Origin of the sequence: Pseudomonas sp. PDM17 (genome assembly GCF_014851985.1) — a bacterium.
Classification (GTDB): domain Bacteria; phylum Pseudomonadota; class Gammaproteobacteria; order Pseudomonadales; family Pseudomonadaceae; genus Pseudomonas.
Window position 1 is genome coordinate 1,001,760 of record NZ_JACVAT010000001.1, and the last position, 208,695, is coordinate 1,210,454.

Annotated in this window: 188 protein-coding genes and 9 tRNA genes (1 of these 197 cut by a window edge); 133 read left to right on the plus strand and 64 right to left on the minus strand. The window is 64.8% G+C overall.

Going from position 1 to position 208,695, the window contains the following annotated elements:
• From IB256_RS04895 to IB256_RS04905, 3 genes are all read right to left on the minus strand, one after another.
• A protein-coding gene (locus tag IB256_RS04895; protein ID WP_192224217.1) for a DUF5064 family protein crosses the window boundary here: on the minus strand, positions 1-263 show its 5' portion. 151 nt of this gene lie to the left of the window's left edge; 263 of the gene's 414 nt are visible here — the first part of the coding sequence; its start codon is at positions 261-263; its stop codon lies beyond the left edge, outside the window.
• 77 nt (positions 264-340) lie between these two features.
• Positions 341-1,771 (minus strand): arginine-ornithine antiporter, encoded by a 1,431-nt coding sequence (gene arcD / locus IB256_RS04900; protein WP_192290944.1) that lies wholly within the window; start codon positions 1,769-1,771, stop codon positions 341-343.
• 222 nt (positions 1,772-1,993) lie between these two features.
• Positions 1,994-2,548: a magnesium transporter gene (locus IB256_RS04905; protein WP_192401492.1), complete on the minus strand. Its 555-nt coding sequence runs from the start codon at positions 2,546-2,548 to the stop codon at positions 1,994-1,996.
• Between the two features lie 239 nt (positions 2,549-2,787).
• On the opposite strand from IB256_RS04905, the gene def reads away from it, so the two are divergent.
• Positions 2,788-3,327: a peptide deformylase gene (gene def / locus IB256_RS04910; RefSeq protein ID WP_192290940.1), complete on the plus strand. Its 540-nt coding sequence runs from the start codon at positions 2,788-2,790 to the stop codon at positions 3,325-3,327.
• A 58-nt stretch (positions 3,328-3,385) separates the two neighbouring features.
• Here def and IB256_RS04915 read toward each other — a convergent pair whose 3' ends face one another.
• A complete protein-coding gene (locus IB256_RS04915; RefSeq protein WP_081519328.1) occupies positions 3,386-4,243 on the minus strand; it encodes a MurR/RpiR family transcriptional regulator in 858 nt (285 codons plus the stop codon).
• Between the two features lie 186 nt (positions 4,244-4,429).
• Here IB256_RS04915 and zwf point away from each other — a divergent pair, with 186 nt between their 5' ends.
• Genes zwf through IB256_RS04930 form a run of 3 tightly spaced genes read left to right on the plus strand, consistent with a single transcriptional unit; the run spans position 4,430 to position 7,267 of the window.
• Positions 4,430-5,899, plus strand: a complete 1,470-nt coding sequence (gene zwf, locus IB256_RS04920) for a glucose-6-phosphate dehydrogenase (RefSeq protein WP_192290938.1) — start codon at positions 4,430-4,432, stop codon at positions 5,897-5,899.
• Positions 5,886-6,602: a 6-phosphogluconolactonase gene (gene pgl, locus IB256_RS04925; protein WP_081519330.1), complete on the plus strand. Its 717-nt coding sequence runs from the start codon at positions 5,886-5,888 to the stop codon at positions 6,600-6,602. Before zwf ends, pgl begins: the two co-directional genes overlap by 14 nt.
• Before the next feature lie 17 nt (positions 6,603-6,619).
• The gene (locus IB256_RS04930) at positions 6,620-7,267 is read left to right on the plus strand and encodes a bifunctional 4-hydroxy-2-oxoglutarate aldolase/2-dehydro-3-deoxy-phosphogluconate aldolase (RefSeq protein WP_192290936.1); all 648 of its coding nucleotides are present in this window, start codon (positions 6,620-6,622) and stop codon (positions 7,265-7,267) included.
• Between the two features lie 133 nt (positions 7,268-7,400).
• Here the strand turns inward: IB256_RS04930 and IB256_RS04935 are convergent, their stop codons facing one another.
• The 4 genes from IB256_RS04935 to IB256_RS04950 all read right to left on the minus strand — a co-directional run bounded on the left by IB256_RS04935 (position 7,401) and on the right by IB256_RS04950 (position 11,650).
• A complete protein-coding gene (locus IB256_RS04935) occupies positions 7,401-9,233 on the minus strand; it encodes an ABC transporter ATP-binding protein (RefSeq protein WP_192290934.1) in 1,833 nt (610 codons plus the stop codon).
• Positions 9,234-9,310: 77 nt separating this feature from the next.
• Entirely contained in the window at positions 9,311-9,871 is a 561-nt protein-coding gene (locus tag IB256_RS04940; RefSeq protein WP_225601650.1) for a peptidylprolyl isomerase, read from the minus strand.
• Positions 9,872-9,900: 29 nt separating this feature from the next.
• Positions 9,901-10,692: an alpha/beta fold hydrolase gene (locus IB256_RS04945; protein WP_151187814.1), complete on the minus strand. Its 792-nt coding sequence runs from the start codon at positions 10,690-10,692 to the stop codon at positions 9,901-9,903.
• 31 nt (positions 10,693-10,723) lie between these two features.
• A complete protein-coding gene (locus tag IB256_RS04950) occupies positions 10,724-11,650 on the minus strand; it encodes a LysR family transcriptional regulator (protein ID WP_081519335.1) in 927 nt (308 codons plus the stop codon).
• Positions 11,651-11,705: 55 nt separating this feature from the next.
• Here IB256_RS04950 and IB256_RS04955 point away from each other — a divergent pair, with 55 nt between their 5' ends.
• The 9 genes from IB256_RS04955 to IB256_RS04995 all read left to right on the plus strand — a co-directional run bounded on the left by IB256_RS04955 (position 11,706) and on the right by IB256_RS04995 (position 19,369).
• A complete protein-coding gene (locus IB256_RS04955) occupies positions 11,706-12,020 on the plus strand; it encodes a 3-phosphoglycerate kinase (protein ID WP_081519336.1) in 315 nt (104 codons plus the stop codon).
• 142 nt (positions 12,021-12,162) lie between these two features.
• Positions 12,163-12,762 carry an FMN-dependent NADH-azoreductase gene (locus tag IB256_RS04960; RefSeq protein WP_138215036.1) on the plus strand — a complete coding sequence of 200 codons (600 nt, stop codon included), beginning with the start codon at positions 12,163-12,165 and terminating at the stop codon, positions 12,760-12,762.
• Between the two features lie 197 nt (positions 12,763-12,959).
• A complete protein-coding gene (gene ihfB / locus IB256_RS04965) occupies positions 12,960-13,244 on the plus strand; it encodes an integration host factor subunit beta (RefSeq protein ID WP_015478091.1) in 285 nt (94 codons plus the stop codon).
• Between the two features lie 33 nt (positions 13,245-13,277).
• Entirely contained in the window at positions 13,278-13,583 is a 306-nt protein-coding gene (locus tag IB256_RS04970) for a lipopolysaccharide assembly LapA domain-containing protein (protein WP_081519338.1), read from the plus strand.
• Positions 13,576-14,727 (plus strand): tetratricopeptide repeat protein, encoded by a 1,152-nt coding sequence (locus IB256_RS04975; RefSeq protein ID WP_192290933.1) that lies wholly within the window; start codon positions 13,576-13,578, stop codon positions 14,725-14,727. Before IB256_RS04970 ends, IB256_RS04975 begins: the two co-directional genes overlap by 8 nt.
• A gap of 55 nt (positions 14,728-14,782) precedes the next feature.
• Entirely contained in the window at positions 14,783-15,745 is a 963-nt protein-coding gene (locus IB256_RS04980) for a UDP-glucose 4-epimerase family protein (protein WP_192401494.1), read from the plus strand.
• Positions 15,742-16,767 (plus strand): MraY family glycosyltransferase, encoded by a 1,026-nt coding sequence (locus IB256_RS04985; protein WP_192401496.1) that lies wholly within the window; start codon positions 15,742-15,744, stop codon positions 16,765-16,767. Before IB256_RS04980 ends, IB256_RS04985 begins: the two co-directional genes overlap by 4 nt.
• 72 nt (positions 16,768-16,839) lie before the next feature.
• Complete coding sequence (locus IB256_RS04990) at positions 16,840-18,828, plus strand: polysaccharide biosynthesis protein (protein ID WP_192290927.1); 1,989 nt, start codon at positions 16,840-16,842, stop codon at positions 18,826-18,828.
• A gap of 193 nt (positions 18,829-19,021) precedes the next feature.
• Positions 19,022-19,369, plus strand: a complete 348-nt coding sequence (locus IB256_RS04995; RefSeq protein WP_192401498.1) for a ComEA family DNA-binding protein — start codon at positions 19,022-19,024, stop codon at positions 19,367-19,369.
• Positions 19,370-19,772: 403 nt separating this feature from the next.
• Here the strand turns inward: IB256_RS04995 and IB256_RS05000 are convergent.
• Positions 19,773-19,848 (minus strand) — tRNA-Asn (locus IB256_RS05000).
• 69 nt (positions 19,849-19,917) lie between these two features.
• Positions 19,918-21,114, minus strand: coding sequence for an amino acid aminotransferase (locus tag IB256_RS05005; RefSeq protein ID WP_192290923.1), 1,197 nt, complete (start codon positions 21,112-21,114; stop codon positions 19,918-19,920).
• A 184-nt stretch (positions 21,115-21,298) separates the two neighbouring features.
• Here IB256_RS05005 and uvrB point away from each other — a divergent pair, with 184 nt between their 5' ends.
• On the plus strand, positions 21,299-23,314 hold the full coding sequence (gene uvrB, locus IB256_RS05010; RefSeq protein ID WP_081519344.1) for an excinuclease ABC subunit UvrB: 2,016 nt from the start codon (positions 21,299-21,301) through the stop codon (positions 23,312-23,314).
• Positions 23,315-23,330: 16 nt separating this feature from the next.
• Here uvrB and IB256_RS05015 read toward each other — a convergent pair whose 3' ends face one another.
• Together IB256_RS05015 and IB256_RS05020 are read right to left on the minus strand one after the other, a co-directional pair.
• Positions 23,331-24,830, minus strand: coding sequence for an MDR family MFS transporter (locus IB256_RS05015; protein ID WP_192292470.1), 1,500 nt, complete (start codon positions 24,828-24,830; stop codon positions 23,331-23,333).
• A gap of 49 nt (positions 24,831-24,879) precedes the next feature.
• The gene (locus IB256_RS05020; protein WP_151187807.1) at positions 24,880-25,914 is read right to left on the minus strand and encodes an HlyD family secretion protein; all 1,035 of its coding nucleotides are present in this window, start codon (positions 25,912-25,914) and stop codon (positions 24,880-24,882) included.
• A gap of 109 nt (positions 25,915-26,023) precedes the next feature.
• Between IB256_RS05020 and IB256_RS05025 the strand changes: the two genes are divergently transcribed.
• The 11 genes from IB256_RS05025 to IB256_RS05075 all read left to right on the plus strand — a co-directional run bounded on the left by IB256_RS05025 (position 26,024) and on the right by IB256_RS05075 (position 33,097).
• A complete protein-coding gene (locus IB256_RS05025) occupies positions 26,024-26,944 on the plus strand; it encodes a LysR family transcriptional regulator (RefSeq protein ID WP_192290919.1) in 921 nt (306 codons plus the stop codon).
• A gap of 61 nt (positions 26,945-27,005) precedes the next feature.
• Positions 27,006-28,490 (plus strand): glutamate--tRNA ligase, encoded by a 1,485-nt coding sequence (gltX, locus tag IB256_RS05030; RefSeq protein ID WP_081519348.1) that lies wholly within the window; start codon positions 27,006-27,008, stop codon positions 28,488-28,490.
• A gap of 281 nt (positions 28,491-28,771) precedes the next feature.
• Positions 28,772-28,847: transfer RNA gene (locus IB256_RS05035), tRNA-Ala, on the plus strand.
• A gap of 52 nt (positions 28,848-28,899) precedes the next feature.
• Positions 28,900-28,975: transfer RNA gene (locus IB256_RS05040), tRNA-Glu, on the plus strand.
• A 44-nt stretch (positions 28,976-29,019) separates the two neighbouring features.
• A tRNA-Ala gene (locus IB256_RS05045) sits at positions 29,020-29,095 on the plus strand.
• Between the two features lie 58 nt (positions 29,096-29,153).
• Positions 29,154-29,229: transfer RNA gene (locus IB256_RS05050), tRNA-Glu, on the plus strand.
• A gap of 169 nt (positions 29,230-29,398) precedes the next feature.
• Entirely contained in the window at positions 29,399-29,938 is a 540-nt protein-coding gene (locus tag IB256_RS05055; RefSeq protein ID WP_192290917.1) for a TetR/AcrR family transcriptional regulator, read from the plus strand.
• 13 nt (positions 29,939-29,951) lie between these two features.
• Positions 29,952-30,791 carry an alpha/beta fold hydrolase gene (locus IB256_RS05060; RefSeq protein ID WP_192401500.1) on the plus strand — a complete coding sequence of 280 codons (840 nt, stop codon included), beginning with the start codon at positions 29,952-29,954 and terminating at the stop codon, positions 30,789-30,791.
• A 167-nt stretch (positions 30,792-30,958) separates the two neighbouring features.
• Positions 30,959-31,609: a bifunctional 4-hydroxy-2-oxoglutarate aldolase/2-dehydro-3-deoxy-phosphogluconate aldolase gene (locus IB256_RS05065; RefSeq protein WP_138215022.1), complete on the plus strand. Its 651-nt coding sequence runs from the start codon at positions 30,959-30,961 to the stop codon at positions 31,607-31,609.
• A complete protein-coding gene (locus tag IB256_RS05070) occupies positions 31,606-32,061 on the plus strand; it encodes an acyl-CoA thioesterase (protein ID WP_192290911.1) in 456 nt (151 codons plus the stop codon). The genes IB256_RS05065 and IB256_RS05070 overlap by 4 nt, the downstream gene beginning before the upstream one ends.
• Before the next feature lie 76 nt (positions 32,062-32,137).
• The gene (locus IB256_RS05075) at positions 32,138-33,097 is read left to right on the plus strand and encodes a tRNA dihydrouridine synthase (protein WP_192290909.1); all 960 of its coding nucleotides are present in this window, start codon (positions 32,138-32,140) and stop codon (positions 33,095-33,097) included.
• A 235-nt stretch (positions 33,098-33,332) separates the two neighbouring features.
• Here IB256_RS05075 and IB256_RS05080 read toward each other — a convergent pair whose 3' ends face one another.
• The gene (locus IB256_RS05080; protein WP_192401502.1) at positions 33,333-34,079 is read right to left on the minus strand and encodes an SDR family oxidoreductase; all 747 of its coding nucleotides are present in this window, start codon (positions 34,077-34,079) and stop codon (positions 33,333-33,335) included.
• A 146-nt stretch (positions 34,080-34,225) separates the two neighbouring features.
• Here IB256_RS05080 and IB256_RS05085 point away from each other — a divergent pair, with 146 nt between their 5' ends.
• Positions 34,226-34,672 (plus strand): Hsp20 family protein, encoded by a 447-nt coding sequence (locus IB256_RS05085; protein WP_192290906.1) that lies wholly within the window; start codon positions 34,226-34,228, stop codon positions 34,670-34,672.
• Positions 34,673-34,767: 95 nt separating this feature from the next.
• Here the strand turns inward: IB256_RS05085 and IB256_RS05090 are convergent, their stop codons facing one another.
• Genes IB256_RS05090 through IB256_RS05100 form a run of 3 tightly spaced genes read right to left on the minus strand, consistent with a single transcriptional unit; the run spans position 34,768 to position 37,401 of the window.
• The gene (locus tag IB256_RS05090) at positions 34,768-35,835 is read right to left on the minus strand and encodes a hypothetical protein (RefSeq protein ID WP_192290904.1); all 1,068 of its coding nucleotides are present in this window, start codon (positions 35,833-35,835) and stop codon (positions 34,768-34,770) included.
• Positions 35,836-35,893: 58 nt separating this feature from the next.
• On the minus strand, positions 35,894-36,268 hold the full coding sequence (locus tag IB256_RS05095) for a RidA family protein (RefSeq protein ID WP_192290902.1): 375 nt from the start codon (positions 36,266-36,268) through the stop codon (positions 35,894-35,896).
• 20 nt (positions 36,269-36,288) lie between these two features.
• Positions 36,289-37,401 carry an NAD(P)/FAD-dependent oxidoreductase gene (locus tag IB256_RS05100; RefSeq protein WP_192401504.1) on the minus strand — a complete coding sequence of 371 codons (1,113 nt, stop codon included), beginning with the start codon at positions 37,399-37,401 and terminating at the stop codon, positions 36,289-36,291.
• A 111-nt stretch (positions 37,402-37,512) separates the two neighbouring features.
• Between IB256_RS05100 and IB256_RS05105 the strand changes: the two genes are divergently transcribed.
• Complete coding sequence (locus tag IB256_RS05105; protein WP_192290898.1) at positions 37,513-38,136, plus strand: helix-turn-helix domain-containing protein; 624 nt, start codon at positions 37,513-37,515, stop codon at positions 38,134-38,136.
• A gap of 6 nt (positions 38,137-38,142) precedes the next feature.
• Here IB256_RS05105 and IB256_RS05110 read toward each other — a convergent pair whose 3' ends face one another.
• Together IB256_RS05110 and IB256_RS05115 are read right to left on the minus strand one after the other, a co-directional pair.
• A complete protein-coding gene (locus tag IB256_RS05110; protein WP_192401506.1) occupies positions 38,143-41,019 on the minus strand; it encodes a GGDEF domain-containing phosphodiesterase in 2,877 nt (958 codons plus the stop codon).
• A gap of 112 nt (positions 41,020-41,131) precedes the next feature.
• Positions 41,132-42,025 carry a LysR family transcriptional regulator gene (locus IB256_RS05115; protein ID WP_017520368.1) on the minus strand — a complete coding sequence of 298 codons (894 nt, stop codon included), beginning with the start codon at positions 42,023-42,025 and terminating at the stop codon, positions 41,132-41,134.
• Positions 42,026-42,191: 166 nt separating this feature from the next.
• Between IB256_RS05115 and leuC the strand changes: the two genes are divergently transcribed.
• The 20 genes from leuC to IB256_RS05215 all read left to right on the plus strand — a co-directional run bounded on the left by leuC (position 42,192) and on the right by IB256_RS05215 (position 62,591).
• The gene (gene leuC / locus IB256_RS05120; protein WP_192401508.1) at positions 42,192-43,619 is read left to right on the plus strand and encodes a 3-isopropylmalate dehydratase large subunit; all 1,428 of its coding nucleotides are present in this window, start codon (positions 42,192-42,194) and stop codon (positions 43,617-43,619) included.
• A gap of 11 nt (positions 43,620-43,630) precedes the next feature.
• A complete protein-coding gene (leuD, locus tag IB256_RS05125) occupies positions 43,631-44,275 on the plus strand; it encodes a 3-isopropylmalate dehydratase small subunit (protein WP_192290894.1) in 645 nt (214 codons plus the stop codon).
• Positions 44,276-44,308: 33 nt separating this feature from the next.
• The gene (locus IB256_RS05130; RefSeq protein ID WP_192290892.1) at positions 44,309-45,073 is read left to right on the plus strand and encodes a class I SAM-dependent methyltransferase; all 765 of its coding nucleotides are present in this window, start codon (positions 44,309-44,311) and stop codon (positions 45,071-45,073) included.
• Between the two features lie 103 nt (positions 45,074-45,176).
• The gene (gene leuB / locus IB256_RS05135; protein WP_024766915.1) at positions 45,177-46,259 is read left to right on the plus strand and encodes a 3-isopropylmalate dehydrogenase; all 1,083 of its coding nucleotides are present in this window, start codon (positions 45,177-45,179) and stop codon (positions 46,257-46,259) included.
• Positions 46,260-46,339: 80 nt separating this feature from the next.
• On the plus strand, positions 46,340-47,452 hold the full coding sequence (asd, locus tag IB256_RS05140; RefSeq protein ID WP_045211887.1) for an aspartate-semialdehyde dehydrogenase: 1,113 nt from the start codon (positions 46,340-46,342) through the stop codon (positions 47,450-47,452).
• A gap of 312 nt (positions 47,453-47,764) precedes the next feature.
• A complete protein-coding gene (locus IB256_RS05145) occupies positions 47,765-48,901 on the plus strand; it encodes a FimV family protein (protein WP_225601597.1) in 1,137 nt (378 codons plus the stop codon).
• A 95-nt stretch (positions 48,902-48,996) separates the two neighbouring features.
• Positions 48,997-50,007, plus strand: coding sequence for an aspartate-semialdehyde dehydrogenase (locus IB256_RS05150; RefSeq protein ID WP_192401512.1), 1,011 nt, complete (start codon positions 48,997-48,999; stop codon positions 50,005-50,007).
• Positions 50,008-50,175: 168 nt separating this feature from the next.
• The gene (locus IB256_RS05155; RefSeq protein WP_192401514.1) at positions 50,176-53,052 is read left to right on the plus strand and encodes a FimV family protein; all 2,877 of its coding nucleotides are present in this window, start codon (positions 50,176-50,178) and stop codon (positions 53,050-53,052) included.
• A 19-nt stretch (positions 53,053-53,071) separates the two neighbouring features.
• Positions 53,072-53,929, plus strand: coding sequence for a tRNA pseudouridine(38-40) synthase TruA (truA, locus tag IB256_RS05160; RefSeq protein WP_192290886.1), 858 nt, complete (start codon positions 53,072-53,074; stop codon positions 53,927-53,929).
• A 57-nt stretch (positions 53,930-53,986) separates the two neighbouring features.
• Entirely contained in the window at positions 53,987-54,610 is a 624-nt protein-coding gene (locus IB256_RS05165; protein WP_192290884.1) for a phosphoribosylanthranilate isomerase, read from the plus strand.
• 257 nt (positions 54,611-54,867) lie between these two features.
• Entirely contained in the window at positions 54,868-55,743 is an 876-nt protein-coding gene (accD, locus tag IB256_RS05170) for an acetyl-CoA carboxylase, carboxyltransferase subunit beta (protein WP_192401516.1), read from the plus strand.
• Positions 55,740-57,020, plus strand: a complete 1,281-nt coding sequence (gene folC / locus IB256_RS05175; protein ID WP_192290882.1) for a bifunctional tetrahydrofolate synthase/dihydrofolate synthase — start codon at positions 55,740-55,742, stop codon at positions 57,018-57,020. The genes accD and folC overlap by 4 nt, the downstream gene beginning before the upstream one ends.
• A gap of 22 nt (positions 57,021-57,042) precedes the next feature.
• The gene (locus IB256_RS05180) at positions 57,043-57,708 is read left to right on the plus strand and encodes an SPOR domain-containing protein (protein WP_192401518.1); all 666 of its coding nucleotides are present in this window, start codon (positions 57,043-57,045) and stop codon (positions 57,706-57,708) included.
• A 104-nt stretch (positions 57,709-57,812) separates the two neighbouring features.
• Positions 57,813-58,355, plus strand: coding sequence for a CvpA family protein (locus tag IB256_RS05185; protein WP_192401520.1), 543 nt, complete (start codon positions 57,813-57,815; stop codon positions 58,353-58,355).
• A 106-nt stretch (positions 58,356-58,461) separates the two neighbouring features.
• Positions 58,462-59,967 (plus strand): amidophosphoribosyltransferase, encoded by a 1,506-nt coding sequence (purF, locus tag IB256_RS05190; RefSeq protein WP_081519374.1) that lies wholly within the window; start codon positions 58,462-58,464, stop codon positions 59,965-59,967.
• Between the two features lie 27 nt (positions 59,968-59,994).
• Positions 59,995-61,206, plus strand: coding sequence for an O-succinylhomoserine sulfhydrylase (locus IB256_RS05195; protein ID WP_192290876.1), 1,212 nt, complete (start codon positions 59,995-59,997; stop codon positions 61,204-61,206).
• A 5-nt stretch (positions 61,207-61,211) separates the two neighbouring features.
• Positions 61,212-61,970, plus strand: coding sequence for an SDR family oxidoreductase (locus tag IB256_RS05200; RefSeq protein ID WP_192401627.1), 759 nt, complete (start codon positions 61,212-61,214; stop codon positions 61,968-61,970).
• Positions 61,971-62,248: 278 nt separating this feature from the next.
• Positions 62,249-62,324: transfer RNA gene (locus IB256_RS05205), tRNA-Val, on the plus strand.
• 16 nt (positions 62,325-62,340) lie between these two features.
• Positions 62,341-62,417: transfer RNA gene (locus IB256_RS05210), tRNA-Asp, on the plus strand.
• 97 nt (positions 62,418-62,514) lie between these two features.
• Positions 62,515-62,591 (plus strand) — tRNA-Asp (locus tag IB256_RS05215).
• Positions 62,592-62,843: 252 nt separating this feature from the next.
• On the opposite strand, the gene IB256_RS05220 is transcribed toward IB256_RS05215, so the two are convergent.
• Together IB256_RS05220 and IB256_RS05225 are read right to left on the minus strand one after the other, a co-directional pair.
• Positions 62,844-63,881, minus strand: coding sequence for an AraC family transcriptional regulator (locus IB256_RS05220; RefSeq protein WP_192401522.1), 1,038 nt, complete (start codon positions 63,879-63,881; stop codon positions 62,844-62,846).
• Positions 63,878-64,996, minus strand: coding sequence for a carbon-nitrogen hydrolase family protein (locus IB256_RS05225; RefSeq protein ID WP_192401524.1), 1,119 nt, complete (start codon positions 64,994-64,996; stop codon positions 63,878-63,880). Before IB256_RS05225 ends, IB256_RS05220 begins: the two co-directional genes overlap by 4 nt.
• A gap of 216 nt (positions 64,997-65,212) precedes the next feature.
• Between IB256_RS05225 and IB256_RS05230 the strand changes: the two genes are divergently transcribed.
• The 3 genes from IB256_RS05230 to IB256_RS05240 all read left to right on the plus strand — a co-directional run bounded on the left by IB256_RS05230 (position 65,213) and on the right by IB256_RS05240 (position 69,933).
• Positions 65,213-67,246 (plus strand): FAD-dependent oxidoreductase, encoded by a 2,034-nt coding sequence (locus IB256_RS05230; RefSeq protein WP_192290870.1) that lies wholly within the window; start codon positions 65,213-65,215, stop codon positions 67,244-67,246.
• A gap of 271 nt (positions 67,247-67,517) precedes the next feature.
• Positions 67,518-68,978: a chromosome partitioning protein ParA gene (locus IB256_RS05235; RefSeq protein WP_192401526.1), complete on the plus strand. Its 1,461-nt coding sequence runs from the start codon at positions 67,518-67,520 to the stop codon at positions 68,976-68,978.
• Between the two features lie 10 nt (positions 68,979-68,988).
• Positions 68,989-69,933 (plus strand): 1-aminocyclopropane-1-carboxylate deaminase/D-cysteine desulfhydrase, encoded by a 945-nt coding sequence (locus IB256_RS05240; protein ID WP_192290866.1) that lies wholly within the window; start codon positions 68,989-68,991, stop codon positions 69,931-69,933.
• On the opposite strand, the gene IB256_RS05245 is transcribed toward IB256_RS05240, so the two are convergent.
• Positions 69,921-70,859, minus strand: coding sequence for a DUF1853 family protein (locus IB256_RS05245; RefSeq protein WP_192290864.1), 939 nt, complete (start codon positions 70,857-70,859; stop codon positions 69,921-69,923). The genes IB256_RS05240 and IB256_RS05245 overlap by 13 nt on opposite strands.
• A gap of 112 nt (positions 70,860-70,971) precedes the next feature.
• Here IB256_RS05245 and IB256_RS05250 point away from each other — a divergent pair, with 112 nt between their 5' ends.
• From IB256_RS05250 to IB256_RS05295, 10 genes are all read left to right on the plus strand, one after another.
• Entirely contained in the window at positions 70,972-71,859 is an 888-nt protein-coding gene (locus tag IB256_RS05250; protein ID WP_017519352.1) for an NAD(+) kinase, read from the plus strand.
• A complete protein-coding gene (locus IB256_RS05255; RefSeq protein WP_138214996.1) occupies positions 71,859-72,839 on the plus strand; it encodes a metallophosphoesterase in 981 nt (326 codons plus the stop codon). The genes IB256_RS05250 and IB256_RS05255 overlap by 1 nt, the downstream gene beginning before the upstream one ends.
• The gene (locus IB256_RS05260; RefSeq protein ID WP_192401533.1) at positions 72,836-73,702 is read left to right on the plus strand and encodes a rhomboid family intramembrane serine protease; all 867 of its coding nucleotides are present in this window, start codon (positions 72,836-72,838) and stop codon (positions 73,700-73,702) included. Before IB256_RS05255 ends, IB256_RS05260 begins: the two co-directional genes overlap by 4 nt.
• A 245-nt stretch (positions 73,703-73,947) precedes the next feature.
• Positions 73,948-74,208 (plus strand): YeaC family protein, encoded by a 261-nt coding sequence (locus IB256_RS05265; RefSeq protein WP_138214994.1) that lies wholly within the window; start codon positions 73,948-73,950, stop codon positions 74,206-74,208.
• Positions 74,209-74,221: 13 nt separating this feature from the next.
• Positions 74,222-75,049 (plus strand): DUF2797 domain-containing protein, encoded by an 828-nt coding sequence (locus IB256_RS05270; RefSeq protein ID WP_192290860.1) that lies wholly within the window; start codon positions 74,222-74,224, stop codon positions 75,047-75,049.
• Positions 75,050-75,193: 144 nt separating this feature from the next.
• Positions 75,194-77,851, plus strand: coding sequence for an aminopeptidase N (gene pepN / locus IB256_RS05275; protein WP_192401535.1), 2,658 nt, complete (start codon positions 75,194-75,196; stop codon positions 77,849-77,851).
• Between the two features lie 488 nt (positions 77,852-78,339).
• Positions 78,340-80,307 (plus strand): DUF1302 domain-containing protein, encoded by a 1,968-nt coding sequence (locus IB256_RS05280; RefSeq protein ID WP_192290838.1) that lies wholly within the window; start codon positions 78,340-78,342, stop codon positions 80,305-80,307.
• A gap of 74 nt (positions 80,308-80,381) precedes the next feature.
• Positions 80,382-81,749: a DUF1329 domain-containing protein gene (locus tag IB256_RS05285; protein WP_081519388.1), complete on the plus strand. Its 1,368-nt coding sequence runs from the start codon at positions 80,382-80,384 to the stop codon at positions 81,747-81,749.
• A gap of 286 nt (positions 81,750-82,035) precedes the next feature.
• Complete coding sequence (locus tag IB256_RS05290; protein ID WP_192401537.1) at positions 82,036-83,136, plus strand: YCF48-related protein; 1,101 nt, start codon at positions 82,036-82,038, stop codon at positions 83,134-83,136.
• Entirely contained in the window at positions 83,133-85,514 is a 2,382-nt protein-coding gene (locus tag IB256_RS05295; RefSeq protein ID WP_081519390.1) for an efflux RND transporter permease subunit, read from the plus strand. The genes IB256_RS05290 and IB256_RS05295 overlap by 4 nt, the downstream gene beginning before the upstream one ends.
• A gap of 69 nt (positions 85,515-85,583) precedes the next feature.
• On the opposite strand, the gene IB256_RS05300 is transcribed toward IB256_RS05295, so the two are convergent.
• Positions 85,584-86,381, minus strand: coding sequence for a cyclase family protein (locus tag IB256_RS05300; protein WP_192401539.1), 798 nt, complete (start codon positions 86,379-86,381; stop codon positions 85,584-85,586).
• 112 nt (positions 86,382-86,493) lie between these two features.
• Between IB256_RS05300 and IB256_RS05305 the strand changes: the two genes are divergently transcribed.
• A complete protein-coding gene (locus IB256_RS05305) occupies positions 86,494-86,910 on the plus strand; it encodes a carboxymuconolactone decarboxylase family protein (RefSeq protein ID WP_192401541.1) in 417 nt (138 codons plus the stop codon).
• A gap of 560 nt (positions 86,911-87,470) precedes the next feature.
• Here IB256_RS05305 and IB256_RS05310 read toward each other — a convergent pair.
• The 8 genes from IB256_RS05310 to IB256_RS05345 form a co-directional block, all read right to left on the minus strand.
• Positions 87,471-88,571, minus strand: a complete 1,101-nt coding sequence (locus IB256_RS05310; protein ID WP_192290832.1) for a chlorophyllase/cutinase-like alpha/beta fold protein — start codon at positions 88,569-88,571, stop codon at positions 87,471-87,473.
• A 37-nt stretch (positions 88,572-88,608) separates the two neighbouring features.
• Positions 88,609-90,252: a BatD family protein gene (locus tag IB256_RS05315; protein WP_192401543.1), complete on the minus strand. Its 1,644-nt coding sequence runs from the start codon at positions 90,250-90,252 to the stop codon at positions 88,609-88,611.
• Entirely contained in the window at positions 90,249-92,009 is a 1,761-nt protein-coding gene (locus tag IB256_RS05320) for a VWA domain-containing protein (RefSeq protein WP_192290828.1), read from the minus strand. Before IB256_RS05320 ends, IB256_RS05315 begins: the two co-directional genes overlap by 4 nt.
• On the minus strand, positions 92,006-93,040 hold the full coding sequence (locus IB256_RS05325; protein ID WP_192290826.1) for a vWA domain-containing protein: 1,035 nt from the start codon (positions 93,038-93,040) through the stop codon (positions 92,006-92,008). Before IB256_RS05325 ends, IB256_RS05320 begins: the two co-directional genes overlap by 4 nt.
• Positions 93,033-93,530, minus strand: coding sequence for a DUF4381 domain-containing protein (locus IB256_RS05330; protein WP_192290825.1), 498 nt, complete (start codon positions 93,528-93,530; stop codon positions 93,033-93,035). The genes IB256_RS05325 and IB256_RS05330 overlap by 8 nt, the downstream gene beginning before the upstream one ends.
• Positions 93,527-94,471 (minus strand): DUF58 domain-containing protein, encoded by a 945-nt coding sequence (locus IB256_RS05335; RefSeq protein ID WP_192290823.1) that lies wholly within the window; start codon positions 94,469-94,471, stop codon positions 93,527-93,529. Before IB256_RS05335 ends, IB256_RS05330 begins: the two co-directional genes overlap by 4 nt.
• Position 94,472: 1 nt before the next feature.
• On the minus strand, positions 94,473-95,432 hold the full coding sequence (locus IB256_RS05340; RefSeq protein WP_045211803.1) for an AAA family ATPase: 960 nt from the start codon (positions 95,430-95,432) through the stop codon (positions 94,473-94,475).
• Positions 95,433-95,493: 61 nt separating this feature from the next.
• Positions 95,494-96,366, minus strand: a complete 873-nt coding sequence (locus IB256_RS05345; protein WP_192401545.1) for a DUF1353 domain-containing protein — start codon at positions 96,364-96,366, stop codon at positions 95,494-95,496.
• 305 nt (positions 96,367-96,671) lie between these two features.
• On the opposite strand from IB256_RS05345, the gene IB256_RS05350 reads away from it, so the two are divergent.
• Positions 96,672-101,534, plus strand: a complete 4,863-nt coding sequence (locus tag IB256_RS05350; protein WP_192401547.1) for an NAD-glutamate dehydrogenase — start codon at positions 96,672-96,674, stop codon at positions 101,532-101,534.
• 287 nt (positions 101,535-101,821) lie between these two features.
• Here IB256_RS05350 and IB256_RS05355 read toward each other — a convergent pair whose 3' ends face one another.
• Positions 101,822-102,037 (minus strand): hypothetical protein, encoded by a 216-nt coding sequence (locus IB256_RS05355; protein ID WP_192290817.1) that lies wholly within the window; start codon positions 102,035-102,037, stop codon positions 101,822-101,824.
• A gap of 199 nt (positions 102,038-102,236) precedes the next feature.
• On the opposite strand from IB256_RS05355, the gene IB256_RS05360 reads away from it, so the two are divergent.
• Positions 102,237-102,767: a hypothetical protein gene (locus IB256_RS05360; protein WP_192224250.1), complete on the plus strand. Its 531-nt coding sequence runs from the start codon at positions 102,237-102,239 to the stop codon at positions 102,765-102,767.
• Here the strand turns inward: IB256_RS05360 and IB256_RS05365 are convergent.
• On the minus strand, positions 102,758-102,970 hold the full coding sequence (locus IB256_RS05365) for a DNA-binding protein (protein WP_081519403.1): 213 nt from the start codon (positions 102,968-102,970) through the stop codon (positions 102,758-102,760). The two genes, IB256_RS05360 and IB256_RS05365, sit on opposite strands and share 10 nt — an antisense overlap.
• A gap of 121 nt (positions 102,971-103,091) precedes the next feature.
• Between IB256_RS05365 and IB256_RS05370 the strand changes: the two genes are divergently transcribed.
• Positions 103,092-103,505: a helix-turn-helix domain-containing protein gene (locus IB256_RS05370; protein ID WP_225601599.1), complete on the plus strand. Its 414-nt coding sequence runs from the start codon at positions 103,092-103,094 to the stop codon at positions 103,503-103,505.
• Between the two features lie 9 nt (positions 103,506-103,514).
• Here the strand turns inward: IB256_RS05370 and IB256_RS05375 are convergent, their stop codons facing one another.
• Positions 103,515-104,396 carry a DUF6685 family protein gene (locus IB256_RS05375; protein WP_192401549.1) on the minus strand — a complete coding sequence of 294 codons (882 nt, stop codon included), beginning with the start codon at positions 104,394-104,396 and terminating at the stop codon, positions 103,515-103,517.
• Between the two features lie 149 nt (positions 104,397-104,545).
• On the opposite strand from IB256_RS05375, the gene IB256_RS05380 reads away from it, so the two are divergent.
• Both IB256_RS05380 and IB256_RS05385 read left to right on the plus strand, forming a co-directional pair.
• Positions 104,546-104,767: a DUF2835 domain-containing protein gene (locus tag IB256_RS05380; protein WP_192401551.1), complete on the plus strand. Its 222-nt coding sequence runs from the start codon at positions 104,546-104,548 to the stop codon at positions 104,765-104,767.
• A gap of 53 nt (positions 104,768-104,820) precedes the next feature.
• Positions 104,821-105,846, plus strand: coding sequence for a quinone-dependent dihydroorotate dehydrogenase (locus IB256_RS05385; protein ID WP_081519406.1), 1,026 nt, complete (start codon positions 104,821-104,823; stop codon positions 105,844-105,846).
• A gap of 103 nt (positions 105,847-105,949) precedes the next feature.
• On the opposite strand, the gene rmf is transcribed toward IB256_RS05385, so the two are convergent.
• Positions 105,950-106,168: a ribosome modulation factor gene (gene rmf, locus IB256_RS05390; protein WP_081519407.1), complete on the minus strand. Its 219-nt coding sequence runs from the start codon at positions 106,166-106,168 to the stop codon at positions 105,950-105,952.
• A gap of 480 nt (positions 106,169-106,648) precedes the next feature.
• Between rmf and rlmKL the strand changes: the two genes are divergently transcribed.
• Together rlmKL and IB256_RS05400 are read left to right on the plus strand one after the other, a co-directional pair.
• A complete protein-coding gene (rlmKL, locus tag IB256_RS05395) occupies positions 106,649-108,832 on the plus strand; it encodes a bifunctional 23S rRNA (guanine(2069)-N(7))-methyltransferase RlmK/23S rRNA (guanine(2445)-N(2))-methyltransferase RlmL (RefSeq protein ID WP_192401554.1) in 2,184 nt (727 codons plus the stop codon).
• A 102-nt stretch (positions 108,833-108,934) separates the two neighbouring features.
• Entirely contained in the window at positions 108,935-111,346 is a 2,412-nt protein-coding gene (locus tag IB256_RS05400; protein WP_192401562.1) for a diguanylate cyclase, read from the plus strand.
• A 39-nt stretch (positions 111,347-111,385) separates the two neighbouring features.
• On the opposite strand, the gene dacB is transcribed toward IB256_RS05400, so the two are convergent.
• Positions 111,386-112,822 (minus strand): D-alanyl-D-alanine carboxypeptidase/D-alanyl-D-alanine-endopeptidase, encoded by a 1,437-nt coding sequence (gene dacB / locus IB256_RS05405; RefSeq protein ID WP_192290806.1) that lies wholly within the window; start codon positions 112,820-112,822, stop codon positions 111,386-111,388.
• A gap of 255 nt (positions 112,823-113,077) precedes the next feature.
• Between dacB and IB256_RS05410 the strand changes: the two genes are divergently transcribed.
• A complete protein-coding gene (locus IB256_RS05410; protein WP_192290804.1) occupies positions 113,078-113,425 on the plus strand; it encodes a YggL family protein in 348 nt (115 codons plus the stop codon).
• On the opposite strand, the gene IB256_RS05415 is transcribed toward IB256_RS05410, so the two are convergent.
• Positions 113,406-113,816, minus strand: a complete 411-nt coding sequence (locus tag IB256_RS05415) for a response regulator (RefSeq protein ID WP_192290802.1) — start codon at positions 113,814-113,816, stop codon at positions 113,406-113,408. The genes IB256_RS05410 and IB256_RS05415 overlap by 20 nt on opposite strands.
• 782 nt (positions 113,817-114,598) lie before the next feature.
• On the opposite strand from IB256_RS05415, the gene IB256_RS05420 reads away from it, so the two are divergent.
• Both IB256_RS05420 and IB256_RS05425 read left to right on the plus strand, forming a co-directional pair.
• Positions 114,599-115,225 carry a response regulator transcription factor gene (locus IB256_RS05420; RefSeq protein ID WP_081519413.1) on the plus strand — a complete coding sequence of 209 codons (627 nt, stop codon included), beginning with the start codon at positions 114,599-114,601 and terminating at the stop codon, positions 115,223-115,225.
• Between the two features lie 65 nt (positions 115,226-115,290).
• Positions 115,291-118,875, plus strand: a complete 3,585-nt coding sequence (locus IB256_RS05425; protein WP_225601600.1) for a transporter substrate-binding domain-containing protein — start codon at positions 115,291-115,293, stop codon at positions 118,873-118,875.
• 14 nt (positions 118,876-118,889) lie between these two features.
• On the opposite strand, the gene IB256_RS05430 is transcribed toward IB256_RS05425, so the two are convergent.
• From IB256_RS05430 to IB256_RS05450, 5 genes are all read right to left on the minus strand, one after another.
• Positions 118,890-120,221 carry a deoxyguanosinetriphosphate triphosphohydrolase gene (locus IB256_RS05430; RefSeq protein ID WP_192401566.1) on the minus strand — a complete coding sequence of 444 codons (1,332 nt, stop codon included), beginning with the start codon at positions 120,219-120,221 and terminating at the stop codon, positions 118,890-118,892.
• 69 nt (positions 120,222-120,290) lie between these two features.
• On the minus strand, positions 120,291-121,457 hold the full coding sequence (locus IB256_RS05435) for an EAL domain-containing protein (protein WP_192290796.1): 1,167 nt from the start codon (positions 121,455-121,457) through the stop codon (positions 120,291-120,293).
• Between the two features lie 82 nt (positions 121,458-121,539).
• Positions 121,540-121,884, minus strand: coding sequence for a hypothetical protein (locus IB256_RS05440; RefSeq protein WP_192401568.1), 345 nt, complete (start codon positions 121,882-121,884; stop codon positions 121,540-121,542).
• A complete protein-coding gene (locus IB256_RS05445) occupies positions 121,881-122,261 on the minus strand; it encodes a phage holin family protein (RefSeq protein ID WP_192292462.1) in 381 nt (126 codons plus the stop codon). Before IB256_RS05445 ends, IB256_RS05440 begins: the two co-directional genes overlap by 4 nt.
• Before the next feature lie 15 nt (positions 122,262-122,276).
• Positions 122,277-122,594 carry a DUF883 family protein gene (locus IB256_RS05450; protein WP_045211754.1) on the minus strand — a complete coding sequence of 106 codons (318 nt, stop codon included), beginning with the start codon at positions 122,592-122,594 and terminating at the stop codon, positions 122,277-122,279.
• 404 nt (positions 122,595-122,998) lie between these two features.
• Between IB256_RS05450 and IB256_RS05455 the strand changes: the two genes are divergently transcribed.
• Positions 122,999-124,207: an ammonium transporter gene (locus IB256_RS05455; protein WP_192290792.1), complete on the plus strand. Its 1,209-nt coding sequence runs from the start codon at positions 122,999-123,001 to the stop codon at positions 124,205-124,207.
• Positions 124,208-124,272: 65 nt separating this feature from the next.
• Here IB256_RS05455 and IB256_RS05460 read toward each other — a convergent pair whose 3' ends face one another.
• The 3 genes from IB256_RS05460 to IB256_RS05470 all read right to left on the minus strand — a co-directional run bounded on the left by IB256_RS05460 (position 124,273) and on the right by IB256_RS05470 (position 127,256).
• On the minus strand, positions 124,273-125,544 hold the full coding sequence (locus tag IB256_RS05460; protein ID WP_192290790.1) for an OprD family porin: 1,272 nt from the start codon (positions 125,542-125,544) through the stop codon (positions 124,273-124,275).
• 177 nt (positions 125,545-125,721) lie between these two features.
• On the minus strand, positions 125,722-126,588 hold the full coding sequence (locus tag IB256_RS05465; protein WP_192401570.1) for an MBL fold metallo-hydrolase: 867 nt from the start codon (positions 126,586-126,588) through the stop codon (positions 125,722-125,724).
• 71 nt (positions 126,589-126,659) lie between these two features.
• The gene (locus IB256_RS05470) at positions 126,660-127,256 is read right to left on the minus strand and encodes a glutathione S-transferase family protein (protein WP_192290786.1); all 597 of its coding nucleotides are present in this window, start codon (positions 127,254-127,256) and stop codon (positions 126,660-126,662) included.
• Between the two features lie 194 nt (positions 127,257-127,450).
• Here IB256_RS05470 and IB256_RS05475 point away from each other — a divergent pair, with 194 nt between their 5' ends.
• The 3 genes from IB256_RS05475 to IB256_RS05485 are packed head-to-tail and all read left to right on the plus strand — an operon-like array spanning position 127,451 to position 129,204.
• A complete protein-coding gene (locus IB256_RS05475) occupies positions 127,451-128,008 on the plus strand; it encodes a TetR/AcrR family transcriptional regulator (RefSeq protein ID WP_192290784.1) in 558 nt (185 codons plus the stop codon).
• Between the two features lie 28 nt (positions 128,009-128,036).
• A complete protein-coding gene (locus IB256_RS05480; protein WP_081519424.1) occupies positions 128,037-128,276 on the plus strand; it encodes a glutaredoxin family protein in 240 nt (79 codons plus the stop codon).
• A gap of 52 nt (positions 128,277-128,328) precedes the next feature.
• Positions 128,329-129,204 carry an NAD(P)-dependent oxidoreductase gene (locus IB256_RS05485; RefSeq protein WP_192401572.1) on the plus strand — a complete coding sequence of 292 codons (876 nt, stop codon included), beginning with the start codon at positions 128,329-128,331 and terminating at the stop codon, positions 129,202-129,204.
• Positions 129,205-129,317: 113 nt separating this feature from the next.
• On the opposite strand, the gene IB256_RS05490 is transcribed toward IB256_RS05485, so the two are convergent.
• From IB256_RS05490 to mobA, 3 genes are all read right to left on the minus strand, one after another.
• A tRNA-Pro gene (locus IB256_RS05490) sits at positions 129,318-129,394 on the minus strand.
• Positions 129,395-129,537: 143 nt separating this feature from the next.
• Positions 129,538-129,759: a YgdI/YgdR family lipoprotein gene (locus IB256_RS05495; protein WP_081519426.1), complete on the minus strand. Its 222-nt coding sequence runs from the start codon at positions 129,757-129,759 to the stop codon at positions 129,538-129,540.
• A 91-nt stretch (positions 129,760-129,850) separates the two neighbouring features.
• A complete protein-coding gene (gene mobA / locus IB256_RS05500; protein ID WP_192401574.1) occupies positions 129,851-130,438 on the minus strand; it encodes a molybdenum cofactor guanylyltransferase MobA in 588 nt (195 codons plus the stop codon).
• A gap of 70 nt (positions 130,439-130,508) precedes the next feature.
• Between mobA and moaB the strand changes: the two genes are divergently transcribed.
• Together moaB and glp are read left to right on the plus strand one after the other, a co-directional pair.
• Complete coding sequence (gene moaB / locus IB256_RS05505) at positions 130,509-131,048, plus strand: molybdenum cofactor biosynthesis protein B (RefSeq protein ID WP_192290776.1); 540 nt, start codon at positions 130,509-130,511, stop codon at positions 131,046-131,048.
• Positions 131,045-132,259 (plus strand): gephyrin-like molybdotransferase Glp, encoded by a 1,215-nt coding sequence (gene glp / locus IB256_RS05510; protein WP_192290774.1) that lies wholly within the window; start codon positions 131,045-131,047, stop codon positions 132,257-132,259. The genes moaB and glp overlap by 4 nt, the downstream gene beginning before the upstream one ends.
• Positions 132,260-132,289: 30 nt before the next feature.
• Here glp and IB256_RS05515 read toward each other — a convergent pair whose 3' ends face one another.
• Complete coding sequence (locus tag IB256_RS05515; RefSeq protein ID WP_192290772.1) at positions 132,290-133,318, minus strand: AraC family transcriptional regulator; 1,029 nt, start codon at positions 133,316-133,318, stop codon at positions 132,290-132,292.
• A 159-nt stretch (positions 133,319-133,477) separates the two neighbouring features.
• On the opposite strand from IB256_RS05515, the gene IB256_RS05520 reads away from it, so the two are divergent.
• From IB256_RS05520 to IB256_RS05545, 6 genes are all read left to right on the plus strand, one after another.
• Positions 133,478-135,073, plus strand: coding sequence for an FAD-binding oxidoreductase (locus IB256_RS05520; RefSeq protein WP_192401576.1), 1,596 nt, complete (start codon positions 133,478-133,480; stop codon positions 135,071-135,073).
• Between the two features lie 4 nt (positions 135,074-135,077).
• Positions 135,078-136,652 carry a glycerol-3-phosphate dehydrogenase/oxidase gene (locus tag IB256_RS05525; RefSeq protein WP_192401578.1) on the plus strand — a complete coding sequence of 525 codons (1,575 nt, stop codon included), beginning with the start codon at positions 135,078-135,080 and terminating at the stop codon, positions 136,650-136,652.
• 26 nt (positions 136,653-136,678) lie between these two features.
• Positions 136,679-138,238, plus strand: a complete 1,560-nt coding sequence (locus IB256_RS05530) for an FGGY-family carbohydrate kinase (protein WP_192401580.1) — start codon at positions 136,679-136,681, stop codon at positions 138,236-138,238.
• A 79-nt stretch (positions 138,239-138,317) separates the two neighbouring features.
• Positions 138,318-139,238 carry a lipid kinase YegS gene (yegS, locus tag IB256_RS05535; RefSeq protein WP_192401583.1) on the plus strand — a complete coding sequence of 307 codons (921 nt, stop codon included), beginning with the start codon at positions 138,318-138,320 and terminating at the stop codon, positions 139,236-139,238.
• 113 nt (positions 139,239-139,351) lie between these two features.
• The gene (locus tag IB256_RS05540; protein ID WP_138214953.1) at positions 139,352-140,281 is read left to right on the plus strand and encodes a chemotaxis protein CheV; all 930 of its coding nucleotides are present in this window, start codon (positions 139,352-139,354) and stop codon (positions 140,279-140,281) included.
• A gap of 170 nt (positions 140,282-140,451) precedes the next feature.
• A complete protein-coding gene (locus IB256_RS05545) occupies positions 140,452-141,261 on the plus strand; it encodes an MOSC domain-containing protein (protein ID WP_192224270.1) in 810 nt (269 codons plus the stop codon).
• A gap of 45 nt (positions 141,262-141,306) precedes the next feature.
• Here the strand turns inward: IB256_RS05545 and IB256_RS05550 are convergent, their stop codons facing one another.
• Together IB256_RS05550 and IB256_RS05555 are read right to left on the minus strand one after the other, a co-directional pair.
• Positions 141,307-141,687, minus strand: a complete 381-nt coding sequence (locus IB256_RS05550) for a lysozyme inhibitor LprI family protein (protein ID WP_151187753.1) — start codon at positions 141,685-141,687, stop codon at positions 141,307-141,309.
• Positions 141,688-141,748: 61 nt separating this feature from the next.
• Positions 141,749-143,674, minus strand: coding sequence for a transglycosylase SLT domain-containing protein (locus IB256_RS05555; RefSeq protein ID WP_192290762.1), 1,926 nt, complete (start codon positions 143,672-143,674; stop codon positions 141,749-141,751).
• A gap of 210 nt (positions 143,675-143,884) precedes the next feature.
• Here IB256_RS05555 and IB256_RS05560 point away from each other — a divergent pair, with 210 nt between their 5' ends.
• Positions 143,885-145,801, plus strand: coding sequence for an ATP-binding cassette domain-containing protein (locus IB256_RS05560; RefSeq protein WP_192290760.1), 1,917 nt, complete (start codon positions 143,885-143,887; stop codon positions 145,799-145,801).
• A 62-nt stretch (positions 145,802-145,863) separates the two neighbouring features.
• Positions 145,864-146,550 carry a DUF6901 family protein gene (locus IB256_RS05565; RefSeq protein WP_151187751.1) on the plus strand — a complete coding sequence of 229 codons (687 nt, stop codon included), beginning with the start codon at positions 145,864-145,866 and terminating at the stop codon, positions 146,548-146,550.
• Positions 146,551-146,595: 45 nt separating this feature from the next.
• On the opposite strand, the gene IB256_RS05570 is transcribed toward IB256_RS05565, so the two are convergent.
• Complete coding sequence (locus IB256_RS05570; protein ID WP_024766849.1) at positions 146,596-147,036, minus strand: universal stress protein; 441 nt, start codon at positions 147,034-147,036, stop codon at positions 146,596-146,598.
• A gap of 81 nt (positions 147,037-147,117) precedes the next feature.
• Between IB256_RS05570 and IB256_RS05575 the strand changes: the two genes are divergently transcribed.
• Positions 147,118-147,552: a hypothetical protein gene (locus tag IB256_RS05575; protein WP_151187750.1), complete on the plus strand. Its 435-nt coding sequence runs from the start codon at positions 147,118-147,120 to the stop codon at positions 147,550-147,552.
• Positions 147,553-147,557: 5 nt separating this feature from the next.
• Here the strand turns inward: IB256_RS05575 and IB256_RS05580 are convergent, their stop codons facing one another.
• Positions 147,558-148,364: a hypothetical protein gene (locus tag IB256_RS05580; RefSeq protein WP_192290758.1), complete on the minus strand. Its 807-nt coding sequence runs from the start codon at positions 148,362-148,364 to the stop codon at positions 147,558-147,560.
• 474 nt (positions 148,365-148,838) lie between these two features.
• Here IB256_RS05580 and fadB point away from each other — a divergent pair, with 474 nt between their 5' ends.
• The 6 genes from fadB to IB256_RS05610 all read left to right on the plus strand — a co-directional run bounded on the left by fadB (position 148,839) and on the right by IB256_RS05610 (position 156,214).
• Entirely contained in the window at positions 148,839-150,986 is a 2,148-nt protein-coding gene (gene fadB / locus IB256_RS05585) for a fatty acid oxidation complex subunit alpha FadB (protein ID WP_151187748.1), read from the plus strand.
• A gap of 30 nt (positions 150,987-151,016) precedes the next feature.
• Positions 151,017-152,192: an acetyl-CoA C-acyltransferase FadA gene (gene fadA / locus IB256_RS05590; protein ID WP_081519444.1), complete on the plus strand. Its 1,176-nt coding sequence runs from the start codon at positions 151,017-151,019 to the stop codon at positions 152,190-152,192.
• Between the two features lie 123 nt (positions 152,193-152,315).
• On the plus strand, positions 152,316-152,579 hold the full coding sequence (locus IB256_RS05595; protein WP_045211689.1) for a DUF1653 domain-containing protein: 264 nt from the start codon (positions 152,316-152,318) through the stop codon (positions 152,577-152,579).
• Positions 152,580-152,671: 92 nt separating this feature from the next.
• Positions 152,672-155,278, plus strand: a complete 2,607-nt coding sequence (topA, locus tag IB256_RS05600) for a type I DNA topoisomerase (protein ID WP_081519445.1) — start codon at positions 152,672-152,674, stop codon at positions 155,276-155,278.
• A 67-nt stretch (positions 155,279-155,345) separates the two neighbouring features.
• Positions 155,346-155,867: a DUF6586 family protein gene (locus IB256_RS05605; RefSeq protein ID WP_151187746.1), complete on the plus strand. Its 522-nt coding sequence runs from the start codon at positions 155,346-155,348 to the stop codon at positions 155,865-155,867.
• A gap of 107 nt (positions 155,868-155,974) precedes the next feature.
• Positions 155,975-156,214: a hypothetical protein gene (locus IB256_RS05610; protein ID WP_045211682.1), complete on the plus strand. Its 240-nt coding sequence runs from the start codon at positions 155,975-155,977 to the stop codon at positions 156,212-156,214.
• 44 nt (positions 156,215-156,258) lie between these two features.
• On the opposite strand, the gene sulA is transcribed toward IB256_RS05610, so the two are convergent.
• On the minus strand, positions 156,259-156,732 hold the full coding sequence (gene sulA / locus IB256_RS05615; RefSeq protein ID WP_081519447.1) for an SOS-induced cell division inhibitor SulA: 474 nt from the start codon (positions 156,730-156,732) through the stop codon (positions 156,259-156,261).
• Between the two features lie 13 nt (positions 156,733-156,745).
• A complete protein-coding gene (lexA, locus tag IB256_RS05620; RefSeq protein WP_026079098.1) occupies positions 156,746-157,360 on the minus strand; it encodes a transcriptional repressor LexA in 615 nt (204 codons plus the stop codon).
• A gap of 262 nt (positions 157,361-157,622) precedes the next feature.
• Between lexA and IB256_RS05625 the strand changes: the two genes are divergently transcribed.
• The 4 genes from IB256_RS05625 to IB256_RS05640 are packed head-to-tail and all read left to right on the plus strand — an operon-like array spanning position 157,623 to position 160,677.
• Positions 157,623-158,339 carry a TetR/AcrR family transcriptional regulator gene (locus tag IB256_RS05625; protein ID WP_017519280.1) on the plus strand — a complete coding sequence of 239 codons (717 nt, stop codon included), beginning with the start codon at positions 157,623-157,625 and terminating at the stop codon, positions 158,337-158,339.
• Positions 158,340-158,395: 56 nt separating this feature from the next.
• Complete coding sequence (locus IB256_RS05630) at positions 158,396-158,920, plus strand: L,D-transpeptidase (protein WP_081519448.1); 525 nt, start codon at positions 158,396-158,398, stop codon at positions 158,918-158,920.
• An 11-nt stretch (positions 158,921-158,931) separates the two neighbouring features.
• On the plus strand, positions 158,932-159,930 hold the full coding sequence (nagZ, locus tag IB256_RS05635; RefSeq protein ID WP_192401585.1) for a beta-N-acetylhexosaminidase: 999 nt from the start codon (positions 158,932-158,934) through the stop codon (positions 159,928-159,930).
• Positions 159,931-159,939: 9 nt separating this feature from the next.
• A complete protein-coding gene (locus IB256_RS05640) occupies positions 159,940-160,677 on the plus strand; it encodes an S-methyl-5'-thioinosine phosphorylase (RefSeq protein ID WP_192401587.1) in 738 nt (245 codons plus the stop codon).
• A gap of 119 nt (positions 160,678-160,796) precedes the next feature.
• Here IB256_RS05640 and IB256_RS05645 read toward each other — a convergent pair whose 3' ends face one another.
• A complete protein-coding gene (locus tag IB256_RS05645; RefSeq protein ID WP_192401589.1) occupies positions 160,797-161,459 on the minus strand; it encodes a CsiV family protein in 663 nt (220 codons plus the stop codon).
• Between the two features lie 11 nt (positions 161,460-161,470).
• Complete coding sequence (gene mfd / locus IB256_RS05650) at positions 161,471-164,935, minus strand: transcription-repair coupling factor (RefSeq protein WP_192401591.1); 3,465 nt, start codon at positions 164,933-164,935, stop codon at positions 161,471-161,473.
• 140 nt (positions 164,936-165,075) lie between these two features.
• On the opposite strand from mfd, the gene IB256_RS05655 reads away from it, so the two are divergent.
• From IB256_RS05655 to sthA, 4 genes are all read left to right on the plus strand, one after another.
• On the plus strand, positions 165,076-166,542 hold the full coding sequence (locus IB256_RS05655) for a glyceraldehyde-3-phosphate dehydrogenase (RefSeq protein WP_081519453.1): 1,467 nt from the start codon (positions 165,076-165,078) through the stop codon (positions 166,540-166,542).
• A 108-nt stretch (positions 166,543-166,650) separates the two neighbouring features.
• Positions 166,651-168,048 (plus strand): amino acid permease, encoded by a 1,398-nt coding sequence (locus tag IB256_RS05660; protein WP_192290748.1) that lies wholly within the window; start codon positions 166,651-166,653, stop codon positions 168,046-168,048.
• A gap of 126 nt (positions 168,049-168,174) precedes the next feature.
• Positions 168,175-169,188 (plus strand): FAD:protein FMN transferase, encoded by a 1,014-nt coding sequence (locus IB256_RS05665; protein ID WP_192401593.1) that lies wholly within the window; start codon positions 168,175-168,177, stop codon positions 169,186-169,188.
• Positions 169,189-169,398: 210 nt separating this feature from the next.
• Positions 169,399-170,793 (plus strand): Si-specific NAD(P)(+) transhydrogenase, encoded by a 1,395-nt coding sequence (gene sthA / locus IB256_RS05670; RefSeq protein WP_017519271.1) that lies wholly within the window; start codon positions 169,399-169,401, stop codon positions 170,791-170,793.
• Positions 170,794-170,835: 42 nt separating this feature from the next.
• Here sthA and IB256_RS05675 read toward each other — a convergent pair whose 3' ends face one another.
• Genes IB256_RS05675 through IB256_RS05685 form a run of 3 tightly spaced genes read right to left on the minus strand, consistent with a single transcriptional unit; the run spans position 170,836 to position 172,459 of the window.
• Positions 170,836-171,558 carry a glycerophosphodiester phosphodiesterase gene (locus tag IB256_RS05675; RefSeq protein ID WP_192290743.1) on the minus strand — a complete coding sequence of 241 codons (723 nt, stop codon included), beginning with the start codon at positions 171,556-171,558 and terminating at the stop codon, positions 170,836-170,838.
• A complete protein-coding gene (locus IB256_RS05680; protein WP_192290741.1) occupies positions 171,555-171,869 on the minus strand; it encodes a phosphodiesterase in 315 nt (104 codons plus the stop codon). Before IB256_RS05680 ends, IB256_RS05675 begins: the two co-directional genes overlap by 4 nt.
• 14 nt (positions 171,870-171,883) lie before the next feature.
• On the minus strand, positions 171,884-172,459 hold the full coding sequence (locus IB256_RS05685) for a PilZ domain-containing protein (protein WP_192290739.1): 576 nt from the start codon (positions 172,457-172,459) through the stop codon (positions 171,884-171,886).
• Between the two features lie 124 nt (positions 172,460-172,583).
• On the opposite strand from IB256_RS05685, the gene IB256_RS05690 reads away from it, so the two are divergent.
• Genes IB256_RS05690 through IB256_RS05700 form a run of 3 tightly spaced genes read left to right on the plus strand, consistent with a single transcriptional unit; the run spans position 172,584 to position 175,787 of the window.
• On the plus strand, positions 172,584-173,837 hold the full coding sequence (locus IB256_RS05690) for a lipoprotein-releasing ABC transporter permease subunit (RefSeq protein ID WP_192290737.1): 1,254 nt from the start codon (positions 172,584-172,586) through the stop codon (positions 173,835-173,837).
• Positions 173,830-174,528, plus strand: coding sequence for a lipoprotein-releasing ABC transporter ATP-binding protein LolD (lolD, locus tag IB256_RS05695; RefSeq protein WP_017519266.1), 699 nt, complete (start codon positions 173,830-173,832; stop codon positions 174,526-174,528). Before IB256_RS05690 ends, lolD begins: the two co-directional genes overlap by 8 nt.
• An 11-nt stretch (positions 174,529-174,539) precedes the next feature.
• On the plus strand, positions 174,540-175,787 hold the full coding sequence (locus tag IB256_RS05700) for a lipoprotein-releasing ABC transporter permease subunit (protein WP_192290735.1): 1,248 nt from the start codon (positions 174,540-174,542) through the stop codon (positions 175,785-175,787).
• A gap of 160 nt (positions 175,788-175,947) precedes the next feature.
• Here IB256_RS05700 and IB256_RS05705 read toward each other — a convergent pair whose 3' ends face one another.
• Positions 175,948-176,478: a DUF2062 domain-containing protein gene (locus IB256_RS05705; protein ID WP_192290733.1), complete on the minus strand. Its 531-nt coding sequence runs from the start codon at positions 176,476-176,478 to the stop codon at positions 175,948-175,950.
• Between the two features lie 152 nt (positions 176,479-176,630).
• Here IB256_RS05705 and IB256_RS05710 point away from each other — a divergent pair, with 152 nt between their 5' ends.
• The 8 genes from IB256_RS05710 to murB all read left to right on the plus strand — a co-directional run bounded on the left by IB256_RS05710 (position 176,631) and on the right by murB (position 183,493).
• Positions 176,631-178,841 carry a DNA internalization-related competence protein ComEC/Rec2 gene (locus tag IB256_RS05710; RefSeq protein ID WP_192401630.1) on the plus strand — a complete coding sequence of 737 codons (2,211 nt, stop codon included), beginning with the start codon at positions 176,631-176,633 and terminating at the stop codon, positions 178,839-178,841.
• Between the two features lie 71 nt (positions 178,842-178,912).
• Complete coding sequence (locus IB256_RS05715; RefSeq protein ID WP_017519262.1) at positions 178,913-179,548, plus strand: MotA/TolQ/ExbB proton channel family protein; 636 nt, start codon at positions 178,913-178,915, stop codon at positions 179,546-179,548.
• On the plus strand, positions 179,545-179,994 hold the full coding sequence (locus IB256_RS05720) for an ExbD/TolR family protein (protein WP_045211644.1): 450 nt from the start codon (positions 179,545-179,547) through the stop codon (positions 179,992-179,994). The genes IB256_RS05715 and IB256_RS05720 overlap by 4 nt, the downstream gene beginning before the upstream one ends.
• A complete protein-coding gene (lpxK, locus tag IB256_RS05725; RefSeq protein WP_192290731.1) occupies positions 179,994-180,992 on the plus strand; it encodes a tetraacyldisaccharide 4'-kinase in 999 nt (332 codons plus the stop codon). The genes IB256_RS05720 and lpxK overlap by 1 nt, the downstream gene beginning before the upstream one ends.
• Positions 180,993-181,058: 66 nt before the next feature.
• Complete coding sequence (locus IB256_RS05730; RefSeq protein WP_081519465.1) at positions 181,059-181,244, plus strand: Trm112 family protein; 186 nt, start codon at positions 181,059-181,061, stop codon at positions 181,242-181,244.
• A 4-nt stretch (positions 181,245-181,248) separates the two neighbouring features.
• Complete coding sequence (kdsB, locus tag IB256_RS05735; protein ID WP_138214925.1) at positions 181,249-182,013, plus strand: 3-deoxy-manno-octulosonate cytidylyltransferase; 765 nt, start codon at positions 181,249-181,251, stop codon at positions 182,011-182,013.
• Positions 182,013-182,477 carry a low molecular weight protein-tyrosine-phosphatase gene (locus IB256_RS05740; protein WP_192290729.1) on the plus strand — a complete coding sequence of 155 codons (465 nt, stop codon included), beginning with the start codon at positions 182,013-182,015 and terminating at the stop codon, positions 182,475-182,477. Before kdsB ends, IB256_RS05740 begins: the two co-directional genes overlap by 1 nt.
• Entirely contained in the window at positions 182,474-183,493 is a 1,020-nt protein-coding gene (murB, locus tag IB256_RS05745; protein ID WP_192401595.1) for a UDP-N-acetylmuramate dehydrogenase, read from the plus strand. The genes IB256_RS05740 and murB overlap by 4 nt, the downstream gene beginning before the upstream one ends.
• Positions 183,494-183,639: 146 nt before the next feature.
• Here the strand turns inward: murB and rne are convergent, their stop codons facing one another.
• A complete protein-coding gene (gene rne / locus IB256_RS05750; RefSeq protein WP_192401597.1) occupies positions 183,640-186,828 on the minus strand; it encodes a ribonuclease E in 3,189 nt (1,062 codons plus the stop codon).
• A gap of 590 nt (positions 186,829-187,418) precedes the next feature.
• On the opposite strand from rne, the gene rluC reads away from it, so the two are divergent.
• Genes rluC through sppA form a run of 3 tightly spaced genes read left to right on the plus strand, consistent with a single transcriptional unit; the run spans position 187,419 to position 190,049 of the window.
• Positions 187,419-188,375 carry a 23S rRNA pseudouridine(955/2504/2580) synthase RluC gene (gene rluC / locus IB256_RS05755; protein ID WP_081519470.1) on the plus strand — a complete coding sequence of 319 codons (957 nt, stop codon included), beginning with the start codon at positions 187,419-187,421 and terminating at the stop codon, positions 188,373-188,375.
• On the plus strand, positions 188,368-189,054 hold the full coding sequence (locus tag IB256_RS05760) for an HAD-IIIA family hydrolase (protein ID WP_192290723.1): 687 nt from the start codon (positions 188,368-188,370) through the stop codon (positions 189,052-189,054). Before rluC ends, IB256_RS05760 begins: the two co-directional genes overlap by 8 nt.
• Positions 189,054-190,049 carry a signal peptide peptidase SppA gene (gene sppA / locus IB256_RS05765; protein WP_192290721.1) on the plus strand — a complete coding sequence of 332 codons (996 nt, stop codon included), beginning with the start codon at positions 189,054-189,056 and terminating at the stop codon, positions 190,047-190,049. The genes IB256_RS05760 and sppA overlap by 1 nt, the downstream gene beginning before the upstream one ends.
• A 71-nt stretch (positions 190,050-190,120) precedes the next feature.
• Here sppA and IB256_RS05770 read toward each other — a convergent pair whose 3' ends face one another.
• Positions 190,121-190,699, minus strand: a complete 579-nt coding sequence (locus IB256_RS05770; RefSeq protein WP_192401599.1) for a Maf family protein — start codon at positions 190,697-190,699, stop codon at positions 190,121-190,123.
• A 112-nt stretch (positions 190,700-190,811) separates the two neighbouring features.
• On the opposite strand from IB256_RS05770, the gene IB256_RS05775 reads away from it, so the two are divergent.
• The 13 genes from IB256_RS05775 (at position 190,812) to IB256_RS05835 (ending at position 200,939) form a co-directional block, all read left to right on the plus strand.
• A complete protein-coding gene (locus IB256_RS05775) occupies positions 190,812-191,342 on the plus strand; it encodes a YceD family protein (protein ID WP_192401601.1) in 531 nt (176 codons plus the stop codon).
• Positions 191,343-191,355: 13 nt separating this feature from the next.
• The gene (gene rpmF, locus IB256_RS05780; protein WP_009621425.1) at positions 191,356-191,538 is read left to right on the plus strand and encodes a 50S ribosomal protein L32; all 183 of its coding nucleotides are present in this window, start codon (positions 191,356-191,358) and stop codon (positions 191,536-191,538) included.
• Between the two features lie 3 nt (positions 191,539-191,541).
• Positions 191,542-192,549: a phosphate acyltransferase PlsX gene (gene plsX, locus IB256_RS05785; protein WP_192290715.1), complete on the plus strand. Its 1,008-nt coding sequence runs from the start codon at positions 191,542-191,544 to the stop codon at positions 192,547-192,549.
• Between the two features lie 104 nt (positions 192,550-192,653).
• The gene (gene fabD / locus IB256_RS05790; RefSeq protein WP_192401603.1) at positions 192,654-193,592 is read left to right on the plus strand and encodes an ACP S-malonyltransferase; all 939 of its coding nucleotides are present in this window, start codon (positions 192,654-192,656) and stop codon (positions 193,590-193,592) included.
• A 14-nt stretch (positions 193,593-193,606) separates the two neighbouring features.
• Entirely contained in the window at positions 193,607-194,350 is a 744-nt protein-coding gene (gene fabG / locus IB256_RS05795; RefSeq protein WP_037014455.1) for a 3-oxoacyl-ACP reductase FabG, read from the plus strand.
• A gap of 192 nt (positions 194,351-194,542) precedes the next feature.
• Positions 194,543-194,779, plus strand: a complete 237-nt coding sequence (acpP, locus tag IB256_RS05800; RefSeq protein ID WP_015477931.1) for an acyl carrier protein — start codon at positions 194,543-194,545, stop codon at positions 194,777-194,779.
• Positions 194,780-194,897: 118 nt separating this feature from the next.
• Entirely contained in the window at positions 194,898-196,142 is a 1,245-nt protein-coding gene (fabF, locus tag IB256_RS05805) for a beta-ketoacyl-ACP synthase II (RefSeq protein WP_192290711.1), read from the plus strand.
• Positions 196,142-196,957, plus strand: a complete 816-nt coding sequence (gene pabC / locus IB256_RS05810) for an aminodeoxychorismate lyase (RefSeq protein ID WP_192401605.1) — start codon at positions 196,142-196,144, stop codon at positions 196,955-196,957. Before fabF ends, pabC begins: the two co-directional genes overlap by 1 nt.
• A 6-nt stretch (positions 196,958-196,963) precedes the next feature.
• Positions 196,964-198,058 (plus strand): endolytic transglycosylase MltG, encoded by a 1,095-nt coding sequence (gene mltG, locus IB256_RS05815; RefSeq protein ID WP_192292458.1) that lies wholly within the window; start codon positions 196,964-196,966, stop codon positions 198,056-198,058.
• A gap of 25 nt (positions 198,059-198,083) precedes the next feature.
• Positions 198,084-198,716, plus strand: a complete 633-nt coding sequence (gene tmk, locus IB256_RS05820; protein WP_192401606.1) for a dTMP kinase — start codon at positions 198,084-198,086, stop codon at positions 198,714-198,716.
• Entirely contained in the window at positions 198,709-199,695 is a 987-nt protein-coding gene (locus tag IB256_RS05825; RefSeq protein WP_192401607.1) for a DNA polymerase III subunit delta', read from the plus strand. The genes tmk and IB256_RS05825 overlap by 8 nt, the downstream gene beginning before the upstream one ends.
• 36 nt (positions 199,696-199,731) lie before the next feature.
• Positions 199,732-200,088 carry a PilZ domain-containing protein gene (locus IB256_RS05830; protein WP_009621447.1) on the plus strand — a complete coding sequence of 119 codons (357 nt, stop codon included), beginning with the start codon at positions 199,732-199,734 and terminating at the stop codon, positions 200,086-200,088.
• A 74-nt stretch (positions 200,089-200,162) separates the two neighbouring features.
• A complete protein-coding gene (locus IB256_RS05835; RefSeq protein ID WP_192401608.1) occupies positions 200,163-200,939 on the plus strand; it encodes a TatD family hydrolase in 777 nt (258 codons plus the stop codon).
• Positions 200,940-201,219: 280 nt separating this feature from the next.
• Here the strand turns inward: IB256_RS05835 and IB256_RS05840 are convergent, their stop codons facing one another.
• The gene (locus IB256_RS05840) at positions 201,220-202,353 is read right to left on the minus strand and encodes an aminotransferase class V-fold PLP-dependent enzyme (RefSeq protein ID WP_192401609.1); all 1,134 of its coding nucleotides are present in this window, start codon (positions 202,351-202,353) and stop codon (positions 201,220-201,222) included.
• A gap of 84 nt (positions 202,354-202,437) precedes the next feature.
• Here IB256_RS05840 and IB256_RS05845 point away from each other — a divergent pair, with 84 nt between their 5' ends.
• The 5 genes from IB256_RS05845 to IB256_RS05865 all read left to right on the plus strand — a co-directional run bounded on the left by IB256_RS05845 (position 202,438) and on the right by IB256_RS05865 (position 206,309).
• Complete coding sequence (locus IB256_RS05845; RefSeq protein ID WP_045211585.1) at positions 202,438-203,076, plus strand: TetR/AcrR family transcriptional regulator; 639 nt, start codon at positions 202,438-202,440, stop codon at positions 203,074-203,076.
• A 94-nt stretch (positions 203,077-203,170) separates the two neighbouring features.
• On the plus strand, positions 203,171-204,139 hold the full coding sequence (locus tag IB256_RS05850) for a GTP 3',8-cyclase MoaA (RefSeq protein ID WP_192290700.1): 969 nt from the start codon (positions 203,171-203,173) through the stop codon (positions 204,137-204,139).
• Between the two features lie 25 nt (positions 204,140-204,164).
• Positions 204,165-205,058 carry a radical SAM protein gene (locus tag IB256_RS05855; RefSeq protein WP_192401610.1) on the plus strand — a complete coding sequence of 298 codons (894 nt, stop codon included), beginning with the start codon at positions 204,165-204,167 and terminating at the stop codon, positions 205,056-205,058.
• A 64-nt stretch (positions 205,059-205,122) separates the two neighbouring features.
• The gene (locus tag IB256_RS05860) at positions 205,123-205,734 is read left to right on the plus strand and encodes a DUF4823 domain-containing protein (protein WP_192290696.1); all 612 of its coding nucleotides are present in this window, start codon (positions 205,123-205,125) and stop codon (positions 205,732-205,734) included.
• Positions 205,731-206,309 carry a DUF1285 domain-containing protein gene (locus tag IB256_RS05865; protein WP_192290694.1) on the plus strand — a complete coding sequence of 193 codons (579 nt, stop codon included), beginning with the start codon at positions 205,731-205,733 and terminating at the stop codon, positions 206,307-206,309. Before IB256_RS05860 ends, IB256_RS05865 begins: the two co-directional genes overlap by 4 nt.
• A 107-nt stretch (positions 206,310-206,416) precedes the next feature.
• On the opposite strand, the gene IB256_RS05870 is transcribed toward IB256_RS05865, so the two are convergent.
• Positions 206,417-208,156, minus strand: a complete 1,740-nt coding sequence (locus IB256_RS05870) for an electron transfer flavoprotein-ubiquinone oxidoreductase (protein WP_225601601.1) — start codon at positions 208,154-208,156, stop codon at positions 206,417-206,419.
• Between the two features lie 259 nt (positions 208,157-208,415).
• On the opposite strand from IB256_RS05870, the gene IB256_RS05875 reads away from it, so the two are divergent.
• On the plus strand, positions 208,416-208,695 hold a 280-nt coding region (locus IB256_RS05875; RefSeq protein ID WP_412547952.1), incomplete at its 3' end, for an electron transfer flavoprotein subunit beta/FixA family protein.

Here is a 208,695-nt window from a genome sequence, read left to right on the forward strand (position 1 = left end):
AAGCGCAGCACCGGCCCGCGGCAGACCCGCAGGCCGTGGCGGCGCAGGATGCGCGTGGCGCTGCCGGCGAAATTGAAGGCAAGGTCGCCGGGCAGGTCGAAGCCGTCCTTGAACGGCTGGCCGTCGATCTCGCCGTCCAGCTCGAACTTCACCAGCGCATCCCGGCTGGCGGCGTTCTCCACCGTATAGCTCAGGCGGATGCGGTACTGCTGGCGGTCGAGGCCGGTGCTGGAATGGATAGTGACCTCGGTAGGCGTGCTCATTCTCTTCTCCTGAAGTCAGCCATTGCTCCTGGAAAGCAAAAGCCCGCGGCCTGGGCCGCGGGCATCGGCGCCGAACCTCAGAGGCTCAGCTGACCCGCATACAGACCGTAGCCGGCGGCCAGGGTCGCGGCCAGCAGGAGGGCGAAGATCAGCCATTCCGCCTTGCTGAACACGCGCTCGCCACGCTCGCGCTTGGCCATGATGAACAGCACCACGCCCGGTGTGTAGAGCAGCGCCGAGAGGAGCAGGTGGTCCATGCCGCCGGCGTACACCAGCCACAGGCTGTAGATGAGGGCGATGGCACCGATTACCAGGTCCTTGCGGCGCTCGCGCAGCAGGCCTTGGTAGCCTTCCCCGCGCAGGCTCAGCAGTACGGCATAGCCGGCGGAGAACAGGTAGGGCAGCAGTGCCATGGACGCGGCCAGGTACACCAGGCTGGTGTAGGTGCTCGCGGCAAACAGGGTGACCACCAGGAACACCTGCACCGTGGCGTTGCTCATCCACAGCGCGTTCACCGGCACGTCCTTGTCGTTCTCGCGGGCGAGGAACTTCGGCAGGGTGTGGTCGTGGGCGGCGGCGTACATGATCTCCGCGCTGAGCAGGATCCACGCCAGAAGCGCGCCGAACAGCGAGACGACGAGCCCGGAGATGATCAGCACCGCGCCCCAGTGGCCCACCACGTGTTCCAGCACGTAGGCCATGGACGGGTTGGGCAGGCCAGCCAGTTGCGCCTGGCTCATCATGCCCATGGACAGCACGTTCACCAGAACCAGCAGCGCCATCACCGAGACGAAGCCGATTACCGTGGCGGTACCGACGTCCGAGCGCTTCTTCGCGTGGCCGGAATACAGGTTGGCGCCCTCGATGCCGATGAACACCCAGACGGTGATCAGCATCATGTTGCGCACCTGGCTCATCACGCTGTCGAAATCGACGTGGCCATGCCCCCAGAAGTCGGCGGTGAACAGGTCCATGTCGAACGCCACCAGGCCGATCAGGATGAACAGCACGATGGGCACGACCTTGGCGACCGTGGTGACCTGGTTGATGAAGGCCGCTTGCTTGATTCCGCGCAGAATCAGGAAGTGCAGGCCCCACAGCAGCAGGGACGAGCAGGCGAAGGCGATGACCGTGTTGCCCTCGCCGAACACCGGGAAGAAGTAGCCCAGTGCGCTGAAAATCAGCACGAAGTAGCTGACGTTGCCGAGCATGGAGCTGATCCAGTAGCCCCAGGCCGAGTTGAAGCCGATGTAGTCGCCGAAGCCGGCCTTGGCGTAGGCGTAGACGCCTGCGTCCAGTTCCGGCTTGCGGGTGGACAGGCTCTGGAAGACGAAGGCGAGCATCAGCATGCCGATACCGCTGATGGCCCAGCCGATCAGTACGGCGCCGGGGCTGGCACTTTTCGCGACGTTCTGCGGCAGCGAAAAGATGCCGCCGCCGATCATGGAGCCGACCACCAGGGCGGTGAGCGCGGCCAGGCCGAGTTTCTGGTTGGGCGATGAAGACATGTCCCAGCCTCCTGAGTAATGGGGAACTCGAATAGTTTCGAGTTCGACCGGAGGCGCGCGGCTGACATGTATCAATAGCAAGCTAACGGTTTCTGAATGATTCCTGAACGGCAGCCATTATCGTCCTGCCGACAGTGCTCTGCGCGGCGCACAACTGCCAGGCCGCTGGCCGCACGGGCGCGGAGAGGGTCCGCATAACCACCGGCGCGCGGCCGGTGCGCATCACATCATGTGGCGGAAGCGGTTCCAGGCCTGCTCGATGGAGAGCCACCAGGCCGGCATGGCGCTGCCGAAGCCGGCGATCTCCAGGCGCGGGTGGTGGCGCACCACCATGTCCAGCACCGGTTCCTGCTCGGGCTTCACGTCGACGAAGAACACGTGGCGGCCTTCATGCAGGTTGTCCTGGAAGCGGCGTACGTCGCCGCTGGGGCGCTGCAGGCCGAAGAAGCTGCTTTCCCAAAGGCTGAAGCCCAGCAGCACCGCGGCGAGGAAGAGCACCGGAATCCAGCCGGCCGCCGTCTGCGTCCAGCCGCTCAGGTAGCCGACCACCAGTACCAGCACGGCCAGCGCGGCACCGATCATCAGGCCGATCTTGCCCCAGTGCACCACGTCCTTCTTCATCATCGAGGGCACTTCGTGAAGGCGGTGCTCCTGCAGTTCCGCGTCGCTGTCGCTGAGCACATGCATCTGTTCGATGCCGATGCCGCTTTCGGAGAGTTCCTGCTCGACCTGCTCCAGGTCGTCCAGGTTGTCGCTGATGTAGTAATGCCTGTTCATGACGAACCTCATGCCCCTCGGAATGAAAGTTCCCCCCAGGGTCCGACCGCCATCTGCCGTGAAATTCGGCAAATATCCGTCGTTCGATGGTTGTCGTCGCAGATCAGTCTACCACCGCGGCGCTGCGGGCTCCGGGGCACTGCCCGGCGGTCGCGGGCTTGCCAGACCGGTTGCAGGGGCCGAGGATGCAGCTCTCATTGGAAGCATGCCGCTTTCACGCAACGGCGAACGAGGCCGAGATGATCCGCGAGATTCTCAAGATGGGCGACGAGCGCCTGCTGCGCATCGCCCCACCGGTGCCCGAGTCGATGATCGGCAGCGCCGAGCTGCAGCAACTGATCGATGACATGTTCGAGACCATGCACCACGTCGGCGGCGTCGGTCTGGCCGCGCCGCAGATCGGTGTCGACCTGCAACTGGTGATCTTCGGCTTCGAGCGCAGCGAGCGCTATCCGGACGCGCCAGCGGTGCCGCCGACCATCCTGCTCAACCCGGTGATCACGCCCATCGGCGATGAGCTGGAGGAGGGCTGGGAAGGCTGCCTGTCGGTGCCGGGCCTGCGCGGTGCGGTGAACCGCCATCAGCGCATCCGCTACCAGGGCGTCGACCCGCAGGGGCAGCCTATCGACCGCACTGTGGACGGATTCCACGCCCGCGTGGTGCAGCACGAGTGCGACCACCTGATCGGCCGCCTGTACCCGTCGCGCATTACCGATTTCACCAAGTTCGGCTTTACCGAGGTGCTGTTCCCGGGGCTCGATCCGGGCGCGGATGACTGATCAGGCACGAATCGAGTCAGGGGCAGGCGCAGGATTCTAACTGCGGGAGCGGCGGCGTTCAGTCTTCCTCGTCGAGCTGGTAGCGCGTCGGCACCAGGCTCTCCTTGATCTTGCGCAGGTGCGGCTGGAAGTCCACGCCACGGCGCAGGGTCACGCCGGTGGCGAGCACGTCGAGTACGGTCAGCTGGATGATCCGCGAAGTCATCGGCATATAGATGTCGGTGTCCTCCGGCAGCGGGATGTCCAGGCTCAGGGTGCTGGCGCGAGCCAGCGGCGAGTCGGCGGCGGTCAGGCCGAGCACCGAGGCGCCGTTCTGCCGCGCTAGGTGCGCCACGTCCACCAGCTCGCGTGTGCGACCGGTGTAGGAAATCACCACGAACAGGTCGCCGGTGTGCGCCACCGAGGCGATCATTCGCTGCATCAGCACATCGCTCTGCGCCGACACCGCCAGGTTGAAGCGGAAGAACTTGTGCTGCGCGTCCAGCGCCACGGAGCTGGACGCGCCGAGGCCGAAGAAGTGAATCTGCCGGGCCTGGATCAACAGGTCCACGGCGCGGTCGATCAGCTTCGGGTCGAGTACCTTGTGGGCGCTGTCCAGCGAGGCGATGGTGCTGCTGAAGATCTTGCGCGTGTAGGCCTCGGGGCCGTCGTCGGCGGCCACCGCCTGGGTCACGAAGGCCGCGCCGCTGGCCAGGCTCTGGGCCAGCTGGATCTTCAGCTCCGGGTAGCCGCTCATGCCGAAGGAACGGCAGAAGCGGTTCACCGTCGGCTCGCTGACGCTGGAGGCCTGGGCCAGCGCGGCGATGCTGAAGCGCGTGGCCTGCTGCGGATCGCGCAGGATCACTTCGGCGACCTTGCGCTCGGCCTTGTTCAGCTCTTCCAGACGGCTCTGGATCTGCTCCAGCAGGTTTTTCATCCGTGCTCCTTGGGCAATCGACGGTTGGCCGGGTAGGTGCGGCTAGCGGCGCTATCCTAACGTCAGGCCGGCAGGCGACCAACAACGGCGCGAAGCGGCAAAAATATGTTGTTTAATTACTACATATTTGTCTTAATGCCGGCGTAGAAGGCTAACTATCGTCCAAAATTTGGTTGGTAACAACAAATGCCTGAAGTCCGTGTTCTGCCCTGCACCCTCGCGTTGTTCGGCGCCCTGGGTGATCTCGCCCTGCGCAAGCTGCTGCCGGCGCTCTACCAGCTCGACCGTGAAGACCTGCTGCACCGCGACACCCGCATTCTCGCGCTGGCCCGCGACGACGGCGCCAGCGAAGCCCCCCTGGCGACCATTGAGAGCCGCCTGCGCCAGGCCGTGCCGGCGAAGGAGTGGGACGAAGCCGTCTGGGCCCGCTTCCAGGCGCGCCTGCATCACCTGAGCATGGATTTCCTCGATGCCGGTTCCTACCAGGCGCTGGCTGAGCTGGTGGGTGACGAGAAGACCCTGGTCGCCTACTTCGCTACCGCCGCCTCGGTATTCGGCGGTATCTGCGAGAACCTTGCCGCCGCCGGCCTCGCCGAGCGCACCCGGGTAGTTCTGGAAAAGCCCATCGGCCACGACCTGGAATCGTCCCGCGCGGTGAACGACGCGGTGGCACGCTTCTTCCCGGAAAACCGCATTTACCGGATCGACCACTACCTGGGCAAGGAAACGGTGCAGAACCTCATCGCGCTGCGCTTTGCCAATAGCCTGTTCGAGACCCAGTGGAACCAGAACCACATCTCCCACGTGGAGATCACCGTGGCCGAGAAGGTCGGTATCGAAGGCCGCTGGGGTTACTTCGACAAGGCCGGCCAGCTGCGCGACATGGTGCAGAACCACCTGCTGCAACTGCTCTGCCTGATCGCCATGGACCCGCCGGCGGACCTTACCGCCGACAGCATCCGTGACGAGAAGGTGAAGGTGCTGCGCGCGCTGGAACCCATCGCCCCCGAACAGCTGGCAACCCGCGTAGTGCGTGGCCAGTACACCGCCGGCTACATCGACGGCAAGGCGGTGCCCGGCTACGTCGCCGAGGAGAACGCCAACCCCAACAGCGATGCCGAGACCTTCGTCGCCCTGCGCGTGGATATCCGCAACTGGCGCTGGTCCGGCGTGCCGTTCTACCTGCGTACCGGCAAGCGCATGCCGCAGAAGCACTCGCAGATCGTCATCCACTTCAAGGAACCGCCGCACTACATCTTCGCTCCGGAGCAGCGTTCGCTGATCAGCAACCGGCTGATCATCCGCCTTCAGCCGGACGAGGGCATTTCCCTGCAGGTGATGACCAAGGACCAGGGCCTGGGCAAGGGCATGCAACTGCGCACCGGCCCGCTGCAACTGAATTTCTCCGAAACCTTCCAGACCGCCCGGACGCCGGATGCCTACGAGCGACTGTTGCTGGAAGTCACGCAAGGCAACCAGAACCTGTTCGTCCGCAAGGATGAGATCGAGGCCGCCTGGACATGGTGCGACGGCCTTATCGACGGCTGGGGGCGCCTGGGCGAGGAGCCCAAGCCCTATCCGGCCGGAAGCTGGGGGCCGCAGGCCTCGGTTGCCCTGATCGCACGCGACGGGAGGGACTGGTATGGCGATCTTTGAACCCCAACTGGCTGAAGGCATGGCCTGGAAGACCTGGAACAACGCCGCCGAGCAGGCTCGCGGCCTGGCCGAAGCGGTAGCCGACGCGCTGCGCGAGGCATTGATCGAACGCGGCCGCGCGCTGCTGGTGGTATCCGGCGGGCGCAGCCCGGTGGCTTTCCTCGAAGCCCTGAGTGGCGCCGTGCTGGACTGGTCGAAAGTGGCCGTCAGCCTTGCCGACGAGCGCTGGGTGCCCGAGTCGCATCCGGACAGCAACGCCGGCCTGCTGCGTCGTCACCTGTTCAAGGGCGCGGCAGCCAAGGCGCAGTTCATCGGCATCTACCAGCCGGCAGCCAGCCTGGAAGAAGCGGCCGACAAGGCCGATCGTTACCTGCATGAATTGATGCTGCCCATCGATGTGCTGGTGCTGGGCATGGGCGACGATGGCCACACGGCTTCGCTGTTCCCCGGCAGCACCAATCTGGTGGAGGCGCTCGACCCGGCCGGCACCCGCCGTTGCCTGCCGATGTGGGCGCCGACCGTACCGCACCAGCGCCTGACCCTGACCCGTGCCGTGCTGCAGGGTGCGCGGGTGCAGATCCTGGCCATCCAGGGCGAGTCCAAGCTCGCTACCCTGAGCCAGGCGCTCAGCGACAACGACGACCAGCGCATGCCCATCAATGCGTTCCTGCGTTCGCCTCTTTCGATCCACTGGTGCCCCTGAGGCACGGAGTTACCGCAATGTCTGAACAACACATCCAGCAGATCGATGCCCTCGCGCAGCGTGCTCGCATCCTGCCGGTGATCACCATCGACCGCGAGGCGGACATCCTGCCCATGGCGGATGCTCTGGCAGCCGGCGGCATCACCGTTCTGGAAGTGACCTTGCGGACGTCGCTGGGCCTCACCGCGATTCGTCAGCTGAGCGAGCAGCGCCCGGAGCTGGTTGTCGGCGCCGGCACCGTGCTCGACCCGGAAACCTTCGCCCAGGCGGAAGAGGCGGGGGCGAAGTTCATCGTCACCCCCGGCTGCACCGACGAGTTGCTGCAGTACGCGCTGACCCGCCCGGTGCCGCTGCTGCCCGGCGTGGCCACCGCATCGGAAATCATGGCGGCGTACCGTCATGGCCTGCGCCGCTTCAAGCTGTTCCCGGCGAAGGTCGCCGGCGGCGTGGAAGCGCTCAAGGCGTTTGGCGGGCCGTTCCCGGAGGTCCGATTCTGCCCCACCGGCGGCGTCGGCCCGGACAACCTCAACGACTACTACCGGCTGGCCAACGTGATGTGCGTGGGCGGCAGCTGGATGCTGCCCAAGGCCGCCATCGACAGCGGCGACTGGGCCACGGTCGAGCGCCTGAGCCGCGAGGCGCTGGCGCTGCTGGACACACACTGAGCTGTCCTGATCTGGACGTGCCCGGCTTTATGCCGGGCTTTTTTATGGGCGCCGGATACCGCGGCGCACCCTGTAAGAGCGCCCCCTGGGCGCGATCGCGGGCATGGCCCGCTCCTGCAGGGTGGCTCCGGATTCAATCCACCCCGACGAACCCGCCGGTCTGGTGCCGCCATAGCCGCGCATACAGCCCTCCGTGGGCGAGCAGCTCGGCATGGCTGCCGCTCTCGACCACGCGACCGTGCTCCAGTACCACCAGGCGATCCATGCGTGCGATGGTCGAGAGGCGGTGGGCGATGGCGATCACGGTCTTGCCCTGCATCAGGGTTTCCAGGCTTTCCTGGATCGCCGCTTCCACTTCCGAATCCAGCGCCGAGGTGGCTTCGTCGAGGATCAGGATCGGCGCGTCCTTGAGCAGCACGCGGGTGATTGCGATGCGCTGGCGCTGGCCGCCGGAGAGCTTCACGCCGCGCTCGCCGACATGGGCATCGAGGCCGAAGCGGCCTTCGGCATCGCTCAGTTGCGGGATGAACTCCGAGGCGCGGGCCTTCTGGATTGCGTCCTGCAATTCGGCCTCGCCGGCGTCCGGGCGGCCGTAGAGCAGGTTGGAGCGGATCGAACGGTGCAGCAACGAGGTGTCCTGGGTGACCATGCCGATCTGCGCGCGCAGGCTCTCCTGGGTCACGTGGGCGATGTCCTGGCCGTCGATCAGGATGCGTCCGCCCTCCAGGTCGTAGAGGCGCAGCAGCAGGTTTACCAGGGTCGACTTGCCGGCGCCGGAAGGACCGACCAGGCCGATCTTTTCGCCGGGGCGCACGGTCAGCTCGAGGCCGCTGATCAGGCCGCCACCCTTGCCATAGCTGAAGTTCACCTGGTCGAAGCGCACTTCGCCGTGCTTCACCACCAGCGGCTTGGCGTCGGGCGCATCGGTCACCTGACGGGGTAGGGCGATGGTCTGCATGCCGTCCTGTACCTGGCCGACGTTCTCGAAGATGCCGCCGACCACCCACATGATCCAGCCGGACATGTTGTTGATGCGGATGACCAGGCCGGTGGCCAGGGCGATGGCGCCCACCGAGATCAGCGACTGGGTCCACAGCCACAGGGCGAGGCCTGTGGTACCGGCGATCAGCAGTCCGTTGAAGATGGTGATGGTGACGTCCATCGAGGTCACCACGCGCCCAGCGCGCTGGGCCTTGCGGGTCTGGTCGTCGATGGCTTCGCGGGCGTAGTCCTCTTCCTGGCGCGTGTGGGCGAACAGTTTGAGGGTGGTGATATTGGTGTAGCCGTCGACGATCCGGCCCATGAGTTTCGAGCGCGAATCCGAAGCGATCACCGAGCGCTGCTTCACCTGCGGGATGAAGTAGCCCAGCGCGCCGACGTAGCCGATTACCCACAGCACCAGCGGAATCATCAGGCGCCAGTCCGCCTCGGCGAACAGCACCAGCGCGCTGATGGTGTAGATGAGCACGTGCCAGATGGCGTCGACCACCTGCACGGCGGAGTCGCGCAGGGAGTTGCCGGTCTGCATGATGCGCTGGGCGATGCGCCCGGCGAAGTCGTTCTGGAAGAAGCCCAGGCTCTGCTTGAGTACATAGCGGTGGTTCTGCCAGCGAATCAGGTTGGTCATGCTGGGGTTGATGCTCTGGTGCACCAGCATGTCGTGCAGGCCGTTGAACACGGGGCGCAGCACCAGTGCCACCACGGCCATCCAGATCAGCTCGCGGCCGTGCACGGTGAAAAAGTCGGCGGGGGCGGTGCCCTGGGCGAGGTCAACGATGCGACCGAGGTAGCTGAACAGTGCGACCTCGATCAGCGCGACGATCAACCCGACGAAGAGCAGAGCGAGGAAAACCGGCCAGACCTGGCGCAGGTAGTAGACGTAGAAGCGGACGACGTCGGAGGGCGGCATGCGCTCGGGGACGTCGCGGAAGGGATCGATCAGACGCTCGAAACGACGGTAAAGCATGATGGCTCTCGGGTTGTGTCGGCGAGCCCGTCCCGGGCTCGCCTTGAATGGCCTCCGTCAGCCGTGGTTGCGCAGAATCACAGACGCTTGGCGGAGAGGATGACCACCGGGGTGGTCGGTACGTCCTGGAACATGCCTTTGTTGCCGGTCTTCACGCCGGCGATCTGGTCGACCACGCCCATGCCGCGCACGACCTTGCCGAAGACTGCGTAGCCAAAGTCGCGGGCGCCGTGGTTGAGGAAATCGTTGCCAGTCAGGTTGATGAAGAACTGGCTGGTGGCGGAGTTCACGTCGCTGGTGCGGGCCATGGCCAGGGTGCCGCGCTCATTGAGCAGGCCGTTGTCGGCCTCGTTCTTGATCGGCGCCTGGGTGTCCTTCTCCTTCATGGCCTCGGTGAAACCGCCGCCCTGGATCATAAAGTTGGGGATCACGCGGTGAAAGATGGTGCCGTTGTAGAAGCCGCTATCAACATAGGACAGGTAGTTCTTCACGGAAATCGGCGCCTTATCGGCGTACAGCTCGATTTCGATTTCACCCGAGGTGGTGGACAGCAGCACGTGGGGCTTGTTGGCGTCGGCGGCGATTGCCGAGCCGGCCAGGACCAGGGAGCAGGCAGCGAGCAGGAAGCGTTTGAACAGGGTCATTTGGCGGATGTTTCCTGAAGGTTCTAGGGATGGTCGACCTGCTCGAGGAAGTCGAGCAGGGTGGTATTGAATCTTTCCGGCTGGTCCAGCGGGGTCGCGTGGCGCGAGTCCTCGATCACCACCAGGCGTGCGTTGGGCATGCGCCCGACATAGGCCTGCTTGAGCGAGACCGGGGTGTAGTCGCGGTCGGCGCTGATCACCAAGGTTGGACAGGTTATGCGCGCCAGGCGCTCCTGCACACCCCAGCCGATGATGGCGTGCAGGCTGGAGAGGTAGGCGCGCTTGTCGTTTTGCGGCCAGCGTTGCTGGATCTTGCGGCGCAGGTCGCTCTGTTCGGGCTTGGGGAAGAGCATCCTGCCCAGCGCCTTGCCTACCGTATCCAGGCCCAGCACGTGGGCGAGGAACAGCCGGCGCGCCACTTCCAGGTACTCGCGCAGGCTGCGGGGTTTCACTTCCGGGGCGCTGTTGACGATGGTCAGGCTGTTCAGCCGCTCCGGCCAGCGGGTAGCCAGTTCGAAGCCGATCATGCCGCCCATGCTGATGCCCACCAGATGCACGCGGCCAAGGCCCAGGTGATCGAGCAGGGCGATCACGTCCTCGGCGAAGGCGGCGATGCTGTAACGCTGGCGCGGTTTGTCCGACTGGCCGTGGCCGCGTACGTCGAGGGCGATCACCCGATGACGTTTCTCCAGCTCCGGCACCTGGTATTCCCAGTCGCGGGTGCTGGAACCGAGCCCATGCACCAGCAGCACCGGCGTGCCGAGTCCGCTTTCCTCGTAGTGCAGGCGATGACCGGCGTGGTCGAAGAACGGCATGACGAGCTCCTTGTTCGTGCGGGCTGTGGCTTCAGGCCGGGCTTTCCGGGGCGGCGAAATGGGCGTCGAGGGGCACGTTGGCGAAGGTGGTCAGCAGTTCCACGAGGATCTGCGTGGCCGGGCCCAGGGGCTTTTCCTTGTTCGGGTAAAGATAGAAGCGGCTCTCGCGCACGCCGCCCTGTTTCATCAGCAGCGGCTTGAGCTGCCCGTCGCGCAGTTCACGCTCGATCATGTGCCGCGGCAGCCAGGCGAAGCCCAGGCCGTTGCTGACGAAGGTGGCGGCGGTGGCGAGGCTGCCGACGGTCCAGCGTTGCTCGGCGCCGAGCCAGCCGACGTCGCGCGGTTGCAGGCGGCCGGAGTCGCGGATGACCACCTGCATCTGGGTTTCCAGGTCCTGGTGGGTGACCTCGCGTTGCAGGCGATGCAGTGGGTGATCGGGATGGGCGACAGCGACGAAGTCGACGATGGAGAGATCGGCGCCCAGGTGGCCGGGAATGTTCAGGCCACTGATGGCGAGGTCTGCGTGGCCCTGCACCAGCGCTTCCTCCACACCCGACAGCACCTCTTCGCGCAGCAGCACGCGGCAGCCGCGGCTCTGTGGCATGAAGGCCGACAGCGAACGCACCAGACGCACGGTGGGGTAGGCGGCGTCGACGACCAGGCGCACTTCCGGCTCCCAGCCCTGTTCCATGTGGTGGGCCAGTTCTTCCAGCTGGCCGGCGGATTTCACCAGTTGCCGCGAGCGGCGTAGCAGTACTTCACCGGCCTCGGTGAGCACGGCCTTGCGTCCGTCGATGCGCAGCAGCGGCACGCCGAGCTGCTCCTGCATGCGCGCCACGGTGTAGCTGATCGACGACTGCGAACGGTGCAGGGCTTCGGCCGCCTGGGCGAAGCCGCCGTGATCGACCACGGCCTGCAGGGTTCTCCACTGATCCAGGGTAACGCGGGGCGCTTTCATCCTCGCTTCCTCTTGTCTACTCTGGCGGTCCGCAGAAGACCAACAAGAGACCGCCATGAAAAAATTCTGTTGTGCCGTTCTGGCCATGTTGCCGCTGACCGCCCTGGCCTATCCCATCGAAGTGCAGAAGAGCCTCAATGGCACCGAGATGGACATCGAGACCCAGGATATCGGCGACCAGATGGGGGCGATCCTCCTGCGCAACGGCGGCCAGCAGCCGGTGACCTGCACCGCGGTCTTCGTCAACGGTCCCGAGACGCCGCATGTGCGCAAGGCCACCATTGCGCCAGGCAAGGAGGCCAACCTGACTTCCAGCTTCAGCCGCGCAGTGATCAAGCTGCGGATCAAGCTGACCTGCAATCCTTCCTGAGCTCCCGACAAGACTAGAAGCTGTCAGGCAAGAAATCAATTTATTCGATAATTAGAAGCGACTATTTACGCTTTTTTATCGATTTGTTCATATTTAGGATGACCTCCATCGACACATTCAACGACCGATGGAGGTCCAGTCCATGTCCCGCGTTCTGGTTATCGAAAGCAGTGCCCGTCAGGAAGGTTCCGTTTCCCGCCAGCTGACCCGCGATTTCATCGCCCAGTGGCAGGCCGCCCACCCGGCCGACGACGTCCAGGTCCGCGACCTGGCCGTCGAGCAGGTGCCGCACCTGGACGCCAACCTGCTGGGCGGCTGGATGAAGCCGGCTCAGGAGCACAGCGAGATCGAACGCGCCGCTCTGGAACGCTCCAACCAGCTGACTGCCGAACTGCAGGCCGCCGACGTGCTGGTCCTGGCTGCGCCGATGTACAACTTCGCCATCCCCAGCACCCTGAAGTCCTGGCTGGACCACGTGCTGCGCGCCGGCGTCACCTTCAAGTACACCGAGACCGGCCCGCAGGGTCTGCTCACCGGCAAGCGCGCCTTCGTCCTGACCAGCCGTGGCGGCGTCTACGCCGGCGGTGCGCTGGACCACCAGGAACCCTACCTGCGCCAGGCGCTGGGCTTTGTCGGCATCCACGACGTGACCTTCATCCATGCCGAAGGCCTGAACATGGGCGGCGAATTCGCCGAGAAGGGCCTGGCCAAGGCCAAGGCGCAGCTCGCCGCCATCGCCTGATCCGTTTCCTGTTTGCGCGTCCTCCCGCTCCTGGGCGCGACCGTGGCCGATTCCTCCCCCGGGAATCGGCCATTTTTTATTTGCCAACTACTTGACCGGATGAAAACACATCCTTCCCGTTCGGGCTGTTCAAAGCATGACCAGCATGCTAAAAGAACCTAGAGCTGATCTAGCCGCTTGAAAAAGAAGGGAAAACCATGACCAAGTCGGAGTTGATCGAGAGAATCGTCACCCATCAGGGGCAGCTTTCCGCAAAGGATGTGGAGCTGGCGATCAAGACCATGCTTGAGCAAATGTCCCAGGCTCTGGCCACTGGGGATCGCATCGAAATCCGGGGTTTCGGTAGCTTCTCGCTGCATTACCGTGCGCCGCGCACCGGCCGTAATCCGAAGACTGGCGAGTCCGTGCGCCTGGACGGCAAGTTCGTCCCGCACTTCAAGCCCGGCAAGGAGCTGCGCGACCGCGTCAACGAGCCCGAGTGACCCCGGGGTATCCGTCTTCAAGAAGGAGTGTCCATGCTTCGGGCAAAACGTTTCCTGCTGATTCTGGCGCTGGTCGTCCTGGCCGCCGTCGTCGTGGTTTTCGTCCTTGAAAACCTGCAGCCCGCGCAACTGACCTTCCTCGGCTGGCAGTCTCCGCAGTGGCCGCTGGTGGTCTTCATCTCCCTTGCCTTCATTGTTGGCGGCGTGATCGGCCTTTTGCTGAGCATTCCCTTCCGCGCGAAGACGCACGTCCGCATGACCGGGCTGCGCTCCGAAGTCACCCGCTTCCGCAAGGAGAATGACGCGCTGCGTGAAAAGTCGCTGACGGACCATGCCTAGCGTCATCGCCACGCTGTTCTTCTTCTGCGCCCTGGCCATCGGCTGGTGGATGGGGCGTCGCTCTCTTTCCCGAACCCGGTCAGCGCCCGAAACGAACCTCCGGGCGCGCGTCCACAGCATGCATAACCTGCTGGAGCGGCACTCCGACGACGCGCTGGAAAGCCTTTCCCAGGGCCTGGTCGTCAGCCCGGAAACGCTCGAAAGCCACCTGCACGTTGGCAACCTGTTCCGCCGTCGCGGCGATATCGAAAAGGCCATCCACATCCACCAGGATTTGCTGGGTCGAGCTGGCGAGGATGGCTCGCTGGTGGCGCAAGTACGCCTGGAACTGGCCCGTGACTACATCGCTGGCGGCTTGCTCGGCAGTGCCGAAGAGTTGCTGGACGAGCTGATCCAGCAGCGTGATGAGCCCATCTCTCTCGAGGCGCTCGACGAGCAGCGGCTGATCTGTGAACGCGAGAAGAACTGGTCGCGCGCCATCGAACTGGCCGCCCGGCTGGTACCGAGCCGTCCCGAGCTGAGCGCCGCGCTGGCCAACTATTACTGCGAGCTCGCTCAGGAAAAAGGCAAGACCGGGGATCGCAGTGCCATGCAGGAATTGCTGCGCGAGGCTCGTCGCGTCGACAAGCGCTGCGTACGCGCTCTGCTGATGCGGCTGGATTGCGAGTTGTGGCGCAAGGATCCGGCCGCTGCTGTCGCTACCATCGGCGAGCTGGCGAGCGATGCCAAGGCCTTCCTGGGCGAGATCGTTCCGCTGTTGCGTCGCCACGACGGGCTTGCCCGGCCCGAGGTGCTGGCCTGTTTGCGCGAGCTTGCAGAGGGCGAGGAAGTGCCTCCGGCGATCCTCGCGTTGCTGGCCGAAAGCGAGCCGCCGGGACGCTCTTCCAGCTGGCGCGAGAGTTTGTTGCAGCGGGTGGAACGCCATCCTTCCTGGCAAGGTGTGGGCGAATACCTGGAAGTGGTCGGGAGCGACACTGAAAAAGATTCGGCGACGGGAAAAATCGCTCCAATAATCACCGGGTTGTATAAGACAATGCCGCGCTATCGATGCGGCAAGTGTGGTTTTGCCGGTCGCGAACTGCACTGGCAATGTCCCAGTTGCCACGCTTGGAATGCCCTGCGGCCGGTCATTTCGCCGCTCTGACGCGTTCGCTCAAACATGGAAGACGCCGCAGGCGTCAGCTTCTGCAGGTACTGGATTGAAGGTTCTACTTACGGGCGCAAGCGGTTTTGTCGGCCGAGGCGTACTGGCGCGTTTGTGCCAGGAAGATCACGTGCAGGTTCGCGTTGCCCAGCGTGGCGCCATTGCGCAATACCCTGAAGGTGTTGAAGTGGCGCTCATCGACGGGTTGAGCGTGGCGCAATCCTGGATGCAGGCATTGCAAGGGGTTGATGTGGTGATCCACTGCGCTGCCCGCGTTCATGTCATGGACGAGCAGGCGGCGGACCCGCTTGCCGAGTTTCGCGCGGTAAACGTCGAGGCGACCCGGCATCTGGCGCAGCAGGCCGCGGCAGCCGGTGCGAAGCGGTTCGTCTTTGTCAGTTCGATCAAGGTCAATGGCGAGGAGACTGCTCCGGGCCATCCCTTTACTGCTGACGCCGAGCCGAAACCGCAGGACCCTTACGGCCAGTCCAAGCTCGAAGCCGAGCAGGCCCTGTTCGATGTCGCCCAGCAGACCGGGCTCGAAGTCGCCGTGGTGCGCCCGCCGCTGGTCTATGGTCCGGGTGTGAAGGCCAATTTCGCCAGCCTGATGCGCGCCTTGCAGCGTCGCCTGCCGTTGCCATTCGGCTCCATCGACAATCGCCGCAGTCTGGTCGCGCGGGACAATCTGGTCGATCTGCTGCTGCTTTGCGCACGCCATCCCGCGGCCGCCGGGCAGGTGTTCCTGGTGAGCGACGGTGAAGATTTGTCGACGGCACAGCTTTGCCGTGGTCTCAGCAAGGCCCTGGGGGTTCGCCCGCGGCTACTGCCGGTTCCGGCTGCGCTGTTGCGCCTGCTGGGGCTGCTGGCCGGGCGGAGCCAGCAGGTCCAGCGCTTGCTGGGGTCGCTGCAGGTGGATATCTCCACGACGCGCAGCCGATTGGGCTGGACTCCGCCGGTCAGTGTCGAGCAGGCCCTGAGGGCAGCAGCGCAGGGATGTGGTCAGGAGCAGGGACGATGAGCATGGCTATTCTGCTGGCGGCTGTGTTCATCGCATCCTGTGCGATGACGGCCGGCGTGCGCCGTTATGCGCTGGCGCGCAGCATCATGGATATTCCCAATGCCCGGAGCTCACACCAGATTCCGACGCCGCGTGGTGGTGGCGTTGCCATCGTGCTGGGTTTTCTGGGCTGTCTGCCCTTGGCTGGTGCTCTCGGTGCGGTGGAAGCGAGCAGCCTGTTGGCCCTGCTGCCGGCCGGCGCGCTGGTTGCGGTCATTGGTTTCCTCGATGATCACCGTCATATTCCGGCGCGTTGGCGGTTGCTGGGGCATTTTGTCGCCGCGTTCTGGCTGCTTGGCTGGCTGGGCGGGCTGCCTGCGCTGGCTGTGCCGTGGGGGACGCTGAACCTGGGAATGGCCGGCGACCTGCTGGGCGCGGTATTCCTGGTCTGGGTGCTCAACCTTTACAACTTCATGGACGGCATCGATGGGATCGCCGGTCTGGAAGCCATCAGTGTCTGTCTGGGCGGGGCACTCTGCGGGTGGTTCGTCGGAGACTGGCAGCTGGTTTGGTTGCCCTTGATCCTGGGCATGGCGGCGACGGGCTTCCTGATCTGGAATTTCCCTCCGGCGCGGATCTTCATGGGAGATGCGGGCAGTGGTTTCCTCGGGTTGATGCTCGGAGGGCTGGCGCTGCAGGCGGGGGCGGTGTCCGCACCCCTGATCTGGAGTTGGCTGATCCTGCTCGGCGTGTTCGTGGTAGATGCCACCTTCACGCTGATCCACCGTCTGGTGCGTGGCGAACGGGTCTACGAGGCCCATCGCAGCCATGCCTACCAGCGCGCTTCGCGCCGTTACGGTAGCCACTTGCGGGTGTCGTTGATGGTGACTGCCGTCAATTTGATTTGGCTCATGCCATTGGCATTGCTGGTGGCACTCGGGCATGTTTCGGGTTTGCTGGGGCTGTTTGTGGCCTATGCTCCCTTGGTGCTTGTCGTAGCTCATCTGGGTGCAGGTCGTCCGGATGAACAGGATGTGAGCTGAACTCCACCGGATCTGGTGGTCAATGTAGCGGGTGAGAAACTTTTCTCCGCTCGGGATTAAGGACAAGCGCTGATGCTTCGAGAACGCCTGCTGAGGCTTCCGAGACGACATAAACGATTGCTGCAGGTCGTCACTGACATCTGTCTGGTGTGGTTCGCGCTTTGGCTGGCGTTCATCGTACGGCTGGGTACAGAAGATCTGGAGTACCCGTTCCGGGTGCACGGATGGTTGTTCGTCGCGGCGCCGGCGGTGGCGATTCCGCTGTTTATTCGCTTCGGCATGTACCGCGCGGTGATGCGCTATCTCGGCAATGACGCGCTGATCGCCATCTGGAAAGCGGTGACGATCTCGGCGCTGTTGCTGTCGCTGGTGGTTTACTGGAACCGCTCGGTGACCGAGGCGGTGCCGCGCTCGCTTGTGCTGAACTACTGGTGGCTGAGCCTGCTGATGATCGGCGGCCTGCGCCTGGCCATGCGCCAATATTTCATGGGGGACTGGTACAGCGCGGTCCAGGCTGTTCCGTTCCTCAAGCAGCAGGATGGCCTACCCAAGGTGGCCGTCTATGGTGCCGGCTCCGCCGGTAACCAATTGGTGGCGGCGTTGCGCCTGGGGCGTGCGATGCGCCCAGTGGCTTTCATCGATGACGATGACGAGATCGCCAACCGCATTATTGCTGGTCTGCGCGTCTACAAGCCCAAGCATATCCAGCAGATGATCGACGAAACCGGTGTGCAGGAAGTACTGCTGGCGATCCCTTCTGCGACCCGCGCCCGGCGCCGTGAAATCCTCGGTCTGCTCGAACCCTACCCGGTTCACGTGCGGAGCGTGCCGGGATTCATCGAGCTGGCTAACGGCCGCGTGCGGGTGGATGACATCCAGGAAGTGGATATCGCGGACTTGCTGGGGCGCGACCCGGTCGAGCCGCGCAAGGAGCTGTTCGAGCACTGCATTCGTGGCGAGGTCGTGATGGTCACCGGTGCCGGTGGCTCCATCGGTTCGGAGCTCTGCCGCCAGATCCTCGGCTCATCACCCACCGTGCTGGTACTGTTCGAGCACAGCGAATACAACCTCTACCGCGTGCACCAGGAACTGGAAAATCGCATCAAGCGCGAGTCCCTCGCGGTGCAGCTGGTGCCGATCCTCGGCTCCGTCCGCAGTGCCGAGCGCCTGCTGGATGTGATGCGTACCTGGAAGGTCGCCACGGTCTATCACGCTGCGGCCTACAAGCACGTGCCCATCGTTGAGCACAACATTTCCGAGGGGGTGCTGAACAATGTGATGGGCACCCTGCATACCGCCCAGGTGGCGGTGCAGGCCGGTGTCGAGCACTTCGTGCTGATCTCCACCGACAAGGCGGTGCGCCCGACCAATGTCATGGGCAGCACCAAGCGCCTGGCGGAGATGATCCTGCAGGCACTGAGCCAGGAGTCCGCTCCGGTGCTGTTCGGCGACAAGTCAGGGGTGCACCAGGTCAACAAGACCCGTTTCACCATGGTCCGCTTCGGCAATGTGCTGGGCTCGTCCGGCTCCGTCATTCCTCTGTTCCGCGAGCAGATCAAGCGCGGTGGGCCAGTCACCGTGACCCATCCGGGTATCACCCGGTACTTCATGACTATCCCCGAGGCAGCCCAACTGGTGATCCAGGCCGGCTCCATGGGGCGCGGCGGCGATGTCTTCGTGCTGGACATGGGGCAGCCGGTGAAGATCCTCGAGTTGGCCGAGCGGATGATCCACCTGTCGGGTCTTAGCGTTCGTTCCGAGCGCACGCCCCACGGTGATATCTCCATCGAGTTCAGCGGTCTGCGGCCCGGCGAGAAGCTCTACGAGGAACTGCTGATCGGCGACAACGTCAGCGCCACCGAGCATCCGATGATCATGAAGGCCAACGAGGAACTGATGCCGTGGGAGGGCTTCAAGCTCGTCCTGGCGGATCTGCTCAAGGCCGTGGACCAGGGCAACTACGCGCGGGTTCGGCAACTGTTGCGGGAAACCGTCAGCGGCTATTGCCCCGAGGGCGAGATCGTCGATCTGATCCACCAGCAGCGGCGGATGGAGCCCTGATCCAGGGCTCCTAGCAGGTGCGGCGGTCGCCGCGTCTGCGAGTATCGTCAGTCCTTTCCTGGCGATCTGTCGGCGTCGCCGGAAACTGCCGCCGACTCTCTAAACCAAGGTTTTCACGAGTGTTCCTGGCGATATGGTCACTGGGCGGCGCCGTCGCGCCCGCCTAGAAGCCTCTCATTCCAGGGAATGACTCATGAAGAAGAACCTGCGTTCCATTGCCAGCCTGATTCTGCTCACCAGCCTCTCATTTGGCGGTTTCGCCCAGGCAACCACCAGCGTCCAGCCTGCCGCCAAGCCGGCGGCCGAAGCGCCGGCGCCGACTACCAAGGCACCTGTCTCCCAGGTCGAGGCAGTGAATATCAATACGGCGTCCGTCGAAGAGCTGCAGAAGTCCCTGAAGGGCATCGGCAAGGTGAAGGCCCAGGCCATCGTTGACTACCGGACCAGCAATGGGCCGTTCACCACAGTTGATCAGTTGCTCGAGGTGAAGGGCATTGGCAAGGGCACCCTGGACAAGAACCGCGACAGGATTTCGCTCTGAGTCTTTGCCTGCTGAAATGAAAAAGCCGGTCGATGACCGGTTTTTTCATGGAGGTATCGGGAGAGGGCGCTTTCGAAGCCCAATAAAAAAGCCCCCAGCGTGTGCCGAGGGCTTTGAATTTTGGCTCCGCGACCTGGCGACGGCGTCAGCCGAACACGCTTCAGCGCGGCCCCGAAGGGGGAATCACCTGGGACGCAGTCCCTGGAGAGAGTCCAGCGCCCAATAAAAAAGCCCCCGGCGTGTGCCGAGGGCTTTGAATTTTGGCTCCGCGACCTGGACTCGACGGCGTCAGCCGAACGCGCTTCAGCGCGGCCCCGAAGGGGGGATCACCTGGGACGCAGTCCCTGGAGAGAGTCCAGCACCCAATAAAAAAGCCCCCGGCATGTGCCGAGGGCTTCGAATTTGGCTCCGCGACCTGGACTCGAACCAGGGACCCAATGATTAACAGTCATTTGCTCTACCGACTGAGCTATCGCGGAACAACGGAGCGTATCTTACTGATTAAAAAGGGGAAGTCAACATCGTGCCGACGACTTCCCCTGATTTTTTTACAGCACCTGGACGATGGCGCGGGTAACGGTGTCCAGGTTGCCGTTGTTCAGCGCGGCGACGCAGATGCGGCCGGTGCCGACGGCGTAGATGCCGAACTCGTTCTTCAGACGCTCGACCTGCTCGGCGGTCAGGCCGGAGTAGGAGAACATGCCGCGCTGCTCGGCGACGAAGCTGAAGTCGCGCTTGGCGCCCAGGGCGGCCAGCTGCTCGACCATGGCGACGCGCATGGCGCGGATGCGGGTGCGCATTTCGCCCAGCTCTTCTTCCCAGACCGCACGCAGTTCCGGGCTGTTCAGCACGGCGGCGACAACACTGGCGCCGTGGGTCGGCGGGTTGGAGTAGTTGGTGCGGATCACGCGCTTGACCTGGGACAGGACGCGGGTGGACTCCTCGCGGCTGTCGGTCACGACCGACAGGGCGCCAACACGCTCGCCGTACAGCGAGAACGACTTGGAGAAGGAGCTGGACACGAAGAAGTTCAGGCCCGACTTGGCGAACAGGCGCACAGCGGAAGCATCTTCGTCGATGCCGTCACCGAAGCCCTGGTAGGCGATGTCGAGGAACGGCACGTGGCCCTTGGCCTTGAGTACGTCCAGGACCTGCTTCCAGTCATCCATGGTCAGGTCGACGCCAGTCGGGTTGTGGCAGCAGGCATGCAGCACAACGATGGACTGCGAGGGCAGGGCGTTGAGGTCTTCCAGCAGGCCGGCACGGTTCACGCCGTTGGTGGCGGCGTCGTAATAGCGGTAGTTCTGCACCGGGAAGCCGGCGGCTTCGAACAGCGCGCGGTGGTTTTCCCAGCTCGGGTCGCTGATGGCGACGGTGGCGTTGGGCAGCAGGCGCTTGAGGAAGTCGGCACCGGTCTTCAGCGCGCCGGTACCGCCGACGGCCTGGGTGGTGACCACACGGCCTTCGGCCAGCAGCTCGGAATCAGCGCCGAACAGCAGCTTCTGCACGCCCGAATCGTAGGCGGCGATGCCTTCGATCGGCAGGTAGCCGCGCGGAGCGTGGGCCTCGATGCGGGCTTTCTCCGCGGCCTGCACGGCGCGCAGCAACGGGAGACGGCCTTCCTCGTTGTAGTAAACGCCTACGCCCAGGTTGATCTTGCCCGGACGGGAATCGGCGTTGAAAGCTTCGTTCAGGCCCAGGATCGGGTCACGGGGGGCCATTTCGACAGCGGAGAACAGACTCATTTTGGCAGCAGCTCTAAGGCGGGAGTGAAGTGCAATTGCAACCCACCCGCACACGGCGCTGGGGGTTGCGTCGACGGGCCGGTATTATATAGGCCTCTACAGCAGGCGGCGAGTTGTCGCGCGTGCTTTTCGACTGGTATGACGCTTTGGCGACCGAAGCGTCACACGCCAAAGCGAGGTTCCCATGTCGATTTTTCAGCTGGATTCGCGATTCGAGCCCGCCGGTGACCAGCCCGAAGCCATCCGACAGATGGTGGAAGGGCTGGAAGCGGGGCTGTCGCACCAGACGCTGTTGGGGGTGACCGGCTCGGGCAAGACCTTCAGCATCGCCAACGTCATTTCCCAGGTGCAGCGCCCGACCATGGTGCTGGCGCCGAACAAGACGCTGGCCGCGCAGCTCTACGGCGAGTTCAAGACCTTCTTCCCGAACAACGCCGTCGAGTATTTCGTCTCCTACTACGACTACTACCAGCCTGAGGCCTACGTACCGTCCTCGGACACCTACATCGAGAAGGATTCCTCGATCAACGACCACATCGAGCAGATGCGGCTGTCAGCGACCAAGGCGCTGCTGGAGCGCAAGGACGCCATCATCGTCTGCACCGTGTCGTCGATCTACGGCCTCGGTGACCCGGCGTCCTACCTGAAGATGGTTCTGCACCTGGACCGTGGCGACAAGATGGATCAGCGCGAGCTGCTGCGCCGCCTGACCAGCCTGCAGTACACCCGCAATGACATGGATTTCGCCCGAGCGACCTTCCGTGTGCGCGGCGATGTCATCGATGTCTTCCCGGCGGAATCGGACCTGGAGGCTATCCGCATCGAGTTGTTCGACGACGAAGTGGAGAACATCGCTGCTTTCGATCCCCTGACCGGCGAGGTGCTGACCAAACTGCCGCGCTTCACCTTCTATCCCAAGAGCCACTACGTCACCCCGCGGGAGACGCTGCTCGAGGCGGTGGAGCACATCAAGGCCGAGCTCAAGCAGCGCCTGGATTACCTGCGCACCAACAACAAGCTGGTCGAAGCCCAGCGCCTGGAACAGCGCACTCGCTTCGACCTGGAGATGATCCTCGAACTGGGCTACTGCAACGGCATCGAGAACTACTCGCGCTACCTCTCCGGGCGCGGTCCCGGCGAGCCGCCACCGACGCTCTACGACTACCTGCCGGACAACGCCCTGCTGGTGATCGACGAATCCCATGTCAGCGTTCCCCAGGTCGGCGCCATGTACAAGGGCGACCGTTCACGCAAGGAAACCCTGGTGGAGTACGGCTTCCGCCTGCCCTCGGCGCTGGACAACCGCCCGCTGCGCTTCGAGGAGTGGGAGTCGATCAGCCCGCAGACCATCTTCGTCTCTGCGACGCCCGGCCCCTATGAAGACCAGCACGCCGGCCGCGTGGTCGAGCAGGTAGTGCGTCCCACTGGCCTGGTCGACCCGGAAGTGGAAATCCGACCGGCGACTACTCAGGTCGACGACCTGCTTTCGGAAATCGGCAAGCGCGTGGCGCTGGACCAGCGCGTACTGGTCACCACTCTGACCAAGCGCATGGCCGAGGACCTTACCGACTACCTGGGCGACCACGATGTGCGGGTGCGCTATCTGCACTCGGATATCGACACCGTGGAGCGGGTGGAAATCATCCGTGACCTGCGCCTGGGCAAGTTCGACGTGCTGGTGGGCATCAACCTGCTGCGTGAGGGGCTGGATATGCCCGAGGTGGCATTGGTGGCGATCCTTGATGCGGACAAGGAAGGCTTCCTGCGTTCCGAGCGCTCGCTGATCCAGACCATCGGCCGCGCCGCGCGGAACCTGCACGGCAAGGCGATCCTCTATGCCGACAACATGACCGGCTCGATGCAGCGGGCGATCAACGAGACCGAGCGCCGCCGCACCAAGCAACTGGAGTTCAACGCCAAGCACGGCATCGTGCCCAAGGGCGTGAAGAAGGACATCAAGGACATCCTCGAGGGCGCTGTGGTGCCGGGCGCCAAGGGTAAGCGACGCAGCCTGGCGAAAGTGGCGGAGGAGAGCGGGAAGTACGAAAACGAGCTGCGTACGCCCGACGAGATCGGCAAGCGCATCAAGCAGCTGGAAGAGCGCATGTACCAGCTGGCCCGCGACCTGGAGTTCGAGGCCGCGGCCGGGGTGCGCGACGAGATCGGCAAGTTGCGCGACCGCATGGTGTCGATGGGGTAAGAGGAGGGCGGGGCGCTCAGTGCGCCCCGGCTCCTGCGCCAGCCCCCATGCCCGCCGGTAGCGGGCGAGTCAGCAACACTGCCACCATGCTGATTGCCAGCACGATGCCAATGGCGTGGAAGGCATCGTTGTAGGCCATGATCGCCGCCTGCTGGTGGACGATCTCGCTGATCTTGCCCAGCGCCGCCTGCTGGGTGCCCAGCTGAGAGGTCAGTTGCGCCAGTCGCTCGTCCACCGCGCCATTCACCGGCACTACCGCTTCGCGCAGGTAGTCGTAATAAACCTTGGCACGGCTATCCAGCAGGGTCGCCAGCAGGGCGATGCCAATGGCGCCGCCGAGGTTGCGCAGGATGTTGAACAGGCTGGAAGCCGAGCCCGCGTCCTGCGGCTGCAGGTAGACGGTGGCGATCAGCGAGATGGTGACCATCACCATCGGCTGGCCGAGGGCACGCAACAGCTGGATCTGGTTGAACTGCGGGCCGGCGAAATCCGGGTTGAGCACGCCGGAAAAGAAGCTCGCCATGCCGAACAGCCCGAAGCCTATAGCGCAGAGCAGGCGCGGCTCGATGATCTTCATCAGCTTGGGAATCAGCGGGATGAGGAACAGCTGCGGCACGCCCATCCACATGATCACCTCGCCGATCTGCATGGCGTTGTAGCCCTGGATCTGCGCGAGATACAGCGGTAGCACGTAGATCGAACCGTACAGCCCCATTCCCAGGCCGATGCTGGAAATGCTCGACAGCCCGAAGTTGCGGTTGCGCAGGATCCCCAGGTTGATCAGCGGGTTCGGTCGTGAGGTCTGCAGGATCACGAAGAGGATCAGGCTGACCAGGGCGATGCTGCCCAGGCTGACGATCAGGTTCGACTCTAGCCAGTCCTTGCGGTGGCCTTCCTCGAGGAACACCTGCAGGCAGCCCAGGCCGATGGCCATGGTGACGATGCCGGCGTAGTCGGTGCTTTTCAGCAGCTCCCAGTGAGCTTCCTTCTTCTCCAGGCCGTAGAGCAGGCCGGCGATCATCAGCAGGCCCGGCGGAATGTTGATATAGAAGATGTATTCCCAGCCGAAGTTTTCCGTCAGCCAGCCACCCAGGGTCGGGCCGATCGAGGGCGCGAAGGTGGCGGTGATGGCGAACAGCGCCATGCCCTTGGGGCGGTGGTGCTCCGGCAGCTTGATCAGCGCCAGGGTGAACGCGAGGGGGATCAGTGCGCCGCCGGTGAAGCCCTGCATGGCGCGGAACACGATCATGCTCTCCAGGTTCCAGGCGAACGAGCAGAGCAGCGAAGAGAACAGGAAGCCGACGGAGATCATCCACGCCAGCCGGCGCGCCGAGAGCAGCTGCACCAGCCAGGCGGTGAGCGGGATCATGATGATCTCGGCCACGAGATAAGAGGTGGAAATCCACGAACCTTCTTCCAGGGTGGCGGCCAGCGCGCCCTGGATGTCTTTCAGCGAAGAGTTGGTGATCTGGATATCGAGCACCGCCATGAACGCGCCGAGCATGGCGCTGAACACGGCGATCCAGTCGCGGCGGGTCGGTTCGCCGACCGGCCGGATCAGTTGATCACCGGCCACGCAGCTCGACCTCGGCCTCGACCGACATGCCCGGGCGGATCAGCCCTTGCAGCGGAGTGTCGGTGGCGAAGGTGATCTTGACCGGAATGCGCTGCACCACCTTGGTGAAGTTGCCGGTGGCGTTGTCCGGCGGCAGCAGGCTGAACTGCGCACCGGAGGCGGCGAACAGGCTCTGGACCTGGCCTTCGATGGGCTGGTCGGGGAAGGAGTCGAATACCAGTCGGACGGTCTGGCCGGGGCGCATCTTGCCGATCTGGGTTTCCTTGAAGTTGGCCTGGACCCAGATGCCGTCGTCCGGCACCAGCGATAGCAACTGGCTGCCGACCTGCACGTACTGGCCAACGCGGGCACCGCGCTGACCGACCAGGCCGCTGACGGGAGCATGGATTTCGGTACGAGCGAGGTTGATCTCGGCCTGGGTGATGTCGGCGCGGGCGCTTTCGATCTGCGCCTGCAGGCGCTGCACGTCGGTGCCCAGGGTTTCGCGCTGCACGCGCTGGGCCTGCAGGTCGGCCTGGGCCTTGGCCACTTGCGAGCGGGCGACGTTGGAGTCGGCGGCCAGGGTGGTCACGCGCTCTTCTGACACGTAACCGGGCTTGCGCAGCGCCTGAGCGCGACCGAGATCGACTTCGGTGCGGCCAAGGGTGGCCTGGCTGGCGTTCACGTCGGCCGCGCTGGCGGCGATCATGCTGGTCTGGCCCTTGAGCTTGCTGCGCGCCTGTTCCAGTTCCGCCTCGCGGGTAGCCAGGGTGGCCTTGGCGCGGTCCAGGGCGAGCTGGAAGTCGGCAGCCTCCAGTTTCACCAGCAACTGGCCTTTCTCGACGTGCTGGTTGTCCTGCACCAGTACCTCGTCGACGCGGGCGCCGAGCTGGCTGGCGATGCGGGTGATTTCACCCTGCACGTAGGCGTTGTCGGTGCTCTCGACGAAGCGGCCGATGAAGTACCAGCGCGCCAGGAAGGCGAGGGCGACCACCACGAGGATGACGAAGAACACGGACAGGCGGCGTTTCAATTGTGCGGGCATAGGTAAACGAGCGTTTGGTTGGCCAAAAAATGTTTGCCAATGTAACAGTGTTCCGTGGCGGCACGTAGCCGCTACACTTCGGAAACTTTGTTGCTTATAGGGAACAATCATGGGGCTGGATGATGCGCTGATCTTCACTCGCGTCGTGGAACTGCACAGCTTCACCCAGGCGGCGCAGAGCCTGGGGATGCAGAAATCCACGGTGAGCCGGCGTATCGCGCTGCTCGAAGAGCGCCTGGGCGTGCGTCTGATCAACCGCACCACGCGCAAGCTGAGGCTCACCGAAGTGGGCCAGGCCTACTACGACCGCTGCCGGCAGATCATGCATGACTTCGCCGAGGCGGAGCAGGCGGTGATGCAGTTGCAGCAGGCGCCTTCGGGATTGTTGCGGATCAGCGCGCCCATCGAGTTCGGCCAGATGTACCTGGCCAAGGTGGTGGGCGACTTCATGAACCTTTATCCACAGATCACCGCCGAGGTCGAGCTCACTTCGCGTACCGTCGATCCGCTGGAGGAGGGTGTGGACATCGTCATCATGGTCGGCCAGCCGGAGGATTCGACCCTGATCGCCCGGCGCATGCTGACCACCAGCCGCTGCCTGTGCGCCAGTCCCGATTACCTGAAGTTGCATGGCCGCCCGGAAACCGTGGAAGAGCTGGCCGGCCACCGCGCCGTGCTGCTGCAGGCCGACTCCCAGCGCTACTGGCCGTTGCGGGGGGAAACCGTGCCGTGCCACCGGGTGCTGTCGTGCAACAACATCACTTTCGCCCGCGAGGCCGTGCTGGCCGGAGTGGGAATTGCTTCGCTACCGGAGCTGATCGTCGACGAACAGTTGGCCAGCGGAAGCCTGGTGCGCGTGTTGCCGCAGGTTCAGCTGCCGGTGGGCGAGCTGTACGCTGTTTACCCGTCGCGGCGCTTCCAGGCAATGAAGGTAAAGGCTTTCCTCGACTTCATGATCAATAACCTGCCCCTTGATCCCGGTCGTTGGCTGGAGCCGAAGGTGGCCCGCCTGATACCATCGCACCCATGAGCGCGCGCGCCGTCGCGCGCTGTCCGCCTCACACGAAGAATTGCTGCACACGAGAGCCTTCATGACCACAGTCCGCACCCGTATCGCGCCGTCTCCCACCGGCGACCCGCACGTCGGCACCGCGTATATCGCGCTGTTCAACCTCTGCTTCGCCCGCCAGCACGGCGGTCAGTTCATTCTGCGCATCGAGGACACCGATCAGGTGCGCTCGACCCGCGAATCGGAACAGCAGATCTTCGACGCGCTGCGCTGGCTGGGTATCGAGTGGGACGAAGGCCCGGACGTCGGGGGACCGCACGGCCCGTACCGGCAGAGCGAGCGTGGCGCCATCTATAAGCAGTACAGCGACGAACTGGTCGAGAAAGGCCACGCCTTCCCCTGTTTCTGCTCCTCCGAGCGCCTCGACGCGCTGCGCGCCGAACAGCAGGCGCGCAAGGAAACCCCGCGCTACGACGGCCACTGCATGCACCTTGCGAAAGAGGAGTCGGCCAAGCGCATCGCCGCCGGCGAATCCCACGTGGTGCGCATGAAGGTGCCGACCGAGGGCGTCTGCGTGGTGCCGGACATGCTCCGTGGCGACGTGGAAATCCCGTGGGACCGCATGGACATGCAGGTGCTGATGAAGGCCGACGGCCTGCCCACCTACTTCCTCGCCAACGTGGTCGATGACCACCTGATGGGCATCACCCACGTCCTGCGCGGCGAAGAGTGGCTGCCCTCGGCGCCCAAGCTGATCAAGCTGTACGAGTACTTCGGCTGGGAACAGCCGGTGCTCTGCTACATGCCGCTGCTGCGCAACCCGGACAAGAGCAAGCTGTCCAAGCGCAAGAACCCCACCTCCATCACCTTCTACGAGCGCATGGGCCTGCTGCCCCAGGCGCTGCTGAACTACCTGGGCCGCATGGGCTGGTCCATGCCCGACGAGCGCGAGAAGTTCAGCCTGGCGGAGATGATCGAACACTTCGACCTGTCCCGCGTGTCGCTGGGCGGCCCGATCTTCGACATCGAGAAGCTCTCCTGGCTGAACGGCCAGTGGATTCGCGAGCTGTCGGTGGAGGACTTTGCGAAAGAAGTGCAGAAGTGGGCGCTCAACCCCGAGTACCTGATGAAGATCGCCCCGCACGTACAAGGCCGCGTGGAGAACTTCAGCCAGATCGCCCCGCTGGCCGGCTTCTTCTTCAGCGGTGGCGTGCAACTGGACGCCAAGCTGTTCGAGCACAAGAAGCTCGACGCCACCCAGGTGCGCCAGGTCCTGCAGCTGGTGCTGTGGAAGCTCGAAGCGCTGCGCCAATGGGAAAAGGACCGCATTACCGCGACCATCCAGGCCGTGGCCGAGCACCTCGGCCTCAAGCTGCGTGACGTGATGCCGCTGATGTTCCCGGCTATCACCGGCCAGGCCAGTTCGGTGTCGGTGCTCGACGCCATGGAGATCCTCGGCGCCGATCTCTCGCGCTATCGCCTGCGCCAGGCCCTGGAGTTGCTGGGCGGTGCGTCGAAGAAAGAAGCCAAGGAGTGGGAAAAGATTCGCGACGCCATCGGCTCCTGAGTCCTTTCCTGTACTGAAAAAGGCCGGGCGCTGCGAAGCGTCTGGCCTTTTTCATGCTGGCGCCGGTGATTGCGGATGAGCCGGAGGAGGGCAGGCGAGCCGCGGATTTCGCCGGGCGGAAACCGGGGCGGTCACATAAGTGATTGTTCTTTGGGAGAAAAAAATAAGAAATCTGAAAAAATGTTGTTGACAGGGGTTCGCCTCACCCCTAAGATGCGCCCCGTTCCAGCGACGAACTGAACTGACAGAACGAAGCGGAACGGTAGATCCAGCGGTACTTTGGGGCTATAGCTCAGCTGGGAGAGCGCTTGCATGGCATGCAAGAGGTCGACGGTTCGATCCCGTCTAGCTCCACCAAATTACCAGTAAGCTTCGCTTGTCCGAGTGGAGCTGAAATCGAAGGTTTTGCGTCCCCTTCGTCTAGTGGCCTAGGACACCGCCCTTTCACGGCGGTAACAGGGGTTCGAGTCCCCTAGGGGACGCCACTTATCCAGCGACGATGCGTTCGCATCGTCAGCCAGAGTCATCTGGGGCTATAGCTCAGCTGGGAGAGCGCTTGCATGGCATGCAAGAGGTCGACGGTTCGATCCCGTCTAGCTCCACCAAATTCCCTTACGGGATGAAGCCAGAATCCACCATTGGGTGGGTTTCTTCGAAGGATATGTCCCCTTCGTCTAGTGGCCTAGGACACCGCCCTTTCACGGCGGTAACAGGGGTTCGAGTCCCCTAGGGGACGCCATTTTTATCGCTCTGCGATGCCTATAGGGCCACTGAGACTTTCAGTGGCCCTTTTGTTTTTTCTCCCTTCAGAAAATTTTCCTCCGACCAGCGGTCGCGCTTTCTGCTTGCCGATTTTTATTATGAGAATAATATTTTATCCATAATATTTGTCCGAGCGAGAGCCAGCCATGAGCGACAAGAAAGCCCAGACCCGCGAACGCATCCTTTCCGCCGCCACCAGCGCATTGCTCCAGCACGGGCCGGTCGGCCCCAGTGTGGGCGAGGTGATGTCGGCTGCGGGGCTGACGGTGGGCGGCTTCTATTCGCACTTCGAGAGCAAGGACGCGTTGATGCTGGAGGCCTTCCGCGACTTGCTCGCCAAGCGCCGCGAGGGTCTCAAGCGTTTCGATGCGCAATTGAGCTTCGCCGAGCGTCGTGCACTGACGGCGCAGTACTACCTGTCGCGCAAGCACCGCGATACCGAGGAGGAGGGCTGCCCGATCCCCAGTTCACTGAACGAGATCGCCGATCTGCCGGAAGCTTTCCGCCAGACCCTGGAAGAGCACGTGGAGTTGATGGTCGCGGCGCTGGCCGGCCGCCCCGAGGAAATCGACACCGTGCTCAGCGACATGGCCCTGATGATTGGCGGATTGGCGCTGGCTCGTGCCCTGGGCACCGGCGACCTGTCCGATCGTGTCCTGCGTGCCGCGAAGAAAGCGGTGATCTGAGGAGGTACGGCAAATGAACAGTCTGAGCTGGGTTCGAGGAATCAATGCCACCCTGGGCCGCGTCGCGCCGACATGGGCGGCGCAGCGCATGCGTCAGCTGTTCGTGACGCCCAACGAATATGCCCCGCGTGACTGGGAACTGCCGCTGCTGGCCAGTTCCGAGCGCGTCACCCTGCGTTTCGGGTTGTCTGCCTTGCGCTGGGGGGAGGGGCCGGCTGTGCTGTTGATGCACGGTTGGGAAGGTCGGCCTACCCAGTTCGCCACGCTGATCGAGAAGCTGGTGGGCGCCGGTTATGGCGTGATCGCCCTCGACGGGCCGGGGCACGGCCGCTCGCCCGGCCACGAAGCGGACATCGTGCTGTTCGCCCGCGCCCTGCTGGAGGCAGCCAGCGAGTTGCCGCCGCTGCGGGCCGTGATCGGTCATTCCATGGGCGGCGCCAGCGCACTGCTGGCGACCCAGATGGGCCTGCGTACCGAAACGCTGGTGACCATCGGTGCGCCGAGCAATGTCCTGGGAGTCCTGCGCGGCTTCTCCAGGATGGTCGGCCTGGCACCGCTGGCACGCTCGCGCTTCATCCGCATGATCGAGGCGCGCGCGGGTATTGCGGCCAAGCAACTGGACGTCGCGCGTTATGAACTGGACTTCCCCGGCCTGGTGGTACACGCCGAGGACGACCGGTACGTGCGGGTCGGCGAGGCCACGGCCATCCACGAGGCCTGGCCGCGCAGTCGGCTGCTGCGCCTGAAGGATGGCGGGCATCACCGCGTACTGGCGGATGCAGTGGTCATCGAAGCCATTCTGGAGTTGCTGGAAGAGGTCGAGATGCCTTTACCCCTGGCGCTGGCTTCCTGAGCCATTCACCAGCCTGATAACGGCGGCTAAAGGCCGTCGTTATCGTTGCATGATGGCCGGTTGCGGGTCGTCAGGCCCGGCGCGCTGGCGTAGACTTTCGGGCATTTCCGGCCGCCCCGGCCTGGGCGCGAGGTCTTGCGCACGCGGGTGGCCGATTGGGGGAATGCATGAATCTGTCGCTGGACTGGGTGCTGCAGAAGGCGCGCCCGGTCATGCCGGTATTGGTGATCGATGATGTGGCGCTGGCTGGTGACCTGGCCCGCGCACTGTACGACGGTGGTGTGCGGGTGCTGGAAGTGACCCTGCGCACACCGCAGGCGCTGGAAGCAGTGGCTGAGATCCGCCGTGAGCTGCCGGACATGATCGTCGGCGCCGGTACGCTGATTCACACCGAGCAGTTCCAGGAAGCCCGCGATGCCGGCGCGCAGTTCGCCGTCAGCCCCGGCTGCACGCCGCGCCTGGTGGCCGCCGCCGACGATGCGAAACTGCCGTTCCTGCCGGGGGTGATGACGCCTTCCGAGGTGCTGGTGGCGCTGGAGTACGGTTACCGCTCGCTGAAACTCTTCCCGGCCGACGGCAATGCGGCGATCAAGATGCTCAAGAGCCTGAAGGCTCCTTTCGCCGGCATTCGCTTCTGCCCGACCGGCGGCATCACCCAGGAAAACCTGCTCAACGTGCTGCGCCTGCCCAATGTCGCCTGCGTCGGCGGCACCTGGATCGCGCCGCCCAGCCTGGTCCGCGCCCGCGCCTGGGACCAGATCACCCAACTGGCCGCCGAAGCGATCGCGCTGGCCGCAAGCCTGGAGCACGCTTCATGAGTTGGCAGTTGCCCGATCCGTTCGTCATCGACATCGAGGTCAAGTCCGAGGACATCGACGGCCTCGGCCATGCCAACAACGCCGTCTACGTCAGCTGGCTGGAACGCTGCGCCTGGCGCCACTCCCAGAGCCTGGGGCTGGACCTGGCCGAGTACCGCCGGCTGGATCGCGCCATGGCCGTGGTGCGCCATGAAGTGGATTACCTGGCGGCCGCCTATGAAGGCGAGCAGCTGCAACTGGCGACATGGATCGTCCAGTCCGACCAGCGCCTGAAAATGACCCGTCACTTCCAGCTGGTGCGCCCGGCGGACGCCTTGACTCTGCTGCGCGCACAGACCACCTTCGTCTGCATCGAGCTGTCCAGTGGCAAGCCCAAGCGCATGCCGGTGGAGTTCACCGAAGGCTATGGCCGCGCGCTGCTCGCCCCGGAAACCGTGGCCGCCGACGCGTGATCCGTCGTGCCGCGCTTTTCCCTGCGTGGCGCATTCCCTACAATCCGCGGCCTTCGCCATAGCCCGAGATTCCCCCGTGCAGATCGCCCTGGCCCCGATGGAGGGGCTGGTAGATGACATCCTGCGCGATGTGCTGACCCGCGTCGGCGGCATCGACTGGTGCGTCACCGAATTCATCCGCATCAACGACCGGCTGCTGCCGCCGTCGTCGTTCCTGGCGCTCGCTCCGGAACTGGCGCATGGCAGCCGTACCCGCGCCGGCGTGCCGATGCGCGTACAGCTGCTCGGCTCCGACCCGCAACTGCTGGCGGAAAATGCCGTGCAGGCCTGCGAGCTGGGTGCTCCGGTCATCGACCTGAACTTCGGCTGCCCGGCCAAGACGGTGAACCGCTCCCGTGGCGGCGCGGTTTTGTTGAAAGAACCCGAGCTGATGTTCAGCATCATCGAGGCGGTGCGCCGCGCAGTGCCGGCCCACATTCCGGTGACCTCGAAGATGCGCCTGGGCTACGACAGCCCGGACGGCGCCATCGACTGCGCACGCGCCCTGGCCGACGCCGGCTCCGCCCATGTGGTGGTGCACGCGCGGACCAAGGCTGACGGCTACAAGCCGCCGGCACATTGGGAGTGGGTGGCGAAAGTGGCCGATGCGGTGAAAGTGCCGGTGTTCGCCAACGGCGAAGTCTGGACGCTGGAGGATTACCACCGCTGCCGCTCCATCAGCGGCGTGGCGGACATCATGCTCGGCCGCGGACTGGTTTCCCGCCCGGACCTCGCCCGGCAGATCGCCGCGTGGCGCGATGGCCGCGAAGTGGTGCCGATGCCCTGGTCGGAAGTGCGCGTGCTGCTCGACGACTTCTGGCGCCAGGCCCGGCGCAAGCTGGCGCCGCGGTATGCACCGGGGCGCCTGAAGCAGTGGCTGGGGATGCTTACCCGCAGTTATCCCGAAGCCGTGGAGCTGTTCGCCCAGGTGCGTCGCGAGCACGACTGCGAAGTGCTGGATCGGATGCTGCAGGTCGAGATAGAAGCCGCTGCCTGACTCGAATTCGCTGGAAAAACGCTGAATCGCCCTCTCCCTAACCCTCTCCCTGAAGGGAGAGGGGACTGTCCAGCGCGCTTGGAGAGTCCGGTGCTTGCCGGCTAACTCCATTAAAGAGCCCTTGCGCCGAAGGGCTCCCTCTCCCTTCAGGGAGAGGGTGGGGGAGAGGGGCTCTTAGTTAGCGCGCGATCACGTTCGCGAGCAAGCTCGCTCCTACAAAAGCGTGCGCCACGATTCAGCGCCCGCCGCTGACGTCGACGAAACCGCCGGTGCTGTAGCTGGACTCGTCCGAGGCGAGGAACAGGATCGCCCGCGCCACTTCTTCCGCGTCGCCACCACGCCCCAGGGGGATCGCCGATTGCAGGCGCTCCACGCGCCCCGGTTCTCCGCCGCTGGCGTGAATATCCGTCCGGATCAGCCCCGGCCGCACGGCGTTCACGCGGATGCCCTCTGCCGCCACTTCCTTGGCCAGGCCGATGGTCAGGCTGTCCACCGCGCCCTTGGCGGCGGCGTAGTCGATGTACTCGTTGGGCGAGCCCAGGCGCGAGGCCATGGACGAGACGTTGACGATGCTTCCGCCTTTGCCGCCATGCTTGTGCGCCATGCGCTTCACCGCCTCGCGGCAGCAGAGGAAGGTGCCGGTGACGTTTACCGCGAACACCCGCTGCAGGCGCGCCACGTCCATGTCTTCCAGGCGCATCTGGCGCTCCAGGATGCCGGCGTTGTTCACCAGCACGTCGAGGCGGCCGAAGGCTTCGTCCACTTCACGGAACAGCCGCAGCACGTCTTCCTCGTTTGCCACGTCGGCGGCGAAGGCGCGTGCCGCGCCGCCCGCTGCCGTGATCTGCGCGACCAGCGCCTGCGCCGCTTGCTGCTCGCGGCGATAGTTGATCGCCACGGCGAAGCCGCGCTCGGCGGCCAGTAGTGCGGTGGCAGCGCCGATGCCGCGACTGGCACCGGTGATCAGCATGACCTTGTCCATGGACATTCTTCCTGTTGTGAAGAGGGCTTGAAATGCATTCGCGCAGCCCAATCTATGTTCGTGCGGGAGGCCGAAGACGGGTCCCGCACCGGAGTTCTGACCTCAGGCTCCAGATCATACCTTGCTGAAAATTTCAGGAGATTCGCATGAGCAACGTCCTTTCCCTCGCCCCGCTGTTCCGCCAGTCCGTCGGCTTCGATCGCTTCAACGATCTGTTCGAATCCGCCCTGCGCAGTGAAGGCGGCAGTTCCTACCCGCCCTACAACGTCGAGAAGCATGGTGACGACCAGTACCGCATCGTCATCGCCGCCGCCGGCCTGCAGGAGGAAGACCTGGAGCTGCAAGTGGAGCGCGGTGTGCTGACCGTCAACGGCGGCAAGCGCGAAAAGGCTTCCGAGAGCGTCACCTACCTGCACCAGGGCATCGCCCAGCGCGCCTTCAAGCTGTCGTTCCGCCTCGCCGACCATATCGAGGTCCAGGGCGCATCGCTGAAGAACGGCCTGCTCAGCGTCGAGCTGGTACGCATCATTCCGGAAGAAGCCAAGCCCAAGCGGATCGCCATCAACGGCCAGAACCCGGCCATCGAAGGCTAAGTGGCAGCCCGGCATCAGCCGGGCCTTAACCGCAAAGCAAAACGCCCGTCTCGCAGGAGACGGGCGTTTTCGTTGGTGCCTCGATCAGCTGCCGATCAGGCCTTCTGCTGGTCCGGCAGCGGCGCCGAGCGGTTGCGCCACCAGGCGACGACGATGGCTGCCATCAGCACGAAGCCCAGGTAACCCATGGCCGGATAGACCAGGCCCACCAGCTTGACGAAGCCGACCTGGCTGGCGATGAAGGCCAGCACCACCGCGACCACGGTCGCCACGCGGAAGGGCACGCCATAGGCGGCGCAGCGCGCGGCCAGGGTGTAGGCAAATCCGCTGGTGGTGCAGTACAGCTTCACCAGCAGCAGGGCCAGCATCACATCGCCGAACCAGGGCGCGATGTTGTTGCTCAGCAGCAGGGTGGGAATGGCGCTGCCGCCGATCACGTCGATCTGCACCAGCATCACCAGGGCCATGGCGAGGATCAGCACGCCCACGCCGATGCCGCCGAACACGCCGCCCATTGCCGCGGTGCGCAGATTGGCCACGCTGCCGCCCATCACCACCACGGCCGCTGCGGTGGCCGCGACGTTGTAGGAGACGTAGAGCAGCGCGCCGAGCAGCCAGTTGGGCGCCGGGTGCGGCACCGCCAGGGCGATCTGCTCCAGCTCCGCCAGCGGCTTCTGGATATGCGTCAGCGCGTAGATGGCGATGATGGCCACAATGACCATCAGCACCGGGGTGATCAGGCTCATCAGGGTGATCACCCGCTTCAGGCCCAGGCACACGGTGATGACGGTCAGCACGCCGAGGACCATGCCGCCAATGGAGTGGCCGATGCCCAGTTGCTGCTCGAAGGAGGAGTTGGCGCCGGCGAACATCACCACCATGGTGCCGAACAGGAAGAAAGTCAGCATCAGGTCGACGACGCGGCCCAGCGGCTTGCCACAGATGTACTCCATGGCTTCCTTGTGCGACTGGGTCTGCAGACGGCTTCCGATCTGGTAGAGGTTCATCAGCAGGAAGGCGAACAGCGCCAGCGCCACCAGCGCGCCGGCCAGGCCCATGATGCCGAAGCCGCCGAAGAACTGGAGGATCTCCTGGCCCGAGGCGAAGCCGACGCCCACCACCAGGCCGATGTAGGCCCCGCCGAGCTTGAGACTGGTTTTCATGATCGAGACTCTGTTGTTGTTATGGGGGCGGCCCCGCCCGCGGCGGGGCCGGAAAGGGTCACGCCTGGCCGACGTAGGCCTGGACTTCCACCTCGACGTCCACGCCCAGTGCCAGTGCCGAAGCCACGCAGGAGCGCACCGGCAGGCCCTGTTCGAAGTAGCGCTTGTACACCTCGTTGAACCCGGCGAAGTGCGCCATATCGGACAGCCATACGGTGGTCTTCACCACTTGCGAGTAGTTCGCGCCGCAGGCTTCCAGGCTCTCGGCGATGCGGGTCATCACCGCTTCGGTCTGGGTCTGGATGTCGCCTTTCACTACCTGGCCGTCCGCGGTCATCGGGATCTGCCCGGACAGGAACAGGAAGCCGCCGGCCTTGACGGCGCGGGAGAAGGGGAAGGGCAGGGTGCTGGGGTAACGCTGGATATCGCTCATTCTAAGGTCTCCGGGGGAAATCAACGCAGGCGCGCCGGGCTCAGGCGCAGGGGATCGACGCCTTCCTGGCGCAGGGATTCGGGCAGCGGCTGGCCGAGCAGCAGCGATTGGGCCAGGCGCGACACGCCGTCGGCGGACTGGATGCCGTAGCCGCCCTGGGCGGCCAGCCAGAAGAACGCCGGGTTCTGCGCGTCCTGGCCGATTACCAGGTCGCCGTCGGCGACGAAGGAGCGTAGGCCGGCCCAGCTGTGGTTCGGCCGGCGGATCGTCAGGGTGGTGTGTTCTTCGATGTGGTAAACGCCCAGGGCGATGTCGAGTTCTTCGGGCTGCACGTCCTGCGCTTCCACTGGGTCGGCATTGGCGGGGGAACCGAGCAACTGGCCGGCGTCCGGCTTGAAGTAAAAGCTTTCGTCGATGCCGATCACCGTCGGCCAGCGGCTGATGTCCACGCCGTCGGGCACCGGGAAGGTGAAGGCGGTGCGGCGGCAGGGTTGCAGGCCCACCGGACGGATGCCGCAGCGCTGGGCCACATGATCGGCCCAGGCGCCGGCGGCGTTGACCAGTTGCGCGGCATGGACGGTTTCGCCCTGGCTGAGCTCGAGTGTCCACGCGCCATCGGCATAGTCAGCCGACAGCAACTCGAGGTTGCAGCGCAGTTCGCCGCCACGCTGGCGCAGCGCGCGCAGGTAGCCCTGGTGCAGGGTATGCACGTCGAGGTCGCGGGCGTCCGGCTCGTAGAGCGCGCCGATGATGGCGTCGGCACGCAGGACGGGGAGGAATTCCAGCGCCTGTTCGGTGCTGATGTGCTCGACGCCGGGCGTGCCTTCGGCCTGCTTGAGCAGCTCGAAGTGTTCCGGGCCGCCGACGTACAGGCAGCCGCGCGGAGTGAGGATCGGGTGCTCGCTGAAGCCGGCCGGCGGGTTCTCGTAGAAGGCCCGGCTGGCACGGGTCAGCGCCTGGATCTGTGGCGTGCCGTAGGCCTCCATGAACATGGCGGCGGAGCGCCCGGTGGAGTGGTAGCCGGGCTGCTCTTCGCGCTCCAGCACCAGCACCTTGTGGGTCTCGCTCAGGCGGTACGCAAGGGAGGCGCCGGCAATGCCGGCACCGATGATGACGAAATCGAAATGGCTCACTGCCAGGGCCTTCTGCAGATTTTCTCGTATGTGAGAAATCTAAGATATGAGAATTTTTGCGCGAAAGGCAAGGCCCGGTAAACTTTCGTCGGCCCCCTCACGAGATGTCCCATGAGCGAAACCGCCCAGGCACTACCCAAGCCCCAGCAACTGGATCGAGACGAAGTCGGTGCGCGCCTGCGGGCGGTTCGCAAGCAGCAGAAGCTGACCCTGAAACAGCTCTCCGACCTGTCTGGCGTGGCGGTTTCCACCCTGTCGAAGATGGAGCTGGCACAGGTCGCGGTGAGCTACGACAAGCTGGCCGCCGCCGCCCGCGCCCTGCAGGTGGATATCGCCCAATTGTTCCGCCCTTTGCCGCCCGTCGGCGGGCTGATGGGGCTGAAGACTTTCGTCAGGACCGGCATCGACGACGCTGCCGGCTACGACACCGGCGGCTACGAGTACTACCCCATCGCCGGCGATTTCCCGCAGCGCAGCATGACGCCGCTGTACGCGCGCATCTTTGCCCGCGAGGTGGGTGAGTTCGATGATTACGTCCGCCACCCCGGCCAGGAGTTCGCCATGGTGGTGGCCGGTCGTGTGCGCATCCAGTTCGAGACGGGCGAGTCGGTGATCATCGGGACGCGCGAGACGGCTTATTTCGACAGCAGTGTCGGCCACCTCTACCTCAACGACGGCGAAGCCGACGAGGCGCAGGTGATGGTGGTGATGTCGGAGTTGCGGCCCGCGCAATAGGAGGCCTCAGGTCGCCTGCTGGGTATCGTTGCGGAGCAGCAGGGCGATGAAGTCCTCCAGCGGCACCGGTCGGCCGAACAGGTAGCCCTGGTACAGGTGGCAACCCTGTTCCGCCAGCAGTGCCAGCTGTTCCGGGGTTTCCACCCCTTCGGCCACCAGCTCCAGCCCGAGACTGTGCCCCATGGCGATGATGGCGCGGACGATCTCTGCGTCGTTGCTGTCGTTGGGAGCGTCTCGCACGAAGCTCTGGTCGATCTTCAGGCTGTCCACCGGTAGGCGCTTGAGGTAGGTCAGCGAGGAATAGCCGGTGCCGAAGTCGTCCATGGCGAACTGCACGCCGGCTTCGCGCAGGCGCTCCATGCGCGCGATGGTGTCGTCCAGTTGCTGGATCACGATGCCTTCGGTGATCTCCAGTTTCAGCAGGCTGGGCGGCAGCCGGGTCTTGTGCAGCAGGGCCAGCAGGCGTTCGACGAAATCGCTCTGGCGGAACTGCCGTGGGCTGATGTTCACGCTCAGGCTGAAACTGTCGATGTCGATGCGCCCCTCGGTAAGCAGCCGCGCTCCGGTTCGGCACGCTTCCTCGAGCACCCACTGGCCCACTTCGACGATCAGCCCGCTGTCCTCCAGCACACGGATGAAGCTGGCCGGTGATTGCGGGCCGCGAGTCGGGTGGCGCCAGCGCAGCAGCGCCTCGGCGCCGACGATGCGTGAATCGCGGGCGTCCACCTGCGGCTGGTAGTGCAGGTTGAACTCGCGGCGGGCGAGGGCCATGCGCAGGCCGTTCTCCAGGCGCAGGCGCTCGCTGGCGGCCTGCTGCATGGATTCGTGGAACAGCTGCACGGTGTTGCGTCCGGCGTCCTTGGCGCGGTACATGGCGATGTCCGCGCGCTTGAGCAGGTCGTCCGGGGTCGCGCCGTCGTCGGGGATCAGCGCGATGCCGATGCTCGGGGTGATTTGCAGCCGGTGGCCGTCCAGCAGCATCGGCTCGGCCAGCAGGTCGCGGAGTTTCTCCGCCAATTGGCGCACCTGCTGGGCAGTCTCCAGGCGGCTGCCTTCGATGCCGGTGATCAGTACAACGAACTCGTCGCCGCCCAGCCGCGCCACGGTGTCTTCCTGGCGCACGCTGGCTTCCAGGCGCGCGGTGACCATCTGCAGGATGGAGTCACCGACCGAGTGGCCGAGCGAGTCGTTGATGTGCTTGAAGTGATCGAGGTCGAGGAACAGCAGCGCGCCGCGCAGGCTGTGGCGTTGCAGCAGGGCGATCTGCTGCTTGAGGCGGTCCATCAGCAGGGCGCGGTTGGGCAGGTCGGTCAGGGCGTCGTGGTAGGCCAGGTGCTGGATGCGCGCCTCGGCCTCGCGTAGCTCGCTGGTATCGCGGGCGGTGAGCAGCAGGCAGTCCACGCCGCCCAGCTCGATCGGCTCCACCGACACGTCCACTGTCTTGATCGTGCCGTCGCGGTGGCGACCGCGCATTTCCAGGTGGTGGACGAAACCGTCGCGGTTCAGCGCGGCGATCATGTTCAGGCGCTCGTCCGGATCGGCCCAGATATTCATGCCCAGCGAGGTCTGCCCCAGGACCGCGTCCGGCGGGTAGCCGGTGAGGCGGTTGAAGCCTTCGTTGACCTCGATGTAGCGGCCGGTCTCACGCTCGGTGATGGTGATGGCGTCGGGGCTGGAGTGGAACGCCTTGGCGAACTTTTCCTGGCTGGCCTTGAGCGCGGCCTCGGCCTGCAGCCGCCGGGTGACGTCGCGGAAGCTGGAGAGGATGCACAGCTGGCGGTCGACCCAGATCAGCCGGCTGGCGACCATGCAGGTAAGGCTCTGGCCCTCGCGGGTGAGGAACTGCACCTCGATGTTCTGCAGCGAATGGTCGCGCATCAGTTGCTCGAACAATCGCGAACGCTGGTGGTGGTCGGCCCAGAAGGTGATCTGGTGGGACGAGCGGCCAATGATGTCCTCGGCGAGCCAGCCGAAGGTGCTGCAGAAGCTCGGGTTCACCTCGACGAACTCGCCGTCGCGCACGCGCGATACGCAGATCGGGTCCGGGCTGCCCTGGAACAGGCTGGCGAACTTCTCTTCCGAGGCCTCCAGGCTGCGTTCGCGCAGCACGCGCTCGGTGATGTCGAGCAGGGTGCCGGCCATGCGCAGTGGTTTGCCGTGGGTGTCGCGGTACAGGCGCGCGCGGCTTTCCAGATAGCGCACCTCGCCCGAGTCGAGCTGGGCGCGGTAGGTGAACTGGTAGTCGTTCTCCGGCCCGCGGGCGAGCCGGGCGTAGGCCTGGCGCATGCGCTGGCGGTCGGTCTTGTCGACGCAGGCGAAGAATTCGCCGAAGGGCCCGTGGAAATCCCGGTCAGGTAATTCGTGCAGCACGGCGGCGCGGGCCGAGCCGTAGAGCAGGCCGCTGGGGATGTGCCAGTCCCAGATACCCAGTTGCGCAGAGTCCAGCGCCAGGTCCAGACGCTCCTGGCTGTCGCGCAGGGCGCGTTCCTGGGCGCGCATGCGGGTGATGTCGCGGACGGTCAGCACCAGGCAGGGGCGGCCGTCCTGTTCGATCTGGCAGCCATAGACGCGGGCACTGCGGACTTCGCCGGTACGGGTGATGAGGGTGACGTCGAAGCCGTCGATCTGCCGCTCGGCGGTGATCTTGTCGAGCATCCGCTGGCGTTCGTCGAGGCTGTGCCAGAGGCCGAGTTCCACGGAGGTGTGGCCGAGGGCTTCTTCGCGGCTCCAGCCGAAGCGGTCGACGAAACTGGCATTGAGCTCGAGGAATTTTCCGCTGTCCCGGTCGGTGATGACCATGGCGTCGGGCGCGGTATGAAAGGCTTTGGCGAACTTGTCCTGTCCGTCGGAGGCGTGCGGGGGCGTGTGCGGATCGCGGCTCATGCGGCGCTCCCCCTGTGTCTGGCGGCGCCGGCCAAGTGGGGCCGGCTAACGCGAACTGATGTGCGGACGGGCATTCGGGCCCCTTCTTCTAGTTCTGTCAGAACAATAGAGGTTAGGCCGCGACAGGCGCAAGCCCGGCCGCCTGGGCGTCGAGCAGGCGCATGAAGGCCCGCGCGGCGTTGGACAGCGTGCGCTCGGTATGCAGGATGTAGCCCAACTGGCGGCTGAGCTGGATGTCCTGCAGCGGCAGGCGGACGACGCTGTCATCGAGCATGGTGCGCGGCAGGACGCTCCAGGCCAGGCCGATGGAGACCATCATCTTGATGGTCTCCATGTAGTTGGTGCTCATGCCGATGTTCGGCGTCAGGCCCTCGGCCTCGAACATGCGTCGCACGATGTGGTGGGTGAAGGTGTTGCCGCCGGGGAACACCGCCGGGTGCCGCGCCACGTCGGCGAGGAACACCGGGCCCTGCACCGACAGCGGGTGCTCGGGGGCGGCAACGAAGTCCAGCGGGTCGTCCCACACCGGCACGGCGCGTACCGGTTCGGCGGTCTCCGGAGCGAGGGTGATCACGGCCAGCTCGGCGCGGCCATGGAGAATTTCTTCGTAGGCCACTTCCGAGTCGCAGAACTGGATATCCAGCGCCACCTGCGGGTGGGCCTTGGTGAAGGCGCGCAGCAACGGCGGCAGTCGGTGCAGGCCGATGTGATGACTGGTAGCCAGGACCAGCCGACCGCTCACTTCGCCGTTCAGGTTGGTCAGGGCGCGACGGGTGTCGTCCAGCACACTGAGTATCTGGTAAGCGCGCGGCAGCAGGGCGCGGCCGGACTCGGTGAGGGTCACCTCGCGGCCGACGCGGTCGAACAGCCTTACTCCCAGCTGGTTCTCCAGGGCGGCGATGCGCTTGCTGACCGCTGGTTGGGTCAGGTGCAGGCGCTCGCCGGCTTCGGAGAAGCTGCCGGATTCGGCGATGGCGAGGAAGGTGTTGAGGCTGGTCAGGTCCATGTCGACTCCCTGCGCTCTGGAAGCGGCGCCCGACTTTTATAACGCACCGTATTCCTCGTGGGAATCCTTTGGATAAAAAATATGAATTTGAGTTATTCGGCGCCTTTCCATAGGATCATCCCCACAAGCCCAAGGGGCATAGAAAGACGCTGATGAGGACTCTCTGATGGCCGGCAAGACGCTCTACGACAAACTCTGGGAAATGCACGAGGTGAAGCGCCGTGACGATGGTTCGTCGCTCATCTACATCGACCGCCACATCCTCCACGAAGTGACCTCGCCGCAGGCCTTCGAAGGTCTGCGCCTGGCCGACCGCAAGCCGTGGCGCATCGACGCGAACATCGCGACCCCTGACCACAACGTGCCGACCACCCAGGTCGAGCGCAAGGGTGGCCTCGCGGCCATCGCCGATGAAGTGTCGCGCATCCAGGTCCAGACCCTGGACGAGAACTGCGATGACTTCGGCATCCTCGAATTCAAGATGAACGACGTCCGCCAGGGCATCGTCCACGTCGTCGGCCCGGAGCAGGGCGCGACCCTGCCGGGCATGACCGTGGTCTGCGGCGACTCGCACACCTCGACCCACGGCGCCTTCGGCGCGCTGGCCCACGGCATCGGCACCTCCGAAGTGGAGCACGTGCTTGCCACCCAGTGCCTGGTCGCCAAGAAGATGAAGAACATGCAGGTCCGCGTGGAAGGCAAGCTGCCCTTCGGCGTGACTGCCAAGGACATCGTCCTCGCGGTGATCGGCAAGATCGGTACCGCGGGCGGCAACGGCCATGCCCTGGAGTTCGCCGGCAGCGCCATCCGCGACCTGTCCATGGAAGGCCGCATGACCATCTGCAACATGTCCATCGAAGCGGGCGCTCGCGTCGGCATGGTGGCGTGCGACGAGAAGACCGTCGAGTACGTGAAGGGCCGTCCGTTCTCGCCGCAAGGCAGCGACTGGGCCAAGGCTGTTGAAGCCTGGAGCGACCTGGTTTCCGACGCCGACGCGCACTTCGACACCATCGTCGAGCTGCGTGCCGAGGACATCAAGCCGCAGGTCAGCTGGGGGACTTCCCCGGAGATGGTCCTCGCGGTCGACCAGAACGTGCCGGACCCGGCGGCTGAAGCCGATGCGGTCAAGCGCGATTCCATCGTCCGTGCCCTCAAGTACATGGGCCTGAACGCCAACCAGGCGATCACCGACATCCAGCTGGACCGCGTCTTCATCGGCTCCTGCACCAACTCACGCATCGAAGACCTGCGTGCCGCTGCCGCCGTGGCCAAGGGCCGCAAGGTCGCTGCCACCGTCAAGCAGGCGCTGGTCGTACCGGGCTCGGGCCTGGTGAAGGCCCAGGCGGAACAGGAAGGCCTGGACAAGATCTTCATCGAAGCCGGCTTCGAGTGGCGCGAACCGGGCTGCTCCATGTGCCTGGCGATGAACCCGGACCGCCTGGAGAGCGGCGAGCATTGCGCTTCCACCTCCAACCGCAACTTCGAAGGCCGTCAGGGCGCCGGTGGTCGTACCCACCTGGTGAGCCCGGCGATGGCCGCTGCGGCTGCCGTGACCGGTCGTTTCATCGACGTACGTGAATTGATGCAGGCCTGAGGAGACCGAACATGAAAGCCTTTACCCAGCATACCGGTCTCGTCGCGCCGCTCGACCGCGCCAACGTCGACACCGACCAGATCATCCCCAAGCAATTCCTCAAGTCGATCAAGCGCACCGGCTTCGGCCCGAACCTGTTCGACGAGTGGCGCTACCTCGACGTAGGCCAGCCGAATCAGGACAACTCCAAGCGCCCGGTGAACAAGGACTTCGTCCTCAACTTCCCGCGCTTCCAGGGCGCCAGCGTGCTGCTGGCCCGTGAGAACTTCGGCTGCGGCTCCTCCCGCGAGCACGCGCCTTGGGCGCTGGACGAATACGGCTTCCGTGCCGTGATCGCGCCGAGCTTCGCCGACATCTTCTTCAACAACAGCTTCAAGAACGGCCTGCTGCCGATCATCCTGAAGGACGAGGAAGTCGACGAGCTGTTCGCCCAGTGCGAAGCCACCGAGGGTTACCAACTGACCGTCGACCTCGCCGCGCAGACCGTGACCCGCCCGGACGGCAAGCAGTACAGCTTCGATGTGGACGCGTTCCGCAAGCACTGCCTGCTCAATGGCCTGGACGACATCGGCCTGACCCTGCAGGACGCTGAGGCCATCCGCAGTTTTGAAACCGGCTACAAGCAGAACCAGCCCTGGTTGTTCCGCGACGCCTGACCGGCGTCGCACCACCGCGTCAAGGAGAGCAGCATGACCGAGAGTCGTCACGAGCAAGTGGTCCAGCGCCAGTTCGGCGCCCAGGCCAACGCTTACCTGACCAGCGCCGTACACGCCCAGGGTGAGGAATTCGCCCAGCTGCGCGAGCGACTGTCTGCGACTACCGGTGCGCGCGTGCTGGACCTGGGGTGCGGGGCAGGGCACGTAAGCTTCAACGTCGCGCCGCTCGCCGGCGAGGTGGTGGCTTACGACCTGTCCCAGCAGATGCTCGACGTGGTGGCCTCGGCCGCCGCCGAGCGTGGCCTGGGCAACATCGCCACGCGCTGTGGCGCCGCCGAGCAGCTGCCGTTCGAGGATGGTGAGTTCGACTTCGTCTTCAGCCGCTATTCCGCGCACCATTGGCGGGATGTCGGCCAGGCGCTGCGCGAAGTGCGCCGGGTGCTCAAGCCCGGTGGCGTGGCCTGCTTCATCGATGTCGCCGCGCCGGGCTTGCCTCTGCTGGACACCTATCTGCAGACTGTCGAGGTCCTGCGCGACACCAGCCATGTGCGTGACTACTCCCCGTCGGAGTGGGCGCGTTTAGTGGGTGAGGCGGGTCTCGCGGTGACTGCGCAGAAGCGCCAGCGCCTGCGCCTGGAGTTCACTTCCTGGGTCGAGCGCATGCGCACCCCCGAGGTGATGCGCCAGGCCATTCGTGCCCTGCAGCTTTCGATGGGCGACGAGGTGCGCGAGTATTTCGAGATCGACGCCGAGGGTTCCTTCAGCACCGACGTGCTGGTGCTCTGGGCGGAGCGCTGATTTCAAGGTTCTGACGCCCCGGATGGCGTGAGCCATCCGGGGCGTTACGTTATTTGCCAAGCGGCTTTATTTGCCAAGCGACTTTCAAAGAGTGAGCAGAAAGATGAGCAAACAGATTCTGGTTCTCCCCGGCGACGGTATCGGTCCGGAAATCATGGCCGAAGCGGTCAAGGTGCTGGAGCTGGCCAACGACAAGTTCGCCCTGGGCTTCGAACTGACCGAAGATGTGATCGGCGGCGCCGCCATCGACAAGCACGGCGTACCGCTGGCCGATGAGACCCTGGAGCGCGCGCGCAACTCCGACGCCGTGCTGCTGGGCGCCGTGGGCGGTCCGAAATGGGACAAGATCGAGCGTGACATCCGCCCCGAGCGCGGCCTGCTGAAGATCCGCTCGCAACTGGGCCTGTTCGGCAACCTGCGTCCGGCCATCCTCTATCCGCAACTGGCCGATGCCTCCAGCCTGAAGCCCGAAGTGGTCGCCGGCCTGGACATCCTCATCGTGCGCGAGCTGACCGGCGGCATCTACTTCGGCCAACCGCGCGAGCAGCGCGTGCTGGAGAACGGCGAGCGCCAGGCTTACGACACCCTGCCGTACAGCGAAAGCGAAATCCGCCGCATCGCCCGTGTCGGCTTCGACATGGCTCGCGTGCGCAACAAGAAGCTCTGCTCGGTGGACAAGGCCAACGTCCTGGCTTCCAGCCAGCTGTGGCGCGAAGTAGTCGAGGAGGTCGCCAAGGACTACCCGGACATCGAGCTGTCGCACATGTACGTCGACAACGCCGCCATGCAGCTGGTCCGCGCACCCAAGCAGTTCGACGTGATGGTCACCGACAACATGTTCGGCGACATCCTGTCGGATGAGGCTTCCATGCTCACCGGCTCCATCGGCATGCTGCCTTCTGCCTCGCTGGATTCGAACAACAAGGGCATGTACGAGCCTTGCCACGGTTCCGCGCCGGACATCGCCGGCAAGGGCATCGCCAACCCGCTGGCGACCATCCTCTCGGTCTCGATGATGCTGCGTTACACCTTCAACGAAGGCGCCGCCGCCGACGCCATCGAGAAGGCCGTGAGCCTGGTGCTCGACCAGGGCCTGCGTACCGGTGACATCTGGTCCGAAGGCTGCACCAAGGTCGGTACCCGCGAAATGGGCGACGCGGTAGTCGCAGCACTGCGGAATCTGTAATCTGTCCGGCTCGCTCGTTCCCGCGCCCCTGTAGGAAGGCGGGAACGACGGCCCTCTAAATATTTGAAGGTGTAGTAGCGATGAAGCGTGTAGGTCTGATCGGTTGGCGTGGCATGGTGGGTTCGGTGCTCATGCAGCGGATGCTGGAAGAGCGGGACTTCGACCTGATCGAGCCGGTGTTCTTCACCACCTCCAACGTGGGTGGCGAAGGTCCGTCCATTGGCAAGGACATTGCCCCCCTGAAGGACGCCTACAGCATCGAGGAACTGAAAACCCTCGACGTCATCCTGACCTGCCAGGGCGGCGACTACACCAGCGAGGTCTTCCCCAAGCTGCGCGAAGCCGGCTGGCAGGGCTACTGGATCGACGCCGCTTCCAGCCTGCGCATGCAGGATGACGCGGTCATCGTCCTCGACCCGGTGAACCGCAAGGTCATCGACAACTCGCTGGACGCCGGCACCAAGAACTACATCGGCGGCAACTGCACTGTCAGCCTGATGCTGATGGCCCTGGGCGGCCTGTTCGAAGCCGGCCTGGTCGAGTGGATGAGCGCCATGACCTACCAGGCGGCCTCGGGTGCCGGCGCGCAGAACATGCGCGAGCTGATCAAGCAGATGGGCGCCATCAACGCCTCCGTCGCCGATGACCTGGCCAACCCGTCCAGCGCCATCCTCGACATCGACCGCAAGGTCGCCGAAGCCATTCGCAGCGACGCCATGCCCACCGAGAACTTCGGTGCGCCGCTGGCCGGCAGCCTGATCCCGTGGATCGATAAGGAACTGCCCAACGGCCAGAGCCGCGAAGAGTGGAAAGGCCAGGCGGAGACCAACAAGATCCTCGGCCGCTTCAAGAACCCGATCCCGGTGGATGGCATCTGCGTGCGCATCGGCGCCATGCGTTGCCACAGCCAGGCGCTGACCATCAAGCTGAACAAGGATGTGCCCATCGCGGACATCGAAGGCCTGATCAGCCAGCACAATCCCTGGGTCAAGCTGATCCCCAACCAGCGCGAGATCAGCATGCGCGAACTGACTCCGGCGGCCGTCACCGGCACCCTGAGCGTTCCGGTCGGTCGTCTGCGCAAGCTCAACATGGGCACTCAGTACCTGGGCGCCTTCACCGTGGGTGACCAGCTGCTGTGGGGCGCCGCCGAGCCGCTGCGCCGCATGCTGCGCATCCTGCTCGAGCGTTGATTCGCACCTGAGTGTGAACCCCGCGACGCCGGCCTTGAGCCGGCGTCGTGCTTTGTGGAGCACGAGAAGTTCCCAGCATGTAGGTGAACCGCCGCACAAAAACGTCAGTCCGTCTGGCTGTCGGCTCTTTGGCGCCAGTTTCTGTGACGCACCCGGAAAAGCCACCGGGAACCAGTCGCTATCCTCGCAGCCCGTCCATGGGGACAGGTTTCGGCGCGCCTTTTCGCGCCGGCCGACGGCAAGCAAGCAGCGGGGAAGACAATGGCTCGGTTACACAGATTGTGGTTGGCGACGGCAGTCGCCGCGGCGTTCATGCCGGGCATGGCAGGCGCCCTGGAGCTGGGCGACATTTCCTCGCGGGCAGCACTGGGGCAGGCCCTCTCGGCCAATATCGACCTGCGCGGCGTGGCTGACCTGAGCTCCGAGGAGGTCGTGGTGAGTCTTGCCTCGGCAGATGACTTCGAGCGCCTGGGTGTGGACCGCAATGTGGTCACCAGCGGACTGAAGTTCACGCCCGACGTCGGCAAGAACGGCCGTGGCGTCATTCACGTCAGCTCGTCCAAGCCGATTCGCGAGCCCTACGTGAACTTCGTCCTCCAGGTGGTTTGGCCGCAGGGCCGCCTGGTGCGCGAATTCACCCTGCTGCTGGACCCGCCGACCTATGTGGCCAGCCCGGTGACGCCGCCGGCCATCGCGCCGGCGGCAGCAGTTCGCGCGCCGCAGGCGCAACCACTGGCGCCGTCGGTCGGCAATGCGCCGGCTGACAGCTATCGCATCCAGCGCAACGACGCACTGTGGGACATCGCCTCGCGCAATCGGCCGTCCAGCAGTGTTTCGGTCATGCAGACCATGGCTGCGATCCAGCGCATGAACCCGGATGCCTTCGTCGACGGCAACGTCAACCGCATCAAGGTCGGCCAGGTGCTGCGCCTGCCCAGCGAACAGCAGGTTCGCGAGCAGAGTCACGCCCAGGCAGTGGCCCATGTCGAAACCCAGAATCCCGAGTGGAAAGCCAAGCGCAATCCGCAACTGGCCCAGCAGGGGCGCCAGCTGGACGCCACCCACAAGGCGGAGGCGGGCAGCGCGCCGGCAAAGGCCGAAGAGCGCGACAACCTGCGTCTGATCTCCGGCCAGCCGGGCAAGGACAAGAGCAAGGTCGACGCCGAGCAACTGGCGGTGGCCCTGGAGGGGCTGGACAGTGCTCGCCGTGAGGGCGATGAGCTGCGTAGTCGGATTTCCGACCTGGAAAGCCAGACCCAGAAACTGAACAAGCTGATCGAGCTGAAGGACTCACAGATCGCCGGTCTGATTGCGCGTCTGGCCGAACAGGATCGCGTCAAGACCCAGGCCGCTCCGCAGGCAGGCAATCCGCAGGCTGCGGCCGGCGAGGTCGCCCAGGTGGCTGCGCCGCTGACCGCCCAGGCTACGGAGGGTGGGCCGCGCCCCTGAGCTGCGGCGATAGGCGGCGGAGCCCTCGATTGCTTCGCCGCCGGTGGGGGCAGTAAAGTGCTGCGCTACTTTACCCACCGATTGTGAGACACCGGATGCCTGAAACACTCGACATCGCCGTAGTAGGCGCCACAGGACTCGTTGGCGAGGCTTTGGTCGAACTGCTGGAAGAGCGCGACTTCCCCGTCGCCAACCTGTATCTGCTGGCCAGCGGCGAATCCGCCGGCAAGTCGGTTGCCTTCCGTGGGCGCAACATCCGGGTCGGCAAGCTCGATGATTTCGACTTCGCCAAGGTGCGCCTGGCCTTCCTTTCCGTAGACGCCGAGGTCGCTGCCGACTGCGCTGCCCGTGCCAGAGCGGCCGGTTGCAGCCTGATCGATCTCAGTGGTGCATCGCTGGGCAATGCCGCCGCGCTGCTGGCCCAGGCCTGCGTGAATGCCGAGGCTGTCGAAGCCCTGCAGCTGCCCGCTGTGATTGCCGCCCCGGCAGCGCCGGCCGCCGAGGTGGCCGAAGTGCTTGCCGCGCTGCGTGGCGTGCTGGAACTTCGCCAGGTCACTGTGAGCGCCTGCCTGTCCGCTTCCGCGCTGGGTCGCGAGGGGGTGCAGGAGCTGGCGCGGCAGACCGCCGAGCTGCTCAATGCCCGTCCGCTGGAGCCGCGACTGGTGGATCGCCAGTTCGCCTTCAACATGCTGGCGCAATTGGGCGACGTCGATGAGCAGGGTTATTCCTTGGTCGAGCGCCGCATCGCGGCAGAGCTCGCCGTGCTGTTCCCCGAGCTGAAGGATGGCCTGAGCGTTACCTGCAGTCTGGCGCCGGTATTCTTCGGCGATACCCTGATGCTTTCCATCAGGACGGCAGCCCCGGTTTCCCTGGCGGCAGTCAGCGTCGCCCTGGATGCGGCCGACGGCATCGAGCTGGTGGAAGACGATTACCCGACTGTCATCGGTGATGCACAGGGGCAGGATAGTGTTTACGTCGGTCGCCTACGGACCGGTCTGACAGATTCGTGCGAACTGAATTTGTGGATTGCGTCAGATAATGTGAGAAAAGGCGCAGCCCTAAATGCTGTGAACTTGGGCGAATTGTTGATAAAACACTATCTGTAAAAGATACTTACCGAATATTTGAAGAAGTATTCTAGCTTGGCAATACTGGCCGGGAACGTCGCTGACAGGGGAGAGCACCGCCGTGAAAACGGAAGGTGTAGTGGGCAGCGGCGCCCGTTAGACGTTGTTCTAATCCAGAAAAAAGCTATTAAAACAAGGGATTACTATATGGTCCGGCTTCGCAAACTGGTGCAGGCAATCGCAGCTGCTTCGGCACTGACCTCGGGCATGGCGCATGCGCTGGGGTTGGGGGATATCCACCTGCGTTCGGCGCTGAACCAGCCGCTGGATGCCGAAATCGAGCTGGTCGAAGTTCGTGACCTGTCCGCGGCCGAGGTAATCCCGAAGCTGGCTTCACCGGAAGATTTCAACAAGGCCGGCGTCGATCGTCAGTATTTCCTGACCGGGCTGAAGTTCACTCCCATCGTCAAACCGAACGGCAAGAGCGTCATTCGCGTGACCTCCGACCGGCCGGTGCAGGAACCCTACCTGAACTTCCTCGTGGAAGTACTCTGGCCCAATGGCCGTCTGCTGCGCGAGTACACCGTGCTGCTGGACCCGCCGCTGTATTCGCCGCAGACCGCCGCCGCCGTGCCGCGCGCGCCGATGGCCGTTCCCGCTCCGGTAGTGCGCCCGTCCGCCACTGCCGCGCCGCGTGCGACCCCTGCGGCCAGCTCCGCGCCGGCCGCCCCGGCTCGCCGCCTGGAAGGCAACGAGTACCGCACCGGCAAGAATGACACCCTCTGGGAAATCGCCGCTCGCGCCCGCCCGGATGGCAGCGTTTCCGTCCAGCAGACCATGCTGGCGATCCAGGACCTCAACCCTGATGCCTTCCTCGGCGGCAACATCAACCGCCTGAAGAGCGGCCAGGTGCTGCGCCTGCCCGATGCCGAGCAGATCAAGGCGCGCACCCAGCCGGCTGCCGCGACCGAAGTCAACCAGCAGTACACCGCCTGGCGCGAAGGCCGCAGCCTGCCCACCGGCGGCGCTCGTCAGCTGGATGCCACGCCGCGCGCCAATGCCGGTAACGCTCCGGCCCAGGCCGAAACCAAGGACAGCCTGCGCCTGCTCTCTGGTGAGAATGGCAAGGCCAAGGGGGGGGACAAAGGCAGCAAGGACGGTCAGGCCGTCGCCGACAAGCTGGCTGTCACCAAGGAAAGCCTGGACAGCACTCGCCGCGAGAATGACGAGCTGAACAGCCGCATGACCGACCTGCAGAGTCAGATGGACAAGCTGCAAAAGCTCATCGCGCTCAAGGATGCCCAGCTGGCCAAGCTGCAGAATGAGCTGGGCAGCGACAAGGCAGCCGCCAATAGCGCCGCTGCCGTTCCGGCTCCTGTGCCGGGCGCCGATTCGGCTGCCCAGCCGGCCACTCCGCCGGCTCCTGCGGTCGCAGAACAACCGGCCGCACCGGCTCCGGGGAGCGATGCAGGCACTCCGCCGGCTCCGGCCGCCGAGGCACAACCGCAACCTGCTCCGGCACCCGCACCGGCTCCCGCCGCAGCGGCCCCCGCGCCTGAAGCGCAGAAGCCGAAACCGGCTCCCGTTTCCGCGCCGGCCCCGCAGACCGAGACCAGCATCGTCGACGAGATTCTCGCCAATCCGATCTGGCTGGGCGCCATCGCTGGCAGCGCGCTGCTGGCCCTGCTGGTCCTGCTGATGATCATTTCCCGCCGCCGCGCCGCCAAGGAGCAGGAGAGTCTCGCTGCCTATGCCGGCGATGACGAGCCGCATCTGGACGACGACCTGACCCTTGCCGGCAGTGAACTGGACACCCTGGACGTGGCGCAGGCCGCCGAGGTTGCCGCCCCGGCTCAGGCTGCGCCAGAGCGTGTGGCTGCGCAGACCAGCGATGCACTGGGCGAGGCAGACATCTACATCGCCTACGGCCGCTTCAACCAGGCAGCCGAACTGCTGCAGGGTGCCATCTACGACGAGCCGCAGCGCACCGACCTGCGCCTGAAACTGATGGAGGTCTATGCCGAGATCGGTGACCGCGAAGGTTTCGCTCGTCAGGAAAACGAACTGCGTGAGATCGGCGGCGCCGAGCCGCAGGTCGAGCAGCTGAAATCCCGTTACCCGGGCATGGTCACGCTGGCCGCTGTGGGCGGTGGTCTGGCTGCTGCCGCAGCAGCTTCCGACGACGACCTCGACGGTTTCAGCCTGGACGACTTCGAAGTGGAGCCGACCTCGCCGGCCGTCGACCCTGCCACTCAGCCGCACAATGGGCTGGATGACGCCTTCGACCTGGCGCTGGACGACCTCGAACTGGGTGACGACAAGCCCGCTGCTCCGGTCGCGCAGCAGGACGACGAACTGTCCTTCGGCAGCTTCGACCTGGACGATGACCTGAGCCTGGGCGGTTCGCCAGCCGCAGCGCCGAGCGCCAAGGCCGAGGCCGAGGACGATTTCGCCTTTGATCTGGACCTGCCGGAAGAACCGGTTGCCAAGGTCGAGGCCCCGTCGCTGGTCGACGACCTTAGCGACTTCTCCCTGGATCTGGACAAGGATCTGGAGAAAGATACCCACTCCACCCTGGCTTCGGCGGAAGATGACTTCCTGCTGGGCCTGGATGACGACACCGCATCGCTGTCCGGCGTGAGCCCCGAGGAGTTCACCCTGGATATCGAGAGCAAGGCGCCGCAAGCCGATGACCTGCCGGACGATTTCGACCTGTCCCTGGCGGATGACGAGCCGGCGCCGGCCAAGGCCGACGACAGCTTCGCCGCCCAACTGGACGAGGTCAGCGCCGAACTGGATCGTCTCTCTGTGCAGAACGACGAGCCGCAGGCTCCGGTCGAGTCGTTGACTGAGGAAAGCTTCGCCGCCAGTGATCTGGATCTGCCGGGCGAAGGTGCCGACGACGAAGACGATTTCGACTTCCTCTCCGGCGCTGACGAAGCGGCCACCAAGCTCGACCTGGCGCGTGCCTACATCGACATGGGCGACACCGAAGGCGCCCGCGACATCCTCGATGAAGTCATCACCGAGGGTAACGACAACCAGCAGCAGGAAGCTCGCGAACTGCTCGGGCGTATCGCCTGAGCCGGAAGGCTCCAGATAGATGATTGAAGCAGTACCCTCAGCGGCGGCCGAATCGGCCGCCGTTGGCGTTTCCAGGATTGCCCTGGGCGTCGAATTCAAAGGCTCGCGCTATCGCGGCTGGCAGCGCCAGGAAAATGGTGTGCCGACCGTGCAGGGCGCGCTGGAAAAAGCGCTGTCCCGGGTGGCAGACCATCCGGTTTCCCTGATGTGCGCGGGTCGTACAGATGCGCTGGTGCACGCGAGCGGACAGGTCGTGCATTTCGACACCACCGCCGAGCGCTCGCTCATCGCCTGGGTCATGGGCACCAATGCCAACCTGCCCAGCGACATCAGCGTGACCTGGGCCAAGGTGATGCCGGCGCATTTCCATGCGCGCTTCACCGCCATGGCGCGGCGCTATCGCTACGTGATCTACAACGACCAGATCCGCCCGGCGCACATGGCCGAAGAGGTCACCTGGAACCACCGCCCGCTGGATGTCTCGCGCATGCGCGAGGCGGCCCGCGCGCTGGTCGGCACCCACGACTTCACCTCGTTCCGCGCGGTGCAGTGCCAGGCCAAGTCGGCCATCAAGACGGTGCACCACCTCGAGGTGATCGAGCACGGGCGCTTCATTGTGCTGGATGTTCGCGCCAACGCCTTCCTGCATCACATGGTGCGCAACTTTGCCGGGATGCTGATGACCATCGGCGCCGGCGAGCGCCCGGTGGAATGGGCGGCCGAAGCGCTGGCCGCGCGCGATCGGCGCGCCAGCGGTATCACCGCGCACCCTTACGGGCTGTACCTGGTGGGCGTGGAATACCCGGAGGAGTTCGTGTTGCCCGAGCGGTATGTGGGGCCACATTTCCTTTCAAGTTTGCCGGATATCGTCGGCTGACGATGCCGGGGGCATTTGCTACCATCGATCGATCACTTGCCTGAAGGTTGCTGCATCTTGTCCGCCGTTCGCATCAAAATCTGCGGTATTACCCGCGTCGAGGACGCCCTGGCCGCCGCCGAGGCGGGTGCCGACGCCATCGGCCTGGTGTTCTATGCCAAGAGCCCGCGCGCGGTGAGCATTCAGCAGGCGCGGGCGATAGTCGCTGCGCTGCCGCCCTTCGTCAGTACGGTCGGCCTGTTCGTCGATGCCAGTCGCTGCGAGCTGGGGGAAATCCTCGATGCGGTGCCGCTGGACGTCCTGCAGTTCCATGGTGACGAGACGCCCGAGGCCTGCTCCGGCTGGCACAAACGCTACCTCAAGGCCCTGCGCGTGAAGCCGGGCGACGACGTGGCGGCGCAGATCGCGAAGTATCCACAGGCCAGCGGCTTCCTCCTCGATACCTACGTGGAGGGCATTCCTGGCGGAACCGGGCTGGCCTTCGACTGGTCCCTGGTGCCGAAGGATGTGCAGCGTCCGCTGATCCTGGCCGGCGGTCTGACGGTCGCCAACGTGGCTGACGCCATTGCCCAGGTGCGCCCTTACGCCGTGGATGTGAGTGGCGGGGTGGAGGCGAGCAAGGGCATCAAGGATGCCCGGAAGATCCGCGATTTCATTGCGCAGTGTCGTTCGGTGGCGTGACGCGGAATCTTCATGTGACGACGAGCGACCTGCCGCCGTCCACTACCCAATCGCTGCCCGTGGGTGGCGCCGGGAGTTGTCGGTGTTGGCAGTCTTGCCCATCGGCGACCCGCATCGAGTGCTGTATCCGTGGCGACGCCCCAGGCGGCGCCTTTGTTTGCGAGGGGTTCCGGCCTTGAGGTCGGAGCCGCGACGATGAATTTGCTCAGGGGCACGCGCAACCCACCGCGCCGTGCCACTGCACTGGAGACGAGAGCATGAGCAACTGGCTGGTAGACAAGCTGATCCCTTCCATCATGCGTTCCGAGGCGAAGAAGAGCTCGGTTCCGGAAGGCCTGTGGCACAAGTGCCCGTCCTGCGAGGCGGTGCTGTACCGTCCGGAGCTGGAAAAGACCCTCGACGTCTGCCCCAAGTGCGATCACCACATGCGTATCGGCGCCCGCGCGCGCATCGATATCTTCCTCGATGAGGAAGGCCGCGAGGAGCTGGGTGCCGAGCTGGAGCCGGTGGATCGCCTGAAGTTCCGCGACAGCAAGAAGTACAAGGACCGCCTGACCGCCGCGCAGAAAGACACCGGCGAGAAGGACGCGCTGATCTCCATGAGCGGCAAGCTGATGGGCCTGCCGGTCGTGGTCAGCGCCTTCGAGTTCTCCTTCATGGGCGGCTCCATGGGTTCTATCGTCGGCGAGCGCTTCGTGCGCGCCGCCAACTACGCCCTGGAAAACCGTTGCCCGATGATCTGCTTCTCCGCCTCGGGTGGCGCGCGCATGCAGGAAGCGCTGATCTCCCTGATGCAGATGGCCAAGACCTCCGCCGCGCTGGCCCGCCTGCGTGAGGAGGGCATCCCGTTCATTTCCGTGCTGACCGACCCGGTCTACGGCGGCGTATCCGCCAGCCTGGCGATGCTCGGCGACGTGATCGTCGGCGAGCCGCGCGCCCTGATCGGCTTCGCCGGCCCGCGGGTGATCGAGCAGACCGTGCGCGAGAAGCTGCCCGAAGGCTTCCAGCGCAGCGAGTTCCTGCTGGAGCACGGCGCCATCGACATAATCGTCCACCGTGCAGAAATGCGTCAGCGGCTCGCCAGCCTGCTGGCCAAATTCACCCACACTCCAAGTACCGCGCTCGCAGGATGACACCACGTACCCTGGCCGACTGGCTCAGCTACCTCGAACAACTCCACCCCACGGCAATCGACATGGGGCTGGATCGCTCCCGTGAAGTAGCTGGCCGGCTTGGCCTGGGGCGCCTCGCGCCCCGCGTGGTGACCGTCACCGGCACCAACGGCAAGGGTTCCACCTGCGCCTTCCTCGCCGCCCTGCTCGGCGAGCAGGGCCAGCGCGTCGGCGTCTACAGCTCGCCGCACCTGCTGCGCTACAACGAGCGCGTGCTCATCGATGGCGTCGAAGCCAGCGATGAGGCGCTCTGCGAAGCCTTCGCCGCTGTCGAGTCGGCTCGCGGCGAAATCTCCCTGACCTACTTCGAGATGGGCACCCTCGCGGCCTTCTGGCTGTTCGAGCGTGCCAACCTGGATGCCGTGGTGCTGGAAGTCGGCCTGGGCGGTCGCCTGGATGCGGTCAACCTGATCGACTCCGACGTCGCCGCGGTCACCAGCATCGGTATCGACCACGCTGACTGGCTGGGCGACACCCGCGAAAGCGTGGCTTTCGAGAAGGCCGGTATCTTCCGCGCCGGCAAGCCTGCCGTCTGTGGTGACCTGGAGCCGCCGGCGCCGGTCATGGAGCAGGCTCGCAAGCTCGGCTCGCCGCTGGTCCTGCGCGGGCGTGATTTCGACCTGGCGATGGGCGAGGGCGACTGGCACTGGCGCGGCCGTTCCGCCACCGGCGAGGCGTTGAGCCTGCACAACCTGCCGCTGCTCGACCTGCCGATGGAGAATGCGGCGCTGGCCTTGCAGGTGTATGCCTTGCTGGATCTGCCGTGGCAGTCCGAGCAACTGGTCGCCGCACTGCAGCGCACCCGCGTGACTGGGCGCCTGGATCGCCGCACCGTGCAATGGCATGGCGAAGAGCGCCACTTGCTGCTCGACGTCGGGCATAATCCGCACGCAGCGCAATACCTCGCCAGCCGCCTGCGTGCGGCGCCGCCCAAGGGTGTGCGCCACGCGGTGTTCGGCCTGCTGGCGGACAAGGACCTCGACGGCGTACTGGAACCCTTGCTCGGCTTGGTGCAGGATTGGGCCGTCGCGCCGCTGCCCACCGGGCGCAGCCGTCCGGCCGCAGAGCTGGAAGCCGCGCTGCAGGCACGCGGGGCGCAGGTCAGTGGCCATGGCGATATCGCCGCGGCGCTGGTGGCGCAGTGCGATGCAGCGGGCACCGATGACGAGATCCTGGTGTTCGGTTCGTTCTACAGCGTGGCGGATGCCCTGGAGTGGCTCGCCAAGGCTGCTCAATAAGTGGACCTAAGGGGAGTTGTGCATGGCGTTGCTCGATAAGGGGCTCAAGCAGCGGGTAGTCGGAGCGCTGGTGCTGCTGGCACTGGCCGTGATCTTCCTGCCGATGCTGTTCTCCCGCGAGGATGATGTACGCCAGGTGGTGGTCGAGGCGCCGGTGATGCCCAAGCCGCCGGCGATGCCTACCGTCGAAGTGCAACCCACCGAAGTTCCCGAGCCGCAGGCAGAAGACGCGGATGACGCGGTGCCGCCGGCCGAAGCGGCTCCGGCGCAGGCGCCTTCTGCGCCCATTGCCAGTCTGCCGACCCAGCAGGCCCAGCCGACGCAGCCCAAGGCTCCGGTCCCGCAGCCGGCTGCTCCCAAGCCGGCCGCGCCGGCGCAGCAGCCTGCCCAGGCCGCCGCTGCTGCCGCTCCCGTGCAGCAGCCGGCCCAGCGCCTGGACAGCAACAACCTGCCGGTGAGCTGGTCGGTGCAGCTGGCCAGCCTGTCCAACCGCGCCCGCGCCGACGAGCTGCAGAAGTCGCTGCGCAGCCAGGGCTACAACGCCTACGTGCGCAGCTTCGACGGTATGAACCGCGTCTTTGTCGGCCCGGTAGTCGAGCGCGCAGAGGCCGATCGCCTCCGCGACCAGCTTGGCAAGCAGCAGAAGCTCAATGGTTTCGTGGTGCGTTTCCAGCCTGAACGTGGCTGAGTCCGTTCGTTAGCTTCTCTCAATCAGCCCCATGTCAAACTGGGGCTCTTCTAAATCGAAGGCCTCTGCTAAAATGCGGGGCCTTTCCGTTTCTGGGCCGCAACGTGGCATTTACCTGGGTCGATTGGACGATGATCGGCATCATCGTCATTTCCAGCCTGATCAGCTTGAGTCGTGGTTTCGTCAAGGAAGCCCTGTCGCTGGTCACCTGGATCGTAGCCGGTGCGGTCGCCTGGATGTTCGGCGGCGCCCTGGCCGAGCATCTCGCACCCTACATCCAGCTGCCCTCGGGGCGTGTCATCGCCGCCTGCGCTCTTCTTTTCGTCGTCACGCTGCTGCTGGGCGCGCTCGTCAATTTTCTCATCAGCGAGCTGGTGCGGGTGACCGGCATGTCCGGCACCGATCGCGTGCTCGGCATGGTGTTCGGTGGCGCCCGTGGCGTGCTGCTGGTGGTTTTGCTGGTCGGTCTGCTGAGCCTTGCGCCGGTGCAACAGGACCCGTGGTGGCAGCAATCGGTGCTGATGCCGCATTTCCTGATGGTCGCCGACTGGTCGAAGAACTTCATCCTGACTTTTGCCGGGCAGTGGATGTCCGGCGTGACCATCACTCCGCCATCCGGAGTGGGGTCCTTGCTGCCTACCCAGTGACGGGCGGGCGGAGGCGACGGGTAGCCGTCGCCGCTACGGCAGGTCCGGTGGATACTGCCGAATATGGAATTGTTTTAGCCTGAACACCAACTAGGGGTTGCGTCGCATGTGTGGCATCGTCGGTATCGTGGGCAAGTCGAACGTGAATCAGGCGCTCTATGACGCGCTCACCGTTCTCCAGCATCGTGGCCAGGACGCTGCGGGGATTGTCACCTGTCAGGACGACCGTCTGTACCTGCGCAAGGACAACGGCCTGGTCCGTGACGTCTTCCAGCAGCGCCACATGCAGCGCCTGGTCGGCAAGATCGGCATCGGTCACGTGCGCTACCCGACCGCGGGCAGCTCCAGCTCCGCCGAGGCGCAGCCGTTCTACGTCAACTCGCCCTACGGCATCACCCTGGCGCACAACGGCAACCTGACCAACGTCGAGCAGCTGGCCAAGGAAATCTACGAATCCGACCTGCGCCACGTGAACACCAACTCCGACTCGGAAGTGCTGCTCAACGTGTTCGCCCATGAGCTGGCGGTGCGCAACAAGCTGCAGCCCACCGAAGAAGACGTGTTCGCCGCCGTTGCCGGCGTGCATGCTCGCTGCGTAGGCGGCTACGCCGTGGTGGCGATGATCACTGGCTATGGCATCGTCGGCTTCCGCGACCCCCATGCGATCCGCCCGATCGTCTTCGGCCAGCGTCACACCGAGAACGGCGTGGAGTACATGATCGCCTCGGAAAGCGTGGCCCTGGACGTCCTCGGCTTCACCCTGATCCGCGACCTGGCTCCGGGCGAGGCGGTGTACATCACCGAAGACGGCAAGCTCTACACCCGCCAGTGCGCGGCCAACCCGCAGTACGCGCCGTGCATCTTCGAACACGTCTACCTGGCGCGTCCGGACTCCATCATCGACGGCATCTCCGTCTACAAGGCGCGCCTGCGCATGGGCGAGAAGCTGGCCGACAAGATCCTCCGCGAGCGTCCGGACCACGACATCGATGTCGTCATCCCGATCCCGGACACCAGCCGCACCGCCGCGCTGGAACTGGCCAACCGTCTGGGCGTGAAGTTCCGCGAAGGCTTCGTGAAGAACCGCTACATCGGCCGTACCTTCATCATGCCCGGCCAGGCCGCGCGCAAGAAATCGGTGCGCCAGAAGCTCAACGCCATCGAGCTGGAATTCCGCGGCAAGAACGTGATGCTGGTGGACGACTCCATCGTTCGCGGCACCACCTGCAAGCAGATCATCCAGATGGCCCGCGAGGCCGGCGCGAAGAACGTCTACTTCTGCTCCGCCGCTCCGGCGGTGCGCTACCCCAACGTCTACGGCATCGACATGCCGAGCGCCCACGAGCTGATCGCGCACAACCGCAGCACCGAGGAAGTCGGCGAGCTGATCGGTGCCGACTGGCTGGTGTATCAGGACCTGCAGGACCTGATCGAATCCACCGAGGGCGGCAAGATCAAGATCGACCACTTCGACTGCGCCGTGTTCAACGGTGAGTACGTCACCGGTGACGTCGACGAAGCCTATCTGAACAAGATCGACCAGGCGCGCAACGACTCCACCAAGACCAAGGGTGCCGCGGTCAGCGCCATCATCGATCTGTACAACGACTGATTCAGACACGAATAGGGAGAGCAGGGCATGGCTCAGGATTGGGAAGCCGGCCGGCTGGACAGCGACCTGGAGGGCGTCGGTTTCGACACCCTCGCAGTGCGCGCCGGGCAGCGCCGCACCCCGGAGGCTGAACACGGCGAAGGCCTGTTCACCACCTCCAGCTACGTGTTCCGCAGCGCCGCCGATGCGGCCGCGCGTTTCGCCGGTGAAGTGCCGGGCAACGTCTACTCGCGCTACACCAACCCCACGGTGCGCACCTTCGAGGAGCGCATCGCCGCGCTGGAAGGTGCCGAGCAGGCGGTGGCCACGTCCACCGGCATGTCGGCCATCCTCTCGCTGGTGATGAGCCTGTGCAGCGCTGGTGACCACGTGCTGGTGTCGCGCAGCGTATTCGGCTCGACCATCAGCCTGTTCGAGAAGTACTTCAAGCGTTTCGGCATCGAGGTGGACTACCCGCCGCTGAGCGACCTGAAGGCCTGGGAAGCGGCCTGCAAGCCCAACACCAAGCTGTTCTTCGTCGAATCGCCGTCCAACCCGCTGGCCGAACTGGTGGATATCGCCGCGCTGGCCGAGATCGCCCATGCCAAGGGCGCGCTGCTGGCGGTGGACAACTGCTTCTGCACCCCGGCGCTGCAGCAGCCGCTGAAGCTGGGTGCGGATGTGGTGATCCACTCCGCGACCAAGTACATCGACGGCCAGGGCCGCACCATGGGTGGCGTAGTCGCCGGTCGCCGCGCGCAGATGGAGCCCGTCGTCGGCTTCCTGCGTACCGCAGGCCCGACGCTGAGCCCGTTCAATGCCTGGATCTTCATCAAGGGCCTGGAAACCCTGCGCGTGCGCATGCAGGCCCACAGCGCCTCGGCGCAACTGGTCGCCGAGTGGCTCGAGCAGCAGCCAGGCGTGGATCGCGTGTACTACGCGGGCCTGCCCAGCCACTCGCAGCACGAGCTGGCCAAGCGTCAGCAGAAGGGCTTCGGCGCGGTGGTGAGCTTCGAGGTGAAGGGTGACAAGGCCGCAGCCTGGCGCTGCATCGACGCCACCCGGATGATCTCCATCACCACCAACCTGGGCGACACCAAGACCACCATCGCCCATCCGGCCACTACCTCCCATGGTCGCCTGTCGCCGCTGGAGCGCGAGAATGCCGGTATCCGTGACAACCTGATCCGCGTTGCCGTGGGCCTGGAAGATGTCGATGACATCAAGGCTGACCTGGCGCGAGGCCTGGCGGCGCTGTGAGCGTGATGGACGCCCTGGGCAACGGCCAGGTGGTGCTGGTCACCGGTGCAGCACACGGCATCGGCATGGGCGTCGCTGCCTGGCTGGTTGCCGAGGGCTGGCAGGTGGTGCTGGCGGACATCGACCGCGAGCGCGGTCCGAAAGTGGCAGCGGCGCTCGGGGAGCGCGCCAGCTTCATCGCGCTGGACGTGGCCAGTGAAGGGCAGGTCGCTGCCGCCGTGGCCGAGCTGATCGGCCAGTTCGGCCGCCTCGATGCGTTGGTGAGCAATGCCGCCATCGCCCGGCCGCACAACACGGCGCTGGAAAGCCTGGGCCTGAACGAGTGGAACCGTACCCTGGCGGTGAATCTCACCGGTCCGATGCTGTTGGCCAAGCACTGTGCGCCGTACCTGCGCGCGCACAGCGGCGCCATCGTCAACATCGCTTCCACTCGCGCACACCAGTCCGAGCCGAATTCCGAGGCCTACGCGGCGAGCAAGGGCGGGCTGCTGTCGCTGACCCACGCCCTGGCCAGCAGCCTGGGCCCGGATATCCGCGTCAACGCGATTTCCCCCGGCTGGATCGATGCTCGCGACCTGCGCGAGCGCGAGGCCGAGCCGCTGACCGAGCTGGATCATGACCAGCACCTGGTCGGCCGTGTCGGCACGGTAGAGGACATCGCCTCGGCGGTGGCCTGGCTGATCGGCGACAGTGCCGGCTTCGTCACTGGCCAGGAGCTGGTGATCGACGGCGGCATGACGCGCAAGATGATCTACCTCGACTGAGTGTCGGGGTGGGGAAGAGGAGGGCGGCCCGAGGGTCGCCCTTTTTCATTTCCGGCCCGCGCCGGGGAGTGCAGGTGTTGGTCTGTTCGCGAGCAAGCTCGCTCCTGCAGGATTGGCGCCGGAGCTCTTCTGTGGGAGCGAGCTTGCTCGCGAACCTGGGGTGGCACCGAGCTCGGCGCCGGTGCGCCGAACTTTTTTCGCGAGAAATGAAAAAAATTTCAATCAGGGCATTGACTTAGGTTCTGCCGGCTGTAGAATGCGCCCCACTTCGAGACGAAGGGTGATTAGCTCAGCTGGGAGAGCATCTGCCTTACAAGCAGAGGGTCGGCGGTTCGATCCCGTCATCACCCACCACTCTCGCAAGTTACGCGCAGCGGTAGTTCAGTCGGTTAGAATACCGGCCTGTCACGCCGGGGGTCGCGGGTTCGAGTCCCGTCCGCTGCGCCATTTTCCCCCTCCTTGGTTCCTACCCCGAACCGGCTTGTCGAGTGATTCACTCCAGGCGCAAGGAGGTTGCTGTACCGGACGAAAGTCCAACCGACACGCAGCGGTAGTTCAGTCGGTTAGAATACCGGCCTGTCACGCCGGGGGTCGCGGGTTCGAGTCCCGTCCGCTGCGCCATATTCGAAAGCCCTCAGGTAGCAATACCTGAGGGCTTTTTCGTTTCCGCGCGGAAACTCCCGTCGTCCTTCTGTAAGACGCTGTCACAGCTCGTTCACCTTTGCCGTCTAGCTTTTTTCCTGCGGTCTTTGCTAAAACCGGATCGAACGGTCAGGAGAAGAGCCAATGGACGACTATCAGGAAGAGCTGCTGGAGCTGCACGCCGTGGAACAGGATCTGCCGGAGCCGGCCGACGACGCCACGGAGATGTGATCAGGCGCTGTGACGCTGGGCGCGGCGGAATTCTCCTGGGGTCTGTCCGCTCCAGCGCTTGAAGGCACGCTGGAAGGCCTCGGCGGAGGCGAAGCCGAGCAGGTAGGCGATCTCGCCGAAAGCCAGGTCGGTGTCGCGAATGTAGATCATCGCCAGGTCACGGCGGGTGTCGTTGAGGATGCTGCGGAACTGCGTGCCTTCCTCGGCCAGCTTGCGGCGTAGCGTCCAGGTCGGCAGCTTGAGCCGCGCGGCCACTTCCTCCAGGTCCGGTTCGCGACCGTTGAGCATCGGCCCCAGCAACTGGGCTACGCGCTCGCGCAAGCTGCGTGTACGGGTCAGTTGCTCCAGTTCCTTCTCGCAGATGTCCAGCAATTGCCGCCAGGTGCTCGGGCAGTGGTCCGGATTGGCGCGCGCCAGTGTTGCCTGGTCCAGGCGTAGCTGGTTGTGTTCGGCGCCGAACTCCACCGGGCAGCCAAGCATTTCCTCGAAGCGCGACGCCCAGGCAGGTGCCGGGTACTCGATCGCGACCTTCTCCGGGCGCAGCGGCTGCGCGCTGATACTGCCGAGCATGCTCACCCAGCCGGCCAGTACCGAATCCACCACGAAGCGGTTGTAGGCGTTGTACGGGCTGATGGAGTAGAAGCGCAGCCAGGCCCCGCTGGTGTCTTCGATGAAGCTGCTCTGGCCGCGATAGTTCTGCGCGTAGAGCGGCTCGAAGCGGATCAGCGCGCGGGCGGCGGCCCGCAGGTTGGGTGCCTGGGCGGCGGTGACGCCGGCCAGGCCGCTCTGGCTCGGTCGGCTCAACTGGCCCATGCGCAGGCCGAGGGCGGGGTCGCCGCTCTGCTGGATGGCTGCGTGGCCCAGGCGCATGTAGCGGGGGATCGACAGGCGCGCACCAGGCTCGCCCAGACGTGCCGCGTCCAGTCCGTATTGCTGGAGCAGGGGTTGCGGGGCGACGCCGCTTTCCGCCAGCGCGTCGGCGAGGCTGTGGACAAAGCCCACCGAGAGATCGCCGAGACGCATGGTCGGGCGATTCATAGCCAGAGGTTGATCAGGCGCGCGCCGGTGCCGTCGGGCGCCAGGGTATGGCTGTCGCCATTCACGACCAGGCTGCGACCGTCGCTGCCCAGGTCCCAGAGATGGCCACGGAAGAACACGGTGATGCCGGCGTGCGCGCCGCTCTCACCGAGACGGCCGGCCAGTGCCAGGCGTTCCCAGGCTTCGCCTTCGGAGAGTTCGCCGGGCTTGAGGGTCACATCGTTCGGCGTCGCGCCGCCGTTGTAGCCCTTCCACGGTTTGCTCCAGCTGCCGTTGCCGGTAAGAAAGGCCGGTACAGCAATGATGTCGGGCTTGTTCGCGGCCAGCGCGCTATAGCTGGCCGGGTACCAGCTGTCGGCGCAGACCAGCACGCCCAGGCGCCCGGCCGGGGTCTGCAGGACCTGCAGGTCGTCGGCGTCGCCGCCACGGGTGAAGCCTTTCTCGTCGTCGATGGGAAACAGCTTGCGCTGCGGCTTGCCCAGCGGCAGGCCGTCGCTGCCGAAGACCAGGCTGACGTTGTAGAGGCGGCCATTGCCCGTGCGAATCTGCCCTTCGACGATGCGCGGGTTGGGCAGCACGATGGAGCCGGCGACTATGGTGACGCCGAACTCCTTCGCCAGCGAGCCGAACAGCGTCTGGTAGTCATGGGCCATGTCCACGGCCTTCATGCGGAACAGGGCGTCGGCCATGCGATCCTCACCCTTGGCGCCGAGCCAGCCGCGCGCCAGTTTCAGCGGGTTGCTGGCAGCCATCCACTCCATGGCTTCGGCGATGTGCTCGGTCTGGTAGACCTCGGGCTTCTCGCCGGCAGCCACCAGCCAGGTGCCGATGTGCTCGGGGAAGACGACCACGGTGCGCGGGTTGATCAGCCCCTCGTCGCGGGCCTTGGCCAGGTAGGCGTGGAACTTCAGGCGCAAGCGCTCGACGCTCTGGTAGTCCTGGGTGAACAGTTCCGGCTGCACGCCCAGCAGGTTGCCGCGTTCGGACGGCTGGCCCTGGTTGAGCGAGACTTCGCTGCGCAGGTCGGACAGGTAATGGCCCACCGGGCGGCGCTCCGCCCAGCCGGCATAACCGGCGAAGAGAATGACCAGGACGAGGAAGATCAGCTTGCGCATAAAGGACGGGTACTCATGGGATGCACCACAGGGTAGGGGTTGGGCCGGGCCTTGCCAAGCTGGGGTGTCATCTTTGGTCAGTAACTTGTCATTTTCGATCATTGAGCGGCGAGGGTGCTCTCCTTAGAGTCTGCCCCATACCGACCGCGCCCCATGCCTCGCCGTTCCGCGACCGCAGGCTGAGGGCGCGGCATCATCGTGAATGCCGGAGGAACCATGACCGCCACTTACCCGCACCTGCTCGCACCGCTGGACCTGGGCTTTACCACCCTGCGCAACCGCACCCTGATGGGCTCCATGCACACCGGCCTGGAAGAGAAGCCCCAGGGCTTTGAGCGCATGGCGGCCTACTTCGCCGAGCGTGCCCGTGGCGGCGTCGGCCTGATGGTCACCGGCGGCATTGGTCCGAACGAGGAGGGTGGCGTGTACTCCGGCGCGGCCAAGCTGAGCACCGCCGAAGAAGCCGAGAAGCACAAGATCGTTACCCAGGCAGTGCACGAGGCGGGCGGCAAGATCTGCATGCAGATCCTCCACGCCGGCCGTTACGCCTACAGCCCCAAGTCCGTTGCGCCCAGCGCCATCCAGGCGCCGATCAACCCGTTCAAGCCGCGCGAGCTGGATGAAGAAGGCATCGAGAAGCAGATCGCCGATTTCGTCAATTGTTCGAGCCTGGCCCAGGTGGCCGGCTATGACGGCGTCGAGATCATGGGTTCGGAAGGCTACTTCATCAACCAGTTCCTGGTCGCCCACACCAACCACCGAACCGACCGCTGGGGCGGCAGCTACGAGAACCGCATGCGCCTGCCGGTGGAAATCGTCCGCCGCGTGCGCGAGGCCGTCGGCCCGAACTTCATCATCATCTATCGCCTGTCGATGCTTGACCTGGTGGAAGGCGGCAGCACCTGGGAAGAGATCGTCCTGCTGGCCAAGGCTATCGAGAAGGCCGGCGCGACCATCATCAACACCGGCATCGGCTGGCACGAAGCGCGTATCCCGACCATCGCCACCAAGGTGCCGCGCGCGGCTTTCACCAAGGTCACCGCCAAGCTCAAGGGCGAAGTCAGCATCCCGCTGTGCACCACCAACCGTATCAATACCCCGGAAATCGCCGAGCAGGTACTGGCCGAAGGCGACGCCGACATGGTCTCCATGGCCCGTCCGTTCCTGGCTGACCCGGACTTCGTCAACAAGGCTGCTGAAGGCCGCGCTGACGAGATCAACACCTGCATCGGCTGCAACCAGGCCTGCCTGGACCACACCTTCGGCGGCAAGCTGACCAGTTGCCTGGTGAACCCGCGTGCCTGCCATGAAACCGAGCTGAACTATATCCCGACCACCCACGTGAAGAAGATCGCCGTGGTCGGCGCCGGCCCCGCCGGCCTGTCCGCTGCCACCGTGGCGGCCGAGCGTGGCCATGAGGTGACCCTGTTCGACGCCGCCGGCGAGATCGGCGGCCAGTTCAACGTCGCCAAGCGCGTGCCGGGCAAGGAAGAGTTCTACGAGACCCTGCGCTACTTCAAGCGCAAGGTGGAAACCACCGGCGTGAACCTGCAGTTGAATACCCGCGTCAGCGTCGACGACCTGGTCAAGGGCGGCTTCGACGAGGTCATCCTCGCCACCGGCATCGTGCCGCGCACCCCGGCCATTCCCGGCATCGAGAACGCCAAGGTGATCAGCTACCTGGACGCCATCCTCGAGCGCAAGCCGGTCGGCAACAGCGCGGCGGTGATCGGCGCCGGCGGCATCGGTTTCGACGTGTCCGAGTACATCACCCATGCCGGCGAATCCACCAGCCTGGACCGCCATGCCTTCTGGCAGGAGTGGGGTATCGACGAGAACCTGGATGCCCGTGGCGGCATCGCCGGTATCCAGGCGCATCCGCACGCCGCGGCGCGCCAGGTGTTCCTGCTGCAGCGCAAGAAGTCCAAGGTCGGCGACGGCCTGGGCAAGACCACCGGCTGGATCCACCGTACCGGCCTGAAGAACAAGCAGGTACAGATGCTCAACAGCGTCGAGTACCTCAAGGTCGACAACGATGGCCTGCACATCAGCATCGCCGGCGGCGAACCGCAGGTGCTGCCGGTGGACACCGTGGTCGTCTGCGCCGGCCAGGACCCGTTGCGCGAACTGCACGACGGCCTGGTCGCTGCCGGCCAGAGCGTGCACCTGATCGGCGGCGCCGATGTGGCTGCCGAACTGGACGCCAAGCGCGCCATCAACCAGGGTTCGCGCCTGGCCGCTGAAATCTGATCCGACTGAGACCTGGATCACAAAGCCGGGCCCGGAAAAGTTCCCTTCCGGGTCCGGATATCCCTCCAGAAATCCAACCGCGTCACAGAATTCTCCAGCCGGTTAACCGCCCGGCCCAACCGCCGGAGCGGGTGCCAACCGAGTCACATTGCCTGCGACATTAATTCCCCTAGACTTGCTCGGATGTCGGGATTTTCCCGCTGTCTGGGTGCTGCATTTCTGACAGACCCTTTTTTCAGACTTCCTCCCGCACCAGCCCAGAGGTCAATCGATGAGCATGCAGAAGAAGCCTCAAATGGTGGAAGCCGTGGTCTTCTTCAACGACCGTGGCGTCTGCAGGGAAATGCTCTACCCCGAATTCGAGGCGCTGCTCGACAACGTCGTGCAGATGCCGGAATACGCCGATCAGCAGATGCAGCTCGCCTATGTGCTGATCAACCCGCGCCTGCTGGTCAAGGCGGTGGTGTTCTTCTACCTGGATTTCGACGAGAAGGGCGAAGCCGACAGAGGCTGGAACCTGCCGCTGCGCAACCTGGCCGACCGTGCCGGTCGTGGCCCCGACATGGGGGCCGGGCCTATCCGCCTGGCCTGCCGCAGCCAGTGCCCGGTGTCCTGGCACCAAATGCACCTGTGGGATCCGACCCTCGACGCTGCCCAGAACCATCTGGTTCAACTGCGTGAATCGGTGAAGCGCAACAACCTTGGCATGCTGGTGGAAGAAGAGCCTGCCGCCGTGGAGCTCGCGCGCCTGCAGATGGCCGACGAGCACCAGTGGTATGCGCCCGCCGAGGAGTCCCGCGAGGAGGCCGAAAAGCTCGCCCGCGCGATGCTCGAAGAGCACCAGCAGAAGACCGCTGCACTGCTCGGTCAGCATGAAACCCGCCTGTCGCAGATCAGCCAGCAGCACGAACAGGAACTCAGTCGCCTGAAGCTCGGTGCGCAGGAGCAGGTCAAGGTGCTGCAGGCCGAACTCGCCGTACTGCGCGAAGGCCTGAAGCGCGAGGAAGAGATCAACGCCGGCCTGCGCCGTGAACTGGATGGCCAGGCCAATGGCTTCCAGCGCGGACGCGAGGAGCTGACCGCCCAGTTGCGCCATATCGAAGAAAGCGGCCGTGACGAGCTGGAGCAACTGCGCCAGCAGATCGAGGAGGAATCGCGTACTCGCCTGGCCAGCCTGGAAGCTCGCTACAAGGAACAGATATCCGTCCGCGACGTCGAGCTGGGCTACCGCAACGAACTGGACCAGCAGTTGAAGCAGGAGAACCAGCAACTGCGCAAGGAGGCCGAGCAACTGCGCGAGGAAACCGCTCAGTTGCGCGAGCTCGCCGGGCAACTGCAGCAGGGCGCCGAGGGCTTGCGCCTGGAACTGGACGCGCTGGCAGCCAAGGCGGCCGATAGCTCGATGCTGGAGCGCCTGGCCGGCATGGGGGTGATCTTCGTGGTGTACCATCCCGGCGCCGGTCATCTGACCCTGTCGCTGCAGGATGTCGCCCGTTACCAGGAAAACCCCATGGCTTACGCCGCGGCCAAGTGCTTCGTCGCCGAAGACCAGTACCGCAGCTGGCTCGCCCATTACCAGCAACCCGCCTGCGAAGGACGGCTGTCCAACGGCGAGCGCTGCGCCATGCCCATCGACCGCGTGGAAACTCCCGGCCGCTTCGTCGAAGGCGACAGCAACTGCTGCTCCCGGCACAAGACTGCCGGCCGACTGCGCAGCGTCACCACCGGCTGACCGGGGCGCCGTGCGGTTTCCCGACTGGCGCCCCGAAGCCCCCCTGCAACGCGTCCACCTGGATTGGCTTGACCGCGCCGGCTTCGAGCTGGCGTTGTTGCGCCTGGACCTCGTGGATGCGCGGGTCTCCGGCAACAAGTGGTTCAAGCTCGCCCCTTATCTCCAGCAAGCCGCCGACCTGGGCCTGAACGGTGTGATGACCCTGGGCGGCGCTCATTCCAATCACCTGCATGCGGTAGCCGCGGCCGGTGCGCGCTTCGGCTTCGATACCGTCGGATTACTGCGTGGAGACGAGCAGGACAATCCCACAGTGGCCGACCTGCGCCAGCTCGGCATGCAGCTCCACTGGCTCGGCTACGGGGGTTATCGCCGACGGCACGACCACGATTTCTGGACGCCCTGGCGCGGGCGCTATCCGCAGTTGCTGGCGGTGGGCGAAGGCGGCGGTGGGCTTCGAGGTGCGCAGGGTTGCGCACCGTTGATTGCGCAGATACGCGGGCAACTTGGTGCTCTCGGTTGGGAGGGGTATCACCAGATCTGGGTGGCCTGTGGCACCGGCACGACCCTGGCCGGCCTGGTGCTCGGCGAGGGTGGTGCGCATCCGGTGGTCGGCGCCATGGCGGTGCCGCCGGGGCACGGTATCGAAACACAGGTGCCCGAGCTGTTAAGGGAGGGTGGCTCCAGCGATGCCGGATACCGTTTGCTGGATGCCAGCCGTGGGGGCTTCGCGCAGATCGACGCGACGCTGGCTCGCTTCATCCTGGCGACCGAAGCCGAGTGCGGCGTGCCGCTGGAGCCGCTGTACACCGGGAAGTTGCTGTTGGCGTTGCACGATGAAATCGCCGCGGGGCGCATCGCGCGCGGCACCCGCATCGTCGCCATCCACAGTGGCGGCTTGCAGGGGCGTCGGGCGCTGGATGAGAAATTGAAGGCCCTGGCGGCTCAGCGCGAATAGCCGCTGTGCACCCGTGGCCAGCGGTCACCCACGAGGAACAGGCGCTCCTGCTCCCGCCAGCGCCCTTCGTGGAACTCCATGCGCACGAGCATCTGCGGGAAGCCGTCTTCCGGCAGTTCCGCCAGCCAGGTGGCGAAGCGCTCTGTGCTCCAGCTTTCATCTTCGGCGGCCGGGGATAGCCAGCCCTTGCGCGACAGCGCCCGCCAGCCGTCCGGCTGCTGCGCCTGGTAGGCAGGCCAGGCGCGCCGATGTAGCCAGCGGCCGCGCTGGTGGTTGTCGCTGGCCCCCGCGGGCGGCGGGCAGGGTGTGGGCCAGGAATAGAACAGGTAGCCGCCGAGCCAGAGGCCCGGCCGCGGCTCGGCATGGCTGTGCTCGCGCACCACGGCCAGCCCTTCGGCGGTGGAGGAGAGCGGCAGCTGGTGCTGGTAGAAGTGCCCGATCTTGCGCAGCAGGTGGTCTTCGGCGCCCGGCCCGAGCCAGGAGTCGGGACCGTCGTCGCTGGGGCCGAGGTAGAGCTTGATGGCCAGTTCCAGGTGATGCAGGCCGTCGTCGTCCTCCAGCAACAGGTCCAGTTCGCCGAGGGTCTGGCCGTTGTCGCGCACCGGCAGGTTGGCGGCGAGCAGGCGCAGGTCCGGCGCGCGCTCCAGGGCATATTGCCAGAGGCGTTCGTAGTAGCGTCCCAGGCGTTGGTGTGGCGCAGACTCGAGTTGCACCAGCAGTTCGCCCGGCGAGCGTTCCAGTGCGCGCAACCAGTCGGCTAGCCGCGCGGGCTGCGCGTACCAGCGGCTGGCGCTCAGCGGGTGGCGCAGCGCCGGGCTGCCGGGGTGCAGCAAGGGCGGGGAGAGCAGCGTCCAGGCGAGGTCGCGGACCTGCGGCTGGCGCAGGTCGATCAACAGCTCGTCGAGCAGGGCGGTGAAGTCGGTCATGCCCCAAGCCTAGCCGCTGCACACCCGCTCCGGCCACGCTGCGGTTTGCCGCTGCTTCTGCCTTTCGCCCATAATTCCGCCATTCGAGTAGCGCAACGCCGTCCGGAGTCCCATGGAACCCTTTCGCAATATCGGCATCATCGGCCGCCTGGGCAGCACCCAGGTTCTGGAAACCATCCGTCGGCTGAAGAAATTCCTCACCGAGCGCCACCTGCATGTGATCCTCGAGGACACCATTGCCGAGGTCCTGCCGGGCCACGGTCTTCAGACCTGCTCGCGAAAGATCATGGGCGAGATCTGCGACCTGGTGATCGTGGTCGGGGGCGACGGCAGCATGCTCGGAGCCGCACGTGCGCTGGCGCGGCATAAGGTGCCGGTGCTGGGGATCAACCGTGGCAGCCTGGGCTTCCTCACCGATATCCGCCCCGACGAGCTGGAAACCAAGGTCGCCGAAGTCCTCGGCGGCCAGTACATAGTCGAGAGCCGCTTCCTGCTCGACGCGCTGGTACGCCGCCACGGCGAATCCATCGGTCAGGGCGACGCGTTGAACGACGTGGTGCTGCACCCCGGCAAGTCCACGCGGATGATCGAGTTCGAGCTGTACATCGACGGTCAGTTCGTCTGCAGCCAGAAGGCCGACGGCCTGATCGTCGCCACCCCGACCGGCTCCACCGCCTATGCGCTGTCCGCCGGCGGGCCGATCATGCATCCCAAGCTGGATGCCATCGTGGTCGTGCCGATGTACCCGCACATGCTGTCCAGCCGCCCCATCGTGGTGGACGGCAACAGCGAGCTGAAGATCGTCGTCTCACCGAACATGCAGATCTACCCGCAGGTGTCCTGCGACGGCCAGAACCACTTCACCTGCGCTCCAGGCGACACCGTCACGGTGAGCAAGAAGCCGCAGAAGCTGCGCCTGATCCACCCCATCGACCACAACTACTACGAGGTCTGCCGGACCAAGCTGGGTTGGGGCAGCCGCCTCGGGAGCAGCGAGTGATGGAACTCGACCCCGCACGTGGCTATGACCTGATCGGCGATATCCACGGCTGCGCGCACACCCTCGACCATCTGCTGGAGCGCCTCGGCTATCGCTCGCAGGGTGGCGTGTGGCGACATGCGCGACGACAGGCGCTGTTCCTGGGCGACCTCATCGACCGTGGCCCGCGCATCCGCGAGGCGCTGCACCGGGTGCATGACATGGTCGCCGCCGGCGAGGCACTGTGCATCATGGGCAACCATGAATTCAACGCGCTCGGCTGGTCCACGCCCGCCGCGCCGGGTAGTGGTCGCCAGTACGTGCGCGAGCACACGCCGCGCCACGCCCGGCTGATCCGCGAGACGCTGGAGCAGTTCGAAGGCCACCCGGCGGACTGGCGCGACTTCCTCGGCTGGTTCCAGGAGATGCCGCTGTTCCTCGATTCCGGGCGTTTCCGCATGGTCCACGCCTGCTGGGACCACGACGTGATCGACACGCTGCGCCAGCAGTTCCCTGATGGGCGCATCGACGAAGCCTTCCTCATGGCCACCGCCGAGCCGGGCAGTTTTGCCCAGCAGGCCTGCGACCGCCTGCTGCGCGGCACCGACATGCGCCTGCCCAACGGCCTGACGCTGACCGGCAGCGACGGTTTCACCCGTGCCTTCTTCCGCACCAAGTTCTGGGAAGAAGACCGCGCGCCGGAAACCTACGGCGATATCGTGTTCCAGCCCGACGCACTGCCTGACGAAGTGGCCAGCGAGCGCCTCAGCGAGGAGCAGAAGTCGCGCTTGCTGACCTACGGCGCCGACGAGCCGCTGCTGTTCGTCGGCCACTACTGGCGGCGCGGCACCCCGGCACCGATCCGCCCGAACCTCGCCTGCCTGGACTACAGCGCGGTGATGTACGGCAAGCTCGCGGCCTACCGGCTGGACGAGGAAACGCGGCTGGACCGCAACAAGTTCGTTTGGGTGGATGTGAAGCGTCCGGAGGGCGATGAGTGAGCGCAATTGAAGCGATGCGGTTGCCGGCGGCGGTCGATCTCGGGCAGTTCGTCACCCTGCTGCAGCGGCTGAACGTGCCATTCCGGGTCAGCGAGGAGTCCGGCGAGCAAGTGCTCTGGGTACCTAACTCTCAGCTGGCTGAGCAGGTACGCAGTCTGTACCAGCGTTATCCACAGGGCGATCCCGAATTTACCGTGCACGCCGAGCCCCAGCGCGGCGGGCCGGGTTTCGTCCAGCAACTGAAGATGAGCCGTATGACGGCGGCGGTGCTACTGGTGACCTTCGTGGTGGCCGCCATCACCCTGCTCGGCACTTCTCCGGAGACACTGCGCTGGTTCACCTTCCAGAATTTCCAGATGGTCGGCGAGGACCGCGCGCTGTTCTATCCGCTGTCCGACTCGCTGGCGCAGGGGCAGTGGTGGCGTCTGTTCACGCCCATGCTGATCCACTTCGGCTGGCTGCACCTGGCGATGAACGCCATGTGGTACTGGGAACTGGGGCGGCGCATCGAGTATCGCCAGGGCGCCTGGATGCTGCTGGGGCTGAGCCTGGGCTTCGGCCTGGTGTCGAATCTGGTGCAGTACGGCGTCAGTGGGCCGAGCCTGTTCGGTGGCCTGTCCGGTGTGCTTTACGGCCTGCTCGGCCACTGCTGGATCTTCCAACGCATGGCGCCGACGCCTGCCTATCACCTGCCCAAGGGCGTGGTGGCGATGATGCTGATCTGGCTGCTGGTGTGCCTGTCGGGCGTGATCGACCTGCTCGGCTTCGGCTCCATCGCCAACGGCGCCCACGTCGGCGGGCTGGTGGCGGGTTGCCTGAGTGGTCTGGTCGGCGGGCTGTTGGCGCGGCGCGCGGCGCGCTGAGCCGCATTGCGGCGTTTCATCATCGGCCGATCCTTGCCGGCTGGCGACTTCGTAGGATGGGTGGAGCCTAGGCGATACCCATGCTGTCGGTGCTGGGATCGATGGGTATCGCTTCGCTCCACGCCATCCTACGAAAGCGCCCCTGGATGAACGGGAGCTGCGCAACCGATTGACCGGCGTTCGTGCGCACAGCGCGTTCGCCCGGTAGAATGCCGGCTTCGTTTTTCCCCTGCAGGAGCCGGCCCATGTCGTCCTTCGCCGAAATGATCGAGAACATCACCCCCGAAATCTACGAGAGCCTCAAGCTGGCCGTGGAAATCGGCAAATGGCCCGACGGCCGCAAGCTGTCCGTGGAACAGAAGGAGCTGTCGCTGCAGGCCATGATCGCCTGGGAGATGGACAACCTTCCCGAGGACCAGCGTACCGGCTACATGGGCCCGCAGGCCTGCGAGTCACACGCCGAGCCGATCCCGAACATCCTCTTCTCCTCCAATTCGCTGCACTGATGGCAGGGTTTTGATGGAAGAGATTGGACGCGGCGCCCTGAGCAAGATGTCGGCGCGCCTGGAAAGCCCCGTGCAGTACGCCTTTCGCCTCGGCGAGAAGGAAGTCGCGGTAAACCCGCTGATCGGCAAGACCGTGCGCCTGGAGTACCTGGGCGAGATCAACTGCTGCCACTGCGGGCGCAAGACCAAGAAGAGCTTCGCCCAGGGGTACTGCTACCCGTGCTTCACCAAGCTGGCGCAATGCGACAGCTGCATCATGAGCCCGGAGAAGTGCCACTACGAGGACGGCTCCTGCCGCGAACCGGAGTGGGGCGAGCGCTTCTGCATGACCGACCATGTGGTCTACCTGGCCAACTCCTCGGGGGCCAAGGTCGGTATCACCCGCGCGACCCAGGTGCCGACCCGCTGGATCGACCAGGGCGCGCGCCAGGCGCTGCCGATCATGCGCGTGGCGACCCGCCAGCAGTCCGGCTTCGTCGAGGACCTGCTGCGCAGCCAGGTCACCGACCGCACCAACTGGCGCGCACTGCTCAAGGGCGAAGCCGAGCCGCTGGACCTGGTAGCCATCCGCGAGCAGATATTCGACGCCTGCGCCGAGGGCATCGTCGCCCTGCAGCAGCGCTTCGGCCTGCAGGCGATCCAGCCGGTGATCGACATGCAACCCATCGAGATCAGCTACCCGGTGGAGGCCTACCTGGCCAAGATCACCAGCTTCGATCTGGACAAGACGCCGGTGGTCGAGGGTACCCTGCAGGGTATCAAGGGCCAGTACCTGATCTTCGATACCGGCGTGATCAACGTGCGCAAGTTCACCGCGTACCAACTGGCCATCAGCGCCTGATCGAACCTGCATTGAATTTTCGGCACGAGGAACGCATCTAGGGATAGATGCGTTCCCGACTCGCCCGCGCCGTTTCCAATCGCTAGAGTCAGTATTCCTCCGGCCGGCCCATCCTGCCTGCCGCCTTCCAAGGGGCCAAAAGCCATGCGTACCGAGCAACCGAAAGTCATCTACCTCAAGGATTATCAGGCGCCCGAGTACCTGATCGACGAGACCAACCTGACCTTCGAGCTGTACGAGGACCACACCCTGGTCCACGCCCAGCTGGTGATGCGCCGCAACCCGGAGCGCGGCGACGGCTTGCCGCCGCTGGTGCTCGACGGCCAGCAGCTGGAGCTGCTGTCGGTGGCGCTGGACGACCAGACCCTCGAAGCCGGCCAGTACCAGCAGGACGAGAACCACCTGACCCTGCAGCCGACTGCGAAGACCTTCACCGTCGACAGCACCGTGCGCATCCATCCGGAAAGCAACACTGCGCTGGAAGGCCTGTACAAGTCCGGCAAGATGTTCTGCACCCAGTGCGAGGCCGAAGGTTTCCGCAAGATCACCTACTACCTCGACCGCCCGGACGTGATGAGCAGCTTCACCACCACGCTGTCGGCCGAGCAGCACCAGTATCCGGTGCTCCTGTCCAACGGCAACCCGGTGGCCAGCGGCTCGGAAGAGGGCGGCCGCCACTGGGCGACCTGGCAGGACCCGTTCAAGAAGCCGGCCTACCTGTTCGCCCTGGTCGCCGGTGACCTCTGGTGCGTGGAAGACCAGTTCACCACCATGAGCGAGCGCGAAGTCACCCTGCGCATCTATGTCGAGCCGGAGAACATCGACAAGGTCCAGCACGCCATGGACAGCCTGAAGAACTCGATGCGCTGGGACGAGAAGGTCTACGGCCGCGAGTACGACCTGGACATCTTCATGATCGTCGCGGTCAACGACTTCAACATGGGCGCCATGGAGAACAAGGGCCTCAACATCTTCAACTCCAGCTGCGTACTGGCCAAGGCCGAGACCGCCACCGATGCCGCGCACCAGCGCGTCGAAGGTGTCGTCGCCCACGAGTACTTCCACAACTGGTCGGGCAACCGCGTGACCTGCCGCGACTGGTTCCAGCTGTCGCTCAAGGAAGGCTTCACCGTGTTCCGCGACAGCGAGTTTTCCGCCGACATGAACTCGCGCACCGTCAAGCGCGTTGAGGACGTGGCCTTCCTGCGCACCAACCAGTTTGCCGAGGACGCCGGTCCCATGGCGCACCCGGTGCGCCCGGATTCCTTCATCGAGATTTCCAACTTCTACACCCTGACCGTCTACGAGAAGGGTTCGGAAGTGGTGCGCATGATCCACACCCTGCTGGGCGCCGAAGGCTTCCGCAAGGGCACCGACCTGTACTTCGATCGCCATGACGGCCAGGCCGTGACCTGCGACGACTTCGTCAAGGCCATGGAAGATGCCAACGGCGTCGACCTGACCCAGTTCAAGCGCTGGTACAGCCAGTCCGGCACCCCGCGCCTGGCGGTGGAGGAAAGCTTCGACGCTGCGGCGCAGAGCTACACCCTGAACTTCCGCCAGAGCTGCCCGGCCACGCCGGGGCAGAGCGAGAAGCAGCCCTTCGTCATTCCGGTGCAGATGGGCCTGATCGATAAGCTGGGCAACGCCCTGTCGCTGCGCCTGCAGGGCGAAGAGCACGCCCACGGCAGCGATCGCGTGCTGCAGGTCACCGAGGCCGAACAGTCCTTCACCTTCGTCGGCCTGGCTGAGAAGCCGTTGCCGTCGCTGCTGCGTGGCTTCTCCGCGCCGGTGAAGCTGAGCTTCCCGTACAACCGCGACCAGCTGATGTTCCTCATGCAGCACGACGAGGACGGCTTCAACCGCTGGGAGGCCGGCCAGCAGCTGTCCGTGCAGGTCCTGCAGGAACTGATCGGCCAGCACCAGCGTGGCGAGAAGCTTGTCCTGGATGATCGCCTGATCACCGCTTTCCGCACCTTGCTGCTGGATACCGGCCTGGATCAGGCCATGGTTGCCGAGATGCTTTCGCTGCCCAGCGAAGCCTACCTCACCGAGATCAGCGAAGTGGCTGACGTCGAAGCCATCCACGCCGCCCGCGAATTCGCCCGCCAGCAGATCGGCGCGGCGCTGCACGAGCCGCTGTGGGAGCGCTACCAGGCCAACCGAAAGCAGTCCCGCGAGACCGCCTACGTCGCCGAAGCTTCGCATATCGCCCGCCGCAGCCTGCAGAACATTGCGCTGTCCTACCTCATGCAGAGCGGCAAGGCCGAAGTGCTCGCCGCCTGCCAGGAGCAGTACAAGGAGTGCGACAACATGACCGAGCGCCTGACCGCGCTGGCCGTGCTGGTCAACTCGTCCTTCGAGAGTGAAAAGGCCGAGGGGCTGGCGATGTTCGCCGACTACTTCAAGGACGACCCGCTGGTGATGGACCAGTGGTTCAGCGTCCAGGCCGGCTGCACCCTGCCGGGCGGGCTGGAGCGTGTACAGGAACTGATGAAGCATTCGGCCTTCACCCTGAAGAACCCGAACAAGATCCGCGCGCTGATCGGCGCCTTCGCCAACCAGAACGCGGTGAACTTCCACCGCGCAGACGGCGCCGGCTACCGCTTCCTGGCCGACCAGATCATCACCCTCAACGCGCTCAACCCGCAGATCGCCTCGCGCCTGCTGACCCCGCTGACCCGCTGGCGCAAGTACGCGCCGGCGCGTCAGGCGCTGATGAAGGCCGAGCTGGAGCGCATCCTCGCGTCCGGCGAGCTGTCCAGCGATGTATACGAAGTAGTCAGCAAGAGCCTCGCGTAACACACCCGCCGCGCTCCGTTCCAGGGGCGCAATGCACTTTCGAAAAGGTGTTACCAACTTTTGTTGGTAACACCTTTTTGTTACCTATCGAAATTAACCGATATCATTCTTATCGCTTTGTGATATTGGGCGAAAAACGCCGATGTGTCTGCGTCGCGCCTTCAGGGGCCGATTGCGCCATCAGGGATGGCAAATGGCGCAATCGGCCACTTGATTTGATCAGTGAACGACCAGTCACAAAAAGTAGCGCGCAGATTCTTTATTTTTTGTAAGCAGAATCGGATACATCGGTGCTGTTGGCACTGGGGTTGCACCGACGGACCCCGCTTAGCCTTTGCCCGTCCGATGGGGCGGGAGGCATGTCGAGCACCTTGGGGGAGTTTCCTTCAGATCGACGACAACAAGGCCGTGGAATAACGGCTGAAAACGGTGAACCGCCCGCAGTGGCGGCACCGCCAAAGAATGATCAGTCCATGGAGTGAGTCCTAATGGAAATCCCAGTTCGCAAGCCCGTCTTGCGTTTTGCGCCTGCTCGTGCGGGCTTCGCCCTGGCAGGCATTCTGCCTCTGCTGATGTCCGCCCCGGCGACCGCCGTGGAGTTCAGCTTCCTCGACAACGAGGTGACCGGCTCGCTGGACAGCACCGTTTCCTATGGCGCTCTGTGGCGCGTGCAGGGCCAGGACAAGACCAACAACGACATCAACGGCAACGACGGCAACCGCAACTTCGACACCGGCCTGGTTTCCGAGGTGTACAAGATCACTTCCGACCTGGAAGCGACCTACAAGAACTACGGCCTGTTCGTACGTGGCTCGGCTTTCTATGACACTCAGATCATGGACAAGCGCAACGACTACTACGACAACAACCATCCGGCGCAGCCGAGCCAGACCTACCCCAACAGCGACCGCTTCACCAGCGAGACCCGCGACGCCGCCGGCAACCGCGCCGAGATCCTCGATGCCTACGTCTATGGCAACTGGGACGTGGCCGACCACCCGCTGACCGCGCGCCTGGGTCGCCAGGTGTTCAACTGGGGCGAGGGCATCTTCTATCGCGGTGGCGTCAACACCACCAACCCGGTGGACGCCGCCAAGTTCCGCCTGCCTGGCTCCGAACTGAAGGAAGTGCTGATGCCGGTTGAAGCCGCGAGCTTCAACATCGGCCTGACCGACAACCTGTCGATGGACGCCTTCTACCAGTGGAACTGGAAAGAGACCCGCATCGACCCGGTCGGTACCTTCTTCTCCGAGACCGATCTGTTCGCCGACGGCGGCAACACGGCCTACACCACCGTGGGTGCGCTCTCCAACCCGCTGTTCCAGACCCTCTACCCGCAGCTGTCGGCAGCCCATGTGGGCGGCCTGCAGGGCACCGGCTACCTGGACTCCAATGGCGTGTTCAAGGTCGCCAACGTCGGCAAGGACATCAACGCCAAGAACGATGGCCAGTTCGGCGTGGCCTTCCACTACGTGGCCGAAGAACTGAACTCCACTGAGTTCGGCTTCTACTTCGTGAACTACCACTCGAAAGAGCCGACCATCTACGCTGACCTGAACAGCGATTACGCCGGCGTGAACCTCGACCAGCTGGCCGGCATTGGCGGCTTCAGCTCCTACGACCAGCTGGTCTCGGCAGCAGGCGGCGGCAACGCCCTGGCCGGGCAGGTGCTGAGCCTGGTCAACGGCGCGACCTCCGTGGACGTAGCCAACCAGGTCAACGCCCGCCGCGAGTACGTCGAGAACATCCGCATGTACGGCCTCAGCTTCAACACCACCGTGGGCGACGCCTCGGTATTCGGTGAGCTGGCCTACCGCCCGAACCTGCCGATCGGCATCGCCACCACCAACGACCTGCTCGGCGACCTGCTGGTCCAGGCTCCGGGTCTGGCCAGCGGGAAGAGCGTGAACATCGGTGGTGGTCAGGTCTCGATGAGCGACCAGATCCACAACTACGAGCGTGTCGAGGCCTTCAACACCTCGCTGGGCACCATCTACAACTTCGGTCCGTCGCTGTCCTTCGACTCGCTGATGGGCGTGGCGGAGCTGGCTTCCGAGCACCTGCGCGGCAGCAACCTGCAGTACACCGCTTACGACGGTTCGACCCGCTACTACTCCGGTCGCAGCAACGGCGCCTACATCTCCGGCTACGACCGCGACGATCAGGTGAACAAGAACGCCTACGGCTACACCCTGCTGCTGTCGGGTACCTGGAACGACGTCTTCGCCGGTGTGAACATCTCGCCCTACGCCGTCTACAAGGACGACTTCGAAGGCAACTCCTACCAGACCGGCAACTTCATCGAAGGCCGCAAGGCCTACACCCTGGGCGTCAAGGCGACCTACCTGAACGCCCTGGAAGCCGAGTTGCAATACACCGAGTTCTACGGCGCCGGGCAGAACAACGCCGCACGCGACCGCGACAACGTGGGCTTCAACGTCAAGTACTCGTTCTAACGAAAACAGATCCTATGAAAGCCGCGCGGCGGGGTTCAGAAGTACCCGCCGCGCACACCTCACGGAGAAGCAACATGCGCAACATGCGTACCCTGGTTGGCGCCGCAGTGGCCCTGGCCCTGTCGGCCGGCAGCGCCCTGGCAGCGGTTTCCCCGCAGGACGCGGCCAAGCTGCAGTCGACCCTGACCCCGATGGGCGCGGAAAAGGCCGGCAACGCCGCCGGCACCATTCCGGCCTGGACCGGTGGCATCACCCAGGCGCCGGCCGGCTACAAGCCGGGCCAGCACCACATCGACCCGTTTGCCGCCGACAAGCCGCTGTACACCATCACCAAGGCGAACCTGGACCAGTACAAGGCCAACCTGACCCCGGGCACCCTGGCGTTGTTCGCCACCTACCCGGACACCTTCCAGATGCCGGTGTACCCGAGCCGCCGCAGTGGTTCGGCTCCGCAGTGGGTGTATGACAACACCCTGAAGAACGCCACCAGCGCCAAGCTGGCCGAGGGCGGCAACGGCTTCGTCGATGCCTTCGGCGGTATTCCGTTCCCGATCCCGCAGAGCGGCGTGGAGGCGGTGTGGAACCACATCGCTCGCTACCGCGGCACCTTCATCGTGCGTCGTGCGTCCGAAGTGGCTGTGCAGCGCAACGGTGACTACTCGCTGGTGACCTCGCAGCAGGAAGCACTGTTCAAGTACTACGTCCAGGGCAAGAGCTTCGCTGACCTGAACAACCTGCTGTTCTACTACCTGTCGTTCACCAAGAGCCCGGCTCGCCTGGCCGGTGGTGCCGCGCTGGTCCACGAGACCCTGGATCAGGTGAAGGAACCGCGTCAGGCCTGGGGCTACAACGCTGGCCAGCGCCGCGTGCGCCGTGCGCCGAACCTGGCCTACGACACCCCGATCGCCGCCGCTGACGGCCTGCGTACCGCCGACGACACCGACATGTTCAACGGCTCGCCGGATCGCTACGAGTGGAAACTGATCGGCAAGAAGGAAATGTACATCCCGTACAACAACTACAAGGTTTCCAGCCCTGAGGTTAAGTACAAGGATCTGCTGACCCCCAGTCACCTGAACCCGAAGTACACCCGCTACGAACTGCACCGCGTGTGGGTCGTCGAAGGCACCCTGAAGCCGGGCTCGCGCCACATCTACTCCAAGCGCGTGCTGTTCCTGGACGAAGACAGCTGGGGCGCCGCCGAAGTCGACCAGTACGACGGTCGCGGCGAGCTGTGGCGTGTCTCGCTGGCCTACCTGAAGAACTACTACGAGCTGCCCACCACCTGGACCGCTCTGGATACCTTCCACGACCTGCAGGCCCGTCGCTACCACGTACAGAACCTGGACAACGAAGAGCCGAGCACCATCGACTTCGGCCAGGCCGTGCCGGACGACTCCTACTTCAGCCCGTCCGCACTGCGTCGCCGCGGCACTCGCTGAGTTCGTGTCATGTCTGAAAGAGCCCGCCCTTCGGCGGGCTTTTTCATTTGTGGCAGAAAAGTCGCCAGAACCTGTAGGGCGAAGGCGAAAAGTGTTACCGCTCACCCCGCTGAAAGCCGCCAGCCGCGCGCCTTTCGGCTGAGATGGCAAAACGCAGTCATCCTTTCGAGTGAGGCGGCCAGGGCTTAACAAAAGATAACGTGCCGTTAATTGTCAGCCTCGGAAAAGGCTGGCTATATAGCTCCAAACTACATACCGCCTGCATAAGAAAAAGAGGTAAAGGCATATGCGTGAGCCCCTGTGGCGCACTTCGAGCGAGCAGCCCGTATCGGGAGTGCGAAGCTCTTTCCCGATGTCGCGCAAGACGGTTTCCCTGCTCGGCGCGCTTTCCTTCCTGATGATGTCCCTGGCTCCGCTGCATGCCGTTGCCGCGACGGACGCCGCCAGTGATTCCAACTCGATCGTTTCCGCCAAGGCCTCCAGCAGCCTGCTGCTGAGCATTGCCCATGCCGGCAAGCGTCTGGTCGCGGTGGGTGATCACGGGCACATCCTCTATTCCGACGACGCAGGCAAGAGCTGGACCCAGGCCACCGTGCCGACCCGCCAGTTGCTGACCTCGGTGTTCTTCATCAGCGACAAGAAGGGCTGGGCCGTCGGCCATGATGCCCAGGTCCTGGCCACCACCGATGGCGGCACCACCTGGGTGCGCCAGTTCGAGGACCTCAAGCGCGAAGCGCCGCTGCTGGACATCTGGTTCCAGGACGAAAACCACGGCATGGCCGTGGGCGCCTATGGCGCGCTGCTGGAAACCACCGACGGCGGCCAGCACTGGGAAGACGTCAGCGATCGCCTGGACAACGAAGACCAGTTCCACCTCAACGCCATCACGGCGGTGAAGGATTCCGGCCTGTTCGTGGTCGGCGAGGCGGGCAGCATGTTCCGCTCCAAGGACTGGGGCGAGACCTGGGAAAAACTCCAGGGCCCGTACGAAGGCTCGCTGTTCGGCGCCACCGGCACCACCCAGGCCGGCACCGTCCTGGCCTACGGTCTGCGTGGCCACCTGTTCCGCTCCACCGATTTCGGCGGCACCTGGCAGCAGGTCAGCCTGCCCACCGCCAACGGCGGCGAGCTGGAGTTCGGCCTCTCCGAAGGCAGCCTGCTGGATGACGGCACCATCGTCGTCGTCGGCCATGGCGGCAGCGTGCTGGAGAGCAAGGACGACGGCGTGAGCTTCAGTGTCGTCAACCGTCCGGATCGCCTGTCCCTCGCGGGCGTGAGCGCGGCCGGCAATGGCAACCTGGTCCTGGTCGGCCAGGGCGGTATCCACCTGGCTTCGGCGACCGGCGCCGAGCTGACAGAACAACAAAAAGCCGGGGAGCCGCAATGAACGCTCTGAACAAGCATCAACAGGACAAGGCGACTTTCCTGGAACGCATCATCTTCACCCACCGGCCGTTCGTGATCATCGCGTGCCTGCTGGTGACCGTCTTCCTCGCCTGGTCGGCCACGCAAGTGCGTCCGTCCACCAGCTTCGAGAAGATGATCCCGCTGCAGCACCCGTTCATCCAGAACATGCTGGAGCACCGCAACGACCTGGCCAACCTCGGCAACACCGTGCGCATCTCGGTGGAAGCGGTGAATGGCGACATCTTCACCAAGGAGTACATGGAGACGCTGCGGCAGATCCATGACGAGGTCTTCTACATCCCCGGCGTCGACCGCTCCGGCATGAAGTCGCTGTGGAGCCCGAGCGTGCGCTGGACCGAAGTGACCGAGGAAGGCTTCGCCGGTGGCGAGGTGATCCCGCAGACCTACGACGGTTCCGCCAAGGCCCTGGACCTGCTGCGCAACAACGTGCTCAAGTCAGGCCAGATCGGCCGCCTGGTGGCCAACAACTTCAAGTCGAGCATCGTCGACGTGCCGCTGCTGGAGGTCTACCCGGACCCGAAGGACCAGGGCAAGCTGATGAAGCTGGACTACCGCCAGTTCTCCCATGAGCTGGAAGAGAAGATCCGCGACAAGTACCAGCTGCAGAACCCCAACGTGAAGATCCACATCACCGGCTTCGCCAAGAAGGTCGGTGACCTGATCGATGGCCTGCTGATGGTGGTCGGCTTCTTCGGCATCTGCTTCGTCATCACCCTGGTGCTGCTGCTGTGGTTCACCAAGTGCGTGCGCTCCACCATCGCCGTGCTGTCCACCACCCTGGTGGCGGTGATCTGGCAGCTGGGCCTGCTGCACATCATCGGCTTCGGGCTGGACCCGTACTCGATGCTGGTGCCGTTCCTGATCTTCGCCATCGGTATTTCCCATGGCGTGCAGAAGATCAACGGTATCGCCCTGCAGTCCAGTGACGCGGAAACCCCGCTGCTGGCCGCCCGCCGCACCTTCCGCCAGCTGTTCCTGCCGGGCATGATCGCGATCCTCGCGGACGCCGTGGGCTTCATCACCCTGCTGGTGATCGACATCGGCGTGATCCGCGAACTGGCCATCGGCGCGTCCATCGGCGTGGCGGTGATCGTGTTCACCAACCTGATCCTGCTGCCAGTTGCCATTTCCTACATCGGCATCAGCAAGAAGGCGGTACAGCGCAGCAAGGAAGACGCCGTGCGCGACCATCCCTTCTGGCGTGCGCTGTCCAACTTCGCCAGCCCGTCCGTGGCCCCGATCTCCGTGGTCATCGCCCTGGCGATGTTCGCCGGCGGCATGTGGCAGGGTCATCACCTGAAGATCGGCGACCTCGACCAGGGCGCGCCGGAGCTGCGTCCGGACTCGCGCTACAACCTGGACAACGACTTCATCATCCGCAACTACTCGACCAGCTCCGACGTGCTGGTGGTGATGGTGGCGTCCGAGGCCGAAGGCTGCTCCACCCACAAGACCCTGTCCGCCATCGACGAGCTGGCCTGGCGCCTGGAGAACACCCAGGGCGTGCAGTCGGCCATCTCCCTGGTCACCGTCTCCAAGCAGATGATCAAGGGCATGAACGAAGGCAACCTGAAGTGGGAGTCGCTGTCGCGCAACCAGGACGTGCTGAACAACTCCATCAGCCGCGCCGAAGGCCTGTTCAACAGCAACTGCTCGCTGGCACCCCTGCTGGTGTTCCTCAACGACCACAAGGCCGAGACCCTCGACCGCGCCGTGGCCGTCGTTCAGGACTTCGCCAAGGCCAACGAGAAGGACGACCTGAAGTTCAAGCTCGCCGCCGGTAACGCCGGTATCGAGGCCGCCACCAACGACGTGATCAAGCACTCGGAACTGACCATCCTGATCCTGGTGTACATCTGCGTTGCGCTGATGTGCCTGATCACCTTCCGCTCCTTCGCCGCGACCCTGTGCATCGTGCTGCCGCTGATCCTCACCTCGGTGCTGGGCAACGCGCTGATGGCGACCCTGGGCATCGGCGTGAAGGTGGCGACCCTGCCGGTGATCGCGCTGGGCGTGGGTATCGGCGTGGACTACGGCATCTACATCTACACCCGCCTGGAGTCCTTCCTGCGCCAGGGCCTGTCCCTGCAGGAAGCCTACTACGAGACCCTGAAGTCCACTGGCAAAGCAGTACTGTTCACCGGCCTGTGCCTGGCCATCGGCGTAGCCACCTGGATCTTCTCGGCGATCAAGTTCCAGGCCGACATGGGCCTGATGCTGACCTTCATGCTCCTCTGGAACATGTTCGGCGCCCTGTGGCTGCTGCCGGCGCTGGCGCGCTTCCTGATCAACCCGGAGAAGGTGCGTCAGAAGAAGGCTTCGATCCTGGTTCACTGATCGACGCTCGAGCAATAAAGAACGCGGCCCTCGGGCCGCGTTTTTTTATGTTCTTCGTAGGGGCCGCCTTCACGGCAGAATCGCAAACACCCGCGCCGGGAAGCCCGTACCCTGGGCAATCTTCGGGAAACTCACCACCGCCAGCGCGCCGGCTTCGGGCACCTTGTCGAGGTTGGCGAGCAGTTCGATCTGGTAGTGGTTGGTGCCCAGGATGTAGGACTCCAGCGAATAGTCGTCCTTGCTGGTGGCGATGCCCGGATCGGTGTCGGTGGTCTCGTGGCCCGATGCAGTGATCTTGCGCGTCTCGTAGAGGTACAGCAGCGCCTCCTTGCTCCAGCCCGGATAGTGCGCCACGCCCTTGGCGTCCTGGTTCTGCATCTTCGCCTGGTCTGGCCAGCGCTGGGACCAGTCGGTGCGCAGCGCCGCGAAGGAGCCTTCCGGTACCGCACCATGCCTGGCCTCCCAGGCCTTCACATCGGCGAGGGTGAGTACGTAGTCGGGGTTCTTCGCCACCTGTTCATGGATGTCGAACACCACCAGCGGCAGGAACTGCTCCTTCACATCGAGCTGGTCGACGCTGCGCAGGCCCTTGTGGAAGTGCACCGGCGGGTCGACGTGGGTGCCCCACTGGCCGACGTGGCTGTACAGCTCCACCTGGAAGCCATCCTTGTCCACGGTGTAGAGCGTCTTGCGGCCCATGGGTTCGAAGCCTTTCCAGTGCGGCGTGTTGCTGTCGAAAGAGTGGGTCAGGTCGACGAAAGTGTGCTGCTTGAGACTGGCGTAAGTGTCCCACAGGCTGGGCTGGGCAGCCTGGCTTGCGGCGGGCAACAGGGCGGCGGCGAAGAGCAGGGCGGGGAGGCGTTGCATGGGTCTGATTCCTTGACGGGGAGGGGAGAAAGCGCCTTATCTTTCTCCATCGTTCATTCCGCCATCCAATTCTGAATTCTGCTTTTCTTATTCCTTTCCGTTAGGAGCCACCATGTCCTTCCAGCTCATCGAGTACGCCGAAGCCAGTCCTGAAGTCCGTGCCGTCTACGACGACATCATGGCGACCCGCAAGATCGACTGGGTGAACAACTTCTGGAAGGCCCTCGCCAACCACCCGCAGACGCTCAAGCGGACCTGGGGAAGCCTCAAGGAAGTGATGGGGCCGGGGCAACTGGACCCGCTGGTGAAGGAACTGATCTACGTTGCCGTCAGTGTCACCAACAACTGCAATTACTGCATCGGCTCCCACGGTGCCGCAGCGCGCAAGGCTGGGATGGACGACGCCATGCTCGGCGAGCTGATGGCGGTGGTGGCCATGGCCAACGAAACGAACCGCCTTGCCATCGGCTACCAGGTGCCGCTGGACGATGTGTTCAAGGGCGCGGTGATGGAGAGCAGCGGCAGCTGAGTCGACTGGACCAGGGGCTGACCTTGTAGGAGCGGGCCATGCCCGCGATCCGTCGGCAGGGCCGACGTTTTTTTGCTCTGGTGTTGCAGGTCTGCTGCGTTGGCCTGGGTGTTTCAGCGTCGCTTCGGCGTACGCCCAAGCATCTTGTTTCGCCCCCTCGGGCGACCTACTTTGGAAAGACCCAAAGTAGGCAAAGGTCTCGCCCCTGGCATCCGGCTTTTCGCTGCGCGAAAAGTACCCTCGGTTCTTCGGAGTTCCAGGGGCCCGCGTTGACGGGCCATCCCTGGCCCGACAACGCTCTCGCGACATCCATGTCGCTCAACCCCTGAAACTCCGATCACCTTCGGCCTTCTGAAAGGGGCACTCTGGAGTGTGCGGACATTTCTCTGGAAGTATTTAAGAGCCAGAGCCAGAGCCAGAGCCAGAGCCAGAGCCAGAGCCAGAGCCAGAGCCAGAGCCAGAGCCAGAGCCAGAGCCAGAGCCAGAGCCAGAGCCAGAGCCAGAGCGGTGGCTTTTCGTAGGAGCGAGCCTGCTCGCGAACCCGCCATGCGCCCGAACCGTCAGGGGGCGGATTGGGACAATCGCTGGATCGCCTTCACCGGAGTCCCATCGCTCCAGCGCCCCATGGAGAGCTGCGCCGGCCCGCCGCCCAGGGCGTAATCGCGATCCTGGCCGTAGAAGGCCGCATCGCACAGCGCATCGAACAGCTTCCACGGTCCGAACCAGTCCATCGCATCGGTGGCCAAAGCGTTGTGCGCCGGACGCTGGCCCTGCTTGAGCCGCTGCTTCACACGTTCCTGCACGCGGTTGAGCAGCCAGCTGGAAGAGTCGCTGGGCGGGTAGCGCGGATCGAAACGCGGCGCGGTTGGTGCTGCGTGATTGGCCAGCAGCGGCGGGCTGCCGTGGCGGTCGCTGCGAAGCAGGAGCAAGTCCTTATCGCGCGGTGCGACCTGCTTGCTTTCCGCGTAGACACGTCGCGCGTCATCGCAGGCGACGCGATCGTCCTCATCACCACAAACAGCCAGCAGCAAGGTGCCGGCGGGAATGTTTGCCAGTGGCTCCAGCGGCACCTGCCGCCAGCGCGGGCCGCTGCTCTTGCCCGGCTCAACCGCCATCAGCGCGCGCGGTTGTGGCACGCCGAGGCGTTGCCAGGAGGCTGCCAGCCCGCTGGCGATCAGGCCGCCCGCCGAATGGCCGACATAGGCGACGTGCTCCAGCTCCGGCTTCACCCCCAGTTTGCCCGCCTGCAGATCGGCGAGGGCGCGGCGCACGGAATCGGCGGCGTTGGGCAGGAATTCCGCCGCCGGCGTCTTCAGCGTGGCCTGGTAGCGCGGGTAGATGAGGATGGCACCGCGCCGGACGATGTGCTCGATCCAGGCGCGGTAGAGGTCGGGCTGCATGACGCTCCAGCCGTGGGTGAAGACCACGACGGGGGCCGTGGACGGGGCAGGACGGTCCGGGGTGAACACCCAGTACTCGTTGCCGTCGGTGGTGAAGTGCGACTGGCGCACATCGGCGTGGGCATAGTTCGAGCCGCCGGGGCCCTGCAGTGGCTGGGTCGGTGGCAGGACCTCGGCAGCGCTCAGCGGGGCTGCCTGGAGCAAGTTGCAGATCAGCAGCAGGCCGGCGGCCAGCGCTGGAATCAGCCGGTGGGCGGGCATGGAGGCACCTCTGGCGGGGATGCCTCCAGCATAGCTGTCAGCGTGGATAGAGCGGCGGCAGGCTGCTGGCTTCCGGCGCTGGCGGCGCGTCCGGATCGGCGCCGGGGAGGGTGCGGATGGCGCGCCAGAGGTCTTCGCCCTGCCAGTTGCGACCGCTTTCGCTGTCGCTGTAAAGCGCGCCGTTGAGGCCGTCCAGCGCATCGGACAGCGGCACGAAGCGCGCTGCCATGTCGGCCAGGGTTTCCGGCTGCTGGCGGGCCCAGGCGTCCAGCGCCTGGCGGGTGGCGTGGGAGTCGTTGGCCTGGCAGGCGCGGCGCAGTTCGTCGAGCAGCGTGCGGGTGCTGGGACCGGCCTGCGCCACACGGATCACCGCCGGCTGGCTACGGGCGCGCCACCACAGGCCGAAGCCGAGCAGGGTGGTCAGGCTAAGCAGCGCGCAGGCGAGCTGCCAGGGCCACAGCAGCGTGTCGCTGACCGGCGTTTCGCTGGGCGCGGCGGGGGGCTCGGCGTGTTCTTCGAGCTGTGCGTTGGCGGCGACCTGCAGTGTGCGCGCCGGCAGGCTGGTGCGCTCGACGCGGCGCTCCTGGGTGTTCCACCAGACGATTTCCACCGGCGGCAGCTCCACCGGGCCGGCCTTGTCGGCGATCAGTGCTTCACGCTCTTCGCGACTGCCGATCATGCCCTGGTCGCTGGCCTCGTTGGCCAGCTGCGGCTGGTCCGGATAATGGCGCAGGCCCTCGGGCAGGCTGATGGGCAACGGCGGCAGCTGGGCGCTGGAGAGGCCTTCCACGCGCAGCATGATGTTGCGGGTCAGCGACTCACCGGCCTTGGCTTCCTCGGGTTGCGGGCTCCAGGTCTCGGTCAGGCTGAGTGAGCGGGCAGGCAGCCATGGCGCGTCCTTGGGATAGTCCGCCGGTTTGGGGTCGACCTGCAGCGGGATGCTCGGCGAGACCACCCGAATCTGTTTGCCCGTTGGCGGGGCGAACGGGTTGTTGTCCTCGTTGCGGCGTTGCGCGACCTGGGTGGCGTTGAAGGTCTGGCCGGGGATTTCCAGGGTGCCGCTGTTCTGCGGGAAGATCGCGTAGCGCACTTCGATCACGCCGTGGCGAACGCCGTTGATGTCCTTCTCGTAGGTGCGCGGCTCGCCCAGTTGTTCGACGCGGGCGTCGTTCATGCGCAGCGGGCTGAGGCTGCTGTCGTCGTATAGCGACACGGAGTGGTAGATGCGCAGGGTGAGGATCACCTGGGCCTGCACCCAGCTTTCCTCGCGGTCGACGCTGGCGTCGATGAACACCGGGGCGAGTTTCTGGCCCTCGGCGTTGTCCTCGGCCTTGAGCACCTCGAGACTGATCGGTTCGCTGGCATTGCCGCCCAGGTGGACCGGTGGGATTTCCACCTTGCCTTCGTCGCGCGGCTGCAGGGTGATGATCCAGCGCGTGGTGGCCTGGGACTTGCCGTTGAGGGTTGTCAGGCGGTTGACCTGGCGGGTGCCGAGCACCACGAACTGCTCGTCCAGCGGCTTCAGGTCCGGCTTGCCGAACAGCGTGGGGTCGTCGGATTCCAGTGTCAGTTCGACGCTCTCGCCCTGGTTCAGGCGCGCGCGGTCGACGCTGGCGGTGAGGCTGGCCTCGGCGCGGAAGGCGGCGAGGCAGAGCAGGGTCAGGCAGATCAGCCTTATCATGGGTTGGGTTCCTGGCGCTGCTGCTGTTGCTGGTACCAGAACTTGCGGCGCAACAGCTCGGACGGATCGTCGGGAATCTGCCGCAGCCACTGTTCCAGGGCCTGACGGCGCTCGTCACCTAGTGGACCGGCATCTTCCGGGTTGGTTTCCTGTTCTTCGCGGGCATTCTCGCCGGGTTTGTCGCTCTGGCTGGCGGAGGGGCGGTCGGCTTCCTGCGAAGGGTTCTTCGCCGCCGGTGCCGGCTGGGAGTCGCGTTCGCTGGAGTGTTCTTCCTCTTGCTGTTGGTCCTGCGGCTTGGCGGCCTGGGGATCGCTGCTCTGGGCGGGATCCTGGTTCTGCTGCGGCGGCTGGTCGGTGCCATCGCCCGCGGGGTTGTCCTTGCGCTGGCGCAGCAGGTCCTCGAGCAGCGCCTTGTTGCGCTTGGCGGCTTCCAGTTCGGGGTCGCGTTCCAGCGCCTGGTCATAGGCGTCGATGGCCGCTTCCAGCTCGTTCTGTTTCGCCAGGGCATTGCCGCGGTTGTAGTGATCTGCGGCCTCATCGCCCTGGGCGAAGGCCTGGGCGGCGTCGACGTAGTCGCCGGCGCGGTACAGCGCCATACCTTTCCAGCGGAAGTCGTCGAAGCGCTCGGCGGCTTCGGCGGGGTGCCCGGCGTCGAGCAGGCGCTGGCCCTGCTGGTCCGGACGCAGCCAGAGATCGTTGAACTCGAAGGCGTTGGCATCCTGCGGCGGCGCCCACAGCAGTGGCAGCAACAGCGGCAGGCTGAACAGCCAGCCGCGACGGCCGGCGCAGGCGGCGAGCAGCAGTAACGGCAACAGCAGCCAGTAGCCCTGATCGGCCCAACGTTGCAGGCGCAGCAGGGCATCCTCTTCGCTCACTTGCAGCCCCTGTGTGCTGTCCAGCAGGCCGAGGGAGCGCAGGTCGCTGCTGCTGGCGCGCAGGCGCTGGAAGCGTCCGCCCATGTCGGTGGCGAAGGCGCGTAACGAGCTTTCGTCCAGGCGCGGCACGAGAATGTTGCCCTGGTCGTCCTTGAGGAAAGTGCCGTCTTCCTGGGCGATGGGCGCGCCGCCGGGAGTACCCACGGCGAGCAGCAGCAGGTCCTTGCCCTTGCCTTTGAGGGCCTGGCGGATGCCCTGGCGTTCGCGGGCATCCAGCGCACTGGTGATCAGCAGGATGCGACCGTTGCCCTCGGCGCCGTTGTCCAGCAGGCGGCGCGCCTGGGCCACGGCAAGGTCTGCGCGCTCGCCCGGCTCGGGCATGATCGAGGGCTTCAGGGCGTCCAGCAGGTTGCGAGCGGTGCCCAGGTCATTGGACAGCGGCACCAGCGTGTGGGCGCTGCCGGCATAGACGACGATGGCGGTCTGCGCGTCGCTGCGGCTGTGCAGCAGGTCGAGCAGCTTGTGCCGGGCCTGCTCCAGGCGCGTCGGCTTGAGGTCGGTGGCGAGCATCTGCGGAGTGAGTTCCAGCACAACAACCAGCGGGTCGCTGCGTTCCATGGTCGGTTGTTCCACCTGCTCCCAGCTCGGCCCGAGCAGGGCGAGCACGGCCAGCAGCCAGGCGATGCCGAGGTAGATCCACGGGCGGCGCTCATGGCGGCCGCTGCCGCCGGACAGCAGCCACGGATGGAAGGCTGGGGGCAGCAGTAATTGCCAGCGGCCGGCGCGGCGTTCGCGGTGCCAGAGTTTCCACAGCAGCCAGCCGAGCGGCAGCAGCAGGATCAGCCAGAGCGGATGCAGCAGGTGCGGCCAGACGTGGCTCATGACCGGCGCTCCTTCTGCAGGCGCGTCACCCAGGCGGGCCAGCGCCAGTCCTCGGGCGGCCACAACGTTCCGGCGACCAGCGCCGCGCTGATCAGCAGGGCCAGCAGCAGCGGCCAACGGTACAGCGCGATGGCCGGGCGTGCCTGGGTCGGCTTCTGCTCCACCGGTTCGAGTTGGTCGAGGCTGTCGGAGATGCGTTGCAGCTCTTCACCGTTGCGCGCACGGAAGTATTCGCCGCCAGTGCTTTCGGCGATGGCCTTGAGTGTTGGTTCGTCCAGGTCCAGCCCCGGATTGAGGCCGAACAGCCCGGCGACGCCGCCCTGCTTGGGGTCGGCGCCGATGCCGATGGTGTAGACCTTCACCTGTTCTTCGGCGGCGAGCTTGGCGGCGGTCTGCGGGGATATCTCGCCGGCGGTGTTGGCCCCGTCGGTAATCAGCACCAGTACTCGGCTCTCGGCCGGGCGCTGGCGCAGGCGCTTGACCGCCAGGCCGATGGCGTCGCCCAGGGCGGTGTCCTTGCCGGCGATGCCAATCAGCGCCTCGTCCAGCCAGATGCGCACGGTGTGACGGTCGAAGGTCAGCGGCGCCTGCAGGTAGGCGCGGGTGCCGAACAGGATCAGCCCGACGCGGTCGCCCCGGCGGCCTTCGATGAAGTCGCCGAAGAGCTTCTTCACCAGGTCCAGGCGGCTGACTTGCGCGCCGTCCCAGGTCATGTCGGCGTAGTCCATGGAGCCGGAGACGTCGACCGCCACCAGCAGGTCGCGGCCGGTGGCCGGGATCGGCAGCGGCTCGCCGACCCACTGCGGACGTGCGGCGGCCAGCAGCAGGCAGAGCCAGAGCAGGGCGAAGGGCGCCTGCTGGCGCCACGCCGGCAGGCGTGCGCGGGCACGGCGGCCGGCGAGGCCCTCGAGTTCCTTGAGGAAGCTGACCTTGATCGCCGCCTCGCCGTTGTCGGCCGGCGGCAGGATGAAGCGCAGCACCCAGGGCAGCGGTGCGAGCAGGAATATCCAGGGCCAGGCGAACTCAAACATGCTTGCGCACCCAGGTTTCCACCGAAGCAGCGAGGCCGTCGATGGCCTTGTCGTCCAGTTTGCACTCGGCGCGGTAACCGCCTTCCACCAGGATCATCCAGCGGGTCAGGCCGGCGGCCGGGCAGCGGGTATCGAGGAAGGCCAGCCAGGCGCGGCCGCTCAGGGTATGGCTGTGGCTGTCGGGCCAGCGGGCGCGCGACAGGCGCTTGAGCAGGCCGTTCAGCGATTGCAGCCACGGGCCGGCCGGCGCTCGGTCGTAGGGTCGTGGCAGGCGCTTGAGTTCCTCCAGCGCGGCTTCGCGCAGCGGGTCCAGCGGCACCTCGGTGACGACCTTGGCCTTGCGCCTGGGCAGCCAGCGCTGGCGGTTGCGCCAGAGCCCCCAGAGCAGCAGCGGCACCAGCGCGGCGAGCAGCCACCAGCCCGGCGCCGGCGGCCACCAGGGCACCGCGGCGGGTTCGATCAGCGGTTGCAACTGGTCGAGGGGATTCATTTCGCGTAGCCCGGCTGGTGCTGTTCCAGCAGGTTGCGCAGCTGTTCCACCAGTTCTTCCTGGGTGGTCAGCGGCAGCAGCGGCACGCCAAGGCGCAGGGCGAGGCGCTGCCAGCGTTCGCGGCGCGCTTCGCCGAGGGCGCGGTAGGCCAGGCGTTGCTCGTCGATGTGGGTGTCCAGCTCCAGTTGCGCCTGACCCTCGGCGAACCTCAACAGGCCGGCGGCGGGCAGGGCGTGGTCGAGCGGGTCGGAGACCGGCAGCATCACCAGGTCGGTGTGGCGCGCCAGCAGGGACAGCTGTTGCTCTGCGACGTCACTGAGCGCGCGCTCGTCGCACATCACCATGATCAGGCTACCGGGGCGCAGCACCTCGCGGGCGCGGCGCAGGGCCATACCGAAGCCGTCGCCGCTGTGGCTGAGGTTGGAACCGGCGAGTAGGGCGTTGTTGGCGCGTGCAATCAGGTTGAACAGCTGCAGCAGGCTCTGCTTGCTGCGCCGGGGTTTGATCTCATGGCATTCGCTGTCGGTGAAGACCAGCCCGCCGATGCGGTCGTTGTGCGCCAGCGCGGCCCAGCCGACGAAGGCGGCGGCGCGTGCGGCGAGCACGGACTTGAAGCACAGGCCGGAGCCGAAGAACAGCCGGGCGCTCTGCTCGACCAGCACGAACACCGGACGCTCGCGCTCCTCATGGAACAGCTTGGTGTGCGGCTCCTGGGTGCGTGCCGTGACGCGCCAGTCGATGGTGCGCACGTCGTCGCCGGCCTGGTAGACGCGCACCTGGTCGAAGTCCACGCCGCGGCCGCGCAGGCGCGAGTGGTGCAGGCCGATCAACGGGCTGCGCCGCGAGGGCGTCGAGAACAGCTGGACTTCGCGCAGGCGGTGACGGATCTCGATCAGCTCGCCGAGCGAGACGGCCACGCCGGGCGCCAGGACGTTGTGCATGTCAGGCGACGGCGACTACGTCGAGGATGCGCTGGACCACACGGTCCTGGTCGATCCCGGCGGCTTCCGCCTCGAAGGTGAGGATCAGGCGATGGCGCAGCACGTCGAAGAGCATCGCCTGGATGTCCTCGGGGCTGACGAAGTCGCGTCCGGCCAGCCAGGCATGGGCGCGTGCACAGCGGTCCAGGGCGATGGAGCCGCGCGGGCTGGCACCGTAGGACAGCCACTCGGCGAGCTCGGCGTCGTACTTGGCCGGGGTGCGCGTGGCCATGATCAGCTGCACCAGGTATTCCTCCACGGCGTCAGCCATGTACAGGCCAAGGATTTCGTGGCGGGCGGCGAAGATGGCTTCCTGGGTAACCCGGCGCTCCGGCTTCGTCTCGCCGTGCAGCGCTTCGCCTCGGGCCTGCTGGAGGATGCGGCGTTCCACGGAGGCTTCCGGGTAGCCGATCTTCACGTGCATGAGGAAGCGGTCGAGCTGGGCCTCGGGCAGCGGGTAGGTGCCTTCCTGCTCGATGGGGTTCTGCGTCGCCATCACCAGGAACAGCGGCGGCAGGTCATAGGTGCTGCGGCCTACGCTGACCTGGCGCTCGGCCATGGCTTCGAGCAGGGCGGACTGCACCTTGGCCGGCGCGCGGTTGATTTCGTCGGCCAGCACCAGGTGATGGAAGATCGGCCCCTGCTGGAACACGAAGCTGCCGTTTTCCGGGCGATAGATCTCGGTGCCGGTGATGTCGGCCGGGAGCAGGTCGGGGGTGAACTGGATGCGGTGGAATTCGGCCTCCAGGCCTTCGGCCAGGTCCTTGATCGCCTTGGTCTTGGCCAGCCCCGGTGCGCCTTCCACGAGCAGGTGGCCGTCGGCGATCAGGGCGATGAGCAGCCGCTCGATGAGCTTTTCCTGGCCGAGGATCTGGCTGGAGAGATACTGGCGCAGTGCAAGGAGCGACTCACGATGTTCCATCGCGTGGATTTCCTGGACGAAGGGTGGGGCTGTCGGGCCGCCTACTTTACTGCATCGGCCCTCACTCTTGCAGCGCTGCGCTTCGAGCCTTGTGCGGCGCTAGTGGTTCCCGATGGGCTTCGAGGCCGGGCAGTGGGGTCAGGCAGCGCAGCGAGGTATTGGGGTTGCGTTGGCGGCGCATGTCGCGCGCGCCGCCATGGACCACGGCGAAGCGATAGATCCAGGCCACCAGGCGTGGCATGCCGGCGCGCAGCAGCATGCGGTGGAACAGCTCGTCCGCCTCGGCCTTGGTCACCGGGGCGACGTTGAGGAACTGGTACAGCGCGTCATGCACCAGGCTGGCGTGGTGCGCCACCGGCCAGAACATCACGCGCTCCTTCTGCTGGCCATGGCGCAGGCACTGCACGCTTTCCAGGTGTTCCCACCAGTCCGGCGTACCGAGCGTGGCGATCCAGAAGAACGGCACTTTCGGCGAACAGCCGTCCCAGGCGTAGGTGCGGGTGCAGCCGAAGTCGTAGCCGACGGTGCCGGCGGTGAGGTCCACACTGGCGGGGCCGGGGTTGATGATGATGCGCCCGTCGTGCACCACCAGCCACTCGCTATAGAAGAAGCGGCCGTCGAACACCGGGTCTTCGCAGACCAGCGGGAAATCGATGTAGTTGATCCATGGGCCGTTGCGGTCGCGGCTGCAGAAGCCCCACTCGCGCACCGAGCGTTCGCGCGCAGCTTCGACACGGCGCAGGCGCTCGTCGCGGCCGACGATGCGCGGCAGCAGTACGCCAAGATAGACCGGGACGGCGCCGATCAGCAGCGGCCGCACGGCCTCGTCGAGGAATAGCCAGGCCAGCACCAGCAGCGCCACGCCCAGCAGGGTGACCAGCAGGTTGTCCAGGTGGCGCAGCAGCGGGCGGTGCAGGGGTGGGTGGCGTTGCATGGCGTCCGTTCCAGGGCAGGAGTCGCCATGATAGCGCTTTGATATTTCCTGCGGCAGATGCGGAACGATCGTACAGCGAAATCGGTCGTCCTCGCGTGGACGAGGAGCCTGCATGCCGTTGACCGAATATGTCGCAGCCCCGTAAGCCAGCGCCGGGTGACTCCCGATAAGCTCGGAGGGATCGATGACCGGCCGGTCGAGGCTGTCAATCGAGGGTCACACTGCCCGTCTATACCTGTGGCCCGACACAAGACGATATGCGTTCTACGCTCAATCCAACAAAACGAGCCCAGCGGAGTAACAACATGGCGTTCTTTACCGCAGCCAGCAAAGCCGACTTCCAGCAACAACTGAAAGCGGCCCTGGCGCAGCACGTCGACGACAAAGGTCTGCCACAAGTGGCCCTGTTCGCCGAGCAGTTCTTCGGCTTCATCTCCCTCGACGAATTGACCCAGCGCAGGTTGTCCGACCTGGTCGGCTGCACCTTGTCTTCCTGGCGCCTGTTGGAACGCTTCGATCCCGCCCAGCCCGAAGTGGCGGTGTACAACCCCGATTACGAAAAGCACGGCTGGCAGTCCACCCATACTGCCGTGCAGGTGCTGCACCCGGACCAGCCGTTCCTGGTCGACTCGGTGCGCATGGAACTGAACCGCCGCGGCTACAGCATCCACACCCTGCAGACCAACGTGCTCAGCGTGCGCCGCAACGCCAAGGGCGAGCTGCTGGAAATCCTGCCGAAGAACAGCACCGGCAAGGACGTGCACCAGGAATCGCTGATGTACCTGGAGATCGACCGCGTCTCCCAGGCCGGCGAACTGCGCACCCTGGAAAGGGCCCTGCTGGACGTGCTCGGCGAAGTCCGCCTGGCCGTCGCCGACTTCCCGGCCATGCGCACCAAGGCCGAAGAGCTGCTGGCCTGGCTGGGCAAATCCAAGGCAAAGGCCCGCGCGGAAGAAACCGCTGAGGTGCGCGCTTTCCTCGAGTGGCTGCTGGACAACCACTTCACCTTCCTCGGCTATGAAGAATTCACCGTGCAGGAGGAGGCCGACGGCGGCCACCTGGTGTACGACGAGAAGGCCTTCCTCGGCCTGACCCGCACCCTGCGCGCCGGCCTGAACAAGGACGACCTGCACATCGAGGATTACGCGGTAGCCTACCTGCGCGAGCCGGTGCTGCTGTCCTTCGCCAAGGCCTCGCAGCCCAGCCGCGTACACCGCCCGGCCTACCCGGACTACGTGTCGATCCGCGAGATCGACGCCAAGGGCAAGGTTGTCCGCGAGTTCCGCTTCCTGGGCCTGTACACCTCGGCGGTCTACGCCGAGAGCGTGTTCGACATCCCGTTCATCCGCGGCAAGGTCGCTGCCGTCCTGAAGAACTCCGGTTTCGACAGCAAGGCGCACCTGGGCAAGGAACTGGCGCAGATCCTCGAGGTGCTGCCGCGCGACGACCTGTTCCAGACCCCGGTGGAAGAGCTGTACAACACCGCCATGTCCATCGTGCAGATCCAGGAGCGCAACAAGATCCGCCTGTTCCTGCGCAAGGACCCGTACGGCCGCTTCGCCTACTGCCTGGCCTACGTGCCGCGCGACATCTATTCCACCGAAACGCGGATGAAGATCCAGCAGGTGCTGATGGAGCGCCTGAAGGCCAGCGACTGCGAGTTCTGGACCTTCTTCTCCGAATCCACCCTGGCCCGCGTGCAGTTCATCCTGCGCGTCGACCCGAAAAACCGCATCGACGTCGACGCCGCCCAGCTGGAGCAGGAAGCCATCCAGGCCTGCCGCTCCTGGCAGGACGACTACGCCGCGCTGGTGCTGGAGAACTTCGGCGAAGGGCAGGGCAACAACCTGCTGGAAGATTTCCCGAAAGGCTTCCCGGCCGGCTACCGCGAGCGCTTCGCCCCGCACTTCGCGGTGGTGGACCTGCAGCATCTGTCCAGCCTGTCCGAAAGCCGCCCGCTGGTGATGAGCTTCTACCAGCCGCTGGCACAGGGAGAGCAGCAGCTGCACTGCAAGCTGTACCACGCCGATACGCCGCTGGCGCTGTCCGACGTCCTGCCGATCCTGGAGAACCTCGGCCTGCGCGTGCTCGGCGAGTTCCCCTACCGCCTGCGCCACACCAACGGCCGCGAATACTGGATCCATGACTTCGCCTTCACCTACGCCGAAGGCCTGGACGTCAACATCCAGGAACTCAACGAGACCCTGCAGGACGCCTTCGTCCACATCGTCAACGGCGATGCCGAGAACGATGCCTTCAACCGCCTGGTGCTGACCGCCGGCCTGCCCTGGCGCGACGTGGCGCTGCTGCGCGCCTACGCCCGCTACCTCAAGCAGATTCGCCTGGGCTTCGACCTGGGTTACATCGCCAGCGCGCTGAACGCCCACGTGGACATCGCCCGTGAACTGGTGCGCCTGTTCAAGACCCGCTTCTACCTCGCCCGCAAGCTCACCGCCGAGGACCTGGAAGACAAGCAACAGAAGCTGGAGCAGGCCATCCTCACCGCCCTGGACGATGTGCAGGTCCTCAACGAGGACCGCATCCTGCGGCGCTACCTCGACCTGATCAAGGCGACCCTGCGCACCAACTTCTACCAGCCGGACGCCGCCGGGCAGAACAAGAGCTACTTCAGCTTCAAGTTCAACCCCAAGGCCATCCCGGAAATCCCACGGCCGACGCCGAAGTTCGAAATCTTCGTCTACTGCCCGCGCGTGGAAGGCGTACACCTGCGCTTCGGCGACGTGGCCCGTGGCGGCCTGCGCTGGTCTGACCGCGAGGAAGACTTCCGCACCGAAGTGCTGGGCCTGGTGAAGGCGCAGCAGGTTAAGAACGCGGTGATCGTGCCCACCGGCGCCAAGGGCGGCTTCATCCCGCGGCGCCTGCCGGTCGGCGGCAGCCGCGATGAAATCCAGGCCGAGGCCATCGCCTGCTACCGCATCTTCATCTCCGGGCTGCTCGACATCACCGACAACATCAAGGAAGGCCAGATCGTGCCGCCGGCCAACGTGGTGCGCCACGACCCGGACGATCCCTACCTGGTGGTGGCGGCGGACAAGGGCACCGCGACCTTCTCCGACATCGCCAACGGCATCTCCGCCGACTACAACTTCTGGCTCGGCGACGCCTTCGCCTCCGGCGGGTCCGCCGGCTACGACCACAAGGGCATGGGCATCACCGCCCGTGGCGGCTGGGTCTCGGTGCAGCGTCACTTCCGCGAACGCGGCATCGATGTGCAGAAGGACAACGTGACTGTCATTGGTATTGGCGACATGGCCGGCGACGTGTTCGGCAACGGCCTTCTCATGTCGGACAAGCTGCAGATGGTTGCCGCGTTCAACCACATGCACATCTTCCTCGACCCGAACCCGGATGCGGCGGCGAGCTTTGCGGAGCGCCAGCGCCTGTTCAACCTGCCACGCTCCAGCTGGGCCGACTACGACGCCTCGCTGATCTCCGCTGGTGGCGGCATCTTCCTGCGCAGCGCCAAGAGCATCACCCTTACCCCGGAAGTGCGCGCACGCTTCGACATCGATGCCGAGCGCCTGACCCCGACCGAGCTGATCCACGCGCTGCTCAAGGCGCCGGTGGACCTGCTGTGGAACGGCGGCATCGGCACCTACGTGAAGTCCAGCGATGAAACCCATGCCGATGTCGGCGACAAGGCCAACGACGGCCTGCGCGTGGACGGCCGCGACCTGCGGGTGAAAGTGGTGGGCGAGGGCGGCAACCTCGGCATGACACAGCTGGCGCGGGTCGAGTTCGGCCTCAATGGCGGCGCCTGCAACACCGACTTCATCGATAACGCCGGTGGTGTGGACTGCTCCGACCACGAGGTGAACATCAAGATCCTGCTCAACGAGGTGGTGACCGCCGGCGACATGACCAGCAAGCAGCGCAACAAGCTGCTGGCGGAAATGACCGACCAGGTCTCCGACCTGGTACTGGGCAACAACTACAAGCAGACCCAGGCGCTGTCACTGGCCGAGCGTCGCGCCCGCGAGCGCATCGCCGAGTACAAGCGCCTGATGAGCGATCTGGAAGGCCGCGGCAAGCTGGACCGCGCGCTGGAGTTCCTGCCCACCGACGAGGGCCTCGCCGAGCGCATCGCGGCCGGGCAGGGCCTGACCCGCGCGGAACTGGCTGTGTTGATCTCCTACAGCAAGATCGATCTGAAGGAACAGCTGCTGGGCTCGCTGGTGCCGGACGACGACTACCTGACCCGCGACATGGAGACGGCCTTCCCGCAGACCCTGGTCGACACCTTCGGCCCGGCCATGCGCAAGCACCGCCTGAAGCGCGAGATCGTCAGCACGCAGATCGCCAACGACCTGATCAACCACATGGGCATCACCTTCGTGCAGCGCTTGAAGGAGTCCACCGGCATGACGCCGGCGAACGTGGCGGGTGCCTACGTGATCGTGCGTGATGTCTTCCATCTGCCGCACTGGTTCCGCCAGATCGAGGCGCTGGACTATCAGGTGCCGGCGGAAGTGCAGCTGACCCTGATGGACGAACTGATGCGCCTGGGGCGTCGTGCTACTCGCTGGTTCCTGCGCAGCCGTCGCAACGAGCAGGATGCCGCCCGTGACGTCGCGCACTTCGGTCCGCGTATCGCCGCCCTGGGCCTGAAACTCAACGAACTGCTCGAAGGCCCGACCCGCGAGCTGTGGCAGGCACGCTACCAGGCTTACGTCGACGCTGGCGTGCCTGAGTTGCTGGCGCGCATGGTCGCCGGTACCAGCCACCTCTACACCCTGCTGCCGATCATCGAAGCAGCGGACGTCACCGGCCGTGACCCGGCCGACGTGGCCCGCGCCTACTTCGCTCTGGGCAGCGAGCTGGAACTGACCTGGTACCTGCAGCAGATCAGCTCCCTGCCGGTGGAGAACAACTGGCAGGCGCTGGCACGCGAAGCCTTCCGCGACGACCTGGACTGGCAGCAGCGGGCGATCACCGTCTCCGTGCTGCAGATGCAGGACGGCCCGGCGGAGATCGATGCGCGCGTGGCGCTCTGGCTGGACCAGCACGCCCCGATGGTGGCCCGCTGGCGGGCGATGCTCGTCGAGCTGCGGGCTTCCACCAGCACCGACTACGCCATGTACGCCGTGGCCAACCGCGAGCTGCTCGACCTGGCGCAGAGTAACCAGCAGGGCTCCTGCCCGGTCTGACGCTCATCGCCTTTAAAGCCTTTTCATGCTCCAGCCCCGCCTCGTGCGGGGCTTTTTTTCGGCTCGGGTTTTGTCGACGGGGGCTGACGCGAGCGCGCGTCATGTTTCTTTCCGTGATCCGCAGCGCATGGATGGGCGGCAACGACGGCGCTGACCTATAGGAGTGCCCTACGGGGGCGATCGCGGGCATGGCCCGCTCCTGCAAGGGGGCGTTGGACTGGGGGGGATTGAACTTCGTCGCGACGGATATCGCGGAAACGAGGGCGGCCGCTATCAGAGGGACGGGATCAGCTCCCGCTGCGCCCATCCTCGTGCGGCTCGGTCAGTGCCCGGCGGTACTTGGCGTACAGCTCGTCGGACATATTGCTGGCACCCAGCATCTTCAGCGCGAAGGACTTCACTTGCTCATCGCTGTAGGGCTCTTGCTGCGGCGCCGGCTGGCTGGCGCAGCCCACCAGCCACAAAGGCAGGGTCATGAAGAGAAGGGCGAGGGCACGGTTCATGGTTTTCACACGCAGGCTGGTTCGGGATGGTTGTCAGGCTATCAACCGCTCGAAGCGAGCAGAAATCATCCCGTTCAATAGTGGGTATCGTTTCTGGCGACTTCGGACGCCTTTTTCTGACAGAAAGTTCCCGGCTGCGGCGTTTTACAGCGAATACGGATATCCTTTCCGGCTGTTCATCTCTCTGCAGGACCTCCCCATGAAAGCGCAACTTGCCGAACTTCTTACGCTGATCAGCTCCGGCTGCCTGGGCGAAGAGGAGATCCAGCAGATCGCCGACGAAGCTTCGCAGGCCTACGCCGATCCGGCGGCTTTCCTCGCCGCCAATCCGGACATCAACTACGACGAGGACTTCCCCATCCCGCTGGGTGAGTGGGTGGTGGTGGGCAGCCTGCCGGAAATCGTGCTGTTCATGGGCGACAGCTTTGAAGAGCTGTTCGGCGAGATCCGCGCTTCCTTCGACCCGAGCGTGAGCTTTGTGCTGCAGGCCAAGCAACTGCGCAAGACCGAGCCGCTGGCGGCGCTGAACCGCATCCAGACCCAGCTCGGCGCGCTTTACCCGGAAAAAGGCGGCTACGTGCTCGTGGACTTCAGCGAGCCGCTGGATACCGAACTGCAGTGCGTGCTGGTCTACCGCAATGACCTGGAGCGCGTCCTGGCACTCTGCGTGGACATCGGCATTCCCGCCGTACCGGCGCTGCAGGCCGCCCAGGAATCGGATCAGGCCTGATCCGGCTGGGTCATCAGCAGCAGGGCGCCCAGGTCGACGAGAACCTGGCCGCCCAGGCGGCGTGTCGGTATCGCCCCCTCATCGATCCAGCCTTGCACAATGGCGGGACGATCTTTGAGACCGACCAGCTCCGCAAAGCGCTGAGGCGTCACGTAATAGCCACCTGCGAGCAGGTCAGGGCTGAATCCGCTTTCATCGTTCATGCTGTGTCCCGCACCATCCCGTCGCTTTGATCCACGGCCTCCGCTACGGCCTGGATCGCGAATTTATCCTAATTGTTAGGGTGTTTTTCCGGGCCTTGGCAGTCTCGGAGATGGATGACGCATGATGAAGAAACGTTTCCTGTTTACTGCGGGAGAAAGACTACGGGCGCTTCGCTCGTTGATCGGGCTGTCGCGCCGCGCCTTCGCCGAGACGGTCGGCATGAAGGCCAAGGATGTGGAGAACATCGAGTACGGCAACCAGCGCATGCGTGACCTGGATTTCCAGAAGGTCTGCAGCGTGTACCCGGACTTCGCCCGCTGGATCACCTATGAAGGACCGATCGATTCGGACGAGGTGGACTGGAAGGTGGAGGACTCCGCCCAGCGCGCGGCGGTCTACCTGGTGAAGAGCAATCCGCAACTGCTGGCGACCCTGGGGCTCAGCCTGGAAGAGTGGCGAGCCCGGCATCATGAGGTGCTGGAAAGCCTGGACGAGGAAGAGCGCCAGCTCGGTGAAAATACGCTCGGGGAGTGACGCTGCGGGTCAGCCCGCCTTGCCAGCGCGGCGCAGGTAGGCGATCACATCCGGCGCGCCGGCCTCCCGCAGTCCCTGGCCGAAGGCATCGGACTGCGGATGGTCCCGAGGCAGCAGCAGGCTCTCCGGGGTTTCCGAGTTGAACAGGCCGAAACGGGCATAGGGCATGCCGGTCTCCAGCAACAGCTCCATGAACGACGCGTCGCTCCAGGCCTTGGCCGGCATGGCCAGCATGTGGAAGTCGCGCTCCAGCTCATCCAGTACCGTGACTTGCAGTTCGAAGCGCTGGATGCTCGCGGGCAGGATGATCTCCAGCCCACGGCGGCGGGCGTAGACCACCGCATTGGCCAGTTCGCAGGGGTGATTGTCGTCGTCCCAGAACAACCGCGCGCCGTGCCAGCCTGCGCTGCGCAATTGCAGAGGTGCCTTGCGCTCGAAGCCGGGCAGGGCCACGCCCAGCACCTTGGTGAAGTCGTTATAGCTGATGATCCGCACCTTACGGCACAACTCGCAATTGGACAGCTCCTCCAGCCCCGCCAGCGGGCTGTCGAGCAGGCTGCGGCAGCAGAGACCATCGATGCTTCGAATATCGACGGCGGGATGCTCTTCGCGGTGGCAGTGCACCAGGCGCTTGAGAACGCTATGGATGCGCGCCTTGTCTTCCTGCACCGGCCCGGACAGCGCGCCACGCGGCAGGTCGATCAGCCGGTAGAGCGGCGCGCCGGAATGCCAGCCCAGGCCGGCAGGCCAGTCCGGCAGCGGTTCGAAGGGCAGGGACAGGCTCCGACTGCGTTCGGCGACGTTGCGCCCATCGGCGCTGCCGATGCCCAGGCGCTGGGCGAGGGCGGCCAGCCGGCTGGTCACGCTGCGGGGGCGAGGTGGTTGACTCATGGACGACGCAAGACTCCCGATGGCCGGCTGGTCAGTGCAGGAAGCGCCGGGCCCGATGCGCGGCGAATTGCCCTAAGCATAGAAAACCCTGGCGCTGTTGGGCGCATGCGTTGTGGCAAAATTCTTTCCTTCACTTGCTGGAGGCCTCCATGGCTTGCGTTGTGCTGGATATATCCTTGTCGGCGGACCGGCTGCAAGCGCTCTATCGCGGGCATGCCAATCGGGTTCAGGTGACCAGTCGTGATGGTCGGCGGGTCAATCTGCCGGCGCATCACCTGCGTCCATTCGTCACTCACACCGGAGTTCACGGCAGCTTCGAGCTGGAATTCGACGATTCCGGGCGGCTGCTGGCGCTGCGCCGCCTCGCCTGAGCGAGGGCTGGCTGGCTATAATAGCGCCCCATTTTGCCGACCGATGCCCGACCATGTACAGCCTGGCCCGCGAGCTCCTGTTCAAGCTCTCCCCGGAAACCTCCCATGAATTGTCCATCGACCTGATCGGCGCGGGTGGCCGTCTGGGCCTCAACGGCCTGTTGACGCAAGCACCCAAAAGCCTGCCAGTAAAGGTCATGGGGCTGGAGTTCGCCAACCCCGTGGGGCTGGCCGCCGGCCTGGACAAGAATGGCGATGCCATCGACGGCTTCGCCCAGCTGGGCTTCGGTTTCGTCGAGATCGGCACCGTCACCCCGCGTCCGCAGCCGGGCAACCCCAAGCCGCGCATCTTCCGCCTGCCGCAAGCTACCGCGATCATCAATCGCATGGGCTTCAACAACCACGGCGTCGATCACCTGATCGAACGGGTCAAGGCGGCCAAGTACAAGGGCGTGCTGGGCATCAATATCGGCAAGAACTTCGACACCCCGGTCGAGCGCGCGGTCGATGACTACCTGATCTGCCTGGACAAGGTCTACGCCCACGCCAGCTATGTCACCGTCAACGTCAGTTCGCCCAATACCCCCGGCCTGCGCAGCCTGCAGTTCGGCGATTCGCTCAAGCAACTGCTCGAAGCGCTGCGCCTGCGCCAGGAAGACCTGGCCGTGCAGCACGGCCGCCGGGTGCCGCTGGCGATCAAGATCGCGCCGGACATGAGTGATGAGGAGACCGCGATGGTCGCCGCTGCGCTGATCGAGTCGGGTATGGACGCGGTGATCGCCACCAACACCACCCTGGGCCGCGAAGGCGTCGAGCACCTGCCGTTCGGCAACGAGGCCGGTGGCTTGTCGGGCGCTCCGGTGCGCGAGAAGAGTACCCACATCGTCAAGGTGCTGGCTGGTGAGCTGGGCGGCCGTCTGCCGATCATCGCCGCCGGCGGCATCACCGAGGGCGCACATGCGGCCGAGAAGATCGCCGCGGGTGCGAGCCTGGTTCAGATCTATTCGGGGTTCATCTACAAGGGGCCGGCGCTGATCCGCGAAGCGGTGGACGCCATTGCGGCGGCCAAGCGGGCGTAAATACAGGTAGCAGAAATAAGTAGGGCTCCTTTCGGAGCCCTTGGGCTTGCGCCCTTTTCCGCCCGGATGGGGCGGCTTGGGGAAGTCGTGGGTGACCCTGGATTCAGCCTGTTGCGTGCTGCAATTGGTTCACTCGTTGAATACCGGCGGCGCCGGTCAAACCATCCCAGTTGTCGCCGCGGCCCTCACGCCAGCCGTTGAGCCAGGATTGCCGGGTAGTGGGATGGGTAAACGGACAGAGGTCGCGAGATTTTCCAGTAATGCCGTGCTGATAACCACGCAAAAAGGCTCTTTCCAACGGATCACGCTTAAGTCTTCTCATAGGGTGTTGCCCTCACTTGTTGACTGTTATGTCCCGTTGGCCCCCCAGGGAGGCCGGGCGGAATATTCCGCCAATGGGGCGCATTGCCGGCGTGACGCGCCCCGCCCGACACCGTTGCGGTGAAGGATTACCCCGAGTTCTATCGAAAGGTTCCGGGGCTGTGAATGACCAATTTGTCATAAGGACGTAACTCTTATGGGTTTGGGCCATAAGGTCCGTCCGGTTTGCAAAATGCCAGTACGGCATAACCCGCCAGGGGCGGGAGCTTGCCAAGGATCAAGAGGAATGTGTGTCCAATTGAGACCACCTCTCGTTCCGACGAGTGGGATGACTTTCTGCGACGCGAGGCCGCAGGCCGGTTGCCGGCCCATCCCTGAAAATGACTACAGGGGTTGCCTGGGTTCTCTGGAATGAACCCAAGGTGGCCGACAAGGCCATTAGCGGCTTTGATGAAAGGGCTGCGGCCCGGGAACTATTTGCATGTCGGATTTGCACGATCTTTTCCTCACCTGCCCGAAAGGGCTCGATGGCCTGTTGCTGGAGGAAGCCCAGGCGCTCGGGCTGACCGAGGCGCGCGCCCAGGTTTCGGCCATTCGCGGCAAGGGCGACCTGGAGACGGCCTACCGTCTGTGCCTCTGGTCGCGCCTGGCCAACCGCGTGCTGCTGGTGCTGTCGCGCTTCCCGGTGAGCAACGCTGAAGATCTCTACCTGGGCGTCAATGCCGTGTCCTGGAGCGACCACCTGGATGCCGGCGGCAGCCTGGCGGTGGAGTTCAGCGGCAAGGGCTCGGGCATCGACAACACCCACTTCGGCGCACTGAAGGTGAAGGACGCGATCGTCGACAACCTGCGCGCCGAGTTCGGCAAGCGCCCGACCGTGGACAAGGTCAACCCGGACATCCGCGTGCACCTGCACCTGGATCGTGGCCAGGCGGTACTGTCGCTGGACCTGTCCGGCCACAGCCTGCACCAGCGTGGTTACCGCCTGCAGCAGGGCGCCGCGCCGCTGAAGGAAAACCTTGCCGCTGCCGTACTGATCCGTGCGGGTTGGCCGAAGATCGCCGCTGAAGGCGGCGCATTGTCCGACCCTATGTGTGGCGTCGGCACCTTCCTCATCGAGGCCGGTTTGATCGCCGCCGACGTCGCGCCGAACCTCAAGCGCGAGCGCTGGGGCTTCAGCAACTGGCTGGGCCATGTGCCGGCGATCTGGAAGAAACTGATCGAGGAAGCCCAGCAGCGTGCCGAAGTCGGCCTGGCCAGGACGCCGCTGTGGATTCGCGGCTATGAAGCCGACCCGCGCCTGATCCAGCCGGCACGCAACAATATCGAACGCTCCGGCCTGGCCGAGTGGGTCAAGATCTACCAGGGTGAGCTGGCCACCTTCGAGCCGCGCCCGGACAAGGGCCAGAAGGGCCTGATCATCTGTAACCCGCCTTACGGCGAGCGTTTGGGTGACGAAGCCAGCCTGCTGTACCTCTATCAGCACCTGGGTGAGCGCCTGCGCCAGAGCTGCCTGGGCTGGAGCGCCGGTATCTTTACCGGCGCGCCGGAGCTGGGCAAGCGTATGGGCATCCGCAGCCACAAGCAGTACGCCTTCTTCAACGGTGCGCTGCCGTGCAAGCTGATCATGCTCGACGTGGAGCCGCGCCAGTTCGTGACCGGCGAGCGTGGCGAACGCAGCGATGCCGCTCCGGTGCAGGGTGCCGCCGTGATCGAACAGGCTCGCCTGAGTGAAGGCGGGCAGATGTTCGCCAACCGCCTGCAGAAGAACGTCAAGGCGCTCGGCAAGTGGGCGCGCAAGGAGAAGATCGAGTGCTACCGGGTGTATGATGCCGACATGCCCGAGTACGCTCTGGCCGTGGACCTCTACCGCGACTGGGCTCACGTGCAGGAATACGCGGCGCCCAAGTCCATCGACCCGGAGAAGGCGCAGATCCGTCTGCTCGACGCGCTCGCCGCGTTGCCGCAGGCGCTGGGCATTCCCACTGAGCGCATCGTGATCAAGCGTCGCGAGCGCCAGACCGGCAAGAAGCAGTACGAACGGCAGAACGCCGAAGGCCGCTTCATGGAAGTCGAAGAGGGCGGCGTGAAACTGCTGGTCAACCTGACCGACTACCTCGACACCGGCCTGTTCCTCGACCACCGGCCGATCCGCCTGCGCATCCAGCGCGAGTCTGCCGGCAAGCGCTTCCTCAACCTGTTCTGCTACACCGCCACGGCCACCGTACATGCCGCCAAGGGCGATGCGCGCAGCACCACCAGCGTCGACCTGTCGAAAACCTACCTGGACTGGGCGCGGCGCAATCTGTCGCTCAACGGCTTCTCCGATAAGCAACGCCTGGTGCAGAGCGACGTCATGGAGTGGCTGCGCGAGGACCGCGGCGAATACGACCTGGTGTTCATCGACCCGCCGACCTTCTCCAACTCCAAGCGCATGGAAGGTGTATTCGATGTGCAGCGCGACCACGTTGAGCTGATCGACCTGGCCATGGCGCGACTGGCCAAGGGCGGGGTGCTGTACTTCTCTAACAACTTCCGCAAGTTCGAACTGGATGAAGGGCTGGCAGCGCGTTACCAGGTCGAGGAAATCAGCGCCCAGACGCTGGACCAGGATTTCGCCCGCAACAGCAAGATCCACCGCGCCTGGCGTATCAGCGTACGTTGAGGCCCGAGCGGCGCGCGGTCTGGGCCGTGCGTCGTGCCAAAGCTGGGCAAATGGCCATCGGCTGCTATAAAAACTGAGTCACCCTGAGAGTTGGGAAAGCGCATGACTCAGTTGCCGGCCTACGAGCAGTTGCCCGCCGCTCAGGGAGTCGCCAGCCAGAAGAAGGCCCTGCGTGCCGCCGGCGTCGTACTGGTGGCAGGCCTGTTGCTGACGGCCTTGTTGGGCTGGAATGTGTGGCGCAATGCGCGGACCTTCCTGGAACAGCAGTTTTCCCTCGCTGCCAACGAGCGGATCGAGCGCGTACGCGAGCGACTATCGAATCAGCAGAGCGAGCTGGAATCGATCCAGCGCTTCTTTGAGAACTCCTCGGACGTTTCCCGCGAGGAATTCGAGCACTTCGTCAGTCCATTGCTGGGCGACACGCTGGGTTACGCCTGGCTGCCGCGCGTGGACCAGCGTCAGCGCGACGCCTTTGAGGCCCGTGCCCATGACGCCGGCATGCTCGACTACATGCTTTTCGAGCTCGACCTTCAGGGCCAGCCGATTCCGGCACAGGTTCGCGAACGCTATTTTCCCGTCCTCTATGGCGCCTCCGAGTACCTGGAAGAGATGCCCCTGGGCCTGGACCTGAACTCGACCCTGCCAGGGCGTGAGTTGACCCAGCGTGTGGTGAAGACGCGCTCGGTTGCTGCCTCGATGCCCGTGGTCCTTCCCGGCGCGCCGCCAGCGGATTCCACCGGTCTGCTGCTGGCGGCGCCACTCTATCGCAGCAGTACGACGCCCAGCCCGACAGCCGAAACCCGCGTCGGTATCCAGGGCATCCTGCTGGCGGCGATCAGCTACCGCCTGCTCATCGAACAGGGTTCGGAAGCGCGCGGTGAGCAGCTGGCGCTGACACTGCGCGATGCCGGCGACCCGCGTCCGGATGTGCCGTTGTATCGCAGCCAGGTAGCGGCTGATCAGACGGCAGGACTGGTTTCCGAGCGACACCTGCCTTTTGCCGGTCGTGACTACCTGGTGCGCGTCGAGCCTTCCAGCGACTTCCTGCGGCGTAACCAGGGTCACCCGCAGCTCTGGGTGGCGTTCGCCGGCGGGCTGACTTCGCTGCTGCTGGCGGGCTATGTGCTGGCGCTGCTGGGTCAGCGCCAGCGGGCCCTGCAACTGGTGGGCGAGCGCACCGCCGAACTGAGGGCCAACCAGCTGGAGTTGCAGGAGAACCAGGCGCGCCTGCACTTCGCCATGGACAGCGCTGGCCACGGCGTCTGGGACTGGAGTCTGGATACTGGCAACGTATTCTATTCGCATGCTTGGAAAGCCATGCTCGGCTACCGCGACAGCGAGGTGGGCACGACCACCGACGAGAGCCTGAGCCGGGTCCATCCCGAGGACAAGGACGCGCGCTGCGATGCGCTGCGCCGGCATCTTCGCGGGGAATCCTCGCTGTACCAGAGTGAGCACCGGTTGCGCTGCAAGAGCGGGCGCTGGCTCTGGGTGCTGGATCGCGGCCAGGTGGTGGAGCGCGACAACGAAGGTTCGCCGCGACGCATGATCGGCACTCAGACCGACATCAGTTCGCGCAAGGCTGCCGAGCTGGAACTGGGCGAGGTCAACAGTCGTCTGCACGGCCTGCTCGATGCGGCGACGCAGGTTGCCATCGTCTCGACCGATCTGCGCGGCTTCGTGCGCAGCTTCAACGTGGGCGCCGAGCGCATGTTCGGCTACAGCGCCCAGGAAGTGATCGGGCGGCCGGTGCCGGAGAATGTCTTCGTCAAGGACGAGATCCGTCGCCGCGCGCAGGACCTGTCGAGCATCCTCGGACGCGAGATTCGCGGCTTTGACGTCGTTGGCGCGCTCGTGGGCGAGGGGCACGAGGAGCATGAGTGGACCTGCGTGCGCCGTGATGGCCGGCAACTGAAGATCAACCTGATCATTACCGGCGTGCGCGATTCAGCGGGCAACACCACGGGTTATCTGGGCATAGCCACTGACATTACCCGGCGCAAGGAGGCGGAGATGGAGTTGCGGCGCTTGTCGGTCACCGATGCACTGACGGGCATCCACAATCGCCGCTATTTCAAGGAGCAGCTGGATCAGGGCATGGCGCGCTGTGCCCGCAGCGGCGAGCCTTTGTCGCTGGTGATGTTCGACATCGACCACTTCAAGGACATCAATGACCGCTTCGGTCATGAGGCAGGCGATATCGTGCTGGTCACCCTGTGTCAGCGCATCGCGCAGCGCCTGCGCAAGGTCGATGTGTTCTGCCGGATCGGTGGTGAGGAACTGGTGGTGCTCTGCCCCGGGAGCACCACGGATCAGGCCTGGCAACTGGCGGAGGCACTCTGGAAGGCCTTGCGCGGGCAGCCAATGGAGGGCGTCGGCGTGGTGACGGCGAGCTTCGGCGTTGCCTCCTGGTGCCCCGGCGAAAGCGCGGACGACCTGATGCGCAAGGTGGACCGCGCGGTGTATCGCGCCAAGCGGCTGGGGCGGGATCGTCTGGAGAAAGTCGAAGCCTGATGCGCAAACCCCGGCCAGTTGGCCGGGGTTTGCGGGGGATCAGCGCTTGGTGCTGCTGTAGAGGTCCAGCAACACCTGGTCTAGGATGGACGATGCCCCCCACGGCCGGTTGCTATTGAGGATTGCCACTACTACCCAGGTGCGGCCATTGGCGTCGCGGCTGAAGCCGGCGAGCGCGCGCACGGTGTTCAGGGTGCCGGTCTTCACGTGGGCTTCGCCGGCCATGGGCGTGCCACGCAAGCGTTTGCGCATGGTGCCGTCCTTGGCCACGATCGGCAGCGAGGAGATGTACTCCGCGGCGTAGGGGCTGTGCCACGCGGCCTGGAGCATGGCGGCCATTTCGCGGGCGCTGACTCGCTCGTCGCGGGACAGGCCCGAACCGTTTTCCATTACCAGGTGGCTCGCGGTGATGCCCTTGCGCGCCAGCCACTGGCGGATCACCCGCTGGGCAGCCTGGGCGTCGTCTGCGTCGGCGCCATTGCGATACTGGCGGCCGACCGAGAGGAACAGCTGGCGGGCCATGGTGTTGTTACTGAACTTGTTGATGTCGCGGATGATTTCCACGACATCCGGCGACATGGCGCGGGCCACCAGGGTGGCGCTCTTCGGCACAGTGCCTTCGCGGTCCTTGCCGAGGATGCTGCCGCCCAGTTCCTGCCAGATGCCGCGCACCGCGCCGGCGGTGTAGGCAGGGTGCTCGAGAAGGGACATGTAGGTCTGAGCGCTGCAGCCTTGCGGAATCTGTCCGGTGGCGACCAGCGAGGTGCCGTCGAACTGGGTCACCGGGTTGAAGCGCAGTTTCGGCCAGGCGGGGCAGGCCGCAGCCTTGCTCACCTGAATCTGGTTGTCGATGCGCACGTTCGCCAGCGGCGGGTCCATCAGCACGGTGGCCTTGCTGCCTTCGGTGCGGATCACCAGGCGCACGCTCTTCAGGTTGACCATCAGCGAGTCCGGGCCGACCAGGAAGGGCTTGTTGTCATCGCCACCGTCGTCGTTGAAGACCGGCAGTTGCGGGATGTTGAAATAGCTGCGATCCAGCACCAGGTCGCCGGTGACCTTGTTAACGCCATTGGCGCGCAGGTCGCGCATCATCAGCCAGAGCTTCTCCAGGTTCAACTTCGGATCGCCGCCGCCCTTGAGATAGAGGTTGCCGTTGAGAGTACCGTCCTTGAGCTGGCCGTCGGTGTAGAACTCGGTCTGCCACTGGTAGGTCGGGCCGAGCATTTCCAGGGCGGCATAGGTGGTGAACAGCTTCATGGTCGACGCCGGGTTCACCGAGACGTCAGCGTTGAAATAGGTAGCGTTGCCGGGGCCTTCCAGAGGGATCATCACCAGCGACAGGGCGTCGTCGGTGAGTTTGCTGGCCCTCAGCGCTTTCTGCACGCGTTCGGGCAGGGTGCTGTTGATCTGGGCAACGGCCGGCAAGGCGAAGGGTAATAAGGTAGCGAGAGCGAGGACACGCAGAGACTTGAACATAGAAAAGATGACATCCCAGTGGTCGGGCATTGACTTGAAAAAATGAAAAGATGAAGCGCAACACTACAGATGAAATACTCCCTGTTGGACCGGGAGCTGCGGCACATTATGCCGCAAGCCGTTCCAGGATGCGCTGGCCTTCGGATGCCAGTCGTCTCGGAGAGGTGCATCGGGACATTGTTCGCGCAAGTCCCGTATATGTTCCGGACACACTCGTGCATCGAGCGGCGAAAGCCCTCCTGAGGAGAGATTCAGATGGCGACCCATCGTTCCCGTCGTTTACGCAAGAAGTTGTGCGTCGATGAGTTCCAGGAACTCGGCTTCGAATTGAGTTTTCAGTACAAGGAAGGGATAGGCGAAGAGGCTGTTGGCGCTTTCATGAAGCGATTCGTGGGCGTCGCGGTCGAACCCAACGATCTGGTCTATAGCGGTTGCGACGAGTACGGCTTCATCTGTCTTGCCCGGCGCGGCTCGGTGAGCGTGGAGCAGCGGGAATTGATCGGCGGATGGCTGAAGCAGCAGCCGGAACTGGCAGGCTTCAGCCTCAGCCCGCTGATCGATGCGTGGTACCCGGACCAGCCAGTCAATCTGCCCGCGTCCTGAGGCTCTCGTCCTTTTCCAGGGCCAGCAGCAGCGCCCATTCATCGAGTGGCTTCGACAAGCAAGCCAGGACGGGTAGGCGCTGTTCGCGCAGGGTTTTCCGCAAGGCCTGCAGTTCTTCGGTATCGCGGCAACTCAGGAAGACCGCCTGGCGAATATGACCGGCTTCGGCCAGTTCGCCGAGCAGTTCTATACCGTCAGTGTCCGGCAGGTTGATATCGCAGAGCAGCAAGTCGAACGGTTCGTTGCGGCGTGCACACTCCTCGCGCGCTTCATGGGCATCGAGCGCGGGTGTCAATCGGTAGAAGCCCAGTCTGTTCAGTTGCATTTGCGTAGCGATCAGTTGGAAGGGATGGTCTTCGACTATCAGGATGCTGAACTTGTTGTCCTGCACGGAAGAGCTCCTGGTTGTTATGGGGCTCCATCGAAAGTCACTCGAATGACAAGCTGATTCGGTCGGCGCTATGCATTGTCGAATGGCAATTGATATGAGGCTTTAATGGTGCTGGGCGTGTTCAGTTAATGCATGACTCTGATTTTCTTGCTGGGCTTTAGAACTCTCCTGGGAGTTGGGTTTCTTGTGGTTGATAGTTGTTGGTTGTAATTGCCTCGCGCGCTTTGTCTTGTTTGGGTTTTCTGATTTTTATATTGATGGAAAAAGTGTCCGGAATCAGATTGGTATGGACGCTTCAGTGTTCGATAGCTGATCAACCTGACAAGGGGAAGAGGCAGGGTACTTGTCAGACGCTGGCCAACGGAAAATGTGATCAGCGTCGGCGATGTGGATTGAGCTATGGCGAAGTGGCTTGTTTAGAGCGGGTGGCTTGATCTCTATGGCTCTCTGGAGGGCGGAGTGATTCCGCGGGTAGAGTGACGAAGGACCGGTCGTGAGGGAAAGCTCAGGCGTATATCGAGCGTCCGCTAGCTGGGATAAACAGCGACAGGGAAGCGTATTGTCAGGAGTCGTGGTCAGATTTTATTCCGTTCTGCATCGGAAATTTCTTGCTGACTTCGGGGTGGCGTCAAAGTATTTAAGGCTGCTTGTAGGAATTATTTAGATGTTGTGTAGGAAAGTCCTCTAATAGCCAATATTGAGGGCAAGTAATCTCGACAGAGCCGGCTCTGCATATATCTTACCGAAGGACATTTTTACGAAGGGTCTGAGGGAGGAAGCTGATGAGCAAAGTTCTAATTGTCGATGATCACCCAGTCATTCGCATGGCAATGCGCGTGCTGCTGGAAAAGGAAGGTCATGTCATCGTTGGTGAAACCGACAATGGTGTGGACGCGCTTTCGCTTGTCAAGGACCTGATTCCCGATCTGGTCGTTCTGGATATCGGTATTCCCCGGCTCGATGGCCTGGAGGTGATCAGTCGTATCTCTGCCTTCGAGCTGCCGCTCAAGGTGCTGGTGCTGACCGGGCAGAGCGCCTCGCTGTTCGCCATGCGCTGCATGCAGGCGGGAGCCTCAGGGTTCGTCTGCAAACAAGGTGGGCTGTCTGAGTTGATCAGCGCCGTCAACGCGGTGGTCGCCGGCTACAACTACTTTCCCAGCACGGCGGTGCGCCAGACTCGTCGCAACAATGGTCAAATGGATGATCAGGAGCTTATCCAGCGCCTCTCGGATCGCGAGATGGCTGTCCTCCAGTACCTTGCGAATGGTTATTCGAACAAGGAAATCTCCGAACAGATGTTCATCAGCAACAAGACGGTCAGCACCTACAAGACCCGTCTGCTGCTGAAGCTCAACGCTCATTCGCTGGTTGACCTGATCGAGTTCGCCAAGCGGAACGCGTTGGTCTGAGGTGTTTGATGTGCCGCTTCCGCTTTTTCGTCAGCGTGTTGCTACTCGTCTGTTGCGGATGGGGGATGGCGGAGCCGCACGACTGGACCTCGATCAACCTGCTGGCTCGTTCGGGCGACGAGCCAGTCAAGGTGCAACTCAGCGACTCCGACTGGCACTGGCTCAGAGACAAACGCACGCTGCGCCTGGGCGTGACCGCACCGGATTACGCCCCTTTTGATATCACCGGCAGCGGCACGGACCTTGAGGGCATCACGGCCGACATCGCGGGAATCATTGCCGACACGCTCAATGTTCGAATTGATGTACGACGTTATCCTGACAGGGATGCCGCCTTGGCCGCGTTGTCTCGTGGCGATATCGATCTATTGAGTCGTGCCACGGGGTATGAGGCCGCGCGACCGGGCGTCGTGCTGTCCGTCCCCTACTTTTCCAACCAGCCGGTCATTATCGGACCGGAAGGCACGCGTCTGGAAAGTAGTGAGCAACTCGCCGGCAAGCGCATTGCGGTGGTCACCGACTACTTCCCGGCAAATGATCGTGACAGGTTCCTGGCCGGCGCCTCTGTACAGAGCTACCAGTCGGTGCGCCATGCACTGGAAGCGGTCGCTTTCGGCCAGGCGGACCTGTTCGTCGGCGATGCCTTCAGTGCGCAGTACCTGATCAGCCAGGGATACCTTTCCAATCTCAAGCTCCTCAACTTTGCCAGCTTCAACGGCCAGGGTTTCGGCTTTGCCCTGAATGCGTCCGATCGGACATTGCTGGACATCATCGACCATACTCTGAGAGCGATTCCGCGACAGGGCGAGACGGCCATTCAGCGTCGCTGGAGTCCCGGCGGAAGCAGTCCCATTGCCGGCCAGCGTCTTATCCTGACGCCTCAGGAGCAACGCTGGGTGGACCGTCACCCGCGACCGAAAGTCGTGATCGATCAGGCGTTGGCTCCTGTTTCGTTTTTCGATGCACAGGGCCAGTTCCGTGGTATCGCTGCCGATTTGCTGGAGCTTGTCCAGAGCCGAACCGGAATCGAATTCGATGTGCGCCCGCAGGCAAGCGTCACGGCGATGCTGGAGCAGGTGCGTACGGGCAAGGCTGACATGATTGCGGCGCTGACTCCAACGGCGCAGCGCGAGGAGTGGCTGAGTTTTACACGTCCCTACATGACCGCGTCCTTCGTTGCCGTAGTACCGGAGGGGAGCGACTGGCTGCGCAGCCTGGACGATCTCGATGGTCACACTGTCGCCGTCCCCAGGGGATCCGTCATCGCAGACTTCATGCGCGCCCGTCACCCAAGGGTGAAACTGCTGGAGGTCGAAAACAATGTCGACGACCTTTCCATGATCAGTGAAGGCAAGGTGGACGCCGGTATTCACCTGTTGTCGTCGGCCAACTACCTGATCTCCCGCTATTACCCGGATCTCAAGATCGCCCTGGCGCTGGACCGGGAGCCTGGACAGTTCTCGCTGGCGGTCTCGCAGGCGGATCCGGAGCTGCTCAGTATCCTGAACAAGGCGCTACTGGCCATCGCGCCCGAAGACCTGAGCAATATCACCACGCGCTGGTCTGCCAGCGTGGACAGGCCGGACAGTGTCTGGCAGGGCTACCGCGAGCAGTTCATCCAGCTCGCCTGGGCGGCAGCACTGGCATTGCTCATCGTGTTGCTGTGGAACGGGTGGCTCTGGCGCAAGGTGCGCCGGCGCCGGGATTCGGAGAAAGAACTCAGTTACCGGCTCGAGTTCAAGCGTGCATTGATCGATGGTATTCCGCAGCCCGTGGCGGTACGTGATCGTGATGGGAGACTGGTCACCTGCAATATCGGCTTCCTCAAGGAAACCGGAATGCCGCGCGAGTCGGTGGAAGGTTCGCGAGTCGTCGATTGCCCCTGGCTGCAGGCACACGACGCGCAAGCGTTGCAGTTGATTCACCGGCAGGCCATGGAGCAGGACGGGAAAGTGGCCTCCGATCTGGTCCTGCAGATTCGTAACGAGGTTCGGGAAATACATTACTGGGCCACTCCTTACCGTGGACCGGGTGGTGATATCTCCGGGGTAGTGACGGGCTGGATCGATGTCACCGAGCGTGAGCGATTGCACCATCAGCTAGAAGCCGCGAAGGAGCAGGCTGAAGAAGCCAACCGGGCGAAGAGTACCTTCTTGGCCACGATGAGCCATGAAATCCGTACGCCGATGAACGCGGTGATCGGCATGCTCGAATTGGCGCTCACCCGCGCGAACCAGGGGCATTGGGAGCGAGAGCCAGTCGAGGTGGCTTACGACTCTGCGCGTTCTCTGCTGACGCTGATCGGTGACATCCTCGATGTGGCAAAGATCGAGTCCGGGCGTCTGACGCTGATGCCGGAGCGCGCCCACTTGCGTGAGTTGGTGGAGTCTGTTGCGCGCGTGTTCGATGGGCTGGCGCGGCAGAAAGCGTTGGAGCTTAGAGTGGAAATCGAGGCGGAAGCCGCCTGTGACGTGCTGATCGATCCGCTGCGGTTCAAGCAGATACTGTCGAACCTGGTCAGCAACGCCATCAAGTTCACCGACTTCGGACATGTGAAGATTCGTGTCTACGGCGAGCGTGTCGCTGGTGAGCGCCTTTCCCTTGAGGTCAGTGTGCACGACAGCGGGATCGGTATTTCCGAGGATGAACAGCGCCAGTTGTTCGAGCCTTTCAGCCAGGTGGCCCGTAGTGGTAATGCCAGCCGAGGTGGTACGGGGCTGGGGCTCACTATATGCCGCAAGCTGGCGGAGATGATGGGCGGCACCGTACGCATGGAAAGTCGTCCTGGCGAAGGCACCACGGTCACGGTGCGCCTGTTGCTGCAGACCCTGGAAAGCCTGCCCGAGTGCGAAGTTGGGCAGGCCGTGATGGTCCCGAGGACTGCCCATTCGCTGAAGGTCCTGGTGGTCGACGACCATGTGGCCAACCGGATGCTGCTGACCCAGCAACTGGAGCATCTGGGACATCAGGTCGAGGTGGCCTCCGATGGCTCCCAGGCACTGCAGCTGTGGCATCCGGGTGACTTCGATCTGCTGATCACCGACTGCAACATGCCGGTGCTCAACGGCTATGGTCTGGCCCGGCGAGTTCGTGAGCTTGAAGCGGAGATGGAAGCCGAACCCTGCGTGATCTTCGGGTTCACGGCCAACGCCCAGCCCGACGAGATCGAGAACTGCCGGCGGGCCGGCATGGATGACTGCCTGTTCAAGCCCATAGGCCTGGATAACCTGCGTATGCGGCTGGATGCGGTGCCGAAGCTGTCAGCGGCCCACGACGATCAGGCATCTTTGGAGAAGCAGGTCGATGGCTTCGACCTGAAGTCGCTACGGGAGATGACCGGCGGCAATCCGGGCCTGATCCGCCGTCTGCTGGAGGAGTTGCACAGCAGCAACCGAATCGATATCGATCAGGTCCGGCCGCTCTGGGAGGCAGGCGACTGGAAGCAACTGGCCGATCTGGCCCACCGTATGAAGGGCGCGGCACGACTGGTTAATGCGGATACGCTGCAGGACCTCTGCAGCAAGCTTGAGGGTGGCTGCAAGGACGGCCTCGATAGCCGGGAATTGGGCAATCGGGCACGGGCGGTGGAGCAGGCGATGGCGACCTTGCAGGACGATTTGCTGTTGCAGTTGCGCAAGCTGGCTGCCTAGCTTGCGCGCCCGCTTCAGCTTGGGCTGGAGCGGCCGGTCATCTCGCGCGCCATCTCGGTGGCATAGCTGTCGGTCATCCCGGCGATGAAGTCTGTTACACGCAGGAAGGAACGATAGAGCGTCCAACTGGGGTCCGGCGCGTAGTGGCTCAGCAAGTCGAGGATCCGCTGGTTCTTGAACGATGGCGTGCTCTGGCGGTGTTGCTCCAGCACGGCGCCACAGAAAGAGTTCAGCAGGATTTCCAGGGTGGTGTAGGCGCCGATCTCGTGCAGGGTTTTGCGCTTGTCCTGGAATATCTTCTCTCGCGCCATCGCCTTCGCGCGTTGCACGCAGCGCTTGGCCGGGCCATGCATGTGCTCTACCAGATCGCCTTGCAGGCTTCCCGCGAGCAGGGTCTTTTCCTGTTCGACGAACGCGCGGGCGGCGGCATTGGTCAGGTGCTCGATGGCCTTGCCGCGCAGGATGGCAAGCTTGCGACGGCGAGAGTCCTTCGGGCCGAGCTGGCGGTAGGTTTCCGGCAGGTCGTCACCGACCAGGTCAAGCAGCAGCGCTTCTACTTCGCTGTAGTCGAGCAGTTCCATTTCCACACCGTCTTCCAGGTCGATCAGGCCGTAGCAGATGTCGTCTGCGGCCTCCATCAGGTAGACCAACGGGTGGCGCGCCCAGCGCTCGTCTTCCAGTTGCGGCATGCCCAGCTTCTGGGTGATCTGCTCCAATAGCGGTAGTTCGCTGCGGTAGCAGCCGAACTTGTGCTTCTTGTAGCCGAGGGAGTCGGCGTGGCGCGCTGTCCAGGGGTACTTCAGGTAAGTGCCGAGGGTGGCGTAGGTCAGGCGTGTGCCGCCGTCGAACTGGTGGTATTCGAGCTGGGTGAGGACACGGAAGCCCTGGGCGTTGCCCTCGAAGTGCAGGAAGTCGGAGCGCTCCTCCTCGCTCATGCCATCCAGCCAGCCGCGCCCGCCAGCCTGCTGGAACCAGTGGCGGATTGCGTCTTCGCCGGAGTGGCCGAAGGGCGGGTTGCCGATATCGTGGGCGAGGCAGGCGGATTGCACTATCACGCCCATGTCCCCCGGGTCGCACCATTCCGGCAGGCGGTCACGAATGATCTCGCCAACGCGCATGCCCAGCGATCGGCCGACGCAACCGACCTCCAGTGAATGGGTCAGGCGGGTGTGAATGTGGTCATTGCTCGATACCGGGTGCACCTGGGTCTTGCGCCCCAGGCGGCGGAAGGCACCGGAGAAGATGATGCGGTCGTGGTCCTTGTGGAAGGCGCTGCGGCCTAGTTCGGCGCTGCTGTGCACCGGTTTGCCGAGGCGCTCCCGGGGGAGCAGGGTGTGCCAATCCATTCTTCTTTCCGCGATCCAGAGAGTTACCGGCAACGCTAGCCGTTCGCGGCGGCAATCTCAATCGCGGCGCTAGAGGCCTTCGGCGTCGATATCGATGAGCAGAAGGCGTCGACCCTGGTCGATGAACTGGCCGGCAGTCATGCAGTACTGGTTGGTGGTGGCGTCGCGGTAGGTGTTGGAAAGTGTCAGGCGGCGCTCTTCCCAGCCCTCGGCGAGCAATTGGTAGAAGTAGGGGCGCCAGGACCAGTTGTGGCCCAGGTAACGGCGGTTCTCCTTCCAGAACAAGCCGTTCCATTCCAGGTTCGGCGAAGTCTGGGTGCCGTGGCGGTCGCACTGATAGATGCGCAGCAGACGGCTGAAGGATTCCGGCGCCGGCGGCAGGCTGCTGAGCATGGCGCCGCCTTCCGCCCAGGGGCGCAGCATGCTCATCAGTTCGGAGAGCTGCTGGCGCAGCTGGATGAGGTTGGAGCGCTCCTGCAGCTTGCGATGCACGTAGTGGTCGCGGCGTTGGGCGAACGCTTCGCGGAAGGCGTCGCTGGCCGGAAATTCCAGTGCCGGCTTGGCGAACAGGAAGCCCTGCACGTAGCGCGCGCCGCACTCTAGGGCGAAGTCCATTTCCTCTTCGGTTTCCACGCCCTCGGCGATGATCCAGCAGCCGGTCTTCTCGGCCATCTGCGCCAGCGCCTTCACCACTTCGCCACTGGGGCCGCCGCGGGCGGCTTCCTGGAACAGGCGCATGTCCAGCTTGAGGATGTCCGGCTGCAACGCCAGCACGCGGTCCAGCTGCGAGTAGCCGGCACCGAAGTCGTCGATGGCGATGCGCGCGCCGGCATCACGGTAGCGTGCCACTACTTCCGGCAGGCGCTGGTGGGCACCGCCCAGTTCAGTGATCTCGAAGACTACGCGCTCCGGTGCTACGCCCTGTTGTTGCAGTTGCTTGAGGCTGGGCAGCGGTTGGTTTGGGCGCAGGCGGCTGATCCAGCGCGGCGAGATGTTCAGGCTGAGAAACCAGTCCTTGGGCGCTTCGTGGATGCGGGCGAGGGCGGCGTCGCGGATCTGCCGGTCGAGACGGCGCAGTTCGGCCAGGCCGACTCGTGGGTTGAAGAACAGCGGGCCGACCGATTGCAGATCACCGTTGTCCTGGCGCAACCGGCCCAGTGCTTCGACACCGGCGATCAGGCCAGTCGCGGTATCGATGAAGGGCTGGAAGCAGGCGATGGGTTGCCCGTCGATCAAGGGACACATCCTTAGTGGCGTGACAGGGACGCGCTCGCGCGCAGCTCACTGTCACTAAGCAAGAATGTGGCCAGTCTAGACGTCAGAGGTGCGTCGAGGGGGCGGGCGGGGCCTTGGGATCGGGCTTGCTGCGCATCTGCAGGATGATCGGCAGGAGGGCGATGCCTACGCGCAGCAGTCGCACCCAGCGGCGTTTGCGGCCCAATAGCAGGGCAAGGGCTGCAGCGCCGCCAGCGCCCCACAGCGGGGTGCTGCCGCCCAGGCCACTGCGCAGGTTCTGGCCGAGGCTGCGCGCCTGTTTCAGGGGTTGCAGCAGCAATTCGCCTTCCTGGCGGATCTGCTGGCGCTGCATTTCCAGGCGCAGGCGGACAATGGCTTTGCGCAGTTCGGCGCGGGTCAGGTTGCGGGCGTCGGGCATTTCACTCATGGCAACAGTCGCTCCCGGTCACGGGCCAGTTCCTCGAGGGTCGCGCTGAACGGTGAGCTTTCGTCGCTGACCAGCATGTGCAGGCGCCAGGCGCAGAGCAGGCTGCCGCCGACGTAGAAGACGCATAGCCCGATGGCAGCCTGTAGACGGTAGCTGTCCCAGAAGAGGATCAGCACCAGTACCGACAGGGCGACCAGCAGGAGCAGGGCGAAGACCAGCGCGAGGCCGGCCATCAGCAGCATCTGCACGGTACGGGTCTTCTGCTCCTGCAGCTCGATGCCGAGCAGTTCGATGTGCCCATGCAGCAGGCCGAGGACCGCGGCGCCGAAGCGCCGCGGGGAAGGGGAGTTGGCCGAGGGCTTCGGCCCGGCGTCCATTCCGTCGCTCATGGATCAGCGCCGGCTGACCAGCAGGCCGAGGAGGAAGCCAACACCGGCGGCGATGCCCACGGCCTGCCACGGGTGGTCACCGACATAGTCTTCGGTGGCGTCCACGGCGGCTTTGCCCTGGTCGCGCACGGAGTCCTTGGTGGAATAGATGGCATCGCGGGCGCGCTTGAGGCTCTCATGGATCTGCGCGCGCATCTGGTCGGCTTCGGCGCCAGCCAGGTCAGCCGAGCTCTGCAGGAGTTTCTCGGTGTCGCTGACGAGGGCCTGGAATTCGGCCAGGAGTTCATCCTTGGCGGCGTTCACTGCGGTCTTGCGAGGCATGTGATGCTCCTTGTGCGGGTTGAGGTTCCTAGTTTTCGAGCCCCAGGGTCGCTGGAAAGTTTCTCATAAATTCATCATGGGGCCGCTCTCGCGTGCGAGTTGAAGCCTAGCCGCTGAATGCTGCTGCGGTGGTATGCCGCTTGCATTTCTCTGGTGCGCATGGAGAGCCGAGCGCCCCATGGCGGGGCGTTCCCGATGTCTGAAACGGCCGGGAATATGAGCTCAAACCACTGAAAAACATAAGGAAGTACAAGAAATTGCGAAGCTGGCCGGATGGCTTGTGGGCCATGCTGGTTCAGCGCTCGGCTCCTCTGTGGTGCGCCGCTGCTTCAGCGTGGTGCGACGCGGGGTCGCCGCGAGCCGTTTTGGTGCTTTCCCCTTGACCTCCGGGGCTGCCTGTAGCGATGGAAAACCTCAATAGTGCCGTAGAGACGCTGGTCCACGGTTCCAACACGCTGTTCCTCCTGATGGGCGCGGTCATGGTGCTGGCCATGCACGCGGGCTTTGCCTTCCTGGAAGTGGGCACGGTGCGCCTGAAGAACCAGGTGAATGCCCTGTCGAAGATCCTCTCGGACTTCGCCATCTCGACCCTGGCCTATTTCTTCATCGGCTACTGGATCGCCTATGGCGTCACTTTTCTGCAGCCGGCGGCGACGCTGGCGCACGAAAACGGCTACGCGCTGGTGAAGTTCTTCTTCCTGCTGACCTTCGCCGCGGCCATCCCCGCGATCATTTCCGGCGGCATCGCCGAACGTGCCCGGTTCGGCCCGCAGCTGTGCGCCACGGCACTGATCGTGGCCTTCGTCTACCCGTTCTTCGAGGGGCTGATCTGGAACGGCAACTTTGGCTTCCAGGCCTGGCTGAAGGCCGAATTCGGCGCTGCCTTCCATGATTTCGCCGGCTCCGTCGTGGTGCATGCCTTTGGCGGCTGGCTGGCACTGGCGGCGGTGGTCCTGCTGGGGCAGCGCAATGGCCGGTATCGCGAGGGGCGATTGGTCGCTTTCGCGCCATCGAACATTCCGTTCCTGGCGGCGGGTTCGTGGATTCTCATTGTCGGCTGGTTCGGCTTCAACGTCATGAGTGCGCAGTCGCTGGCGGGCGCGAGTGGATTGGTGGCAGTGAACTCTTTGCTGGCGATGGTCGGCGGCACCGTGGCGTCGCTGCTGGTTGGTCGCAACGACCCGGGCTTCCTGCACAACGGCCCCCTGGCCGGACTGGTGGCGGTCTGCGCCGGCTCCGACCTGATGCACCCCATCGGCGCCCTGGCCACCGGCATGGTGGCCGGCGCGCTGTTCGTCTGGGCGTTCACCGCGACCCAGGTACGCTGGAAGATCGACGACGTGTTGGGCGTTTGGCCGCTGCACGGTCTGTGCGGCGCCTGGGGCGGCATTGCCTGCGGCATCTTTGGTCAGCAGGCGCTGGGCGGACTGGGTGGGGTTAGCCTGGCCAGCCAGGCGATCGGCACGCTGCTCGGTGTGGCGGTGGCTTTCGCCGGAGGCCTGCTGGTGTACGGCCTGGTGAAGGCGGCTGTGGGCATCCGCCTGACGAAGGAAGAGGAGTACTACGGCGCCGACCTGTCGATCCACAAGATCGGAGCGCTCAGTCAGGACTGATTGCTCCATGGTGAGGCAAAGAAAAAGCCCGGCAGATGCCGGGCTTTTTCGTCATGTCGTGTGGGTTACCAGAGCGGCATGGTGTAGCTGACGATCAGACGGTTCTCGTCGTAATCGTTGGTGTAGTTGGTGCGCATGGTCGCGTTACGCCACTTCACGCCGAGGTTCTTCAGCGGGCCGTCCTGGAAGACGTAGGCGATGTCGGTGTCGCGTTCCCATTCCTTGCCTTCGCCATCGGTGGTGATCAGGTCGATGTTGTCGCCTTTCACGTAACGGGTCATGAAGGTCAGGCCGGGGATGCCGAGGCCGGCGAAGTTGTAGTCGTAGCGCGCCTGCCAGGACTTCTCGTCCTTGTTGGCGAAGTCGCCGATCTGGATGTAGTTCACCAGGTAGGGGTCGGTGCCGTTGATGTAGGCGAAGCCGGTGTCGCCGCTCATCTTCTGATAGCCGAGGCCGAAGGCGTGGTAGCCCAGGGCATAGGTGAACATGGCGTTGAGCGCCTTGTTGTCGACGTTGCTGCCGCCGTCGTCATCGGACTTGGCCCAGCGGATGTCGGACTTCAGCGATTGCTTGTCGGCGATCGGCAGCACATGGATCAGGCCCAGGTAGTGCTGTTTGTAGATGTCTTCCAGGCCGCCGTAGTGGTAGCTGGTGCTCAGGCTGTCGGTCCACTTGTAGGTGAGGCCGCCGAACAGGAACTTGTTGGAGGTGAGGCTATCGCCGAGCTTGATGTTGCGCTTGCCGCCGCCAGTGATGGTCATGTCCTCGTAGTCCGAGGAGTCACGCTGGTTGACCTGGTAGAGGCGGCCGCCGTCGACGGTCAGGCCGTCCAGTTCGGCGGAGTTCAGGGCGAAACCGCTGAAGGTCTGCGGCAGCAGGCGGGTGTCGTTGAACTGCACCACCGGCATCTTCGGCATCAGGGTGCCGCCTTTCAGGGTGGTCTTGGACGCGCGCAGCTTGGCGGTGACGCCCAGGTCGCCGTAGCTGTCCTCGGCGCGCTTGTCGCTGGAGGAGCGCTGCAGCAGGCCAGTGCCGCTGCGGTCAGGCGAGGAATCGAGTTTCAGGCCCAGGGTGCCCAGGGCGTCGACGCCGACGCCGATGGTGCCATCGGTGTAGCCCGATTCGTATTTGAGGATGAAGCCCTGGGCCCATTCCTCGGCCTTGTTCTGGGAAGGAGCCGGGCTGTCCTGGCGGAAGTCGCGGTTGAAGTAGAAGTTACGCAGTTCGACGGTGGCCTTGCTGTCCTTGATGAAGTCAGCGTGGGCGAGTGTCGGAAGGATAAAGCTGGTACCCAGCGCGGCCAAAGCCACGGCACGGGCGATCGGGGTCTTGCTCATTGTTATTGTCTCCTCGAGCGCTTGGGGCAGTTTGATGATGCCGGCTGGATCAGGGCCGGCATGTCAATCTGTTACAGCCTATCTACTAAATCATTACCGAATGTTGACGACTCTTAGACCTTAGTCGCTGATTAGTAAGCTGGCTATTGAAGCGCTGAGCAGCGGCGGGCGTGGCTTTCACTGAATCCAGTGGGGGTAATAGCCGAGTTTGTCCTGGACCTGGGCGTCATGGGCGGGCACCACGGTCAGCTTTGGATAGGCAAGCATCAGTTCGTGGACGCGGGCCACTTCGGCCAGGGTCTGCTCGCGGTTGCTGTCCACCAGTTTGCGGCTGACCCAGAACTTCTCGCGGGGGCCGGTGAAGCCGGACAGGCGCCAGGTAGTGTCACCGCTGAAGAAGAAGCGCCGGCCGTCATCCAGGGTTATGAACAGGCCGACCGAGCCGGGTGTATGGCCGCGCATGGGAACCAGGACCAGGCTGCCGTCGCCGAACAGGTCGAGGCTGCGGTCGTAGCTCAGGAAGGGCCCGGAGTCGAACTGGAAGGGCACCCATTTCACCGGATGGCGGAACTGGCTGGGAAACACCGCCGGCGGCTGGGCGATATGGGCGTAGTTGATCTCGTCATAGGTCGCCCAGACCGGGACTTCCGGGAAGTCCGACAGCGCCGAGGCATGGTCCCAGTGCGCATGGGACAGGATGATCCGGTCGATGGAAACACCACTGCCCTGCAATTGCTCGCGTGCCGGTTTCAGGCCTTCGTAACGGAACAGTGGCTTGTCCCACCAGGGCATGTCCTGCTTGAACTGTGCGTCCGCCTGGCTGCCCAGGCCGGTGTCGAACAACAAGGTAGCCGCGTGGTGCTGGATCAGCACAGCGGTGTGGTTCATCGGGACTTTCTCGGTCCAGTTGCCGCCGGCCACGGTGAACGCATCCAGGGTGGTGACACCGGAAGTGCGGATCAACGAGAAGCGCAGGTCGGCGGCCTGGACATTCAGGCAGGCGAGGGCGAACAGCCCGGCCAGCAGCAGGGATGGCAGACGCATCGGAGTTTCCTTTTCGGTGAGCGGAGGGACGCGCCGCCGTGCAAGCGGCGGCGTGGCCTGTCAGAAGAAAATCAGAAGGCGGGTTGCGCGACGTAGCCGGGCAGGGCGCGCACGCGGGCCAGCCAGTCCTGCACATAGGGATAGCCGGATGGCTCCAGACCACCTTCCGTCGCCAGGGTGACGTAGGGGTAGACGGCAATGTCGGCGATGCTCGGCTTGTCCGTCTGCGCCAGCCAGCGGTGGTCGGCCAAAGTTGCGTCCAGCAGCTCGAGGGCGTGGCGGCCCTTGGCCTGCGCGGCGGCCAGATCGCCGGGGCGCTTGAACAGCAGGATCACACGCGCCATCGCCAGGCCGTGCTGCACCTCGTTGGCCGAGAAGCTCAGCCAGTTGGCAATGCGCCCCTGGGTGACAGCGTCCTGCGGGTACCAGTGCGCTTCGGCGTACTGCCGGGCGAGGTAGGCGAGGATGGCGTGGGAGTCGCCCAGGCGCAGTTCGCCATCCTCCAGCGCGGGAACCTGCCCGCGCGGGTTGATCGCCAGGAAGGCCGGGCGCTTGTGCGCCCCGCCCATCAGGTCCACCGGCAGCAGCTCGGCTTTCTGGCCGATGAGCCCAAGGAACAGGCGAACCTTGTAGCAGTTGCCGGAAAGCGCGACGTCGTGGAGTTTCATGGCGAGAGTCCTTTGCGGTGTTGTTGTGGGGCGGCGTTTGTGGAGTGGTGGAATAGATATTAGACAGACAGGTCTGTATAGTTCAAGCGAAATGACCGTCGGCCAATCGGTATCCGCGCTGTCACCCTTGGCGGCGTTCCAGCTCCCCATGGGCGCCGAGCCTCGCGCATAATGTCCGGTCAGGAGGTAATGCCATGGCATCCAGCAAACGCGAGCTGCTGCTCGCCACCGCCCAGGATCTGTTCTACCGAGAGGGCTATCACGCCACCGGTATCGATCGCATCCTCGCCGAGTCGGGCGTCGCGAAGATGACGCTGTACAAGCACTTCAAGTCCAAGGACGAGTTGATCATGGCGGCGCTGGAAGAGCGCCATGCCCGCATGGTCGAGCGCATGGAAGTCGCCGAGCGCATACTCGCGCCGCGCGAGTCGATCCTGGCGGTCTTCGACGGCCTGCAGGAAGTCCTCAACGGCCCGGACTTCTGCGGCTGCGCCTTCATCCACGCCGCCGGCGAGTTCCACGACCGCGAACATCCCATCCACCAGCAGGCCGCCGAGCACAAGGCCTTCCTCGGGCGCTTTTTCGCGGCCCAGCTGGCGCGATTGGGTGCGACGGAGCCGGAAGCCCTGGCACGTCAGCTGCAATACCTGCTTGAAGGCGTGCTGGTCATGGCGCACATGCAGGGCCCGGCGCAGCAGGGGCGAGAAGCCCGTGCCGTGGCCGACACTTTGCTCAAGCACGCCGGAGTCTGAACCCATGTCGCCAACCCTGGAGCCCACCATGCCCCCGGAATGCCAACTCTTCGGCACCCTTGGCTGCCACCTCTGCGAAGTGGCCGAAGCGGTGCTGATGCCCTTCGTCGAACACGGTTTGCTGGTCGAACTGGTGGATATTGCCGACCGCGAGGAGTGGGTCGAGCAATACGGCCTGAGCATTCCCGTGCTGCGCCGCTGCGATTCCGGCGCAGAGCTCAACTGGCCCTTCGATGCCGCACAGGTCGCCGCTTTCCTCGGCTGCTGAAGATTTCGGCAGCTTTCCCTCTCCTCAATCAACCGACGCGAGGCGCAATGCAATGAAGATCGGATTTCTCGGACTGGGCGGCATGGGTGCTGCCATGGCTGCCAACCTCATCCAGGCCGGCCACCAGGTCGTCGTGTGGAACCGCTCGCCCGGCGCCGCCGAGCCGCTGGTGGAACTGGGCGCCATCGCCGCTGCCACCCCCGTGCAGGCGTTCGATGTCGAGCTGGTGATCTCCATGCTGGCCGACGATGCCTCCACCCGCGCCGTGCTGCTCGACAGCGGCGCCCTGGCATCGGCCAGCGCCGGCCTGGTGCACTTGAGCATGGCCACGCTGTCCACCGCCTTCGTCGGTGAGCTGATCGAGCTGCACCGCGAGCAGGGCGTCGAGTTCGTCGCCGCGCCGGTATTCGGCCGCACGGATGTCGCCGCCGCCGGCAAGCTGAACATCCTGGTGGCCGGCCCCGAGGCGGCCATCGCCAAGGCGCAGCCGGTGCTCGACGTGCTGGGGCAGAAGACCTGGCCGCTGGGCGACGACCCGCTGCGCGCGGTCGCGGTGAAGATTGCCGGTAACTTCATGATCGCCAGCGCCATCGAGGCGATGGGGGAGAGCTCGGCGCTGGTGAAGACCTACGGCGTCGCGCCGGGCGAGTTCATGGAAATCATGGGCAACACGCTGTTCAACGCGCCGGTGTACCGCAACTACGGCGCGCAGATCGCCGAGCAGCGTTTCGACCCGGCCGGCTTCCGCCTGGTGCTGGGGCTCAAGGATGTTGGCCTGGCGCTGTCGGCCGGGCATGAGCAGCGGGTGCCGCTGCCACTTGCCAGCCTCCTGCGTGACAACCTGCTCGAAGCCATCGCACACGGTGACGGCGAGCGGGACTGGAGCGCCCTGTCGCAGGTTGCGCTGCGCAAATCCGGGCAGCTCTGATTCGCCCATGAAAAAGCCCGTCCTGGTGGACGGGCTTTTTTGTGCCTGTGACTACTTCTGGGGAAAAATCGCAGGCAATAAAAAACCCGCCGTTAGGCGGGTTTTTCGGGATTTGGTCGGAGCGACTGGATTCGAACCAGCGACCTTCTCGTCCCGAACGAGACGCGCTACCAAGCTGCGCTACGCTCCGTTTGATGGCGCGCATTCTACCGAAAAACTTTTGATGCACAAGGGGTTAGCGAAAAATATTTGAAAAATCTTTTCGCCCCCATGAAAACGCCAACGCCCCGCAGACCGCTCAGGGCCTGCGGGGCGTTTCCACCGCCGGGCGAATCAGAGGTCCTTGACGGTCCGTACCTGATCCTTGTTCACGCGGGCGGTTTTGCCATCCAGCTGTTCGAACTCATAGAAGCCGGATTCTTCGTCGTACTTGGGTTTGTCGACCGACTGAATCTCGCGTCCATCGTTCAGGGTGATGACGGACGGAGTGGAGCAACCAGCGAGCACGCTAAAGCCCAGGGCGAGCAGGAAGGCGGGAAGCATCCGTTTGTTCATGGGTGAATCTCCTGATGAGCGAACAAAAAAGTACGAAAAGTCTGACCGGGTGCCTTGCAGCATAGTTCCCGGAAAATTTTCGACTCTGTCGCTATCGGGCGTGATAGAGCAGCTCCGGGGTGTTCAGATTGGCCAGTCGCGGGTCGCCGGCCGGGCAATCCACCGCCTGCAGGCCGAGGTTCGAGAAGACATGGCGCGGGCTGCGGTCGCCCTGGTCCCAGGCCTCCTCTATCTGGGCGCGCAGGACCACCGGGATGATGCTGAACAGCGGTTCCCACTGCGTGCCGCAGCGCAGCATGTGGACGATGTCCGGCGCTGCGGCGCATGCGCGCAGCAGGCGCTCGAGCAAGTCGGCATCCAGGCGTGGCGCGTCGCAGGGCAGTACCAGCAGGTGGGTGTGGTGCGCGCTGGCCAGGCCCGCGCGGATGCCGGCGAGCGGGCCGGGGAAGTCCGCACTGTCGTCCTGTACCAGACGGTCGGCGAAGCCGGCGTAGACGTCCGCGTTGCGGTTGCAGGAGATGATCAGATCGTCGCTGAAGGGACGGGCGAGGGCGGCGGCGTAGCTCACCAGCGGACGGCCCTGCCACTCCAGCAGGCCCTTGTCCTGGCCGCCCATGCGCTGGCCGCGTCCTCCGGCGAGAATCAGGACGGAACAGGGGGGCAGCGGGGCTTGTGGCATGTCAGGGTCTCCGGGGCGGGCCTGTGATATAACACCGCGCATTCCAACCTCACAAGCAAGGGCCCTCATCATGAGCCACAAGGCCGAGCAGCCATTCGTCCCGCTGAACATCGCCGTCCTCACCGTCAGCGACACCCGCACGCTGGAAACCGACACCTCCGGCCAGCTGTTCGTCGACCGCCTGAAGGCCGCCGGCCATAACCTGGCCGCCCGCGTCCTGCTCAAGGATGACCTCTACCGCATCCGCGCCCAGGTCGCGACCTGGATCGCCGAGGACGAAGTGCAGGTCGTGCTGGTGACCGGCGGCACCGGCTTCACCGGCCGCGACAGCACCCCGGAGGCGGTGACCTGCCTGCTGGACAAGGTGGTGGACGGTTTCGGCGAGCTGTTCCGGCAGATTTCCGTGGCCGATATCGGCACGTCCACCGTGCAGTCCCGCGCGCTGGCCGGCCTGTCCAATGGCACCCTGGTCTGCTGCCTGCCGGGCTCCACCAACGCCTGCCGCACCGCCTGGGACGGCATCCTCGGCGAGCAACTGAATGCCAGCCACCGCCCCTGCAACTTCGTGCCTCACCTGAAGAAGGCGGCGCCCTGCGAGAGCCGCGGATGAGCTGCTGCGACAAGCCGGGACTGCTGCCGGTCGAGGACGCCCTGGCGCGCCTGCTGAGCCTGGCGGAGCAGTCTCCGATCCTCGATACCGAAGTCCTGCCGCTGAGCGAGGCTGACGGCCGCGTGCTCGCCGAGCCGCTGCTCGCCGGGCTGGACCTGCCGCCGTGGCCGAACAGTGCGATGGACGGCTATGCGCTGCGCCAGGCCGACTGGCAGGGCGAGCCGCTGTCGGTCAGCCAGAAAATCTTCGCCGGGCAGGCGGGCGAGCCGCTGCAGCCGGGCACCTGCGTGCGCATCTTTACCGGCGCGCCGTTACCCGAGGGCGCCGATTGCGTCGAGATGCAGGAAAACGTCGAGGTGCTGGAGGACGGCCGCGTGCGTTTCCTCGAAGCGCTCAAGGTGGGTCAGCACGTACGCCCGCAGGGCCAGGAAACCCGCAAGGGCGACTGTGTGCTGCCGGCCGGCACGCGCCTGGGGCCGATCGAGATCGGCCTGGCCGCATCGCTCGGCCACGCCGAAGTGAAAGTGCGCCGCCGTCCGCGCGTGGCACTGCTGTCCACCGGCGATGAGCTGGTGGAACCGGGCAAGCCGCTGGCGCTTGGGCAGATCTACAACAGCAACCGCCATCTGTTGCGGACCTGGTTGCAGCGTTTCGGTTGTGAGGTGGTGGACGCGGGCATCCTTCCGGACGACCTGGAGCGCACCCGTGCGGCCCTGGCCGGCCTGTCGAATGTGGACCTGATCCTCTCCACCGGCGGCGTGTCCGTCGGGGAGGCGGACTTCCTCGGTGCGGCCCTGCGTGAAGCGGGCGAGCTGGCGCTGTGGAAGCTGGCGATCAAGCCGGGCAAGCCGCTGACCGTCGGCCATTACCAGCAGGTGCCGGTGATCGGCCTGCCGGGTAATCCCGCCTCCACCCTGGTGACCTTCGCGCTGTTGGCGCGGCCCTACCTGATGCGTCGCCTCGGCATGCAGAAGGTCGAGCCGCTGCGCCTGCAGGTGCCGGCCGGGTTCAACTGGACCAAGCCAGGCAACCGCCGCGAGTACCTGCGCGCGCGCCTGGAGAATGGCCGTGCGGTGCCTTACGCCAACCAGAGCTCCGGTGTGCTGCGCAGCGCCGCCTGGGCCGAAGGACTGGCGGAAGTGCGCGAGGGGGCGACGCTGGCCGAAGGCGATTGGCTGACCTTCATTCCGTTCAGCGAACTGCTGGACTGAGCGCCAGGAACCCTATGAAAAACGCCGGTCTCAGACCGGCGTTTTTTTATGCTGCTGGCGATACTCGCCGGGCGTCTGGTCCGTCCAGCCCTTGAAACTGCGATGGAACGAGCGCGATTCGGTGAAGCCCAGGTACTGGGCGATGTCCTGGATCGGCAGATCGCTGTGCACCAGGTAATGCTCGGCCAGTTCCTGGCGCAGTTCGTCGAGGATCTGCTGGTAGCTGGTGCCGGCCTGCTGCAGGTGGCGCTGCAGGGTGCGCACGGTCATTTCGAAGCGCTCGGCGACGCGCTCCTTGCGCGGCAGGCCGTCCTTGAGGAGCAGGCGCAGGGCGTTCTTCACCCGCAGCGGCAGCGGCTCGTCGTCGTCCAGTTCGGCCATCAGCGCCAGGGCGTGTTCTTCCAGGGTGCGCAGCAGGTTGGCGTCGGCCTGGCGCAGCGGGTAGCTGAGCAGCTGCAGGGGGACCAGGAGGGCGCTGAAGGGTTGCTCGAAGCGCACCGGGCAGCCGAACAGCTGTTCGTATTCGGCGACGTCGGTGCCCTCGGGCTGCGCGTGCTCGAACCAGACTTCCTGCGGCGAGCCATTGGTGTCGGCGATCCAGCGCGCATAGAGCAGCCAGGACGCCAGTACGTTCTCCACCATGTGCCGGCGAATCTTCGCGGCGTCGTGGCGGCAGTTCCAGATCAGCTTGATGTGGCCTTCGCCCGGCTCCAGGCGGCTGACGCCCATGTCGCCGACCAGCTTCTCGTAAGGAATGATGCGGCCCATGGCTTCGCCCAGGTTGGCGCAGTTCATGGTGATGTAGCCCAGCACGCTCCATGAGCCCGGCTGCACGAAGCGCGCCGAGTGCAGGCCGAACAGTGGGTCGCCCGAGTGCGCACACAGGTGCTGCAGCAGGCGCTCGTGGGCCTCGCTGGGCAGGCGCTGGCTATTGTCGCTCAGTTGCGAGCGTTCAAGGCCCGCCGCCTGGAGGGCGACGTCCAGGTCCATGCCGAGGGACTCGGCGTGGCGCAGGTATTTCAGCAGTGCGGGGACGGATGTGTAGCCGAGGGAATGCATGGCGTGAGTTCTTGTTCTTCGGTGTCTCGATCGGCAACTGCGCCTGTCTTGATCCGACAGTGACAGGGCAGGGCGGCTGGCTAGTATAGGCAGCCATCAAGCGGCACCGAAATAGCAATCGAATTAGCGGGTTCAGACCCTGAACAAGAAGGAGCGGGCATGCGACGCTGGAATGGCTGGGGTGAAGAAACGACGGTGGTGGAATTGCCTGGCAACGGGCGCGACTTTCTCGCCGAACTGGTTGGCCCCGGCCTGACGCTGCCGGACGCGACGCTGGAACAGGTGCTGGCCAGGGTACCGGCCTCGCGTCTGCCCGAGCATCCGCTGGTGGTGCGCGAAGCCCGCGACCGCCTGCTGCACGCCCGTGGCCAGAGCCTCCCGGACTGGCTGGCGATGCGCGAAGGCGAGTTCGGCGTGTTCCCCGATGGCGTGGCCTACCCGCAGACCGCCGAGCAGATCCGCGAGCTGCTGAAGTTCGCCGAGCTCTGGGACTGCCTGGTGATCCCCTACGGTGGCGGCACCTCGGTGGCCGGCCACATCAACCCGCCAACCTCCGACAAGGCGGTGCTCACCGTTTCCCTGGAGCACATGAACCGCCTGCTGGAGCTGGACGAGCAGAGCCTGATCGCCACCTTCGGCCCTGGCGCTAACGGTCCGCAGGTGGAAAGCCAGCTGCGCGCCCGTGGCTATACCCTGGGCCACTTCCCGCAGTCCTGGGAACTCTCCACCCTCGGTGGCTGGGTCGCCAGCCGCTCCAGCGGCCAGCAGTCGCTGCGCTACGGGCGCATCGAGCAACTGTTTGCCGGCGGCACCCTGGAAACCTTCGCCGGCAGCCTGGACATCCCGACCTTCCCGGCATCTTCCGCCGGCCCCGACCTGCGCGAAGTGGTGATGGGCTCCGAAGGCCGCTTCGGCATTCTTTCGTCGGTGAAGGTGCGGGTCACGCGCATCGCCGAGGATGAGCGCTTCTACGCGGTGTTCCTGCCGTCCTGGGAGCAGGCGCTGGAAGGCATCCGCACCCTGGTGCAGGCGCGTGTACCGCTGTCCATGCTGCGTCTGTCCAACGCCGTGGAAACCACCACCCAGCTCGCGCTGGCCGGCCATCCGGGGCAGATTGCCTGGCTGGAGCGCTACCTGAAGCTGCGCGGCGCGGCAGAGGGCAAGTGCATGCTGACCTTCGGCGTCACCGGCGACCGTGCCCAGAACGCGACTTCGCTGCGTGCCGCGCGGCGCATTCTCAAGGGCTTCGGCGGCGTGTTCACCGGCACCCTGCTGGGCAAGAAATGGGCGCAGAACCGCTTCCGCTTCCCCTACCTGCGCGAGGCGCTATGGGAGAACGGCTACGCGGTCGACACCCTGGAAACCGCCACCGACTGGTCCAACGTCGACAGCCTGTTGAACCGCATCGAAGCCAGCCTGCGCGATGGCCTGGCTGCCGAGGGCGAGCGTGTGCACGTGTTCACTCACCTGTCCCACGTCTACGGCGAAGGCTCGAGCATCTACACCACCTACGTGTTCCGCCCGGCGGCCAGCTACGCGGAAACCCACGAGCGCTGGCGCAAGCTCAAGCACGCCGCCAGCCAGACCATCGCCAACAATCGCGGCACAATCAGCCACCAGCACGGCGTGGGCAAGGACCACGCTCCCTATCTGCCGGTGGAGAAGGGCCCGCTGGGCATGGCCGCGATCAAGGCGCTGGCCGGGCATTTCGACCCGTCCGGCCGGTTGAACCCCGGCACTCTGCTGCAGGACTGAGCCCATGGGCTGGAATGCGACGTGGCGCGCCAAGGCGCTGCCGGAGCTGGCGGAGCGCGACTGGGACCTGATCGTGGTCGGCGGCGGCATCACCGGTGCCGGCATCCTCCGTGAAGCCGCGCGGCGCGGCTGGCGCTGCCTGCTGGTCGAGCAGCGCGACTTCGCCTGGGGCACCTCCAGTCGCTCATCGAAGATGGTCCATGGCGGCCTGCGCTACATCGCCAAGGGCCAGTTCGGCCTGACCCGCGACTCAGTGCGCGAGCGCCAGCGTCTGCTGGGCGAGGCGCCGGGGCTGGTCGATCCGCTGAGCTTCATCATGCCGCACTACCAGGGCGGCTTTCCCGGCCCGCGCGTGTTTGGCACGCTGCTGTCGCTTTACGACGCGTTGGCGGGGCGGCGCAATCATCTGTTCTATCGCCTGGAAGAACTGCGTTACCTGGCGCCGGGCTTGAGGGAAGATCGCCTGCTGGGCGGCACGCGCTTCCAGGACGCAGTCACCGATGACGCACGCCTGGTGATGCGCGTGCTCGGCGAAGCTCGCGTTGAAGGCGGCGAAGCGCTGAACGGCCTGAAAGTGATCGAGCTGGATCGCCGCGACGGTCGTGTCGAGGGGCTGGTTGCCGAGGACAGCGAAAGCGGCGAGCGCTTCACCTTCCGCGCGCGTGCCGTGGCGCTGGCCACTGGCGCCTGGGCCGATGCCCTGCGACAGAAACACGGCAGCGAGCACATCCGCCCGCTGCGCGGCAGCCACCTGCTGTTGCCGGCCTGGCGCCTGCCGGTTGCCCACGCCTTCAGCTTCATGCACGGGCAGGACAAACGCCCGGTGTTCGTCTTCCCCTGGGAAGGCGCGACCGTGGTCGGCACCACCGACCTCGATCACCGCGACACGCTGGACGACGACGCAGCCATCAGCCGCGAGGAAGTGGATTACCTGCTGGCGGCCTGTGCGCAGCAGTTCCCGTCTTCGCATATCAGCGCGGCGGACGTGCGCTCCACCTGGGCCGGCGTGCGCCCGGTGGTCAGCGATGGTGCGCCGTCGATCAAGCCCTCGGATGAAAAGCGCGAGCACGCGCTGTGGGTCGAGCCCGGCTGCGTAACCCTGGCGGGCGGCAAGCTGACCACCTTCCGCCTGCTGGCGCTGGAGGTGCTCGCCGCCTGCGCACCGATGCTGGAGCGCTCGCTGGAGGCGGCGGGAGAACAGGTCTTCGAACCTGTCGAAGCGGTCGATCTGCCCGGGCTGACTCCGCCGCAGCAGACCCGTCTGCGCGGTCGTCATGGTCGCGCATTGCCGGAGCTGGCGCGGGTGCTGAAAACCGTGGGCAACGAATGCATCGGCCATACCGATTCACTCTGGGCCGAACTGGCCTGGGCGGCGGAAGGCGAGCTGGTGCTGCACCTGGACGACCTGCTGCTGCGCCGTACCCGCGTCGGCCTGCTGCTGGCCGACGGCGGCGCCCACGAGCTGCCGAGAATTCGCGCGCTGTGCCAGCCACGCCTGGGCTGGGACGACGCGCGCTGGAAACGTGAAGAACAGGACTATCTGGCGCTGTGGCGTCGCTGCTACAGCCTTCCAAACTGACCGACGTCTCATTGACCAAGAGCCCCATGGATAACAAGAACTACCTGCTGGCCATCGACAACGGCACCCAGAGCGTGCGCGCGCTGCTCTTCGATCTCCAGGGTAACCTGGTGGGCAAGGGCAAGGTCGAGCTGGAAGCCTATTTTTCCTCGCAGCCCGGCTGGGCCGAACAGCACCCGGACTACTACTGGGAACAGTTGGGCGAGGCCTGCAAACGCCTGTGGGCCAGCGTCGACATTGACCGCAGCCGTATCCGTGGCGTCTCGCTGACGACCCAGCGCGGCACGGTGATCCACGTCGACCAGGCCGGCCAGGCCTTGCGCCCGGCGATCATCTGGCTGGACCAGCGCCGCGCCGAACTGGAAGGGTCGATCAAGGGGCCGTGGGGCTGGCTGTTCAAGCTGGTGGGCGCGCAGGGCGCAGTGGATTACTTCCGCACCCAGGCCGAAGTGAACTGGGTCGCCCAGCAGCAGCCGGACATCCACCAGCGCACGCACAAGGTGCTGCTGCTCTCGGGCTTCCTTACCCAGCGCCTGTGCGGACGCTACGTGGACTCGGTCGCCAGCAGCGTTGCCTACCTGCCGTTCGACTACAAGAAGCTGCAATGGGCCGCGCCACGCGACTGGAAGTGGCAGGTGCTGGACGTGCGCCGCGAGCAGCTTCCGGAGCTGTTCAAGCCCGGCGCGAAGCTCGGTGAGATCACCGCCGAGGCCAGCCGCCTGACCGGGATTCCCGAAGGCCTGCCGCTGATCGCAGCCGGCGCCGACAAGGCCTGCGAGGTGCTCGGCGCGGGCGCCATCGATCCGACTGTGGCCTGCCTGTCCTACGGCACCACCGCGACCATCAATACCACCCGCTCGCGCTACCTGGAAACGATCCCGCTGATCCCGCCGTACCCGGCGGCGATTCCCGATCACTTCAACACCGAGGTGATGATCTACCGCGGCTTCTGGATGGTCAGCTGGTTCAAGCGCGAGTTCGGCCTGCGCGAGATGCAGCGTGCGCAGGAACTGGGTGTCGAGCCGGAGAAGCTGTTCGACGAACTGGTCAACAGCGTACCCGCCGGCTCCATGGGCCTGATGCTGCAACCCTACTGGACGCCGGGTATCCGCGAGCCGGGGCTGGAAGCCAAGGGCTCGATCATCGGATTCGGCGACGTGCATACCCGCGCGCACATCTACCGCGCCATCCTCGAAGGCCTCGCCTACGCGCTGCGTCAGGGCAAGGAGCGCATCGAGAAGCGCTCCGGCACCCGCATCCAGCGCCTGCGCGTGGCTGGGGGCGGTTCGCAGAGCGACGCGGCGATGCAGCTCACCGCCGACATCTTCGGCCTGCCGGCGGAGCGCCCGCACGTCTACGAGGCATCCGGCCTGGGCGCGGCCATCGATTGCGCGGTGGGGCTGGGGCTTTATCCGGACTTCACCAGCGCCATCGCCGCCATGACCCACGTCGGCGATGTCTTCCAACCGAATCCCGAGGCGCAGCGCACCTACGAGCGGCTGTACAGCGAGGTCTACCAGCGCATGTACAAGCAGCTCAAGCCGCTGTACCAGAGCATCCGGGAGATCACCGGCTATCCGGCCTGAGCGGCAAATCAAGTGGGAGGAATTCCCCTCGCGCTAGTCTGAGTCCATATCCGATGGACTCACCGGGAGGAAATCCGCCATGACGCAACCCAAGGCCCTGCTGATCCTGCATGGTAAGCAAGCCGCCAACGATGAGGTGCGCGCCGCCGTGCTGGCCACGCGCGAGGCGGGTCGGTTGATGGATGTCAGGGTGACCTGGGAGGGCGGCGACGCTCGGCGGCTGGTGGAGGAGGGGCTGGCGGCGGGCTACACGACGCTGATCGCCGGCGGCGGCGACGGCACCGTGCGCGATGTCGCCGAGGCGCTGGCCCAGGCCGGCGGCAAGGCCAGCCTGGCGATCCTGCCGCTGGGTACCGCCAACGACTTCGCCCGTGCGGCTGGCGTGCCGCTGGAACCGGCTGCCGCGCTGGCGCTGCTGGACGTGCCGGCACGGCCCATCGACCTGGGCGAAGTGGATGGGCAGATGTTCCTCAACATGGCGACCGGTGGCTTCGGCTCGAAAGTCACGGCCAACACCCCGGAAGACCTGAAGAAGCTGCTCGGCGGCGCGGCCTATCTGCTCACCGGGCTGACGCGTTTCTCCGAGGTGCACGCGGCGCAGGGGCGATTCACCGGGCCGGGCTTCAGCTGGGAAGGCGAGTTCCTTGCCCTTGGCATCGGCAACGGGCGGCAGGCAGGTGGCGGGCACGTGCTCTGCCCGCAGGCGACGGCGGACGATGGGCTGCTGGACGTGAGCATCCTGCCGACCCCGCAGGATATGGTTGGCACGCTGGGTGCCTTGCTCGGCAGTGGCTTCGGCACCCAGGATGTGTTCATCCGCGCGCGGGTGCCCTGGGTCGAGGTGGAGGCCCGCGAGGGGCTGGACGTCAACCTCGACGGAGAACCCCTGGAGGGCCGCAAGCTGCGCTTCGAGGTACGCCCGGCGGCACTCTCCATGCACCTGCCGGCGGATTCGCCGCTGCTCTCGGCCACTGGGCGGCTCGGCGCGCCGAAGGGCTGATCGGTCTGGCCCGGATCGGGCAAGTCGTGCATGATGGCGCACGGCCAGTATCTTGTTCCGCAAGATGCGGCCGATAGCGTTCCCGCACGACTCATTCCGAATCTGGAGCAGGCATGGCCGGTATTCTCGACACTGTCGATCAACGCACCCAACTGGTAGGCGAGAACCGCCTGGAAATCCTGGTCTTCCGCCTGGCCGGGCGGCAGCAGTTCGCGATCAACGTGTTCAAGGTGCAGGAAGTGCTGCAGCTGCCGCGCCTGACTCTGATTCCGCAGCGCCACCCGATGATCTGCGGGGTGATCAACCTGCGCGGCCAGACCCTACCGGTGATCGACCTGTCGCGCGCCATCGGCATGCGCGCGCTGACTCCGGATGCCAACAGCACCATCATCGTCACCGAGTACAACCGCTCGGTGCAGGCCTTCCTGGTGGGTGGGGTGGAGCGCATCCTCAATCTCAACTGGGAGTCGATCCAGCCGCCGCCCGGTGGCGCCGGCCGCCAGCATTACCTGACCGCGATCACCAAGGTGGAAGACCGCCTGGTGGAAATCATCGACGTGGAAAAGGTGCTGGCCGAGATCGTGCCGATGAATACCCGCGTCTCCAGCGATCGCCTGGACGACAAGCTGCTCAGCCAGACCCGTGGCCGCGAAGTGCTGGTGGTGGATGACTCCAGCGTCGCCATTTCCCAGCTGCGCGACACGCTTGGCCAGCTCGGCTTGCGTCTCAACGTGGCGACCGACGGCCTGCGCGCGCTCAATCAGCTCAAGCGCTGGGCCGACGAAGGCCACGACATGGAAGAGAAGCTGCTGATGGTTTTCACCGACGCGGAGATGCCGGAGATGGACGGCTACCGGCTGACCACCGAGATCCGCAACGACCCGCGCCTGCGTGACCTCTACGTGGTGCTGCACACCTCGCTGTCGGGCAGTTTCAACGATGCCATGGTGAAGAAGGTCGGCTGCGACGACTTCCTTTCCAAATTCCAGCCGGACCAGCTGGTGGAAGTGGTGCGTCGTCGGCTGCAGAAAGTCCCTGCCTGATCCCCGCCCTTTCTGTGCAGGAGCGAGCTTGCTCGCGAACCGCCTGATGCCGATATGTCAGGCGAAAAGCGTTCGCCAGCAAGCTCCCCCTACAGGTGTTCTCACCCATTGCTAGATGCGCATCCCACACCGTATAAGGTCGCTTCCGCCTGCATGAAAGGAAGCTTCCGATGTACAGCCTGAGCGAGCTCTACCGCTACCCGGTCAAGTCCACCGCCTACGAGCCCCTGGAATCTGTCCGCCTGGACGCCCTGGGCCTGGAAGGGGATCGACGCTGGATGGTGGTGGAGGCGTCCAACGGCCGCTTCCTGACCCAGCGCCTGCTGCCGCAGATGGGGCGCATCGAGGCGCGCTGGCAGGATGACTTCCATGGTCTGCGCCTGCGTGCGCCGGGAGCGCAAGATATCTTCGTGTCAGTGCCTGAAAGCGACGCCAACCTGCGCGGCGTGCTGATCTGGCGCGACATGCTGCAAGTGCCGGACGCTGGCGATGAGGCGGCACAGTGGCTGAGCAGCTTCCTCGGCCGCGACGTGCGCCTGGTGCAGATGCCCGAGCAGCGCGCGCGCCAGGTGGATACCGCCTACGCGGAGCCCGGTGAGCACGTGCACTTCGCCGATGGCTTCCCGCTGCTGCTGATCGGCCAGGGTTCGCTGGATGATTTGTCGGCCAAGGTCGGTCGCCCGCTGGAGATGCTGCGCTTCCGCCCGAACCTGGTGGTCACCGGCGCCGAACCCTTCGCCGAAGACGGCTGGAAACGCATCCGCATCGGCGATGTCACCTTCAAGGTGGCCAAGCCCTGCTCGCGCTGCATCCTCACCACCATCGATCCGCACACCGGCGAGCGCGACGCTGCCCGTGAGCCGCTGGCAACCCTGCTGGGTTATCGCAACGTCAATGGCGAAGCCCTGTTCGGCCAGAACCTGCTGGCGGAGAACCGCGGCGAGCTGAAACTGGGCATGCCAGTGGAAGTGCTGGAGTAACGCTGAAGTGGCGCGCCCGAGCGGGCGCGCCGGATGATGCGGAATTTACAGCTTGCTGTCGACGCAACCGGTGCTCTGGCATTCGCGCTCACGCTCGCGCAGCACGACCAGGCGCTCGTTGGTCTTGTCCACGGCGCACTGTAGGTTGACGAAGTAGCCGCCGTCGCGCTCGTAGCTGCACTGGGCGTCGCGGTCCTTGATCCAGGCGATCTGGCTCTTCTTCAGTGCGGCCTTCTGGCCGTCGTTGAGCATCTTGCGCAGGGTGCCGAATTCATTGTTCAGCTCGCGGTCCACCTGGGCGTATTCGGTGCTCAGGCAGTACACGCTGTCGAAGGCGTTGCGCGGCTTCTCGCAGGCGGCGAGGGCCAGGTCGGCACTGAGCAGGCCGGCGGCCAGGACGGTGAGGGAGAGGAGCGACTGGCGCATGGAATTTCCTTTTCCTTGAGGGGATGAAGACCGCCCGGCGGGTGCCGGGCGGAAGAGTGGATCAGAGTTCGTCGAAGAAGCGTTCGTGCCAGTCGACGATGGGCTGCGGCGCGTTGAGCTTCTGCCCGTAGATCACTGCGTAGGACAGCACGTTCTGCACATAGGAGCGCGTCTCGTCGAACGGAATGGTCTCGACCCAGACGTCGAAAGCCAGGTGACGCGCATCCTTCAGCCATTGGCGCACACGGCCGGGGCCGGCGTTGTAGGCGGCGGTGGCGAGCACGCGGTTGCCGTTGAACTGGCCGTGTACCTGGCTCAGGTAGGCGGCGCCCAGCTGGATGTTCACGTCCGGCACGATCAGCTGCTGCGGCGAGGCCAGCGGGATGCCGAACTTGCGCGAGGTTTCCTTGGCGGTGGCCGGCATCAGCTGCATCAGCCCGGTGGCACCGACGCCGGAGCGCGCATCGGACATGAAGGCGCTTTCCTGGCGGGTGATGGCGAACACCCAGCTGGAGTGCAGGCCGCGATTGCGCGCCTCGCGCACCAGGGTGTTGCGGTAGGCCATGGGGAAGCGGATATCGAGGTCGTCCCAGTACTTCGCCTGGCTGATCGCGCGGATAGCCGGGAAGTACCACTGCATGTCGTAGGCGATCTTCGCCTGGGCCAGCAGTTCGTCGTGGCTCAGGTGGCGGGCCGCGTGGTACCACTCGCGGCGGGCGTTGATGATCTCGCCGCGGGCGTAGAACTCCAGGGCGCGGCGGGTGCTCGGTGCGTTGCGCACGCGCTGCATCGTCCCGGCATCGGGCGAAACAGGTCGATTGTTCAGCTGGTAGGGGGCGTTGATCCGGTCGGCGGCGAGGAAGCCGTAGAAATCACGCTCCCCGGCCACTGGCTGGTACAGACTGATGGCCTGCTTGTTCTGCGGCTGCGCCAGTTGCAGCGAGCGAGCCTGCCAGTATTTCCAGCGATTGGTCTCGGCCAGCGACGGCGGCAGGGCGCGGGTCAGTTCGTAGGCTTCTTCCCAGCGGCCCAGGCGCAGCAGCAGACGCAGGCGCCATTCGGTGACGGTGTCGTCGCGCAGTTGCGGGTCGTACTTGACCATCATCGGCAGCGCGCGCGGGTCATAGCGGCGCGCCAGGCTCAGGCCGATCTCGCGGGCGATGGAGACTTTCTCGTCGCTGGAGAAGGGCAGCACCGAGCTGTAGTAGTCGAGCAGGCTGATGGCCTTTTCCGGGTCCTGCTTGGCCAGGCGGCGCAGGCCCAGACCGACGACGTCGGCGGTGGCGTGGTCACGGGCGCCGAAGCGGGTGGTCTGGCTCAGTTGCGCAGGATTCTGCGCGACGTTGACCATCAGCGCGCCCTGGCTGCCGAGGGTCGGCAGGCGCTTGGAGAGCACGGTGGCGAGGCTGTAGTTGCCTTTCTCGGCAGCCAGCTTCAGGCGTTTCCAGACCTTTTCCTCGGTGAGCTGGCCGTCGGCCTGCCACAGGGCGAAAGTGGTGTCGCAGGCATCAGGCTGCGGCTTGCCGACCAGCCAGAGCTTCTCGGCGGTGGCGTAGCCGTCGGCTTTGTTGCCGTGGCCCAGCTGGTACTGGCCGTAGAGGCAGTCCAGCTCGGTGAAGTTCATCTTCGGGTCGTAATAGCGGACGAAGGTGTTCCAGTCGCCGCGATCGGCCAGTTGGCGCATCCAGCGCAGCTTCAGCCAGTTGATCTGCGGCAGGTCGCCGTGCTGTTCGATGAAGCGCTCGATCTCGGCGTTGCTGGCGCTTTTCAGACGGTTGGTCAGCTCGTCGTAGGCCAGGTACGGCTGCAGCGGATAATCGGCCAGTGCCGATTGGTAGCTGAAGTACGGGCCGCTGTCGCCGCGCGCCAGGGCCTTCTGCGCCTCGTCGTACATCTGGCGCTGCTGGGGCAGGGACGCTGCGTTGGCTGTCGAAGCGGACAGGCTGAGGATCAGGCAGGAAAACAGTGAGAAAAGGCGACCGCGCATGGCTCTTCCGGGAAGATGATCGGTGGGCGCTGGATGGCGCGCGCCCGCTGCCGGGTAGCTTAGCCTGTTGCGCGCGGGGGGTGAAAGCGCCACCAGGGCTGCCTGGCTCAAAGGCGGACGAATGTCTCGCCCCTGCACTTTGTCCGCCCCCCTCTGACTTTTCCGCGCTTTCCCTTAAACTGCGCGCCCTGTTTTACGGAAGATGCCCTCATGACCCTGCTCAAGTTAACCGACGTGTCCCTCGCCTTCGGCACCACTCCGCTGCTGGATAAGGTGTCCTGGCAGATCGCTCGCGGTGAGCGGGTCTGCATCATTGGCCGCAACGGCACCGGCAAGTCGAGCATGCTCAAGCTGGTCAAGGGCGAGCAGAAGCCCGATGACGGCGATATCTGGCGCGCCCCCTCGCTGAAGATCGGCGAGCTGCCGCAGGAACTGCCGCGCGCCGACGACCGCACCGTCTACGACGTGGTCGCCGAAGGCCTGGCCGAAGTCGGTGAGCTGCTGGCGCAGTACCACCACCTGAGCATGCACATCGAAAGCGAAGAGGATCTGAACAAGCTGGCGCGAGTCCAGCAGGACCTCGAAGCCCGCGATGGCTGGCGCCTGGGGCAATTGGTGGACACCACCCTGAGCCGCCTGCAGCTGCCGGCCGACAAGACCCTCGCCGAACTCTCCGGCGGCTGGCGCCGCCGCGTGCTGCTGGCCCAGGCGCTGGTGGCCGAGCCTGACCTGCTGCTGCTGGACGAGCCGACCAACCACCTGGACATCGGCGCCATCGCCTGGCTGGAAAACGCCCTGGCGGACTTCCCTGGCGCCGTGCTGTTCATCACCCACGACCGCTCCTTCCTGCAGGCCGTGGCGACCCGCATCCTCGAGCTGGACCGCGGCCACCTGATCGACTGGAACGGCGATTACGCCAGCTTCCTCGTCCACAAAGAGCAGGAGCTGGCGGCGGAAGAGGCGGCCAACGCACTGTTCGACAAGCGCCTGGCCCAGGAGGAAGTGTGGATTCGCCAGGGCATCAAAGCCCGCCGTACCCGTAACGAAGGCCGCGTGCGCGCGCTGAAGGCGATGCGCAATGAACGCGCCGAACGCCGCGAGCGTCAGGGCAAGGCCAGCTTCCAGATGGAGACGGCCGAGAAGTCGGGCAAGCAGGTGATCGTCGTTGAGAAGGCCGGCTTCGCCCACCCGGGCGGCCCGGCGCTGATCCGTGATTTCTCCCTGGTGCTGCAGCGCGGCGACCGTATCGGCCTGCTCGGCGCCAACGGTACCGGCAAGACCACGCTGCTCAAGCTGCTCCTGGGCGACCTGCAGCCGACTTCGGGCAGCGTCAAGGAGGGCACCCGACTGGAAGTGGCTTATTTCGACCAGCTGCGTCACCAGCTGGAGCCGGAAAAGACCGTCATCGACAACATTTCCGAAGGTCGCGAATTCATCACGATCAACGGGCAGAATCGCCACGTCCTCAGCTACCTGGGCGACTTCCTGTTCTCCCCGCAGCGCGCCCGCACCCCGGTGAAGGCGCTTTCCGGTGGCGAACGGGCACGCCTGTTGCTGGCGAAACTGTTCAGCAAGCCGGCCAACCTGCTGGTGCTGGACGAACCGACCAACGACCTGGACGTGGAAACCCTGGAACTGCTGGAAGAGGTGCTGCTGACCTTCGATGGCACCGTACTGATGGTCAGCCACGACCGGGCCTTCCTCGACAACGTGGTGACCAGCACCCTGGTGTTCGAAGGCGAGGGGCGCGTGCGCGAATTCGTCGGTGGCTACCAAGACTGGCTGCGTCAGGGCGGATCGCCCAAGTTGCTCGGCGTGGGTGAGGAGAAGGGCGACAAGCCCGCTGCCGCACCTGTCGCCGAAGAGCCTGCTGCCGCACCTGCTGCTGCGGTGGAAGCGGCGGCGCCGAAGAAGAAACTGAGCTACAAGCTGCAGCGCGAGCTGGAGGCCATTCCCGGGCAGATCGACGCTCTGGAGGCAGAAATGGCCGCGCTGCAGGCAGAAACTGCGGCGCCGAATTTCTACCAGCGTCCGCCGAGCGAGGCGCAGGCTGTTCTGGATCGCCTGGGGTCGCTGCAAGGGGAGCTGGACCAACTGATCGAACGCTGGGCCGAACTGGAAGAGTGATCCGTTCGGTCAGGTGATGTGCCCGTGCGTAGCGCTGATCAAAGACTGTTAGGGATGGCCGAATGGCAATCGAGTACCGCATCACCCTGGATGATGAGCACGAGTTCAGTTACCGCATCGAGCTGGAGCGCCAGTACGACGCCGAGATAGCCGCCCAGACCCCGCGTTGGACGCGCCTGGAGAACAACCGTTGCAGCAACTGCCCGCTGAACCCGGCGCAGTACAGCCACTGCCCGGCGGCGGTGGACCTGCACCGGGTGATCGAGGATTTCCGTGGTTTGCCGGCCTTCAAGAAGGTCTCTGTGCAGGTCCGCACGCCGGAGCGCGAGTACATCAAGCACGCGGGGCTGGAAGAGGGCCTGCGCGCGCTGCTCGGGGTGATCATGGCCACCAGTGCCTGCCCGCTGCTGGGCAAGCTCAAGCCGATGGCGCAGCAGCACCTGCCGTTCGCCAGCAACCAGGAGTTCATCCTGCGCGCGGTGTCGCTGTACCTGATGCGCCAGTACTTCAACTTCCGTGAAGGGCGGCATGCGGATTGGGAATTGAAGGGGCTGGTGAAGCAGTTCCAGCAGTTGCAGTTGGTGAACCAGGCGTTCTGGCAGCGGATTCACGAGACCTGCGACGGTGACTCGAATCTGAAGGCTTTCCTCAGCTTCTTCTCCATGGCGTCGAGCATGAGCTATTCGCTGGAAGCGCAGTTGCAGAAGGTGCGGCCGCTGCTGATGAGCGGGGACATGCTCGGGGCCTGAAGCGAAGCGGGCCCCGCAGGGCCCGCCCCGTCTACTCGGGTTGGCTCAGCTGGTTTTCTGCAGGCGCACGGCGAGGACGTCGCAGGGCGCACCGTGCAGCACGTCGTTGGCGGTGGAGCCCAGCAGCAGGGCGAGCCCGTGGCGGCCGTGGCTGCCGACGACGATCAGGTCGCAGTCCTGCTCATCGGCGAGGCGGTGGATTTCCTGGCGCGGCTGGCCGTAGACCAAGTGGCACTGGGAGCTGGTGATTTCGGCGTAGGTGAGGGTGAACTGGTGCAGGCGTTCCTTGGCCTGGTCGAATTGCTGCTGTTGCAGCATCGACAGGTCCATCGGCACGTCGCCGCCGAAGGCCATGGCCATGGGCTCGACCACATGCACCGCCGAGAGCCGGGCATCGTTGGCCTTGGCTAGTGCGACCGCCCGCTTCATCACCGGATCGCATTCTTCGGTAAGGTCGACGGCGACCAGAATGTGTTGGTAGGGCATGAGCGTCTCCTCCGGGGGACTCGTTATTAATCAGTATGGCCCCAATGGCCGTGCTTGACCTGTTTGACCGGTATAACCGATATGACCACGTGGATGGTAATCCTGCTCATTGCATTGGTGCTCAGCCCGCTGACCTGGCTGATCCCTTCGCGCGGCCAGCGCGGGCAGATGGACCTGCGCCTGCAGGCGCGACGCCTGGGCCTGGCCATGCAGATGGCGCAGCAGGAGTGGCCTCACTGGCTGGAGCGGCAGCCACCGCGCCAGTGTGCGCAGTACCACCGCGCTCGCGGGAAGAACCGCGACGTCTGGTGCTACTGGCAGAGCGAGCCGGGCGTCTGGCTGGATCGCTGGCGCGAGGCGAGCGCCCCTGCCGAGCTGGCCCAGGCGCTGGCCAGCCTGCCAAAGGATGTCTACAAGGTCGAGGCGACACCCCAGTTCCTCGCGCTGTACTGGGGCGAGCGGGGCGACAGCAGCGACCTCGAGCGGGTCGCCAGCTTCGTTAAACAGCATGCCTGAGGCGATCAGCTCTGCTGCGCGGCATACAGACCGGAGACTTTCTCCAGGTCTTCGATGATGCGGTCGGAGTACTTGTTGATCAGGAAGGGCACGCTGTTCTGGTTGTAGTTCTGCAGCGATTTCTCGATGTAGCGCCACTTGATTGCCACGCCGCGTAGCTCCTGGCCGATCTCCGGCGTGGTCTGCGGCGCCTGCTGCAGCTTCACCAGGTTGATCGCGAAGCGGTTGGCGAGGTCGTCCAGCGGACGCTCCTCGCCGCCGCCGAAGAAACTGGCGCCCACCGAGGCGTTGCGCGAGGCGTAGTCCACCGCAATGTCCTGCATCAGCAGGCTCTGCTCTCGGGTCTGCTGGGTCAGCGGCGGGACCCTGCTGCCGCTTTCCTCCTGGATTTTCGCGTAGAGCTGCTCTGCGGTGTCCAGCAGCTTGCGGTTCTGCGCCGCGAGGTCAGCCACCGGTTGCAGGTCGGTGTAGCCGCTCTTGTCCAGCGCGCCGGTGAGCGTGTGCAACTGGGTCGCATAGGCCTTCCATTCGTCCTGCAGCTCGCTCTTGAGCTTCTTCGATTCGTTGCCGGGCATTTCCCCGAGCTTGCCCAGGGCATCGGTGGCGCTCTGAGACGAGGCCTCGACCATCCTGGCGTACTTCTGGTCGCCCTCCATCGCATTGAACATGAAGAAGTCGCCGAGGCTGCGCTGGGCGGCGAGGCGCGTCTGGTGGACATTGAGCAGGTCGCTGGCGGCGTCGGCGGCAGCGATGAGGGGCAGGGCGGTGAGCGCGAGCGCAGACAGCAGACGCACTAGCGGACGGCTGGGCATCGTTCCAACTCCTTGGAGCCATGGGCTTCTTGTTGTTTTGTATTCCACAGGTTCCAGGCGTCTGCCGGTGTTGGCAGAAGGCAGATCGCCATTGCGCCCGACTCTAGCGCGGGCCATGGGGTTTGAACAGTGGCTGTCGGGACGTCGGTGCCAGGTAACAATTGTCACGATAGGCGTGGTGAATGGGTCATCAGGGTTGCGCTGAATGCTCCGGCCCAGACGCCCCGGCCGCTTTGCGACTGTTACGTCTCGCCGATTGACAAGCATTGGCTTTTGCTAGAAGGTGGGCGCACCCAAATCAAACGGGCGTATGAATCGATCGTTTGCCACGTGCGAAGGATCCAACATAACGCCCCGGCTATCGCGTCGGCGGGTGTGCCGCAAGCTTTGGGACTAACCTCGGCACTGCCGAACGGTCCCGATACACGGTGTCCGACGTGTGATTTCAAGCTTCCCTAGCGTGGAGATCAGTTGATGATTTACCAAGGTAAAGCCATCACGGTTAAGGCTCTTGAGAGCGGCATCGTCGAACTGAATTTCGACCTCAAGGGCGAGTCCGTCAACAAGTTCAACCGACTCACCCTGAATGAACTGCGTCAAGCAGTCGATACCATCAAGGCCGATGCGTCCGTCAAGGGCGTGATCGTGACCAGCGGCAAGGGCGTGTTCATCGTCGGCGCCGACATCACCGAGTTCGTCGACAACTTCAAGCTGCCTGACGAAGAGCTGCTGGCCGGCAACCTCGAAGCCAACAAGATCTTCAGCGACTTCGAAGACCTGAACGTTCCGACCGTAGCCGCGATCAACGGCATCGCCCTGGGCGGCGGTCTGGAAATGTGCCTGGCTGCCGACTTCCGTGTCATGAGCGCCACCGCCAAGGTCGGCCTGCCGGAAGTGAAGCTGGGCATCTACCCGGGCTTCGGCGGCACCGTTCGCCTGCCGCGCATCATCGGTTGCGACAACGCCGTCGAGTGGATCGCCTCGGGCAAGGAAAACCGTGCTGAAGACGCGCTGAAAGTCGGCGCCGTCGACGCCGTTGTGGCTCCGGAGCAGCTGCAAGCCGCCGCCCTGGACCTGGTCAAGCGCGCCATCGCTGGCGAGCTGGACCACAAGGCCCGCCGTCAGCCGAAGCTGGAAAAGCTCAAGCTGAACGCCATCGAGCAGATGATGGCCTTCGAAACCGCCAAGGGCTTCGTCGCAGGCCAGGCCGGCCCGAACTACCCGGCTCCGGTCGAAGCGATCAAGTCGATCCAGAAAGCCGCCAACTTCGGTCGTGACAAGGCGCTGGAAATCGAAGCCCAGGGCTTCGTGAAGCTGGCCAAGACCTCGGTTGCGCAGAGCCTGATCGGCCTGTTCCTCAACGACCAGGACCTGAAGAAGAAGGCCAAGCAGTACGACGAGATCGCCAAAGACGTGAAACTGGCCGCCGTACTGGGCGCCGGCATCATGGGTGGCGGCATCGCCTACCAGTCCGCTTCCAAGGGCACTCCGATCCTGATGAAGGATATCCGCGAAGAGGGTATCCAGATGGGTCTGAACGAGGCCTCGAAGCTGCTGGGCAAGCGCGTCGAAAAAGGCCGCATGACCCCGGCCAAGATGGCCGAGGCCCTGAACGCCATTCGCCCGACCATGTCCTACGGCGACTTCGGCAACGTCGACATCGTCGTCGAAGCCGTGGTCGAGAATCCGAAGGTCAAGCAGATCGTTCTGGCCGAAGTTGAAGGCGTAGTGAAGGAAGATGCGGTTCTCGCGTCGAACACCTCCACCATCTCCATCAACCTGCTGGCCAAGGCGCTCAAGCGTCCGGAAAACTTCGTCGGCATGCACTTCTTCAACCCGGTGCACATGATGCCCCTGGTCGAAGTCATCCGCGGCGAGAAGTCCAGCGACGTCGCCGTGGCCACCACCGTGGCCTACGCCAAGAAGATGGGCAAGAACCCCATCGTGGTGAATGACTGCCCCGGCTTCCTGGTCAACCGCGTGCTGTTCCCGTACTTCGGCGGCTTCTCCAAGCTGCTGGGCTTCGGCGTGGACTTCGTGCGCATCGACAAGATCATGGAGAAGTTCGGCTGGCCCATGGGCCCGGCCTACCTGTCCGACGTGGTCGGCATCGACACCGGCCACCACGGCCGTGACGTGATGGCTGAAGGCTTCCCGGACCGCATGGCCGTGGAAGGCAAGACTGCCGTTGACGTGATGTATGACGCCAACCGCCTGGGCCAGAAGAACGGCAAGGGCTTCTACGCCTATGAGACCGACAAGCGCGGCAAGCCGAAGAAAGTCACCGATCCGCAGGCTTATGAGCTGCTGAAGTCCATCGTCACCGAGCAGCGCGAGCTGACCGACGAGGACATCATCAACTTCATGATGATCCCGCTGTGCCTGGAAACCGTGCGTTGCCTGGAAGACGGCATCGTCGAAACCGCTGCCGAGGCCGACATGGGCCTGATCTATGGCATCGGCTTCCCTCCCTTCCGTGGCGGTGCCCTGCGTTACATCGACTCCATCGGTGTGGCCGAATTCGTCGCACTGGCCGACAAGTACGCCGACCTGGGTGCGCTGTACCACCCGACCGCGAAGCTGCGTGAAATGGCCAAGAACGGCCAGAAGTTCTTCGGTTGAGTGCGCAACGAATAGAGCGAGAGTGAATTTATGAGCCTGAATCCGAGAGACGCCGTCATTGTCGACTTCGGCCGCACCCCGATGGGCCGTTCGAAGGGTGGCATGCACCGCAACACCCGCGCGGAGAACATGTCCGCGCACCTGATCAGCAAGCTCCTGGAGCGCAACCCGAAGATCGACCCGGCGGAAGTCGAGGACGTGATCTGGGGTTGCGTGAACCAGACCCTGGAGCAGGGCTGGAACATCGCACGCATGGCGTCGCTGATGACCCAGATCCCGCACACCAGCGCCGGCCAGACCGTCAGCCGCCTGTGCGGCTCGTCCATGAGCGCCCTGCACACTGCCGTGCAGGCGATCCAGACCGGCAACGGTGACGTCTTCGTCATCGGCGGCGTGGAGCACATGGGCCACGTCGGCATGATGCACGGTGTCGACCCGAACCCGCACATGTCCCTGTACGCCGCCAAGGCGTCGGGCATGATGGGCCTGACCGCCGAAATGCTGGGCAAGATGCACGGCATCACCCGCGAGGCGCAGGACAAGTTCGGCGTGCGTTCGCACCAGCTGGCCTGGAAAGCGACTCAGGAAGGCAAGTTCAAAGACGAAATCATCCCGATGGAAGGTTACGACGAGAACGGCTTCCTGAAGGTCTTTGACTTCGACGAAACCATCCGTCCGGAAACCACCCTGGAAAGCCTGGCGGCCCTGAAGCCGGCCTTCAACCCGAAGGGCGGCACCGTGACGGCGGGTACTTCCTCGCAGATCACTGACGGCGCTTCCTGCATGATCGTCATGAGCGCCCAGCGCGCCCAGGACCTCGGCGTGCAGCCGATGGCCGTGGTTCGCGCCATGGCTGTGGCGGGCGTTGATCCGGCGATCATGGGCTACGGCCCGGTTCCGTCGACCAACAAGGCGCTCAAGCGCGCCGGCCTGACCATCAACGACATCGACTTCTTCGAGCTCAACGAAGCCTTCGCCGCACAGGCCCTGCCGGTGCTGAAGGACCTCAAGATCCTCGACAAGATGGAAGAGAAGGTCAACCTGCACGGCGGCGCCATCGCCCTGGGTCACCCGTTCGGCTGCTCCGGTGCGCGTATCTCCGGCACCCTGCTGAACGTGATGAAGCAGAACAGTGGCACCTTGGGCGTGTCCACCATGTGCGTGGGCCTCGGTCAGGGCATCACCACCGTCTTCGAACGCGTCTAAGCTTTCGTCGATGGGAGAGCCGGGGCCTTGTGCCCCGGCTTTCGTTTTTGTCGGGCGGGGATTGCCCGACGGCCGCGCAATGAGCACAATCGCCGCCTTTTGGCCGGCCGAGGGAGAACCGACATGCACTTGCAGCCCGGACTGTATCGACATTACAAGGGACAGCAGTACCGCGTTCTCGGCGTCGCCAGGCACTCGGAGACCGAGGAAGAGCTGGTGATCTACCAGGCGCTGTACGGCGAATTCGGCCTCTGGGTACGCCCGCTGAGCATGTTCACCGAGGCGGTGGAAGTGAATGGCGAGAACGTTCCGCGCTTCGCTCTGGTGAGCGCCGAAAACGATCCGCTGGGTCTTCAGACCGGCCCGTCCGGCGAAACCCAAGCTTGACCTTGGCGCGACCGCCACTATATATAGCGGTGCCGCTCCTAGCTCCTCCCTCCTTATAAATTCATCTTTTCGACGCAGGAATATTCCGATCCATGGGTAAATCGCTGGTCATCGTGGAATCACCGGCCAAGGCCAAGACCATCAACAAGTACCTGGGCAACCAGTACGTGGTGAAGTCGAGCATCGGCCACATCCGCGACCTGCCCACCAGCGGCTCGTCCGCGTCGAAGGAGCCTGCGGCAAAAACGCGCAAGACCGCTGCCGAGGCGCCGGCCCTGTCGCCGAAGGAGAAGGCCAAGCGCCAGCTCGTCACCCGCATGGGCGTCGATCCGGAGCACGGCTGGAAGGCCAAGTACGAGATCCTGCCCGGCAAGGAAAAGGTGATCGAGGAGCTGCGCCGCCTGGCCAAGGATGCCGACACCATCTATCTCGCAACCGACTTGGACCGCGAAGGGGAGGCCATTGCCTGGCACCTGCGCGAGGCCATCGGCGGCGACGACTCGCGCTACAAGCGCGTGGTCTTCAACGAAATCACCAAGAAGGCCATCCAGGAGGCCTTCTCCCAGCCCGGCGAGCTGGATATCAATCGCGTGAATGCCCAGCAGGCACGCCGCTTCCTCGATCGCGTGGTGGGCTACATGGTCTCGCCGCTGCTGTGGGCCAAGATCGCCCGTGGCCTGTCCGCCGGCCGCGTGCAGTCGGTGGCGGTGAAGCTGGTGGTCGAGCGTGAGCGCGAGATCCGCGCCTTCGTTCCGGAAGAGTACTGGGAAGTGCATGCCGACCTCGGCACGCCGAAGAACGACAAGGTCCGCTTCGAAGTCGTGCGCGAGAAGGGCGAAGCCTTCAAGCCGCTGAACGAAGCCCAGGCCACCGCTGCCCTGGAGAAGCTCAAGGCCTCCAGCTACAGCATCGCCAAGCGCGAAGACAAGCCGACATCCAGCAAGCCCTCGGCGCCGTTCATCACCTCCACCCTGCAGCAGGCCGCGAGCAACCGCCTGGGCTTCGGGGTGAAGAAGACCATGATGATGGCCCAGCGTCTCTACGAAGCCGGCTACATCACCTATATGCGTACCGACTCGACCAACTTGTCGGCCGACGCCATCGACATGGTGCGCGGCTTCATCGACAGCGAGTTCGGCAAGAAATACCTGCCGGCCAAGCCGAACTTCTACTCCAGCAAGGAAGGCGCCCAGGAAGCTCACGAAGCGATTCGTCCTTCCGACGTCAACCTGCGTCCGACCCAGCTGTCGGGCATGGAGCGCGATGCCGAGCGCCTGTACGACCTGATCTGGCGCCAGTTCGTGGCCTGCCAGATGCCGCCGGCCGAGTACCTGTCCACCACCGTCAGCGCGGCTGCCGGTGACTTCGAGCTGCGCGCCAAGGGTCGCATTCTCAAGTTCGACGGCTACACCAAGGTGCTGCCGCAGCAGAGCAAGCCGGGCGAGGATGACGTCCTGCCGGAAATGAACCAGGGCGACGCGATGAAGCTGCTCAAGCTCGATCCGAGCCAGCACTTCACCAAGCCGCCAGCGCGCTTCTCCGAAGCCAGCCTGGTCAAGGAGCTGGAAAAGCGCGGCATCGGCCGCCCGTCCACCTACGCGGCGATCATCTCCACCATCCAGGAGCGCGGCTACGTCACCACCCACAACCGCCGCTTCTACGCGGAGAAGATGGGCGACATCGTCACCGACCGCCTCAACGAGAGCTTCTCCAACCTGATGGACTACGGCTTCACCGCCGGCATGGAAGAGAACCTCGATGACGTGGCCCAGGGCGAGCGCGACTGGAAAAACGTGCTGGACGAGTTCTACGGCGACTTCCGCAAGAAGCTCGATCTGGCCGAAGCCTCCAACGACGGCATGCGCGCCAACCAGCCGACCCTGACCGACATCCCCTGCCGCGAGTGCGGCCGGCCGATGATGATCCGTACCGCCTCCACCGGCGTGTTCCTCGGCTGCTCGGGCTACAGCCTGCCGCCGAAAGAGCGCTGCAAGGCGACGGTCAACCTGATTCCGGGCGACGAAATCGCCGCGGATGACGAGGGCGAATCCGAGTCCCGCGTACTGCGCGGCAAGCACCGCTGCCCGATCTGCAGCACCGCGATGGACGCCTACCTGGTCGACGAGAAACGCAAGCTGCACATCTGCGGCAACAACCCGGATTGCGCCGGCTACGAGATCGAGGAAGGCCAGTACCGCATCAAGGGCTACGAAGGCCCGAGCCTGGAATGCGACAAGTGCGGCAGCGAGATGCAACTCAAGACCGGCCGCTTCGGCAAGTTCTTCGGCTGCACCAATCCGACCTGCAAGAACACCCGCAAGTTGCTGAAAAGCGGCGAGCCCGCGCCGCCGAAGATGGATGCCATCCGCATGCCGGAACTCAAGTGCGAGAAGGTGGACGACATCTACGTACTGCGTGACGGCGCTTCCGGCCTGTTCCTGGCCGCCAGCCAGTTCCCGAAGAACCGCGAGACCCGTGCTCCGCTGGTTGCCGAGCTGGTGCCGCACAAGGAAGAGCTGGATCCGAAGTACCACTTCCTGCTCGCAGCTCCCGCGAAAGACCCGGATGGCCGCCCGGCGGTAATCCGTTTCAGCCGCAAGACCAAGGAGCAGTACGTACAGTCCGAGGTTGATGGCAAGCCCACCGGCTGGCGCGCGTTCTTCGACGGTGGCAAGTGGAAGGTCGAAGACAAGCGCTGATGGAAGGCGCGCCCCGCTGAGGCGGGGCGTGCTTATACTGCCGAAGTCGACTGCAGAGGGCCCGGTCATGGCGAACGAACTCTATACCCGTACCAACCAGAAGCTGTTCTTCGCCGGCCTTGCCCTGGAAGCCTGGCGCAGCGCCGAAGCGGCGCGTGCGATGAATGCCCAGGCGCGCATCCAGGCTGAACGCGAAGCGGCGCTGTTCCATCTCTACGGAGCGGTGCTGGGCGTAGCCCATGAGATCGCTGGCTACTACCGCCTGCCCCAGGCCGGCGCGCCGCGCGTCGATATGCTGCTGAATGCCGAGGTACTGGCTGCCGCGCCAAGCCCGGAGCTGGCGGAGATGGTCGAGCTGGCGCAATCGCCGGAAGCCTGGCTGGGTCGCCTGCTGGCCGCCTATGCCGCGTTGTTCCAGCCGCCGAGCGAGCCGAGGAAAGCCAAGGTTGATCCGACCCAGCCTCTGATCCAGGCGGTGAATGTCGACGACGAGGCGCCAGCCGAGTTGGGCAATGACGAGCTGGAAACCTGGCGCAAATCCCTGAAGGACCTGGTGCTGCGCTTCCGCGCATCGCTTACCGAGCTCTGATCCCTGCATCACAACCCGCCGGCCTTCCGGTCGGTCCGCGCAAGCTTTGGCTAGGGTGTGGCGGGTGTGGCTGTTACACTACGCGTTCTGCTGTGGAGAACGTCGCTATGCCAACCTCATTTCTGGAAATTGTCGAGCTGCCTGACGGGCGTATCGTGCTGCGTCGTGCGGACGAGGAGGAGGCGCTGGTGACCCTGGAGTTCTCCGCCGATGCCAAGGGCTTCCTGCAGGGCCAGCACATCGAGATCGCCAAGGCGATGTTCAATGTGGGTGTACAGATGGCCGGCCGTCTCGCCGAAGGCGGTGACATGAGCATGGACGACGAAGGTCCGCGCGTCCTGCATTGAGTTCTTCCGCTTCGCCGCGTTCGCGGCGAAGCTTCCCGATCAGATCAACCCAGACGAATATTCAGGCTCTGCGCCTGGCCGGCAACGGCGGCGCGGGACAGTTGCGCGCGCGCTTTCGCGCTGAGATTGAGCCAGCTCACCACGGTGTGGCTGTTGCCCAGGCGCAGCGCTTCGCAGGCCAGGGCCTGGGCGGCGGCCTGATCGCGGGCCGGAAGCAGCAGGATGCCCTGGCGGTTCAGGCCGGCCTTGCGCAGCCAGTCCGGAGTCAGGCTGGACGGCGGAGCGATCAGGGTCAGCCAGCGCGAATCACTTTCCTCGCTCAGCTCGCGGAGCATCGGCGCCAGCAACATCAGGCACTGGCCGGGGAGGCCGCGCAGGGCGATCTCGCTGAAGGCGCTTTCATCGGCGACGGGCTCTTCTTCCATCAGCTCCGGAAGCAGGGGAGCAGTACCGCTTGCCCAGAGTGCTTCCTGGAACAGCGGGAGTTGCGGCAGGTTCTGCGGCTGCGGGTACTGCATGGGTGTCTCCTGTTCAGCGACGGATCACGCCGACGCTCAAGCCTTCGATGACCAGTTCCTGTTCCTTGAGATCGACCTCGATGGGGGCGAACTCCGGGTTCTCGGCGAGCAGCCAGACCTTGCTGCCTTCGCGCTTGAATCGCTTCACCGTGACCTCTTCACCCAGGCGGGCGACGACGATCTGGCCGTTGCGCGCCTCGCGGGTGACATGCACGGCGAGCAGGTCGCCATCCATGATGCCAACGTCCTTCATGCTCTGGCCGCGCACGCGCAGCAGGTAGTCGGCCGGCGGGTTGAAGAAGGTGGGGTTGATCCGGCAGGTGTCATCGACATTCTGCTCGGCGAGGATCGGTGCGCCGGCGGCGACGCGGCCGATGATCGGCAATTCGTCGTCATTGGCGGCGGCCTTGGGTTCGAAGCCGGGGATGCGGATGCCACGGGAGGCGCCCGGGGTCATCTCGATGGCGCCTTTGCGGGCGAGGGCCTTCAGGTGCTCCTCGGCGGCGTTGGGCGACTTGAAGCCGAGCTCCTGGGCGATTTCCGCGCGGGTGGGCGGGTAGCCGTTGGCTTCCAGGCAGCGTTTGATGAAGGCGAGGATCTCGGCTTGGCGCGGCGTGAGCTTCAGCATGTCCATACTCTGGCTTTTTATACAGTGCCTGGAATTATATACAGTGATGGCGGGCTGGCAATGCTTTTATTGGGTGCGGCTGTCGGTGGAACGTTCGTGCATGTAACCTTTGGGCGTTGGCAGGCGTCTTGCTGTAGATCCTCATCGATTCAGGCGTCTCGTCGCATTGCCATGATATTGGTAACAATCCATCGCACTTTGCTTGACAATACAAGACGCTGAAACGTATGTTTCAAACAAGTGTTTGTCAGGCGGAGTAGCCATGGCCCAGTCGGAAACCGTCGAACGCATCCTGGATGCTGCGGAACAGCTGTTCGCGGAGAAAGGCTTCGCCGAAACCTCCCTGCGTCTGATCACCAGCAAGGCGGGGGTGAATCTCGCGGCGGTGAACTATCACTTCGGCTCGAAGAAGGCGCTGATCCAGGCGGTCTTCTCGCGCTTCCTCGGCCCGTTCTGCGCCAGCCTCGAGAAGGAGCTGGATCGCCGTCAGGCCAAGCCCGATGCGCCGCGCGCCACCCTGGAGGAGCTGCTCGAACTGCTCGTGGTCCAGGCCATGGCGGTGAAGCCGCGTAGCGGCAACGACCTGTCGATCTTCATGCGCCTGCTGGGCCTGGCGTTCAGCCAGAGCCAGGGCCACCTGCGCAAGTACCTCGAAGAGGTCTACGGCAAGGTATTCCGCCGCTACATGCTGCTGGTGCATGAGTCCGCGCCGCGCCTGCCGCCGCTGGAACTATTCTGGCGCGTGCACTTCATGCTGGGTACCGCGGTGTTCAGCATGTCCGGCATCAAGGCGCTGCGCGCCATGGCCGAGAACGATTTCGGCGTGAACACTTCCATCGAGCAGGTGATGCGCCTGATGGTGCCGTTCCTTGCTGCCGGCATGCGTGCCGACAGCGGCGTCAGTGATCCCTCGCTGGCGGGTGCGCAGCTCAAGCCGCGCACCAAGTCGAGTGCCGCCCAGGCGCCCGCCAAGGTCTGATCCGGGCCCGGCTTCACGCTGGGCTGCGTCGGTCCGATCGGCTACAGTAGCCGGCCATGGCTGATCTCGATCTTCTCCATATCTCCCTTGCTGACCAGATGCTCTACGGCTTCGCCGCAGGGCGTCTTGTCGTGCGCGTTCCGGTATCCAGCGCTGCCAACGGCGCGGGGGAGCGCAACGGCTCCGGCTGCACGCCACGCGGCTTGCACCAGGTCCGTGCACGCATCGGCGATGGCTTGCCCAAAGGCGCGGTACTGAAGGGCCGACGCTGGACTGGCGAGACCTGGACGGCCGTGCTTCACGAGGCGTTTCCCGGCCGCGACTGGATCCTCTCGCGCATCCTCTGGCTCAGCGGCTGCGAGCCGGGGCGCAATCGGATGGGCGAGGTCGATACCTTCCGCCGCTACATCTATCTGCACGGCACGCCGGACTGCGAGCCCATGGGCACGCCGCTGTCCCACGGCTGTATCCGCCTGCGCAATGATGACCTGCTGGAACTCTTCCCGCAGGTGCCGCTCCATTGCCGGGTCCGAATCGAAGAACCCGCCTGTCCCGAGTGGCAGGTGGCGCAACTGAATTGAAAGGAATGCACATGCAAGGCTCCCTGATGCTCGACATCGGCGGCACCTGGCTTACCGCCGAGGACCGCCAGATCCTGCGCCACCCGGAAGTCGGTGGCCTGATCATCTTTGCCCGCAATATCGAATCGCCGCGCCAGGTGCGTGAGCTGATGGCCGCCATCCGCGCAGTACGCCCCGACCTGCTGCTGGCAGTGGACCAGGAGGGCGGTCGCGTGCAGCGCCTGCGCCAGGGTTTCCTGCGCCTGCCGGCGATGCGCGCCATCGCCGACAACGCCAATGCCGAGCGACTGGCCGAGCAGTGCGGCTGGCTGATGGCGACCGAAGTGCTGGCGGTAGGGCTGGACCTGAGCTTCGCCCCGGTGCTGGACCTGGATCATCAGCGCAGCGCCGTGGTCGGCAGCCGGGCCTTCGAAGGCAATCCGGAGCGCGCCGTTGCGCTGGCCGGCGCCTTTATCCGTGGCATGCGCGCCGCGGGCATGGCGTCCACCGGCAAGCACTTCCCTGGCCACGGCTGGGCGGAAGTGGATTCCCATGTGGGCATCCCTGAGGACGAGCGCACCTTGGAGCAGATTCGCGCCGTGGACCTGGTGCCGTTCCAGCGCCTCTCCGGCGAGCTGGATGCGTTGATGCCGGCCCACGTGATCTATCCGCAGGTCGACCCGAACCCTGCCGGCTTCTCCCGCCGCTGGCTGCAGGACATCCTGCGCGGCGAGCTGGGCTTCGACGGGATGATCTTCAGTGACGACCTGTCCATGGCCGGCGCCCATGTGGTCGGCGATGCTGCCAATCGCATCGAGGCTGCGCTGAGCGCTGGCTGCGACATGGGTCTGGTGTGCAATGATCGCGCCTCCGCCGAACTGGCCCTGAGCGCCCTGCAGCGTCTCAAGGTCACCGCGCCGCAACGTCTGCAACGCATGCGCGCCAAGGCCTGGCCGGGCATTGAATACAAGCAGCTGCCGCGCTGGCAACAAGCCGTCGGCGATCTGCGCGCCGCACAACTGATCGATTAAGGATTTGCCATGACTGTCTACGCCATCATCGGCGGCACCGGCCTGACCCAGCTGGAAGGGTTGACCCTGAAGGACGCCATCGAGCTGGATACGCCCTACGGCACGCCTTCGGCGGCCATCCAGCGCGGCGAGTTCGCCGGTCGCGAGGTGCTCTTCCTCGCCCGCCATGGCCACCCGCATCGCTTCCCGCCGCACCAGGTGAACTACCGCGCCAACCTCTGGGCGCTGAAGCAGGCCGGCGCCGAAGCCATCCTTGCGGTGAACGCCGTGGGTGGCATCCACGCCGCCATGGGCAGCGGCCATCTCTGCGTGCCGCATCAGATCGTCGACTACACTTGGGGGCGCGAACACACCTATTTTGCCGGTGATATCGAGCACGTTACCCATATCGACTTCAGCCATCCCTATGACGAGCCGCTGCGGCTCAAGCTGATCGCCGCCCTGCAGGTGCTGGGCTATGCGTACAGCAGCCATGGCGTATATGCCGCGACCCAGGGGCCGCGCCTGGAAACCGTGGCAGAAGTCGCCAAGCTGGAGCGTGACGGTTGCGACATCATCGGCATGACCGGCATGCCCGAGGCTGCGCTGGCACGCGAGTTGGACCTGCCCTACGCCTGCCTGTCGCTGGTGGTGAACCCGGCGGCCGGCAAGTCCAGCGGCATCATCACCATGGCTGAGATCGAGCAGGCGCTGCACGAAGGCATTGGCAAGGTGCGTGAGGTGCTGGGGCGTGTGCTGGTGAACTGACGCACCCTGTAGGAGCGGGCCATGCCTGCGAATCGCTCGGCGCCGTGCCTTGCGGGTTTGCAAGCAAGCTCGCTCCTTTGACGAGCAAGAAAAAGCCCGGCGAATGCCGGGCTTTTTCGTTATTGCGCGGGCTGCGCCGGCGGTGGGGCTTCGAAGCCACCGTCTGCCGGTGCGGCTGGAGCCTGTTGCGGTTGAGGTGCATCCGGGCCGGTCGGCGCTTCGTCTTCCATGCCGGGCGGCGGGGCGGAGGCTGGCTTGGCGTTGAGCGGGGTCACCTTGATCAGCATGCCCAGGCTCGGGTGGTCGAGGTAGGTCAGCACGCTGTTCTTCAGGCTGGCTTCCTGGACCATGTGCTGGCTGGCGGCGAGCAGGCCATCCTGGCCGAACTGGTTGATCCAGAAGTCGGTCTGGGTATTCACGAAACGCTGCTGGCTGAGGGTGACGGTGCCTTCCACCGGGAAGTGGCCATCACGCTGGGCGCCTTCGGTCAGGGAAATCTTCACCGGGTTGGCATCGATTTCCTGGCGCCACGCCTTGTGCATCAGCACCTGGAAACCTTCGTTCTGCTTGAGCTTGGCCACCTGGGCGTCCATCGCGGTGGGGCGCGAGCTGTCCGGGCCCGGCGGTTGCGCGCCCTTGGCCCAGTCGTCGGGTGCGGGGCGGCTGGCGAACACGGCGTCGCCGGACTGCTGGAAGAGGATCAGCTCCACCTGGTAGGGCTCGGCGAAGGCGGCTGGCGACAGAAGCGCCAGCGACAGCAGCAAGGGTTGGAACAGGCGCATGCACAGGGTCCTTAATGAGTCTGTGGCGTGAGGCGCTCGAGCAGCGCTTCCAGCGTGTTGAACCGTTCTTCCGGGCGCTCCATGGGCACCTGGAACTTGAAGAGGGTGGCCCCTTCGAATTTGTACCGATTGGGCTGGCTCTGGATCATCTTGATCAGCACCAGCGGGTCGACGCAGGTATCGGCGGCGAATTCTACCCGTCCGCCCTGTGGGCCGGCATCTACCTTCACGATCCCGAGCTTTTCTGCCTGCAGTTTCAGCAAAGTCAGACGGATCAGGTTCTTCGCCGGGTCAGGCAGCAGGCCGAAGCGGTCGATCATTTCCACCTGCAGCTCGCGCAGGCCGTCCTCGTCGGCGGCGTTGGCGATGCGCTTGTAGAGGATCAGGCGGGCGTGGACGTCCGGCAGGTAATCCTCGGGGATCAGCGCCGGTACGCGCAGGTTGATGTCCGGACCGCCGCCCAGCGGTTGTTCGAGATTCGGCTGCTCGCCCTTGCGGATGGCCTTCACCGCGCGTTCGAGCATTTCCATGTAGAGGGTGAAACCCACCGCCTGGATCTGTCCGCTCTGGCCGTCGCCGAGCAGCTCGCCGGCGCCGCGGATTTCCAGGTCGTGGGTCGCCAGCACGAAGCCGGCGCCCAGGTCCTGGGCATTGGCGATGGCTTCCAGGCGCTTCTCGGCGTCCGGGGTCATCTGCTTGCGCGGCGGGGTGAGCAGGTAGGCATAGGCCTGGTGGTGGCTGCGGCCGACGCGTCCGCGCAGCTGGTGCAGCTGGGCCAGGCCGAACTTGTCGGCGCGCTCGATGAGGATGGTGTTGGCGCTGGGCACGTCGATGCCGGTCTCGATGATGGTCGAGGCCACCAGCACGTTGAAGCGCTTGTGGTAGAAGTCGCTCATCACCCGTTCCAGGTCGCGCTCGTTCATCTGTCCGTGGCCGATGCCGATGCGCGCCTCGGGAACCAGCTCCGCCAGGTCGCGGGCGCACTTCTCGATGGTCTTCACTTCGTTGTGCAGGAAGTACACCTGGCCGCCGCGCAGCAGTTCGCGCAGCAGGGCTTCCTTGATTACCGACTTTTGCTCTTCCATGACGAAGGTTCGCACGGACAGGCGGCGCGCTGGCGGCGTGGCGATGATCGACAGGTCGCGCATGCCGGCTACCGCCATGTTGAGCGTGCGGGGGATCGGCGTGGCAGTGAGAGTGAGGATGTCCACCTCGCTGCGCAGGGCCTTGAGCTGCTCCTTCTGGCGCACGCCGAAGCGGTGTTCTTCGTCGATGATGACCAGGCCGAGGTTCTTGAACTTCACATCGTCCTGCAGCAGTTTGTGGGTGCCGATGACGATGTCGACCTTGCCTTCTGCCAGCTGCGCCACGGCGCCTTCGACTTCCTTGGCGGACTTGAAGCGGCTCATGACCTCCACGCTCACCGGCCAGTCGGCGAAGCGGTCGCGGAAGCTGTTGTAGTGCTGCTGGGCGAGGAGGGTGGTCGGCACCAGCACGGCGACCTGCTTGCCGCTGTGCACCGCGACGAAGGCCGCGCGCATGGCCACCTCGGTCTTGCCGAAGCCCACGTCGCCGCAGACCAGGCGGTCCATCGGCTTGTCGGCGAGCATGTCGGCCACCACGGCTTCGATGGCGGTCTGCTGGTCCGGGGTTTCCTCGAAGGGGAAACCGGCGGAGAAGGTGGCGTAGTCGACCTGCGGGTCCTTGAACGCATAGCCCTTGCGTGCGGCGCGGCGGGCATAAATGTCGAGCAGTTCGGCGGCAACGTCGCGTACCTGTTCGGCGGCCTTGCGCTTGGCCTTCTGCCAGGTTTCCGAACCCAGTTTGTGCAGCGGCGCCAGGGCGTCGTCGCTGCCGGTGTAGCGGGCGATCAGGTGCAGGTTGGCCACCGGCACGTAGAGCTTGGCTTCGTCGGCGTACTGCAGGGCGAGGAATTCGGCGTTCTGACCGTCGATCTCCAGGGTAATCAGGCCCATGTAACGGCCGACGCCGTGGTCGATGTGCACCACCGGCGCGCCTTCGCGCAGCTCGGTAAGGTTCTTGATGACGTTCTCGCCGCCGTCGCGGGTCTTCTCGCGGCGCCGGCGCTGCATGACGCGCTGGCCGAACAGCGGGCTCTCAGCCACCAGGGCGATGCCCGGCCGGCCCTTGTCGGCGTCCAGCAGCAGGCCTTCGTCCATCGGTGCGATGGTGATCGCCAGACGATCCTGATGCGCCAGGAAACCCGGCCAGCCCTCGACTTCCACCGGGCGCAGCTTCAGCCGCGCCAGCAATTCCAGCAGCACCTCGCGGCGGCCGGCGGACTCGGCGGTAAAGAGGATGCGGCCGTCGAACTGCTCGATGAACTGGCGCAGGCGCGCCAGCGGCTCGGTGGCCTTGGCCTCGATGGCCAGTTCCGGCAGCGCTTGCGCGGGGAAGCGCTCGCGGCCGACGCCGCTCTCGATCGGCTCGGGGCTGACCACCACCCGCGGCCAGCTCTTCAGGCGGGCGAAGCAGTCCTCTACCGGCAGGAACACTTCAGCCGGCGGCAACAGGGGGCGTTCCGGGTCGTAGCGGCGGTCTTCATAGCGGTTGCGCACGTCGGTCCAGAACTGCTCGGCGGCGCCCTCGATGCCCGGCAGGGAGAACACCTGGGTGTCCTGTGGCAGGTAGTCGAACAGCGTCGAAGTCTCGCCATCTTCGAAGAACAGCGGGATGTAGTACTCGATGCCGGCGGGTGTCAGGCCGCTGGCGAGGTCCTGATAGATCGGGCAGCGGCGGTAGTCGACGTCGAAACGCTCGCGGAAGCGGCCACGGAAGCCGGTCACCGCTTCCTTGCGCAGCGGGAACTCGCGCGCCGGCAGCAGGCGGATGCTCTCCACCTTGTCGATGGAGCGCTGGGTTTCCGGGTCGAAGGTGCGCAGCGTCTCGATTTCGTCATCGAACAGGTCGATGCGGTAGGGCAGCTCGCTGCCCATCGGGAACAGGTCGATCAGCGCGCCGCGCACGGCGAACTCACCGTGTTCGTAGACAGTGTCCACGCAGCGGTAGCCGGCAGCCTCGAAGCGGCTGCGCATCTGCTCGACGTCGAGTTTCTGGCCGACATCCAGCACCAGGCTGCTGCCGAGCAGGAACTTGGCCGGCGCCAGGCGGTGCAGGGCGGTGGTGATCGGCACCACGAGCACGCCGCGGCGCAGTTCGGGCAACTGATAGAGCGTAGCGACGCGCTGGGAAATGATGTCCTGGTGTGGCGAGAACACGTCGTAGGGCAGGGTTTCCCAGTCCGGCAGCTGCAGCACCGGCAGGTCCGGCGCGAAGAAGCGCAGCTCCTGCTCCAGGCGCTCGGCGCTCTGGCTGTCGGCGGTCAGCAACAGGGTGAAACGTTTCGCCGGCCCGGCCGCTTCAGCGATGGCCAGGCTCAGGGCGGCCCCGGGGAGGTTGCCCCAGGATTGTTTGCCGGCTGCGGTCGGCAATGTAGGGATACGCAATACGGACACGGGCAGTCTTGGCTCCGGTCGAGGAATTTGACCGGTCGGATTGTAACTATCCCGATTGACGGATGTCAGTCATACGACCGCTGCGGATTGCCGACGATTGCTCACGCCGTCATAATGTAGCCCCTTTTTTCTTCTCCTACATGTGGAAGGTATTGCCCGTGACCCAGAAGCCCGACCAGTGTCTCGGTGAGTGGATCGATCGTGAAGCCCTCGCGGAAGCCATGATTCCGCTGATCGGTCAGCTGTACCGTAACAACAACGTGGTGACCTCGATCTACGGCCGTGGCCTGATCAACCGTTCGGTGATCGCGATCCTCAAAGCGCACCGTTTCGCCCGTCACCGCCTGGCTGAAGAAGGCGGGCTGTCGGTTCACGACACTTTCCCGATCCTCAAGGCGATGAGCGAGCTCAAGCTGGGCGCAGCTTCGGTAGACCTGGGCAAGATGGTTGCCAAGTTCAAGACCGAAGGTAACGGCCGCAGCATCGAGCAGTTCACCAAGGACGAGCTGGCCGACGTGGTCGGCAAGCAGAACGGCGGCGCCCGCGAAGGCACCGACGTGGTCCTGTACGGCTTCGGTCGTATCGGCCGCCTGCTGGCCCGAATCCTCATCGAGAAGACCGGTGGTGGCGACGGCCTGCGCCTGCGCGCCATCGTCGTCCGCAAGGGCGCCGAGAACGATCTGGTCAAGCGCGCCAGCCTGCTGCGTCGTGACTCCGTGCATGGTCCGTTCGACGGCACCATCACCATCGATGAAGAAAACAACACCATCACCGCCAACGGCAACCTGATCCAGGTGATCTACTCCAACGACCCGGCGTCGATCGACTACACCCAGTACGGCATCAAGAAAGCCCTGCTGGTCGACAACACCGGCAAGTGGCGCGATGCCGAAGGCCTGGGCCAGCACCTGAAGTGCCCGGGTATCGACCGCGTGATCCTGACCGCTCCGGGCAAGGGTGCGCTGAAGAACGTCGTTCACGGCATCAACCATGGCGACATCACCGCTGACGACAAGATCGTTTCCGCCGCTTCCTGCACCACCAACGCCATCGTGCCGGTGCTCAAGGCTGTGAACGACCAGTACGGCATCGTCAACGGCCACGTCGAAACCGTTCACTCGTTCACCAACGACCAGAACCTGATCGACAACTTCCACAAGGGCAGCCGTCGTGGCCGCGCCGCGCCGCTGAACATGGTGATCACCGAGACTGGCGCCGCTACCGCTGCCGCCAAGGCTCTGCCGGTCCTGAAGGGCAAGCTGACCGGCAACGCCATCCGCGTTCCGACGCCGAACGTCTCCATGGCCATCCTCAACCTGAACCTGGAAAAGGCCACCAACCGCGAAGAGATCAACGAGTACCTGCGCCAGATGGCCATGCACTCGGACCTGCAGAAGCAGATCGACTTCGTGTCGTCCCAGGAAGTGGTTTCCACCGACTTCGTCGGTTCCCGCCATGCGGGCGTCGTCGATGCCGAGGCGACCATCGCCAACGACAACCGCGTCGTCCTGTACGTGTGGTACGACAACGAGTTCGGCTACAGCTGCCAGGTCGTCCGCGTGATGGAAGACATGGCTGGCGTGAACCCGCCGGCTTTCCCGCGCTGATTCAGGCGGTGTAGATAAACGGGAGCTCTCGGGCTCCCGTTTTTCGTTAGTGGCACCCCCATAACCATCAATAAAATCTGCCAATTCCCGAACCTGGAAAGACTTCAAATGGATGGACAACATCTGCATGAAGGCGAGCTGAAGCGCGGTCTGAAGAACCGCCACATCCAGCTGATCGCCCTCGGCGGCGCCATCGGTACCGGCCTGTTCCTGGGCTCTGCCGGCGTGCTGCAATCCGCCGGCCCGTCGATGATCCTCGGCTACGCCATCGGCGGCTTCATCGCCTTCCTGATCATGCGCCAACTCGGCGAGATGATCGTCGAGGAGCCCGTTGCCGGCTCCTTCAGCCACTTCGCGCACAAGTACTGGGGCGGTTTCGCCGGCTTCATGTCCGGCTGGAACTACTGGGTGCTGTATATCCTGGTGGGCATGTCGGAGCTGACCGCGGTCGGCAAGTACATCCAGTTCTGGTGGCCGGACTTCCCGACCTGGGCGACGGCCGCGGTGTTCTTCGTCTTGATCAACGCCATCAACCTGTTCAACGTGAAGGCCTTCGGCGAGACCGAGTTCTGGTTCGCGATCATCAAGGTTGTCGCCATCATCGGCATGATCCTGCTCGGCGTCTGGCTGCTGGCCAGCGGCAACGGTGGTCCGCAGGCCTCGGTGAGCAACCTGTGGGCCCACGGCGGCTTCTTCCCCAATGGCTGGAAGGGCCTGGTGATGGTCCTGGCGATCATCATGTTCTCCTTCGGTGGACTGGAGCTGGTCGGTATCACCGCCGCCGAAGCCTCCGAGCCGAAAAAGGTCATTCCCAAGGCGATCAACCAGGTCATCTACCGGATCCTGATCTTCTACATCGGCGCCCTGGCCGTGCTGCTCTCGCTGTACCCCTGGGATGCCCTGCTGCAGAGCATCAACAGCGCCGGCGATCCCTACAGCGGCAGCCCGTTCGTCAAGGTCTTCTCGCTGCTGGGCAGCGAGTACGCGGCGCACATCCTGAACTTCGTGGTGCTTACCGCCGCGCTGTCGGTCTACAACAGCTGCGTGTACTGCAACAGCCGCATGCTCTTCGGCCTGGCCGAGCAGGGCGATGCCCCGCGCGCCTTCGCCAAGGTCGATGATCGCGGCGTACCGCTGCTGGCCATCGGCGTCTCGGCCTTCATCACCCTGGCCTGTGTCGTGGTCAACTACGTGATCCCGCACCAGGCGCTGGAGTTGCTGATGTCGCTGGTGGTCGCCGCGCTGGTGATCAACTGGGCGATGATCAGCCTGGCCCACATGAAGTTCCGCAAGGCCATGGTGGCCAAGGGTGTGCAGCCGTTCTTCCGAGCGCTGTGGTACCCCTACGGCAACTGGCTGTGCCTGGCCTTCGTGGTGTTCATCCTCGGCATCATGCTGCAGATCCCGGGCATCGACGTGTCGGTGTACGCGATCCCGGTGTGGATCGTGCTGATGGGTGTGTGCTACCTGTTCAAGCGCAAGTCCCCGGGCCAGGCCAGCGCCTGATCCAGTTGAGAAACGGGAGCTTCGGCTCCCGTTTTCTTTTGGTAATGGACCTTTGCCAGGGCGGCAACAGTGGCGCCCGGTGCTTGCGGTAGAATGCCGGCGCCGCGCCCCCGGCGGCTGATGGAGATGACCTTGTCCCGTGCAAGCCTGTTGATCGTACTGGTTCTGGCAGCCCTGAGTGGCTGCGGGCAATCCGTCGAGCGCTTCGGCGGGCCGACCATGGGCAGCAGCTACACGGTGCAGTTCGTGCCGACCGGAAAGTCGCCGGACGCAGCCAGGCTCAAGGCCGAGGTCGACACGATCCTGGCGAGCCTGGACGAGCAGTTCTCCACCTACCGCGACGACTCCGTGGTGTCCCGCTTCAACGCCTTGCCAGCCGGTACCTGCATGGCCTTGCCGGCGGACATGCTGACGCTCTGGCGCTACGGCGAACAGCTTTCGCAACAGAGCGGCGGCGCCTTCGATCTCACCGTCGAGCCGCTGATGAACCTCTGGGGCTTCGGCCCGCAGTCGCGCAGCGAGAAGGTGCCCGATGCCGCCGCGCTAGCGCATGAACGCACCCGCGTCGGCCATCAGCATCTGGGTCTGAACGGCGATCAGCTGTGCAAGGACGTCGATGCGCAACTGGACTTTGACAGCCTCGTCGCCGGCTATGCGGTGGATCAGGTCAGTGCGCGTCTTGCAGAGCTGGGCCTGGCGGATTACCTGGTGGAAATCACCGGCGAGCTCAAGGCCGTGGGCCGCAAGCCCGATGGCACGCCGTGGCGCATTGCCCTGGAAGTGCCCAGCGGCGAGCGCGAGCGGCAGGTGGAGCGCTCGGTGGCGCTGGATGGCATCGGCCTGTCCACCTCCGGCGACTACCGCAACTATTTCGAGGAGGGTGGGCAACGCTATTCGCACACCTTCGACCCGCGCACCGGCACGCCGGTCCGGCATGCGCTGGCGGCGGTCACCGTGGCGGAAGCCCAGGCTCTGCGCGCCGATGGCCTGTCGACCCTGCTGATGGTGCTGGGGCCGGAGGAGGGCTATACCTTTGCCGAGCACAATGGGCTGGCGGCCTTCTTCATCGTGCGTCAGGGCGAGGGCTTCGTGACCCGCGCGACGACGCGCTTCGAAGCGCTGTTTCCGTCGCCTGAATGAAAGCTTCGGCGGGCATGATGGCGGCCCGCAGGCTGGCAACGGCATGTAGTGGCGGCAAAATTCGCCTACCTGCCGACCAACCGCTAATGTGCAGCCTTTTGCCGCAGGGCTAAGCTGCGCCAATGATTTCGATCCGCCTCGGCGCATGTGGTGCCGAGGTTTTGCCGGGAGCGCCAAGCGAGCGCCCCGGCCTGTTCTGAAGGAGTACGCATGGCTGTCTACAACTACGACGTGGTGATTCTCGGCACGGGCCCGGCAGGCGAGGGGGCGGCGATGAACGCCTCCAAGTACGGGCGCAAGCTGGCGGTGGTGGACAGCCGTCGCGTGGTCGGCGGCAACTGCACGCACCTGGGCACCATCCCGTCCAAGGCGCTGCGTCACTCGGTGAAGCAGATCATCGAGTTCAACACCAACCCGATGTTCCGCCAGATCGGCGAGCCGCGCTGGTTCTCCTTCCCGGACGTGCTGAAAAGCGCCGAGCGGGTAATCTCCAAGCAGGTCTCCTCGCGCACCGGCTACTACGCGCGCAACCGCATCGACATGTTCAACGGCACCGCCAGTTTCGTCGACGAGCGCACCGTTGAAGTCGTGACCCCCAGCGGCGCCGTCGAGCGCCTGGTGGCCGACCAGTTCGTCATCGCCACCGGCTCGCGCCCGTATCGTCCGTCGGACATCAACTTCAATCACCCGCGCGTCTACGACAGCGACACCATCCTGTCCCTGAGCCACACCCCGCGCCGCCTGATCATCTACGGAGCCGGTGTGATCGGCTGCGAGTACGCTTCGATCTTCAGCGGCCTGGGCGTGCTGGTGGACCTGATCGACACTCGTGACCAACTGCTGAGCTTCCTCGACGACGAAATCTCCGATGCGCTGAGCTACCACCTGCGCAACAACAACGTGCTGATCCGTCACAATGAGGATTACGAGCGCGTGGAAGGCCTGGACAATGGGGTGATCCTGCACCTGAAGTCGGGCAAGAAGATCAAGGCGGACGCCTTGCTGTGGTGCAACGGCCGCACCGGCAACACTGACCGCCTGGGCCTTGAGAACATCGGCATCAAGGTCAACAGCCGCGGGCAGATCGAGACGGACGAGAACTACCGCACCTCGGTATCGAACATCTATGCCGCCGGTGACGTGATCGGCTGGCCGAGCCTGGCCAGCGCCGCCTACGACCAGGGTCGTTCGGCTGCCGGCAACATCGTCGAGCACGATGGCTGGCGCTTCGTGAACGACGTGCCGACCGGTATCTACACCATTCCGGAGATCAGCTCGATCGGCAAGAACGAGCAGGAGCTGACCGTGGCGAAGATTCCTTATGAAGTGGGCAAGGCCTTCTTCAAGGGTATGGCGCGCGCGCAGATCTCCAACGAGCCGGTGGGCATGCTGAAGATCCTGTTCCACCGCGACACCCTGGAAATCCTCGGTGTGCACTGCTTCGGCGACCAGGCCTCGGAGATCGTCCACATCGGCCAGGCGATCATGAACCAGCCGGGCGAACTGAACACCCTGAAGTACTTCGTCAACACCACCTTCAACTATCCGACCATGGCCGAAGCCTACCGCGTAGCGGCGTTCGACGGCCTGAACCGGATTTTTTGAAGTACCCCGACCGGCGGCCTGAGCCGGTCGGGGGGAACCTGCTCAGCGATTCCCGATCGTGGCAGTGGCCAAACCGGGAAAGTCTGTGATCAGGCTATCCACGCCAAAATCAGCGAGCCGGCGCATCAGCGCCGGCTCGTTGACCGTCCACACCGACACATGCAGCCCCTGCTTCTGCGCTTTCAGCAAGCGCTCCGGGGTGCACAGCATCCAGTTCAGCGCCAGCAGATCACAGCCGTAGTGCGCGGCGACCTTCAGCGGGTCGAGCCAGGCGTATTCGGCCACCAGCCCGCGTGACAGCTCCGGCGCCAGTTCCTCCAGTGCGCGCAGTACCGTGCGCGAACTCGAGGTCACGGTGATCCGGTCGCGCAGGCCGAAACGGCCTACCAGCTGGTGGATCGCCTGAACCGTGCGGCCAGCCCGATCCTTCGATGCGCTTTTCACTTCCAGCTGCCAGTGCTCGAACTCGCAGCGCTCGAACAGCTCCGCCAGGCGCGGGATGGGGCAGGGGCGCACCCAGCCCGGACCGCCGACGCGGGCGTCCATGGTCACCAGATCCTCCGCCAGTTGCTCGGAGACCTTGCCGCGTCGGCCGGTGGTGCGCTTGAGCGTCGGGTCGTGGATCACCATCAGCTCGCCGTCGCGGGACAGGTGCAGGTCCAGTTCGCAGCGCTTCACGCCATGTTCCAGACAGCGCTGGAAGCTGTTCAGGGTGTTTTCCGGTGCTTCGCCTTTGGCGCCGCGATGGCCATAGATCAGAGTCACTGGGGCTCCTTGGGAGTCGGTGAAAGGTCCTTGAGGGTTTGCGAGCGGTGCTGGCGGACGGCATCGACCACCACGCCGCTCTCGAAATAGACGCTGAATTCGCGGTAGTCCCAGCGTGAGATGGGCGGCTTGCCCACCGCCGGGTGCTCCTCGTCCGGCAGGCCGAAGCGTTCCAGCACGGCCTTCTGGCTCTCGCCACGGGCCGGCAGCACGATGTGCGGGTCGCCCTGGCTGCCCACGGGTATCTCGATGGTATCCGCCAGCAGTGGCAGCGGGGTGACAAGGCTCAACAGGAGCAGCAGATGGCGCATGGATATCCCTGGGTTCATTCTTCGCGGGCCTTGGCCTGCCGGCGTTCCAATGCCTGGCGCTGGAGGATGTGGCGGGCCAGCAACTGGCGCGGGGCGTCGCCGAGCATCTCGAACTCGGTGCCGATCTCGTAGTCGCCCTCGGGCTGCTGCTGGCAATGGGTGACCTTGGCGCGCAGCAGCAGGCCCAGGCCGTGGGGGAGCAGGACGATCTTCAGCGCCAGATCCTGGCCGACCGGCAGTGGCTGGGCGTCGCGGAAATTGATGCCGCCTTCGGACAGCGTGACCTTGCGCGCCGGGCCGATCTCGCTGAGCAGGCTCTGGGTCAGGGCCTGGGCGATCAGGTCGATGCGCTTGTTCATCACCTTCAGGTAACTGGCCAACGGGCGATCTCGCTCGTTGATATGGCGCAGCAGGTGCTGCGACTCGAAGTCGGTCAGGTGCAGGTCGCTAAGCAGGTTGAACAGCGCGGAATCATCCTGAAGCACTTCTCCCGACTGGATTTCGTCCTCGCGCAGCGGGCGAAATTCCAATGCGAGCGTGTCTTCAATACGATAGTATTCGCGGCGGTCATCCGCGTCTGGAGTGGACATGGCGAACCCACGGCAGCAGTGATGGTCTGAGTGTAAAGCCGCCTGCCTGGCCTCGCCACACGGAAGTCGCACGCCAGATGGAACTGACGCCCGACGCACTCTTCACCTTCTCATTCGGCCCCACATGTTCAGACCCCTTTCCGTCTACATCGGAACGCGCTACACACGCGCCAAACGCCGCAGCCACTTCGTTTCCTTCATCTCGCTCACCTCCATGATCGGCCTCGCGCTGGGCGTGGTGGTGATGATCGTGGTGCTCTCGGTGATGAACGGCTTCGACCACGAGATGCGCACCCGGGTGCTGGGCATGGTGCCCCACGCCACGGTCGAGTCCTACCAGCCGATCTCCGATTGGCAGGGCATCGCCACGCAGATCAAGACCCAGCACCCCAATGTGCTGGAAGTCGCGCCCTTCATCCAGATGCAGGGCCTGCTCAGCGCCGGCGGCACGGTACAGAAGGTGCTGATCAACGCCGTGGACCCGAACGAGGAGAGCAAGGTCTCGATCATCGACCAGTTCTTCCAGCAGGGTTCGCTCAGCAGCCTCAAGCCTGGCGAGTTCGGCATCATCATCGGCGACAAGGCGGCGAAGAACCTCGGCGTGAAGCTGGGCGACAAGGTCACCTTCATCGCCCCGGAAGTCTCGGTCACCCCGGCCGGCATGTTCCCGCGCATGAAGCGCTTTACCGTGGTCGGCACCTTCCATGTCGGCGCCGGCGAGCTGGACGGCTACGTCGCCATGGTCCACATCGACGACGCCGCGCGCATGCGCCGCCTCAAGCAAGGCCAGGTCGAAGGCCTGCGCCTGAAGCTCGACGACCTGTTCCAGGCACCGCGCACCGCCTGGGAAATCGCCCGCACCCTGAAGGGCAACGACTACTTCGCCCGCGACTGGACCCGCAGCCACGGCAACCTGTACCAGGCGATCCGCATGGAGAAATCCATGATCGGCCTGTTGCTGCTGCTGATTGTCGCGGTCGCTGCGTTCAACATCATTTCCACCCTGGTCATGGTCGTCACCGACAAGAAGGCTGATATCGCCATCCTGCGTACCCTGGGCGCTACGCCGGGGCAGATCATGGCGACCTTCATGGTCCAGGGCACGGTGATCGGCGTGATCGGCACCTTCATCGGCGGCGTGCTGGGCGTTCTCGCGGCGCTAAATGTCAGCTCCGCCATCGCCTTGCTGGAGCGCCTGCTCGGCCACAAATTCCTCAACGCGGACGTCTACTTCATCGATTACCTGCCCTCGCAGCTGATGAGCGAGGACGTGATCCTGGTGTGCAGCGCCGCGCTGATCCTGAGTTTCTTCGCCACCTTGTATCCGGCCTGGCGTGCGGCACGCACCCAGCCCGCGGAGGCCCTGCGTTATGAGTAAGCCGACCCCCAACGACCAGGCCGTCCTGAGCTGCCGCGACCTCGGCAAGCGCTACGAGGAAGGTCCGCAGTCGGTCGAAGTGCTCTCCGGCGTGCAACTGGAGCTGCTGCCCGGCGAGCGCGTGGCCATCGTCGGCAGCTCCGGCTCGGGCAAGAGCACCCTGCTGAACATGCTCGGCGGCCTCGACACGCCCAGCACCGGCAGCGTCTGGCTGGCCGGCGAACAGCTGTCGGCGCTGAACGAGAAACAACGCGGCCTGCTGCGCAACCGTGCGCTCGGCTTCGTCTACCAGTTCCACCACCTGCTGCCCGAGTTCACCGCCCTGGAGAACGTCTGCATGCCGCTGCTGATCGGCAAGACGCCGATCCCCGAGGCGCGCCAGCGTGCCACTGCGCTGCTGGAGCGCGTGGGTCTGGGCCATCGCCTGAGCCACAAGCCGTCGGAGCTGTCCGGTGGTGAGCGCCAGCGCGTAGCCATCGCCCGTGCCCTGGTCAACACGCCGAAGCTGGTACTGCTCGACGAGCCTACCGGCAACCTCGACCAGCACACCGCCCACGGCATCCAGGAGCTGATGCTGGAACTGTCGCAGTCCCTGCGCACCGCCTTCCTGGTGGTGACCCACGACACTCACCTCGCCCAGCAGATGGACCGTGTGCTGCGCCTGGAGGAGGGCCGGCTGGTCGCCGCCTGAGGGATAACGGAATGTTCAGACCCCTGTCCGTCTTCATCGGCACCCGCTACACCCGTGCCAAGCGACGCAACCACTACATCTCGTTCATCTCCCTGACCTCGATGATCGGCCTCGCTCTGGGCGTGCTGGCCATGATCGTGGTGCTTTCGGTGATGAACGGCTTCCAGAAGGAAATGCGCTCGCGCATCCTCGGCATGGTCCCGCATGCCGTGCTGCAGCAGACCAGCGGCCCGCTGGATAACTGGCAGCACGTCGCCGAAGTGGCCAAGCAGAACCCGAAGATCGTCGGCGCGGTGCCCTACACCGAAGTCGACGGCATGCTCTCCTACAAGGGCATGATGCAACCCATCGAGGTCGATGGCGTCGATCCGGCGCTGGAAACCCAGGTGTCGATCATCGGCCAGCACATGGTTCGCGGCAGCCTCGACGACCTCAAGGCCACCGAGTTCGGCGTGGTCATCGGCGAGATCACCGCGCGGCGCTTCCACGTCAACGTCGGTGACAGTCTGCTGCTGATCGTGCCCGAGCCGAGCACCGCGCCTGGCGGTATCACTCCGCGCATGCAGCGCCTGAACGTGGTCGGCATCTTCAAGGTCGGTGCCGAACTGGACAGCACCCTGGCGCTGATCCACGTAGACGACGCCGCCAGCCTGATGCGCTGGCAGCCTGGCCAGGTACAGAGCGTGCGCATTGCCCTGAAGGACCTGTTCCAGGCGCCGGAAGTCGGTGCGGCCATCGCCAGGCAATTGGGCGATGGCTATCGCTCGGTGGACTGGACCCACACCCAGGGCAGCCTGTTCAGCGCGATGAAGATGGAAAAGACCATGATCGGCCTGCTGCTGTTGCTGATCGTCGCGGTCGCCGCCTTCAACATCATCGCCACCCTGATCATGGTGGTGGCCGACAAGCGCGCGGACATCGCCATCCTGCGCACCCTGGGCGCCACGCCGAAGCAGATCATGGCGATCTTCATGGTGCAGGGCACGGTGATCGGCCTGATCGGCACCGTTATCGGCTGTGTGCTGGGCGTGCTGGCGGCGTACAACGTCACCGCCATTGTCTCGACCCTGGAGCGCGTCGCCGGCACCCACGTGTTCAACTCGGACATCTACTTCATCAACTACCTGCCGTCCGACCCGCAGATCAGCGACATCGTGCTGATCTGCGTCGCGGCGCTGTCGATGAGCTTCCTCGCCACGCTCTACCCGGCCTGGCGCGCGGCCTCGACCCAGCCGGCGGAATCGCTTCGGTACGAGTGATCACCGGCCCATGAAAAAGCCGCCCCCTGGGGCGGCTTTTTTGTACCTGTAGGAGCGAGCTTGCTCGCGAACCCACTCAACTCCAGAGCCGCCGGTAGGATGGTTCGTGAGCAAACTCGCTCCCACGAAAAGCCGTGATTGCCCGAGGCGGCGATTGCGTCTACAGGCCGTTCTGCAGGTTGCGCAGCGCCCGCCGCCGCCGCCAGCTGCGGCCGATCCACCAGCGCCAGTAGCCCTCAGTGAGCAGGTAGCCGAGGATGCCCACCAGGATGCCGCAGATCACCGAGCCCAGCAGGAACGGCTGCCAGAGCATCGACAGCTCACCGCTGATCCATTCCCAGGTCAGGTGGTCGGGCAGGGCGCGCGCCGGAATGCCCATGACCCAGGCGCCCATCTTGTAGGTGCAGTAGAACACCGGCGGCATGGTGATCGGGTTGGTCAGCCAGACCAGCCCCACCGAGATCGGCAGGTTGGCCCTCACCCATACCGCCAGCGAGGCGGCCAGCAGCATCTGCAGTGGGATCGGGATGAACGCGGCGAACAGTCCCATGCCCATGGCGCGGGACACCGAGCGGCGATTCAGGTGCCAGAGGTTGGGCGACTGGATCAGCGGTCCGAGAAAGCGCAGGCCCTTGTGGTTCCTGATGCTCTCCGGATCGGGCATGTAGCGCTTGAAGATTCGGCGCGGCATGGAGGAAATCTCTGGCAGACGGACGACGGCTCATTATGCCTAGCTAGGTGACAGTCATTCGTTGCCAACTATGTCCGTGTGTAACCGCCGCAGGCCAATCGGATCGGCGGTTGCGCCGGGGTCAGGGAGTCGCTCCGTTGCCTCGTACAGGGATGTTCGCGCTGGCCCTGGGGTTGCTGGCGCTGCGCTGGATGCCGGCGCTGCCATCCGGCTGGGTTCTGCTGCTTCTCGCGGTGGTCGCGCTGCCGTTGTTGTTCACCCGCGGCTATTTCGTCGGGCTGTTCCTGCTCGGTTTCGCCTGGGCCTGCCAGTCGGCGCAGTGGGCGCTGGATGATCGCCTGGCGCCGGAGCTAGACGGCCGCACGCTGTGGCTGGAGGGCAGGGTAGAGGGCCTGCCGGATCGCTCGGGGCCATCGGTGCGCTTCCAGCTCGCCGAGGTCTCCAGCCCCCGCGCGAAGGTCCCTGCCACGCTGCGTCTGTCCTGGTTCGGTGGGCCCCCGGTGGAGGGCGGCGAGCGCTGGCGGCTGGCGGTGAAGCTCAAGCGCCCCCACGGCATGGCCAATAGCGCGGGCTTCGATTACGAAGCCTGGCTCACCGCCCAGCGCATCGGCGCCACGGGTAGCGTGAAGGATGGGCAGCGCCTGGTGGGTTCCAGCGGCCCGCGCGCCTGGCGCGAAGCCTGGCGGCAACGACTGCTCGCGGTGGATGCTCACGGCCGCTCCGGGGCGCTCGCCGCGCTGGTGCTGGGCGATGCGTCCGGGCTGACCACAGCGGACTGGCAGGTCCTGCAGGACACCGGAACCCTGCACCTGATGGTGATCTCCGGCTCGCACATCTCGCTGCTGGCCGGCCTGCTCTATGCGTTGGTTGCCGGGCTGGCGCGCTTTGGTTGCTGGCCGGCACGAATCCCGTGGTTGCCCTGTGCCTGCCTGCTGGCTGCAAGCGGTGCCTGGGCGTACAGCCTGATGGCTGGCTTCGAGGTGCCACTGCAGCGCGCCTGCGTCATGGTCTCCATCGTCCTGCTGTGGCGCCTGCGCTATCGCCATCGCGGGCTTTGGGCGCCCTTGCTCGGTGCCTTGCTCGCGGTGCTGCTGGTCGAGCCGCTGGTGGTGCTGTTGCCGGGCTTCTGGCTGTCCTATGCGGCGGTGGCGCTGCTGATCTTCGGCTTCTCGGGGCGGTTGGGGCGCTGGACCGCCTGGCGCACCTGGCTGCGCGCGCAATGGCTGATGGCGGTTGGTCTGCTGCCGGCGTCCATCGCCCTGGGTTTGCCGCTGAGCGTTTCCGGCGTGATCGCCAACCTGATCGCCGTGCCCTGGGTCGAGTTGGTCGTCGTCCCGCTGGCGTTGCTGGGGAGTCTGGCGCTTGGCGTTCCCTGGCTGGGCGAGGCCCTGCTCTGGGTGTCGGGCGGCCTGCTGGAGTGGCTGTTCCGCCTGTTGGGCTGGATGGCCGGGCTGGCGCCCGCCTGGCAGCCGGTAGCCGCGCCCGCCTGGGCGGTGGCGCTGGCGATGCTGGGGGCGTTCTTGCTGCTTGCGCCGGCTGGCGTCCCATTGCGTGCACTGGGGCTGGCGATGTTCGTGCCGGTGTTCTGGCCGTCAGTCCCGTTGCCCGCACCGGGCATGGCCGAGATCCGCGTGCTGGACGTGGGGCAGGGGCTGTCGGTGCTGATCCGCACGCGCAGCCAGGTCTGGCTTTACGACACTGGGGCGCGCAACGGCGAATTCGACATCGGCGAGCGCGTGGTCGTGCCGACGCTGCGCAGCCTGGGCATCGGTCATCTGGATAGGCTGATGCTCAGTCACGCGGATAACGACCATGCCGGCGGCGCCGTGGCAGTGAAGCGCTCGTTGCGGCCGGCGCAGGTCATCAGCGGTGAGCCCGAGCGCCTGCCGGAGGAGTTGCAGGCGCGTCCCTGTGGAATCGAGGAGTGGCAGGTCGATGGCGTTCGCTTCTCCAGCTGGGCCTGGGCGGGCGCCAGGGAAAGCAACGACCGTTCCTGCGCGCTGGAAATCGAAGCCAACGGCGAGCGCATCCTGCTTACCGGCGACCTGCCACAACCCGCCGAGCTGGCGTGGCTGGCCGCGCATCCGGGGGAGCGCATCGACTGGCTGCTGGCTGGGCACCACGGCAGCCGCAGCTCCTCCGGGTCGGCGTTCCTGCGGGCGATCGGGCCAACGACGGCGATCATCTCCCGCGGCGCCAACAACCCTTATGGCCATCCGCACCCGTCGGTCGTCGAACGCTTCCGCGCGCTGGGCATCCGGATTCAGGATACGGCGGAGCAGGGCGCGCTGACCCTGATGCTCGGCGCCCATGGCGAGGTCCGGGGAGTGCGGGAAGGCGCACATTTCTGGCAGGAAAATTGAGCCTCGGGCGGTCGGCTCGCCACGGCCCCTGTGCTAGAGTGGCGCCACTTTTTTTCAGGGGATTCACCACTGTGTGGGAACTGGTCAAAGCTGGCGGCTGGATGATGCTGCCGATCTTGCTGAGCTCCGTCGCTGCCATGGCGATCGTCGCCGAACGTCTCTGGACCCTGCGCTTGAGCCGTGTGGCCCCGCCGCAGCTGCTCGGCCAGGTGTGGAAGCAGATCAAGGACAAGAAGATGAACAGCCAGGCCCTGAAGGACCTGCGCGCGTCTTCCCCGCTGGGTGAAATCCTCGCGGCTGGCCTGGCCAACTCCAAGCACGGTCGCGAGATCATGAAGGAGTGCATCGAGGAGGCCGCGTCCCGCGTCATCCACGAGCTGGAGCGCTACCTCAACGCCCTGGGCACCATCGCCGCCATGGCGCCGCTGCTCGGCCTGCTGGGTACCGTGTTCGGCATGATCCAGATCTTCAGCGCCTTCATGGGCGACGGCATGGCCAACGCGCCGATGCTCGCTGGCGGTATCTCCAAGGCCCTGATCACCACCGCGGCCGGCCTGATCGTGGCGATCCCGGCAGTGTTCTTCCATCGTTACCTGTTGCGCCGCGTCGATGAACTGGTCATCGCCATGGAGCAGGAAGCCATCAAGCTGGTGGAAGTGACCCAGGGCGATCGCGAAGTCGACTTCGTCGAGGAAGGCAAAGCGTGAAATTCCGCCGCAGAGCGGGCGGAGCGGCCCGCGAGGACGTCTTCATCAACCTGGCGTCGCTGATCGACGTGATCTTCGTGCTGCTGCTGTTCTTCGTGGTCGCCACCTCGTTCACCAAGCCGTCGCAGCTCAAGGTCGAGCTGCCCGAGGCGGTCAGCGGCACGCCGCCCGAAGCCACCGAGATCAAGCAGCTGGAAATCTCCATCAGCCTCGAAGGTCACTACGCGCTGAACGGCCAGAGTCTGGCGCGCGATGACCTGGAAAACCTGATGAACGCCATGCAGCGTGAATCCGCCGGCGACAACAGCCTGCCGGTGGTGATTACCGCCGACGGCAAGGTGGACTACCAGTCCGTGGTCACCGCGATGGATGCCGCCGGCAAGCTGGGTTTCACCCACCTTCGCATCACCACCATCGAGTCCCGGGCGGACAAGAAGACCCCCTGATGGCGTTCACCGACCGCCTGCTCGACGCCTGGTACAAGGGTCACCCGGCCCTTGCCCTGCTCAAGCCGCTCGAACTGCTCTACCGGCGCGTCGCCCAGGGCCGCCGGCAGGACTTCCTCTCCGGCGCCAGGCCGGCCTACCGCGCTCCCGTACCGATCATCGTGGTCGGCAACATCACGGTGGGCGGCACCGGCAAGACACCGATGATCCTCTGGCTGATCGAACACTGCCGTGCCCGTGGGCTGAAGGTTGGCGTGGTCAGCCGTGGCTATGGCGCCAAGCCGCCACGGACGCCCTGGCGCGTGCGCGCCGAGCAGTCGGCGGCCCAGGCGGGCGACGAGCCGCTGCTGATCGTGCGCCGCAGCGGCGTGCCGCTGATGATCGATCCGGACCGCTCCAGTGCCGTGCGCGCGTTGCTGGCCGAAGAGCCGCTGGACCTGATCCTCTGTGACGACGGCCTGCAGCACTATCGCCTGGCCCGTGACCTGGAGCTGGTGCTGATCGATGCCGCCCGTGGCCTGGGCAACGGCCGCTGCCTGCCCGCCGGCCCGCTGCGCGAACCCGCCGAGCGACTGGCCGAAGTCGACGCCGTGCTGCACAACGGCTCGCCGTCCGACCCGCCCGGCGCCTTCTCCTTCGTCCTGCGACCTTCTGCCCTGGTCAACCTGGCCAGCGGTGAGCGGCGGGGCGTCGAGCATTTCCCCGCCGGTCAATCGCTGCATGCACTGGCCGGAATCGGCAACCCGCAGCGTTTCTTCGCAACGCTCGAGGCGCTAAACTGGCGGCCGATTCCGCATCCCTTCCCCGACCATGCGGCCTATACCGCCGAGCAGCTGCGCTTCACGCCGGAACTGCCGCTGGTCATGACCGAGAAGGACGCGGTGAAATGCCGGTCCTTCGCCGCGCCCGACTGGTGGTACCTCGCCGTCGAAGCGCAGCCGTCTCCGGCCTTCGCCGCCTGGTTCGACGTTCAGCTCGAGCGCCTGCTCGCCCGCTGATCCGCCGTCGCAATCCGGCGTCGCCCGCATTCAAATTGTTCGCTGTTCAAGCTCAAGGAACGCACCATGGACCCGAAACTCCTCGATATCCTCGCCTGTCCGCTGTGCAAGGGCCCGCTCAAGCTCACCGACGACAAGTCCGAGCTGATCTGCAAGACCGACGGCCTGGCCTACCCGGTGCGCGACGGCATCCCGGTGATGCTCGAAGGCGAGGCGCGCACCCTGAACGTCGACGAGCGTCTGGACAAGTAACGCCATGACCCAGGCCTATACCGTCGTCATTCCCGCCCGCTTCGCCTCCACCCGCCTGCCCGGCAAACCGCTGCAGGACATCGCCGGCAAGCCGATGATCCAGCACGTCTGGGCGCAGGCCGGCAAGAGCTCGGCCACCCAGGTGGTGGTCGCCACCGACGATCAACGTATCTTCGACGCCTGCCAGGGCTTCGGTGCCCAAGTGGTGCTGACCCGTGCCGACCACAACTCCGGCACCGACCGCCTGGCGGAAGTCGCCGACGCGCTGGGCCTGGCCGACGACGCCATCGTGGTCAACGTGCAGGGCGACGAGCCTCTGGTGCCGCCGTCGATCATCGACCAGGTGGCCGCCAACCTCGCGGCGCACCCGGAAGCGGGCATTGCCACCCTGTGCGAAGAAATCCATGACCCGGCCGCGCTGTTCAATCCGAACATCGTCAAGGTGGTCAGCGACAAGAACGGCCTGGCCCTGACCTTCAGCCGCGCCACGCTGCCCTGGGCGCGCGACGCCTTCGCGGTGGACCGCGAAAGCCTGCCGGCCAACGTGCCGTACCGCCGCCACATCGGCATCTACGCCTACCGCGCGCGCTTCCTGCGCGACTTCGTGGCCTGGGGCCCGTGCTGGCTGGAAGATACCGAGTGCCTGGAGCAGCTGCGCGCGCTCTGGCATGGCGTGCGTATCCACGTGGCTGACGCCCTGGAGGCGCCGCAGGCCGGCGTCGATACCCCGGAAGACCTGGAGCGCGTCCGGCGCATCCTGGGGGCCTGATGAAGGTCCTGTTCGTCTGCCTGGGCAACATCTGCCGCTCGCCGACCGCCGAAGGCGTGTTCCGCCAGAAGGTCCGCGGAGCAGGCCTCGAGGATCGCATCGAGATCGATTCGGCTGGCACCGGTGATTGGCACGTCGGCAAGGCGCCGGATGCGCGTACCCGCGCCGCTGCGCTGCGCCGTGGCTATGACCTGTCGGGTCTGCGGGCGCGACAGGTCAACGTCACTGACTTCTCCCGCTATGACCTGGTCCTGGCGATGGACAACGCCAACTTGCGCGACCTCAAGCATCTTCGGGGCAGCAGCGGCAAGGCGGAACTGGACCTATTCCTGCGTCGCTACGCGCTGGAAATCGACGAAGTCCCCGATCCGTATTACGGCGGCGAAGACGGTTTCGAGCGCGTGCTGGATCTGGTGGAAAGGGCCTGCGATGGCCTGCTGACGGAAGTGAAGGGGCGCCTGTGACGCTGCAACTGCAAGAACGCATTTCCCTCAAGCCCTATAACACCTTCGGTGTCGAAGTCGCGGCGCGCTGGTTCGCCCAGGCCCATGACGATGCCGAGGTGCGCGCCGGTATCGCCGCCGCCGCCGCAAAGAGCCTGCCGCTGATGGTGATCGGTGGCGGCAGCAACCTGTTGCTGACCCGTGACGTCGAAGCGCTGGTGCTGCGCATGGCTTCCCGTGGTGTGCGTGTCGTCAACGACGACGGCGAGCGCGTGGTAGTCGAGGCGGAAGCTGGCGAGGTATGGGATGACGTCGTGCGCTGGACCCTTGCGCAGGGCTTCGGCGGACTGGAAAACCTCAGCCTGATTCCCGGCACTGTCGGCGCGGCACCGATGCAGAACATCGGCGCGTATGGGGTCGAAATCAAGGACGTGTTCGCCGGCCTGACCGCGCTGGACCGTGAGAGCGGCGAGTTGCGCGAGTTCTGCCTCGAGGACTGCGCCTTTACCTACCGCGAAAGTCGCTTCAAGCGTGAGCCGGGCCGTTGGCTGATCCTGCGGGTGCGCTTCGCCCTGAGCCGCGTCGCGAAACTGCATCTGGACTACGGTCCAGTGCGCCAGCGTCTGGCGGAGGAGGGCGTGACTGCGCCGACGCCGGCCGACGTCTCGCGAGTGATCTGCGCAATCCGCCGCGAGAAGCTTCCGGACCCGGCGGTGCTGGGCAATGCCGGTAGTTTCTTCAAGAACCCGGTGGTTTCGGTGGGCCAGACCGACGTGCTGCGCCAGCGCTACAGTGACTTGGTGGCCTATCCGCAGGGCGATGACCAGATGAAGCTGGCCGCTGGCTGGCTGATCGACAAGGCAGGCTGGAAAGGCTTCCGCGACGGTGCGGTGGGTGTACATGCCCAGCAGGCGTTGGTGCTGGTGAACTACGGCGGTGCCACAGGAGCGCAGCTGCATGCACTGGCTGAGCGCATCCGCGACGATATCCGCCAGCGCTTCGGTGTGGAGTTGGAGATGGAGCCGAATCTCTACTGAGGTGCTTCGGAAACGAAGAAGGGGATGCCGTTGGCATCCCCTTTTTTGTGCCCGCTTCCTCGGGCTGGATCTAATGCGCACTCCGCAAGGCGAAGACAATAAAAAAGGGGATGCAGATGCATCCCCTTTTTCAGATCAGGAAGCTATCAGCTGTGGTGTTTTTCCACCACGGAGCCTTCTTCTTCCTCGGTCTTTTCGGCTTTGTCGTCTTCAGCCTGTTCGGCAGCCGGTTGCTCGGTGGCTTCAGCGGCTTCGTTCACGACTTCGGCTTCGACGGCCTCGACAGTGACTTCAGCAGCGGGCTCGACCACGACTTCGGCTTCCACGGCAACGGCTTCTTCAACCACGGCTTCGACGACCGGAGCCTGCTCTACCTGCGGAGCGGCGGCTGCGGCAGCAGCGGCTTCGCGGGCAGCGCGCTCCTGGCGACGACGCTCACGCGGGTCGTTGGAGGCGCGGCCGGTGGCGTTGGCCGGAACGGCTGGAGCTTCTTCGGCAGCAGTTGCAGCGGCAGCCGGAGCTTCCTCGGTAGTCGCCGGAGCTTCCACCTGAGGCTCTTCGACCAGCTGGGCGACGGCTTCGATCACGGTTTCAGCAGCCGGAGCCGACGCTTCTTCCGCAACCACTGGCTCGGCGGCAGCCACTTCAACGGTCTCGCTGGCAGCTTCTACCGGCTCGACAGCCTGTTCGGCGGGCTTGGCCAGGAACTCGATGGTTTGTTCCAGGGCGCTTTCGGTGCGCACGGCTTCAACCACGCCGGACTCCAGCGGCTGGGCCTCGGCCTGAGCCTGGGCAGTGGGCTGCTCCTGCTCGGCGGCGGCTTCAGCAACGGCTACAGCGGTAGCGGCGGCAGCCACCATGGCGGCAGGCGACGGGGTGTCCGAGGCAGCCTGTTCAGCAGTGCCTTCGGCATTTACCTCGCCTTCGGCGCCTTCAGCGCCATCCACACCGGCTTCACGCTGGCGCTCACGGCGGTTGCTGCGGCGACGCTGGCCACGGGAGCGGCGACGCGGACGCTCGTCGTCCGAACCTTCGTCGTCCTGTTGATCCAGCAGCTCCTCGTTCGGCAGCTCTTCGGCTTCCAGGGCGGCGGCATCGCGAGCCGGACGGTCTTCGCGCGTCTGGCGCTCTTCACGGGGCTGACGCTCGGCGCGCTCACCGCGAGGCTGGCGCTCTTCGCGCGGCTGGCGTTCTTCACGCGGTTGACGCTCGGCGCGCTCACCACGCTCTTCGCGGTGCTGACGCTCCTCGCGCGGCTGGCGCTCGGCGCGTTCCTCACGCGGCTGGCGCTCTTCGCGCGGTTGACGTTCGGCACGCTCTTCACGCGGCTGGCGTTCCTCGCGCGGTTGACGCTCGGCACGCTCTTCGCGCGGCTGGCGCTCCTCGCGGGGCTGACGCTCGGCACGCTCTTCACGCGGCTGACGCTCTTCGCGGGCCGGGCGCTCAGTGCGCTCACCGCGCTCGTCGCGGCGACCACGCTCTTTACGCTCGTCATCGCGACGACCGCCATCGCGACCGTCGCGGCGACGGTTCTGCTGACGGCCATTGCGACGCTCGCCCTGACCTTCGCTGCGCTCGGTGGCGGGCTTCTCGGCGGCAACCGGGGTCGGCTCCGGCTTGCTGCCGGCGAACAGGCCTACCAGCGACTTCACCAGGCCCTGGAACAGGCTCGGCTCAGGCATGGGCTTGGTGGCTTCGACAGCGACCGGTGCTTCGGCGGCAGCCTGCTGCGGGGCAGGGCTCTGCGGGGATACGGTCTTCACCGCGGCTTCCTGGCGAACCAGGGTGCGGGTGGCGCTGACCGGCTGGACTTCCTCGTGCTCTTCCGGGGCCATCTCGTAGCTGGCGTGGCCGGACAGGAGTTCGGGGTTGTCATCACGCAGGCGCTGAACTTCGAAGTGCGGAGTTTCCAGGTGGTCGTCCGGCAGGATGAAGATGCGCGCGCGGGTGCGCAGTTCGATCTTGGTGATGGCGTTGCGCTTCTCGTTGAGCAGGAAGGCGGCAACCTGGAACGGCACGCGCGCACGAACTTCGGCGGTGCGGTCCTTCAGGGCTTCTTCCTCGATCAGGCGCAGGATGGCCAGCGACAGGGATTCGACGTCACGGATGATGCCTTGGCCGTTGCAGCGCGGGCAGACGATGCCGCTGGTCTCGCCCAGGGACGGACGCAGGCGCTGACGGGACATTTCCAGCAGGCCGAAGCGCGAGATGCGGCCAACCTGTACGCGGGCGCGGTCGGCTTCCAGGGCTTCGCGGACGCGTTCTTCCACGGCGCGCTGGTTCTTCGCCGGGGTCATGTCGATGAAGTCGATGACGATCAGGCCGCCGATATCACGCAGACGCAGTTGGCGGGCGATTTCCTCGGCCGCTTCCAGGTTGGTCTGCAGGGCGGTTTCCTCGATGTCGCCGCCCTTGGTGGCGCGCGCCGAGTTGATGTCGATGGACACCAGGGCTTCGGTCGGATCGATGACGATGGAGCCGCCCGACGGCAGCTTCACTTCGCGCTGGAAGGCGGTTTCGATCTGGCTCTCGATCTGGAAGCGGTTGAACAGCGGAACGCTGTCCTGGTACAGCTTCACCTTGCTCGCGTACTGCGGCATGACCTGCTGGATGAAGTTCAGGGCTTCTTCCTGGGCGTCGATGCTGTCGATCAGCACTTCGCCGATGTCCTGGCGCAGGTAGTCGCGGATGGCGCGGATGATGACGTTGCTTTCCTGGTAGATCAGGAACGGACCGCTGCGCTCGCCGGAGGCTTCCTTGATGGCGCCCCACAGCTGCAGCAGGTAGTCCAGGTCCCATTGCAGCTCTTCGGAGCTGCGGCCCAGGCCCGCGGTGCGGACGATCAGGCCCATGTCGCCTGGAACGGTCAGGCCGTTCAGGGCTTCACGCAGTTCGTTGCGCTCTTCACCCTCGATGCGGCGGGAGATGCCACCGGCGCGCGGGTTGTTGGGCATGAGCACCAGGTAACGGCCGGCGAGGCTGATGAAGGTGGTCAGGGCGGCGCCCTTGTTGCCACGTTCTTCTTTCTCGACCTGGACGATGACTTCCTGGCCTTCGCTCAGGACGTCCTTGATGTTGATGCGGCCTTCAGGATTCTTCTTGAAGTACTCGCGGGAGATTTCCTTGAGGGGGAGGAAGCCGTGGCGTTCGGCGCCGAAGTCGACGAATGCGGCCTCGAGGCTCGGCTCGATGCGGGTGATACGGCCTTTGTAGATGTTGGCCTTCTTCTGTTCGCGCGCGCCGGACTCGATGTCCAGGTCGAACAGGCGTTGGCCGTCTACCAGCGCTACACGCAACTCTTCGGGTTGAGTTGCGTTGATCAGCATTCTTTTCATGTAGTACCAATGGTTTCCGGGGCCACCGGAAACGGCGATCGGCACACACGACTCTCACGGTCGGTGCTAAGGCACGTACTCAGGAACGGCGGACCATTCCAGTGTCCAGCGGCAGCAGGATAAATCTGCTGTGCCGCGACTACGTTTCCTGCTTGTCGAGTAAGAACAAGCACTCATCAGGAGGAGGAATTGGCTGTCAGATGCGGACGATAAGTGCGTCTACGTTCAAGGCATGCGTTCAAGGCATGAACGCAACGCAATCCGACAGTTGTGCATCTCCGCCCTGCACATTTCCCTAAGAGCCGGGTGCCACTCGCTGAATCCGGGAGCGGGGTTGGCTTTTATCACGGCTACCTTGGTGGCCGTGGTCATGTCTCAAGGCCTGGGTTTCGAGGCGCTGTCGGCGCGAGAATCGCTCGGGCCGTTGCAACGCTTCCGGGGACTGCCTCGTGTCCGTTCAATGTGTTTGCAGGCGGTTGGGGATGGCGATTACGCGATCATCCGCAGGCCTGGCCACTTTTGGCGGCCTCCCGAATATAGCAGCAATGATTAAGTGCTTCAATTGAATGAAAAATTGTTATTATATCCGGATGACGAATCCCGCCCCTCCGACTTCCGGCGTTCAGCTGCTTGAAGTCGCGCCGGAGTATGCCGGCCAACGAATCGACAATTTCCTCCGCACCCAGCTCAAGGGCGTGCCCAAGACCCTGATCTACCGCATCCTTCGCAAGGGTGAGGTGCGGGTCAACAAAGGCCGCATCAAGCCCGAGTACAAGCTGCAGGCCGGCGACGTAATACGCGTGCCGCCGCTGCGTCTGGCCGAGCGCGACGAGCCGGTGCCGCTGGCTCAGGGTCTGCTCGAGCGCCTGGAAGCCGCCATCGTCTACGAAGACAAGGCGCTGATCGTGGTGAACAAGCCCACCGGTATCGCCGTGCATGGCGGCAGCGGCCTGAACTACGGGGTCATCGAGGCGTTCCGCCAGCTGCGTCCGGAGTGCAAGGACCTGGAGCTGGTGCACCGCCTGGATCGCGACACTTCCGGTCTGCTGATGATCGCCAAGAAGCGCAGCATGCTGCGCCATCTGCACGACGCCTTGCGTGGCGAGCGCATCGTGGACAAGCGCTACCATGCCCTGGTGCGCGGCAACTGGCCGGCGGCGAAGAAACAGATTGCCGTGCCGCTGCTGAAGAACAACCTGCGCTCCGGTGAGCGCGTGGTCGAGGTGAACCCCGAAGGCAAGGAAGCGCTGACCGAGTTCAAGGTGCTGCGCCGCTTCGGTGACTTCGCCACTCTGGTCGAGGCGCGTCCGATCACCGGTCGTACCCACCAGATTCGTGTGCATGCCAAGCACGCCGGCCACTCCATTGCCGGCGACCCCAAGTACGGCGACGAAGATTTCTCCCGTGAAATCCGCGAGCTGGGCGGCAAGCGTCTGTTCTTGCACTCGGCCTACCTGCGTGTGCCGTTGCCTGATGGTGGTGTGCTGGAACTGGAAGCGCCGGTGGACGAAGTCTGGCTGCGCACCGTGGAGCGCCTGGATGCGTGAGTATTCCCTGCTGATCTTCGATTGGGATGGCACGCTGGTGGATTCCATCGGTCGTATCGTCGAGGCGATGCGGGTGGCTGCAGTTGGTTCCGGCCTTCCGGAACGCAGCGATGAGGCTATCAAGGGCATCATCGGCCTGGGTCTGCCGGAAGCTATCCAGACGCTGTACCCGGAGGTGGAGGATGGCGAGCCGCTGGATCGCTTCCGGCTCGATTACGGTAACCACTACCTGAGCCTGGAGGTGCAGCCTTCGCCGTTGTTCCCGGGCGTGGCCGAGGCGATGGCGGAATTTCGCAGCGCCGGTTATCAGTTGGCGGTCGCTACCGGGAAAAATCGCCGTGGGCTGGATCGCGTGCTGGCGGGGCAGGGCTGGACTGACTTCTTCGATATCACCCGTGCCGCCGATGAGTCGGCGAGCAAGCCGGACCCGCGCATGCTGCACGAAATTCTCGAGCATTGCCGGGTCGATGCTCGCGATGCGTTGATGGTGGGCGATTCGCCCTTCGATCTGGAAATGGCGCGCCGCGCCGGCATGGATTCGGTGGCGGTGAGCTACGGTGCTCAGTCGCTGGAAGTCCTTCGGGAGTATGCTCCGGCGCTGGAAGTGAATCATTTCAATGAATTGCGCGCCTGGCTCGCCGGGCGTTCGGTCAAACCGCTGCTCGAGGTAGGCAACTGATGTCGGATGAATGGAAGGCGGACGAGAGCAAGGCTGCGCAAACCATGGCGGGTGACGACAAGAGCTGGAAGTTGCTGGAGAAGGCCGTGCTGGCCGGTGTCCAGGAGCAGCGCCGGTCGCGTCGTTGGGGTATCTTCTTCAAGTTGCTGACTTTCGTTTATCTGTTCGGTGCGTTGGCGCTGTTCAGTCCCTTCAGTGGTCTGTCCAAGTCCGCGTCGCGCAGCGCCAGCCATACGGCGCTGATCGAAGTGAAGGGCATGATCGCCGACAATGAGCCGGCCAGTGCCGATAACGTCGTTGGCGCGCTGCGTTCCGCGTTCGAGGATGCCGGCACCAAGGGCATCGTCCTGCGTATCAATAGTCCGGGTGGCAGTCCGGTGCAGTCCGGCTATATCTACGATGAAATCAAGCGCCTGCGCGGTGAGCATCCGGATATCAAAGTCTACGCGGTCATCAGCGACCTGGGGGCTTCCGGTGCTTACTACATCGCCAGCGCGGCCGATGAGATCTACGCCGACAAGGCCAGTCTGGTCGGTTCCATCGGTGTGACGGCGGCGACTTTCGGCTTCGTCGGCACCATGGAGAAGCTGGGCGTGGATCGTCGTATCTATACCTCGGGCGAGCACAAGGCCTTCCTTGATCCGTTCCAGCCGCAGAAGGCTGATGAAACCGCTTTCTGGCAGCAGGTGCTGGATACCACTCACAAGCAGTTCATCGATGTGGTGAAGAAGGGGCGCGGCGATCGCCTGAAGGACAAGGATCATCCTGAGCTGTTCTCCGGTCTGATCTGGTCCGGCGAGCAGGCGCTGCAGCTTGGTTTGATCGATGGTCTGGGTAGCTCCAGCTATGTGGCGCGCGAGATCATCAAGGAGAAGGAGATCGTGGACTACACCGTCCAGGAAACCGCCTTCGACCGCTTCACCAAGAAGTTGGGCGCGAGCGTCGCTGAGCGCATGGCGATGTGGATGGGCTGGCAGGGGCCGGTCCTGCGCTGAGTGTGCTTCCTTATATAAGGAAGGAAAAAGGCTCGGCGATTGCCGGGCCTTTTCGTTTCAGGCTTTCCAGGTCAGGGGATTTGTACTTGCTCGGCAAGCAGCATATCTACCAGGCGAATAAGCGGCAGGCCGATCAGGCTGGTGGCGTCTTCGCCTTCGGTGGCGCGGAACAGGCTGACGCCCAGGCCTTCGGCCTTGAAGCTGCCGGCGCAATCGAAGGGTTGTTCGGCCTCCAGGTAGCGGCGAATGCGTGCTTCGTCGAGGTCGCGGAAGTGCACGGCGAAGGGAATACAGTCAATTCGGGCTTCACCGCTCTGGCTGTTGATCAGGCAGAGTCCGGTGAGGAAGCTGATGCTCTTGCCGCTGGCATCCTTCAGTTGTTCGGTCGCGCGCTCGATGTCGTGGGGCTTGCCGAGAATCCGGTTGCCGTTAACCGCGGCCTGGTCCGAGCCGATGATCAGGTGGGCGGGGTAGCGCTGGGTCAGGGCGCGAGCCTTGCATTCCGCCAATCGGCGCACCAGTTGTTCGGCGCTCTCGCCGGGCAGTGGGGTTTCATCGATGTCGGGGCTGGCGCATTCGAACGGCAGGCGTAGGCGCTGCAGCAATTCGCGGCGGTAGGGCGAGCTGGAAGCAAGGATCAGGGGTAACATGGAGAATTCCTTCGGAGCGTCACTGCGATTCTAGCGAAAAGGGCTGTCCATACAGCGGTTTATGGCTAATTTCCTTTGACAGCTTCGGGTGCATCCCTATAATGGCGCGCTTATGTTGAATGGACCGATACCACCTCACGTTGATCCGCGCAAATTGGTTGAGCGCGCCGCCACCCTCGAGGGTGTGCTGCCGATCGCCAAGATGGCACGTCTCAGCGAGCAACTGACCAGCAGTGAAGGCGATGTTCACGCGAAGTTTTCCTTCTTCCGTGATCAGCAGAAGCTGGCGGTCATGCACGTCGAGCTCAATGGCGAGGTGAGCATGGTATGCCAGCGCTGTCTCGAACCGGCCAAATTCCATGTGGGTGGTGCGTACGATTACGTCATCATCCCGGAAGGCAAGTCGATCGATGATCTGCCCAGTGGCTACGATGCGTTGGAAGTGGGGGATGACCCCGTCGACCTGACCTCGCTGGCTGAGGACGAGTTGTTGCTCGCCTTGCCCATCGTGCCGGTCCATGACCCTGAGGATTGCCAGCAGCCGGTGGGATACGCTACAGCGCCCGAACCGAGCGAGAACGTCGAAGAGCGGCCCAATCCGTTCAGCGTACTGGCGCAGTTGAAGCGTGACCCAAACGTTTAGGAGTTAATCAATCATGGCTGTTCAGCAGAACAAAAAATCCCGTTCCGCTCGTGACATGCGTCGTTCGCACGATGCCCTGGACGCGAACGCTCTGTCCGTGGAAAAGAGCACCGGTGAAGTTCACCTGCGCCACCACGTCTCCCCGGACGGTTTCTATCGCGGCCGTAAGGTCGTAGACAAAGGCTCTGACGAGTAATCTTTGTCCGCACCAATCATCGCGATTGATGCAATGGGTGGGGACTACGGTCCCCACTGCATTGTTCCGGCCTGTATTTCCTTTCTGGCCGAATATGCTTCCCTCCAGCTGGTCCTCGTCGGCCAAGCGCCTCTGATAGAAGAACACCTGCGCGGCCTTTCCCCGGTCGAGCGTCAGCGTCTTCATGTTCACCACGCCAGCGAAATCGTCACGATGGACGAGCGTCCGTCCCAGGCGTTGCGTGGCAAGCCCGATTCCTCCATGCGTGTTGCCCTCGAACTGGTTCGTGATGGCAAGGCCCATGCCTGCGTCAGTGCCGGTAATACCGGTGCGTTGATGGCGCTATCCCGTTACCTGCTCAAGACGTTGCCCGGCATCGACCGCCCGGCGATGGTGACTGCCGTGCCTACGCAGGGCGGCCACTGCCATCTGCTCGACCTGGGCGCCAACGTCGATTGCAGTGCCGAGCACCTTTATCAGTTTGCCGTCATGGGTGCTGTTGCCGCGGAAGCGCTGGGCAAGAGTAATCCGCGTGTAGCGTTGTTGAATGTCGGTACCGAAGACATCAAGGGCAATCAGCAGGTGAAGCTGGCGGCCAGTCTGCTGCAGCAGGCACAGGGTTTGAACTACATCGGCTATATCGAGGGCGACGGCCTGTATCGCGGGCTGGCCGATGTGGTGGTGTGCGACGGTTTCGTCGGCAATATCCTGCTCAAGTCCAGCGAGGGTCTGGCGGCTATGGTCGCGGCGCGCCTGGAAGAATTGTTCAACTCGAGCCTGCCGGCCAAGGCGGTCGGCCTGATGGCGATGCCTTTTCTGCGCAGGCTGCGTGGCGACCTCACGCCGTCACAGCATAATGGTGCGAGTTTCCTCGGTTTGCAGGGCATCGTGGTGAAGAGTCACGGCAGTGCGAAGGAGGAGGGCATCCAGAGCGCATTGCGGCGCGCGCTGCTGGAAGTTCGCGAGAATCTGCCCCAGCGGCTGCATGGCCGTCTGGAACATCTGCTCTAATGTGTGACCGCGGTCGTCAGACCGTCATCCAACTGTCAGTTCAATGCGCCAGGCTCTCGCCGGCGCTATCCATTTGACGACACAGACAAAAGGGACCTGTTGCAATGTCCGCATCCCTCGCCTTCGTATTCCCCGGCCAAGGTTCGCAGTCGCTTGGCATGCTCGCCGAACTGGGCGCTCAACACGCCATCGTGCGCGATACCTTCGCCGAAGCCTCCTCCGCGCTGGGTTATGACCTCTGGGCTCTCGTGCAGGACGGCCCGGAAGAGCGCCTGAACCAGACCGACAAGACCCAGCCTGCGATCCTCACTGTCTCCATCGCCCTGTGGCGCCTGTGGCAGTCCGAAGGTGGCGTGCAGCCGGCTTACGTCGCCGGCCACAGCCTGGGTGAGTACTCCGCCCTGGTCGCCGCTGGCAGCCTGGCTTTCGCTGATGCGGTGAAGCTGGTCGAGCGCCGTGGCCAACTGATGCAGGAAGCTGTCCCTGCCGGCACTGGCGGCATGGCTGCCATTCTCGGTCTCGAAGACGCTGATGTGCTCGCTGCCTGCGCCGAAGCGGCCCAGGGCGAAGTGGTCAGTGCTGTGAATTTCAACGCACCCGGCCAGGTGGTGATCGCTGGCGCGGCCAAGGCCGTCGAGCGTGCCATCGAGGCGTGCAAGGCTCGTGGCGCCAAGCGTGCTGTCGCGCTGCCGGTGAGCGTGCCGTCGCACTGCGAACTGATGCGCCCGGCTGCCGAGCGTTTTGCAGAGGCTGTCGAGGCCGTTCAGTGGCAGATGCCGCAGATCGCCCTGGTGCAGAACGTTACCGCCCAGGTTCCGGCCGATCTGGCCGCGCTCAAGCGTGATCTGCTGGCGCAGTTGTACAGCCCGGTCCGCTGGGTGGAGAGCGTGCAGCTGCTGGCCGAAAAAGGCGTCACCGACCTGGTCGAGTGTGGTCCGGGCAAGGTGCTGGCTGGTTTGAACAAGCGTTGCGCCAAGGGCGTGACCACCCACAACCTGGATTCCGCGGACGCCTTTGGCGCAGCCCGCGCGGCTCTGGCTTGAACAGGAGATAAGGCATGAGTCTGCAAGGTAAGGTTGCCCTGGTTACTGGCGCGAGCCGTGGTATTGGCCAGGCCATCGCACTGGAGCTGGGTCGTATGGGCGCTACCGTGGTGGGCACCGCCACCAGCGAGTCCGGCGCGCAGAAAATTTCCGAGTACCTCAAGGAAAACGGCATCCAGGGTTCGGGCATGGTCCTGGACGTCTCCAACGACGAGTCCGTGACCGCCGTTGTCGAAGCCATCCAGAAAGAGTCCGGCGCGCCGGCCATCGTCGTCAATAACGCAGGCATCACCCGCGATAACCTGCTGATGCGCATGAAAGACGACGAGTGGTTCGATGTGGTCAACACCAACCTCAACAGCCTCTACCGTCTGTCGAAAGCCGTCCTGCGCGGCATGACCAAGGCTCGCTGGGGTCGCATCATCAATATCGGCTCCGTCGTCGGTGCCATGGGCAACGCAGGGCAGACCAACTACGCCGCTGCCAAGGCCGGCCTGGAAGGCTTCACCCGTGCCCTGGCGCGCGAAGTCGGTTCCCGTGCTATCACTGTCAACGCGGTTGCTCCGGGCTTCATCGACACCGACATGACTCGCGAGTTGCCCGAGGCGCAGCGTGAAGCGCTGCTCGGCCAGATTCCACTGGGCCGACTGGGACAAGCCGAAGAGATCGCCAAAGTGGTAGCATTCCTCGCTTCCGAGGGCGCAGCTTATGTTACGGGTGCCACGGTACCGGTGAATGGCGGAATGTACATGAGCTGATGTGACGAGTTCCTTCGTGGCGATGTCATATGCGCTGTCTAAAATCATCCAAGCGTCGTAACGCTGGAATAGACAGAGCATCTGGGTTGCCGCGAAGGGGCGTCAGCGTTCAGCTTGAAATGCAGAAAACCCTTTCTATACACTTACCCGCAGCCCAGCTGTACGGATTGTCCATAGGAGTGAAAACAAGGTATGAGCACCATCGAAGAACGCGTCAAGAAGATCGTTGCTGAGCAACTCGGCGTTAAGGAAGAAGAAGTCACCAACAGCGCTTCCTTCGTCGAAGACCTGGGCGCCGACTCCCTTGACACCGTTGAGCTGGTGATGGCTCTGGAAGAGGAATTCGAGACCGAAATCCCCGACGAGCAAGCCGAAAAGATCACCACCGTTCAGGAAGCCATCGACTACATCGTTGCCCACCAGGCATAAGACGTAGTCGTCGGTTCCCCGACGAAAGAAGCCGCACGGCCTGCAAAGGCGTGCGGCTTTTCTTTAACGCCGGCATCTGCCGGCGTTATTGCCGTGAAACACATGAGAGGAAGTCACAGTGTCGCGTAGACGCGTAGTCATCACTGGCATGGGTATGTTGTCGCCCCTGGGTGTGGATGTGCCGAGCAGTTGGGAAGGCATTCTCGCCGGGCGCAGCGGTATCGCCCCGATCGAACACATGGATCTGTCCGCCTTTGCCACCCGTTTCGGCGGCTCGGTGAAAGGGTTCGACGTCGAGCAATACATGTCCGCCAAGGAAGCTCGCAAACTCGACCTGTTCATCCAGTACGGCCTCGCCGCCAGCTATCAGGCGGTGCGTGATTCCGGCCTGGAAGTCACCGACGCCAACCGGGAGCGCATCGGCGTTGCCATCGGTTCGGGCATCGGCGGTCTGACCAACATCGAAAACACCTGTCGTTCGCTGTTCGAGCAGGGCCCTCGGCGCATCTCGCCGTTCTTCGTGCCTGGCTCGGTCATCAACATGGTTTCCGGGTTCCTGTCGATCAACCTCGGTCTGCAGGGCCCCAACTACGCCATCACTACCGCCTGCACCACCGGCACCCACAATATCGGCATGGCCGCGCGCAACATCGCCTACGGCGACGCTGACGTGATGGTGGCCGGCGGGTCCGAGATGGCGGCCTGCGGTCTTGGCCTGGGCGGCTTCGGCGCCGCTCGCGCGCTGTCCACTCGCAACGACGAGCCGACCAGGGCCAGTCGTCCGTGGGACCAGGACCGTGACGGCTTCGTGCTCTCCGACGGCGCCGGTGCGCTGGTGCTGGAAGAGCTGGAGCACGCCAAGGCTCGTGGTGCGCGCATTTACGCTGAAGTCGTTGGCTTCGGCATGAGCGGCGACGCCTTCCACATGACCGCTCCGCCGGAAGACGGCGCCGGCGCTGCCCGTTGCATGAAAGCCGCGCTGCGTGATGCCGGGCTGAACCCCGAGCAGGTCGACTACATCAACGCCCATGGCACCTCGACGCCGGCCGGCGACATCGCGGAAGTCGCCGCGGTGAAGTCGATCTTCGGCGACCACGCCTATCAGTTGTCGATGAGCTCCACCAAGTCCATGACCGGCCACCTGCTGGGTGCTGCCGGCGCGGTCGAGGCGATCTTCTGCGTGCTCGCGCTGCGTGATCAGGTGGCTCCGCCAACTATCAACCTGGACAACCCCAGCGAAGGCTGCGACCTCGACCTGGTCGCCCATCAGGCCAAGGAGCGTCCGATCGACGTCGCCCTGTCCAACTCCTTCGGCTTCGGTGGCACCAACGGCTCCCTGGTATTCCGCCGGTTCCACGGCTGATGCAGAGCTGGATCGACGGCCAGAGCGCCGAGGCCCTGTCCGCGCGTGATCGCGGGCTGGCCTACGGTGATGGGCTGTTCGAGACCATTCGCGTGTCCGCAGGCCGTCCGCGCCTGCTGGTACGCCATCGGGCGAGGCTGGAGGAAGGCGTTCGACGCCTGTCCCTTCCAGTCTCTCTCGATCTCGTCGAAGACGAACTCCTGCGTTTTTCCGCCTTGCTCGGTGATGGCGTTGCCAAACTGATGCTGACCCGTGGCGAAGGCGCGCGCGGCTATGCCCCGCAGGCCGATGCCCAGGTGCGCCGTTTGCTGCTGGCCTCGCCCGCGCCGACCTACCCGGCGAAGAACCGTGAGGAGGGCATCACGCTCTTCCCCTGCGCCACTCGACTGGCTGAGCAACCACTGCTCGCCGGCCTCAAGCACCTCAATCGCCTGGAGCAGGTCCTGGCTCGCGCCGAGTGGAGCGACCCGGCCTTCGCCGAAGGATTGATGCGCGATGTTTCCGGGCGGATCGTCGAGGGCGTGTTCAGCAACCTGTTCCTGGTGAAGCAGGGCGCACTGATCACCGCCGAGCTCAGCCGTTGCGGCGTCGCTGGTGTGATGCGTGCCGAAATCATCGAGCGCGCCAGCGATCTGGGGTTGCCGGTCATCGTCCGTGACGTAGAGCACGGCGAACTGGCGCAAGCCGATGAGGTCTTTCTCTGCAACAGTCTCTACGGTATCTGGCCGGTGCGCGGCATCGCCGAGCACGCTTGGCCGGTCGGGCCGCTGACCCGTAAACTGCAGGGCCAACTCCGCGAACTTCTGGATTCCTGATACGTGATGCGCAAATTGCTGGTGCTGCTGGAAGGCGGCCTGCTGCTGGCCGGGCTCGTGCTGGGCCTGGCGGCCTGGGAGCAGCACCGTGCGCTGCAGCAGCCGCTCCAGCTCACCGAAGAGCGTCTGCTTGATGCTCCCAGCGGCGCCACCCCTGGCCGCCTGCTGACCCGCCTGGAGGACGAAGACGTCCTGCACGGCGGCTTCTGGCTGCGTCTGTACTGGCGCTTCAACCTGGCCGGTGAGGCGCTGCACAGTGGCGAATACCGCCTGACGCCCGGCATGACCGCCGCCCAACTGCTCGATCTATGGCGCGAAGGCGATGTGGTGCAGTACGGCCTGACTCTGGTCGAGGGCTGGAACTTCCGCCAGGTGCGCGAGCTACTCGCCCGTCAGCCCAAGCTGGAGCAGACCCTGAATGGCCTCAGTGATGCCGAGGTCATGGCGAAGCTGGGCAAGCCCGGTGTCTTCCCGGAAGGCCGCTTCTTCCCCGATACCTACCGCTTCGTCCGCGGTACCAAGGACGTCGACATCCTCAAGCACGCCTACCAGCGCATGGACAGTATCCTGGCCGAGGAGTGGGACAAGCGCGCGCAGGAACTGCCCTACAAGGATTCCTACCAGGCGCTGATCATGGCTTCGCTGGTGGAGAAGGAAACCGGCGTGCCCCAGGAGCGCGGCCAGATCGCCGGCGTCTTCGTGCGGCGCCTGCAGAAGAACATGCTGCTGCAGACCGACCCGACCGTCATCTACGGCATGGGCGAGCGCTACGCTGGCAGGATCACCCGCACCGACCTGCGCACGCCGACGCCCTACAACACCTACGTGGTCGCCGGCCTGCCGCCGACGCCCATCGCGCTGCCCGGCCGCGAAGCCATTCATGCTGCGCTCAACCCGGTGGCGGGGCAGAGCCTGTACTTCGTCGCCCGCGGCGACGGCAGCCATACCTTCTCCGACAACCTGGACGACCACAACAAGGCCGTCCAGGAGTTCCAGATCAAGCGTCGCGCCGACTACCGTTCCAGTCCGGCGCCCGTCCCGCTGCCGGCGCAGACGCCGGATGCAGACGCTCCCGCTGCAGATTCTCCTGCAGCGCAGTAGCCCGATAACACAAGGAGTGAGCCGAGTGACCGGCCTGTTCATCACCCTGGAAGGCCCCGAAGGCGCGGGCAAGAGCACCAACCGCGAGTACCTGGCCGAGCGCCTGCGCGAGCGCGGCATCGAGGTCCAGCTGGCCCGCGAGCCCGGCGGCACGCCGCTGGCCGAGCGCATCCGCGAGCTGCTGCTGGATCCCAGCGATGAACGGATGGCGGTGGATACCGAGCTGCTGCTGGTCTTCGCTGCCCGTGCGCAGCACATAGCCCAGGTGATCCGTCCGGCACTCGAGCGCGGCGCCGTAGTGCTCTGCGATCGCTTCACCGACGCCACCTATGCCTACCAGGGCGGCGGTCGTGGTCTGCCGGTAGAGCGCATCGCGCAACTTGAAAGCTTCGTCCAGGGCAGCCTGCGCCCGGACCTGACCCTGGTCTTCGACCTGCCGGTGGAAATCGGCCTGTCCCGCGCCGCCGCCCGGGGGCGCCTGGATCGCTTCGAGCAGGAAGACCGCGCCTTCTTCGAGGCGGTGCGCAACACCTACCTGGGGCGCGCCCACGCCGAACCGGGGCGCTATCACGTCCTCGATGCCGCACAGTCGCTGGCCGAGGTTCAGCGCGACCTGGACAAGCTGCTGCCGGCCTTGCTGGAGCGCCTCAATGGCTGACATCTACCCCTGGCAGCAGGGCCTCTGGCAGCAGCTCAGCAGCCGTCCGCAACATGCCCATGCCTATCTGCTGCATGGCCCGGCCGGCATCGGCAAGCGTGTGCTGGCGGAAAACTTCGTGCATTTCCTGCTCTGCCAGCGCCCTGAAGGCGGCAAGGCCTGTGGTCAATGCAAGGCCTGCCAGTTGCTGGCGGCCGGCACCCATCCGGATTATTTCCTGCTGGAGCCGGAAGAGGCGGAGAAGCCGATCCGCGTCGATCAGGTCCGCGAACTGGTGAACTTCGTGGTGCAGACCGCGCAGCTCGGCGGTCGCAAGGTGGTACTGCTGGAGCCGGCCGAGGCGATGAACCTCAACGCCGCCAACGCGCTGCTCAAGAGTCTGGAAGAGCCCTCGGGCAATACCGTGCTGCTGCTGATCAGCCACCAGCCCAGCCGTCTGCTGCCGACCATCAAGAGCCGCTGCGTGCAGCAGGCCTGCCCGCAGCCGACGGCCGCGCAGGCTCGTGCCTGGCTGGCCAGTGCGCTGCCGGATGAGTCGCCGGAGGCGCTGGACGAGCTGCTGGTGCTGGCCGGTGGCTCGCCGCTGACTGCTCAGCGCCTGCAGGGCCAGGGGGTGCGCGAGCAGCGCGCTCAGGTGGTGGAGGGCGTGAAGAAGCTGCTCAAGCAGCAGGTTGCCCCAAGTCAGCTGGCGGAAAGCCTGAATGGCGTACCCTTGCCGCTGCTGTTCGACTGGTTCTGCGACTGGGCGCTTTTGATGCTGCGCTACCAGCTGGCCCGCGACGAAGAGGGCCTCGGGCTCGCGGACATGCGCAAGGTCGTGCAGTATCTCGCCGAGAAATCGACGCAGCCCAAGGTGCTGGCGATGCAGGACTGGCTGCTGTTGCAACGGCAGAAAGTCCTCAACAAAGCCAACCTCAACCGTGCCTTGCTTCTCGAAGCCTTGCTCGTACAGTGGGCAAGTCTGCCCGGGCCGGGCTAGAATCCGGCCATCGGAAAAATCTGCCAGGACAGCTGAATGAGCTTGCCACCAAATCTGGGTCCGCGTAACGGAATCCTGTCCCTGACCATCAAGGACAAATCCGTGCTGTATGCCGCCTACATGCCGTTCATCCGCAATGGCGGGCTGTTCATTCCGACCAACAAGACCTACAAGCTGGGTGATGAGGTCTTCATGCTGCTCAACCTGATGGATGAGCCGGAGAAGATCCCGGTCGCCGGCAAGGTGGTCTGGATCACTCCGAAGGGCGCCCAGGGTAACCGCGCCGCCGGTATTGGCGTGCAGTTCAACGATGGCGACAATACTGCGCGCAACAAGATCGAGACCTACCTCGCCGGTGCGTTGAAGTCGGACCGCCCGACCCATACCATGTAGAATTTGCAAGCTTTACAGGCTGCAACCACGAAGCGCCCGCATGGGCGCTTCGTCATTTTCCGGAGAGTGTTTTCATGCTGGTCGATTCCCACTGCCACCTCGATCGCCTCGATCTCGCCGTCCACGACGGTTCGCTGGATGCCGCGCTGGACGCCGCCCGCGCGCGCGGCGTCAGCCAGTTCCTGTGCATCGGCGTGAGCGCGGACAATGCCCGGGCAGTGAAGGATCTGGCCGATCGCTATGCCGACGTGCATTGCTCGGTGGGCGTCCACCCGCTGGACCTGGAGCCCGGCGCCGCGCCGGCGCTGGACTGGCTGCTGGGCGAGCTGAACCACCCGCGCGTGGTGGCCATTGGCGAGACCGGCCTGGATTATCACTACGAGCCCGAAGCCGCCGAGTTGCAGCAGGAAGCCTTCCGCCTGCATCTGGAGGCCGCCAGGGTCACCGGCAAGCCGGTCATCGTGCATACCCGCGAAGCCCGCGCCGACACCCTGGCGCTGCTGCGCGAGGCAGCGCTGCCGCAGGCTGGCGTGCTGCACTGCTTCACCGAAGACTGGGAGATGGCCAAGGCGGCGCTGGATATCGGCTTCTATATCTCGCTGTCGGGCATCGTCACCTTCCGCAATGCCGAGCAGCTGCGCGAAGTGGCCCGCCAGGTGCCGGTGGATCGCCTGCTGGTGGAAACCGATTCGCCCTATCTCGCACCGGTGCCTCACCGCGGCAAGCCAAACCTGCCCGAGTACGTGCGCGAGGTCGCCGAGTACCTGGCCGTACTGCGTGGGGTGAGCTTCGAGACCCTGGCTGAGCAGACCACCGCCAACTTCCGCCGGTTGTTCCCGCTCGCTACCTGAGCGTCTTGAGGTGGAATTGTCTTGGCGCGGATACATTTCCTGCGCGCAAAAAAAACCCGGGTTCTGGGGGATGAATCCGGGTCAAGACCATTAGGAGTGTAACAATAAGGTACGCGATCCTCGGTACCTTCACCGGCGGGGCACTTGGGGGGAGATGCCGCGCACCGGTATCTACAAGTATTGGCCAAGATGCGGCGACTGCCACAGGGTGCCCGGTGTTTTTTAAACGGATTTGGAATACATCACACCGGGCTGAGCAGTTTTCTCGGTCGCGCCTGCGTCATTGCCCCGCCAGAGCCCCGATAAGCCCCAGGGTTTCCTCGATGACCGCCTCGCTGGTGTAGAAGTGTGGCGAGAAGCGGATACCCGCGCCACGCTGTATGCACACCACCTGTTCAGCGCGCAGGCGCTCCAGCAGACGGGTATTGTCCCAGCCGGCGAGGCTGAAGGTCAGGATGCCGGCGCGACGGGCCGGGTCCAGCGGGCTGTGCAGCGAGGCGCCGTCGATGCGGCCCAGGCCGTCGTACAGTTGCTGGACGCGCGCCCGCACCAGCTCACCCACCACTGGCATGCCGACTTCCTCGAGCAGGCTCAGGCTGGCCTCCAGCGCCACCGCGCCGAGCATATTCGGGCTGCCGCACTCGAAGCGCCGCGCACTGCGGGCCGGCTGCCAGTCGGCGAGGTCGTAGTTGCCGGCGTTTTCCAGCATGTGCCAGCCGTATTCCTGCAGCGCCAGTTGCTCGCGCTCGGCGGCGCGGCAATAGAACACTCCCAGGCCTTCCGGGCCGAGCATCCACTTGTGGCCGTCGGCCATGGCGAAGGCGCAGTCATAAGCCTGAACGTCGAAGGGCAGGGCGCCCAGTTGCTGGATGGCGTCGATGCAATACAGCACGCCGCGCTGGCGGCAGCCGGCGCCGAGGCGCTCCAGGTCCATGCGCAGGCCACTGGCGTATTGCACCGCGCTGATTGAGAGCAGGCGCGTGCGTGGGGTGCAGGCGGCCAGCAGGTCGCCTTCCGGGTCATCACCGTCCAGGCTCACCTGGATGACTTCCACGCCGCGCGGCTTCAGCGCTTCCCAGACGATACGGTTGGAGGGGAATTCCTGGTCGCTGATCACCACCTGGTCGCCGGCGCGCCAGTCCAGGCCGAAGGCGACGAACGACAGTGCCTCGGAGGTGTTCTTCACCAGTGCGATGTCGCCGGTGGTCTGGGCGTTCACCAGGCGCATCAGGCGCTCGCGCAGGCGCTTCTCGATGGTCAGCCACTGCGGGTAGTCGCGGGCGCCCTGCAGGATGTTCTCCTGAGCGAAGGCGGCAACGGCGTCTGCGGCACGCTTGGGCCAGGGGGCGACTGCCGCGTGATTCAGGTAGCGTAGGCCGGTTTGATGGGGAAACTCGGAAGAAAAGCTAATCATGTCGGATGATCCGTGCAATTTGGCGCTGAATAGGCATAATACGCGGCTTCGAATTTTGACTATTTTTGACCGAACAGTCTTTTTATGCAGAAAGAGCCGCGCAAGGTTCGCGAATTCCGTCGTCGCGAACAGGAAATCCTCGACACCGCCCTCAAGCTGTTCCTTGAGCAGGGCGAAGACAGTGTCACGGTCGAAATGATCGCCGATGCCGTGGGTATCGGCAAAGGCACCATCTACAAGCACTTCAAGTCCAAGGCGGAGATCTACCTGCGCCTGATGCTGGACTACGAGCGCGATCTGGCCGACCTGTTCCACTCCGAAGACGTCGCCCGCGACAAGGAGCGCCTGTCGCGCGCCTACTTCGAGTTCCGTATGCGCGACCCGCAGCGCTACCGCCTGTTCGACCGCCTGGAGGAAAAGGTGGTGAAGACCAGCCAGGTCCCGGAGATGGTCGAGGAGCTGCACAAGATCCGCGAATCCAACTTCGAGCGCCTGAGCCAGCTGATCAAGGAACGCATCGCGGCGGGCAAGCTGGAAGACGTGCCAGCCTACTTCCACTACTGCGCGGCCTGGGCGCTGGTGCATGGCGCCGTGGCGCTGTACCACTCGCCGTTCTGGCGCGAAGTGCTGGAGGACCAGGAGGGCTTCTTCCAGTTCCTCATGGACATCGGCGTGCGCATGGGCAACAAGCGCAAGCGCGACGGCGATACGCCGGCCGCCTGAGTCGCCATTCAGATGGCCCATCGTCGCAGTTGCGACAGGGCTTGCGGTGAGGGTGGGGATATACTTGCATGAGTGATTCCCACCGGAGCCGAGCATGATCGTCGACCGCCAGGGCAGGCGCTTCCGCAACCTGCGGGTCAGCCTGACCGCTGCATGCAACTACGCTTGCACCTACTGCGTGCCGGACGGCAAGCGCCTGATCGCCGCGCAGGACGAACTCTCCGCTGAATCGCTGGTGCGCGGCGTCGCCTACCTGATCGAGGCCGCCGGCATCGAGCGGCTGCGGGTCACCGGCGGCGAACCGCTGGTCAGCCCGAAACTGGATGCCTTCCTGCACGGCGTCAGCCGCCTCGGCCTGCGGGATATCGCCCTCACCACCAACGGCCAGTTGCTGTCGAAGAAGCTGCCGCTGTTGCTCGATTGCGGCATCCGCCGCCTCAATGTATCCCTCGATACCCTGGATGCCGAAGCCTTCCGGCGCATCGCCCGTGGCGGTGATCTTGCCACCGTGCTCAAGGGGCTCGACGAGGCTCGCGCTGCGGGCCTGAAGATCAAGCTCAACATGGTGCCCCTGCGCGGGCAGAACCTCGACCAGGCCGTGCCGTTGCTGGACTACTGCCTGGAGCACGGCTTCGAGCTGCGCTTCATCGAGCTGATGCGCATGGGGCATCTTGCCCACGATCCGAACGGCTTCCACCAGCAGTTCGTCAGCCTGCAGGAGCTGCTGGAACTGATCGGCGAACGACACTCCTACATCCAGGCCGATGCGCCGGTGGATGCCACGGCCATTCGCTACGAAGTGCCGGGGCAGGGCTTCTTTGGCGTGATCGCCAACGAGAGCGTGCCGTTCTGCCGGACCTGTTCGCGCCTGCGCCTGTCCTCCACCGGTTGGCTGCATGGCTGCCTGTCGTCGAGCAACCGTCATTACGTCGGCGACCTGCTGGAAAAGCCGCGCCACCAGGCGCTGCCGGCCCTGCAGCGGCTGCTGGTGCGCGCCCTGGCGGACAAGCAGGAAGTCGCCTTCTCCGGCGGCGTCACCATCATGAAGATCATCGGCGGCTGAGACCGCCCCCAGACCTGATTAGCCCATGCCCAACGAATTCCCCATTTCCTATATCGAACCGGTCTTCCGGCCGCCGAGCGAGGCGAACTCGCTCATTCTTCCGGTCACCAACGGTTGTTCGTGGAACCAGTGCGGCTTCTGCGAGATGTATACGCAACCGCAAAAGAAATTCCGCGCCCGTGACGAGTCCGAAGTGCTGGAGGAGATTCGCCGCTGTGGCGAGCGCCTGATCGTGCAGCGGGTGTTCCTCGCCGACGGCGATGCGCTGGTGCTGCCGACGCGGCGCCTGCTCAACATCCTCCGCGCGATCCGTGAGCACATGCCTGAGGTGGACCGCGTCTCCAGCTACTGCCTGCCGCGCAACCTGCGCAAGAAGTCGGTTGAGGAGCTGAAGGAACTGGCTGACGCCGGCCTGCGCATGGCCTATGTGGGCGCCGAGTCCGGCGACGACGAAGTGCTGGCGCGGGTGAACAAGGGCGAGACCTATGCCTCGACGCTCGATGCCCTGCGGAAGCTGGGCGAGGCGGGGATCACCCGCTCGGTGATGATCCTCAACGGCCTGGGCGGCAGCACGCTGAGTGCCCAGCATGCCGACAACTCGGCGCGCCTGATGAACGAAGCGCAACCGGAGTTCCTTTCCACTTTGGTTGTCAGCTTTCCCACCGGCGAAGAGCGCTACCGCGCCGGCTTCCCGGACTTCCAGCCATTGTCGCAGGCCGAGCTGTTCGTCGAGATCGAGCGTCTGCTGAGCGCGCTGGAGCTGCGCGACACAGTGTTCCGCAGCGATCATGCGTCCAACTACCTGGTACTCAAGGGCACCCTGGGTGCGGACAAGGCGAAATTGCTCGCTCAGGTGCGTCAGGCCATCGAGCAACCCCAGCGCGCGCATCTGCGCCAGGAATGGCAGCGCGGCCTGTGATGGCGCGGAAGCTGCATTGCCTGTCCGAATGCCGGTTTTTCGTCGCCGGCTCCGGAGACTTTGCATGCGCCAACTGATACTGATCCTTGCCTTCGCCGCCTTGAGCGGCTGCATGAGCCCCAATGACCTGGCCGACGGCACCGATTACTACCTGCGCGACGCGGGCTTCCTCGATCACAGCCAGACCCGTCGCACTTCGAACTGGCGCCTGCAGCAGGACTCCTTCATCTATATCGCCCAGGGCCCGTTCGTGCCGCCCGGCCATGCCTATGCGCGGCCCAACGTGGTGGCGGAGGAGGCGTTCAAGGGCTTCGTCCAGTACTTCCCGCTGGTGCGCCGGGCCAAGAGCCCGCTGGGGCTCGAGGGCGCCATGCAGGAGGCGCGCGCGGCAGGCGCCAATTATCTGCTGTATACGCGCTTCGCCCGTGGGGAGGACAATGCCGGAACCTACGAGCAGTACGAAGACACCGATAATGCCGTGGGCCGCGACCGCAGCGTGATCCAGGTAATGCTGATCGAGACCGACAACCGCTACTTGGTGGACAGTGCGACTATCCGCAGTCGCGGCGGTTTTCTGACATTCTATGACGCCAGCCCCGAGGACCTGATCGGGCGACCGCTGGAAGACTATGCCCGCAGCCTGCTGGGGGTGAAGACGCGAGAGGAGTACCAATGACAGATCCACAGACTCAAACGGACCGGGCCGGCAACCTGCTGGCGCAGATTCCCACCAGCAAGGACAAGGGGCTGCCGCCGGTACATCTGTGGAACCCCGATTGCTGCGGCGATATCGACATGCGCATCGCCCGCGACGGCACCTGGTACTACCTGGGCACGCCGATCGGCCGCAAGCCGATGGTGCGGCTGTTCTCCACCATCATCCGCCGCGATGGCGACGACTATTTCCTGGTCACCCCGGTGGAGAAGTGCGGGATATCCGTCGATGACGCGCCTTTCGTCGCGGTCACCCTGGCGGTCGAAGGGGAGGGGGAGCAGCAGGTGCTGCGCTTCACCACCAACGTCGAGGATGAAGTGGTAGCCGACGCCGCTCATCCGATCCGGGTTGAGCTGGACCCGCAGACTCAGGAGCCATCGCCCTATGTGCTGGTGCGGGTGAACCTGGAAGCGCTGATCCACCGCAACGTGTTCTACCAGCTGGTGGAACTGGCGGTTCCCCGCGAGATCGACGGTGTTGACTGGCTGGGCGTCTGGAGTTCCGGGGAGTTCTTTCCTATTGCGCCGCAGCCGTGACCTGACGGTCTGAGCGCGGCCGGTAGTTCGATTTCGGCTTCGCTACAACTTTTTCGAACTTGCAAAAAAGGCTCCCGAGGGAGCCTTTTTCGTTACCGCCAACTCAATTACATGTTGGGGTAGTTCGGACCGCCAGTGCCCTCGGGGGCAACCCAGGTGATGTTCTGGGCCGGGTCCTTGATGTCGCAGGTCTTGCAGTGCACGCAGTTCTGGGCGTTGATCTGGAAGCGCTTGCTGCCGTCGTCGTTGCTCACCACTTCGTACACGCCAGCCGGGCAGTAACGCTGCGCGGGCTCGTCGTAGAGCGGCAGGTTCTTCGCGATCGGGGTGTTCGGGTCGGTCAGCTTCAGGTGGATCGGCTGGTCTTCCTCGTGGTTGGTGTTGGACAGGAACACCGAGGACAGCTTGTCGAAGCTGATTTTGCCGTCCGGCTTCGGATAGTCGATCTTCGGTGCTTCGCTGGCCTTCTTCAGGGTCGCGTAGTCCGGAGTCGTATCGTGCAGGGTGAACGGAATCTTGCCGCCGAAGATGTTCTGGTCGATGAAGTTGAACGCACCGCCACCGATGGCGCCGAACTTGTGCATCGCCGCGCCGAAGTTACGGCTGCGGAACAGCTCGTCGTACAGCCAGCTGCCCTTGAAGGCATCGACGTAGTTGTTCAGCACGTCGCCGCCTTCGCGGCCGGCGAACAGGGCTTCGGCCACGGAGTCGGCGGCCAGCATGCCGGACTTCATGGCGGTGTGGCTGCCCTTGATCTTGGCGAAGTTCAGGGTGCCGAGGTCGCAACCGATCAGTGCGCCGCCCGGGAAGACCATCTTCGGCAGCGAGTTCAGGCCGCCCTTGCAGATGGCGCGAGCGCCGTAGGCCACGCGCTTGCCGCCTTCCAGGTACTGCTTGATCACCGGGTGGTGCTTGTAGCGCTGGAATTCGTCGAACGGCGACAGGTGCGGGTTGGTGTAGGACAGGTCGATGATCAGACCGACCACCACCTGGTTGTTCTCCAGGTGGTAAAGGAAGGAGCCGCCCGGGTTGTCATCGTTCAGCGGCCAGCCGGCGGTGTGCACCACCAGGCCCTGCTCGTGCTTGGACGGGTCGATGTCCCAGATTTCCTTGATGCCGATGCCGTAGTGCTGGGCGTCGGCTTCGCTGTCGAGCTTGTACTTCTTGATCAGTTGTTTGCCGATGTGGCCACGGCAGCCTTCGGCGAACAGGGTGTACTTGGCGCGCAGTTCCATGCCCGGGGTGTAGTAACCCTCTTTCGGATTGCCTTCGCGGTCGACGCCCAGGTCACCGGTGACAATGCCGCGCACCACGCCATTCTCGTCGATCAGCGCTTCCTGGGCGGCGAAGCCCGGGTAGATCTCGACGCCCAGGCCTTCGGCCTGCTGGGCCAGCCAGCGGCACAGGTTGCCCAGGGAGATGATGTAGTTGCCTTCGTTGTGCATGGTCTTGGGCACGAAGAAGTTCGGCACCTTGGCCGCCGCTTCCGGGCTCTTCAGCACATAGATGTCGTCGCGCTTGACGGGGGTATTGAGCGGCGCTTCGAGTTCCTTCCAGTTGGGGAACAGCTCGTTCAGCGCGCGGGGCTCGAACACGGCGCCCGAGAGGATGTGGGCGCCCACTTCGGAACCCTTCTCGACCACACAGACGCTGATTTCCTGACCCGCGTCGGCGGCCTTCTGTTTCAGTCGGCATGCGGCGGACAGACCGGCAGGGCCGGCGCCGACGATGACGACGTCGAATTCCATAAATTCGCGTTCCACTATCGATCTCTCCTGAATCAAGGCTCTGGGTATTTTGTAGGTATTGGGATGGGCGTGCCCCCACCCAGTAAGAGCGGGGCGCATTATAGCTAGACCTGTTGCTATATCTAAACCCTTTATCGAACGCAATACAAACGTTTGTTTGAATCGCGTGTAACCCTGATAGAATCGGGGTCCGCGGCTTATGAAGGGGTATTTTCGTGTATTGACCCGCCCGGTCGATGCAGTCAAGATACCTGCGGTTTTGCGGTCGCGTTGCGCTGGATGTAGTCGCAGATGGCGTGCACTACCGGCCAGGCCTGTCTGGCGACATTCCTATTCACCGGAGAAAAACGAGGAATCCATGAAGGTTCTTGTAGCTGTCAAACGAGTGGTTGACTATAACGTCAAGGTCCGCGTCAAGGCGGACAACTCCGGCGTCGATCTCGCCAACGTCAAGATGTCCATGAACCCCTTCTGCGAAATCGCCGTGGAAGAGGCCGTACGCCTGAAAGAGAAAGGCGTCGTCACCGAGATCGTTGCGGTCTCCGTCGGCCCGACCGCTGCCCAGGAGCAACTGCGTACCGCGCTGGCTCTGGGTGCTGATCGCGCCATCCTCGTTGAAACCAACGAAGAACTGAGCT

Bases quoted from the DNA above. Each gene is read 5' to 3' on its own strand.
- arcD (WP_192290944.1), bottom strand. From the start codon at position 1,771: ATGTCTTCATCGCCCAACCAGAAACTCGGCCTGGCCGCGCTCACCGCC.
- IB256_RS04905 (WP_192401492.1), bottom strand. From the start codon at position 2,548: ATGAACAGGCATTACTACATCAGCGACAACCTGGACGACCTGGAGCAG.
- def (WP_192290940.1), top strand. From the start codon at position 2,788: ATGATCCGCGAGATTCTCAAGATGGGCGACGAGCGCCTGCTGCGCATC.
- IB256_RS04915 (WP_081519328.1), bottom strand. From the start codon at position 4,243: ATGAAAAACCTGCTGGAGCAGATCCAGAGCCGTCTGGAAGAGCTGAAC.
- zwf (WP_192290938.1), top strand. From the start codon at position 4,430: ATGCCTGAAGTCCGTGTTCTGCCCTGCACCCTCGCGTTGTTCGGCGCC.
- pgl (WP_081519330.1), top strand. From the start codon at position 5,886: ATGGCGATCTTTGAACCCCAACTGGCTGAAGGCATGGCCTGGAAGACC.
- IB256_RS04930 (WP_192290936.1), top strand. From the start codon at position 6,620: ATGTCTGAACAACACATCCAGCAGATCGATGCCCTCGCGCAGCGTGCT.
- IB256_RS04935 (WP_192290934.1), bottom strand. From the start codon at position 9,233: ATGCTTTACCGTCGTTTCGAGCGTCTGATCGATCCCTTCCGCGACGTC.
- IB256_RS04945 (WP_151187814.1), bottom strand. From the start codon at position 10,692: ATGCCGTTCTTCGACCACGCCGGTCATCGCCTGCACTACGAGGAAAGC.
- IB256_RS04950 (WP_081519335.1), bottom strand. From the start codon at position 11,650: ATGAAAGCGCCCCGCGTTACCCTGGATCAGTGGAGAACCCTGCAGGCC.
- IB256_RS04955 (WP_081519336.1), top strand. From the start codon at position 11,706: ATGAAAAAATTCTGTTGTGCCGTTCTGGCCATGTTGCCGCTGACCGCC.
- IB256_RS04960 (WP_138215036.1), top strand. From the start codon at position 12,163: ATGTCCCGCGTTCTGGTTATCGAAAGCAGTGCCCGTCAGGAAGGTTCC.
- ihfB (WP_015478091.1), top strand. From the start codon at position 12,960: ATGACCAAGTCGGAGTTGATCGAGAGAATCGTCACCCATCAGGGGCAG.
- IB256_RS04970 (WP_081519338.1), top strand. From the start codon at position 13,278: ATGCTTCGGGCAAAACGTTTCCTGCTGATTCTGGCGCTGGTCGTCCTG.
- IB256_RS04975 (WP_192290933.1), top strand. From the start codon at position 13,576: ATGCCTAGCGTCATCGCCACGCTGTTCTTCTTCTGCGCCCTGGCCATC.
- IB256_RS04985 (WP_192401496.1), top strand. From the start codon at position 15,742: ATGAGCATGGCTATTCTGCTGGCGGCTGTGTTCATCGCATCCTGTGCG.
- IB256_RS04990 (WP_192290927.1), top strand. From the start codon at position 16,840: ATGCTTCGAGAACGCCTGCTGAGGCTTCCGAGACGACATAAACGATTG.
- IB256_RS04995 (WP_192401498.1), top strand. From the start codon at position 19,022: ATGAAGAAGAACCTGCGTTCCATTGCCAGCCTGATTCTGCTCACCAGC.
- IB256_RS05005 (WP_192290923.1), bottom strand. From the start codon at position 21,114: ATGAGTCTGTTCTCCGCTGTCGAAATGGCCCCCCGTGACCCGATCCTG.
- uvrB (WP_081519344.1), top strand. From the start codon at position 21,299: ATGTCGATTTTTCAGCTGGATTCGCGATTCGAGCCCGCCGGTGACCAG.
- IB256_RS05020 (WP_151187807.1), bottom strand. From the start codon at position 25,914: ATGCCCGCACAATTGAAACGCCGCCTGTCCGTGTTCTTCGTCATCCTC.
- IB256_RS05025 (WP_192290919.1), top strand. From the start codon at position 26,024: ATGGGGCTGGATGATGCGCTGATCTTCACTCGCGTCGTGGAACTGCAC.
- gltX (WP_081519348.1), top strand. From the start codon at position 27,006: ATGACCACAGTCCGCACCCGTATCGCGCCGTCTCCCACCGGCGACCCG.
- IB256_RS05055 (WP_192290917.1), top strand. From the start codon at position 29,399: ATGAGCGACAAGAAAGCCCAGACCCGCGAACGCATCCTTTCCGCCGCC.
- IB256_RS05060 (WP_192401500.1), top strand. From the start codon at position 29,952: ATGAACAGTCTGAGCTGGGTTCGAGGAATCAATGCCACCCTGGGCCGC.
- IB256_RS05065 (WP_138215022.1), top strand. From the start codon at position 30,959: ATGAATCTGTCGCTGGACTGGGTGCTGCAGAAGGCGCGCCCGGTCATG.
- IB256_RS05070 (WP_192290911.1), top strand. From the start codon at position 31,606: ATGAGTTGGCAGTTGCCCGATCCGTTCGTCATCGACATCGAGGTCAAG.
- IB256_RS05080 (WP_192401502.1), bottom strand. From the start codon at position 34,079: ATGGACAAGGTCATGCTGATCACCGGTGCCAGTCGCGGCATCGGCGCT.
- IB256_RS05085 (WP_192290906.1), top strand. From the start codon at position 34,226: ATGAGCAACGTCCTTTCCCTCGCCCCGCTGTTCCGCCAGTCCGTCGGC.
- IB256_RS05090 (WP_192290904.1), bottom strand. From the start codon at position 35,835: ATGAAAACCAGTCTCAAGCTCGGCGGGGCCTACATCGGCCTGGTGGTG.
- IB256_RS05095 (WP_192290902.1), bottom strand. From the start codon at position 36,268: ATGAGCGATATCCAGCGTTACCCCAGCACCCTGCCCTTCCCCTTCTCC.
- IB256_RS05105 (WP_192290898.1), top strand. From the start codon at position 37,513: ATGAGCGAAACCGCCCAGGCACTACCCAAGCCCCAGCAACTGGATCGA.
- IB256_RS05110 (WP_192401506.1), bottom strand. From the start codon at position 41,019: ATGAGCCGCGATCCGCACACGCCCCCGCACGCCTCCGACGGACAGGAC.
- IB256_RS05115 (WP_017520368.1), bottom strand. From the start codon at position 42,025: ATGGACCTGACCAGCCTCAACACCTTCCTCGCCATCGCCGAATCCGGC.
- leuC (WP_192401508.1), top strand. From the start codon at position 42,192: ATGGCCGGCAAGACGCTCTACGACAAACTCTGGGAAATGCACGAGGTG.
- leuD (WP_192290894.1), top strand. From the start codon at position 43,631: ATGAAAGCCTTTACCCAGCATACCGGTCTCGTCGCGCCGCTCGACCGC.
- IB256_RS05130 (WP_192290892.1), top strand. From the start codon at position 44,309: ATGACCGAGAGTCGTCACGAGCAAGTGGTCCAGCGCCAGTTCGGCGCC.
- leuB (WP_024766915.1), top strand. From the start codon at position 45,177: ATGAGCAAACAGATTCTGGTTCTCCCCGGCGACGGTATCGGTCCGGAA.
- asd (WP_045211887.1), top strand. From the start codon at position 46,340: ATGAAGCGTGTAGGTCTGATCGGTTGGCGTGGCATGGTGGGTTCGGTG.
- IB256_RS05145 (WP_225601597.1), top strand. From the start codon at position 47,765: ATGCCGGGCATGGCAGGCGCCCTGGAGCTGGGCGACATTTCCTCGCGG.
- IB256_RS05150 (WP_192401512.1), top strand. From the start codon at position 48,997: ATGCCTGAAACACTCGACATCGCCGTAGTAGGCGCCACAGGACTCGTT.
- IB256_RS05155 (WP_192401514.1), top strand. From the start codon at position 50,176: ATGGTCCGGCTTCGCAAACTGGTGCAGGCAATCGCAGCTGCTTCGGCA.
- truA (WP_192290886.1), top strand. From the start codon at position 53,072: ATGATTGAAGCAGTACCCTCAGCGGCGGCCGAATCGGCCGCCGTTGGC.
- accD (WP_192401516.1), top strand. From the start codon at position 54,868: ATGAGCAACTGGCTGGTAGACAAGCTGATCCCTTCCATCATGCGTTCC.
- folC (WP_192290882.1), top strand. From the start codon at position 55,740: ATGACACCACGTACCCTGGCCGACTGGCTCAGCTACCTCGAACAACTC.
- IB256_RS05180 (WP_192401518.1), top strand. From the start codon at position 57,043: ATGGCGTTGCTCGATAAGGGGCTCAAGCAGCGGGTAGTCGGAGCGCTG.
- purF (WP_081519374.1), top strand. From the start codon at position 58,462: ATGTGTGGCATCGTCGGTATCGTGGGCAAGTCGAACGTGAATCAGGCG.
- IB256_RS05195 (WP_192290876.1), top strand. From the start codon at position 59,995: ATGGCTCAGGATTGGGAAGCCGGCCGGCTGGACAGCGACCTGGAGGGC.
- IB256_RS05200 (WP_192401627.1), top strand. From the start codon at position 61,212: ATGGACGCCCTGGGCAACGGCCAGGTGGTGCTGGTCACCGGTGCAGCA.
- IB256_RS05220 (WP_192401522.1), bottom strand. From the start codon at position 63,881: ATGAATCGCCCGACCATGCGTCTCGGCGATCTCTCGGTGGGCTTTGTC.
- IB256_RS05225 (WP_192401524.1), bottom strand. From the start codon at position 64,996: ATGCGCAAGCTGATCTTCCTCGTCCTGGTCATTCTCTTCGCCGGTTAT.
- IB256_RS05230 (WP_192290870.1), top strand. From the start codon at position 65,213: ATGACCGCCACTTACCCGCACCTGCTCGCACCGCTGGACCTGGGCTTT.
- IB256_RS05235 (WP_192401526.1), top strand. From the start codon at position 67,518: ATGAGCATGCAGAAGAAGCCTCAAATGGTGGAAGCCGTGGTCTTCTTC.
- IB256_RS05245 (WP_192290864.1), bottom strand. From the start codon at position 70,859: ATGACCGACTTCACCGCCCTGCTCGACGAGCTGTTGATCGACCTGCGC.
- IB256_RS05250 (WP_017519352.1), top strand. From the start codon at position 70,972: ATGGAACCCTTTCGCAATATCGGCATCATCGGCCGCCTGGGCAGCACC.
- IB256_RS05255 (WP_138214996.1), top strand. From the start codon at position 71,859: ATGGAACTCGACCCCGCACGTGGCTATGACCTGATCGGCGATATCCAC.
- IB256_RS05265 (WP_138214994.1), top strand. From the start codon at position 73,948: ATGTCGTCCTTCGCCGAAATGATCGAGAACATCACCCCCGAAATCTAC.
- IB256_RS05270 (WP_192290860.1), top strand. From the start codon at position 74,222: ATGGAAGAGATTGGACGCGGCGCCCTGAGCAAGATGTCGGCGCGCCTG.
- pepN (WP_192401535.1), top strand. From the start codon at position 75,194: ATGCGTACCGAGCAACCGAAAGTCATCTACCTCAAGGATTATCAGGCG.
- IB256_RS05280 (WP_192290838.1), top strand. From the start codon at position 78,340: ATGGAAATCCCAGTTCGCAAGCCCGTCTTGCGTTTTGCGCCTGCTCGT.
- IB256_RS05285 (WP_081519388.1), top strand. From the start codon at position 80,382: ATGCGCAACATGCGTACCCTGGTTGGCGCCGCAGTGGCCCTGGCCCTG.
- IB256_RS05290 (WP_192401537.1), top strand. From the start codon at position 82,036: ATGCGTGAGCCCCTGTGGCGCACTTCGAGCGAGCAGCCCGTATCGGGA.
- IB256_RS05295 (WP_081519390.1), top strand. From the start codon at position 83,133: ATGAACGCTCTGAACAAGCATCAACAGGACAAGGCGACTTTCCTGGAA.
- IB256_RS05300 (WP_192401539.1), bottom strand. From the start codon at position 86,381: ATGCAACGCCTCCCCGCCCTGCTCTTCGCCGCCGCCCTGTTGCCCGCC.
- IB256_RS05305 (WP_192401541.1), top strand. From the start codon at position 86,494: ATGTCCTTCCAGCTCATCGAGTACGCCGAAGCCAGTCCTGAAGTCCGT.
- IB256_RS05310 (WP_192290832.1), bottom strand. From the start codon at position 88,571: ATGCCCGCCCACCGGCTGATTCCAGCGCTGGCCGCCGGCCTGCTGCTG.
- IB256_RS05315 (WP_192401543.1), bottom strand. From the start codon at position 90,252: ATGATAAGGCTGATCTGCCTGACCCTGCTCTGCCTCGCCGCCTTCCGC.
- IB256_RS05320 (WP_192290828.1), bottom strand. From the start codon at position 92,009: ATGAGCCACGTCTGGCCGCACCTGCTGCATCCGCTCTGGCTGATCCTG.
- IB256_RS05325 (WP_192290826.1), bottom strand. From the start codon at position 93,040: ATGTTTGAGTTCGCCTGGCCCTGGATATTCCTGCTCGCACCGCTGCCC.
- IB256_RS05330 (WP_192290825.1), bottom strand. From the start codon at position 93,530: ATGAATCCCCTCGACCAGTTGCAACCGCTGATCGAACCCGCCGCGGTG.
- IB256_RS05335 (WP_192290823.1), bottom strand. From the start codon at position 94,471: ATGCACAACGTCCTGGCGCCCGGCGTGGCCGTCTCGCTCGGCGAGCTG.
- IB256_RS05340 (WP_045211803.1), bottom strand. From the start codon at position 95,432: ATGGAACATCGTGAGTCGCTCCTTGCACTGCGCCAGTATCTCTCCAGC.
- IB256_RS05345 (WP_192401545.1), bottom strand. From the start codon at position 96,366: ATGCAACGCCACCCACCCCTGCACCGCCCGCTGCTGCGCCACCTGGAC.
- IB256_RS05350 (WP_192401547.1), top strand. From the start codon at position 96,672: ATGGCGTTCTTTACCGCAGCCAGCAAAGCCGACTTCCAGCAACAACTG.
- IB256_RS05355 (WP_192290817.1), bottom strand. From the start codon at position 102,037: ATGAACCGTGCCCTCGCCCTTCTCTTCATGACCCTGCCTTTGTGGCTG.
- IB256_RS05360 (WP_192224250.1), top strand. From the start codon at position 102,237: ATGAAAGCGCAACTTGCCGAACTTCTTACGCTGATCAGCTCCGGCTGC.
- IB256_RS05365 (WP_081519403.1), bottom strand. From the start codon at position 102,970: ATGAACGATGAAAGCGGATTCAGCCCTGACCTGCTCGCAGGTGGCTAT.
- IB256_RS05370 (WP_225601599.1), top strand. From the start codon at position 103,092: ATGATGAAGAAACGTTTCCTGTTTACTGCGGGAGAAAGACTACGGGCG.
- IB256_RS05375 (WP_192401549.1), bottom strand. From the start codon at position 104,396: ATGAGTCAACCACCTCGCCCCCGCAGCGTGACCAGCCGGCTGGCCGCC.
- IB256_RS05380 (WP_192401551.1), top strand. From the start codon at position 104,546: ATGGCTTGCGTTGTGCTGGATATATCCTTGTCGGCGGACCGGCTGCAA.
- IB256_RS05385 (WP_081519406.1), top strand. From the start codon at position 104,821: ATGTACAGCCTGGCCCGCGAGCTCCTGTTCAAGCTCTCCCCGGAAACC.
- rmf (WP_081519407.1), bottom strand. From the start codon at position 106,168: ATGAGAAGACTTAAGCGTGATCCGTTGGAAAGAGCCTTTTTGCGTGGT.
- rlmKL (WP_192401554.1), top strand. From the start codon at position 106,649: ATGTCGGATTTGCACGATCTTTTCCTCACCTGCCCGAAAGGGCTCGAT.
- IB256_RS05400 (WP_192401562.1), top strand. From the start codon at position 108,935: ATGACTCAGTTGCCGGCCTACGAGCAGTTGCCCGCCGCTCAGGGAGTC.
- dacB (WP_192290806.1), bottom strand. From the start codon at position 112,822: ATGTTCAAGTCTCTGCGTGTCCTCGCTCTCGCTACCTTATTACCCTTC.
- IB256_RS05410 (WP_192290804.1), top strand. From the start codon at position 113,078: ATGGCGACCCATCGTTCCCGTCGTTTACGCAAGAAGTTGTGCGTCGAT.
- IB256_RS05420 (WP_081519413.1), top strand. From the start codon at position 114,599: ATGAGCAAAGTTCTAATTGTCGATGATCACCCAGTCATTCGCATGGCA.
- IB256_RS05425 (WP_225601600.1), top strand. From the start codon at position 115,291: ATGGCGGAGCCGCACGACTGGACCTCGATCAACCTGCTGGCTCGTTCG.
- IB256_RS05430 (WP_192401566.1), bottom strand. From the start codon at position 120,221: ATGGATTGGCACACCCTGCTCCCCCGGGAGCGCCTCGGCAAACCGGTG.
- IB256_RS05440 (WP_192401568.1), bottom strand. From the start codon at position 121,884: ATGAGTGAAATGCCCGACGCCCGCAACCTGACCCGCGCCGAACTGCGC.
- IB256_RS05445 (WP_192292462.1), bottom strand. From the start codon at position 122,261: ATGGACGCCGGGCCGAAGCCCTCGGCCAACTCCCCTTCCCCGCGGCGC.
- IB256_RS05450 (WP_045211754.1), bottom strand. From the start codon at position 122,594: ATGCCTCGCAAGACCGCAGTGAACGCCGCCAAGGATGAACTCCTGGCC.
- IB256_RS05455 (WP_192290792.1), top strand. From the start codon at position 122,999: ATGGAAAACCTCAATAGTGCCGTAGAGACGCTGGTCCACGGTTCCAAC.
- IB256_RS05460 (WP_192290790.1), bottom strand. From the start codon at position 125,544: ATGAGCAAGACCCCGATCGCCCGTGCCGTGGCTTTGGCCGCGCTGGGT.
- IB256_RS05465 (WP_192401570.1), bottom strand. From the start codon at position 126,588: ATGCGTCTGCCATCCCTGCTGCTGGCCGGGCTGTTCGCCCTCGCCTGC.
- IB256_RS05470 (WP_192290786.1), bottom strand. From the start codon at position 127,256: ATGAAACTCCACGACGTCGCGCTTTCCGGCAACTGCTACAAGGTTCGC.
- IB256_RS05475 (WP_192290784.1), top strand. From the start codon at position 127,451: ATGGCATCCAGCAAACGCGAGCTGCTGCTCGCCACCGCCCAGGATCTG.
- IB256_RS05480 (WP_081519424.1), top strand. From the start codon at position 128,037: ATGCCCCCGGAATGCCAACTCTTCGGCACCCTTGGCTGCCACCTCTGC.
- IB256_RS05485 (WP_192401572.1), top strand. From the start codon at position 128,329: ATGAAGATCGGATTTCTCGGACTGGGCGGCATGGGTGCTGCCATGGCT.
- IB256_RS05495 (WP_081519426.1), bottom strand. From the start codon at position 129,759: ATGAACAAACGGATGCTTCCCGCCTTCCTGCTCGCCCTGGGCTTTAGC.
- mobA (WP_192401574.1), bottom strand. From the start codon at position 130,438: ATGCCACAAGCCCCGCTGCCCCCCTGTTCCGTCCTGATTCTCGCCGGA.
- moaB (WP_192290776.1), top strand. From the start codon at position 130,509: ATGAGCCACAAGGCCGAGCAGCCATTCGTCCCGCTGAACATCGCCGTC.
- glp (WP_192290774.1), top strand. From the start codon at position 131,045: ATGAGCTGCTGCGACAAGCCGGGACTGCTGCCGGTCGAGGACGCCCTG.
- IB256_RS05515 (WP_192290772.1), bottom strand. From the start codon at position 133,318: ATGCATTCCCTCGGCTACACATCCGTCCCCGCACTGCTGAAATACCTG.
- IB256_RS05520 (WP_192401576.1), top strand. From the start codon at position 133,478: ATGCGACGCTGGAATGGCTGGGGTGAAGAAACGACGGTGGTGGAATTG.
- IB256_RS05525 (WP_192401578.1), top strand. From the start codon at position 135,078: ATGGGCTGGAATGCGACGTGGCGCGCCAAGGCGCTGCCGGAGCTGGCG.
- IB256_RS05530 (WP_192401580.1), top strand. From the start codon at position 136,679: ATGGATAACAAGAACTACCTGCTGGCCATCGACAACGGCACCCAGAGC.
- yegS (WP_192401583.1), top strand. From the start codon at position 138,318: ATGACGCAACCCAAGGCCCTGCTGATCCTGCATGGTAAGCAAGCCGCC.
- IB256_RS05540 (WP_138214953.1), top strand. From the start codon at position 139,352: ATGGCCGGTATTCTCGACACTGTCGATCAACGCACCCAACTGGTAGGC.
- IB256_RS05545 (WP_192224270.1), top strand. From the start codon at position 140,452: ATGTACAGCCTGAGCGAGCTCTACCGCTACCCGGTCAAGTCCACCGCC.
- IB256_RS05550 (WP_151187753.1), bottom strand. From the start codon at position 141,687: ATGCGCCAGTCGCTCCTCTCCCTCACCGTCCTGGCCGCCGGCCTGCTC.
- IB256_RS05555 (WP_192290762.1), bottom strand. From the start codon at position 143,674: ATGCGCGGTCGCCTTTTCTCACTGTTTTCCTGCCTGATCCTCAGCCTG.
- IB256_RS05560 (WP_192290760.1), top strand. From the start codon at position 143,885: ATGACCCTGCTCAAGTTAACCGACGTGTCCCTCGCCTTCGGCACCACT.
- IB256_RS05565 (WP_151187751.1), top strand. From the start codon at position 145,864: ATGGCAATCGAGTACCGCATCACCCTGGATGATGAGCACGAGTTCAGT.
- IB256_RS05570 (WP_024766849.1), bottom strand. From the start codon at position 147,036: ATGCCCTACCAACACATTCTGGTCGCCGTCGACCTTACCGAAGAATGC.
- IB256_RS05575 (WP_151187750.1), top strand. From the start codon at position 147,118: ATGACCACGTGGATGGTAATCCTGCTCATTGCATTGGTGCTCAGCCCG.
- IB256_RS05580 (WP_192290758.1), bottom strand. From the start codon at position 148,364: ATGCCCAGCCGTCCGCTAGTGCGTCTGCTGTCTGCGCTCGCGCTCACC.
- fadB (WP_151187748.1), top strand. From the start codon at position 148,839: ATGATTTACCAAGGTAAAGCCATCACGGTTAAGGCTCTTGAGAGCGGC.
- fadA (WP_081519444.1), top strand. From the start codon at position 151,017: ATGAGCCTGAATCCGAGAGACGCCGTCATTGTCGACTTCGGCCGCACC.
- IB256_RS05595 (WP_045211689.1), top strand. From the start codon at position 152,316: ATGCACTTGCAGCCCGGACTGTATCGACATTACAAGGGACAGCAGTAC.
- topA (WP_081519445.1), top strand. From the start codon at position 152,672: ATGGGTAAATCGCTGGTCATCGTGGAATCACCGGCCAAGGCCAAGACC.
- IB256_RS05605 (WP_151187746.1), top strand. From the start codon at position 155,346: ATGGCGAACGAACTCTATACCCGTACCAACCAGAAGCTGTTCTTCGCC.
- IB256_RS05610 (WP_045211682.1), top strand. From the start codon at position 155,975: ATGCCAACCTCATTTCTGGAAATTGTCGAGCTGCCTGACGGGCGTATC.
- sulA (WP_081519447.1), bottom strand. From the start codon at position 156,732: ATGCAGTACCCGCAGCCGCAGAACCTGCCGCAACTCCCGCTGTTCCAG.
- lexA (WP_026079098.1), bottom strand. From the start codon at position 157,360: ATGCTGAAGCTCACGCCGCGCCAAGCCGAGATCCTCGCCTTCATCAAA.
- IB256_RS05625 (WP_017519280.1), top strand. From the start codon at position 157,623: ATGGCCCAGTCGGAAACCGTCGAACGCATCCTGGATGCTGCGGAACAG.
- IB256_RS05630 (WP_081519448.1), top strand. From the start codon at position 158,396: ATGGCTGATCTCGATCTTCTCCATATCTCCCTTGCTGACCAGATGCTC.
- nagZ (WP_192401585.1), top strand. From the start codon at position 158,932: ATGCAAGGCTCCCTGATGCTCGACATCGGCGGCACCTGGCTTACCGCC.
- IB256_RS05640 (WP_192401587.1), top strand. From the start codon at position 159,940: ATGACTGTCTACGCCATCATCGGCGGCACCGGCCTGACCCAGCTGGAA.
- IB256_RS05645 (WP_192401589.1), bottom strand. From the start codon at position 161,459: ATGCGCCTGTTCCAACCCTTGCTGCTGTCGCTGGCGCTTCTGTCGCCA.
- IB256_RS05655 (WP_081519453.1), top strand. From the start codon at position 165,076: ATGTGGAAGGTATTGCCCGTGACCCAGAAGCCCGACCAGTGTCTCGGT.
- IB256_RS05660 (WP_192290748.1), top strand. From the start codon at position 166,651: ATGGATGGACAACATCTGCATGAAGGCGAGCTGAAGCGCGGTCTGAAG.
- IB256_RS05665 (WP_192401593.1), top strand. From the start codon at position 168,175: ATGACCTTGTCCCGTGCAAGCCTGTTGATCGTACTGGTTCTGGCAGCC.
- sthA (WP_017519271.1), top strand. From the start codon at position 169,399: ATGGCTGTCTACAACTACGACGTGGTGATTCTCGGCACGGGCCCGGCA.
- IB256_RS05680 (WP_192290741.1), bottom strand. From the start codon at position 171,869: ATGCGCCATCTGCTGCTCCTGTTGAGCCTTGTCACCCCGCTGCCACTG.
- IB256_RS05685 (WP_192290739.1), bottom strand. From the start codon at position 172,459: ATGTCCACTCCAGACGCGGATGACCGCCGCGAATACTATCGTATTGAA.
- IB256_RS05690 (WP_192290737.1), top strand. From the start codon at position 172,584: ATGTTCAGACCCCTTTCCGTCTACATCGGAACGCGCTACACACGCGCC.
- lolD (WP_017519266.1), top strand. From the start codon at position 173,830: ATGAGTAAGCCGACCCCCAACGACCAGGCCGTCCTGAGCTGCCGCGAC.
- IB256_RS05700 (WP_192290735.1), top strand. From the start codon at position 174,540: ATGTTCAGACCCCTGTCCGTCTTCATCGGCACCCGCTACACCCGTGCC.
- IB256_RS05705 (WP_192290733.1), bottom strand. From the start codon at position 176,478: ATGCCGCGCCGAATCTTCAAGCGCTACATGCCCGATCCGGAGAGCATC.
- IB256_RS05710 (WP_192401630.1), top strand. From the start codon at position 176,631: ATGTTCGCGCTGGCCCTGGGGTTGCTGGCGCTGCGCTGGATGCCGGCG.
- lpxK (WP_192290731.1), top strand. From the start codon at position 179,994: ATGGCGTTCACCGACCGCCTGCTCGACGCCTGGTACAAGGGTCACCCG.
- IB256_RS05730 (WP_081519465.1), top strand. From the start codon at position 181,059: ATGGACCCGAAACTCCTCGATATCCTCGCCTGTCCGCTGTGCAAGGGC.
- kdsB (WP_138214925.1), top strand. From the start codon at position 181,249: ATGACCCAGGCCTATACCGTCGTCATTCCCGCCCGCTTCGCCTCCACC.
- IB256_RS05740 (WP_192290729.1), top strand. From the start codon at position 182,013: ATGAAGGTCCTGTTCGTCTGCCTGGGCAACATCTGCCGCTCGCCGACC.
- rne (WP_192401597.1), bottom strand. From the start codon at position 186,828: ATGAAAAGAATGCTGATCAACGCAACTCAACCCGAAGAGTTGCGTGTA.
- rluC (WP_081519470.1), top strand. From the start codon at position 187,419: ATGACGAATCCCGCCCCTCCGACTTCCGGCGTTCAGCTGCTTGAAGTC.
- IB256_RS05760 (WP_192290723.1), top strand. From the start codon at position 188,368: ATGCGTGAGTATTCCCTGCTGATCTTCGATTGGGATGGCACGCTGGTG.
- sppA (WP_192290721.1), top strand. From the start codon at position 189,054: ATGTCGGATGAATGGAAGGCGGACGAGAGCAAGGCTGCGCAAACCATG.
- IB256_RS05770 (WP_192401599.1), bottom strand. From the start codon at position 190,699: ATGTTACCCCTGATCCTTGCTTCCAGCTCGCCCTACCGCCGCGAATTG.
- IB256_RS05775 (WP_192401601.1), top strand. From the start codon at position 190,812: ATGTTGAATGGACCGATACCACCTCACGTTGATCCGCGCAAATTGGTT.
- rpmF (WP_009621425.1), top strand. From the start codon at position 191,356: ATGGCTGTTCAGCAGAACAAAAAATCCCGTTCCGCTCGTGACATGCGT.
- fabD (WP_192401603.1), top strand. From the start codon at position 192,654: ATGTCCGCATCCCTCGCCTTCGTATTCCCCGGCCAAGGTTCGCAGTCG.
- fabG (WP_037014455.1), top strand. From the start codon at position 193,607: ATGAGTCTGCAAGGTAAGGTTGCCCTGGTTACTGGCGCGAGCCGTGGT.
- acpP (WP_015477931.1), top strand. From the start codon at position 194,543: ATGAGCACCATCGAAGAACGCGTCAAGAAGATCGTTGCTGAGCAACTC.
- pabC (WP_192401605.1), top strand. From the start codon at position 196,142: ATGCAGAGCTGGATCGACGGCCAGAGCGCCGAGGCCCTGTCCGCGCGT.
- mltG (WP_192292458.1), top strand. From the start codon at position 196,964: ATGCGCAAATTGCTGGTGCTGCTGGAAGGCGGCCTGCTGCTGGCCGGG.
- IB256_RS05825 (WP_192401607.1), top strand. From the start codon at position 198,709: ATGGCTGACATCTACCCCTGGCAGCAGGGCCTCTGGCAGCAGCTCAGC.
- IB256_RS05830 (WP_009621447.1), top strand. From the start codon at position 199,732: ATGAGCTTGCCACCAAATCTGGGTCCGCGTAACGGAATCCTGTCCCTG.
- IB256_RS05835 (WP_192401608.1), top strand. From the start codon at position 200,163: ATGCTGGTCGATTCCCACTGCCACCTCGATCGCCTCGATCTCGCCGTC.
- IB256_RS05840 (WP_192401609.1), bottom strand. From the start codon at position 202,353: ATGATTAGCTTTTCTTCCGAGTTTCCCCATCAAACCGGCCTACGCTAC.
- IB256_RS05845 (WP_045211585.1), top strand. From the start codon at position 202,438: ATGCAGAAAGAGCCGCGCAAGGTTCGCGAATTCCGTCGTCGCGAACAG.
- IB256_RS05850 (WP_192290700.1), top strand. From the start codon at position 203,171: ATGATCGTCGACCGCCAGGGCAGGCGCTTCCGCAACCTGCGGGTCAGC.
- IB256_RS05855 (WP_192401610.1), top strand. From the start codon at position 204,165: ATGCCCAACGAATTCCCCATTTCCTATATCGAACCGGTCTTCCGGCCG.
- IB256_RS05860 (WP_192290696.1), top strand. From the start codon at position 205,123: ATGCGCCAACTGATACTGATCCTTGCCTTCGCCGCCTTGAGCGGCTGC.
- IB256_RS05865 (WP_192290694.1), top strand. From the start codon at position 205,731: ATGACAGATCCACAGACTCAAACGGACCGGGCCGGCAACCTGCTGGCG.
- IB256_RS05870 (WP_225601601.1), bottom strand. From the start codon at position 208,156: ATGCGCCCCGCTCTTACTGGGTGGGGGCACGCCCATCCCAATACCTAC.